The organism is Thermotoga sp. RQ2 (assembly GCF_000019625.1).
Lineage (GTDB): Bacteria > Thermotogota > Thermotogae > Thermotogales > Thermotogaceae > Thermotoga > Thermotoga maritima.
Genome location: NC_010483.1, coordinates 1,092,403 through 1,318,739, shown reverse-complemented (window position 1 = coordinate 1,318,739; position 226,337 = coordinate 1,092,403). Strand labels below are relative to the sequence as shown.

Here is a 226,337-nt window from a genome sequence, read left to right as displayed (position 1 = left end):
GGGAAGATCCGCATCAGGAAGAAAGGTTCCGACGGTGGACACAACGGTATGAAATCCATTATACAGGCGCTTGGAACACAGGAGATAAAACGTATAAGGGTAGGAATAGGCGATAAACCAGAAGGAATGGATCTTGTAGATTTCGTGCTGGGAGAATTCTCAGACGAGGAGTGGATTATACTTAACAAAGTGTTTGAAGTAATGAAAGAAGCCCTTGAGGTGATTCTCGTCGAAGGAATAGAAAAAGCAATGTCTATCTACAATTCCTTAGAGGTGAGAGTATGAAATGCTTGAAATGTGGCCATGAAACTTCAAAGTCATATAAAGTAGACTTCGACGGTGTGGAAAAAGAGATCGCATACTGTCAAAAGTGCTTGATGGATGTTTTGAAAGAGAGTGTTCCACTCAAAAACACTCCATCTCCCTCAGAGGACTCGATGAGAAAAAAAAGGCATCTTTCCTTCGATGGAGAAATGGTGATTTTTGTGGAGACACCTTTGAGAATTCTGGAGGAAATGTTCGGAAAAATCTGGTCAGATCAGGAGAGAGAAAACTTTGAAAATGAAAGAAAAATCACTTTCCTCGAAAGAAAATTAAATGAGGCGATAAAGAACGAAGACTACAGGAAAGCCAATCGTTTGAAACAACTCATACTTCAAATCAAAAACAAAACAGTAAAATGAAAGCCCCCGAAGGGGCTTTTCGTCATCTCAGGTAATCGAACAGAGATTTCACTCCTCTTACTCCAGCTGGTTTCCTTAGCGTGACACTCCTTCCTGGTTCAAGGAACAGAAAATCGTCCTCAGGTACTTCATCGGCAAGAATCTTGACACCAAAAGCTGGCCTCTTTGCTGTCAATTCTATGAGCTCTCCCATGTCCTCAAGCGAAATCTCCGGATCTGGAAGTTCCAGATCGCGCCACTTTCTGAAAACCCTGTAGTTTCTGTAGCTAACCCCATCCACTTCTGCCTCGACGAAGAAGAAAAGATCATCGGGTAGCTCTACTCTATCAACAGAACTCACGCCGTCTGCTGGGAGTACAGTTCTGTAAGTCTTTTCGAATACTTTTTCTCCCGTCTTCTCATAGGCCGCAAGCCTGAGAGAAGCTTCTTTTGTTTCCCTCAGATCGCTCACCACCAGCAGTTCTATTTTTCTGTCTCTCCTCTTCAAAACGGGTAGAACTTCAGCGAAGAATCTCCTCGCATAGTAGTAGAGGGCTTTGGGCCTCTTGAAGTAATCGACTGCGGACCAGCTGAAGACCGGCCAGCTGTCGTTGAGCTGCCAGAAGAGAGTACCGGCCGTTTTGTACTTCCTGTTTCGCCAGTGTTCAACACCGAACTTGATCGCCTCCGCCTGGTTGAGCTGGGACAGATACACAAAACTGTCGAAATCTTTACACTTCCCAAAATTCCCGAATATGAACCTGATCAATCTTTCCTGTCCTTCCACCTGTTTGTTGTGTTTCAGCATGACGGGATGGAATATCTCCCTTTCCTCGGGTTTTGAAAAGAACTCTATCGTCTCTAGATGGGGAGCACCCTGAAATCCAAACTCGCTGATGAACCTTCCGGTGTCTTTTTCGTAGTTTTCATAGTTCATCCAGCCACTCCACACATACCAGACGTGCCTGTCTCCTTCCTTTTCGCTGTTCGCCTTTTCACCGCCGTATGGACTGGACGGCCAATAGGGAGTGGATGGGTCTTCTTCGGCACAGATCTCTGGAAAATCGAAGAGATAGAGCCTGTTTCCGAGATTGATACCGTCCACTTTTCTGGCCATATTTCCCCATTCATCGAATCCCCAGTTGTTTTCGTTGTTTCCACACCAGAGAACAATGGAAGGATGGTATCTGAGTTTTCTCACAATTTTTCTTGCCTCTTCGTTCGCGAGTTTTCTGAACCACGGAAGATGATCCGGATATTCAAGGCACGCGTACATGAAATCCTGCCACACCATGATACCGAGTTCATCACAGAGTCTGTAGAAGCTCTCTCTCTCGTAGATTCCTCCTCCCCAGACCCTGAGCATGTTCATATTGGCACTCCTTGCCATTTTGACGAGCTTTTCGTAATCTTCGTCTTTCAACCACGTGAGGATGTTTTCTGAGGGAATCCAGTTAGCACCCTTCGCGAAGACTTTCTCACCGTTGATCTCGAATATGAAAGTTTTTCCTTCTTCATCGGGCTCCTGAACGATTCTGACTCTTCTCAAACCGATTTTCTTTTCTTCTCTGTAGATTTCTCCATTCGAATCTTTCAATACGAAGGCGAAATCGTACAGGTACGGTTCCCCCACGTTCCACGGATACCATAGTTTCACATCTTCCAGGTGAAACACTCCATCGAAGAGTCTTTCTCCGTTCTTTTCAAGAACAGGAAACTCCCCTATCTTTTCACCGTTCACATAAACTTCCACACTGAGATTTCCTTCCCCGTATACAAAACCGTTCACCCTCACAAGGGCATCTTTTCCCTCAAGCTCCAGCAGATAAGCCGTTGAATCCTGAAGACGTGCCTTGTACACCTCGAGATAGACGGGTTTCCAAATACCGCTTGTGACCATTCTGGCACCCCAGTCCCATCCGTACGAATACTGGGCCTTTCTTATGTATCCTCTGATGGGATCTTCAGGACCGCCGAGGACCCCGTAGTTCTGCTCGAGAATTTTCGGAACTCTGATGGGAGATTTTATGTACACCTTCAGGTGATTCTTTTCTTTCAACACGTTCGTGACATCGAAGCGATACTCGATGAACATGTCTTCGGTGCTCCCGAGGTAAACACCGTTCAGATAAACATCCGACAGCGTGTCGACACCTTCAAAAACTAGATCGACACGTTCTCCTTCTTTCACATCTTCTTTGAACTCGAACTCCCTCTCGTAGATCCACTCTCTGTCTTCTATTTCCTTGAAGAGATCTTCGTTCATCCCAACGTACGGGTGTGGAAGGAGACCTTCTCTGATAAGATCTGCCTGGACAACCCCCGGCACTGTCCCTTCAAACGAAAATCTCCCTTCGTTATCACTGACGTTCCAGAAACCATTTAGATCGATTCTTTTCACGTTATCACCTCCTCATGAATGTATATCACACCCTTTATGAAAAAACGAAATGGTAAAATTCAAAAGAGAGGTTAATTTTTCCGGAGGTGATCGAGGAGTGTACAGACCCGACTTGATCAGGAATATATGCATAATAGCGCATATCGATCATGGAAAGACAACCCTGGTGGACAGGATTCTTGAAATCACAAACACGGTAGACAGAAGAAAAATGAGAGAGCAGTACCTGGACATGATGGATATAGAGAGAGAAAGAGGAATCACCATAAAGGCCCAACCGGTGAAGGTCATGTACACAGCAGAAGATGGAAACACCTACGAGATAAACATCATAGACACACCGGGACACGTGGATTTTTCCTACGAAGTGGGAAGGAGCATGGCAGCCTGTGAAGGTGCTATCCTGCTTGTTGATGCAACTCAGGGAGTGGAAGCCCAGACGGTTGCCCACACCTACCTTGCCATAGAACATGATCTGGAGATAATTCCGGTGATCAACAAGATCGATCTTCCGAATGCAAACATTGAAGAAACTGCCCTTGAAATAAAGGACCTTCTCGGTGCAAGTGAAGACGAGATCTTGCTCGTCAGTGCTAAGGAAGGAACGGGTGTGAAAGACCTCCTCGAAGCCATCGTCAAAAGGGTTCCTCCTCCGAAGGGAGACATCAACGGTAAACTCAAGGCACTTATATTCGACGCAAAATATGACAACTACAAAGGTGTGATCGTACACGTTCGTCTCTTCGACGGTCAGGTGAAACCAGGTGATAAAATAATGACTTTCTCCAACAAAAAAGTCTACGAAGTCCAGGAAGTAGGAGTGTTTCTGCCGGAGATGGAACCGGTGGATTCACTCAGTGCGGGCGAAGTGGGATACATCGTTGCAGGGATAAAAGAGGTGTCGGACGCGCGGGTGGGAGACACGATCACATCGGCGAACGATCCGGTAGATGAAGCTCTTCCGGGATACAGAGAGATAAAACCGATGGTCTTCGCCGGGATGTTTCCAGGGCTTCCCGAATACTACGAAGAACTCAGAAAAGCCCTCGAAAAGCTGAAACTCAATGATTCTGCGCTGTACTTTGAGCCCACGATGTCCCCAGCTATGGGTTTTGGCTTTCGATGTGGTTTTCTGGGACCTCTCCACATGGAAGTGGTGAGGGAAAGAATAGAGAGAGAGTTCGATCTCGCAGTTATTCTCACCGCACCGAACGTCAGATACAGGGTGAAGCTCAGAAACGGTGAGGAAATAGAGATCACGGATCCTTCCAAATTTCCCGATGAAGGCGAGATACTGGAAGCGTACGAACCGTACGTTGATCTTTCGATCATAACACCGAGCGAATACATCGGAGCGATAATAAATCTCGTTCAGAATGAAAAGAGAGGAGAACTCAGAATAACCGAGAACGCAGGAAAAAATCGCGTCATTCTCAGATTCGACGCTCCACTTGCCGAAATAATCTATGACTTCTTTGACAGAATGAAAGCGGTGAGCAGAGGTTATGCCTCCATGGATTACGAGTTCAAAGAGTACAGAAAAAGCGATCTGGTGAAGGTTACCATACTCGTAAACAAAGAACCCGTCGACGCATTGTCGTTCATCGTACACAGGTCGAAAGCGTACCAGATGGCACGAAAGATAGTAGAAAAGCTGAAAGATCTGATCCCGCGTCACCAGTTCCAGATTCCTATCCAAGCTAAGGCTGACGGTAGGATAATAGCAAGAGCGGACATAAAAGCCCTCAGAAAGGATGTTTTGGCAAAATGTTATGGTGGAGATGTGACGAGGAAAATGAAACTTCTCGAAAAACAAAAGGAGGGTAAAAAGAAACTCAGGGAAATCGGGCGCGTGACCATTCCACAGGAGGCGTTCCTGGCTCTTCTCAAAATAGGAGGGGAGGATGAAAAGTGAGGCGTTCTTTGTTTCTTGTTGTTGTACTCCTGATGCTTTCTTCATGCACGTTGATAAAAATAGTGGTACCACCGGAGGCCTATTCTCTGGATACAGCCATCTTCGTTTTGGAGACCAGAGATTACAGATTGTCGGATGTGAAGGAGATAGACAGTTATGGAGACGTGGAAATGAAGGGCAAAGTTGCGGTTTTTGAAACGGAGTATGGCCCTGTTTTCCTCTACGTCTACAAAGGCAAAGAAGCGAAGAAGATCTGGAAGAAATTGAACGGCAGAGCCGGGTTTGTGTCCATAAGAAGTGTTCTGGACCTGCCCAACATGGGAAAATTCTCCACAGTATCGAATGGAAAGAAGATCGTCGCCTGGTGGAGAAAAAACTGGCTTTTCATCGTCGAAGGGAAAAACGGTGTAGAAGAATTTGTGAAGCACGTTTATAGAGTCTATGAGGAGATGAAACAGTGATCGTTCTGGGGCACAGGGGGTACTCTGCGAAATACCTTGAAAACACCCTCGAAGCGTTTATGAAAGCGGTGGAGGCAGGGGCAGATGGTGTGGAGCTGGACGTGAGACTGTCAAAAGATGGAGAAGTTGTTGTCTCACACGACGAAGATTTGAAAAGACTGTTTGGACTGGACGTGAAGATAAGAGATGCCACTGTGTCTGAGCTGAAAGAATTAACAGATGGAAAGATAACCACTTTGAAAGAAGTGTTCGAAAGCATTTCTGATGATAAAATAATTAACATCGAGATAAAAGAAAGGGAAGCGGCAGACGTCGTTCTGGAAATTTCGAAAAAAAGAAAGAATCTGATATTCTCTTCTTTCGATCTGGACCTGCTCGATGAGAAATTCAAGGGGACAAAATACGGCTATCTGATAGATGAAGAGAACTACGGAAGTATAGAAAACTTTGTCGAGAGAGTAGAAAAAGAACGTCCTTATTCGCTCCACGTACCGTACCAGGCGTTCGAATTAGAATACGCAGTAGAGGTTTTGAGAAGTTTCAGAAAAAAAGGAATCGTGATCTTTGTCTGGACGCTGAACGATCCGGAAATTTATCGAAAGATACGCAGAGAAATAGACGGGGTTATCACGGACGAAGTGGAACTCTTCGTGAAGTTGAGGTGAAAAGCCGTGGAGTACAAAAAGTTTGTGGAAACAAGAAGAGAGCTGAACGAGAAGGTGTTATCCCGTGGAACTCTGAACACGAAGAGATTCTTCAATCTCGACTCCGCCGTTTACAGGCCCGGGAAACTCGATGTAAAGACCAAAGAACTGATGGGGCTCGTAGCATCCACGGTTCTCAGGTGCGATGATTGTATAAGGTACCACCTTGTGAGGTGTGTTCAGGAAGGAGCGAGCGACGAAGAGATCTTCGAAGCCCTTGACATCGCCCTCGTGGTTGGTGGCTCTATCGTGATACCGCACTTGAGAAGAGCTGTGGGATTCCTTGAAGAGCTGAGGGAGATGGAGAAAAATGGCGAGACTATTTCTCTTTGATGGAACTGCTCTGGCCTACAGAGCGTACTATGCGCTCGATAGATCGCTTTCTACTTCCACCGGCATTCCCACAAACGCCACATACGGTGTGGCGAGGATGCTGGTGAGATTCATCAAAGACCATATCATTGTCGGAAAAGACTACGTTGCTGTGGCTTTCGACAAAAAAGCTGCCACCTTCAGACACAAGCTCCTCGAGACTTACAAGGCTCAAAGACCTAAGACGCCGGATCTCCTGATTCAGCAGCTTCCGTACATAAAGAAGCTGGTCGAAGCACTTGGAATGAAGGTGCTGGAGGTAGAAGGATACGAAGCGGACGATATAATTGCCACTCTGGCTGTGAAGGGGCTTCCGCTCTTTGATGAAATATTCATAGTGACCGGAGATAAAGACATGCTTCAGCTTGTGAACGAAAAGATCAAGGTGTGGCGAATCGTAAAAGGGATATCCGATCTGGAACTTTACGATGCGCAGAAGGTGAAGGAAAAATACGGTGTTGAACCCCAGCAGATCCCGGATCTTCTGGCTCTAACCGGAGATGAAATAGACAACATCCCCGGTGTAACTGGGATAGGTGAAAAGACTGCTGTTCAGCTTCTAGAGAAGTACAAAGACCTCGAAGACATACTGAATCATGTTCGCGAACTTCCTCAAAAGGTGAGAAAAGCCCTGCTTCGAGACAGAGAAAACGCCATTCTCAGCAAAAAGCTGGCGATTCTGGAAACAAACGTTCCCATTGAAATAAACTGGGAAGAACTCCGCTACCAGGGTTACGACAGAGAAAAACTCTTACCACTTTTGAAAGAACTGGAATTCGCATCCATCATGAAGGAACTTCAACTGTACGAGGAATCCGAACCCGTTGGATACAGAATAGTGAAAGACCTGGTGGAATTTGAAAAACTCATAGAGAAACTGAGAGAATCCCCTTCGTTCGCCATAGATCTTGAGACGTCTTCCCTCGATCCTTTCGACTGCGACATTGTCGGTATCTCTGTGTCTTTCAAACCAAAGGAAGCGTACTACATACCACTCCATCATAGAAACGCCCAGAACCTGGATGAAAAAGAAGTTCTGAAAAAGCTAAAAGAAATCCTGGAGGACCCCGGAGCAAAGATCGTTGGTCAGAATTTGAAATTCGATTACAAGGTGTTGATGGTAAAGGGTGTTGAACCTGTCCCTCCTCACTTCGACACGATGATAGCGGCTTACCTTCTTGAGCCGAACGAAAAGAAGTTCAATCTGGACGATCTCGCATTGAAATTTCTTGGATACAAAATGACCTCTTACCAGGAACTCATGTCCTTCTCTTCTCCGCTGTTTGGTTTCAGTTTTGCCGATGTTCCTGTAGAAAAAGCAGCGAACTATTCCTGTGAAGATGCAGACATCACCTACAGACTCTACAAGATCCTGAGCTTAAAACTCCACGAGGCAGATCTGGAGAACGTGTTCTACAAGATAGAAATGCCTCTTGTGAGCGTGCTTGCACGGATGGAACTGAACGGTGTGTACGTGGACACAGAGTTCCTGAAGAAACTCTCAGAAGAGTACGGAAAAAAACTCGAAGAACTGGCAGAGGAAATATACAGGATAGCTGGAGAGCCGTTCAACATAAACTCACCGAAGCAGGTTTCAAGGATCCTTTTTGAAAAACTCGGCATAAAACCACGTGGTAAAACGACGAAAACGGGAGACTACTCAACACGCATAGAAGTCCTCGAGGAACTTGCCGGTGAACACGAAATCATTCCTCTGATTCTCGAATACAGAAAGATACAGAAATTGAAATCAACCTACATAGACGCCCTCCCCAAGATGGTCAACCCAAAGACCGGAAGAATTCATGCTTCTTTCAATCAAACGGGGACTGCCACTGGAAGACTCAGCAGCAGCGATCCCAACCTTCAGAACCTCCCGACGAAAAGCGAAGAGGGAAAAGAAATCAGGAAAGCGATAGTTCCTCAGGATCCAAACTGGTGGATCGTCAGCGCCGACTACTCCCAGATAGAACTGAGGATCCTCGCCCATCTCAGCGGTGATGAGAATCTTTTGAAAGCATTCGAAGAGGGCATCGACGTCCACACTCTAACAGCTTCCAGAATATTCAACGTGAAACCCGAAGAAGTAACCGAAGAAATGCGCCGCGCCGGTAAAATGGTGAATTTTTCCATCATATACGGAGTAACACCTTACGGTCTGTCTGTGAGGCTTGGAGTACCTGTGAAAGAAGCAGAAAAGATGATCGTCAACTACTTCGTCCTCTACCCAAAGGTGCGCGATTACATTCAGAGGGTCGTATCGGAAGCGAAAGAAAAAGGCTATGTTAGAACGCTGTTTGGAAGAAAAAGAGACATACCACAGCTCATGGCCAGGGACAGAAACACACAAGCTGAAGGAGAACGAATTGCCATAAACACTCCCATACAGGGTACAGCAGCGGATATAATAAAGCTGGCTATGATAGAAATAGACAGGGAGCTGAAAGAAAGAAAAATGAGATCGAAGATGATCATACAGGTCCACGACGAACTGGTTTTTGAAGTGCCCGATGAGGAAAAGGACGCGCTCGTCGAGCTGGTGAAAGACAGAATGACGAATGTGGTAAAGCTTTCAGTGCCGCTCGAAGTGGATGTAACCATCGGCAAAACATGGTCGTGAGGAGGTGTTATCTGTGGATGCAAGAATCGTGAACGCCCTCATTGGATCGGTTTATGAAACCATCAGAGATGTTCTTGGAGTAGAACCGAAAACAGGAAAACCCAGCGCCGTATCACACATAGAGATTCCCCACTCGCTGGTGACTGTCATTGGAATAACAGGTGGTATAGAAGGCAGTTTGATATACTCTTTCTCGTCGGAGACGGCACTGAAAGTTGTTTCCGCTATGATGGGTGGAATGGAATACAATCAACTCGATGAACTCGCTCTGAGCGCGATAGGAGAACTTGGAAACATGACAGCCGGGAAGCTGGCGATGAAACTCGAACACTTGGGAAAACATGTGGATATCACCCCGCCAACTGTGGTGAGTGGAAGAGATCTCAAAATAAAGAGTTTCGGCGCTGTTTTGAAACTTCCGATCTCTGTCTTTTCGGAAGAGGATTTCGATCTTCATCTTTCAGTGAAGAGCGGAGGGTGATGCCTATTTCCAGAAATCTTTTCAGGGACTTTGGAAAATACAACATAGTCGTTATGTTCATAACAACTCTGGCTTCGAACATCGTCGTCGGTGCTTTGATCGGGTATTATCTGGACAAATGGACCTTCAAAAATGGGATTTTACTGTTTATTTTCATAATTTTAGGAATTGTTTCAGGTTTCTATAACGGTTTCAAAATCCTTTTGAAAGAAACTGAGAGGTATGATAAAAGTGAAAAGGTTAACAAAAAAGATGTCAGTGGCGATAATGATAATGGGAATGGTTGAAGCACTCGTTTTTGGCTTGATAAGCGGCTTCGAAAAGAGCTGGAGCCCACTCCTTGGAAGTGCAGGAGCTGTACTGAATCTCTTTTCTTTGAAAAACGACATAGAAAAGATGGCTTCCAGGGGAACCACAAAGGGATGGGTCTTTGGATACTTGGGAAGATACACCTTCAGCGCGGCGCTTCTTCTTCTGGGTGGTCTTGTATCTTTTGAAACTCTTCTGGGCGTTTTCTTCGGTTTGATGAATTTGAAGATAGTCTCTTTCATAGCCTGGAGGTGGACGGATTGAAGATCGCATTCTCAAAAAAAGAAAAAATATTTCTCGCTGTCTTCATTTCCCTCTACGTTCTCGTTGCCATCTTGAGTATTCAGCAACTGAAACGAACACCCATGGAAGAGATCTTCGGAGGTCTCGGTAAAAGGTGGATTGTGGATGTAAACGGCTTCAGGATCAATCCCATGACCATCATCGTTGGAACGGCTATAGCGATCTTTCTAATAGTGCTCGCGTACAGACTGAGAAAGTTCGAAATGATTCCAAACAGAAAGCAGGCTTTCATGGAGTCGATCCTCGAGATGTTTTACGAGATCGTTGACGAATCGATCCCAGATAAGCGATTCGTGAAACCCACTTTTGTAGTCGCAACCACACTTTTCCTCTTCATCACCATCTCGAACATAATAGGTGGAGCGGTGCCGGGCGTGAGTGTGGTCGCCGATGAAACTGGAGCTGTTCAGAAAGTAGTACTCTTCAACGACACCTGGCCGGCACCAACAGGAGACCTAAACACCAATCTCACCTACGCCGTCATGGTCCTCATCATCAGCCATGCTTTCGCCATAAAGTCCAAGGGATTCAAAGAGTGGCTGAAGTCCTGGTTCTATCCAAATCCGGTTATGTTCCCTATAAACCTCATCGGCGAACTGGCAAAACCCATCTCCCATTCTCTGAGGTTGTTTGGTAATATAGGAGGTGGAGCAATACTCGTTTACATCCTCTCTTACATGACGAAGTACTTCTTCGCTCCCATCATTTTCTGGGGATTCTTCGGTATCTTCGTTGGTCTGGTACAGGCGTTCGTGTTCAGTATGCTCGCAGTTGCATACATCAGTTCACAACTTTCGTAAGGAGGGGTCAAAGATGGAAAATCTTGGAGATCTCGCTCAGGGACTGGCGCTTCTTGGAAAATATCTCGGTGCAGGACTATGTATGGGAATAGGAGCCATCGGTCCTGGAATAGGAGAAGGTAACATAGGAGCCCACGCGATGGACGCCATGGCGAGACAACCTGAAATGGTCGGTACCATCACCACGAGGATGCTTCTTGCCGACGCCGTTGCCGAAACAACGGGTATATACTCTCTTCTCATAGCCTTCATGATCCTCCTCGTGGTGTGAGGAGGGGAGAACTTTGGGCTTTCTGGAGATAAACTGGACCTCAGCGGCAATGCTGATGCTCTTCGTTCTCATGGTGTATTTTCTAAACAAATTCCTCTACACACCGTTCATTGAGATGGCGGAGAAGAGAAGAAAAAAGGTGGAAGAGGACCTGAAAAGCGCTGAGCAACTGAAGGAAGAAGCCGAAAAGATGAGATCTGAAGCCGAGAGATTTCTCTCCGAAGCAAGGCAGAGAGCAGACGAAATCGTAGAAAGTGCCAGAAAAGAAGCCGAAGCGATTGTTGAAGAAGCTCGTGAAAAGGCAAAGAAAGAAGCGCAGAACATCGTAGAGTCCGCAAAAACACAGATAGAAGTTGAATACAAAAAGGCTCTGGAACAGGTTCAGGAAAGAGCAGCGGAACTCTCCGTGATACTCGCTACCAAGCTTCTCCAAAAGGTGTTTCAGGATGAAAGAGCAAGAAGAGAGTATCTCGTCAAAATCCTCAAAGAGGAGATAGAAAAGTCATGAGGTTCTCTGCGGTGGCGGGAAGGTACGCCAGAGCACTTTTAAACGTTGCAATAGAAAAAGAAAAAGAAGAGGAATACCTGAGATTCCTGGATCTTGTGTGCCAGATTTACGAATCAAGCAGGGAACTGTTTGACAATCCCATCTTGAAACCAGAAAAGAAGATTTCTCTCATAAAAGAGATAATGAAAAGTTTCGGCCAGGAAATGGATGAGTTTCAGGAACGATTTTTAACGCTCGTGTTTGAGAGAAAAAGACAGAAACTTCTGAGAAACATCAGGGATCTGTTCGAGTACGAGAAGATCCTGTCGGAGCAGAAAGTTCCGGCAAATCTATCGATAGCCCACAGCCCAGAAGATGAAGAACTTTCTCTCCTCAGAAAGTTCGTCAGAAAGTACGCTCTCAAGGATCCTGTTTTCGATATTTCCATCGACGAATCTCTCATAGCGGGTGCTCTCGTTGAATTCGAAGGATTCAGACTGGACACGACGGTTCAGGGCAGACTGAAAAGAATCGCCCGAGAAGCCCTCAAAAGGGGTGAGATGAGTTGAGGATAAATCCTGGAGAAATCACGAAGGTTCTCGAAGAGAAGATAAAAAGTTTCGAGGAGAAGATCGATCTCGAAGACACTGGTAAGGTCATCCAGGTTGGAGACGGTATAGCCCGTGCGTACGGGTTGAATAAAGTGATGGTGAGTGAGCTCGTGGAATTCGTCGAAACTGGAGTCAAAGGAGTCGCCTTCAATCTGGAAGAGGACAACGTTGGTATCATCATACTCGGTGAATACAAAGATATAAAAGAGGGTCACACCGTCAGAAGATTGAAAAGGATCATAGAAGTACCGGTTGGAGAAGAGCTCCTCGGTAGGGTGGTCAATCCGCTCGGAGAACCGCTCGATGGAAAGGGCCCAATAAACGCAAAGAACTTCAGACCGATAGAAATAAAAGCCCCCGGTGTCATCTACAGGAAACCCGTCGATACACCTCTCCAGACAGGAATAAAGGCGATCGACTCCATGATTCCCATCGGGAGAGGCCAAAGAGAGCTGATCATAGGAGATAGGCAGACGGGAAAAACGGCCATCGCTATAGACACCATCATCAACCAGAAAGGACAGGGTGTGTACTGCATTTACGTGGCGATAGGTCAGAAAAAGTCCGCTATTGCAAGGATCATCGATAAACTCAGACAGTACGGAGCCATGGAGTACACAACGGTGGTTGTGGCCTCCGCTTCCGACCCGGCATCTCTCCAGTACATAGCACCGTACGCGGGCTGTGCCATGGGAGAGTACTTCGCATATTCCGGAAGGGATGCCCTCGTGGTCTATGACGATCTTTCGAAGCACGCCGTCGCCTACAGACAGCTCTCACTTCTCATGAGAAGGCCCCCGGGAAGAGAGGCTTATCCTGGGGACATCTTCTATCTACACTCCAGACTCCTTGAGAGGGCCGTCAGACTGAACGACAAACTCGGTGGAGGATCCCTCACGGCTCTACCCATCGTTGAAACTCAGGCGAACGATATATCCGCCTACATTCCAACGAACGTGATATCCATCACTGACGGTCAGATATACCTCGAGCCCGGATTGTTCTACGCCGGTCAGAGACCTGCTATCAACGTTGGTCTGTCCGTTTCCAGGGTTGGAGGATCTGCGCAGATAAAAGCAATGAAGCAGGTCGCCGGTATGTTGAGAATTGATCTTGCACAGTACAGAGAACTCGAAACGTTCGCTCAGTTTGCCACAGAACTGGATCCAGCTACCAGAGCCCAGATCATAAGAGGACAGAGGCTCATGGAACTTCTGAAACAGGAACAGTACAGTCCTATGCCCGTTGAAGAGCAGGTCGTCGTTCTCTTCGCAGGTGTCAGGGGATACCTCGATGATCTCCCGGTGGAAGAAGTCAGAAGATTCGAGAAGGAATTTCTCAGATTTATGCACGAAAAGCACCAGGATATCCTCGACGACATAAAGACGAAGAAAGAACTGACTTCGGAAACGGAGGAAAAACTCAAGAAAGCCATTGAAGAATTCAAAACCACTTTCAGGGTGTGATGTGCAATGAGTAGAGGTCGAATGCTACAGATAAAGAGAAAGATAAACGCAACACAATCACTGATGAAGATCACGCGCGCTATGGAGATGGTAGCGCGCGCAAAGGTGAGAAAAATAGAGTCGGAGTATCAAAAATTCAAGCCCTTCTACGACGAAGTGAAAAGATTGTGGGCGCTGGTTCCAGCGGAATCTCTCGATCCGATCTTTTTTGAAGAAGGGAACAGAGACCTGATCGTGGTGATAACAAGCGATATGGGACTGTGTGGTTCCTTCAACAGTGAAATCTTGAGAGAGGCAGAAAGAGTGATCTCCGAATCCAGGGATCCACACCTCATACTCGTAGGTCTCAAAGCCATAAACCATTTCAAGGACGGAAAAGTGTTGAAAATGTACGACAGATTCTACGAAATACCCGACTTTAGAAACGGCTCTACGATCGTGGAAGATATTCTCAATTTTCTCGATGGGAAACCCGCGAGAGTCAGAGTGATTTTCAGCCGATTCAAAAACGTTCTTATACAGAGGCCAGAAGTGCACGAACTTCTTCCCATCAAAAAGGAAGAAAAAAAGAGAGAAGACTTCGAATACGAACCACGCCTAGAGCAAATTGCTCCGCTGATCTTTCATTACTATCTCTCGGCCACACTCATGGAACTCATGTTCCAGACGAAGATAGGAGAATACTACGCAAGACAGAACGCCATGAAGAACGCCACAGACAACGCCCAGGAAGTGATCAGGGAGCTGACACTGGCGTACAACAAAGCGCGTCAGGCTTCGATCACCCAGGAACTCATAGAGATCGTTACGGGAGCAGAAGCTCTGAAGGAAATAGAAAAATGAGGTGATATGGCATGGCAAAGGGTTCGAAAGGATTCATTGTGAGTATTATGGGACCTGTTGTGGACGTGAAATTTCCCGAAGAGGAACTCCCGGATATATACAACGCCCTCGAAGTTGTAAATCCCCAAACGGGGCAGAAGGTAGTGCTCGAGGTGGAGCAGCTCATCGGCGATGGAGTTGTTAGAACGGTGGCTATGGATTCAACAGACGGTTTAACCAAAGGTCTGGAAGTGGTAGATACAGGAGCTCCCATAACAGCACCTGTGGGGAAAGAAGTCCTTGGAAGGATCCTGAACGTGATAGGTGAACCTGTCGACGAAGCAGGAGAAATAAAAGCCAAAGAAAGATGGCCCATTCACAGACCAGCCCCTGAGCTTGTGGAACAATCCACAGAGATAGAAATCCTCGAGACCGGTATAAAGGTGATCGATCTTCTCGCTCCGTTCCCAAAGGGCGGAAAGATCGGTTTCTTCGGAGGAGCGGGCGTTGGAAAGACCGTGCTCGTTATGGAACTCATCAGAAACATCGCAATAGAACACAAGGGATTTTCAGTGTTCGCAGGTGTCGGGGAGAGAACAAGAGAAGGTAACGAACTCTGGCTCGAAATGCAGGAAAGCGGAGTTCTTGGAAACACCGTTCTCGTTTTTGGCCAGATGAACGAGCCCCCGGGAGCAAGGTTCAGAGTGGCTCTTACCGCCCTCACCATCGCTGAGTACTTCAGAGACGTAGAAGGAAGAGACGTTCTTCTCTTCATAGACAACATATTCAGGTTTGTCCAAGCTGGAAGTGAAGTCTCGGCACTTCTCGGAAGAATGCCGTCTGCTGTGGGATATCAGCCCACCCTCGCAACCGATATGGGAGAACTTCAGGAGAGAATCACTTCGACGAGGAGAGGTTCCATCACATCCGTTCAGGCCATATACGTTCCTGCGGACGACATAACCGACCCGGCACCGGCAACCACCTTCGCCCATCTTGATGCCACTGTGGTTCTGTCACGAAGAATAGCAGAACTTGGACTTTACCCGGCGGTTGATCCTCTCGACTCCTCCTCGAAAATTCTGGATCCAGCGATCGTTGGAAGAGAGCATTACGAAGTGGCAAGAGGTGTTCAGGAAGTTCTTCAGAGATACAAGGACCTTCAGGATATTATCGCCATACTCGGTGTGGAGGAACTCTCTCCGGAAGACAAACTTGTGGTTCACCGTGCCAGAAGAATTCAAAGGTTCCTCAGCCAGCCGTTCCACGTAGCAGAAAGGTTCACAGGTCGTCCTGGAAGATACGTACCCATTGAAGAAACAATTAGAGGATTCAAGGAGATTCTCGACGGAAAACTCGACGATGTACCTGAACAGGCGTTTCTCATGGCCGGAAACATCGACGAAGTTAAAGAAAGAGCAAAAGAAATGAGGAGTTGAAAATGTGAAGGTAAAAATCGTTACACCCTATGGGATCGTGTACGACAGAGAAAGCGACTTCATTTCTTTCAGAACGGTGGAAGGATCCATGGGAATCCTCCCCAGGAGGGCTCCCATAGTAACCCAGCTCTCCGTGTGCGATGTAAAAATAAAATCGGGTGATGATGAATACCATCTGAAAGTTGCGGGTGGTTTTTTGCTCTGCGATGGAAAAGATGTGATCATAATCACGGAAGAAGCCGGAAGAGAAGAAGACATCTCCCCTGATAGATTCATGGAAGCAAGGGAAAGAGTGGAAAGGGTGAGACGATTCTTCCAGTCTTCGTTATAGACAGCGCTGTCACAGTTGGCAATTGGGAACTTCCGTTTCCTGTAAGAACGATCGGTATAAAGGTCTACATCGACGATAAAGAGTACACAGACGACGTAGACATCGATAAAGAAACTTTTTACAGTCTTTTTGGAAAGGCAAAAAACTTCAGAACAGCCGTCCCCTCTCCGCTTGAAATGGAGAGGGTGCTTCGTGATATAATTTCTGAAGGTTGTACCCGTATATACTGCGTTCACCTTTCTTCAAAGCTGAGTGCTTTCTATAACGTGATGAAGAGCGTAACCGAACGTCTAAAAGAAAAGTTCCCATCGGTGACATTCAGGGTTATTGACACCAGACAAGTTTCAATAGGTGCAGGATATGTTCTTCTAAAGTTGATGGAATCGGTGAAAGACGGCAGAGAGGATCTTGAAAGAGTTGTTCAGGAAGCAAACGAAAGAATAAAGATCCGCTTCTCAGTGCTGGAATTCGATTATCTCATGAAGAGTGGAAGGGTAAAAGCGATAACAGGAATGCTCGGGAATCTCATAAAGATACATCCCATTCTGAGCATTGAAGATGGAGAACTCAGAGTGGTAGCGAAAAAACGTGGTTTAAAGAATGTTGTAGAGAAAATTGTTCAGGACCTGAAAATAGACGGAAGAAAAATGCTGGGACTTGTTTATGCCGGGGAAGAAATGAAGGAGATCGTTCTTGAAATAGAAGAAAAACTGAAAGACGAACACATCGAAAGGGTGGACATCGTGAGATTGCCTCCCACCCTTGCTGTTCATTCTGGTCCCAAGATGTTCGGAGCAGGTGTATTCATACTGTAAGGGAGGTGCTTTTATGGAGTACAGGATAACGGGAAAGGGTGTAGAAATTTCCGAAGCCATCAAAAATTATCTGGAAAAAAGGCTCGATAAAATTGACAGGGTGATTTACGATGATGACCTCGTTTCCTTCAACGTTAGAATAGAAAAAGATGGTAAGAATCAATATGTGGTTAAGTTCAATATGAATCTGAAAGGGAACATCATCAATGTAGAAGAAAGACACCCGGATATTTACACCGCGATAGATTTTGCCTCGGATGCTCTAGAAAAACAGGTGAAAAGATTGAAAGAGAGGCTGAAGAACCACCCTCATAGAAGTTCTGCACTCGTTGAAACTCCTCTTGAAGAGCCAGGTGAATTTTCCCCATCTGACAAGGTCTCTTCTGTAAAAAGAGTTTCTCTTCTCAACCTCGATCTCGATGAAGCAGTTATGCAGATGGATGAGTTGAACCATCGATTCCTCGTTTTCAGAAACGTCAATACTGGCGAAATAAATCTCCTCTACAGGGACGAAAACGGAGACATTCATCTCATCGAGATGGCAGAGTAAACCGGAGGTGTCAAGGATATAAGAGAATTTCTCCTTAATGTTCAATCGGACAGCTTGTCTTACGCTGTAATGGACGATGGTGAACTCGAAGAGGTCTTTTTCGATGAAATAGAAACGATCGCAGGGAAAATTTACCTTGGAAGGATCGAAAAAATTGTACCAGGACTCGAAGCAGCCTTCGTGAAAATTGGAAAGGGCAGGAACGCCTTTTTGAAACTCAGCGAGATTAATGAAGCCTACAGGAAAACTGTTCTGAAAGGACAAGAAGTAAAAGAAGGCCAGAAGATACTCGTACAGGTGAAAAAGGATGCTTCGGGAAAAAAAGGACCTCAGGTAACACCCCAGATAGGGATAGCCGACAGATTCGTTGTCATATTTCCTTTCAAAAAAGTGATAGGTGTTTCAAGAAAGATAGAAGATGCTTCAGAAAGACGCAGATTGAGAACCATAGCCTTTTCTCTGAGAAAAAAATACGGTGTCGGTGTAATAATGAGGACAGCAGCGGAAGGTGTGGACGAAGAGGAGATCATAAAGAATTTCGAAAGGGCATTAGAAAAATGGAACCAGGTACTTCAAAAGTTCAGAAGATCGAGAAAACCGAAGTTGCTATACGAAGAAGATCCTGTAGAACAGATCATCAAAGAAAAGGTGAATTCGAAGATAGACAAATTGATTTACAACGACAGATCACTCCTTGAGACCTTACAGAAATATCTTCAAAATCTTCCGAAAAAACCGGAGATCGAGTACGTAGAAGGTGACCTGTTTGAAAAGTTTTCCGTTTACGAACGTTTGAAAAAACTTCTCTCCCGCACTGTTCCATTGAAAAGCGGAGGAAACATCGTCATAGATCGAACAGAAGCGCTCACCGTTATAGATGTAAACTCGGAAAGCTACACAGACGCTGAAAACCAGGAGGAACTCGCTTTGAAAACGAACATGGAGGCCATCGAAGAAATCGTTCGTCAGTTGATACTCAGAAACATTGGAGGAATCGTGGTAATAGATTTCATAAAGCAGAAAGATCCGAAGAGTTATGAAAAGCTTCTTTCACGATTCAAAGAGGTTGCAAAAAGAGACGGAACAAGAATCGAAATCTTTGGATTCACAAATCTTGGGCTTCTGGAAATAACAAGAAAAAGAACGACAAGACCTCTGGATACACTTCTTTTCACCCGGTGCCCCGTGTGTTCGGGAACGGGAAAAGTACTTTCTCAAAAGATTCTGCTTAAGAGAATCAGAGAAGATTTGAAAAAATTGAAAGATTTTGAGGAAGTAACATTGAAAGTTCATCCGAACATGTCTGGATACTTCAAAAGGGAAGATATAAAAAAGCTCCAGAAGGAATTCAAAGTAAAACTGAACCTGGATTACGGCTGGCACGATCCAAATTCTTACGAGATCAAGGCGAAGACCAAGAAAGGAGGAAAGTGACATGGAAATATCCATGGACCTAATCAAAAAGCTCAGAGAAATGACAGGTGCAGGTATTCTGGATTGTAAAAAAGCCCTCGAAGAAGCCAACGGTGATATGGAAAAAGCGGTGGAGATTCTCAGAAAAAAGGGTGCTGCAACAGCTGAAAAGAAAGCTGGAAGAACTACCAAAGAAGGAATCATCGTTGCATACGTTCACTTCAACGGAAGAATAGGTGTTCTGCTCGAGATGAACTGTGAAACGGACTTCGTGGCCAGAACCGATGAGTTCAAAGAACTCGCTTACAACCTCGCAAAACAGGTTGCTGCAATGAAACCTCTGTACGTCAGAAGAGAGGACGTTCCGGCAGAAGTCATAGAAAAAGAGAAAGAAATCTACAGAGCTCAGATCAAGGATAAACCTGAAAACATCGTGGAAAAGATCGTGGAAGGAAAGCTCGAGAAATTCTTCGAACAGGCGTGTCTCTACGAACAGACTTACATATTCGACGATACAAAAAAGGTGAAAGATCTCATAAACGAACTGATAGCGAAAACAGGTGAAAACATAAGAGTTTCAAGGTTCACAAGATACGAGATAGGAGAGGGTTACGAAGATTGATCAACGACACACATAAGCGAGGGTGAGCGAAAAGCTCACCCTTTTTTTGGAGGTATGGATCATGAGAGTACTGGTGAAGCTGAGTGGGGAAGCATTCTCGGGAGAAGGAGGCAGAGGGTTCGATCCAGAAAGAGTGAACTACATAGTCAACGAGATTAAAAGCGCCATTGAAGAAGGTTTCAAAATAGGTATCGTTGTGGGAGCAGGGAATCTCTTCAGGGGTGTCGAGCTGAAGAATCTCACCATGACAAGGGCCGATCAGATCGGTCTTCTCGGAACCGTGATGAATTCCGTATATTTGAAAGACATCTTCGAAAGATCCGGATTGAAAGCTCGAATTTATTCACAGATAGTGAATCTTCCGGATGTGGAAAGGGTGAACTACGATTCTATAGAATCTGCCCTAAGAGAAAACAGCATTCTGATCTTCGCTGGAGGCACGAGCAATCCATTTTTCACTACAGACACAGCAGCCGTTCTGAGAGCCCAGGAAATGAGAGCAAAATTGGTGGTGAAAGCCACAAAAGTGGATGGTGTGTACGATAAAGACCCAAAGAAATTTCCCGATGCGAAGAAGATCCCTCATCTCACGTTCTCAGAAGCGATGAAAATGGGGCTCAAGGTCATGGATGCCGAAGCCTTCGCTCTGTGTAAGAAGCTTGGAATTACAGTGAAGGTGATCAATTTCTTCGAACCAGGAACTCTTCTGAAAGCGCTGAAGGGAGAAGACGTGGGAAGCACCGTTGTTCCAGATTAATCCACGTATTTCCCCTTTGTTTCTCTTCCAAATATCAGAACGATCACACCGGCAAACATTGCCATCGCGGAGATCCATGCGAGGGTTTCCGCGATGCTTTTTCCTTTCTCCATCATGAAGCCTGTGTAGTAAGGAGCTATTATACCCGCTATCCTTGCCCATACTCCCGCTGCTCCGTTTCCAGTCCCCCTGAGCGACGTGGGATACAGCTCCGGTGTGTAAGCGTAGACCAGTCCCCACACTCCAAGACAGAAGAAAGAAAGGACCAAAGCAGCTGCAAGAAGCGAAGCATCTCCTCTCACGTTGGCCCACAGCAGAGCGGCAAGTCCTGTTCCTATGAAGTAAACACCAAGAGAAGCCTTTCTTCCCCATTTTTCTATGAAGTAGGCTGCCGAAAGGTACCCGGGAAGCTGTGCCACCATCATGTAGAATGTGAACCAGGAAGATTTGACAACACTCACACCCAGCGAGGAGAAGATCCTGGGAGCCCAGGTGAACAGAGCGTAATACACGAAGCTCACAACGAACCACGCTATCCAGATCACAACTGTGTCTTTCAAATGTTCCCTCTTCAAAAGAGCCAGGATGGGAACTTTCTCTTTTTTTGGAAGCTCCACCTCTTCCTCCACTCTTTTACCCAGAGACCTCTCCAGCGCTTCTTTTCCACCCTTCAAAAACGCGTACTTTGGGGTTTCGGGCATCCTAAGAAACACCGGAACAAAAAGGTACCCGATGGAGAAGATCCAGAAGACCCATCTCCAGTTCGGGAGAACATTCACTGCGAAGAGTCCTATCAGTATACTCCCAACCGCCCAGCTCGACTCCAGAAGCACAAGATACCTTCCCCTGAGTCTGATACTCGTGAATTCTGCAAGATACGCGTTGAACGAAGGCATCAAGCCTCCATACCCAAAACCCGAAAGGCCTCTCAGAACTAAAAGAGTTTCGAACGATGAGGAAAAGCCGGACAGAAAAGTGAAGGTGATCGTTACGATGAAAAAGAACAGATTGGAAACTTTCCTTCCAAGAAGGTCAGCCACGAACCCCACAGAAAGCGCTCCAAAAAGCATTCCAAGGAAGGTAGCACTTGCTATGGTAGCTCCCTGAGTAGAGGTGAGATTCCATTCCTTTATCACGTAAGGAAGCACAAAAGAAAGAAGCATAACACCGGCAGCATCGAACATCCAGGCGATAGAAGTGAGGATGAGAAACCTTCTCTGAGTTTTTCTGTCCACGTATTTTTCAACTATTTCGTCTATTCTCATCTTTTATCCCTCCTCTATCAGGAAACCTTTTTTCTTCAGCTCTCTCATGATTCTTTCCATTGTTTCTTCATCCGGTGCCTCTATGGTGTGAAGATGAACTCCTCCAGAGAGAGTTAAGAGAGGTTCTGTCTTTGCCATCTCCATCAAGTTTACAAATTTCAAGACCTCTTCCTCGGAGGAAACATCGATGATACCTCTTATTTCACCGTAAACCGGATGTTCCACAATCACATCGACTATTCTTCCACCGTTTCTCACCACACAGAGTAATTCTTCTTTTATCTCTTCTGGCGCGTGCTTCACAGCTACAAGCCTCGAGACTCCAGACTTTCCACCCGCAAGCACGTATCCCCTTGGCGTGGCCACGATGTTGTAACCAAGACTTCTCAAGTAGGCGATATCCTGAACGATCACCTGCCTGCTCACACTGAGTTCTTCTGCCAGCTGAGCTCCACTGACAGGTTCTTTTGATCTCTCGAGAATCCTTACGATGGACTTCAATCTTTCCTGTCTAACGGTTTTCATGTGCATCACCCGAGCATATTTTACACCTGCTGTAAAGAAATGCCAAGATTTCTGAGAAAGTTCGCTGTCTCGGCGGGAACTACTTTCTTGAGATCTTCCCAGCTTCTGAAGGGACGATTCAGAATGATCTTTCTGGCGAGGGCGTTTCCGATTCCGGGTATCGCTGTGAGTTCTTCCAGTGACATGGAGTTTATGAAGGAAGGGTAAGGCAGGGCAGTCACCGATCGTTCGCCGTGGGAAACCACAACCACGTCCAGCACACCACTGTGATTTCCTGGAATGCCGACGAGTATCGGATAACTCCCTAGCTGTCTTCCAAAAGAGATTTTTCCTTCTCTGTACTCAACTATCACCTTTTTTAGAACAGTGCCGGCAGGGAAGACTCTCTTCAGCATTTCACGATCTATCTCTTCCCTTATCCTTCTTTTCCACTGATCATGAAGATAACTTTTGATTCTGTGCTTTTTATTCTTTAAATACTCGTATACCGGAGTTCCCGGATAAGCGAGAAGTTTTCTGATGTTTATCCTTCTCAGAAGATAACCTTCATCGAGAATGCGCTTCAGATATGAATAATTCTTTTTGAGGGTTTCTTCCGTTTCCCCCGGAAGACCAAAGATCAGATTCACACCGGGAAGGAGTTTTGGTATTCCATCCACCCGCACTCCACCTATCTCGTTCACAACAGCGATGGCTTTCAAAAACTCTTCCGGCGAACCCTGAACGTTGTTCTTCTTCAGAACATTTTCGTCGAAGGACTCCACTCCAAAGGAGAACACATCACCTGGTGTGTTGTATCTGACAATGGTTTCAACTATCTTTCTACATTCCTTTTCGTATGTAACAAGGTAGGATGGGTTGGCGTTATCCGTGTGGAGAACTTCCAGATGAGGAGCTACTTCTCTGGTACCCGAGTACAGCTCTTCCAAGATCTCTGGGGAAGGCTTCCCTCCGTTTCTGTCAGATCCAAACGCCAAGATATTTGCAGCCCTTCCGAAGCGAAATGCTCTGCATCCAGCTCTGTAGAGGGACTCTATCTCTTTCAGTATGGCCTGTACATCTCGAGATTTCAACCTTCCGTGGAGAAGCGGCTCTGTACAAAAAGAACAGAACGTTCTTCTTTCACAACCTCTCGAGACTTCTATTTCGCATATGACATGCGGAAAGTTCGGATGTTTCTCAAGGACAACGGCCCCATAAGGTGCCACCGCATCGATCAGCTCATAATCGCTTTTTGCCTCTGGATCGGGTACACCTCGAAAATAGGAGACTACAAAAGCCTCCATATCTCCACTCACCAGATAATCCGCCTGTATGTCAAATCGTCTTGCCACAGATCCCCCTCTGAGTGAATATCCCCCAACTATTGGGCCTCCCACTATTTTGGTGGGCCTTCTTGCGATGCTGAGAATCCTCTGAAGCTCTGAAAGGGTGAGAGGTGTTCCGCCCTTGTATCGACCTGGCACGGTGATTCCACCAAAAACAAAAAGAAAGTCGTATTCGTTCGCAATTTCCCAGAGTGATTCCTTTCTCATTTTGTCTATGGTGACATAATCGACTTCTACATCATGAACCACAAGTGCACCTGCGAGGTACCTGACGTACGGACTCACATAAGGTGGGACACCAAAGGCGGCGGGCTCGTCTATGTAACCGTCCACTATGAGCGCTCTCATTGTCCAAGAATCACCTTTATCTCCTCAAGAGTTTTTTCATCGGCAACGATGGCTATCTTGAGTCCGTTGATGTTGACTTGTAAACCACCCTTTGGAAGGTCGTTTCCTATGAATATCTCTACTTTTTGACCGTTTTTGTAGATACCCTCTATCTCGAGCCCCGATGTTCCTTCTCTGATTATGAGGAAACGAAAGTTACTCAGGATGTCAACCAGTTCTTTTGGAAATTCCACTCCAGAGTCCACAAGAGTGTAGTCTTTCAAAATTTCACTCTTATCAGCAGAAAGCGGTTTCACTTCTTCGTAGATCAGCTTGCTCTTCGTGTCCATGTAGTTTCTTTCGATCTCTTTTGGGAATCCATCGGATGAGAGAAGCACGCGGTATTCTCCCGTGTCATGAATGTATATCTCGTACCCTTCGTTTGTTTCTTCAATTTTCAGATCTCTTCCCTGCAGAATCTCTTTGAAGGCAAGATCCTCAAGATCGAGAATGAGCATGGGAGATCTCTTCAAGGTGGTACCGGATCCCATGTAACAGCTCTGACCCAGTCTCACCCAGTTCACACTGACGGGTTCGTGTACCAGAACCATCTTGTCCGCTCCCCACTTGTACACCTCTTCGTATCTGAAACGGCTTTTCAAACCAATTTCAACCATTATCCTCTTCGCGTAATAGTTCGCGTACATCCACTTTTCCACGATTTCAGGTAGTGCAAAAATCGTAGCTGCGAGGAAAAACAAAACTACCAGAACGTACTTTTTCACACTATCACCATCCATCGCTCACTACTTCCACTGTTTTTATGTAATCTATTAACTCTTTAACAACAGGATTTTGTTTTTGAACAACTTTTCGAGACGGAGAGACAGGGAAAATGTCGAGGACTACAGAAAGAAGCAGCAGGGAAACTGCGATCCCAGCGAAAACTGTTGAAAGAACGAGTTTCTTCCGCCTTTTTTTCATGATCTTCCTCATCAGACGTTCACTTGGAACGTACTCGCATCGTATTCTGAAGAGAGTGATAGCTTCTCTGTAGATTCGGTAATCTCTGAGGAGTTCCTCAGGAAGCCCCTCTATGGGTTCTTCACCGTCAAGAATCCTGTTCAATCTGTCATCTTTCAACAGTTCCACCCTCTTTCAGCAAGTTTCCCAGCCTCTTTCTTGCGTAGTGAAGACGGCTTTTCACAGTTCCAACAGGTTTTTGCAAAACGGACGCTATTTCTTCATAGCTCAACCCGTCTATATCTCTCAGTTTTATGAGCAACCTGTCCTCCGGTGAAAGCTTTTCCAGAGCCTTTTGAACCCTCTCAGCAGTGATCGATCGAAGCACTTCATCGAACACATCCTCTTTCGCTTCCGGCTGGATGTAGATTTCCTCTTCGTTGTCTTTCTCCTGGAAATCCGTCAAAAACTCGTTTCTCTTCTTGTACTTCTGAAGATAGTCCTTACAGACATTCACGGCTATCCTGTAGATCCACGTGGAGAGTTTTGAATCGCCTCTGAATTTCTTTATCCCTTTGAAAATCCTCAAAAAAACATCCTGAACAACATCATCCACATCGTCGGTGTTCAAAAAGCTCTTTGCTATACTTCCTATTTTTGGAGCGAATTCTCTGTATAGAATCTCGTATGCCCAGTCTTCTTTCCTTTTGAGGGCTTCAACGAGTTTTTTTTCGTTCAAAACCGCTTCCTCCTCGTATTAAGACTTTCCCCTCAAATTGAGGGTTCATACACCTTCTCCACGAATGGAGAAGTCATAGCCTTCAAAAGACAGGAGTAAGTCATTCTGAACCTGAACACGTCACCGACTTTCACATCTCCAAAATCCGTAACATCGAGGACGATATGATCGCTCGAAGCGTGCAGTACCTCAACTCCTTTGTCCACGGGAATGAGACCTCTGCTGTCTATATCTTGCTCTCCAAGAGCGCAGATCGCTCTCTTCCTTATGCCCCTGTCCACGAACTCAATCTTCCTTCCAAAGACATCGAGTCCCCTCTTTCCAAGAGGAACGGATTGTTTCTCCTTCACCTCTATCACTTCAGCCTCGATCAGAAAGGTGTCCTGAGAAAGCCAGTCTATGACTCGATTGTTCGTTATGTCCCTTCCCAGAACAATGGCCTCTCCTATCCTGAGCTGGTTTATTCCCTCAGGAATTTCGTCATTCTCCAGTGCGTAGAGCGCCGGAGTGTTTCCACCGGAGACTATCTCTATGTTGAACCCGTAATTTTTTTCCAGCTTTTCCTTTATATCGAGCAGGATTTCGAACTTTTCTCTCGTTGGTATGATACCACCGTAGCATCCAAAATTGGTGCCTATTCCCACAACGTTGGCTCCTTTGCATTGAGCTATTTCTTCAACGGCCTTCTCAAACCAAACACCTTCTCTGAGATCTCCCACATCTATCATATATATGATCTTCACGTTTCTCTTTATCTCTCTGGAGAGCTCATCCACTTTCTTTGCCACATCAGGATCGGAGACCATGATGTAATCGAAGTGCCTCACATCTTCAACAAGTTCACTCATCATGGGAAGTCTCAGGAGCATGAACGGTCCTTCTATTCCTGCTTTTTTCATTCTGAGAACGTTCTTTATCCTGGACTCACCCAGTATTCTGATACCCGCTTTTCTGAGCGTTTCCGCAAAACGGGGATCACCAAGGGTTACCTTGGTAACACCGACTATTTCTATACCTCTTCTGGAGGCCATTTCGACTACTTTTTTTGCGTTTTCTTCTATCTCTTTTAGATTTATCAGAAGCCTGGGATACACCATCAACACCTCGCTTTATAGTAGAATAGTTACGTGGAGGTGATCACAAGTTATGATGAAAAAGATCGAAGAAGCAAGGACGTTTATAAGTGAAAGAACGAACCTTTCACCGGACATTTTGATCATCCTGGGATCCGGTTTTGGGTCTTTCATAGAAAAAGTGGAAGACCCTGTTACTATAGATTATAAAGATATTCCTCACTTCCCACAACCTACTGTGGAAGGCCACAGCGGGAAACTTGTTTTTGGAAGAATAAGCGACAGGCCTGTTATGATCATGGCAGGAAGGTTTCACCTTTATGAGGGTCACGATCCAGCAACGGTGGCTTTTCCCGTGTATGTGGCAAAATACGTGGGAGTGAGAGGTGTCGTCGTAACAAACGCTGCCGGTGCGATAAACCCGGAGTTCAAACCTGGAGAAATCATTCTGGTGAGAGACATAATAAACTTCATGTTCAGAAATCCTCTCAGAGGGTCAAACGACGAAAGGATAGGTCCGAGGTTTCCTGATATGTCCTCGGTTGCTGATCCTGAATGGGCGAGGAAAATCCAGGAAAGACTCAGACTGAAGGAGGGGGTTTACATCGGTGTTCTTGGACCAAGTTACGAGACGCCAGCTGAAATACGCGCCTTTGAAAAGCTCGGAGCCGATCTTGTTGGAATGTCAACCGTTCCGGAAGTGATCGCTGCAAAACATTGCGGGCTCAAGGTGGTTGTATTCTCCTGTGTGACGAACATGGCAGCCGGTATCACCCACGGAAGACTGTCACACGAAGAAGTGGTGAGAACAACGAAAATGGCACAGGGTAAAATAGAAAAAGCTCTCACCACTACAGTGGAGGTGTTCTAAGTGGACGAGATCGTCAAAGTGCTTTCCCGACACGATAAAATACTCGTTGTAGGACACATAATGCCCGATGGTGATTGTGTGAGTTCCGTTCTGAGCCTCACACTCGGACTGGAAAAATTAGGAAAAGAAGTGAAGGCTGCTGTAGATTACAAAATTCCTTACGTATTCGAGAAATTCCCTCACATAGATAAAATAGAAGAGAATCTGAATTTTGATCCAGAGCTTCTTGTGGTGGTCGATGCTTCCTCTTCCGACAGAATCGGAAAGTTTCAGAATCTCCTGGATAAGGTTCCTTCTGTTGTGATCGATCACCACTCAACGAACACGAATTTCGGGAACTGGAACTGGGTGGATCCGTCCTTCGCAGCCACCGCTCAGATGATATTCAGAATCAACATGGCGCTTGGTGTAGAGTACGATTCGAACCTTGCCACTTTGAACTACCTTGGGATCGCAACCGACACAGGGTTCTTCAGGCACTCCAACGCAGATGTCAGAGTGTTCGAAGACGCTTACAAACTGGTGAAGATGGGAGCAGATGCACATTTCGTTGCCAAAGAGATCCTGGAGAACAAGAGATTCGAACAGTTCAAACTGTTTGCTGAAGTCCTTGAAAGACTCCAGCTGCTTGAAAATGGAAAGATCGCATATTCCTACATCGATTACGACGCCTATCTCAGACACAACTGCACCGATGAAGACAGTGCGGGATTCGTCGGTGAGCTTCGTTCCATAAGAGGTGTAGAAGTGGCCGTGCTCTTCATGGAGTTTCCACGCGGTAAAATACATGTCAGCATGAGATCAAAAGACTGGTTCAACGTCAACGAAGTTGCCTTTGAGCTTGGAGGAGGAGGTCATCCAAGAGCAGCAGGTGTATCTTTTGAGGGGGAGAAAATAGGAGAAGTGATTCCCAGGGTTATAAATCATCTCTTGAAGAAGTTCAGAGAAGGTGTGGAAAATGAGAGTGAAAAAATTTCTGAGAGAGACGTACTGGGGGGATGAATTTCTCATAGAAGATGACGGTGAAGATCAAGTTTTGAAAATCGTAAAAGCCTCCGTGGATAGATCTTTCTTCTTCAACGAATACGCGAAATTGAAACGGCTCAGGCTGCCAAACGTTCTTCTGCCTGAAAGGTTGAAAATCTCTGATGGGAAGTTCCTGCTGTTCTATCCCTACTACCACAACCTCGCACCTCTCGAAAATCTGAGCGATCAGGTCGCAAAGCAGCTTCTCAAGCTGTTTCTCTTTCTCTCGAAAGTGGGCGTCACTATTCCCGCGCTCGGGATGGACGACATACTGGTGAACGACGGAGTTTTTTTGATCCCTGCACTCATCTCGAACATTCCGGACGATGTGAAGGGCGTTGTTTTTTCTCCAGAGAGATCTTCCCGGGCAACCGAAGAAGTGTGCAGGCGTTTTTTGAAAATCCACGGAATAGAACCTCATCTGGAGACCAGAGAGCCCTCGTTCGACTCCAGAGAGATCAGAATTCCCTACATTCACAGGAAAGAAGAAGAACTGATAAAAAGAGACATAGAAACTTCCCAAAAATTTCCTCTCTTCATTCTGATCACAGGTGAACAGAGGGTGGGAAAAACGAAACTCGCGTCTGTTCTGGTCGATGAATTGAGAGAAAGAGGATATATGATTCACCAGATCTCATCTCTTGAAGATCTCCGTGTATGGTACGATGCTTCAGACGAACTCGATCTTCTCACCAAACTCGACGACGGTCAAAAAAAGGTGATCTTGATCGACGACTTGTTTGAAGGTTCAGACTTGTTATCGTTTCTCGAGGAGTTTTCCGGACTCTCCACTATCACCAAAATAATCGTTCTAACAACTTCTACAAAGGCTTTTCAATTCTTCCACAAGGTGTACAGGCTCTCTCCTTTCACAGTTGAGGAAACTCGTATCTTTCTTGAGAGAGCGATTGGAAAAATCAGCGACGATCAAGTTAAGTTGATTCACAGTCTCAGCAAGGGATTACCGGGATACATGGTAGAATTGTTGAAATTCTTCAACAAATCCAATCTCAGAGAAAACATCGTTGGAATCTTCAAACCTCTTCTTCGAGAGCTGGATTCCGCAGAAATCAGAGAACTGAGCGTTCTGGGGCAGAAGTTCACCGGAAGCGAATTGAGGGTTCTTGAAAAGATAACCGGAAAAGACTACCATGACACTTTGATGTCCGCATATGATTCTGGTGTGATAACGACAGAAGAAGGACTCTACAGATTCGCACTTAGAGAATTCTGGAAATACTACTACAACAAGCTTTCAGAGAACAAAAAGAAAAATCTCCACGAAAAACTGTTCGAAAATCTCCCGGACGACCTCGCAATAAAACACGCCCTGTCTCTGGAGGACCCAAGATTAAAGTTTTTCTACGTGCTGAGATACGTGAGAAAGCACTTCTGGGATTATGAAAAGACCAGATCGCTCATTGAATACCTGAGAAGACTGGAGGAATTTTTTGAAAAACCCTATTATTCCATAGAAAGCTTGAAGATGAAGCTTATTTTCAGAATAGATCCTCTGGGTGTAGAAAAGGAGAATTTTCATTTTCGCAGATTCAAAACCCTCAGAGAAATAGATGTTGAATCGATCTTGCAAAAAGACTCACTGTCTTATTATGATCTATACAATCTCGTCGTTCTTTCCCGTTTTCACATAAGAGCGGGAAAGAAAGCCCCTCAGGAAATTCTCAACACCATCAAAAGAGAGCTCAAAGAGAAAAACTTCTCCACAAGAGAAAGGCTTTATCTGAAGGCTCATCTTCTCTACGATCTCTTTTCTTCAACTGAAGATCGGGAAGCACTGAAAGAGATGATGAACATTGCCACCTCGGAAGGTTTCCTCGACCTTCAAGTGATGGGTTACAGAGCTTTGGGAGTTCTTTCAAGAACGAGAGCGATGAGCAACTACTACTTCCATCACTCTTTAGAGCTTTCAAGAAAAATAGACCCATCACTTTCCATCGTGGACGAAAGCAATTTGACATGGAGCTTGCTCTACGAGGGAAAAATAACGAACTTCCTCGTCCAGCTTGAAAGACTGAGAAAACAGGCAAGGCTCTTTGAAGACATGCCCATCCTTTCTTACACCTACTTTCTCGAAGGGCTCTACTACATCCACAAGAAAGATTTCCAAAAAGCAGAAGAAGTCTTCAGAACAGAACTCGAACTGGAAGAAAAACACGGAATAGAAAGAAGAGCACTCAGAGGACTGGTCATGAACTACCTGTTTTCTGGAGACGTTGAATCCGCTAAAAGTCTTCTGGAAAAGGATGAACCCGAGTTCGATAGATTCGGATTCAATTTTCTCAAGAGGCTGGTCCTTGCAAAAGACGATTCAGAGCTCTTGAAAATCTGGAAAGAAAGGCTTGAAACTCCTCAGAAATTCTTCAACGAAGAAATCGCTTATGTTTTTACAGAAAGGTTAGCAAAACTGGATCCAGAAGGCTTTGAAGATTTTCTGCTCGAACTTGAAAGGGAAAATGTCGAAAATTCTTCAAATCTCACACTCGCTCTGGTTTATGAAACCTTTTACAAATTCTACAGTGCCCTTGGAGAAAACTTCAAAGCCAAGCGTTATCTCAGAAAGGCGATTTTTGTTTACAACCTGATAGGTTTGAGAGAAGTTTCGGTCAAGCTGGAGGTGGAAGAAAAAACTCAAATTGAAGAGAAAAAAGCACCGTTTTATCTATTGCTGGGTTTCATAGAAACAGAAAAGGAATTTTCCGATATGATGGAGTTTGTTGCAGCAAGGCTTTCAGAAGTAATTCCATACGAAGTTTTTTCAATTCGAATAATTGAGAGAACAACGAAAAAGGTGATGGAAGAATATTCAACATCTCCAATCACTCCACCTATGGAGAAGGACTTCCTCGAAATTTCACCCTTCAGAACGGTCATGTCCTTCCATCTCGATATGAAGCACGACATGATCGTTGGTGTTGAGACCAACCTTGAATGTGACGAAAAAACAGCCTGGGAACTGGTGGAAACGCTCGAACAATTTGGAAACATTCTCACCACCATTCTCAGAGAACGTCTCTACAGAGACAGAAGTATGAAAGATCCTCTCACGGGAGTTCTGTCCAGGTGGTACTTCATGGAACGTCTTGAGGAAGAGGCGTACAAATCTTCGAGGTATAAATCTCCCCTTTCCATCATTATGTGCGATGCCGATGACTTCAAAAAGATAAACGATCAATTTGGACACGTTGCGGGTGACAAAACTCTCGGCTGGCTGGGAAGAAAGATGAAGTCCGTTTTGAGAAAGAGCGATCTTGTGGGAAGATACGGAGGGGAAGAGTTCATTATAGCTCTCCCGGGAACTTCCCTGGAAGAGGCAAAGATTGTAGCAGAGAAGCTGAGAAAGGCCGTTATGGAAGATCCAGAGAACACTTATCACATCACTCTGAGTTTTGGAGTGGCAGAATACAAAAACGGCGAGGACCCCTTTGAAACAATAAAAAGGGCCGATGAGGCCCTCTACCTGGCAAAAACTCTTGGAAAGAACTCTGTGGTCACAGAGAAAGTACTTTCTCGACGATCTTCTTGAATTCCTCTTCTATTGTGGTTCCTCTCTTATAAACCACCGCAGGCCTTCCTTCGTCTGAAAGGGAAACCACCTCTGGATCCATGGGTATCCTGGCAAGAAGAGGGATACCAAATTCTTCTGCCAGTTTTTCTGTCTCTCCCTTTCCAAAAACGTATATTTTCTCACCACAGTTTGGACAGACCAGATAGGACATGTTTTCCACCAGTCCGAGTATCTTTCCACTCAATCTTTTGACAAAGTTTATCGCTCTTCTCACATCGTCTCCAGCCACTTTTTGAGGAGTGGAAACGACTATCACAGCGTCAGGTTTTATTATTTGAAAGGTGGAAAGCGCTTCGTCCCCTGTTCCCGGTGGAAGGTCACAGATCAGGTAGTCGAGGTCGCCCCATTCTACATCTCTTGTGAGCTGTTCAATCGCCTTGTGTTTGAGAGGACCTCTCCATATGACGGGAGCACCTTCCTGGAGAATCATTGCTAATGAAAAGACTTTCAAAGAATCTCCATACTTTGCTGGAACGATCTTTTCACCTTCGGAAGGTGGCAGAGAAACACCGAGCATCCTTTGAACGTTTGGTCCGTGGAGGTCGAGATCGAGAAGACCAACCTGGTAACCCTCAGCCGCCAGTGCAACAGCAAGGTTCACCGCTACAGTAGTTTTTCCAACGCCACCTTTACCACTCATCACAGCTATCTTCTTCGTTTTTTCCATTCTCAACACCTCAGGATGCGAGAGCTTCTTTCGCTATCTTCACGTATTCTTTGAAAGCTTCAGGATCGTTCACCGCGAGTTCAGAAAGCATCTTTCTGTTTATGGAAACACCAGCAAGTTTCAAACCGTGAATGAGCTCGCTGTATTTGAGTCCTTCGTTCCTTGCAGCAATGTTGATTCTCGTGATCCAGAGCTTTCTCATATCTCTCTTCTTCTGCTTTCTTCCAACATAGGAGTACCATTTCGATCTTACATACATCTGCTTGGCGAGCTTGTACCTTCTGCTGAGAGCTCCTCTGTATCCCTTAGCGGCTTTCAAATATTTCTTTCTCTTCTTTTTCGCGTGCACAGCTCTTTTTACGCGCATGACTTATCCCTCCTCACTTTTTTCCAAGAAGTCTGAGAACTCTGTTTTTATCTGCACTGGAAACCACGTCTTTCTTTCTGAGCGCTCTGAGGGCATTTCTTCTTTTCTTTCCCGTTTTATGACTTCTGTAAGCGTGATTTCTCATTATCTTACCGTTCTTTGTTATCCTGAATCTTTTCGCGGCACTTCTGTTTGTCTTCACCTTCGGCATATCCAGGACCTCCTTCACGAATTTTTGGGTTTCAGCACCATCCACATGTCTCTTCCTTCCATCTTGGGAGGACTTTCCACCGTAGCCAGATCTTCCGTGTCTTTGATAACCCTTTCCAGGATCTCTTTGCCCTTTTCAGCGAACATCATCTCTCTTCCTATGAACATTACAACTACCCTGACTTTATGACCATCTTCCAGGAATCTCCTTATATGTTTCACCTTGGTTTGATAGTCGTGCTCGTCAATCTTCAAGCGAAACTTCATCTGTTTCATCTGAACAGGCTTCTTCTTGTTTTCTTTCTGTTTCTTTGTGAGCTGGTACTTGTACTTTCCGTAGTCCATAATTCTGGCAACAGGCGGATTCTCGTTGGGAGCAACGAGAACAAGATCGAGTCCCTTCTCCCTCGCAAGTTCCAGAGCTTTTCTGGTTGGCATGACACCTATCATCTTTCCATTTTCGTCTACTACTCTGACTTTTGGAGCCTTTATCTGCTCGTTTCTCGGAAGATCCGTGTTTACACCGATACCTATCGCCTCCTTCAGTCATAAAAAATAGCGGGCAAAAAGCCCGCTTCCCCTTGAAGCTGAATCTTTCAGGGATATTTACCCTGGTAGCCTCTTGCCCCAGGGTGGGAAGCCGGGCTGGCCTCCACTTGCTTTTTCCTAAAAAAATCTGGTGGGCCGTGCAGGACTCGAACCTGCAACCCCCTGATTAAGAATCAGGTGCTCTACCTGTTGAGCTAACGGCCCACCTCATATTCCTTCCGGGAGTGGTGCCCCCGGGAGGAATCGAACCTCCATCTGCGGATTAGGAATCCGCCGTTCTATCCGTTGAACTACGGGGGCCCCCGCTGGTGGAGCCGATGGGACTTGAACCCACGACCTCTACCGTGCCATGGTAGCGCTCTCCCAGCTGAGCTACGGCCCCACCTCGTCTTTATATTATATCACAATCCCTTTCCTTTGAAAAGACCAGTTCAGACACGCCGAAGAAGATTATAGCATGAGTACGAAATATGGTCAATCCCCAGAAGGACTTTTTATTTTTTCGGATTTTTCTTTCTTAGATCAACACGCCTTCATTTTCCAAAACTTTGAACTACGAAACTTCTGTTTCTTGACTTTGTTGAAGTTGTTCTCATATAATAAAGTAACAAACTCTTTTTTGGGGGTATAAACCATGAGGTTGAGAAAGTCTTTTTTCGTTTCCATTTTAGCAGCTTTCATGGTATTAGTCATTCTATCAGGATGTGCGCAGCCTTCTTTGGTACCATCCTCCGAAAAGATAACAGCGGAGATTCATCTTACATTGAACTTTCCTTTTACAAAAGCCTTCCAAGATGAACTTCCCATAAGCAAATTCCAAGTGAGAGTCCTGAACAGTTCAGGAACGGTGATTTATTCAGGGGAATTCACCTCCTCAGAAATTTCTATAACAGTTCAAACCTATCCCGGTGTGCATACGATAGAGGTAGAAGCTTATACGGACAATTCAGAACTCTATGATAAAGAAACAAAAATAATGGAAGGTTCCTCTCAGGTGAATCTTAGAGATGGAGCAAATGATGTTTTTATAGCTCTCGAGTTCCTTTCCGGTCAATTTAGTCTCAACATGAGCTTGAATCCTGATGCTCCTTACATAATAGAAAGTTCTGAGATCCAAATGGTGCATTCCGCAAATAATTCTGAGTTGAACCTTGATCACACTGTAAATTCAACAGAGGATACTTATACAATCTCTGATCTCGAACCGGGAGTATGGCACATCGTTTATTCAGCTACTTTAACCAACATTAACGATAATACTGTGACAAACCTACAAGAAGAGTTCGACGTCACAATTTATCCCGCAAGGATGAGTGAGATAAATTTTAGTGTAGGGGATGATCTTGTTTTAACAAATCCCCAAATAACGATAACAGCATCGCTTCCATACCTACCACCTGTGAGCAATCTGACAGCGAGTTTGGAAAACGAGGAAATAGTCCTCAGCTGGGATTACAATATAGAGAATGCGGTGTTCATGGTGCATAAAAAGTACGTTTCTGAAAATTTCTGGAGATATGTAGGTGAGACAACAGAAAAATTCTTTTCCATTCCCCTTGTGCAAGGTGATGAAGAGATAGCGATGGTCGGTGTAAACGCTGTAGCAAACGGTATGGAAAGCGGCATAACTTACGTTGGCCCTGCTTACATCGTAGACTTTGAATATGGAATTCCAGTTGATTGGATCCTGGGAGGAGATGCCTTACCGTTTGTTCAGGATTCCGTTTTCTATGAAGGAAACCATTCTCTTCAGTTCGGTGACATAGACAACTACGAAAAAAGCTGGGTGGAGTTCACAGTGAACTACAATGTACCAGTTATCCTATCCTTCTGGGTGAAAGTGAGCAGTGAGGAAGATTTCGACTATTTCAGGTTCTATGTTGACAACGTGCTCTGGGACGAACTTTCTGGAGAGGTGGACTGGACACCGCTGGCGTACCTTCTCCCACCCGGGGAGCACACGATAAGATTCGCGTACAAGAAAGATTCCAGCGTTTCCGAAGGATACGACACAGCCTGGGTGGATTACATCATTATACAACCTGAAGAACAAATTTCAACAACTTCAGCACAGATAATCGCAGATAATGAGACTCACGTGGTCGGGAGAATCGGTTACATAGACGTTCAGGTGGTTGATGAATCGGGTGTACCCATTCCTGGGGTGAACGTCCAGTTATTATACCAAGAATCTGATGGAAACTGGTATCCACTTTCTGACGCTATCACAGAAGAGAACTCCTTCACCACGGATAGCAATGGAATTGCAAAGATAAGGATTTGGCCGGTTCAAAGCGGTACTGTGACATTCAAAGCTCGTCTTGTTGGAAATCCTTCAATTGAAACTCAATTCGATGTAACGTTTCAGGGTTTAAACTGGTTCTTCCTCGTCTGGATGTGTGCTGACAACAATCTGGAATCATTTGCCTTGAACGATTTGAGTGAAATGTTGAATTCAAATGAAAACGTTTCTGTTGTGGTAATTTTCGATGGTTTCTTCCATAGTGATTGGATATACGTTCTAAACGAAGAAGGAGAATGGGAAGGGGGACCGGCAGATGCTGAAATCGATTCTGGAAATATATCAGAATTGATCAATTATATGGAATATGCAAGCAATTTGGAAGCTTCACACCGCGCCATTATTCTCTGGGATCATGGAAACGCATGGCTTTACGACGCAAAAGCCAGGTATTCACCAAGAGCCATATGCTTCGATGAGACTTCAGGTAATCACATCACCACCCCAGAACTCCGCCAAGCTTTGGAAGAATACAACAGCTACGGACTTCCGCGCATCGATATCCTGGGAATGGACGCGTGTCTAATGGGATCCATAGAAGTTCTCTACGAATTGAGAGGTTTGGTTGACTACATTGTTGCCTCCAGTTTCACAGAACCTGGCGACGGGTGGGATTACAGCTTCCTGGCGAACATAACTTCTTCTGACGATGCTCTCGATGTTGGAATGAAGATAGTTGATGCCTACAGAAATTTCTATGATGAGACATTTTGGGAGAATTATGGTCTGAGTCTAGCAGTTTACGACGCCAATCAAGTCACTGGTGTAACCGATTCTTTGAACAGCTTAGCGAGCAGGCTCGTTTCCATCATGGATGATTCTCTAAGAATCACAATAAACAGTTTCTATCCAAGTTTGATGCAGTACTATCCCGACTACAATCTGCTTGTGGATCTCAACAATTGTGCGATTTCTATGCAAGACATAAACAACTCTGATGTTCAAACCTATGCTAATGAAGTATCACAATCCCTCGAACAGCTGGTTATTTACGAATATGCCGAAAAATCAGGTACCTCAATAGAAAATCCTGTAAGTATATTCATGCCAGACGATCCAGATTCCCTAATTTATTGGGGAAGCGACTACAATTCTCTTCTTTTCTCCCAGGAACTCCTGTGGTCCAATTTCCTTGAATCTTGGCATCAGACAGGTGACGTTTTGTCCTACAAATCAGGGGCAACTGCTTTCTTAGGCAATTCTCTAAAGAAAAAGGAATTGAAATCTCCTTTCCTATCACTCAGAAGGTTGCTACGAGATCTTCCAGAATAGTGAACAAAATCTAAATCCAGAATAATACAAAAAGCCCGGCCTTTTTGACCGGGCTGAATATCTTTTGAACAGAACTGGTGGCCAGGGGCGGAATCGAACCGCCGACACCTGGATTTTCAGTCCAGTGCTCTACCAACTGAGCTACCTGGCCACCTGACATCTCTGGTGGGAGCGGCAGGACTTGAACCTACGACCTCCTGCTTGTAAGGCAGGCGCTCTTCCCCTGAGCTACGCTCCCACCGCATTGAATATATTACCTTAAAATTTTGAGTTAGTCAACCTCTGGCTCTTCCGTCAGAACGCGCTTTTGCTTTTTCAGGTTCTTCAGAGCGTACATCTGAAGATCCGCGTTTTGAACAATACCTTCCACGTTTTCACCGGGTTTCCAGGTCTCTATTCCATAAGAAAATTCTACCGGGAGTCCCACTGGGTTGAAAATTAATTTTTTCTCAAGTCTTTTCACAATGTTTTCAACAGTTTTTTTGTCGGTATCCGGGAAAGCAATAAGAATTTCGTCTCCGCCGAATCTAACCGCACAATCGGTTTTCCTGATGTTTTTGATGATCTCACTTGCAACGTACTTCAAAAGTTTGTCGCCCATTCTATGAGAATACTTATCGTTGATGGTTTTGAAATCATCCAGATCGATGATGAGAAAGGAGATGCCTTTTCCATTCTTTCTTTTTTGCCTTTCCATTTCCATTGGGAGCCACTCCTCAAAGAAGTAGTACCTCGTGTAAAGTCCTGTGAGATAGTCTTTTATGGCTATTTCTTTTAATCTCTTGAAGATTTTTGTTACGCCAAAAAAGGTAACCACTATCCCAACAAGTATGATATTATATCCAAATGTTCCGTTGATCTCTGTAAGTAAAAGCCCCCCTGTTATGATAGAAACTCCAAGTTCCAGAAAATAACTTCCCAGATTCCTCGCGTACTTTCTCACGATAACGACGAAGAAGAAAAGAAGCACAGCAGCTGTTAAATGGGTGATCATCTCTATCAACGAGGCTCACCCCCCACTTCGTATTTTCCAATGAAGACCTTCAAATCCTTTGGAAACACCAGAAGATGTGGAGGGATCACAAGGTAAAAACCCTTCCGCTTCGCTTCCACAGAGAAGCTGTGCTGCTCTTTTTCACCCTCGAGCTTCACTTCCACGGTGGCTGTGGCTTGATCGCTGGGTGAAAAGATCCATCCAGAAAAAACGATTCCCTTTTGGAATTCGTCTTCGAAAAGAGTAAAATATTTCACAAGGAACGACCTGGTTCCCGTGCTCTCGTAGAGTTCCTCGGGAAAATCCACCGAGAGCGGCACAAGATACAGGAAATCCCCAAAAGAAATTGAAAGCAGAACAGAAACAATCAAAAAAGCCAGTGATTTTCTCACGTCGCTCACCCCCGGAGGTGGTAGAGGTGAACATCTTTGAAGCGATTGAAAACAGGCACTCAGTGCGGGATTTTTTGGAAAGGAAAATGCCGGAGAGAGTAAAAGATGATATTGAAAATCTTTTAGTAAAGTTTATCACAAAGAAACTGGACTGGAAAATAAATCTTTCCTCATTTCCAAGTTACATTTACGCAAAAGTTGAAAAACATTTTGACGAACTCGTCGAATACGGTTTTCAGGGAGAACAAATAGTCCTTTTTCTCACAGCGCAGGGTTTTGGAACGTGCTGGATGGCCCGATCACCCCATCCGGACGTTCCTTACATCATCGTCTTCGGATACCCCAGGACCAGGAACTTCACCAGAAAGAGAAGACCCATCACCTCCTTTCTCGAAAACGACCTGGAAGAACTTCCACCCGAGGTCGTAAAAATCGTTGAGATGACGATCCTGGCACCGTCTGCTCTGAACAGACAGCCGTGGAAAATCAAATACACCGGCGGTGAACTCTGCATCTCTTCGGAAAGGCCTGTAGACCTGGGAATAGCCCTGTCACACGCGTACCTCACAGCCCGGGAGATATTCAAAAGAGAACCTGTGATACAAAAAAGAGAGGAGGATACGTATTGTTTGATCCTGAATCCTTGAAGAAATTAGCGATAGAAATAGTCAAAAAATCCATAGGAGCGGTTTTTCCCGACAGAGCAGTGAAAGAAACGCTGCCGAAGTTGAACCTCGATCGAGTGATTCTCGTTGCCGTTGGGAAAGCAGCGTGGCGAATGGCAAAAGCTGCTTATGAAGTTCTTGGGGAGAAGATAAGAAAAGGTGTGGTTGTAACAAAGTACGGCCACAGCGAAGGACTGATAGATGATTTTGAAATCTACGAGGCAGGCCATCCGGTTCCCGATGAAAACACCATAAAAGCCACCGAGAGAGTCCTCGAACTTGTTGATCAGCTGAATGAGAACGACACAGTCCTCTTTCTTCTTTCCGGAGGAGGTTCTTCCCTCTTCGAGTTGCCCGCGGAAGGAGTGTCTCTCGAAGAAATTCAAAAGCTAACCAGCGCTCTCTTGAAAAGTGGTGCAAGCATAGAAGAGATAAACACCGTGAGGAAACACCTGTCGCAGGTGAAAGGTGGTCGATTCGCGGAGAGGGTGTTTCCCGCTAAAGTCGTAGCGCTCGTCCTCTCCGATGTACTCGGTGACAGATTGGACGTGATAGCATCCGGTCCCGCATGGCCAGACAACTCCACCTCTGAAGACGCTCTGAAAGTTCTGGAAAGGTATGGAATAGAAATCAGCGAATCGGTGAAAAGAGCGATCCTTCGAGAAACACCGAAGCATCTATCGAACGTGGAGATAGATTTGATAGGAAACGTTCAAAAGGTGTGTGACGAAGCTAAAAAACTGGCAAAAGAAAAAGGGTTCAACGCGGAGATAATAACCACTTCTCTGGACTGCGAGGCCAGAGAAGCGGGAAGGTTCATAGCGAGCATCATGAAGGAGGTCAAGTTCAAAGACAGACCTCTGAAAAAACCAGCCGCGTTGATCTTCGGTGGAGAAACGGTCGTTCATGTGAAAGGAAACGGCATCGGAGGAAGAAACCAAGAACTTGCTCTCTCGGCAGCGATAGCCCTCGAAGGGATAGAAGGAGTGATTCTGTGTTCAGCAGGAACAGATGGAACGGACGGCCCCACAGACGCAGCTGGAGGAATCGTGGATGGAAGCACGGCAAAAACGCTGAAAGCAATGGGAGAAGACCCCTACCAGTATCTGGAGAACAACGATTCGTACAACGCTCTGAAAAAATCTGGAGCGCTCTTGATAACAGGACCTACGGGAACGAACGTCAACGACTTGATAATAGGCCTCATCGTCTAGTTTTCGCCAGAACATAAACGAAAACTTTGCTGACTCCATTCCTGAAAAGGGTTTCCACGCAGTCTCTTACACTGGTTCCCGTCGTCAAAACATCGTCTATCAGTATCACGTTCTGAGGAGGATCCTTCTTACAGATGAATCTTCCGGTTCTTTTCCTCTCTTCTTTGCTCTTTTCCACCTGTCTTCCTTCCGACACGTTTTCCAGAACAGCGTCAAACGGTATGCCCAACTCTTTGCTCATCCTCTTCGCTAAAAGCCTCATGTGATCGAAGCCTCTGTTTTCGAGAGAATCAAGCGAAGAAGGAACCCATGTGATGAGGTTGGCTTCTCTGGGAAAATAACTGTAAAGTTTCAGAAAAAGCTTCACCAATGTTCCGGAAAGAGAAACTTCACCATGATATTTGTAAAGCCTTATGATGCGTTCAATTTCATCCGTGTAGTCAGAGTACACAAAAAGCTCGTATTTTCTGTGAACTTCACGATAAAAAGAAGGTCCATTTTTGAGGACCTTCTCTTCGCAGTTCTCACACAAAGATCTGAGTGGTGACACTTCCTTGCCACAGAGAAGGCAGTTATTCTCAAAAAGATAGTTCAGCACCTTCTCCAGATTCTTCTCGAATCTATCCAGGATACCTTCTTTACCCCCTTTTGTTTCAGCTCGGCTTTCTCTTCATCAGAGATGGGAAAGTTGAACGCCACCTCCGTGCCCGAAAGGTCAATTTTCTCAAGGGCATTTATGACATCGCTTCTGTTCAGTTCCACAACGTGAAGGACGAGTTTTCCTTCTTTCGTCACAGCGCAGCTGTCGAAAACCGGGTGCATAGAGAGCACCTCTGTGAAGTCGTTTGTTGGAACGGGTTCTCTCAGGTATCCAGACGCTCCCAAAAGAACGAGGCCCTCTTCTTGATGGAGCAAGTCCTTTATCCTCAAACCCTCCACATCACCTTCGAAATCCTCTGCCAGGATGAAGTCAAACTTCTTCTCTCCTCTGAACACACCTTTGAGTGCGAAAACACCACCCTCGATTTCTGGAAGATCACCCGTCGATGAAGCGTAAACGATCTTCCCGTTTTTAACCAGAACGCACGCTTTCTGGGGCAGGAACCTTATCAGATGCGAAGCGAGACCGATATCCTCAACCAGTTCTGGAGGAATGCTCACTGGCAGGAGACTGACAGGCGCTTTGATACCCTCTTGTAACCTTTCCAGGACGATTGCTTTCCAATCCTTTATGAAAAATAGATCAGACAGGCTCTCAAGAACTTCGGAATGAACTTTCAAAAAATGTGCAAGCCCTTTGAGAAGAAGGTACCTCCTAGTTTGAAGGGAAACGTCCCCCGCTCTTTCTATCTCAGAGAAGGTGAGTTTCAAATCTTCCAAAGTGGTCACCACAAGCTTTTCACGATAATTCTTGATCGCCTTTAGGAAAAGGAGAGTTCTGTTCTCATCGATGGTCGAAAGTATCTTTTCCTCTCGTTTCTCGGAAGGCAAATCTCTCCAGTTCAGATAAAGAAGATCGAAGTCGTCTCTTTCAAACGGTCTTATCCTGGGGATTCTATCTTTGAGAATCTCGAAGCAATCGTTATCAGCGAAGATTTCGTATGTTTCATCGAGTCTATCGAGAATTTCGATCAGTTCGTCTTCGAATCTGGAGACACTCAGAAGGATTCTCACAACTATACCTCCCTATTTGGTGTGTTTATGCGCAATTTTCGTGGCGGCGAACGAATCAGGTTTTATCTGATAGGGGTACCCAACCCCCTTCACGTAACCTATCACACTGGACACGAGATCTTTTGTGAGACCTTCGTAACCTATGTCGAGGTGCACAACAGGTTTTCCCAGCTTCAATATCTCCTCTACGAATCTTGCCATCTCGAGACTCATCTCCGCTTCTTTGAAGATCCTCGAATACAGATCTTTTCCATTTCCGTCCCTGTACACCGTGTAAAAGTAAGTGGCACCGCTCCCAAAACGATACACAACAAGTGCCGTGGCGTATATCACTTTCCCGTCCTTCACATCACTGTCCGTCCCGACGAACACGCTGTATTTGTATCCTTCTGTGAACTTTTTTATGAGCTCTCGAACCGTTCTGTAATCCACTTTTCCCCAGGTTGGACTCTTCAAATAACGGAACCTACCACCTCCTGTAGACTACCAACGGCACCACCAGTTCCTGATAAGAAAGACTCCCGTGCCTTCCAGACAAGCTCTCTTCCTTTCCTGTGTATCTGTAATTGAAAGAAAAAGTCTCCCTTGTTATCAGAACAGCGTCTCCCACTCTGCTGAAAAATTCTGGATGCTTTCTTCCAGTTCCAAAAAGCTGGACGACGTCTTTCGTGTCAAGAAAAACGGCAAAATCTCCGTATTTCTCCTTAAGATATTCTATCAAAGCTCTCTTTTTTTTCGTATAAAGAAACATCATTCTCTGTTCTCCAGCGGGGGGTCTGTCGAGAAACCTCATAACTTCAGAAGAAAAATTCCACCATATTTCGTTGTCTTGAGGTGTCGAAATCTGTCCGTGGTCACTCACGAGGAAAAAGAGCGTATCCTGCTTCAACCTGCGGAGAAGTTCGGACTTCAAGATCCTGTAAATCCATCTTAGCTCTCTGATGTACTCTCTTCCAACACCGTTTTTGTGCGCTATCGAATCCAACGTTGGCCAGTAGATGAAAACCAGCGTTCTGTCGTGTTTTTCAAGCACTTCAAGAGTTCTTTCGATCATATCCCCAAAACTCGAAAAACCGATCTGCTCCGATCCCTGGGACATTATTCTGGAAAAACCCGTTCCCAGAAGATACCTTGGAATAAGAAAGAAGCTCTTCACTTTGCTCTGAAGTCTCTGAAAGATAGTGGTGAACTTGAAATCGTGAAACCTGAGCACGCTGTCTCTGGGAAGGCCCGGAGGAGACATCTCTATCATGTTCACAAGGCTTCCCACTTCTCTGAGATAAAGAATGTAACCTAAAAAACCGTGTTCTAGCGGTGTGAGAGCAGAGTAGAGACTGGGAAGAGCAGCAGCGGTGGTGGTTGGGAAAACAGCCGAACAGGGAAAAACCTGAACATCGTCATCATGAATCGTGTCCGAAAAGATCTCAAAACTGAGGCCGTCTATTACCATAACGATCACTTTTCTCACGTTTTCAAGAACTCGCTTGGGGAACCTGAAAGGCCTATGTAGTGGTTTTTCGTCGAACAACTCGAGAATCGAATTTGAAAAATTGACGATAGAGTTTTTGTAATCCGGCCAGAAAAGACCTTCATCCAGTTTTTTGAGCTCCATTCCGTTCCTCTTTCCTCCCTTTCGTGTGGTAAGATTTGAAACGGAAGCAACGGACAACGGGGCTGATACCGTGTTGAGGGTCCTCATCAGAAAGGATATTGTCAACACCTTCAAAGATATGATATCAGAGATATCCCACGATGTGATCTGGGACCTGTACGAAGGAGAAGACTACAGAGACAAGATCCTTGCCGAAAAGTGGGATGTAGTTTTCGGTGAAAAAATTCTGGAAATGGAAGACACCCTTTTTGTCCAGTCTTTGAGGGAGCTGGAACTTGCCTTGAAGTACGCGGCTGCCAGAAAGGATCTTGAAACCATCAAGGCAAGATTCAACCTTTTACTCTACACCCCAGAACTTCAGGGAGCCAAGATAAAGGAAATTCTGTTCCAAGTTTTGAAATTTTACAATTCTTTTTCAATTTTTGCGCTGGTTTCAGAGAAAGGGGTTCACAGACACGCGTATGTGGATTTTGTAACGGGTGGAAATTACCTTTCCCTCATCTACCACGAAGATCTTCCGCTGAACATAAATTCGCACACTGTTTTCATCGACGATGTGCCTCCAGATTTCTCGCCTGCTGGCCTTGGTGGTAGAAAGATAATACTGGGAATGGACAGCACACCGAAAAACAACATCCCCTTCGTCGAAATACCGCCTTTGAGAGAAAGAAAGATGGATATACCCTACATGCTTGACGGGGTCATAAAGTCTCTTCAGTTCCAGGGAAAAACAGTGAAAATCGATGACGATCTGACAAAGCTCCTGATAGAGTACCACTGGCCGGGAAACACGCAGGAATTTCTCGAGAAAGTCTACGAAATAATTACTCTGGAGAATCCCGTTGATCAGGCGATGAAAATCGCCAGTGGAATCGATGAGATAAAAGGCTTGAACCTGAAAGAATTCGTTGACTCTCTGGTTGAATTCGTGGAAAAGAAGGTCATAAAGAAAGCCCTCGAGGAAAACGAGGGCAATCGAAAAAAAGTATGTGAAGTCCTGAATATGAACTACAAGACCCTGTCTTACAAAATGAAGAAATACGGTTTAACTTGATCGACGAGCGAAATAGACCAGCTCGGCCTCTATGAACATATCTATGTCTCCATCCATAACGGCGTCAACGTTCGCAGTTTCCACTCCGGTTCTGTGATCTTTAACCATCGTGTACGGGTGGAAAATATAAGATCTTATCTGGTTTCCCCAGGAAATGTCCTTGAGTTCTCCCTGAATCTCTTGTATTTCCCTTCGCTTCTTTTCCATCTCGAGTTGGTAGAGTTTCGCTTTGAGTATCTTCAGCGCGGTTTGTTTGTTCTGGTGCTGCGATCTTTCGTTTTGACAGGAGACCACGATCCCGGTCGGTAGATGCGTGATTCTCACGGCAGATTCGGTTTTGTTGACGTATTGTCCGCCGTGTCCAGAAGCTCTGAAAGTTTCTATCTTCAAATCTTCCGGTCTGATCTCTATATCCACGTCGTCATCTATCTCCGGAATCACATTCACAGAAGCGAAAGAAGTGTGTCTTCTTCTGGCCGCGTCGAAGGGTGAGATCCTGACCAGTCTGTGAACACCGGATTCGTGTTTCAAGTAACCGTAAGCGTATTCACCTTTTATGAGAATCGTGGCATCCTTGATACCGGCCTCTTCTCCCGGTTGGAACTCCACAATCTCAACATCGAAACCTTTTCTCTCTGCCCACCTCATGTACATTCTGAGAAGCATCTGCGCCCAGTCTTGAGACTCGGTACCACCCGCACCTGGATGGACCGACAGATAAGCGTTGTTCGGATCGTATTTTCCGTTCAGAATGATCTCAAGTTCCAGTTTTTTGACGGCACCTTCCAGCTCCTGAACTATTTCTTCCACGTGCTGAGCCATCTCCTGATCCTCGTCGGAAAGTTCTATGGCAACTTCCAGATCTTCGAACAGAGATCTCACTCTCTTCAAATCTTCAGAGATGTTCTTCAACCTCTTCAGTTTCTGGGTGTACTCACGCGCCTTTTTTTGATCATCCCATACCGATGGATCTGTGAGTTTTTTCTCTACCTCTTCGAGTTCCTTGTTGATTTCATCCTCGTTGACCACCGAAAGAACATCCTTGTATTTCTTTTCAAGTTCTTCTATCTTGGTTTTGGTTTCGAAACTGATCATACCCATCACCTCTTCACTCTTATTCTACCAAAGCTGTGCAGTCCATCTTTTTTCTTTTTCTTTTCTGTGGCTCTTCTCATCGCTCTGTTCACAAGATTGAATTCTTCATGCACGAGTCTTATTTTACCAAGTTCTTCTTTGGCCTCTTTTTCATCCTTTTCCGAGACTTTAACAACTCTGAGGACGTAGTTGGCTATCGTATCGTTTATTCTCCTCATCATTTCATCGAACATGTAGTACGTTTCCTTTTTGAATTCAACGATAGGATCTTTCTGACCGTAAGACCTCAGCTGAACGGCTTCCTTAACGTGCTCTACCTCTTCCAGGTATCTTCTCCAGTGATCGTCTATTATTCTGAGCATCAGGAATCTGATCACTTTCCTGTAATCCTCGCCTATTTCCTGCTTCTTTCTCTGATATTCCTCCCAAAGTCTGTTGAACAGGTAATCGTGAAGTTCTTCAGAAGAACTGAATTGCTTTTCGTCCAGGTCGAACAAACCAGCCGGGAAGAAAGAAAGAGAATTCTTGAGGCTTTCGATATCCCAATTTTTCCCGGAACAGAACTCCTCAACCCTTGTGCTGACAACATCTTCGAAGATATCCTTCAGATATTCGTCGTAGTCTTTTTCGAGAAGGATCTGATCGCGAAGCGAGTACACTGCTCTTCTTTGTTTGTCGAGGACATCATCCATTTCCATCAAGGTTTTTCTTATCGAGAAGTTGATACCCTCAACCTTCTTCTGAATGTTTTCGATGAGCTTTGAAAGCATCGGATGCTGTATAGGCTGTCCTTCCTCTATTTTGAGTATGTTCATCACTTTTCCAATCTGTTCACTACCGAAGATTCTCAGAAGATCGTCTTCGAGAGAGAGGAAGAAGATGGACTCTCCCGGATCTCCTTGCCTACCGGTACGTCCTCTCAGCTGATTATCGATTCTTCTGCTCTCGTGTCTTTCCGTTCCTATGATGCACAGTCCTCCAAGTTCCGCCACTCCTGGTCCGAGTTTTATATCTGTTCCTCTCCCAGCCATGTTGGTGGCGATCGTCACCATGCCTTTTTGCCCGGCTTTGGCGACGATCTCAGCTTCTTTTTCATGGTATTTCGCGTTCAAAACTTGATGGGGGATACCTTTCTTTTTCAGTATGGAACTGAGAAGTTCGCTCTTTTCGATGGAGGTTGTTCCGACAAGAACTGGCTGACCTTTTTTATAGCGCTTTTCGATTTCTTCCACGATCTTTTCGTACTTTTCTTTCTGAGTCCTGAAGACCAGATCATCGTGGTCCTTTCTTATCATGGGCTTGTGAGTGGGAATAACCACCACTTCCATACCGTAAACCTGTACGAATTCGCTTTCCTCTGTTTTGGCTGTTCCCGTCATACCGGCGAGCTTTTCGTACATTCTGAAGTAATTCTGAAAGGTAATCGTCGCGTAGGTGATGGATTCTTCCTTTATGGGTACTCCTTCTTTGGCTTCGATAGCCTGGTGGAGCCCTCCACTGTAGCGTCTGCCAGGCAGCAGTCTTCCCGTGAACTCGTCAACGATAATAACTTCACCGTTCATGACGACGTAATCGACATCCTTCTTGAACAGGTGCAGCGCTTTCAAGGCATTTATGAGATGGTAGAGAAGAGACACGTTTCCCGGATCGTAAAGGTTTTCGACACCGATGATCTTCTCCGCTTTCGCCACACCCTCTTCGGTGAGAATGATGGTCCTCGCTTTTTCATCTACCGTGAAGTCCTTATCTTTAACAAACTTCTTAGCGATCTGAGCGAATCTCCTGTACACAGAAGGACTCTCTTTGGAGGGACCGGAGATGATCAGTGGGGTCCTTGCTTCGTCTATGAGTACGCTGTCGGCTTCGTCCACAATGGCGTAGAAGTGGCCTCTCTGCACCTTATCGTTGTAATCGAGAACGAGGTTATCCCTCAGGTAATCGAAGCCGAATTCGTTGTTCGTGCCGTAGGTAACGTCACACAGATAGGCTTCCTTCCTGGTTATCTCTTTGAGTTCCACCTGGAAAGCCTCAACGGCTTCTTTGTTCATAGATTCCTCTTTCAAAACTTCTCCGTTGAACCCATCAGGCCAGACACTCCAGTTTTCCTCTATTGCTTTTCTGGCGAGATCAGGGTTTTTCCACACCACCTCGTACGACTTTCCCAGAGAATTTATCACACCCACTCTCAAACCGAGAAAGAGATACACGGGTCCCATCCAGAGCGCATCTCTTCTGGCCAGATAGTCGTTGACCGTGACCAGATGAACACCCTTTCCGATGAGAGCGTTCAGATAAATCGGCATGGTGGCGGCGAGGGTTTTTCCTTCACCGGTCTTCATCTCGGCCACTTTTCCTTCATGGAGCGCTATACCACCCATCACCTGGACATCGAAAGGCCTCATTCCGAGCGTTCTTCGTGCTGCTTCTCTAACCAGGGCGAACGCTTCAAAAAGGTGTTCATCGGCGTCCTCAAAGGAATTCACTTTTTCCTTCAGCACCATGGAAAGTCTTATCAGCTCGCTGTTTTTCTTCGAGCGTAGATCGGACTCTATTTGGTTTATTTTTGAGACCATCTTCGCGTATTTTTTCAAAATGCGCTTGTTCTTATCGAAGAGTATCATTTCACATTACCTCCAATCTGTATTTTATGAGACCATCCTCCTCATAGCCTATCAGGAGAAGGCTCGATCTTGGAGAAAATCCGAGGAGCTTGTCGAAAAGCGTGTAAAGGTCAACGAACACCTCGAGAAAAACGCTTTTAGGAACTTCTTTTTCCAGAAAGACGAAACTCGGATGATTTTCGAGTCTTTTTCTGTTCAAAGTCTGCAGAAATCCCACTTTCTTCATGGATGAAACAACGATTTTCCCGTTGTAATTGAAAAAGTGAAGAAGCAAACCTCCCACATCGAGCTGCAGTTCTTCTCCCACAAATTTCGCACCACGGCTGACGAGATCGGACGTCACCTCATCCAGCGTTTTATTCTCCATCAGGAAAGCGAACCGTGGTGTTCCGTACAGAGAAACCAGAAACATAGAGCTCCCCTCAGAAGAAATCGTGTTGAAAAACTTCTCCACATCGCTTCCTCTGAACATATTCATGAAAAACCACCTAAGGATCTCAGGATCGCTTGTGAATGCAAAAAGATCTCCCAGATACGGCAGTTTACCGATATCTTCTCTGGCTGATACCCTGAATGGACTGGCCTTCTGCGTGATCTCAACGGTGAGGTGAGATTCTTTCACTTGTCCCACGATTTCGACTTCACCTTCTCTCCCAAACACGCTCATTTTCTTGATACGGGCAAAGAACGGTTTATCAGTCGTGTCTTCACTCTCTCCTATCTTTTCGAACACGGTCTCTGTCGAGGAGATCAAGACGTAGTTTCCTGAAATTTTCGAGAAAAGAGGTGTGGTGTTTCCCAGAACATAGAGATCGTCTCTTTTGATGAAAGTGCGGTCCTTCACCTTTGCAAAATCCTCAATGAACCTCTCTGGAGCCGGTGTCTTGAAGGCTATGAATCCATTTATCTTCTCTGATAAGGAGAGAATCTCGTTGATATCCAAGGTGAAGAGGTTCGAAATATCTCCCTTTCCGCAGATCACTATCTCGCTTGAGATACCCTGAAAGAACTCTTCGGGATCGTTCAATCGACTTTCCACCCATTCCACAACCGTTTCCTCGTAACCGACACCCTCCAAGAACAAAAATTCAAAAAGTGGCAGTTTCTTCAAAGCGGAGTAGAGCTCTCCGGTATTCTTTAGATGAATAAAGTAATCGTAGTTCTGCAGAACAGGTACTGAAAAAGACAGAGAAGCCATTAAAAGCAAAAAAAACACTGTTTTCTTCATCTTTCCCTCTCCCCAAAAAACCTCCAGGCTTCTTCCACGATTTTTCTCAGGTCTATTTCAGCGTTCTCTCCTTCCTTTTTGACCCAGAAAAAGTACTCTATGTTCCCTTCCGTTCCTTTGATTTTTGAAAAACAGCATCCTTTCACAACAAAACCGTTCTCGATCAGGCTCTTTCGTATTTCCTCCAGCACTTCAAGGTGAACACCTGGATCCTTTACGATACCCTTTTTTACGAATTTTCTTGGAGCTTCAAACTGAGGCTTCACGAGCAAAACAGCATCACCGATGTTCTTCAGTATCCTGGAAATGGCAGGGATGATCTTTTTCAAAGAGATGAAAGACACATCGCAGGTTACAACATCCACTTTCTCTCCCAGATCATCAGGATTTAAATAACGAGCGTTCACCTTTTCCATCACAACAACCCGAGGATCGTTTCTCAATTTCCAATGAAGCTGGCCGTACCCCACATCCACAGCGTACACTTTCTTCGCTCCACGCTGGAGAAGAAAATCCGTGAATCCCCCCGTGGACGCTCCTATGTCGCACGCGACTTTCCCTGAAACGTCTATTTTGAAGCTCTCGAAGGCAGACTCGAGTTTGTACCCTCCTCTGCTCACATACTTTGGCTCCTCCAGGAGTTCGACATTGGCATCTTCTGGAACGAGTTTACTGGCCTTTGTAACCCTTTCTCCGTTCACGAGAACCTTCCCCGCCAGTATCAACACCTTCGCTTTTTCCCTGCTCTCCACGAGTCCTCTTTCCAGAACAAGCTGGTCTAATCTCTTCTTATCAGCCATACTTCATTTCCCACCTTTATCACAGTTCCCCACTCAAAAAGACGTACTTTCTCAACTTCTTCGAACTCCTTTTTTTCCGTACCAAATATCACAACTCGCTTTCCCGAAACAAAGAGAGGCATCCCAAAGTTTCTGATGAAGAACCCTTCCATATCCTCCCCATCTATCCTTCCGTCTTTGTAAACGAGCAATTCCCCTTTCCATACCGCGAAATCATCTGCTACCATTCTTTCGATCGTTTCTCCGTCCTGCGCGTTCAAAACGAGTACTTCGTCTCCAGCACCCAGGAAAACCCGATCCTTAGAAGAATCCAGTCCCCAGGCTCCTTCGAATTTCTTCTCCCAGAGAAGCCGTCTTGTTTTGAGATTGTAACTTCTCAAGAAACCGCACACATCGAGTACGTAGAAAACATCACCCTGAAAGGAAAACTCTACCGGTGTATTTGAAACTTTCCACGACCATTTTCCTCTTATATCCACAAGGGACCCCGATGCCGTTAAAACAAAATTGTCCCACCTGAACAGAATTGTATCATCGATCTCTTTACTTCCCATCCTGTGACTGGTAATCACTATTCCATCAACCACATCAACAGGCTCTTCGACCTTTAGAGTTTTTTCTCCCATCATAAGAAATCCTTCGCGATAGATGTATTCTTTTTCTCCGTCCAAAAAGACCATATCGATGTTTCTGTAGAGCCCCGGGACGTCTTCTATGAAAATATCCCTTCCTGCGTATATCATCTTCCCACCGATCTGGTAAAACCCTTCGTCAACCACCTTTCTGTAACTTCCTATTTCCAGAGTATGTTTCTCTTTCCACTGAGGAATTATCACCACGGGAGCTTTTCTTCCCGGAAAAGTCGAAGTCGGTTGAAGGCTCCTTTCAAACTTTCCATCTCTGTAAACGATAAGGAAAAACTCATCGGGAAGCTGAGAGTCTGGAAAGATTTCCCTAATAGCTTTTCTGAAGTGTTCCGGGAAGGTGTCTTTTGTTGAGAGATTTTCAAAGTTATCCACGGACTTTTCTTCGAATATCAACTGAAAGGCAACGTAATTTTCCTTAGTTCGAATCTTGACAATGAGGGGTGTTCCCGAACCAGTCAGTACTCCTTCTTCGGAAAGAAAATCTCTCACAGCGCCTTCGTACTCAGAGGGGCCATCGTAAACAAGGGTCACCACAGGAAGGCGTTTCCATTCCTCGATGATCTCCATCTCATACGACGTTGGCGTCGCATCACCGAGGAAGTAAAGCACTCCGTTTTCCTCAATCCTGTAATTGAAAGCAAGAATCAAAACAGCACTTTGTAAAAGTACAAGCCATGTGCAGGTGCGGTACCAGCCGCCGCGCTCCTGTCGCGTGCTTCGAGCACCTCCTTCATCTTCTCAGGTTCCCACTGCTTCAAACCAACTTTCACAAGAGCGGCAACGATGTTTCGAACCATTCTTCTCAGAAAGGATCTCCCCTCCACTCTTATGAGAACAAGATCGTTTTTTAACCTCAAAATTCTGATTCTGTATATGGTCCGCACAGGATCTCTTTCATCACTCCCCGTCTTGAAAGAGGTGAAGTCATGGGTACCCTCCAGATACTTCGCTGCTTTTCGCATCGCATCGAGATCGAGCTCGTAGGGAAACCACCAGACGTATTTCCTGAGGAAAACGTTCTTCTGCTTCGAGGTCAGGATGAAGTAGTGATAGATTCTTTTTTTCACATCGAAACGGGGATGAAAATTTTTGGAGACCTCGAAAACCTCTTTCACATAAACATCATCTGGAAGATTCGCGTTCATGGCGTTTTTTATGTCCTCAGTGGTCATTCGATCGTTCGGACAGTTGAAAGCGATGAGCTGACCGTTCGCATGAACACCAGCGTCCGTTCTTCCCGCTGCCTGGGTGTAGATTCTCTGTTTGAATATCCTCTCAAGAGCGTCTTCTATAACTCCCTGAACCGTTCTGACATCGGGTTGCCCCTGGTATCCAAAGAAATTACTTCCATCGTACTCGATCACTGCCGCCACGCGCTTCATCTTTTCACCTCGATTCGTGCTATATTTTTACTGTACCAGATCATATTTTAACAGCCGGAGTTGAAATACATGTGGAGGAAAATCGTCTTCTTTTGCATCCTTCTCGCGTCTTACCTATTCTCAGCGCAACTCATGGTCGTCCAGGGAAACCTCGCCTCCCTCGTGGAAGTGGAAGGAGATTACTTGAAGAAGAACCTGGAGATCGTCTTTCCATTCTCTCCTCTCGATGGAGTCGTGGTTTCGGATACGGCATATTTTGCGACCGGAAACGCTCTCCTGGAGTACAATCTGAAGAGCAAAGAAATCATCCGATCGCTGAAAATACCGGCAAAGAAATTGAAGTGGAACGATGAACGTTTGGTGGTAATCTGCGAAAAAGAGGTTCTACTTCTGGATCCCGTTTCTTTCAAATACAGCAAGATCAGTTTTCAACAATCCGTTTCTGACGTCGATTTCTACGAAGGCTACCTGCTGGTGAGTCATGGAAAATACGTTTCTCTCACGAAGAACAGTGAAGAGATCTGGAAGATAGAGGCCGAGACAGAGATAAACAAGATTTCTGTAAACAAAGAGAAAAAAGCGTTCGCCGCTTTAACTTCCGATGGAACGATTTTTCTGGTGGATTTGGAAAACGTTCTGGCACCGAAGGTCGTTTTCTTCTCGAAATTTGAAGAAGCAGAAGACTTAGAATGGATCGAAAACTTTCTGATCGTCTTTTTCAGAAACAAAGTGATCACCTTGAACGCGGCAAAATTGACGTCTCCCAGAGCGTTCAAGGAGTACATCGCAAGTGGAAACACCACATCGGTTGTAAAACTCCAGGATTCAATCCTCTTCACAAAAGGTAACGACCTCTACAGAGTGGGAGTCTTCTCTCTGAAGAAGATCGGAACAGCTCAAAGGGTTTTTCCGGTTCTTGCTCAGGGTGAGATGTACACACCGGGAGATCTGATCTGGCAGCTGAATCTGGAAGCCGAGGTGAGATCTTCACCCGTCATTTTTGAAAATCTGCTGGTTGTGGCGGATGTAGAAGGAATCGTTCACGCTATCTCGATGAGCGGTGGAAAACTCTGGAGTTACAGAACAGGTTTCGTCATAACGGCACCACCCCGCGTTTTCATGGAAAGGATCTACGTAACGAGCTGGGACAACTTCCTCTACGCCATATCTCAAAACGGTCAGCTGGTGTGGAAAATCGATCTTGAGGCTGATGTTTCAAAGCCTTTTGAAGTGAATTCCTACGGTATTTACCTTGCCACCGACAGCGGCGAAGTGTACTTCATCGATCACGATTCTTCCATCGTGTGGCGATTCAAAGACGAAGAGTGGATTTCAACCGGTGTAACGGTCGATGAAAACGGAGTCGTCTATTTTGGAACTTCGAGAAGTCTGTACTCTCTCTATTCAAATGGTTCCTTGAGATGGAAAACCCGCACAGGATATCTTCTAACGATGAAACCGATAATCATCGACAGATATGTGATCACTGGAAGTAACTCAGGCTGGTTGTTGTGCGTTAACAGAACAAACGGTAACGTGGTCTGGAAAAAGAAACTTCCTCTCTCGTTGAATTCACAACTTTCAGCTTTCGGAGATACCGTTTTCGTGAACGCGGAAGATGGAATCTACTCGATCGATCTTTCTGGGAATGTGAAAAGAATCATCTCAGCTTCCACTCCTTCTCCGGTGGCTGTTTCAAGGGAAGGATACGTATACTTCGTGTCTGAGGACGTTCTTTACTCCTTCACATTCGATGGAAAGAGAAGATGGGAAAGAAAGGTCGGGGAGAGTACCGTAGAACCCGTTGTTGGTGAAGAACGTGTGGTGGTTGTCACCAGAAGCGGAAATCTCTACTGCTTTTTCGATTCTGTTCATCCTTAGTATTTCTGAATAGGACCGAACCTCTCAAAGGGCCAGATCCTCAAGATCGGCCATCCTATGATGTGGTCCTTCGGGACAAAACCGAAATATCTGCAGTCAAGACTTTCCTTTGTGTTGTCCCCCATCAGAAAGTAAAATCCTTCCGGCACCCTTATTCTGATCGTACCATTTTCTGTTTTTTCGATGTACTTCTTGAGATCGAGTTTGGAATAATATTCCTCGTAAAACTCGTGGTAGATCATCCCCGGGATGTAATAGGACTTCGTTTTCTCGTCGTAGTAAACCATGGATGGATCGAAATAGTTCAACAAACCGGGGAGGAAAGCTTCTCCGTAGCTGAGACCTTCCTCCCCGATGAGGGAGAAAACAAGAACTGCCGCTGTTCTGCCATAATTCTTTGCGATATCGTATATGAAATCTCTGTACGCTTGTTTGTCTTTTCTCAGCTTGCTCGCTGTGTACAGCCATTCGTAAAAATCTTCGTATTTGAAAATCCCTTCCGGCTCGTAGTACCTGTCTTTCAAAACTTCCGGAACCTCACCGTTCACGTAGAGTTTTCCGTCCTTTATTTCGAGGACATCTCCACCCTTTCCAACGAGGCGCTTCACGTACTTTACATGACCCCTGAACTTACTGGGAGAAAAGAGATCCATGAATTTATCGAAAAGTCGGAGCATGTGGCTTGCTCTCTCATCCACGAACGGTGACCAGAAAACCACGATTTCTCCTATCTGCGGTTCACGTACAGTGTACGTGATCTTTTCGACGAAGAGCCGATCCCCAATCTGTATCGTTGGGATCATCGATCCAGTCGGAACCAGCATGGTCTCGAATATGTAGAGTCTCACGATCGTCGCTGCAACCAGTGCATAAAGGAGTGCCTTGATCCATTCCACGGATTCTTTTTTCAAGTTCATCAATCTCTGCGCTCCTTGATCCTGATCTTACCTCTCACGTTCCTGAGGTAGTAGAGCTTGGCTCTCCTCACCTTACCCTTTCTCACAACTTCGATCTTCTCAACAACTGGGGAGTGGACGGGGAAGATCCTTTCGACTCCAACACCGTGGCTGCCTATTCTTCTCACTGTGAACGTTTTGTTTATTCCAGAACCTCTCTTTGCGATGACGATTCCTTCAAACACCTGTGTTCTTTCTCTGTCACCTTCTATAACTTTCACGTGCACCCTCACGGTGTCTCCTGGTCTGAAATCGGGAATCTCCTTTTTTTCATATTTCTTTTCGATGATTTTCACAAGATGATCCATCTTCAATCCCTCCTCGCGTAATTTTCTCCTATCAACCGATCGATGATGATGGCAGCAGCCGCTCTCACGGAAAGATGGTTGAAATCAGACTGCGCCCTTATGGGCTCCAGTACGTAATCGGATATCTCGAGAATTTCATCGGGAAGACCCCAGCCTGTACCGAGAAGTATGAGAACAGGTTTTTCGGTTTCTATGATTATTCTTCTTCCCTCTTCGAAAGAAATGTCATTTTCGCGTTTTTTCGCAGAGGTGAAGAAGATCAAAGGTCTTTCTCCTTCGACACTTTCTATGTCTTCCAGCACATCCTCCAGATAGGATTTGAGCTTCACGAGCTTGAGAGATTCCGCTCTGGAAGGATTGTACCGGCTTCCAAAACCTTCTCTCCAGAATTTTAACATCTTGCTTACCATATCCTGCTGCGCTCTGAGGTTAGTCACAATGTAGTATCCCTTGAGGTTGTACGTTCTCGCAGTCCTTGCTATATCGTGGACATCGAGGTTTGTCACGGCCGTTGATATGATGCTGCCGTCTTTTCCTTTTATAGGGTAATGAATCAGGGCCACGTACACCTTCTCTAACATTTTTCCATCAACTCCCTGAACAACTCTATTATAGCCAATTTGTCCATTTCGTCCAGTTCCTTCGCTAAGAAAAGATCTGGCCTCTTTGCCAGTGTTTTCTTTATGCTCTCCTTTCTTCTCCAGAGCTCCACCTTTTCGTGGTCTCCAGAGAGGAGAACATCTGGAACTTTCATACCCTTGTACTCATACGGCCTTGTGTAAACGGGATGATCGAGTAGTCCCTGATGAAACGATTCTCTTTCTACGGATTCTCTCTCGACAACACCCGGTACAAGCCTCACAACAGCGTCAGTTATGACCATGGCGGGGAGCTCTCCACCCGTGAGTATGTAGTCTCCTATGGATATTTCATCGTCAACGATGCTCATCACTCTTTCATCTATTCCCTCGTACCTTCCACAGAATATAACGATGTCGTCCTTCTTTGAAAGTTCTTCTGCTATCTTGTAGTTGAAAATTCTCCCCTGCGGACTTGTGAGAATAACGTAAGGTTTTCCATATTTTTCTACGTAACTTTCGTAGAATCTGAAGAAAGGTTCAGGTTTCATCACCATGCCGTATCCGCCGCCGTATTGATAATCGTCAACCGTTCTGTGCCTGTCGGTGGTGTAATCCCTCAAATTCTCCACGTTTATCTCCACGATACCTCTTTCTACCGCCCGAGCTATGACGCCGTACTTCTTTATAACTTCGACCATTTCAGGGAATATAGTCACTATTGTGATTCTCATCAAATCCACTCCATTTCCTTTGCTATGATCTTTTTCGCACCTTTGTCGATTTCAACTATACAGTCCTTCGTCATGGGGATCAGGGTTTCCTTCTTCTTTTTTCTCACCACGAGTACGTCGTTCGAACCGGTTTCTATTATGTCAACTACTTTTCCAACGTTTTCGCCCGACTCGTAGAAAACATCGCAGTCCAGTATTTCGTAAAAGTAGTATTCGTCTTCGCTGAGTTTTGGAAGCTCCTCGTATTTTATGAAGACTTCACAACCTTTGATCCTTTCTGCGGCTTCTATCGTGTCTATCGATTTGAACCTGATGAGAAAGAGCTTGTTCATCCTCCTCACAGACTCAACGGTGAGGTTGTAAAACGCCTTCTTCTCGCTGTTGTAAAGAACCACACTGGAGAGGTTCTTCACGATTTCCTCAGAGTTCGTGTAAGGGAAGAACTTGACCTCTCCCTTGAGGCCGTGTGTGTTGACGATCTTTCCAATCGCCACTCTTTCATTCAACAGGTCTTGAATGGTTCTTATCATACTCTCACCGGACCACCTTGATGGTGATCTCCTTAGAATCTCCCATGAGTGCACTCAGAAGTATCTTCAAAGATTTTATCGTTCTTCCATCTTTTCCTATGACCTGTCCAACATCTTCTTCGTTCACAACGATTTCGTATACTTTCTTTCCTTCTTCGTCGAACTCCATGACCACAACCTCTTCGGGATGCTTCACTATTCCCCGAAGAATCTTCTCGAGGAGCTCCTTCATTCAGCCGTGGCCTCCTCTTTCTTTCCGTATTTTATCTCGTGGACCCTCTTCATAACCCCGAATTTTCTGAAGATATCCCTCACAGTGTCGCTCGGCTGGGCTCCTTTCAGAATCCATTCCACGGCTCTTTCCACATCGATCTTTATTTCCCCTTCTTTCAGAGGGTTGTAGTATCCAAGAGACTCGATGTAAGCACCATCTCTCCTCTTCCTGCTGTCAACAACGACTATTCTGTAGAAAGGCTGGTGTCTCTTTCCCATCCTTGTGAGTCTGATCCTTACCACCGAACACACCTCCTCAGAATCCAAATGGTATTTTGAATCTACCTTTTTTCATCCTCTTCATTAGAGCTTTCATCTGTTCATAGCTTTTGAGAAGTTTGTTCACATCCTGGACGGTAGTTCCACTTCCACGTGCGATTCTCCTTTTTCTACTGGCGTTTATTATACCGGGATTTCTTCTCTCTTCTATGGTCATCGAATTTATGATGGCCTCGATCTTTTTCAGCTCCTTTTCACTCATCTCCACATCGACCTTCGGTGCACCTGGAAGCATCTCAAGAATGGAAGAAAGAGGTCCGAGTTTTTTCATCTCCTGAAGCTGTTCTTTGAAATCTTCCAGGGTGAACTCTGCCTTCAGGAACTTTTCTGCGCTTTTCTTCATCTTTTCCTGATCGAGTTCCTTTTCCACTTTTTCGATCAGTGAAAGAACGTCCCCCATTCCCAGGATTCGGTTTGCGATTCTGTCTGGATGGAACGGCTCCAGACCATCGAGTTTTTCACTCGTTCCAATGAATTTAACGGGTTTCCCAGTCACGTACTTTATGGAGAGAATGACTCCGCCTCTTGCATCTCCGTCCATCTTCGTTACAACGAATCCTGTTAAATCGAGCCTTTCATCAAACACCTTGGCGGTATTGACTGCGTCCTGCCCCATCATCGCGTCAACGACGAGCAGGATCTCATCTGGGTTCAGGATTTTCTTTATCTCTTCCAGCTCTTTCATCATCTCTTCGTCTATGTGAAGTCGACCAGCGGTATCCACTATCAGAACATCTTTTCCTGTACTCTCAGCAACGTCTACAGCTTCTTTCACTATCTCAACGGGTGTTTTGTTGTAATCGTGAACAACGTTTACACCAATCTGATTTCCAAGCTTCACAAGCTGATCAACGGCTGCAGGACGGTACAGATCCGCTGCGACAAGCAAAGGATTCCTTCCCTCTTTTTTGAGGAGCTTTGCGAGTTTTGCACACGTTGTGGTCTTTCCGCTTCCCTGAAGTCCCACCATCATTATGGGAGCTGGTCTGTGGACGAGTCTCAATGGTTCGTTCTTTTCTCCCATGATTCTTACAAGCTCGTCTCTCACTATCTTTATGAACTGCTGGTCCGGTGTGAGACTCCTGAGGACTTCCTCTCCGAGAGCTTTCTGGAGGACGTGGTCCACGAATTCTTTCACAACTTTGTAGTTGACATCAGCTTCGAGCAGGGAAAGTTTCACTTCCCTGATCGCGTCTTTTACATTCTTTTCTGTGATCTTTCCGCGTCCAGACAGATTCTTGAAAACCCTAGACAGCTTCTCCTGAAGATTCTCGAACATCGAAACACCTCCGAAGGACCTTCTCTCATATTAGACGCTTCTCATTAATACCAGGTTTCCAATCATCTAAGGAGTAGCGCACTTAATGTTACAATTTATTTTCAATGAATAGGTGGTTTAACTTAATCCACCTACTAAACTACACATGTTTTTAATAATACTTGATCGTGAAGTCCTCGTATCCTTCAGGCGTAGTTTCTTCCACACTCACGTTCGTCACAACCGCCGCAGGTGGGCCTTTCGCTACCTCATTCAAAAAACGCCGAAGGGCATTTTCATCACCTTCGGCGTGTATGAAAACAGACCCATCATCCATGTTCATCACGTAACCCTTCACACCAAGAGATTTCGCAACTCTTCTTGTGAAATATCGAAAGCCCACTCCTTGAACGATCCCCTCAACTCTTATTTTCAGAGCCTTCATGTTTCCACACCCTTATGAATTCTTCGTCAAAATGCACGTCGAGTTGTGGGAAAGGTATGTAGATTCCCTCTTTTTCCAGATAATCCTTTATTCTGAAAGCCAATCTCTTCACACCTTCGAAGAAGTTATCACGGTTGACCCAGAATCTGATAATGAAGTCTATGGAAGAACTGTTGAACGCGGAGAAAACAATAGCTGGTGCTGGATCTTTTTCAACGGTCTCTTCGTCTTCCAGCGCCTTCTGGAAGATCTCCACCACTTTCCTTAAATCAGCTGAGTAAGGAACTCCCACCACTATTTCCTGTCTTCTAACGTTCGAAGGCCAGAAATGTATTATCTTGTCGTTCCAGACGGCTTTGTTCGGTATCATCACTCTTCGACCATCCCAGGTCCTGATCACGGTATGATTCAAATTCACCACTTCAACGGTTCCGGAGACTCCACCGGCCTCCAGAGCCTCTCCTTCCTTGACAGCCCGAGACACGAGAAGAAACAGGCCGGAGAAGAAATTGGCCAGCGGTTCCTGAAGAGCAAGACCTATGACAAGACCTCCGATACCCACTCCAGCGAGAAGTGGTGCAAGACTTAAATCCCAGATGTCGAGAATTATCATCACCGCGATCACAGAGATGATCAATCCCAGGAAGAATCTGATGGTGTTTCTCATTTGAAGTTCTTTTCCGAGCTTTTCCACACTCTTTTCGATGAGCTTGAACAACCATTTGAAAACCAGATAAGAAACAACAACCGTTACCGCCGTGAGGATCAGTTTGGCGAGCAAGTTCTCACCACCTCACAGCGAATTTGATGCCTGTTCCCTGAGTGTAGTAGTACTCCGAGAATGGGTCACTGCTCACGGGTGAACTGATGATGAACGTGCCAAAGCCCACAGAGACGTTGTTCACAGTTGCGTAGAAACCAAGAGAGATTTTTACGGTGTTTTCTTTCGTTTTGGTGTTGCTCAGCACCGAAACTCCCAGACCCGCTTTTTGTTCCGATCCGATCGTGAAGTCTATCCTGTTTTCCAGCACTTCTTGGTCGAACACCAGAGAGTAGGAGAATCTGTTTTTCCTGGAAGAATCGTAGAAAAGCTTCAAAAGATAAGTTCCTCCCATGTAAGTTCCTTTCTGACTCCAGAGAGTGAAATCCCGAACGCTGACACCAAAACCAACATCTTTGAACAAGTAACCAGAGACACCCCCGTGGAGATCGATCTCTTTTCTTTCTTCCTGATCCATGGTGAAAGAAACACCGGCTCCGACATTCAAGCTCTCTTCTGGCGAAAAGGCCGCATCGTATTCGATCGTGGTTCTGTAGCTGGATTCCGTTAGAGTACTTCTTTTCAAATACAACACTCCTGCGATGTTCGGTGCGGGAGTCTGGAAGAGCCCGACCAAGAACGTTCCCAGAGATTCACCCTCACCAGAAAACACCTGATACGAACCCATGACTCCCTGTTTGTTCATGGAAAGAAGTCGTGCGGGATTTTCGAAGAAAGCCCACTCACCAGAAGAGGAAAAAATCTCGAGCTGGGAAGCTACCGCCAGTGTTGAAATCACAAGAATCAAAAGAAAGACCTTCTTCATACATTCACACCCCCTGAAGAATAGACTTCTACCACTTTGCTTTTCAGTTCCTTGAAGGTTCCACTCTCTATAGAACGCCTTACTTCCTTCATTAGAGAGATCATGAAGTTGATGTTGTGAATCGTGAGGAGTATCTGCCCAAGGACTTCTCCTCGATCGAAGAGGTGATGGATGTAAGACCGCGTGAAATTCTTGCAGGTATAACACCCGCACCTTTCGTCCACCGGTTCGAGGGACCGCTTGTTGTAAGAGGCCTTGAGGTTGAGTTTCCCATTCCAGGTGAGCGCAGTTCCGTGCCTTGCTATCCTGGTTGGGAAGACGCTGTCGAACATATCCACTCCTCGATCAACGAGCTCGAGTATGAGTTCTGGAGACCCTCCTCCCATGAAGTAACGGGGTTTATCTTCCGGAAGAAACTCCACCGTGACTTCGGTCATTTCAAGAGTGAGGGATCTTTCTTCACCTATGCTCAATCCTCCTATGGCGTATCCATCGAATCCAATCGATGTAAGCTGAAGAGCGCTTTCTCTCCGCAGATCCGGGTAGATCCCTCCCTGAACGATTCCAAAGAGTGCTTGATTCTCCGTTTTGAAAGCCTTTTTAGATCTCAGAGCCCATCGATAGGTTCTCTCTGTTGCCTCTTTCACCTCTTCGTAATCGGCATCGGGTACAGGACAGTGATCGAAGACCATGCAGATATCCGATCCCAGAGCGATCTGAACCTCCATGGATATCTCTGGATTCAGGAAAACTTTCGAACCGTCAATAGGAGATCTGAAGACCACACCTTCATCGTCTATCCTGATCTTTGGAAGGCTGAAAACTTGAAAACCTCCGCTGTCGGTGAGTATCGGTCTTTTCCATCCCATGAAGTTGTGAAGTCCCCTGTGAAGCTTTATGATCTCCACACCGGGTTTCAACATGAGATGAAACGTGTTCGAAAGAATTATCTCCGCTCCTGCTTCTTCCAGATCTCTGGGAGTGAGAAGCTTCACGTTTGCGTTGGTTCCAACCGGCATGAAAACAGGAGTTTCAACAGCTCCGTGGTGAAGCTTCATGACACCCAGTCTTGCTTTTCCGAAAGTTTTTTTCACTTCGAACTCCACACGATTCCCTCCAGCATCTTCTTCACCCTTTGATAACAGCCTTCAATCTGTGCTTCCTGTTCTTCGAGCTCTTCCAGCATGTTTTTCCTGAAAGTCTCGTCTGAAATCTCTTTCAAATTGATCAGAACGTTCACCTTCTCAACCTGAAAGACCGCGTGGCAGAGATCTGCGGCGTTCAACGTGTCCGATGCCAGATTCTTGTTTCCAAATTCGGCGAGCTTCTCGAGCTCGTGTGCGAGGTCTTTCATCACCCTTATCACGTCCATCGGTACAGAAGCAGCTTCCTTCAGAGCATTCTGAAGCTCTCCTTCAGAGGATTTGTAAGCTTTCATGACCTTTTCAAAGGCTTCCATGTCTTTCTTTGCAAGATCGAAGAGTTTCAGTCTCGCTTCTTCCATTGCCTCAACTATCCTCTCCATCTCCGGTTCCACATCTTCGTAACCCTTTTTCTTCCTGGTGAAATTCGCAACCATTTCAGCGAGGGCACATGCCATGGCTCCCACGACTGATCCAACCGCTCCCCCACCAGGAGTTGGCTTTCTCTCTGCAACCATATCGCAGAATTCTTTGAGCGAAAGGCGTTCAACCTCCATATCTCTCTTCTCCCCCCTGAACGATCTTAACTCCCGAACTCGTTCCTATTCTATCAGCACCGTACATGATCATTTTAACAGCGTCCTCGAAGGTTCTGATCCCTCCGGAAGCTTTTACACCCATCTCATCTCCCACGATCCATTTCATGAGATGAACGTCTTCTGCGGTCGCCCCTCCTGTTCCAAATCCCGTGGAAGTCTTCACGAAATGAGCTCCAGCAAGTTTGGAAATGACACACGCCGCTATCTTCTCTTCCGTATCCAGATAGCACGTTTCGATGATCACCTTCACAACTTTTCCTTTCACCGATTCGACAACACTTCTTATATCCTCGTAAACGTACTCCCACTCTTTTGCCTTGAGCATGCCAACGTTGATGACCATATCGATCTCATCGGCTCCACTCTCAACAGCGAAAATCGCCTCATGGGCTTTCGTCCGAGTTTCGTTCGCTCCCAGTGGAAAACCAACAACGGTGACGACTTTCACATCGGTTCCTTCGAGTTCTTCACGAGCCAGTTTCACATAACACGGATTCACACAGACTCCATGGAAACGATTTTCCCTTGCTTCAAGACAGAGTTTTTTTATATCGTCTGGTGTGGCAAACGGTTTCAGATTCGTGTGCTCTATAGCACTTCTCACATCTTCGATACCCGCGCTTTCTCTGACGGGCTTGAATTCGTAGAACTCTCTGTACTTCGCTACTGCCTCCTCAATCCTGTACTCTATCATGAGAAATCACCTCACAAACCGAGTTCAGAAGCGATCGTTTTCATCGCCTCGAGAGAAATTTCTAAGAATTTCTCAAGCGAGAGCCCAAAGTTTTCACAGGTTCTCATCTGTTCCCTGCTCGCTCCCTTCGCAAAGGCCTTTTCCTTGAATCTCCTCAGCAGAAAATCCACATCGATAACATCCAGTTTCTTCTCTGGTCTGATCAGTGCGGCCGCCACTATAAAACCAGTGGTTGGATCCACCGCATACAAAGCCTTCTCCATCAAAGTTTCTGGAGTTTTCTTTTCGCAGTGGGCCAGAATAGCGTTGAGAACGTCTTCGGGTACGTCCTCATCTTTCAGGATTTCCAGGGTCTTCAAGCCATGTTCCTCGGGTTTATCTTTGGTGTAGTCGTAATCCAGATCGTGAAGAAGTCCGGCAAGACCCCATTTTTCTTCGTCCTCGTTGAATTCCCTCGCGAGAGCTCTCATAACAGCTTCCGCTGCAAGACAGTGCTTCACAAGATTTTTCGTTTTAACGTGGGTTTTCAACAGCTCCATTGCCCTTTCCCTGCTGATCAAAGTTCTCCCTCCTCCCTGAAGCTGAAATATCCTCGTCTCGATACAATGACGTGATCCACAAGACTCACCCCAAGGATTTCTCCTGCTTGTTTCAATCTTTCCGTGATCAAACGATCTTCTTTGCTGGGAGTGGGATCACCAGAAGGATGGTTGTGAACGACGATCACTCCAGATGCATTAGCCCTGATAGCCGTCCGAAACACGTCCCGCGGATGTATCAAACTCCTGTCAGAAGTTCCAACAGTGAGTGTGTTTTCTCCTATAACGTTGAGCTTCGTATCGAGACAGATCACCTTCACAATTTCCCTCTCAAGATACACCATTTCCTGGCAGTATTTGTAAACTTTCACGGAAGAGTCCAGCTTCTCCGGTATCCTTTCCAGTTCTCTGTGAAGTCTTTTTCCAAGCTCCAGAGCAGCTTTCAAGGTGATGGCCTTGACCATACCGACCCCTTCGACCGAAGCTATCTCCTCGAGACTTGCGTTCGAGAGTTTTATCAACGAGCCGTCAAACCTTTCAAGAAGATCCTTTGAAAGTTCGAGAACGTGTTTTCCCTTCTTTCCAGTTCTCAACACTATGGCGACGAGTTCTTCAACCGAAAGCGACTCTGGCCCCGCCTTTATCATCCTCTCTCTTGGAAGCAACCTTCCACCATCCCTTTTCATAGAGGTACTGCCAGACCATTCCAAGAGGAAATCCCACCACAGTAAAGAAATCTCCTTCTATTTTTTCAACGAAGACGGCCGCGAAATCCTGTATCCCATAAGCCCCCGCTTTGTCGAGAGGTCTGTATTTCTCAACGTAGTAATCGATCACACTCTCTGGAAGTTCTCTGAACCTGACCTTCGTTGAAGAAACGATCACGTCTTTTGTTTCACTGGAGACGAACGCCACCCCCGTGTAAACCACGTGCCATTTTCCAGAAAGCTTCTTCAGCATACCTTTCGCTTCTTCCAGAGACTCCGGCTTTCCCAGTATGTTACCATCCAAAACCACCACCGTATCGGATCCAATGACGAGTATTTCCTCTTCCTTCCTCTTTTTGAACACCCACTCCGCTTTTCTCAACGAGAGTTCTCTAACGGTCTCTTCGGGACTTTCAAGAAACTCCTCTTCAACATCAGGCTTTTCAACTTCGAACTCTATCCCCAGCAACTCCATCAGTTGCCTTCTTCTGGGCGAAGAAGAAGCGAGAATAATTCTCAAACACTATCCCTCCCATCCTGCTTGCCAGGAAGGCGTTGACTGTTCCCGAAACAAGACCGAGTATCACCATCAAAGGAAAGAGTAAGAAGGTCTTCGTGCTTCCAACCAGAAAAGATATGACGATGAGCTGAACAAGGTTGTTCACAAAAGATCCCATTGCACTCAAGCTCAAGTAACCAAAATCGAACCGGGCCAGAAACGATTCCACCAGGGAAGCGGAAACGGCACCGAAGAATCCAGTTAGAAAAGATGGAGAAAGAAACCTGCCGGAAAAGAGAGCACCCAAAATGCTCTTTGCAGATGCGACGATCAGAGCATCTCCAAAACCAATTTCCGAAGCTATCATGAGGACTACCGAGTTGGAGAATCCCCATCTTCCAAACGGCACCGGAAAAGGGAGCAAGTTCTCCAGGACATAAAAAGTAGAAGAAAGAGCCGTCAAAACAGAAAGAAATGTGATCCTCCTCACCAGGTCACGGTATCGTAATCTGTCTTTTCTTCGAAGAATATTATCACCTCGTTTGGCACACAGATGATGGTCCCTCCTGGACCAACCCATCCCGTTTTCACACACAGTTTCAAAGGACAGGTTGACTCAACGACTCTGACCCTGTTCCCATGGAATTCCACCTTCATGAGGAATCTTCCGTTCTCTGTTATGTCGTACGTTCCTGGTTTCGACAGAATCTTTCTGAAATCTTTCCCTTGAACCACAACTTTACTTCCTTTCTTCTCCGAAACGAGTATTGAAAAGATGAGGACAACGAAGATCAAAATGATCAGCACCACGTCTTTTTTTCTGAAGAAACTCCTCACCTTTTTCACTCTCTTTCGAACAGCTTGAAGGTCTCAGACTTTTCGATCGTTCCTCCTTCAAGAACTATCAGCGGATGAGCTCCCATATTTGGAAAATCGAGCACCACCTTCCTCCAGTCTTTTCCGGCCATCACAAAGCCCGCTGTGGAGAGTGCGTCGGCTGTGGTGGCATCTTCGGCTACGATCGTTACGCTCCACACACCACGAGCAGGATACCCCGTTGAAGGATCGAGAATATGATGATACCTGACACCGTCCACAACGAAATATCTTTCGTAATCACCGGAAGTCGCAACCGCTCCGGATTTCAGATAGATGTAATCTATCACGTTGTCTTCCCTGGGATCTTTTACTCCTATCACCCACGGATACTTTCCAAATTTTGGCCCGATGATACGAATATCCCCACCTGCTTCGACAAACCCCGTTGCGTTCTCGTCAAAAGAGAGTGCTATCTGCCTAGTTCTGTCAAGGGCGTACCCTTTCGCTATACCACCAAGATCGATCTTCACACCGTTTTTAACCATCACTCTCATGTTCTTATCGTCGAAGAGAACGTTTTTATATCCGATATGCTTCAGAGCTTCTTCGATCTCTTCTCGAGAAGGTACCCTGAGATTTTCGTAGTTTCCGGTAAACCCCCAGAGTTCGAGAAGCCTTCCTATCGTTGGATCGAACGCTCCATTTGTGAGTTCTGCGAACGCGCAAGCCGCTTTGATCAAACTGTAAGTCTCTTCGTCCACCTCGACCCATTCGTCGGGATGATCGTTTATCTTTTTCACAACGCTTCTCTCATCCGTGAAAGAAAACTTGTAGGTAATCCTCTTCATGTCTTCCAGAATGGCTTCTGCGATCGTTCTGGGATTTATCTTCTGAGAGGAAACGACTATCCTCACACTCGTTCCGAGAGCGAAATCTCTGAGCTCATAATACTGATCTTTCGTTCGGATGAGGAGTAAAGCCAAGAGAATCGCGAGAGATCCAAGAAGAAGTGAAGAAAAGATGATGACGTTTCTTCTGGTTACCCGATGATCGTTGCTATCTGACGGCCACATTTTGTGCACTTCCCTTCTTCATCCAGTCCCACTTTTTCCACTTCATATCCCTGTCTTCTGATCACAAGATTTCCGCAATCCGGGCAGAAAGTGCTCTCGTATCTTTCGTCCCACACGTTACCGAGGTAGACGAAATTTAAATACTCTCTGGCCATCTCGTATATCTCGATGAGCTCTTCTATCGGCGTTGGAGGTATGGTGTACTTGTAATTTGGAAAGTAGCGGCTTATATGAAGAGGGATGTCTTTGTCCAGATCAGCGATCCACTCGAATTCTCTCCTCAGGTCTTCTTTGTCGTCGTTCTTTCCCGGAATTATCAGCGTGGTGAGCTCAACGTGAATTCCTGCGTTGTAAACCTTCTCTATGTTTCTGAGGACCACGTCCAAATCTCCCCCGATCTCCCTGTAGAAATCTCTGTTGAATCCCTTGAGATCTATGTTCATCGCATGCACGGACTGAAAGAGGAGTTCCAGAGGTTCTTCGTTTATAAAACCGTTGGTCACAAGAACGCAGTACATACCTTCTCTCACGGCCACACGAGACGTGTCGAGAACGAACTCGTACCAGACAAGAGGCTCGTTGTATGTGAAAGCGATTCCTTTTGAGTTTCTGTTCATCTGGGCTATCTTGACAAGCTGTTCTGGAGTGACTCTTTTGGTTTCTGGCTTTGTTTGCGAAATCTCCCAGTTCTGACAGAAACCGCACTTGAAATTACAGCCGAAAGTTCCCACAGAGAATATCTGCTCACCAGGATTGAAGTGGAAAAGCGGTTTCTTTTCTATGGGATCCATAGCGATTGCTGTTACTTCACCGTAGTTCAGACTCACCAGAGAGCCGTTTTTGTTCTTTCTCACACCGCACAACCCAATTTGTCCGTTATCGAGCACACATTCATGCGGACACAGAAGGCACTTAACTTTTCCATTCTCAAGAATTTCAAAGTGCAAAGCCATCCTTTCCATGTCCCATCCTCCTCATTTGTAGCGTTCAACTGTGAACCTGTAAATCTCCACATCGTCGTCCCACTCAGGGATTCCGGCTTTCAGCTTCGCTATTCTGAGCTGTTCTTCGACCGTATCCACACCTTCTATGTCAGGAAGAAGGAGCCCTCTCCTCCAGCCCTTAACTACTATCACACCGTATTTTTTCGGGTCGAGCTCGGAGATATCCCTCACCGGTTCAGGAGGACTGAGAATGTCCACGTGCACAACGATATCGTCGAGTTCATCGGGCGAGACCGGAGGAAACCTTGGGTCCTGAGTGGCAGCCGCGATGGCGTTATCTCTTATCTCAAGAGCGAGATTCGGCTTTGTGGGAAGATAGGTTCCTATACAGCCCCTCAGAGAACCGTCCGTTTTGTGAAGAGTCACAAAAGCCCCTGCTCTTCTTTTGAAGAGCTCTTCAGGAACACTTTCATCGGGTTCGATCACTTTTCCATATCTCACGTAATTCTCTATGACCCTTATTGCCCATTTCACGTAAGGATGTTCACCTATCATGTTCCCACCACCTTTGACCTTCTCCCGATCCCCTGAAGTGGATACGCTTTTTGGCCTGTTTTCTGTAACAATTATAGCACCTGTTGTATCATAGAATTTGAGAGATCGAGAAAGGAGAGGATAGAACGTGAAAGCAGGTGGTCAAGCGGTAATAGAAGGAGTGCTTATGATCGCAAGAAAGGTTTCCCTTGCCGTCAGAAAGCCAAATGGAAATATCGAAGTCAGGGAACTCGGGAAAGTAAAGTTTCCAGGTTGGGCGAAGATACCTTTCTTGAGAGGTTTTTATTCGCTTTTTGTTTCTCTCTACTTTGGAATAAAAGCCCTCAATCTTTCCTCCGAAATCTCTTCCGGTGAAAAACTGAAGGAAAGCGAGAAATTCTTTTCTCTCATCACAGCCGTTGGACTTGCCGTTGGTCTTTTTGTGATAGTACCTATTTTTCTGACCAATTTCCTGGTGACGAAAAAAGGAGAGTTTCTCTATTCTCTTGTTGAAGGATTCATAAGGGTTGGACTCTTTCTCCTCTACGTCTGGATCATCTCACTGTTCAAAGATGTAAAACGCGTGTTTCAGTACCACGGTGCGGAACATATGACAATTCACGCTTACGAACATGGAGAGGAACTCACACCGGAAAATGTGAGAAAATATTCGACGATACATCCAAGATGCGGGACCAACTTTTTGATGATCTTTTTAATAGTGGCCATCCTTCTTCTCAGTCTGGTCGGTGTCGTTGTGGAGATGAACACCTGGACGAGGATCGTTTCAAGGCTCGTTCTTCTTCCCTTCGCAGCGGGGATTTCTTACGAACTCCTGAAAGTCATAGCCTTCTTCAATGGAAAGGGACTGGTGAAGCTTCTCTATCTTCCAGGGTACCTTCTTCAATACCTGACCACGGCAAAACCAGATGACTCACAGCTTGAGGTTGCCATCACCGCGCTGAAGTACGCAGTAGGTGAAGAGAAGGACACAACAGAGGACAACGTAAAGGAGGATGAGGTAGAACTTCTGGGATAGTCCAAGAAGATTGAACATCAGTGAAAAGGAAACGAGGATCAAAAGTGTTTTCCATTTTCCTATCTTTCTGGAAAACACGTGGTGAGTATGTTTCTCATCCGGAGAGAACGGGTTTTTCTTTACAACCAATCTTCTCACAAAACTGAACACGATCTCGTAGAACGGAAATCCAAGGAAAAGCGTGGCGTATCCGAGATCTCCCTCGAAGAAAACCACCGATGCCGTGGAGAGGTAAGCTCCAAGAAGAAACGAACCACTGTTCCCCAGAAAAACCTTTGCGTCTGGGAGGTTCCATGGAAGAAAACCGATTATCGAAAACGCAAGAGACCTTTCTCCAATCATGAGCGAAGAAAATAGAGATATTCCGCTCAAAAGGCCGTCCAATCCATCGACTACGTTGAACGCGTTAACCATACCGACAAACCAGATCACGAAAAAGACAGGATGTATCCTCGCTCCAAAGATACTGACCTCTATGGTCACAGCGGTAGAGAACCAGACAGCAACCAGAGTGGTCACAGCGAGTTTGATTTTGTAAGAGAGGTCGAAAAGATCATCCAGAAGTCCAAGAAGAAACAGGGGAATCGAAAAGAGAAAAAAGGGATTGTCTCTTTCGAAGATGAGAAGCGTCAGGAATATGGAAACACCACCGACCGGCGGAACCGCTCTCCCGTGGGATTTTCTGGAGTCGGGATGATCGAGAAATCCCGTCTTCTTCGCAAAAACAGACAGCACCGAAGTCAGGAAGAAACTAATTATCGCTTCCCACATTTATTTGTGCCTCCGGGACTAATTTTTTCATTTCGGTGAGAAGTCCTTTTACGTCGCTGTTTTCGAAGGCTTCTTTCATTCTGTTGATTGCCTGTTCTACGCTCTCTTTCCCTGGAAGAACGGATGTCTTCACTCTGAAGATTTTCGAGTGTGGAGTCAACTCTTTCATCTCGTAAGGGTAGAGCAACTCTTCGTACATCTTCTCCCCCGGCCTGATTCCGGTGAAAACTATCTTTATGTCCTGGTAAGGGGTGTACCCAGAGAGCATGATCATGGTTTCCACAAGCTTCAGGATGGGTATCTGCTCTCCCATGTCGAGAATGAAGAGGTCCTTTCCGGAAGAGAAGAGAAGGGACTGGAGAATGAGGGAGACGGCCTCAGGTATGGACATGAAGTAGCGCTTCATTCGTGGATCCGTCACCGTTACAGGCCCACCTTTTTCTATCTGACGGCGAAATTTTTCCACTACGCTTCCCCTGCTTCCAAGAACGTTTCCAAACCTCACGATCGAGAAATTCGTGCTGTTTTTTTCTCTCGAAAGGATGTAGAGTTCCGCTATCCTCTTGGTGAGGCCCATCACAGAAGTGGGATTCACCGCTTTGTCTGTCGAGATGAAAACAAAATACTTAACACCGAGCCTTTCGGAGAGTTCCACGAGATTCATCGTTCCCAGAACGTTCACTCTGAAAGCCTCAAGCGGATTTTCCTCCATCAAAGGAACGTGCTTGTGTGCTGCCACGTGGAAGATCACGTCCGGCCTCAGCTGGGTCAACCAGTGTTCCATTATCTTTCTGTCGGCAACATCCGCTATGATCCTTTTTTTCTTCACCTCCGGAAAGTGTTCGGTGAGAAACTCGTTTATGAGATATATACTGTTTTCTCCGTGGCCCAGAAGAAAGATCTCCGCTGGATTCATCCTGGCTATTTGCTTGCAAAGCTCAGAACCGATACTGCCTCCTGCTCCGGTCACAAGAATTTTCTTCCCTTTCAAGAATTTTCCTATTTCATGAAAATCCACCTTCACTTCTTCGCGACCCAGAAGATCTTCTATGGATATTTCCTTCAGATGGGAGATCCTGACACGTCCTTCTATCAGCTCTCTCACACTGGGGAGGGTCTTTACTCTGACCTTTTTCAAATCGATGCTTTTGAGAATTCGTTCCATCTCAGCTCTGGAAGCTGAAGGTATAGCTATCACGATTTCGTCCACGTTCATTTTCTCCACGAATTCCATTGTTTTCTCTATTGGTCCAAAAACCGGAACTCCCCTCACCTTTCGACCGATCTTTCTGGGAGAATCGTCCACGAAGGCCACTATTTTTCCTAAATGGGGGTGTTTCTCAAATTCTTCGAGAATAGAGACTCCCGCATCTCCTGCCCCTATGACCAGTATTCTCTTCTCCCCTGAGGTTTTTCTTAGCCTGTTCACAGTCAGCCACTGCCATGTGATCCTGCTCAGCACAAGAAGGGCCATCGAACCAAGAAAGGTGGCAAACCCCACGGATCTGGGAAGAACTATTCCCCTGTAAACATAAAAAAACGCAAGGTTGGAAAGATAAGAGATAACGCTTCCTCTTATGAGAATGAGAAAGTCTCTGGCATTAGCGTATTCCCACACGATGGAATAGTTTCCGTTCAGAATGTAGACAACAGCCGAGACAGCGGTGTATACGATCACGGATTCGTCATAACGGCTCATTTCCTGAAAGTCAAAACCAAACCTCGAAAAGAGCGCCACTACACCCGCAAAGTACGTCAGAGCCACGTCGATTACAAAAAGGAGTGCCTTTCTTACCATCTTGTGATCACCCTTCTCCCATCCTCCGGTATAACTCCGTACTTGAAGAGTACCTCACGCACATCCTCGGTTACGTACACCCTCACGATCTGAATCATGTTGCTCACCATCAACCTGTATGCAGGGTATTTCTTCACGTACTCGTCCACTGTGAGAATCTCATCATGTTTGGGGTCGTAAAGGAAGACGTTGTTCTGGAGAAATTCATCGGGATGAAAGATGGTGAGTTTGTACGGTGTGTCGATCCTGAAGAATTTCTCTTTGTTATCGCGAATCTCTTCGAGAATGCTTTTGTCTGAATCCTCTACGTTAACACTGGACAACACACGGTCTATGTTTTCGACGATCTTATCGATCAGGTTTCTGGCTGCAGACAGGCTGAGTTCAGATGGATCAAACCCTTCAGCGGAGAAAGGACGCTCAACCACCATCTTCCACAGATCGCGATTTTTGAACCGCTCCACGAGTTTCTTCGTTTCACTGTCCCCCTTCAGTTCGAGTTCTCTGAGAATGGAATAATCCGTCAATTCGAGGAATTCGTCGAGATCTTTCAAGCGCTCTTCCAAATCGAGAATCTCACAGGCCTTTGAGAGTATCTCCTGAATCATGAGATCGGCAGCACGGGACGTTTTGTGGAAATACACATTTTTGTACATCATGAATCGGCTGAACAGTATCGAATATATGTTGTCAACCACCTTCACGTGGTAACAGAGTATCTCTTTTCCATCTACCTCTTTGACAAGGGAATTCCTCAGCACCCTGTCCACGTTCATCGGAGCAAAATGCCCCACTCCGCTGTAGTAAGAGTCCCTCAGCAGAAAGTCGAGTCTGTCGGCTCCCAGCGGTCCCTGGATGATGTTGAAATCCACACTCCCCGTTTCCTCTCCTCTGTATACCTCAACTACCCTTTTTGCTATCTCCTGAAAGGCGTCTTCCAGGGAAACCTCTCCCACCGATTCTCTTATATCTTCGATTACTGCTTGTTTCAATCTTTCGTTGTATGAGTTGAAAACCCTCATCATCTCTTCAGGAAGCTTTTCCGTTATGAGTTTGTTTCTGAACTCATCGTGACCATCCTCGTAACCGTATCTTTTGAAAACCACATCGTCGAACTGGTGACTGAACGGACCGTGTCCAACGTCGTGCAGCAAAGCGGCAAGACGCACTATCCTTATTCGATCGCTTTCTTTGAAAAGATTCCTCGCGTACAATCCGGCAACGTGCATGGTTCCCAATGAGTGTGCAAAGCGTGTGTGAGTCGCGCCGGGATACACGACGGTCGCCCCTGCCAACTGCGAAAGAAAGCGAAGCCTCTGAACCACTTTCGTATCGGTGGCTAGTATTTCCAGTGGATAGAGATATATTTCCGAATGCACAGGATCCCTTGAAACCTTTTTAAACACGCTATCACCACCCTTCTGTTAAATTGTATCACTCGAAAATATGGTAAAATTACTAAAAAAGAAAAGGAGAAGCGGAGGATGAAAAAGTGGGAACTTTCACAGCCTGATGAAAAGGCTGTGTCAGAGATTTCTCAGTATTTTGGTCTCAATGAAATTGCATCGAGAATACTCGTAAACAGAGGCTTCACTACCAGGGAAGCGGTAGAGGCTTTTCTGTTCGTCAATGAATCCCACCAGCACGATCCCTTCCTCTTCAACGATATGGAGAAAGCGGTTGAAACCCTGCTTGAAGCCCGATCCAAGAACGAACTCGTTCTGATCCACGGAGACTACGATGTGGATGGTATAACTTCAACCGTTATGTTGAAGGAATTCCTCGAGGAGAACGGCTGGCGTGTTGATGTTTATATTCCCCACCGTATCGAAGAGGGATACGGTATCCAGCCAGAAAACATCTCGACCTTTAAAGAAAACAACGTCTCCTGTCTTGTAACGGTTGACTGCGGAATAACCGCGCTGGATTCGGTCGCTCTCGCGAAAAAATTCGGAATGAAAGTGATCGTCACGGACCACCACGAGGTGAACGGCGATCTTCCCCCCGCCGATGCCATTGTGAACCCAAAAGTACCTGGAGAGAACTACCCATTCAGAGATCTTGCAGGTGTCGGTGTAACTTACAAACTCGTCCAGGCTCTTTCTGAAGCGACCAATTATCCCCATCCCGAGAGATTTTTGGAGCTGGTAGCTCTTGGAACGGTCGCCGATATGGTCACCCTCCTCGACGAAAACAGATACTTCGTGAAAAAGGGAATAGAGTTACTTGCGAACACAAAACGTGTAGGTTTAAAGAGGCTTCTGGAAAGACTCGGACTGAGAAATCTCACATCGCACGATATAAGTTACAAAATAGCTCCTCGTCTCAACGCCGCGGGCCGTATGGGGAGTGCCAACGACGCCTTCAATTTACTGATAATGAACGATCCAGCGAAAGCGGACGGTGTTGTGGATAGATTGATGGAGCTGAACAGTATCAGAAGGAAAACAGAATGGGCGATATACAAAGAAGCAATTGAAATAATCGAGACAAACGACCTGTGGAAAGATCCCGTCATAGTCGTTGCAAAAGAAAACTGGCACGTGGGAGTCATCGGCATAGTCGCTGCCAAACTGGCAAATCGTTATGAAAAACCCGTTGCAGTCGTCTCTCTGGACGAAAAGATAGCGAAAGGTTCCATAAGGAGCTACAACGGTTATGACATAATGAACATTTTCAACGAAGATATTCTCAAAATATTCGAGGAGATAGGAGGTCATTCCTCGGCGGTTGGCTTCTCCTTGAAAAGAGACCAACTGGAACCGTTCAGGGATTACATCAGAAACATTTCTCTGGAAGAACGAGAAGAGAAGGTAATCGTTGATGCTGAGGTCAGAATGGAAGATATCGATGATCGCTTCATTGAAGACATAAAAAAACTCATGCCCTTCGGCCAGGGAAATCCGGAACCTGTTCTTCTCTTCAAAGACGTCCTGGTAGAAAAGATCCATTTCTTTGGAGAAGACGGCAGCAACGTGTTCCTTCACCTGAAAAACGGTGAAAAGAACCTGGAAGTTGTGGGATACAATTTCAAGAACCTTTCGAGTTCTCTTTCTACATTACCAGTAACTCCCACCAGAGGAGACGTTGTGGTGAATCTGCGCCCCATGGGAAATGGAGTTTCTTACTATCTCATCTCGTTGGATGTGAAACCTGTTTTCTCTGTAAAAAACAGAGAAGTGAGTCATATACTGAGTAGATCTAAGGAAGAAAGAACACTGATAAAGGTACCTTACCCATCAAAAACAAAGCTTCTGCTTTCCATAAAGGAAGAGCTTCGGGGAAAACTGGCGATCGTTTCTTTAACGAACGCTACGACTCAAAACATTCTGGGGTGCCTTTCGAGGTACTACACCTCCAGAAACTTGGGATTTGTAAATTCCACCTTTTCTAAGGAAGAAGAAAGCGATATTGTTCTCTTCACCCTTGCTGGTTTTCTGAAAAAACACCGTCTGGATGAGTTTGATGTCTTTGTGGTGAACGAGTTCCAAGATTTTCTGGCGCATCGCGACAGCGAACTGGTCAAAAGCTTCCTAGACATAGTCGACAAACACCCGGGAAAATTCATCTTCGTTGCCTCGATGGAACACCCAGGGTTGGAAGAGTTTCTGAAAAAGGAAAAATACGATGTCGTTGAGCTGAGAACCGGCGAACCTGAGGAATTTCTGTTCTCCGATCAGAGAAATTCTTTCGACTTAGGTTCTCTTGTGGACGCTCACAGTTTCGCGGTGGTTGTTTCTGAGAAAAAACTCATACCAGATCTTTATCGGAAGATTGGCAAAGATGCAATCGTTTACTACACAAGCATGGACATGGAAAAGAAAATAAAGGCAATCGGCTTGATGGAAAGTGGTTCTGCTCGAAAAGCGATCATCACAAGCAACACCGATGGGCTTCCGACCCACATAAAAGGCGATATCTTCTTTTACGACTTCCCGCTCAGCATTTACGAAATAGTGGATCTTTTGAGAAGAAAATCGGTGGTTAACCTCTGCTACTCTTCCTCCGACATTGAAAAGCGTCGATACGAGCTCAACAAGCTGTTTCCAGATCGTGAAAAACTAAAAGAAATAGCGATCACAGCGATGAATCTGAAAGACAAAGAAAAACTGGAGAAGATTTTGGAGAGCGAGTACGATCTGAGCAGCGCCACTCTGAGAAAGATTTACCTGGACCTTCTGGAAGAATCCGGGTTCAACTTCGATAGATGGAGTTTTTCGGAAGATGAAAGGATACCTTGGAGATTGCTTGAGAGAGAGCTCGAAATAGCCCAGTTCGAAAGGACGGTTTCCGTTCTTTCAAAGGATCTGAAGTGGATATTCAACTTTTTCAAGGATACGGTGGTAAAGTGATAGTCGCTGTGGATTACGGAGAAAGGAAGTGTGGAGTCGCATTTGGAGAAATTCTTCCTCAAAAAAGTCTTGTGATACCCACAAAAAACCTGAAGGAATTCATCAGAAAGCTGAAACCTGATAAAATAATCTTTGGATTGCCTCTTTCAATGAGTGGAAAATACACCCAGCAGACGTTCAAAACAGTCGCGGTTGCCTTCAAATTTTCAAAAGAGTACGAAACATATCTCTGTGACGAAAGACTCACCACGAAAATAGGAGAAAGAATCTCGAAGAGAGATGACGCCGTGAGCGCCGCTCTGATTTTTCAGTCTTTCTTCGAGAATTCCTCGGTATGTGAAAAAGTCACAGATCCAAGAAAAAAAGTCGATTTGGCTTTGGAAAAAGTCGATGGAGAAGTTCTCCTGTACGAGTTCCCAGATCCTTCTTTGAACATCGAAGCAAGAGAAGTTGATGTGGTCACGAAAAATCCGGTTCTTGCTTATTTCTACAGTAAAAATGGATACTTCGTTGGAAGAGAACTTTGGGAAAAGAAGTACGACCTGATCATTTCTGGAAAAAACTGCGAAGAGTTGAAGAAATACCTGAAAGAAAACGGTAGGCTGGTGTGCCTGTAGCTCAACGGATAGAGCGCTGGACTCCGGATCCAGAGGTTGCGGGTTCGAGTCCCGCCAGGCACACCAGATTTTTTTTAATTCTTAGGAAAAGCACATTTTGAAGAAGAAATATCATGACGAGGAGGTTTTAAAATGCCAAGAGGTGACATCGGAATAGATCTTGGAACAGCATCCATAATCGTTTACAAGAGAGGAGAAGGAATTGTTCTGCACGAACCTTCTGTCGTTGCGATCTCAGAAAAAACCGGGGAAATCGTCGCCATAGGAGAAGAAGCGAAGAAGATGCTCGGTAAAACTCCAGAAGGCCTCAAAGCGATAAGACCCATGAAAGACGGTGTGATAGCGGACTACAGAATGATCGAAGCGATAATAAGAAACTTTCTGAAGAAAATCATAGGAAGGTTCAGCTTCGTGAAACCTTCTCTCATCATAGGTGTTCCCACGAAAATAACAGAGGTAGAAAAGAGAGCGGTGTTCGAAGCCGGTTTGAACGCTGGTGCCAGAAGGGTTCACATCGTTTCCGAGCCGATCGCAGCTGCGATAGGTGCCGGAATAGATGTGATGGCTTCAGAGGGAAACATGGTGGTGGATATCGGAGGAGGAACCACGGATATAGCGGTCATCAGTCTCGGCGGCACGGTGGTGGGAGAGTCCGTGAGAATGGCTGGAGACGCGATGGACGAAGCCATCGTGAAGTTCATAAGGAAAAAATACGGTCTCATTATCGGAGAATCCACCGCTGAAGAGATCAAGAAAAGAATAGGAAAAACACATCCCGCTTTCGAAAACTACGAAATAGAAATAAAGGGAAGAGATGTGGTGACGGGTCTTCCGAGAACAGACCGCGTGAGCTCGGAAGACGTGAGAGAAGCGATCGAACCCATCATTTTTGCGCTTCTTACAAAGCTCAAGAATGTCTTGGAAAGAACACCACCAGAACTCTCTGCCGACATCATAAACAACGGCATTCGTCTGACCGGTGGAGGTGCACTGCTCAGAGGACTGGACAGAACCATATACGATGAGATACACGTGAAGACGATCGTGGCAGACGATCCCATAACCTGCGTCGCAAGAGGAACGGGGATTCTCCTCGAAGATGAGAAGCTCCTGAAAACCGTGTGTGAAACCTATTCGAGGTGATGTTATGACGAGGGGCATATACAACGCCGCGATGGGAATGCTTGTCGACATGGCTAAACTCGATAGAATCGCCAACGATCTGGCAAACGTTGACACTGCAGGCTACAAACAGGACCGGGAAGCCTTCAGGGCCTACCTGAGACGAGAGGTGTTCAGGCAGGAGCCAAACCCGGTGGAGAGCAGAACGAAAAAAGTGCCGATCGGTCCTCTGGAGTACGCTACCGTTCTCGACGAGGTCAGAACAGATCTCTCCCAGGGTCCTGTTGAGGAAACAGACGTTCCTTACCACCTCGCGATAAATGGAGAAGGATTCTTCAGAATAGAATTCAACGGAGGAGAGTACTACACAAGAAACGGGGAATTCACTGTGAACAGCGAGGGATACATCGTTACGAATTACGGAGGCTATCTCCTCGATGAAAACGGTGAAAGAGTCAGATTCTTCGATGATTTCACCGTGGACGAAGAGGGCTACGTGAGAGACGCATATGGAAACATTGTCACCAGGATCGGTGTGTACAATCTGGAAAACCCAGAAAAATTTGGAAACACACTCTTCACAGGCGAGAATCCATCACCTTCGGAGAACTTTAGGATTATGCAGGGATACGTAGAAAAATCAAATGTGGATGCCCTGAAAGCCATGGTGGATATGATCTCAGCGATGAGACACTACGAGTTATCGCAGAGAGCAGTGACAGTGAACGACGAACTAAACGGAAAGCTGATCAATTCACTCGCCAGTCTGAAATGAACCGGAGGTGTTGAGCAATGATGATATCGCTTTACTCTGCGGCAACGGGGATGTCAGCACAGCAGTTCAAACTTGATACCATAGCGAACAACCTCGCCAATGTGGACACAACAGGCTACAAAAAAGTGAGGGCAGAGTTCCAGGATCTTCTCTATCAGTACGTGAAGAACGCTGGAACTCCAACCGCCGCGACGTCATCCCTTCCAACAGGACTCTACGTGGGTCACGGGGTGAGAACGGCAGCGACGACGCGCATCTTCACCTTGGGTAACTTCGAGCAAACGGGAAACGCGCTTGATCTTGCGATAGCCGGAGACGGATTTTTCCAGATCCAGCTTCAGGACGGTAGAATCGCTTACACAAGAGACGGAAGCTTCAAGATTGACAGCGAAGGAAGAATAGTCACTTCCAACGGACTTCTTCTGGTACCGGAAATCACCATACCTGAGAACGCCGTCTCGATAAACGTTTCTCCCGATGGAATCGTCTCCGCCGAACTCCAGGATGGTACGATACAGGAACTTGGAACGATCACCCTTGTGAGATTCGTGAACCCATCTGGTTTGAAATCCATAGGAGACAACCTCTATATCGCAACTCCAGCCTCTGGAGACCCCATCGAGGGTGTTCCAGGACAGGACGGCTTCGGTGCTATAAAGCAAGGCTTTCTGGAGAAGTCCAACGTTGATGTGGTGCGGGAAATGGTGGACATGATCACAGCACAGAGGGCCTACGAATTCAATTCTCGAGTTATACAGACAGCCGATGAGATGCTCAGAACAGCCACGAACGTGAAGAGATGATGAGTTATGAAGGTCCTTTTGGTTCTGATGGTGCTCATCTCCTCCTTCCTCTTCTCTGAAACTCTGACGTTGAAGGAAACGCTCCTGGCTTCGCCAGGAGTTCTTTTCTTAGATGACATCACAATCGAAAAGGTAGAATCTGAAAAGAGCCTGATGATTCTCCTGCCCGGGCTCGAATATCTCGTGACCAGAGATCTCCTCAGAACAAAATTTCCAGAGTACGATTTCACAGGTCCAGAAAGCGTGAGAATAACTGTGGAAGGATCCAGCAGTCTCAAAAACACTGTTTTCGAAGAGATAGGAAAGAAAGCGGGGACAGAAGACTTCGAAGCCTTCGTGGTGAAGACCTTTGGAACTCTGCCGGAGAAATTTGAACCTCAAACGATCAGAGTAACGAAAATCTCGAAAAATCTCTTCAGCGTCTTTCTGAGGTTTCCGGAAACATACGTGACCCTCAACATGTTGCTACGCAAAGAAAGGAATGTGGTGGTTCTGAAGAGAAATATAAATGTGGGCGATGTGATAAAGGAAGAAGACGTGAGACTGGAAAAGAAAAACGTGTTCGAGATCTATGGAGAGCCGTTCTTCGACGTTTCAGAGGTGGTCGGAAAGATATCCAGAAGATACCTGAAAGAGGGAACCGTTCTGACTGCGGACATGGTGAAAGATCCCCCCGACGTGGTGAAAGGCCAGGTGGTTCCAGCTTACGTGGACATGGGCAGCATAAAGGTAACAACGTTCGTTGAGGTTTTGGAAAACGGCTATCTCGGTGAAACGGTGAGGGCGATGAACGTAGAGAGCAGAAAATACGTCTTTGGAAGAGTTGAGAGAGGACCTGTATTGAGAATTCTGGAGGTGGTAGAGTGAAAAAGATATCAATCGTGCTGTTGATCGTTTTCGTAACAAGCATTTTCCCCTTCTCAATTTGGAACTCTGCGGGCGAATCCGAGTACAAAAATCTCCTTTCCATACAGAAAGCCTCGAAGGTTGGAGACATCCTCACCATCGTGATCCGGGAAAGCAACAACGTGTCTTCGGAGAGGGAAAGTCTCGAGATCCAGAAAACCCTTTTGAACATCTTGGGAAACGTTGTGAACGCAGCCGCAGGTGTCAACCTCAACAACTTCATTCCTATAAACAACAACTCTCCTGAGAGACAGCGCGGTGGAAAGGTGCAGTCTTCCGTCGTGGCGAAGATCTCGGCAGTGGTCGTCGACATCGATCCCTACGGTAACCTCGTGGTGGAGGGAAGAAAAACGATAAAGGTGGACAAGGACTATCAGGAAATCATCGTGAAAGGAAAAGTGAGGCCAGACGACATAGAGATAGGAAACGAGGTGGATTCCTCCAAGCTTGCAGATTCCGAGATATGGGTGAACGGGAAACTCGTTTTCAGCGAGGAACCCGGAAAAGAGAGTTTCTTCGACAAGATACTCGCGTTCTTAGCAGGACTCTTCACATGAGGTGATGAACATGAAGAAGAGATTGGCCGTTTTGCTGGTCATAGTTCTGACGATAACCTTTTCGTTCTCTGTGACCACAAGGATAAAAGACATAGCGTTCTTTAGAGGTGCCCGTGACAACCAGCTCTTTGGAATAGGACTCGTTGTTGGTCTCAACGGAACGGGAGATTCCGGTAACGTGAACTCTCCTCTTCTTCTCGAAATGATGAAAAAGTTCGGTGTTCAGGTTTCGGAAAACGACCTGAAGTCCAAGAACACAGCACTTGTGATGGTCCTCGCAGACATTCCTCCTTTTGCCAAAGAAGGTATGAGAATAGACTGTGTAGTCGCTTCCATAGCCGATGCGAAATCACTTGCAGGTGGATATCTCCTCCAGACACCTCTCTACGGTGCCGATGGAAAGGTGTACGCCGTAGCGCAGGGTTCCGTGATCATCGGAGGAGAAGACGTAAAGCTCTCTTCCAATCTCCAAAAGAGGTACAGAGTGGTTGGCTATCTTCCAGAGGGTGCCATCGTGGAAAGGGACATTCCATCTGACATGCTCGATGGAGACAGTGTGACGATCCTTCTGAGACAGCCGGACATCACCACCGCAGCCAGGGTGGCGAGGGCGATAAACGAGAAGTTCGAGATGGATCTCGCAAAGGCCATCGATCCATCCGCCATCAAATTGACCGTTCCCAACGCGTTCCAGGATGACCTCATCACGTTTCTTTCGCTCGTTGAAGAGATAGAAGTTCAGCCAGACGTTCCGGCAAGAATTGTGGTGAACGAAAGAACAGGAACCGTTCTGTTCGGAGGGGATGTGAAACTATCTGACTTTGTGATCTCCTACGGAAACTTCACGATAAGTGTGACCGGGGGAAAAATAGGAGATAAAGATGCCACAATCTCCAATCTCGTCAGCGCTCTCAAAGCAGCGGGTGCCACTCCTCAGGACATCATAGCCATTCTGCAGGTGATCTACGAATCGGGATACATTACAGGAGAACTCATAATCATGTGAGGTGAAAAGCGTGTTCGTCTACGGAGTTTCTTCTAATATAAAGAATCTGCGGGACGCGAGCATTGAATTCGTGAGTGATCTCTTCTACAGAATCTTCAAGGAGATGTACGAGTCGATTCCGAAGTACGATCTCGTACCTGAAACAACTGCCGAGAAGTGGTTCAAAGAAATGCTCCTTCAGGAGTATTCGAAACACGCCGCAGAGCAGAGCCCTCTGGCCGACATGGTTATGAAGAGTCTCGGTGGAAAGAAAATTTCCAGCCTTCCTCAGAGAGAGTAGGCTTCTCTATGAGAAAGCAGACGTACAAGGAACGGTATGCCCCGTCTGAATATCAGCCTCGGTGACGTGTAAACGGCGTAGTAGGCCTTTATAAAGAGTCTCCTCAGCTCCTTTGGTGAAAAATTCGGATGCTTGAAAACCAGGTGCGTCCCGTCGAATTTTCTCCAGTCTTTTTCAAAGATCAGGTGTTTTAGTTTTTCGAAAAGGACGGTGCCGGGATACGGTGTGAGAATGGAAAACTGAACGATGGAGGCCTTCAATTTTTTGGCTAATTTCACTGTTTTCTCTATGGTTTTCCTCGTGTCTTTCAGCGCTCCAATCACAAAGCTCGCAAACACGTCTATCTTGTACTTCTTCAAAAGATTCATCACGTCGAAAGCTATATCTGATTTCAAATTCTTTCCGTATTCCTCGAGCACCTCATCGTTCGCACTCTCGAAACCTATGAAAAGCATTCTACAACCGGCCTTCGACATCGCTTCCACCATATCTTCTCGTCCCAGAAGTTCATCAGCCCTCGAAAACGCCCACCACTTGAAACGAAGGTCTTTCCTCATCATTTCCTCACACAGATTCACGACTCTTTTTGGATTTATCGTGAAGTTGTCATCGAAGAAGATGACAGATCCGTATCCCAACTTTTTCAAGATTTTCAGCTCATCTATCACGTTTTCGATGCTTCTCCACCTGATTCTCCTTCCCATGAACTGAGAAGCACTGCAGAACTCGCAGTTGAAAGGACAGCCCCTTGAGGTGATCAGACTCGTCGCTCTCTCACCCGCGAATTTCGTTCTGTAAAGATGGACTTTCTCTCTATCGGGGAACGGCAGATCGTCCAGATTCTCCAAAAATCGAGAAGGCAAAGCTATTACTTCTCCATCCTTCATGTAGGCAACACCGGGTATGAGAGGATATTTTTCATTGCTTGCTATGCTCTCTACAAGATCTGAAAAGGCTCTTTCTCCTTCTCCGAGCACGACGTAATCGCAGAGTCCCTTCTGAAGGATCTCATGGTAGTAGGCTGTCGCGTGGGGGCCTCCCATCACCACCGTTACGTTCTGCGCTTTAGCCTTCTTTGCGATCCTTTCCACAACGGGAAACCGCACAGTATCGGCAGATATCCCCACCACATCGTAATCTCTGAAATTGAACCTTTCCAGATCGAATTTCTCCACGTTCATGTCTATCAGAGCCACGCTGTGTCCTTTTCTCTTGAGGGAGGAACTAATGTACATGAGACCGAGGGGAGGATAGACGGCACCTAGTCTGTAGTAGTACCCACCGCTGTAGGGATTTATGAGGAGCACTCTCATGAGAATCACCTCTGTGGGTATTCTAACACAGAAAGAAGGGGCCGAAGCCCCTTTTTTTTACCTCATCGGAATTGGAGTCCATTTTCCGAAACTACCTTGCGGGTTTATATGTCCTGTGACGGAACCGTACATGGTGATAAACCAGAGAAGAAGTGTCAGGGCAAGGAGCACTACACCGAGGAACCTTATGACCTTGTTTTCTCTGAGTTTCCACACCACAGGACTCAGAACACCCACAAGACCCGCTGCGATGAATCCAAGACCAGAAGTGAATGGATGCTTTGTCATACCATAACCCATGATGGAACCTCCAACTATGATCGCGTATATTCCCGCAAACAGCGCAAAGATCGTCGTTGGCATGAGATCCCATCCCTTCGCGACAGCTATTGCCGCGGCGAGAAAGACGAAACCGTAAAGAAGGAAAGGTTCTCCGAACGCTATGTTGTGGCTGCCGGGAAGCGGCCAGGTCAGAACCATGTGGAGTCCTGTTGCGATCGCCAGAAGTCCAACCGCCGCAAAAGCTGGAGCAAAAGACTTCGCCTTCTCAGAATCGTTTAGACCCTTGAGAACGAAAGCGATGAGAACGCCCAACCCTGCAACAACATCTGCCATGAACACAGTCAGGTAATCAACAAACATATGTACACCTCCTCATGAAGAGATTTTGATTTTAAAAATCCCATCCACAAAATCTCTCAACCATGAATTCTCTATTATCACATTCTTCACAAGAACCTTCAGAGTCTCTTCACATTCTTTCAGAATCCCTTTTTCTCTCATAAATGACATCAATCCACTCCAATCACGGTTTTCAAACATCTGTCTGGCTTCTGGAAACTTCTCCATCGCCGTCACCAATGGAAAAGAAGCGACGCCGTTTTTGAGATCGAGAAATCCGTCTTTTCCAATCTTTTCCATTCCAGCAAAATCCATGATGTCATCAAACATCTGATAAATGGTTCCAATGGTGACCCCCAGATTGTAAAGATCTTCTCCGAGTTCCCCCTCGAGTAATGCGGGAAGCTGCAACGCCAGGCCGAAAAGCGCACCGCTCTTTCCCTCAACTATGCGAAGATATTCTTCTTTTGTAATCGGTTTGTATCGACTCAGCTGTTCGATCAGCTCCGCTTCCGACATTTTCCCGATCACATTCAAAAAAGCTCTTCTCAGTTTGTTATTTCCTATCTCTTCAACCGTATGGAACGCACTGACAAGTACAAGATCCCCCGCTGCCACCGCTGCTTTATCACCGTACATGAAATTTATCGTCTCTTTTCCCCTTCTAAAACGAGCACCATCGATCACATCGTCGTGGAGGAGTGAGGCAAGGTGAACGAGTTCGAGAGCTGCAAGAGAAGATATCGCATCTTCACCGATCTCTACTCCTCTATTTTTGAAAGAAAGTATCGAAAGTCTCACTCTCAACATCTTTCCGTAGAGCGGAAGATCCTTCATTATCTGTTCTGGAAAGAATTGGGAAAGAATCTGTTCGATGCGTTCTTTGACTTTTTCCAGTTCATAGGAGTTTTGGTTCAGCTTGTTTTTCGTCATCTGCTTTGAACACCTCCGGATAGTTGTCGACAAAGCCATTCTGCTGCAACTCAATTTCAAGGGACTTCTTCAGCTCCATCAGATCCTTCCTCAGCCTGTCTATCTTGGATAAGACCTCTTCTATGAACTTTACGCTGTTTGTCACGACGTTTATGTTCTGATGGCCACAGTGCGGACACGTTGTAACTATGATGGAGTGCAATTTTTGCCGGGGTTCTATCTGGTAACTGTTTCCACAGGTGGTACACAGAACCGTTCCTTCAGTCTCCACACAGGGAAGCTTCTTTCTGTCGATCTTCACATACATAAAATCACCTCACCCGAATTTGTAGAGCACACCGTAATTTCCCCTTGGATAATTCCATTCTATGTTTCCAAAGGGACAAACAATCCTACAGGTGCCACACTCGAGACACCCCTCGAATTTCACCTCCATTCCACTCTCCGTCCACTCGTACACATCCGCAGGACAACAGCTCACACATGGTCGATCGGAACATTTTTCCGCACAGATGCTTTCATCTTTTATTTTGAGATGCGGATTTTCCTCATCCGTTCTGTATCTGTTCAAATAGAGTTTATCTTCGATCCTCACAGTACATCACCTCACAGCTCTCCAGAATCTGAGCAGATCAAGGGAGATTCCAATCAAACTTCTCCTGGAAAGTACCATGTCCGCGATCTGTTTTTGAACGTCCCACTTTGGAGTTCCGTCAACCTGTAGAAATCTCTTCAAAGCATCGTTTGCAAGATCCGGATAGATTTCTACGAACTGGTGGTTCTTTTCCATAGTGGGCATGAGATCTTTGTACTTTTCCAGGTCTTTCAATATGAAGGATTCTTTCAATCTGAGATAGTAATTCTTCAGAGTTTTTTCAGAAAAATCTCCCTTTTCGAAAGCTTCGAGAAGTGTTTCAGCGGCGAGTCTTCCCGATGTGATCGCGTGATTCGAGCCTTCTCTATGTATAGAGTTCACAAGCATTGCCGCATCTCCACAGACCAGAACCCTGTCTCCATAGACCTTTGGCATCGCGTAGTATCCACCTTCAGGTATCAAATGCGCCAGATACTCCATCGTGTTGTTTCTGTATTCTCCCAGCATATCGGAAATGACGGGGTGATTCTTCAAGTTCTCAAGAAGTTGATACGGCTTGATCTTCTTTTTTCTGAGATCTTCAAGGAGAACCCCACAACCCAGAGATACGGAAGATCTGTTGGCGTAAAGAAATCCCATTCCGAACATACCTTCAGACCAGCTTCCAAGAAGTTCTATCGTTGCTCCATCGTTTCCCTCCACACCGAAGACCCTGTTCACCACCTCTTCAGGAACACTGATCACCTCTTTCACAGCAACGGCCACCATGTGTGGTTTCAGATCTTCCTTCCTGAGCCCAGCTTTCATCGTGAGGATGGGATTCACACCCTCCGCGATCACAACCGCCTTGCTGTGTATTTCTCCCTTTGGTCTCGAGGTCACCACGCCTGCTATTTCTCCTTTTTCGTTCCTCAGGAAGTCTTCCACCTTGGTTTTTGGTATGATCAGGGCACCTGCTTTTTCCACCTCCTGGGCAAACCATCTGTCAAAGTTTGCCCTCAAAACAGTGAATGCATTCGGATTTTCTTTCCATTCCACGTTTCTGTGACCGATCTTGATGACACCTTCATTTCCGAGGAGCCAAAGGTTCTGCTCTATAACGTTTCTTTCAAGAGCTTTCGAATTTGCCGCTTTTTCCAGAAAATCTGGCATGATCTCTTTCAGAGGATGTACGTAGAGAACCCCTCCCATCACGTTTTTGGAACCCGGATATTCTCCTTTCTCCACGACCGCAACTTTGAGACCATTCTTGGCAAGAACGTATGCGCAGGACAGACCAGAAGAGCCAGCACCAACGACGACAACGTCGAATTCTATCTTCATTTTTTCACCCCACTTTTGTTCAGAAGCTCTCTGAGTTTTGCAGTGAGAGCGGGAACTACTTTGTGCAGGTCACCAACGATCCCTATATCGGCTATATCGAATATTGGTGCTTTCTCATCTATGTTTATGGCCACTATTATTTCTGACTCTCTTATTCCAACCACGTGCTGGATCGCACCGGAAATGCCACACGCGAAGTATAGAACGGGTCTCACTGTTTTTCCGGTCTGGCCAACCTGATGCTCTGGAGAAATCCATCCAGCTTTCACAGCCGCCCTTGAAGCTCCCACTTCTCCTCCAAGGAGATCCGCGAGTTCCTTCAATTTCTTGAAACCTTCCGGTCCCCCAACTCCTTTTCCACCCGCTACCACAACTGGAGCGTACTCGAGGTTCACCTGGGTCTGAAGCGGTATGGTTTCCAGAATCTCGATCAGTTTGTCAAAAGTTCCTAAATCGTACTCCTCTTCTATGATCTCTCCCGTTCTCTCTGGATCCGGCGGAAGCTCTTTCATAACACCTGGTCTCACCGTTGCCATCTGCGGTCTGTGATCCGGACACATGATGGTTGCCATGAGGTTTCCACCAAATGTGGGCCTCGTCATGGCAAGAAGCTTTTTGTCCGGTATTATATCCAGTCCTGTGCAATCGGCAGTCAGACCTGTTTCAAGTTCTGTTGCCACCATTCCGGCGAGCTCTCTTCCTTCGAGAGTTGCACCTATTAAGAATATCTCCGGTCTGTACTTTCTCACCATATCCACGAGGGCTTTCTTGTAGAGATAGTTCACATACGTGTTGAACTCCCTGTTCTTAACATAAAGAACTTTGTCCGCTCCGCGTTGAATCGCTTCTTTTGCCACACTCTCCAGACCTTCTCCCAGCAAAACACCCCATACTTCTGAATTTTCCAGTTTCGAGGCGAGATCTCTTGCCTTTCCAATGAGTTCCCAGGAAACAGGATGAGCTTTTCCACCGTGATGTTCTATGAGAACGAAAATTATCTTTTTCTCACTCATCTTTCTCACCTTCCAACACAGGTTTCAATGCTTCCACGAGTCGAACGGCTTCAAATTTTTTCAAAGCTTCTATGAGTTTCTCCGCTGCCACTTCCGGATCTTCATTTTTTGAAATGATGTCTCCACCTTTTCTCGCCGGGGGTATGTTTGTGCTCACAACCCTTGTAGGTGATCCGAAGAATCCACATTTTTTTGGATCGAGGCCCAGATCTTTGTGAGTCCAGACGATGGGCTCGTACTTGATCGCTCTGATGAGATTGGGCAGATTTGCGTACCTTGGTTTGTTCAGCTCGTCCGTGATTGTGAGGACCGCTGGCAGTTTGAGCCGTATCTTTTCAAATCCCCGGTCCAGTCTTCTGACTATCACCATCTCTTTTTTCTCTGGATCTATTTCCTCTATTCGAACGACGTAGGCACCGAGTGCGTATCCGAATCTTGTAGCAAGACCAGGTCCCACCTGACCGGTGTCTCCATCCACCGCCTGCTTTCCTGTCAAAATGAGATCTATCTTTCCTATTCTTTCTTCAATCTTCTTTATTCCCCAGTAAAGTGTGTATGTCGTGGCGAGCGTATCCGCTCCTGCGAACGCCCTGTCGCTCAAATGGACTGCTTCATCGAGACCGAAGGCAATGGCATCCTTCAAAGCCTCTTTTGCCTGCGGTGGTCCCATGGTGATCACATAAACCGTGGCTCCGAATTTTTCTTTCAATTGTGCGGCAAGTTCGAGTGCCCTTTCATCATCGGGATTTATGATAGACGGGACACCTTCTCTCACAAGGTTGTTCGTTTTTCTGTCGATTCTGACGTTCGTTGTATCGGGAACCTGTTTGATACAGACAACCACATTCATGCTCTTCGCCTCCTCAGATATCTCCTCCAAAGGTCAAATCCCACGAACATGAGAACAGCTGCAGCAACCGGAAACTCGATTATCAGCTTCAGTGCTTTCATTCAAAAACCCCCTTTCAGAGGCAAAACAACGAATATGAGAAGGCTCCACAGCGCATGCGCAAAAGCTGGTGTGCTGACCTTTCCAGTGATCACATAAAGAAGAGAAAGAATTATCCCAAGGACAAACGCCCCCACTATCAAAGCCATATTTCCAGTGAACACGTGGACTACGCTGTAAAGAAGCGAAGAGATCAGTATTGAAGGAACAACGTCCATCCGTTGGAGAAGGAATTCTGTTACAAAACCGCGCCATATGATCTCTTCAAAAAAGGCTATGAACACGAGAAGAATGATCACTTTCAATGCATTTTGCCCTTCCGCGAGTCCGTAAACACTGACAACATCCCTGTGAAACGGAGGAATCAAAAGCGAAATCAAATATCCAACGACGAAAAGAAGATAAGCTGCTACAGCGGAGTAGATCGCAAGGGGCGCCTCGTACTTATTTGGCTTTATGTTCCTCTTTCCGCCAAGAAAGATCGAAATCACAGAAAAAATCAGAGTGGTCATGAACATTCTCCACCAGAAATCGAGCATATTCACCTGAAAGACGAAATACCATCCTAAAAAAAGTCCGATCAAAACTGAAAGGAAACTTATCTCAGAGATTCTTTTAACCATCGGCATCACCTCAAAAGTCCCAAAATCATAGAAACAAAGAGTATCATTTCCGCCAGCGCACTCATTTTATCAACGTCAGCGATCTCTCGTGCATTTTTCCTTCCCGCTGATTTTTGAAACAACTGCTTTATCACCCGTATGTACAGTGGAAGAGAAACTAAGCTAACAAGAGAGATTACTCTAAAAACACCCGTCGATACGAGGATCACGATAAAGACGTAGATCAAACCAGTGAGGACCGCGTAGAGAAAAGACGCTGCTCTGTCTCCGATCAAAATAGGAAGGGTTTTGATACCACTTCTTCTGTCAAACTCGGAGTCTCTGATTTCATTGGCGAGGAGAATGAGATCTGTAGCGATCCCCACGGGAATAGAGACCAGAAGTGCTTCCAGTGAGAACCTTCCCGTCTGAACATAATAGGCTCCCAGCACCATCAGGGGTCCCATGAGAATAAACACGAGAAACATACCAAGGGATTTGTATTTCAGATAGAACGGATGTCCAGTGTAAGCGTACCCGAGAACCAGACCAGTAAGTCCCAGCCACAGCAGAGCAGGTCCAGAGATCTTTATGAGAACAAGCCCCAGAACCACACTCACCGCGTAACAGAAAACACTCAAAAGGAGCTCTTCGCGTGGTGTTATTTTCCCGGAAACAAGAAGTCCACTCGAACCAAGAGAATCTTTAGTATCCACACCTTTTTTGTAATCGAAATAATCGTTCGTGGTGTTGACACCTGCATGTAAGAAAATGGAAGCGATCAGTGATAGAATGTATCTGGTCAGGGAAAATTCCTCAGCCAGCATGGCTCCTACAGTAACAGGAAAAGCACTTGCAACGAAGGAAAACGGTCTCACAGCCACGAAATACTTCATTATCTATACCTCCCGGAGGTGCGCTTGATGTTTGGAAAGTGTCAAAAACACGTGAGATACGCTCTTAGACTTCTCGTGAGATTGTCGCTGGAGAACAGACCTATGTCTTCTTCGGAACTCGCTGAGAAAGAACTCATCACCAGAAATTTCACTCTGAAAGTTCTCCACTACCTCAAAAGATCGGGCCTTGTGAATTCGATCAAAGGAAAAAACGGTGGTTTTGTTCTTGCAAAGTCGCCAGACGAAATATCGTTTCTGGATGTTATCAGCGTCTTTGAAAAAGACCTTGTTATTGTGGACTGCAACAGCCGGTGCAAGAATTACAGGGCCTGCAGGGTAAAATACTTCTGGAACTGGCTTTCCGATTATTTGAAAGATCTGTTTTCTAACATCACCATCAAAGATATCGCCTCAGGTACTTTCACGTTTCATCTCGAGAAGCTTTCTTAGATGTTCTTTTTCCTGATCGATGATCTTTTTCACTGTTTTCTGTGCATCAGAATTCACAAAACCATCTTTGAGTTCATAGTAGAGAATTATGCTGTCTTTTTCAACAGATATGGCTATATCCAGAACCTCTTTCAAGGTTAGATCCTTTCTCCTTAAAATTTCACTCGTGTCAGGAAAAACTTCATAGAAAGCGTATCCCGCGAGATAAGAATCCACCTCATCCCAGTTTTCCTGATCTGATATCTTTCTAAAGATTTCCGCGTGAGCCCTTTCCTGATCAGCAAGCTCAAGGAAAGTCTTTTTTATCTCTCCATCAAAATATTCCGAGAGTTCTCTGTAAAATCTTTCGCCTTCCTCCTCCAACCTGATGGCCACCGTCAGAATGTCACTTACTTTCATAGAATCACCTCATTGTTCTGATTTTCACACATTGCATAGAATATTATACTACTTGTGTATAAATTTGCCAAAAGAAAAAGGCGGGAAAGCCCCGCCTTTCTCGTTGGTGATTCTGTGCTTTATTTTACAACTTCGACGGAGAAGTCCCTGAAAGTCCAGCCGAATTTCGCCGTTGTTGTGTTCGGATCTCCAAACTCCGTTCCGATCTCCCAGACGCAGAAATACAGCTCTTCGAAATTGTCTATTCTCGTTGAGTGCTTTTTGACAACTTCCGCGGCTTTCTGAACGAAGTCCTTCACGTTGAACTTTACCTTTCCTTCTTTAATCGGTGTTGTCAGCCTGAAGGCAAGGTAATCCCATCCCCACGGTGCAAAGTAAACATCCCACTTCGTTTCCTGCTTCACTCCGTTTATCTCGACTGTTGTGGTGAACTCATCCACTTTCTGACCGCCGGGCATCAGAACGTTGTTGTAGAACCAAACCATGATCTCCGCGTCACCCGAAGAAACAGAAGTCTGGTCGGGACTTTTCGTGATCCATGTCTCCATAGCAAGGTTGATAGGCAGGTTGTTTTCGTACCAGATCGAGTAATCAAGAGTCACGTAGAAATCCGGAAGATCTTTCACCCTCACAGGAAGAAATTCAACGCCGCTGTTGTGCCCCGCCCAGGGCTTGTAACCGTAGTAGATCTCCGGATATCCATGCACCCAGCTGTCTGGATTCTGAAGAACGATGTTGTACAAATCCGCATAGAACTCAACCTTTTCTCCATCGAATTTGAGCCACGTTTCTCCTTCATAGGATTTTACGTTCCAGAAGTTGAGCTCCATGGTGACTGGAAATCCGTTGAAAGAAATGTCTGTTGCACCAACGCTCGTGAGAACCACTTCAGAGGAAAAGAGCAGAGTGGAAAACACCACCATCAGGAGAACTGCCCACCTCATTCTCTCACCTCCAGATCAATAGAGAAATTTTCAAACTTCCACCCGAACTGCGCACTTTTTGTCTCCGGACTTCCAAACTCTGTTCCGATTTCCCAGACAGTGAAGTAAAGATCTTCAAAATCTTTCACTCGAGCAGAACTCGAAAGAGCTTTTCCGGCGGCATCGAGAAAATGCCTTACATCGAACTTCACCCTTCCCTTCTTCACGGGATCCTTCAAGCGGAAAGCGAGGTAGTCCCATCCCCACTCCGCGTGCCACAGTTCCCAGGTGCCTTCGACACTCTCTCCGTTCAGCACGAACGGGATCGTGAACTCTTCTATCTTTTCGCCTCCGGGTGTGAGATTGTTGAAATAGAACCAGACCATGATTTCAACATCGCCGATCGATGCTTCCGTCTGGTACTTTTCTCTTGTGAGCCATGTTTCCATGGCAAAGTTCAAAGGCAGAAACGGTTCGTGGTGAATATCGAAAGAAACTTCGACGGAAAATGATTTCATAGAAGAAACTGGTACCGGAAGTTTCGAACCTTCTGCTGTGTGATTTTCCCATGGTTTGTAACCGTAATAAAACTCGGGATAACCGAGAACATACCTTTCCGGTTCTTTCGGAGAAAGATTCTGAATGTCCGCATCGAAAGTTATCTTTTCACCGTCGAATTTCATAGCTACAGAACCGGAGTATTCCTTTATGTTCCACAGATTCAGCTCCATGGAAAGGGGAATGCCATTCCATACAAAATCCGATGTTCCCGGTTTTGTCATCAGTACCACCATTATCACCTCCAGAAAACATCTTATTATGAAAATGTTTACATTCAAAATCTGAAAATTCGCAAATAGAACTAAATACACCCAAAAATAAAAAAACAGGGGTATTAATCCCTGCTTTTCTCTTTTTATCGAATTTTTGTTCTTGTACCTCTGAAGACGCATTGAAACTGGCTCAATATCGTGGACCACGACTACAGGGAGGAGCGTTTCCATACCTCTAAGGAATTATTGAAACTGTCGGCGTATTCGAAAAGGTCGTAGTCTCCTCTGAGTTTCCATACCTCTAAGGAAGTATTGAAACGACGAAGGATTCGAGCTTTTCGTACAAGAGCAATTCGTTTCCATACCTCTAAGGAAGTATTGAAACGGATGGATCCTGAAATCAAAGAGTTATGGAGGGAGAGTTTCCATACCTCTAAGGAAGTATTGAAACTGGATTGGCGACGTATAAACGAAAGCAAGAAAAAAGTGTTTCCATACCTCTAAGGAAGTATTGAAACGCGTATATTTCAGCTTTCCCAAGTTTCCCATCGAACTGTTTCCATACCTCTAAGGAAGTATTGAAACGGATACTGAAGGTCGGGAGGTGGAATGATGAAAAGGTTTCCATACCTCTAAGGAAGTATTGAAACGGGGAATAACCGTCACGCTTGCTTCGGGCTTCCTGACTGTTTCCATACCTCTAAGGAAGTATTGAAACGGTCTTTGATGCTGTCGAGGATGCGAACGAATTCCTGTTTCCATACCTCTAAGGAAGTATTGAAACCAATCTCTGCGTGGGTGTACATAGATGCAGATCAGGGCCGTTTCCATACCTCTAAGGAAGTATTGAAACGCGATTCCTCCGTTATAAGCTCAACATGATCGGCGTGTTTCCATACCTCTAAGGAAGTATTGAAACGAGCTCTGCGACGTCATACGCTTCGCCGAAGAGCTGTTTCCATACCTCTAAGGAAGTATTGAAACGCGTGAACGCATACGAGCTTCTTGTCGAGATAGCAGAGTTTCCATACCTCTAAGGAAGTATTGAAACAAACCAACGGTGTTTGCCTGATATGCAAGATATCCATGTTTCCATACCTCTAAGGAAGTATTGAAACATCCTCTTCGCAGTTGCGGGCTTTATCTTTGTACTCAGTTTCCATACCTCTAAGGAAGTATTGAAACCCGTTGAGTTCAAAAGAAATTATACCACAAACACACTCTGAAAGCAAGATGTTTTTTGACCTTCCATATCCTCCCTTTCCATAAACCATTCTAACACACAAGAGAGCACCTTCAAGTACTGTTTGGAAAAATGGAATAATTGCATAGTCCAACAATGAAAGAACACAAGCAAAAAACAGAAGATAAATTATATCAACCTACGTCAGGGCATTTTGGGGTGTTTCTGGTAAAAATCGATTGGTTCCATGTTTCACAAATAGATGAAAGAAGGCATTCCTCAATGTGTTAGAAGTTAACTACTAATTTCTCGAATTCAAAGCACTTACACGTCGTTGATTACCACAAATTCTCTTCATATTGTCTCTTCATATCATCCATTATTCCCTTTTTAACGCATAGCTTCCGGTACCACAAACCCGCATGAAATTCTTCGTTACCGGTAATTGCATACTCTGAATCAACCTTCCAATGCCCGGTACACACAATACCTACTTTGTGAATGATTGGAACTAACCTGGTTTGTATGCATAAAACAATGTTGTTATGTTCTAATATTTTTCGTACTAATATCACAACGACTCTCAACGGAAGAAACTTGTCTTTTGTTTACAGCAGGTGTAAACTTATTTCTGGGGGTGTTGAGAATGACAGTTTTGATCATCGGAATGGGAAATATTGGGAAAAAACTCGTAGAACTGGGAAATTTCGAGAAAATCTACGCTTACGACAGGATTTCAAAAGACATTCCGGGAGTCGTTCGCCTCGGTGAATTCCAGGTTCCTTCAGACGTCAGCACGGTTGTCGAATGCGCTTCTCCAGAAGCCGTTAAAGAATACTCACTTCAGATCCTGAAAAGCCCTGTGAACTACATCATAATCAGCACCAGCGCTTTCGCAGACGAAGTCTTCAGGGAAAGGTTCTTCAGCGAATTGAAAAATTCACCAGCCAGGGTCTTTTTCCCATCCGGTGCCATCGGCGGTCTCGATGTTCTCTCTTCCATCAAAGATTTCGTCGAAACCGTCCGCATAGAAACGATAAAACCTCCAAAGAGTCTCGGCCTGGATTTGAAAGGCAAAACAGTCGTGTTCGAAGGAAGTGTTGAGGAAGCGTCAAAACTATTTCCAAGAAACATCAACGTAGCGTCGACCATCGGCCTTATAGTGGGCTTTGAAAAGGTAAAGGTAACAATAGTGGCAGATCCCGCCATGGATCACAACATCCACATAGTAAGAATCTCTTCCGCCATCGGAAACTACGAGTTCAAAATAGAGAACATTCCATCACCAGAAAATCCAAAGACAAGTATGCTAACAGTCTATTCGATCCTCAGAGCCTTGAGAAATCTCGAATCAAAAATCGTATTCGGATGAGGAGGAAAAAACATGGTGGATGAAATTCTCAAACTGAAAAAAGAAAAAGGCTACATCATTCTTGCGCACAACTATCAGATTCCAGAGCTTCAGGACATAGCCGATTTCGTCGGTGATTCCCTTCAGCTCGCAAGGAAGGCAATGGAGCTCTCAGAAAAGAAAATTCTTTTTCTTGGGGTAGATTTCATGGCGGAACTGGTCAAGATACTGAATCCAGACAAAAAAGTGATCGTCCCGGACAGAAGCGCGACCTGTCCCATGGCGAACCATTTGACACCGGAAATCATCAGAGAGTACAGAGAAAAATTCCCGGATGTACCGGTGGTTCTCTACGTGAACAGCACGTCCGAATGTAAAGCGCTCGCCGACGTTATCTGTACGTCTGCCAACGCCGTGGAAGTCGTGAAAAAACTGGATTCCAGTGTGGTCATCTTTGGTCCGGATAGAAATCTTGGAGAGTACGTCGCGGAAAAAACGGGAAAGAAGGTCATCACGATACCCGAGAATGGCCACTGCCCAGTTCATCAGTTCAACGCTGAATCCATCGACGCTGTGAGGAAGAAATATCCGGATGCCAAAGTAATCGTTCATCCAGAGTCTCCAAAACCAGTGAGAGACAAAGCCGATTACGTGGGAAGCACGGGACAAATGGAAAAGATCCCAGAGAAAGACCCTTCCAGGATCTTTGTGATTGGAACAGAGATAGGGATGATCCACAAACTGAAGAAAAAGTTCCCTGACAGAGAATTCGTGCCACTCGAGATGGCAGTGTGTGTGAACATGAAGAAAAACACACTGGAGAACACTCTCCACGCTCTACAGACCGAATCTTTCGAGGTAATTCTCCCAAAAGAAGTGATCGAGAAGGCAAAGAAACCGATCCTTCGAATGTTCGAACTCATGGGGTGATATGATGGAGAAAATTCTCGACCTTTTGATGAGTTTTGTCAAAGAAGATGAAGGAAAACTTGACCTCGCTTCCTTTCCGCTTCGAAACACAACTACCAGCGCTCATCTTCTTTTGAAAGCGGAAAACGTGGTTGCCTCTGGTATAGAGGTTTCTCGAATGTTCCTGGAAAAAATGGGATTGCTTTCAAAATTTCGTGTGGAAGATGGAGAGTACCTGGAAAAAGCAGGTGTGATAGGAGAGATAGAAGGCAACACCTACAAGCTTTTGGTCGCGGAAAGAACTCTCCTCAACGTTCTCTCCGTTATGTTTTCTGTGGCTACAACAACAAGAAGGTTCGCCGAAAAACTCAAACACGCAAAGATAGCAGCGACGAGGAAGACCCTGCCCGGTCTGGGAGTTCTTCAAAAGATCGCTGTGGTGCACGGAGGAGGAGATCCCCACAGGCTCGATCTGAGCGGATGTGTGATGATAAAAGACAACCATCTGAAGATGTACGGCAGTGTCGAACGGGCTGTTCAGGAGGTCAGAAAGATAATACCCTTCACCACAAAAATAGAAGTCGAAGTGGAAAATCTGGAGGATGCACTGAGAGCGGTTGAAGCTGGAGCGGATATTGTCATGCTGGACAATCTCTCTCCCGAAGAAGTGAAGGACATATCCAGGAGAATAAAAGATATCAATCCTAACGTGATCGTGGAAGTGTCCGGTGGAATCACGGAAGAGAACGTTTCTCTCTATGACTTTGAAACAGTCGATGTGATCTCCTCGAGTAGGCTGACACTACAGGAAGTGTTCGTGGATCTCTCACTCGAGATTCAGCGGTAGAGGTTGAGGATCAGGCCGTTTATCTCTTCTATCCTGGCGGCCAAATTTATGGTCGGCCGCTCGTTTTTCATGATTTTCTCCGTGAGATCCATCAGTTTTTCGTTCACTTCTTCGACTACCAAATGAAGCCTTGCACGACCGCTGTTCATATCGAAACTTCCAGCCAGTTTGTAGATTTTCTTTTCTATGAGTTTCAAGAACTCCTTTATAGCGTTTTTGTATCTCTTCAAGTTGGAAGGAGTGGGAGAGCGCACGAGCTCGTTTCCTGAGTCGATCACTTCTTCCACAGCTTCTTCGAGGAGTTTTTCGAAGTGGTCCTCTTTCACATCTTCCAGAATATCGAAAAACTCCTTTTTCTTCGACTCACCAACTCTGGAAGTCTTTCCGGATTTTTTACCCTTCACTTCCTGGTTCTTCAGAGACTCCCCACCGAGAGGATCTATCCTCACCTTTTCATCTCCTCGGAGATGGCTTTGAGTTTCTCCGAGTCCAGATACAGTCTCTCGTACTTCTTGCCTTGAGCTTCTATCACAATGGGCTTTTCCGTCACCGTCGGCGCTTCGAAAACGTCTACGGCGTAGTTCGAGATCTTCTCAAAGAACTTGTAGAGAGAGAACCTGTTCAGATTGTTGAAACCGAACTTTTTCAACCAGCTTCCAACAAAGAGAAAGTCGAAAAACTTCAGTTTTCTTTTAGAGAACTCTTTAACGAAGTCCGGAAAACTCTCACACTGCTTTCCGAGAAGATTTTGGCAGAGTTTTAGAAATTCCTCTTCAGACATAACGGAGTAGAAGGCTCTTTCGGCTTTTACTTCCAGAAGGTTCTCCATCTTTTCAAGATCGCTCAGAGGTCTTTCAGAAATGATCGTTTCTCTTCTTTCGGGATCAAAGGACTCCTTTGGAAAAGAAACGACGAAGACCATTCTCTTCGAATCGTCTATTCTCACGAAGTAGCTATTGTCTCCCACTCTGAAGAGATAGTGAACCTCTGCTGCTCTGTAATCCGGGGAGGTGAGGAACGATCTGTAGTAAAGGAACAAAACGGCAGAGAGAGCAACAGCGATCAGCACAATTACCAGTACGATTTTACTCGACCTCTTCATCGACGAGACCTCCTCTTCTCATAAGAATGCTGTTCCACAGTTCAACGGTCTCCGGGATCAACAGGTAGTTCTTCCCGACCGCGTAAAAGATCTTGTTTTTCAAAACCTGAAAGAATCCTTCTTCCAGGTTCCTGAAAGCGATCCTTCGAAGCTCATTCACCCCCGGAAAATCACGCGTGAACTCCAGAGAATCGGCTATGAACAGAATCTTTCCTACGGTTTTGAAGCTCACATGCCCTGAGGTGTGATAAGCTACCGCGTTGAGAACTTCTTCGTCTTCCACATTGAAACGCCTTTTCAAGAACTCCGCTGCCACTTTTCCGTGCAGAAGAACGGGGTGTGTTCTCTCCAGTTCCGAAATCTTCAGACCATAAGCTTGGGCCATTTTCAAAAGCTTCCTTGGTGGAACGTCTCTGAAGAGATCGTGAGAGATAGCTACAAGTTCCAGTTTATTTAAATCCGCACCGTACATTTCTCCCAGTTTCCTTGAAAATTCCACCACCGATCGCACGTGATTGATCCTTTTTCTCGAAAGAAGCCTCTCCATAATGCTTTCAAGCTCGTTCGTTATCACGACCATTCACCACACCTCTCTTTCAATCTCTTCCACTTCCATTCCCGGATAAAGATCCAGATAATCGATGATCGAATCGAAAACTCTCTCAATAACGGCTCTGTCAGTGTTCACCATGGCGATTCCTATTTCAAAGAAGCTCTTCGAATCGTGCGCTCCTACTTCAGAAATGGAGATGTTGTACTTTTTTCTCAAATCGTTCATCAGTCTCTTCAGGATTCCTCTTTTTTCTTTCAAAGATCTCACGCCGAAGAGCCTCACTCTCAGACTCACAACACCTACACTCATTCTACCACCCACTCTCAGTAGAGCACGAAAGAGAGTATCAGAGGTTCTTTTCCTATCTCAACAATCGCACGGGAATTTTTCACAGGAACTCGAACGATCTCATCGTTGAACACGTTCTTCGAATGGATACACGCGCTTTCCCAGATACCGGAGAAGTCGAGAGTTACTTTTGTGTTTTCAAGAAGGGGATTCAGCACACAGAGAATGTATCTGTTTTCGTACCTCCAGAGATAAGATATCACCTTCTCTGGTTGATCGTTTTTCACAAAAAGCATCTCTCCTTCAGTAAAAACACCGGTTCCGTATCTGTAGTGTGCGAGTTTTCTGTGAAGAATCGAAACCCTGTTCTCTTCCATGGGAAACGGTAGCGTGTACTCGTTGAATATGTCCACGTCCTCCTTGAGACCGTACTCCTGTCCGTTATGAACGAGCGGAACTCCCTTGAAGGTGAAAAGAAAAGCTATCCAGTGGATCAATGAATCTTCTTCGATGAATTTCGCAATTCTCGGTTGGTCGTGGTTTTCCAGAAATCTCATCTTTATGTAACCTCTGGGATAAATGTGATCCTGCATCCTCAGGAAATCCACATACTCCCTCAAACTACCTCTTCCTTCTATGAAATCCCTGAACCTGTAGTAGCCATCGTAGTCGTAGGTGATATCGAACGCCTGGTACATGTATGGATCATGTGTCTCAGAAAGCCAGATGAGTCTCTTCAAAGGATCGAGTTCTTTCCTTGCCTGCAGCCAGAAGTCCAGTGGGATAAGTCCTGCTACGTCGCATCTGAATCCATCGACGTCGAATTCTTCGACCCAGTACTTCATCATGTTGATCATGTACTTTCTCAGCTCTCCGTTCGAATAGTCGAAATCGACTATGTCCGTCCAGTCTGGAACTTTCCTTGTGGGATTTCCATTTTCATCCCTGAGGAACCACTCGGGGTGTTTCCTGACTAAGACGTTGTCAGCTGCCGCGTGGTTCAAGACCATGTCCATCAAAACGTACATGTTCAATTCGTGAGCTCTCTTCACGAATCTTTTGAAGTCATCTTTTGTTCCTATGAAGGGATCTATCTCGTAGTAATCGCGTATGGCGTATGGAGATCCCAGAGTGCCCTTTCTTCCTTCTATTCCAGTAGGATGAATGGGCATCAACCACACCGTGTTGATGCCCATTCCTTTCAGTCTTTCAAGATCTTTTATGAGAGAATCGAATTTCTTTCCTTTTTCTCCTGGATAAGCGCGTGCAAAGGCTTCGTATATTATCAGTCTTTTGAAGTTCATCTCACTTCTCCTGTTCCTGCATCTCTCTTCTTCTCTCTTCGATGATCTTCTCCTGTATGTTCGGAGGCACTATTTCGTACCTCTGGAACCTCATTGTGAAGTATCCTCTACCGCTTGTGATGGAAGAAAGTTTGCTGGAAAAGTCGAGCATCTCAGCGAGTGGGACTTCCGCTTTCACCTTTACCATGCCTTTTCCAGACGGCTCCATTCCGAGGGGTCTTCCCCTTCTACTGGAGATCTCTCCCATCACGTCTCCTGCGTTCTCTTCCGGAACGAAGACCTCAACCTCCATTATGGGTTCCAGGATGACGGGTTTTGCCGCTTCCATTCCTTTTTTGAAGGCCTGAATGGCGGCTATCTGGAACGAGATGTCCGAAGAGTCCACTTCATGGTAAGAACCATCAAAGAGTATGACTCTGACATCTGTCACAGGGTATCCTGCCAGAACTCCTTTCTTCATGGCTTCTCTGATACCCTTATCGACAGATGGTATGAAGTTTCTCGGGATCACTCCGCCAACGATCTTGTCAACGAATTCGTATCCTTGTCCCCTTGGAAGAGGCTCCAGCTGTATCTTCACGTGACCGTACTGACCGTGTCCACCAGTCTGTTTCTTGTGCTTGTGTTCGGCAACAGCGGTTGTCGTGATCGTCTCTCTGTAGGCGATCTTCGGCTTTCCAACTTCCACATCGACACCGAAGATCTTCTTCAATCTCTCTATCATGACGTCAAGGTGCATCGCACCAAGACCGGAAACGACGGTTTCTCCTGTTTCAGAATCGTATTCCCACACGAACGTTGGATCGGAATCTGAAAGTCTCGAAAGTCCATTGCTGATCTTGTCGATATCGGACTTCGATTTTGGATGAACAGACCTGGAGAACATGGGTTCCGGGAAAGCAGGAGGCACTATCTTCACCCTTCTATCTCTGTGTGCGAGTGTTTCTCCAACAGCACCTTCTTTGAGCTTCAGAAGAACAACGATCTCACCGGGACCAGCGGATTCAACTTCCTTCTGCTGTTTGAGAATTGGAACATAAATGTGCCCTAATTTCTCCGAGACATCCTTCTGAACATTCACAATGGTGTCACCAGATCTGAGAACTCCTGCGATAACTTTAGCAAAGGTGATTCTTCCAACGAACTGGTCAACCACGGATTTGAAAATGTAAGCACAGAACGGCTCTTCTTCAGAGAACTTCACTTCTATCTCCGTTCCATCCTCCAGGAGCGCCTTGTACGAAGGAGCTTCCTCGGGAGAAACGCCTATGTCTCCCAGATAATCGAGAAGAAGATCCAATCCTATTCCTTTCAACGCGGATCCCGAAAGTACAGGCACGATTTCTCCCTTTTTGTAACTCTCCCTGAGTACCCTCATGAGCTCATCGTATCCGATCTCTTCACCGTCGAGATACCTCATCATCAACTCTTCATCCTGTTCCACGATATCTTCGAGAATCTCTGATCTCATATCGTTGAAATTCTCCGGCATGTCTTCTTCCTGAACTTTATCTCCATCGTACCTGTAGACTTTTTTCTTCAAAAGATCCACGACACCTTCGAAGTTTTCAGCCGCACCGATTGGAACAACCACCGGGACGATCTTTCTGGAGAACCTCTCTTTCAGTTCTGCCACCACATTCTCAAAATTGGCCCTCTCTTTATCCATCTGGTTGACGAAAACCATGATGGGTTTTTTCATCTCATCCGCCATGTTCCATGTTCTTTCGGTCTGTATTTCCACACCGGCAACGGCGTTCACCACGGAGATGATGTTTTCAGAAACGAAAATCCCGTTTATAACCTCCGATATGAAATCCGAGAATCCAGGGGTATCTATCAGATACACCTTTTTGCCTTTCCATTCAAGGGACGCCACGTGTGAGGAGAAACTGGCTCCTTTTTCCTCTTCTACAGGATCGTAATCCACGTACTTTGTATCTGCTTTGTCAATCAGACCTGATTTGTAAAGAATCTGCGCGAGAAGGAGAGATTTACCCGATCCGTTGTGTCCTATCAAAGTAGCCGAACGCACATTCTGAAGTCCTCCCATCACTCACCCACCTCCGTCTTCTTTTTCTCCCAGACTACGATTCCCACAGGTATCGCGGCTGTGCTGTTCTCCGTCCTGCCAAAGAGACTGCCAGCCACTGCCATTACGGAGGAGCTTCCCCCATCTACACACATGGCGTCTTCGAACCCCCTGGAAACGAGAAAATCCACGAGTTCATCATAAGTCAATCCCCTCGTTATATGATTATAACCTTCGAAGACAAGAAACCAAAGCTTTCCATCTTTTGTGGCAATAACCGTCCTTGGAGCCTTCGCGTACGCTATTCCACCACCGTACCTTGCCTTCTCTTCCAAGGCATCTGGAATCGGGGCACCGTTCTGAATGAGAAGAGGACCTCCTTCAACTGCTTGCTTTATACGCAGCGGAATGTTTGGCTGAAGAGATATATACACTTCGTCTCCTTCTTTGAGATCAGAAAGGTATTCTTCGTACTTCTTGCTAATAGAAACAACATACTCAGAATTTTCCGCGTGGCTTTTGTATCCAATTTGCGATACTTTGTTGTCTTTCACCACGAAGTAGATTTTGTCGTCTTTCTTTGGTATTTCTTTGGAGAATTCCTTTGTATAAACGAGGACTTCACCTTCTCCGAGGGTGTTTATTCCCTTCACGAGAAAGAGGACATCCTTCACCATGAGTGTGACATCCACTATAACCCTTCCTATGAACACCTCGTTGTCCTCGGTGATGGCAAAAACCGGTCTTCCGCTGAACATGGCAGAATACGGTTTCCCATCTATAACAACAAGACCGATGGGGAACTTTGTGATCGGGTCGAAGTAGTTGCCGTTTATCCCGGCGATACCTCCCACTCTTTTCACCATTTCGTCGAGCCGCTCGATGGTCCCAAAACCGTTTTCCACCACAACCGGTTTTATCGTTACCTTCTCTGGATCCATTATGAGATAATTGACAACTGTCTTCTCACCCTCGTCGAATTCTTCGATTTTCCTTTCGAAGACTACTCCATCTGCGACCTCCTGTCTTCCAAAGAAACCTTCGACGAGGAGAAACCGGAAAAGCAGTTTTCCATCCCCAATGGAGTACTCCACGTCTGGATAAAAGTTTCCCACATCTACAACAAACGAGAGACCATTTTTCTCAAGTTCAACCTTTATGTCTTCAGAAACATTTGGAAGACTCACCACGACAGGAGACAGATTTATTCTAACTTTTCCCATGCTTTTCTCTACACTCACCATATCCGGTACGATCGTTCCCGTGTATGTTATCGTAACTCCATTTTTTTCCTTCGCCGCTGAAAGCACGATCGGAAGGGAATCGTAGATCAGAACCTTCTCACCTTTCGTGTACACCTGATAGCCTTCCATCACCTTTTTTAAGGCATCGATAGGCACGAAAAGAAGGCCATCTGCGAAGATCGGAGGGGAGAGCTTTTCCACAAAATCAAAAATCGTCTCATGCTCTTTTATGAAGAGCACGTGGTTGTCGTAGACGATGTAGTGGTAGCCGTTCGAATGTATGTAACCAACTCCGGCAGGTGCGAGATCTTCGGCGCACACATAATAAATCCCTTCACTGAAGACGGTTCTCAACGGAAAAGCCTTTCCACCGCTGATCAGGTAGGAACCAAAAACGACACTTGCGAAGATCAAAAGAACCAGAATTATTTGCTTCATTTGATCACCTCTTCAACAACTCTGGGTGGTTCTGAAGGAGAGTCAGAGATCACATACGCTTCTCTCAGAAGCTTCAAAGCACTCTCAACATCACTCCTGTCTGACACAAAGAGTCTCGCTATCGTCTCTCCCTTTTTCACAGAGTCGCCGAGCTTTTTCTCAACGATGATTCCAACACTATGATCGATTCGATCTTCTTTCTTCTTCCTTCCCGCTCCGAGCAACATCGACGCAGCCCCCACTTTCTCCGCGTCTATCTTTGAAACATAGCCCTCTCTCTCTGCAGAGAAATCCACCACCTGTCCCGCAACCGGGAGCACTCTCCAAGGGTCGTCCACCACTCTTTCGTCTCCTCCCTGAGCTTTGACGAGAAGCCGAAACTTATCCAGAGCCTCTCCTGTTTCTAGTTTTTTCCGCAAGATTTTCTTTCCCTCTTCAAAATTCGCCACTCCAGCGAGTTCCAGCATGAGAGCTCCCAGAGTAAGCGACAGTTCCTTCAAATCCTCAGGGCCATTTCCTTTCAGGGTTTCTATCGCCTCTATCACTTCCAAGGAATTTCCAACAGCCCTTCCGAGGGGTTGATCCATATTCGAGAGAACAGCGGCCGCTTTTTTCCCATGTTGCTGGGCTATTCTGAGCATGAGAAAGGCGAGTTTTTTCGCATCTTCGAATCCCTTCATGAAAGCACCTGTTCCGAACTTCACGTCCAGAACGAAGGCATCGCTCCCGCCAGCGAGTTTTTTGCTCATGATACTGGAAGCGATCAGAGAAATCTCGTCAACGGTTGCCGTTGCGTCGCGGAGTGCGTATATCTTCTTATCGGCGGGAACAAGATTCCCCGTCTGCCCTACAATCGCTATTCCATATTTTTTGACGTTTTTGATGAATTCTTCAAGGGAAAGTTCTGTTCGAAATCCAGGGATCGACTCCAATTTGTCGATGGTTCCTCCTGTGTGACCCAGGGCCCTTCCAGACATCTTGGCAACAGGTACCCCAGCAGAAGCCACAAGAGGTGCAACGACCAGGGTTGTTTTGTCACCAACTCCCCCCGTCGAGTGCTTGTCCACCTTCGGTCCCGGTATTTCCGATAGGTCGAGCACCTCTCCCGATCTCATCATCGTTTCTGTGAAGTAGTAAGTTTCTTCTTCGTCGAGGTGGCGAAAGTAAACAGCCATCAAAAAAGCTGCCATCTGGTAGTCCGGAATCTCACCTTTCACGTATCCACCAACCATGAACTCTATTTCTTCTCTCGAAAGCTTCTCCCCATTTCTCTTCTTGAGTATCACATCGTAAGCTCTCACTTTTTCACCCTCTTTTCGGCAGGAAAACTCTCATCACCGTTCCCTGGTTGATCTCACTCTCAACCTCTATCTTTCCTCCATGCTTGTCAACGATCGTTTTCACTATCGTGAGACCCAAACCTGTTCCGCCCATCTTTCTGGAACGCGCTTTATCCACTCTGTAGAACTTTTCGAAGATTCTGCTCTGGGATTCCTTAGGTATTCCAGGTCCCGTGTCTTTTACCTCAACAACCACCCAGTCCGGTGTATCGTAGGCCCTCACCCAGACCTTCTTTTCTCCTTTTTCCTTCAAAGATGTGTATTTAACAGCGTTGTCCACAAGATTCAGGAGCATCTGAATCAGCCTTTCTTTGTTTCCCTTAACCACAACATCCTCGCATTCAACGATAAGATCCACTTCGTTTTCCTCAGCTATTGGCTGTATGATTTTGTAAACGTATTCTACCACTTCACACAGATCCACATCTTTCATTTCAAAATTGACTTCACTTTCTTCCATTTTCTCAAGGTCGAGAAGATCGTTGATGAGGCGTGTCATTCGAGCGGATTCTTCCTCTATGATCTTCAAAAACCTTTTGACCAGTTCTTTGTTCTCCAGATCATCTTCAAGGAGCGTTTCCGCATAACCGTGGATGGAAGTGAGGGGAGTTCTGAGTTCGTGTGAAACTGTGGCTATGAATTCTCTTCTCATCTCGTCGAGCTTTCTTTCCTTGGTCACATCGTGGAAGAGAATGACAAAGATTTTGTCGCCGCTCTTCAGCTCGACGGGTATCACCTTCACATGGAAGTATTTCTTTTCGTTACCAACATAGGTAACGAGAGTTCCTTCCTGCGGTTCTTCACTTTTGATGGTCTCTTCCACCATCTCGTTTATGTAGTAATCTTCAAATATTTCGTAATAAGGCCTTCCTTCGGGATTGATCCTGCCCTGCACAAGTTCACGGGCAATTTCGTTCAAAAACGTGATCTTCCCCTCTCGATCCAGAATGAATATGGGTTCACTGAGGCTGTTCAAAATCGTGAGGAAGTTGTCTCTGCTCACCTCAACACGCGAAATTGTTTCTTTCAGATTGTCTACGTACTTTTTCAGTCTCTCGAAAAGATAAAGCGGGGGAACGTCCTTTTCCCCCAGCATATCTGACAGCTTTTCGATGAAGATTCTGTACTCAGATAGGCGCTTCCTGAACACCAAAAAGAGCAGGACGAATAGAACAGCTACTACGACAAACAGGAAAATACTCATTGATCAGTCTTCCTTTCCGGGATCCCTGAATTTGTATCCCTTTCCTCTCACAGTGATTATGTATTTCGGATTCGAAGGATCTTCTTCTATCTTCGTTCTCAGCCTTCTTATGTGAACATCTACAGTTCTCGTATCTCCGTAATAATCGTATCCCCAGAGTTTATCAAGGAGAACATCCCTGCTGAAAACTTTTCCTTCGTTTTCCGCGAGGAATCGGAGCAGTTCAAATTCGAGAGGAGTGAGGTTCACTTTTTTCCCTCTCACTTTCACTTCGTACTTTTCCACATCGATTTCAAGATCCTTGGCTATGATCTTCTTAGGCCTTTCTTCCTTGCTCTGAGTAGCGGTGGAAAGCCTTCTGAATATAGCCTTCACCCTCGCAAGAAGCTCTCTCACGCTGAACGGCTTGGTGATGTAGTCGTCCGCACCGAGCTCCAGCCCAAGCACCTTGTCGAATTCTTCTCCCTTCGCGCTCAGGAAGATCACGGGGGTGTTCTTGTATTTCTCTATAGCCCTGATCTTCCTGACCAGCTCGAAACCGTCAATTCCAGGAAGCATGATATCCACTATGAACATATCCACATCCTCGTCGTTGGCAATTTTGAGTGCTTCTTCTCCATCGTAAGCCTTGAGCACCTCGTATCCTTCTTTGGAAAGGTTGTATCCTACCAGCTCGAGAATTGCCGGGTCGTCGTCAACCACCAGAATCTTCTTTTTCGCCATCTTCGATCCCCCGAGGGGGTACACCTCCTTTCAGATCTGGTTTCTATACTATTTTAACATTTACGAACTAGTTTTTTGATAGGATCTTTTCCTGAAAGTGAACCATGCAGAAAGAAACAGAAAGAGCAGAAAAAGAGACACGTAGAAGAAGATCATCATCTTGTTCGCAAAGAGAGATTCCGGTTTAAACTCCACACCAAAGAGTCCGGAAAGGTAGAACAAAACCAGCACTGAAAAAATCGCAGCACCCACCACAACTGAGAGGATTCTCGCAAATTCTTTTTCCTTGCGGTAAGCAGTCAATCCAGCTAAAAGTCCAATGAAAACGGAAAGTCCAAACGTTATCCAGTTCATGTACTGAACACTTTGAAGGTTAAAAGAACTCACCAGAAAGTTTATAACGTAGTAAGCGACGAAGGTCACGGTGACGAGAGCAGCGAGGAACACCAGGTATCTGTACAGAACGTAAAGCACAACTGCGGTTAAAACACCTGTTGCCACCAGTACAACAACCTTCACATTCTCATTCGTGAGATAGGATTTGAGAAATTCGATATTCGAAAGAAGAGGAAACACGAAGTTGATACCGATTACAAAACCGATCACCGCAAAAGCTATGTGTTCAACATACCTGGCAGCGAACATGAGAAAAAGAGCGGCGGGTAGGGAAAAATACCAGTTTTTAATAATCAACCTGAAGAAATCCCCTATCAACCCCTCCACGCACAATCCCTCCCTTTAAAATCAGAAATGCCCCGCAAGGGGGCCAGCTTTCAAAAACAGCAAGAAATTCACTCCTGAGTTGTTTCGAGAGTTCTCAGGTATTCGTTCACCTTCTCGAAAAGTCTCGCTTTTCTTCTCGCACCCTGATTCTTGTGGATGACTCCCTTGGAAACGGCTTTGTCTATGGCAGCCTGCGCTTTCCTGGTGAGTTCAAGAACGACTTCTTTCGGTTCTTTGTTCTCGATAGCTTTGAGAACCTCTTTTATTCTGTTCTTGAAGAAAGTCTTGTAAGCCTTGTTTCTGAGTCTTCTCTTTTCAGAAACTCTGACCCTTTTCTTTGCAGATTTGATATTCGGCACTACTTGATCCCTCCCTTACATATTGAAAGCTCTTTTCAACTCATCTACCATGTCGAGTTTCTCCCATGTGAATTCCTCTTCGTTCCTTCCAAAGTGACCGTAGGCGGCTGTTTTCCTGTAAATAGGTCTCAAAAGATTCAGTTTCTTTATGATCGCACCCGGTCTGAAATCGAACAGTTCAGTGATCACCTTGAGAAGTTTGTCTTCATCCACCTTCGCGGTTCCATACGTGTCGATCATTATGGAAACGGGTTTCGCGACACCTATAGCGTAAGAAAGCTGTATGAGGAACTTGTCCGCAAGACCTGCAGCCACAACGTTCTTCGCTACATATCTTGCCATATAGTGAGCCGATCTGTCAACCTTTGTGGGATCTTTTCCGCTGAACGCCCCTCCGCCGTGGGGTACCCAACCACCGTAAGTGTCAACGATGATCTTTCTCCCTGTGAGCCCCGTGTCGGCCATGGGACCTCCAAGAACGAATCTTCCTGTTGGATTCACCAGTATCTTCATTTTGTCGTCCCTGTACTGTTCTGGAATCACAGGATTTATGACGTGTTCTATTATCGCCTCTCTCAGATCTGCCTGGGAGATATCCGGATCGTGCTGAGTTGAAATAAGCACTGTGTCGACACGGACTGGTTTGTCGTCCTCGTATTCTATGGTCACCTGTGTCTTTCCATCTGGCCTGAGGAAAGGAAGAGTCCCGTTCTTTCTGACCTCAGCGAGTCTCATGGCGAGTTTGTGGGCGAGAGTTATGGGAAGGGGCATGTACTCAGGGGTTTCGTTGGTGGCGTAGCCGAACATGATTCCCTGGTCGCCAGCTCCGAGCGCCTCGAACTCGTCAGCCACTTCCTCTCCTGTTTTGACCTCGAGCGCCTTGTCTACACCGAGAGCTATGTCAGGAGACTGACTGTGGATGCTGGTGAGCACTCCGCAGGTTTCCCCATCGAATCCGTACTTCGCCCTCGTGTATCCTATCTCCAGAATGGTCTTTCTCGCTATATCGGGGATCTCAACATAAGCTCTGGTGGTAACCTCTCCCGCGATGATGACAAGCCCTGTTGTTACGAGTGTTTCAACGGCAACCCTGCTCCTTGGATCCTGCTCGAGCATGGCGTCGAGTATGGCGTCGGAAATCTGGTCGGCGATTTTGTCCGGATGCCCTTCTGTTACGCTCTCGCTGGTGAAAAGTCTTCTCATCTCCCATCCTCCTTTCGCTGATCTTATAACAGCCTTGATAGTTTATCACAATCTTTCTTAAAAAAAGGTTACATCATTGTTTTTGCGATTCTTCAAATTCTTCTCGGGTTATAAAAGTTCCACCCTCCAGAGAAACAGACACCGGTTTATAAGAAGACGTGAAGGTCGCAACAAGATGTATCTTGTTGGGACATTTTGAACCCACATAGAGCTTGTCTATCTTGTAAGGAACGCCCGGGTTATCGTAATCCACGATGAAATCGTACCCCGTTCTCAGATGACTTCTGAAGACTTCCCCACATCTGTCACATTTTATGTAAATTACAAGAGCCCCTTTTTCCCTGTAAAACGGATTTTTGTTCAGGTCTTTCTTTTTTTTCCCAAAAAACAGAAAGAGCATGATTTCACCTCCGCTGCAGGTAGAAAGAAAATTCCTTCTTCATGCCCCAGATATCTTCAATAACGACTGTGTATTTGGCAAAATCTGGGGCTTTTCCCAATTCGGGAAATTTGTTCACCTTTATCATCGAAGAAAACGTTTCGGGGAACAATTTGTACCAGAGCTCAAACCTGTACGCGGCCGAAACGGACTTCCTATCGTACACTCCCCAGACGTTTGTGAACTCGGACCAGGGAATCTGATCGAAAGAGATCTGATAGATCTCTTCACCTTCCAAAAGGAGTGAGATCTTCTTGAGTCCTAACGTGTTGTTGAACCCTTTCGAATAGGCTTTGATCGCAAGATCCGGGAAATTTCCACTGAACGGGTACGTCCTCCCCTCGACGAAATCGTACACACTGTCTCCTATCTTTATTTTTTCCAGAACAATATCCTCATCCACGGGTTTTGGAAGGTTCAAGAAAGTCGAAGGGTCGTAGGAAACTTCCTCGTTCCTGTCTCTTATCTCGAAGTGTGCGTGGGGAATGGGTGCCTCTCCTGTGGTTCCTGAGTATCCGACGACTTCACCTTTTTCGAACCAGATCTCTTTCTCAGGGAAGTTCACGACGATCCTCACATTCCCGAACTCTTGTTTCAAAGAACTCGCTACCGTTTCCAGTTTTTTCGAGAATCTGCTCAGATGGGCGTAGAGCGTTCTGTATCCATTCTCGTGTTCCAGAACCACTGTGTAGCCGTATATATCGTCCTCGTCTATTTCGATTCTGACGAGCCAGCCTCTCTCGGAGGCGTATATGGGAACTCCTTCTTTCAATCCCGTAGAAAAGTCGATTCCCATGTGAAAATGAGGTCCTCTGTTTCCACTCCCTCTGTACTCACCGAAAGTTGCCGAAACCCTTGGAGAATCAACGGGTGCGGAGAACGAAAACACAACCGCGGAGAACACCATCAAGGAAATCAAAAGCAACCACCTTTTCACGTCTCTTCCCTCCTCATCTCTTAACGGTTCTTGCTATGTCCATGAGTTTCTTTCTGAGCAAAAGGCGCTTTGCTGGACTGATTCGATCGATGATCAAAACTCCGTTCAGATGATCGAACTCGTGCTGAAAAACCCTTGCAGCGTAACCTTCCAGTTCTTCTTCCACGTATTCTCCCCTTGTGTTCTGGTATTTGACCTTTATTCTTTTGCTCCTTTCTATCTCGACGAAGATCTCGGGAAAGCTGAGGCACCCCTCTTCTGCTACTTCAGTTTCTGGATCGATTTCAAGAATCTCCGGATTTATCACGGCAACCGGGCCATTTCCAACGTCCATGACGAAGAACCTCTGAGATATTCCAACCTGCGGTGCCGCGAGTCCCACACCGTCGTAGTGATACATCGTCTCTATCATTCTCTCTATGGTCTTTTTCAGGTTATCGTCGAACTTCGTGACGGGTTTTGCCCTCTTTCTCAAAACGGGATCTCCAAAGACTCTTATTCTGTACATCAGTCGTACACCTCCCTTAACTTCTTCAGACACGTTTCGTTCGTGAGGAAGGGATGTATCGGAGTGATGGAGACGTACCCTTCTCTAACCGCCTTGTAGTCAACATCGTCTCTATCGTCGTCTTCGATGACCTCTCCCATCATCCAGTAGTACTTCTCCCCAAAGGGTGAGACTCTCTCTTCGAAGTAATCGTTCCACCTTCTTCTGCTCTGCCTTGTGAATCTCCATCCCTTTATCTCACCAGCAGGCACGTTTATGTTCAGCATGGTGAAAGGATCGAGGAGTGAGAAGTCGAATTCTTTCAGAAAGTCGATCAGAAAACGTGCCGCTCCCTCGAAATCGGGACTCTCGTAGTTAGCACTCGATATTGCGATCGAAGGAATGTTCATCATGGCACCTTCCATCGCACCCGAGACCGTCCCAGAATAGAGAATATCCATGCCCATATTGGGTCCCCTGTTCACACCACTCACGATGAGATCGACCCTTTTATCCATGATCACGTTGTAGGCGAGTTTCACACAGTCCGCGGGCGTTCCTGTGGTGGAGTACGCAACCACCCTCTCTGAGATGAAAACCTTCTTCATCCAGAGCGGAACGTGTATGGTGATGCTGTGACCGGTTGCGCTCCTTTCTTTATCTGGAGCCACCACGAAAACCTCGTGTTCCTCAGAAAGAAGCTCTGCGAGGACGATGATACCCTTAGACTGTATCCCGTCGTCGTTGGTTACCAGAATTCTCATACCGATCCTCCCACAGGTTTATCTTCCCACATTTCTTCCAGAGTTTCCACTTGAAAGGAATCTCCACATCGTCGAACTCTCTCTCCACGAATTCCTCCCAGCTTCCACAGAAATCGATTGTACCATTCGAGATGTGGAGTATGAAGTCCATATCATCCAGATACTCCAGCTCGTGTGTTACCAGTATTATTCCCTTTCCTTCATTCTTGAGGCTCTCGAGCACCTGAAATATCTCCCTCTGAGAGGGAGGGTCCAGCATGGAAACCGGCTCATCTAAAGCGAGAAAGTGTGTGTCTCGAGCGAGCATCGAGGCGATTGCAAGTCTCTGTTTCTGTCCTCCTGAAAGGCTCAGCGGGTCTTCCTTTTCGAGACCGGAGAGTCCCACCAGTTCCAGGACCTTCTTTATTCTCTTTCTCATTTCGCCCTCGTCGAGCCCCAGTATCTCCAGCGAAAAGGCCACGTCCTCCTCCACGGTGGCACCTATGATCTGTGAAGACGGATTCTGGAAGACGTAGCCCACGTTCTTTCTCAAAAGAAACGGATCCGCTGGTGAACCGTCCAGGAAAATCTCTCCCTCGGCTTCCAGGAGTCCTGCGAGGATCTTCAAAAGGGTGGTCTTCCCGGAGCCGTTTTTTCCCACCACAACGTAGATCTTCCCCGTTTCGAACTCGGCGTTCACGTCCTTCAAAACGTAGTCTCCGTTGTATCTGAAGGAAACGCTATTCAGCGTTATCTTCATCTTCTTTCAATCCCTTCACGGATCTGTAAACCCTTATTCCACCGGTTTTGCAGAGCTCCTCCACGTTCCCGAAAACCTCTTTCATGAAATCTCTGATCCTTCTGCCACCTTTGTTGTGGTAAGCGACGATCTGAAGGCTTCCGCCTTCTTCAAGGAACTCGGGGGCACTCTTCACTATTTCCATCCAGACTTTCTTTCCTGCAACGATCGGAGGATTGCTCACGATCATGTCGAACTTCATACCTTCCCACGGCTCGTAGAGATTTCCCCACCTTATATCGACTTCGACGTTGTGATTCTTCGCGTTTATCTTGGCGAATTCCACTGCGCGCTTGTTTATGTCGCTCATGTAAACTTCAAGATCCGGATATTCTTTTTTCAGGACGATTCCTATCACACCGTAGCCGCATCCAAGATCGAGCACCTTCTTTCCGTGAACTTTCAGGTTTTCAAGGAGCACCTGCGTGGCTTTGTCTATCTTTCCGTAAGAATACACACCGGAAGGTGTTTTGAAAATGTATTCATGGCCGTTTTTCAAAACGAGTCTCGCTTCTCTGACCTTCAGCTTCGATGTGGGTTCCACCGTGTAGTAGTGTTCGAATTTTTCACTCATTGTTTTCACCTCCTTTCAATTCTCTCTCAAGACTCTCTAGAGTTTCGAAAAGAAAAGCTGCAAAACTGGGGTTCTCCGGGTCCCAGAGTCCCTTCTGCTTCAGTTCGATGGTATTTATCTCATAACCGTCTCCATTCTTCTTTCTGATGATGTACCAGTTCACATCGGGATCAGAAAGAATGAGACTCGCGAGTGCTCCGGCTACATCCCCAACCGGCTGGCAATCCACACTTTTCAGATTGAACCGCGCTTCCACTCTCGTTCCCTTTCCTCTTTCTGTGTGTAATTTAACGAATCCTCCCGTCTGTTCCGCGGCCTGTTTCAAAAATGGAAGACCGAGCCCCACTTTTCTCAGCCTGGGATCCCTTGTGGTGAAGAAGGGATCGAACACCCTCTCTGGATTCTCTATCCCCGGTCCGTCGTCTTCCACGACGAAACTGAACCATTCATCGGTCTCTTCTATCTCTATCTTTATATTCTTTGCTCCCGCTTTCACGGCGTTTTGCGCGACATCCATGAGGTGATCGGCGATCGTTCTGAGCAATCGATTCACCTCTCAGTTCCGAGAAGTGCGAACACCTTCGCATCTTCCACCATGTGCGATATTCTTCGGTACTCGTTGGGCTGATGAGCAGTCCCGTCTATTGTGCTCCAGACGACAGCGGGCCAGCCTTTCTTTCTGAAGAACGCGGCGCAGGTGCCTCCACCTATACCTCCCACTTTCGCTTCCAGCCCTCTTAGACTTCTCAAAACATCGGAAAGTTTCACCACGAGTTCCGAATCGGGTGGAGTTGGCTTGGGTGCGGGCTGTTTCACAACGACCTCCAGCTCTGCACCTCTTCCGTCTAGAATCGACTCGATGGTGGACAGCACTTCGTTGAGATCGTAGCGGGGCAGAACCCTGCAGTCAAAGTAAAAAACGAACCTGCCGGGAACGGTGTTCACGTTGTCCACAGTTTTTTCAGCTCGAGTGGGTTCGAACGTGCTGAGCGGTTCATCGAAGAGTTCGTCTATATCGGAGTATTTCCTGTGAAGCGCTTCATCTATCTCCGCTATGAGATACGCACCTTTTCTGAGAGCGTTCTCCGTTGTCCTCGGTCTTGAAGCGTGTCCCTGTTTTCCGTTCACCGTCACTTTGAACCACAGGATACTCTTCTCTGCGATCTCGATGAAGTCTCCCTTTTCGTTTCCGGCATCCGGGACCAGGAACATGTCTTCTGGGCTGAACAACCCTTTTTCTATCAGATATTGGATTCCATATCCGCTTCCTGCCTCCTCGTCGGCGACGAGCGCAAGACCGAAGTTGTACTCAGGAGTGATACCAAGGTCGATGAGGACCTTCCCAGCGTATATGGAGGCTATCATGGAACCTCCGTTGTCTTCGGCTCCCCTACCGTAAACCTTCCCGTCTTTCACAACGGGCACGAAAGGATCCGTCTCCCACAAAGAGAGATCTCCCGGTGGTACGGTATCGATGTGAGTCACGATCCAAAGCGTTTTTTCTCTGTTTCTTCCTGGAATCTTTGCTACAACGTTCGATCGCCATATGCCCCTATCGTCTTTCACATCGTAGCGTTCGACCTCGAAACCGAAATCCCTGAGGAGACCTTCGAGCCAGTCGGCCTTTTCTTTCTCTCCTGGGCCTCCAAAGGCGGGATTCACCGAATTGATGGAGATGAATTTTTTCAGGGACTCCACCATTTCTTCTCCGAGTTCTTCTATTCTTTTTGTGATCTCCATTGAAAACACCTCCCAGATTCAAGTATATCCTAAAAAAATATTTGAAATGATACCCCAAGATTGTATATAATTGATTGATAGAAAAAATTTAGGGAGGTGTTTACATGATGGAATTTTTCCCAGAAATCCCAAAGATTCAGTTTGAAGGTAAGGAAAGCACGAATCCGCTGGCGTTCAAGTTCTACGATCCGAACGAGGTGATCGATGGAAAGCCTCTCAAGGATCACCTGAAGTTTTCCGTCGCCTTCTGGCACACCTTCGTGAACGAGGGAAGAGATCCGTTTGGAGATCCAACCGCTGAACGCCCATGGAACAGGTTCTCCGATCCCATGGACAAAGCTTTTGCGAGGGTGGACGCTCTCTTCGAGTTCTGCGAAAAGCTCAACATCGAGTACTTCTGTTTCCACGACAGAGACATCGCTCCCGAAGGAAAAACGCTCAGAGAGACAAACAAGATACTGGACAAAGTGGTGGAAAGAATAAAGGAAAGAATGAAGGACAGCAACGTGAAACTCCTCTGGGGAACGGCGAATCTGTTCTCCCATCCGAGGTACATGCACGGCGCCGCGACGACCTGCAGTGCGGATGTCTTTGCCTACGCGGCAGCCCAGGTGAAGAAAGCCCTCGAGATCACAAAAGAACTAGGAGGAGAAGGCTACGTCTTCTGGGGTGGAAGAGAAGGCTATGAGACACTCCTAAACACAGATCTCGGGCTGGAACTCGAAAATCTCGCGAGATTTCTCAGAATGGCAGTAGAGTACGCAAAGAAGATCGGCTTCACCGGACAGTTCCTCATAGAACCCAAGCCGAAAGAACCCACCAAGCACCAGTACGATTTCGATGTGGCAACGGCCTACGCTTTCCTGAAGAACCACGGCCTTGATGAGTACTTCAAGTTCAACATCGAAGCAAACCACGCGACGCTTGCCGGCCACACCTTCCAGCACGAACTGAGGATGGCAAGGATCCTCGGAAAACTCGGAAGCATCGACGCCAACCAGGGAGATCTCCTGCTCGGCTGGGACACCGACCAGTTCCCAACGAACATCTACGACACAACACTTGCCATGTACGAAGTGATAAAAGCAGGAGGATTCACAAAAGGTGGCCTCAACTTCGACGCGAAGGTGAGGAGGGCTTCCTACAAGGTAGAAGATCTCTTCATCGGTCACATCGCAGGAATGGACACCTTCGCCCTCGGCTTCAAGATAGCATACAAACTCGCGAAAGACGGAGTATTTGACAAGTTCATCGAGGAAAAATACAGAAGCTTCAAAGAAGGTATCGGAAAAGAGATCGTAGAAGGAAAAACCGATTTCGAAAAACTCGAAGAGTATATAATAGACAAAGAAGATATCGAACTTCCATCTGGAAAGCAGGAGTACCTCGAAAGCCTGCTCAACAGCTACATAGTGAAGACAATAGCAGAACTGAGGTGATGTGGGGTTTGAGACCCCTTTTCTTGAGACTTCAAAAGTTTCTTCTGCCGCTTCTGATCACGATCGGAATAGTTGTTGTAGTCGTTGCATCTGGACAGAGCGACAGGGTGAAGTTCCCAAAAGGAAAAATTGTGATCACAGATGGTGAAAAGTCACTCAAACTGGATGTGGAAATAGCGAACACCCCTACCCTTCGCTCCATTGGTCTGATGTACAGAAAGAGCATCCCGGACGATTTCGGGATGCTCTTTGTTTTTGAAGAGGACACCCGCTCGGGTTTCTGGATGAAGAACACGTACGTTCCCCTTGAAATCGCTTTCATAGACAGAAACGGTGTCATATTCTCCATTCAGGAGATGGAGCCGTGCAAAGAGGAACCCTGCAAGATCTACTACGCACCAGGCCCTTTCAGGTACGCTCTCGAGGTGAAGAAAGGCTTCTTTGAAAGGCACAGATTCGGCGTGGGAAGCAGGGTTTCAATAGAGAAATGATCACAATATAGACTCTAAAGGCTGTGTCTTTGGGTACAGTCTAACTTCGGTTCCTTCATCCTTTTGTACGATGTCCAGCGAGAAGAAGTAGTACTTTCCATCCACCGATATCATCGGCCACTGAACCACCGTGGTCGTTTCATCCTCCGTCGTGCACTTCAACAAAATCTGGCTTGTTGTTAAGGAGAAATGGGATGAACTTTGTGTTGTATTCTGTTATTCCCTCGATTTCGATCGATGTGATGGTTGCAGGCATAAAGAAACTTGCCCGAAACACATAGTAGAGATACTGCCAGCCTTCTGTCCACATGAGTCGTTTGAAATCGCTTGGAATGTAGATCACAGAAAAAGTGTTTTTTGGAGAATCACTGGTAAAACAAAAACAGGGATGCCTTTGGCATCCCTTTACACTTCTGCTATTTCATCTGGCAGCCCCACGGGGAATCGAACCCCGACCTCCGGACTGAGAATCCGGCGGACTGGCCGTTATCCTATGGGGCCATCCAAGGGTAATTTTAAACCATATCAGAAAGAAAATCAAGTGGGGGAGTTAAACTTTTCCAGATACCACCACATCTGACAGCTCTACAAAAGATCAAATCCCGATCTCCAGACTGAAAATCCATAAGGGTTGAAATCTTCACATCCTGTGATAAAATATAAAAACGGCGGGGCGTGGCGCAGGTGGCTAGCGCGCTTGCATGGGGCGCAAGAGGTCGCTGGTTCAAGTCCAGTCGCCCCGACCACGCAGAGGTCCCCACGTTCGGGGACCTCTTTTCATTTGTCGTATCTTTTCAGAAAGGCGTATATCTCAGCGATTACAAGGTACATCTCTTCAGGAATCTCTGAGAAAAGATCAAGTCTCAAAAGATCGTCTATGATATCCGGCCTTTCTTCTATTGGTATGCCATACCTTTTGGCCACCTCGATTATCCTTTCTGCAACTTCACCCACACCCTTTGCCACAACCTCAGGTGCACTCGTTCTGGAGGGATCGTATTTCAAAGCCACTGCTTTTTTTATCTCATCCGTATGCATTGAATCCCTCCCAGTTCATGGGATCCTTTCTCAAAAAGAAGACGTGCGCGATCAATCCCAATCTTTCGAATTCCTTCTGAAGCTCTTCGCTGTGAGCAGACAATTCCTCCGAATTCTTTTCAGCGTAGAATTTCACCGAAAGGGATCTGCCTTCCAAAATCACGTCGGCAACGACCCTGCCGAACCGCACAGAGTTAACAACAAGGATCACTCTATTGTTGTCTTTCTCCCACCACATTTCCTGAATGCCGAAAGAAGGCATTGAAGCGAACCTGACGTTTTCTTCCAGAAGGCTGTTCAAAAGAAAGACGGCATCTAAGAGGTCATCGTCCACCAGTTTTTCAGGTCTTGGGAGGAGTTCTTTGTCTAAAAGTTCAAACTCCATCATTTCTCTGTCTTTCCAGATGAGGACCCAGCCGTTTTCTCTTTTCTCAACCGCTACTTTGTCGTTCACAAAATCTTCAAAGAAGGTCAGATCCGGCTCCTCTTTGAGTTTGAATTCGACAAACGGAAAGTTTCTCCTTCTGAAAACAACAATCTGGTACTTTCCAGAGAAAGGCAGTGCCATGTAGTTCTTACCTACGAATCCCTTAGAGAGCGGTTCATTCACCTGATAGACATCGTACTCTTCGGTGGAAAAGATGGGTCTTTTCAAAGTGAATGTTCTTCTGAGAGCCTCTTCGTCTATATTCCGATTGATTGGAAAGTTCTTTTGAACGTACTCAAAGAAGCTCTTGACGGAAAACCTGATTCGAAAGCTGGAAGGTCCTGACTCGAAAACCTCAGGAAGAGATTTCATTATGATCTTCTTTTCTTCATCGTTCATCTTGAGGAATCGAGATGGAACGAGGTACTTCATGAACAACTTCACGAAGTGAACGTACTTCTTATCAAACCCGCGGGAAATGTCGTGCAAGAACTCCAGAAGACCCGGCACTTTGAGAACCTTGAGGGAGAGTTCTTCATCGAAGTGCGCCAGGAGCCTCGCTTTGAGCTCCTTTCCGGTCATAACCTTGTTGTTCCAGACTCTCACACTCTCTCCCGGCTTCGGTGCCTTACCGTTTATCTCGAGGATGAGGATGCTGTTTTTCCTCGAGAGAACGAGTACGTTGCTGTATCTTCCCAGGACTTTCCAGACGTCCATTCTTCATCCTCCCCCTATGATTATCGACAGTCGTTTAAAATCATAAACGTGGAGGTGGAAGGATGTTCCTTCAAAAAATCATCGGAGCATTTCTGGTAACACCCGGTCTTTTCATACTCCTGTTGATCGTGGGGAGTTTCTTTTTCAAAAAAGCAAGATGGTTCCTCTTGGCTTTGGCAGTGACCGCGTATCTTTTCAGCAGTTACGTGGGGGAGTTTCTCTTTCTCTGGTCTCTCGAGAAAAACCTCGATGTTCCTGCAACGCTTCCAAACGATGCTGTGATCGTTGTTCTCGGTGGTGGTGTGGAAAGAAACACGAAGGCGGGTGACAACCTCAGCGATGCCACTCTGAGAAGGCTTCTGACAGGTGTACAGATCTACCAGAAGACAAAAATGCCTATACTCGTAACCGGTGGTAGCCTAACCGGGCTGAGGCCGGAAGCGATGATAATGAAAGACTACCTTGTTTCGCTGGGTGTTCCCGAGGAGAAGATCACCGTTGAAGACAGATCGAGAAACACGTACGAAAACGCCTTTTTCACGAGGGAAAAAATAGGAGATGTGCCCATCATTCTGGTAACCGATTCGATCCACATGAGAAGGGCTGTTTTCACTTTCAAAAGTTTTTTCCAGAGTGTGACACCGTACCCCGCTGGATTCTACTTTGGAGATCCGGAGTTCGTAGATTTCCTTCCGAATGCCACCTCTTTCTATCTGAATTCACGGGCCATCTACGAGTGGATCGGTCTTGTCTGGTACAATTTCAGGTGGAGGTGATACGATGAATCTTTCCACTGCGAAAACGTTAGCGGGGGTAGGGATGATATTCAAACTGTTCGGTGCGGTGCCGGTGGTAGGGTGGATCTTTTCTCTTGTGGGGCTCATACTGTTTCTCATCGGCATATACAACATTTCACAGCAAGTGGGGGAAAGAAGAATCTTCAACTACCTCTTGATACCCGCTGTTTTGCTGTTGATCGTTTCTGTGATCTTCTCTGTTTCACTCGTTGCTTCACTCTTCGCGGGCGGTCTGTTCGCTGGTGGTGTGACCTTAGCCGGCTTCGTAACCATCGTTGTTCTTGGAATAATAGCCCTCGTTTACAAGGTGAAAGCCTACAGGATGCTCGCCGAGAGTTTGAAAATCTCAGTCTTCAACACCGCCGCGTCTTTCTACAAATGGGGAGCGATCCTTCTTGTTGTTTTCGGGGTGGGTTTCATACTCATGTTCGTGGGTGATATTCTCGCGATAGTTGGCTTTTTCTCAAAACCATCCGAAGAAGCGGCTTGAAAAAACTCGGGGGGATGATTTTTGTATCTGAAACGTTACAAATGGATTTTCTTAGTCGTCGCAATGCTCATTTTCTTTGGAGTGGCTTTTGTTCAAATCCACTACCAGAAGAAACTGGAAGACTATCAACTCGAGGTTTTCAAAACTATCGTTCAGCGGTCTGTAGATCTCGTATCGAGTGGATACTTTCAGTGGACAGAACTGAAAGAAGCGATAGAAAAAAACGATGAAGAATTCAACGAAGAAGCCTTTGAGGAAATAAAGTCTTTAGATCCACACATCAAAGAAATAAAGATCCTTAATCAACCCCCGAGTTTCGAAGAAGAATACTACAGAGTGGAATCGGATGGGGAAAGACTCTGGGCACTGTTCAAAATATACGACAGCATGGGGGAAGAAATGATAGCTGACAGGACAGCGTATGTAGAATGGGATGTGGCCAGTATTTTGAACTCAATCGGTGCTTCTGTGGAGTTTCGAAAGGGAGGAAAGAAGACGTTCTGGGGTTTAGAGTACAAGAGTAAGCCCGGCAATAAATGGTTTGCAGCTTCTTTCTGGAGTTCACTTGGAGGACTCGCAATTATACTCATCATTCGCTCCATTTTTGTGAGGTCTATTTTGAAGTTTCACTATGAAACAGAAGGGCTCGAAAGACTGATCAAAATTATCGACAAGAAAGATCACTACACAGCCCTTCACCCGGAATACACTTCGAGAATCGCTGTTCTCTTAGGAAAGAAATTGGGACTTAACAAGAAAGAACTGAAAGAGCTTGGAATAGCAGGCCGACTCCATGACAGAACCCCAACCACGCAAGCTATCCCCCTTCAGGGGGATAGTAAGTGGTTGTTGTAGTTCAACTGTGTTACAATTAGCACGAGGAGTGGGAAAATGCCCGGACACGTGTGATACGAACCTACAAACTCGCCGTACCAAGACACCTGAGTCAAACATGCGAAGAACTCAACCGCACAGCAGCAAGAATCTACAACAAAACGATGTCTCTCGTGCAAAAGATACACCAAAAGAAAGGCTTCTGGCTGTCCTGGCCTGCCGCAGACAAATACATCCTCCGCTGGGCAGAAAACATCAAAATCCACGTCCATTCAAAGCAGGCATTTGTTCAGCTCTACTTTCAAGCCCTCAAAGGGTACTTCAAAGCAGCCAAAAAGAATCAAGATGCAAAACCTCCCCACAAGAAAAAACGCTATCTGCCGTTCATATGGAAAGAAAGCGCTGTAAAACTTCTGCCAGACGGTACCCTAAGACTGTCTTTGGGCAAAGAACGAGAATCATTTGTTGTACAAACACCTCTCAAACCTCCCCTTCGCATCAAACAGGCAAGACTTGTCTTTGAAGATGGATACTATCTCCACCTTGCGATAGAGGTGGAGATTGAAGAGAAGAATGCTGGCTCTGGTGTTATGGCGGTCGACCTTGGAGTGCTCCGTCCCATCACGTGCTTTGATGGAAAAGAAGTCATCAGCTACCACGGAGGAGTCCTCAGCAGCACTCTTCGCTATCGAAACAAACGCCTTGCAAGTTTTCAGTCTGCCATAGCAGAGTGCAAGAAGGGATCAAGAAGGTACAACAAGCTTGTTAGTGCAAAGAAAAGAGCCCTGAGACGGCTCAGAAACCAGATCAACGACATCATGCACAAGATCACAAGTAACTTCATCGGACTGTGCCTCAGAAAACAAATCAGAACCATCGTGATAGGAGACGTCACAGGGATCAGAGAAAGAGCAGACTACAGCGACAACGCGAACCAAAAGATCCACCAGTGGCAGTTCAGAAAACTCATCGAGATGATAAGGTACAAAGCAGAGCAGTTCGGAATCGAAGTGAAACTCATCTCAGAAGCGAATACAAGCAAGACGTGTCCTGTCTGTGGTGCAAAGAACAATCCGAACGGAAGAAGATACCACTGCAAAGCCTGCGGTTTTGAGTATCACAGGGACGGAGTTGGAGCAATCAACATCTGGAAAAGGTATCCTGGCACAGGCCAGGTAGTAGCGGGCTTGGCCCCCGTCAGAGGTGTGAGGTTTCATCCACACCTCTGTGGCCATGGAGCATCTTTGGCTCCATGGAAGGTGGCCTGAGAGCCACCAAAAGTCCCATCCCCTTCAGGGGATTGGGAGGAGGTCAAATAGGAAAGATCGCTGTACCAGAACACATCTTGAACAAACCCGGAAAGCTCACAGATGAAGAATTCGAGGAAATCAAAAAACACTCCATCGTTGGTGCAGACATATTGAGGGAATATCCGGAGCTGTCCTTCGCTGTCCCTGTGGTTCTATACCATCACGAAAGGATGGATGGTTCTGGATATCCTTTCGGTTTGAAAGATGGAGAGATACCGCTCCTTGCCAGGATTTTAGCGGTAGCGGATGTGTTCGACGCCCTTACCAGCGACAGGCCCTACAGAAAAGCTATGAAGCCAGAAGACGCTGTAGCTCTCATGAAGAAAATGCCTCTCGATCAAGAGGTCGTGGGAATCCTTGAAAAATATCTTTCGGCGTTCGTCAGGCTGAAACCTCAAGTTTCAAACCCGCGTAGCAATCCATGATTTTTCCGAGGAATTCTCTTTTGAAGATATCAACTGCTCTTTCACCCGTGCAGTGACAGGGGACCACGGTTTCAACTCCAAGCTCGTTGAAAACCTTCACGATTTTCTCTATCTCATCATCGGAAGATTTCAGAAGATGGAAGCCTCCCATTACCATTTTGATGCGCTCGTTGAAGGTCTCCGCGATGTCGAGGAGAATGTTGTCGATCCCGCGGTGAGAACACCCAGTTATGACAACCAGACCTTCCTTTGTTCTCACAACCAGAGTCTGTTCGTCCTCGAAGAGATCTTTTCGCCTCTCACCGTTTCTCTCAACGAAGAAGTCTCCTGTGGGGACCTTTCCTCTCAGATTCGCTGGTCCCAGAAGGAACATGTTTTTCCCGATCTCGGTGATCTTTTCGATCACGAGCTTCCCTGTGTTCTTCTTGAATATTTCATTCCAGTCGGCTCCTGCGTATCTTTCTCCGGAATACTTCGGATCCAGGGCTTCTTTTCTGAGCCACACTCTTTTTCCTGAAAGATACAAAAGACCCCCCGCGTGATCGTAGTGACCATGACTGATGAGCACGTCCTTTGGAAGATCAATTCCCAGCTTTCGCGCGTTTTTGAGAAACACATCGGATTTCCCCGTATCGAAAAGAACGGAATCCACAAGAACAGAAAAACCGTGTTCGCTTTCAAATCCATTTTGAGATGAATCATCACACAGAACGTGTATTCGCATCTTTTTCCCTCCGCTCAAAAACTGAAGGGGGTTGATACCCCCTTCATATTACCACCAGCCTCTCCATCCTCTTCCATGTCTCCGGGCAAGGCCCATTCCAAATGGCCATCCTCTTCTCCATCCATAACCAAAACCTCTCCACCATCTCCAGGGTCTTGCCCAGCTACCACCGAACCTGCACCATCCGAGACCTCTGCCCGTCATCGGCCCAAGTCCCATCGGGCCCGTTCCGTCGAGCCTCGGCATACCACTCACTTCCTGTTTTCAAGCTCTTTCAGTCTCTCTTCAACGTATCTGAGCTCTTCTTCCAGGTATCTTTTGTAATCCAGAAGCATTTCTTTTTTCTCTTCAGGAGAAGGTGGCACTGGAGGGTAATCGTAGTAAGCCCACCATGGCCCTCCTCCAAAACCGAATCCTCCTCGCCAGCCCCAGCCTTTTCTCCATCCGTATCCTCTGCCCCACCACATATTCTCACCTCCTATATATGTATTTTACATATATATGAGGAAAAGTCAAGCTGTTTTCGACTTCCAGCATCACTTATTCACTGTATGTTTGTTCCCAGATTTCTTTGATCTTTTCGTGTTTTTCTCTGAAAATCTCGATCAGCTTGGGATGAAAATTTGACGGTGAGGTTCTTCCATCTCCCTCGAGAATCACCCTGACGGCCTCTTCATGGGACAAAGCTTTTTTGTAAGGTCTTTCTGAGCGCAGGGCATCGTAAACATCAACTATCTTGACGATCTGCGCTTCTATGGGGATCTCGTCGTCTTTCAGGCCGAATGGATAGCCCGTTCCGTCGTAACTTTCATGGTGGTAGAGAGCTATGTTTCTTGCAACTTCCAGTTCTTTTCTGCCTGAGAGTAGCTCTCCACCCCAAATTGTGTGCTTCTTCATGATTTCCCATTCTTCTGCCGTGAGCTTTCCCTTTTTGTTCAAAATCTCCTTGGGGACCTTTATCTTTCCAATGTCGTGGAGCGGAGCGTACAGATATATTTTGTGAACAAGATCCTCATCGAGACCCATCTCTTCGGCGAAAAACTTCGACAGTTCCTGAACTCTTCTGACGTGGTTTCCAGTTGGCTCGTCGAAACCTTCAACGATATCCACCAGTTTGTAGGTGAAAAATTCGTACGCTTCTTCGACAGCTCGGCTTTTTTCCTCTATCTCCTGTGCCATCTTTTGAAGTTCAGAGTAAGACGCTTCGAGCTCCTCGTAAGATGCTTCGAGCTCTTCTCTCTGGGATTCAATGATGGTGATCATATCGGAGACTTCATCGATGAGCTGGTTGATCTCCAGGATGTTTGAGGATACATCTCCAAGATCAAAGATTCTGGAACGCAGGTACTCTTTTGAAGCTTTCGAGAACACTTCGAGTGGAATTCTGAGTTCCCTGTCGATCAACTTAGACACTCTTCGAACGATCGGGAAAGAAATTATGAAGGCTAACCCTATAACATAACCCAAGTGAAGAAGAGAATTCCTCAGAAAAACAAGAAGCGGTACCTGGATCACAAAGACCGTGGATCCCGTTTTTCTGAAAAATGCAACACCAGACATGCTTATTTTCGCACCGTGATCTGTCGATTCGAAGTCTTCGGGATCGAGTTTCACATGAATTTCACCGTTTTGAAGAAGAACCGTTCCATCTTCTGAGAGAACGTACATGCCCGGCTGCAGAAGATCTTTCATCACCTTTGATGGAACGATATCGATTCCAAGAACACCGAGAAGGTTTCCACGTTCGTCAAAGATTGCCCTTGAAATGGCGAAAGTGACGACACCGAGAATCCTGTGAGTGAAGGGCGGGGTAATCACAGCAGAGTTGGGGTTCTCGACAGCAACTTTATACCAGGGTCTCTCCCTTGGGTCGAAATCGGGAGGAAACGTGTAAAGGGGATATATGTAGTAAGTGCCATCCGGAGTAGCAAAAATGGGGTAAGATGAATAATCTCCGAAATGCTCACGAATCTGTTTTAAAACCTCAAGGATCGTTTTGGGGTTTTCAAAATCCTTACTACGATCTGCAAAGAAATTGAGGACATCGTAATAGTGATCGATTGTCCTTTCCCACTCGTTCGAAACAAGGGTGATCTTTTCGAGCCAGTCTTTTTGGTCAATGTAGTAGGTTACTATAAAAACAAAAACAGCTATCACGAACGATAGAAGAAAAATGAAAATCAGATTTTTCTTGTAAACAAAGCTTCTTATGATATCGCTCAATTTTCTCGGTGCCACATCATCACCCCTCGATGTTCTTATTTTACTACACAAGACAGAAAGTACATCCCATTTTGGGGATTGGAATTCAATACATCTTGACATATCCATCTACGAAGTGTTATGATTGATCAGTACCATCTTTTGTTAAGGAGGCATGTGTTATGAGAGGAAAGGTTAAGTGGTTCGATGCCAAGAAGGGCTACGGATTCATTACAAAGGACGAAGGAGGAGACGTGTTCGTACACTGGTCAGCCATCGAAATGGAAGGTTTCAAAACTCTGAAGGAAGGCCAGGTCGTCGAGTTCGAGATTCAGGAAGGCAAGAAAGGTCCACAGGCAGCGCACGTGAAAGTGGTTCAGTAAAGAGACGAATCAGCCCCCGCCTGGGGGCTTAAATTTTCTTTCTCCACTTGATTTTTGGTCTCACATATGGTACCATTTGGCATGTGAGACGTAATAATATTCATGGAGAGGTGAGGACACGGTGAAAAAGGGAATACATCCAGAGATGAAGCTCGTAACTGTTAAGTGTGCGTGTGGTGCTGAGCATACTTTTTACACGACGGTTGACAATATAAGAATCGACGTGTGTTCCAAATGCCATCCGTTCTACACCTCCGGTGGAAAAGGTGGCGTTCTCATAGTGGACACGGAGGGTAGAGTGGAGAAGTTCAGAAGAAAGTACGGAGACAACTATTGAGAGGCAATATCACTTTTGTGAGGAGGGTTTTTTGTGAAAGTTGGTGAACTTGTAAAGGGAAAGGTTTCTAAGATCGTGAGGTACGGAGCCTTCGTGGATATCGAAGGGGGGGAAAGAGGATTTATTCACATTTCCAAGATCTCCAAAAACTATGTGAAAAGAATCGAAGATTATCTTCATGAGGGACAGGAGATATCCGCGAAGGTAATAGGAAGAGCCAGAAACGGCGGTTGGGAACTTTCCCTGAAAGATCTTGAAGAAGAAACACCAAAGACAAGTGAGAAATCGGAAGAGAAGAAAAATGCGGATTTCGAGAAGAAGCTATCCAGATTCTTGAAAGAAAGCAGTCAGAAGCTTTCCGAATACAAGAAAAGACTCGAGAAAAAAGGCAGAAGAAGCGCATGGTAAAAAAGCGGGGGTGATCCCCGCTTTTATTTTTTAATAGATCCTTTCTGGAAATTCTTTATCTTCCTTTACCACTACAACTTCCGTTCCAACACCAGCGAAAGCGTCGATTTCTTCCACATCTCTGTTGAACATCCTGATACAACCGTGCGAGATCCTTTTTCCTATTTCCCACGGTTTTGAGGTGCCGTGTATCGCATACGTGGGATTCGATAACTGCAGATACCTTGTTCCGAGTCCGTTGAGAGGGGTTCTAGGAGATATGTACTCCCCAAACCAGTAAAGGGCAGGATCTATCTCTTTTCTGAGAATCCAGTAACGTCCCGGAGGCGTGGTGTCGCTCCTTCCAAGGGCCACGGGATAAACTTTGAGCAGGACACCATCGTAGTAAAGAGCGAGCTTAGATGAAAACAGATTCACAACTATTGTGACTGGATTCTCCCGGAAATAGACCCTTCCGATCTTCAAAACCTGACCAGCCACTATCCTGTCGGGATCTTCCAGGCGGTTTATCAAAACGATGTCTCCAACTCTCACACCGTATTGATTGGCTATGCTCCAGAGTGTTTCTCCTCTCTTCACAACGTGCTCGGCAAACACAGTGTAGTCGAAAGCGCCATCTTCTCCCCTCATAGGTACCGCAACGCGTTTTATAACGTAGATTTCTTTCTTCAAGCTGAAGGTGTAACCGTATGGACCGTTGAAAGTAATTTCCAGTTCGTGCGCACCATCTTCGAGAAAGGACTTGAAGACGCAGATCCACTTCCCTTCCAGGTTGAAGAATCTGAATCTCTTTCCCTCCAGGTTTAACGAGACAGGTACCACACCTTCTGGAGACTGAATGAACACGTACACCAGAACTTCTCCGTTTTTTATGTCCGAGATCACTCTTGTTTCGGGTTTCTCCAGAGGTACCCTCAAAACCTGAGGTGCCACACGGTACATCCTCTTCCCGAAAGAATTCACACCTTCAACAATTGGAAAGAAGGGGCCTTCGAAATCCACCTCGAAGGTGTAATCGCTGTTTTTCACTTTTTCAGGAAACACAAATCCCGCCGGGGAGTAGAGAAGAAAGGTCGTTATTTCTCCTTCGTAGAGTTTTTTTACGGAGAGAGTCACGTGATCTTCAGAAACGCTCTTCAGTTCAAGAAGGTGATCCGCCAGCAAGGTTTGAAACAACATCAAGAATAATGCAAGCCACACGAATCTTGTCATCTTCATCAATCCTTTTGATGAAACCGTCTCTTCCGTATATGTAGACCTCCACTCTGTCGGAAGAGAACGCTTTCCGGGCATCGTTCAGCACGAGCAAATCCAGATTCTTCTCTCTCAGCTTTTTCACAGCGTTCTCTTCGAAATTTTCCACCTCAGCCGCGAATCCCACAAGAATCTGATGCGACTTTCTCTGTCCGAGTTCTTTGAGAATATCTTTTGTTCTTTCGAGATGGAGAACGAGATCGTTCTCTGTTTTCTTCAGCTTTCCTTCAAAGACCTTCTTCGGCCTGTAATCTCCCACGGCGGCGTTCATTATCACGATGTCTGTATCTTCGAATCTCTTCATCACCTCTTCGTACATCTCTTCAGCACTTTCTACTTTCACAAATTCATCCACATAGTAAGGTGGTTTCAAAGACGTTGGGCCGGATACAAGAGAAACACGAGCTCCCATCCTCTTTGCGACAGTTGCCAGCGCGTATCCCATCTTTCCTGAACTCGCGTTAGTGATGAACCTCACAGCGTCTATACGCTCTCTTGTTGGTCCCGCGGTGATAAGAACCTTTTTTCCGGCGAGCTTCTTTGGAAAAGTCAAAAGGTGTACCGCTTCGACTATCTTCTCGTTCTCCGGATATCTTCCCTTTCCGACCTCACCGCACGCGAGATGGCCTTCTTCGGGTTCCACAACGAACCAGCCGTTGTTTTTTAGCTTTTCAAGATTCTCTTGAAACAGTTTGTTGCTGTACATACGGTAATTCATCGTGGGAACGAGAATCTTCGCGTCTTTATCAAAAGCGAGAGCGACGAGTGTGAGAAGATTGTCCGCTATTCCGTTTGCGATCTTTGAAATGGTGTTCGCGGTTGCGGGGGCAACAACGAGCACGTCTGTCGTTCTGGAAAGTTCGGTGTGCGGGATCCAGCCGTTCCTGACATCCATCCAGTCGTGGTACACGGAACAGTTTCCAACAGCTGAAAACACCACCGGAGAAATCATTCTGGTGGCGTCCGGTGTCATCACCACGTGAAGTTCGTGACCTTCTTTTCTCAACTTACTTGCCAGGTCCACGGCTTTGTATATCGCTATGCCGCTGCTGACACCGAGTACTATCCTCATCCTCACTTCACCTTCGGAATGAGCGCTTTCAGTATCTCCTCGTTTTTGATCCTGATGTAGTTCAGGCTGAGCTCCATGAAGGCGATGCTAACATAATTTTCGTCGTCTGTAATCACAAACGGCCTGGCGTATTCTCTGATCGCTTCAGCACGCTTTGCCACAACAACAGGTATGGCGTACTTGTAGGGTATCTTCTTAAGCAGTTCATCGTACTTGAGGTCGAACTTCACAATTTTTTCCATCCTTTCACCTCCATCTTGAACCGTTCTATCTTGTCTTGATTTCTGGTGACTTTCGCTCTCTCGGACCTCACAATCGACACGACCATCTCTACAGCATCTTCGAGATTTTCGTTTACAACGATGTAATCGAACTCATCCATGAACATGAGCTCCCACTTGGCGTTTTCGAGTCTTACAAGCACGTCTGCTTCTTTCTCCGTTCCCCTTTTGAGGATACGTTCCCTCAGATCCGCATAGGATGGAGGAGCCACGTAAATGAACACCGTGTTTGAGTATTTCTTCTTTACCGAGAGAGCACCCTGAACGTCTATGTCGAGTACAACATCCTTTCCTTCGTTGATGTGAGATTCCACAAAGGAGCGAAGGGTCCCGTAGAGATGGCCGTGGACGCGGGCCCACTCGAGGAATTCTCCTCTTTCGACGCGCTTCAAAAACTCTTCTTCCGTGATGAAGAAATAATCCTTGCCATCCTCCTCGTGAGGGCGCTTCGGTCTCGTCGTGCAGGAAACGGAGAAAACTACGTTGTCCAGTCTTCTGAGAACTTCTTTGATTATACTGGTTTTCCCCGCACCGGAAGGACCACAGATGACGAAAAGCTGTCCTTTCATTGATCACACTCCTATTTTTTCGTTTCTCTCAACACTCTTTCTATCTCGTAGAAGTTCTCCATGAATCTCTGAGCGATCGTTTCCGGCTGAATGGCACTCAGAATGATATGGTTACTGTCCGTGATGATGATCGATCTTGTTTTTCTTCCATATGTAGCATCGATGAGCTTTCCTTCAAGCTTCGCCTCGTCTTTCATCCTCTTCAAAGGAGAGGACTCAGGGTTCACGATAGCGATCACACGGTCACCCGCCACCACATTTCCAAAACCGATGTTGATCAGACCGTACATTCTTTCTCCCCCTCACTCAACATTCTGAATCTGCTCCCTGAATTGAGAAACCAGTACCTTCCCCTCGAGAGCAAGGCTGGTTATCTCACCGGAAATGGACTTGGAAAGGATTGTGTTCAACTCCCTCAACATCTCCTGACCGAGAAAATCCAGATTCATTCCGACCGATTCGTCGCTTTCTATCAGCTCAAGAGATCTTTTTATGTGACTTCTAAGCCGAGTGATCTCTTCTCTTATGTCGACTTTGGTGGCCATGAAAGCCACGTGATTCTCCAGAATGTCTTCTTTCACGGAGACATCCTGTGGAAGGATCTTCTCCACTTCTTCCTTTATCTTTTCGCGGTAAAGTGCGGGAAGCTGATCAGAGATTTTTTCTATTTCTTCAACTCGAGACGAAAGATCTTCCAGGATCCTCTTCAGATCCGCACCTATTTTTTGACCCTCTTTTTTTCTTTCCTCAACGAGCTTTTCCAAGGCCTCTCTGAGAATGGGAACCAGATGGTTCCAGATATTTTCTATTTCCTCGTCCGAAAGCTCTATTCGAAAGACTTCCCTGAAGTTCAGAAGGTCCGAGAGCTTCACAGGTTCAGGAAGAGAAAGTTCCCCGACTATCTCATCGAGCATCGAATAATACGCCCTGACAACGTTTTTGTCTATTTCGAGCACCTTGGGAGGCTCCAGGAACTTCACCTGAACTCGAGTTTGAACTTTTCCTCTGCTCACGTACTCCTGAACGAGGTTGTTCAGCTCTAACTCTTTCATGGAAAGGTATCCGGGCAACTGGTTTATGATGTTCAGGCCTTTCGAATTCAAAGACTTCATCTCGACTCTGAACTGATAGGGACCAGACACCTTTTCGACTCTGCTGAAGCCGGTCATGCTTTTTATCACCAGATATTCCCCCTTCTGGTTGAAATTATACCATTATCGGCGATTATTTCCAGTTAAATCCAGAAAACTGAGAATTTCTTCGATTTTCTTGAGGAAGTAATCCACTTCTTCCTCCGTGTTGTATTTGCAGAGGCTGATTCTGATGGCTCCCTGGGCAATTCTCCTGTCTACCCCCATCGCATCCAGGACATGGCTCAATCTTTCGTCCTTGCTGGTGCAGGCCGATGAGGTTGAAACGTAAATACCATAGCCGGAGAGAAGATTCTGAAGAGTGGACCCTCTGATGTTCGGAAAAGAAACGGAGAGGGTGTTTGGAAGGGATACCTCCAGGGGAGTTATGATGTGGGCTCCCAGGTTCATTAGACCCGATACGAGTTTGCTTCTGAGCTTTTCCATGTGTTTTGCTGCTTCGCTCAGCTCTTCAACGGCGATTTCCATGGCACGGGCCGTCCCGACGATTCCCGGAACATTCTGCGTTCCAGATCTGAGCCCTCTTTCCTGCCCTCCGCCGTGTATGAGGGGTCTGATAGGAACTCCCTTCCTGACGTAGGTTATTCCAACGCCTTTCGGCCCGTGAAACTTGTGCGCGCTGAAACTCGCGTAGTCAACTTCCAGTTTCTCGAGGGAAAATGGAATTTTCCCGATCGTTTGAACAGCATCCACATGAACAAGGGTTTCTTTGTTCTTTTTCTTCACTATCCTGACCACATCTTCAATGGGCTGGACAGTTCCCACCTCGTTGTTCGCTGCCATGATGCTGACAAGGAACGTGTCCTCATCTACGAGCTTTTCCAGTTCTTCCAGTTTCACAATCCCTCTGGAATCAACGGGAACGTACTTCACCTTGAAACCTTTCATCGATAGATATTTCACCGTTTCGAGAACGGCTTTGTGTTCTATGGGAGAGGTGATGATGGTTCTTTTTCTTTTTTCGAACGTCTCAGCGACTGTTTTGAGAATCCAATTTATCGATTCCGTCGCACAGGAGGTGAAGAATATTTCTGAAGGTGAGACGCCGAGTATCCTTGCCACCTTTTCTCTCGCTTTTTCCATGTGTAAATTCGCTTCTATACCCATGCCGTGAGCAGAATTGGGATTTCCATACTTTTCGCGGTAAAAAACGATCATCTCCTCGAGAACCCGATCGTCCACCCTCGTCGTTGCGTTGTTGTCAAAATAAACCTTCATTTCGACCACCTCGCTTTTAACTCTTCAACTCCCCTTTTCACGACCTCTTCCGCGTATTTTCTGAGTTCCTCCTCGCTTGAAAATTCTCTCGGATCGACCGGCTCGTGTATCTTGAGAAAGACTTTCCCTGGGGTGAACGTCCATCTTCCCTTTGGAATCAGATGATAAGTTCCCCAGATGGAAACGGGAAGAACTGGAACACCGGTCTTCACAGCGATCATGAGGCTGTCTTTTTTGAAAGGAAGAACCTTTCCGTCTGGTGATCTCGTTCCCTCCGGGAAGACGATGAAGGTAACTCCGTTTTTGAGCTTTTCAATAGCTTCCCTGAGTGCTCTCACGGCTCTCCTTGGATTTTTCCTGTCAAGAAACACACCGTTCAGATATCTTATGTACCAGTTCACCCCCGGAATTTTTCTCAGTTCTTCCTTTGCTATGAACGCACCTGTGGCAACGAAGCCGAGGATCAACGGGATATCCATGAGACTCTGATGATTCGCAACTACTATGAAATTCCTGTCCTTTGGAATGTTTTCGTTGCCTTCAACTACCACATCAGAAAAAAGCCACGTAAAGGCTCTTTTCCCGAATTTTTCTATCTCCTTCAAAACGTACTTTCTGGCTTTTTCACGGTCTCTCATTAAAAATGATCTGAAAAGTACGAATCCCCCGTAAAAAACAATGTATACGGTGGCTATGAAGTAGAAGTACAGCGTCAACAGAAGATCTCTGATTTTTCTCACTCTATCACCTCGACTTTTCTGAAGGTGAACGCTTCTTCTTCGAGAACGGGAAGATCTGGAACCTGCTGTTCCAGCTTCTCGAGGATCGAGGGATGAGATCTCGTTGCAGGATTTTTCGGAGCGAAGAAGACGCAGCTGTCCTGGTAAGGCTTTATAGAGATCTCGTAGGTTCCGATCTCTTTTGCCTTTTCGACGATCTCTGTCTTGTCGAAACCAGAAAGAGGCCTTATCACGGGTCTTGTGGTCACGCTCTCTATAGACCAGAGGTTTTCCAGGGTCTGGCTCGCCACCTGTCCTATGTTCTCCCCCGTGTAAAAAGCAACCGCACCGGTTTCCTCCGCTATTTTTTCCGCTATTCTGAACATGGACCTTCTGTACATGATCAGCGAGTATTTGTCCGGTACGTTCTTTTTGACCTCAAGCTGCAGCTTTGTGAGATTCACAATGTGCAATCTCAAAGGATGACCCCCACTGAACTCCCTGAGAACTCTCAATATGTCTCTCACTTTTTCCACGGCTCCCTCCGATGTGAAAGGAGGAGACACGAACGTGACGGACTCTATGAGAACTCCTCTTTTCAGTGCGTACCAGCCTGCCACAGGACTGTCTATTCCTCCAGAGAGAAGAAGAACCGCTTTTCCTCCCGTTCCCACGGGAAGTCCACCGTAGCACTCCACCCTGTCTGTGAAAATCAGAACCCCTTCAGGTCTCACTTCCACCCCGAGAACAAAATCCGGATTGTGTACATCAACGGAAAGTTCCTTGAAGTTTTTGAGTATCAAGGCACCGAGCTCACTGTTTATTTCGTATATACTTTTTTTGTATTCCTTATAAGCTTTTTTGGCCTGCACCTTGAAAGTTCTGTAATTTCCTTTTTCCAGCTTTTCTTTCACCGCGATCAGTGAATATTTCTTCACTTCCTCGAAATCGTGACTCACCAGAAATCCTTTGCTGAAATTCTGAATTCCAAAGATTTTCTTCAGCTTGTCATCGAGTGTTACGTTTTCATCTATTGGAATGAGAAATCTTCCCCACTGTCTCTTCACCTTCATTCCGGTTACTCTCTCGATGTTTCTTTTGAGGGCTTCTTCAAAATCTTTTCTGTTCTTTCCTTTGAGACCTATCTCGGAATATCTCACTATGTAAACTCTCAACTCTTTCACCTCCGGATAAGATTTTAGCAGAAGAAACACAGAATTTGCCGTTTCCTGGTTTATAATGTAAAATGAATATGAACCGCAAGTTTCAGGAGGGATGGCTGATGGCAGAACATATAATAACACTTGTCTTATCTGGAGAAAGGCTGGATGTTACCACTTCAACGCCTTTTGTTGTGGCTCTCAGGGATCTCCTCTACGAAGGAGACTGGGAACTCTTAAAAGAAGATATGAAGAAAAAGGAAAACATAATGAAAGAAGTACAAACCTGCGAAAAACTGGAGAAGGTGGTTCGTCTCGATGAGGCCGTTTATGAACCTCTCATATTTCCCGAATTTCAAGAATGGCTCAGAGAAGAGAACATAACCCCAAAAGATTTCAAAAATGTCTCTCTCAAGGGTCTGTACGATCTTGCGCTGGAGTACGCTGATCGAAACCTTTACGACATAGCGCACGATATCATAAAGTTCATGCTCGACATAGACGAAAACTACGCTCCAGCTTACGAGTTGAAAGGCTCTCTTCTCGTTGAGCAGGGCAAGATAGAAGAGGGAATAAAATTCCTCGACAAGGCCGTGGAGATAGATCCATGGCTGGTTCAAGCGTACGCCTCTCTCGGGGAAGCCTACTACAACCTGGGGGATTATGAAAAGGCAATTCATTACTGGGAAAGAGAACTGGAATACAACCCAAGCGACAAGATCACATACTTCATGATCACAGAAGCCTATCATGAAATGAACCGCAAAGACCTCGCCGTGAAAGCGCTGGAGCGCCTTTTAGAGATCGATCCAGACAACATACCTGCCCTGTACCAGCTTTCGCAGCTTTACAGGGAGCTCGGCAGCGAAGAAAAGGCAAGGGAAATGGAAGAGAAGATCATGAACTGTAAACCCAAGTATCCCACGGAATTGGAACCATGGGCTCGTGTGATGCTGAAACACGGAAGATACAAAGAAGTCGTCGAAGAGCTTGAAAAGATCGTTGAATCCTCTCCTCTGAACACCCTGGCACGGCTGCTCCTCGTAGTTCCCTACGTGAAACTCGGTCAAATCGATAAAGCGAGAGAAATCCTCGATGATATTGGACAGAGCAATTTCTGGTATTATTATGGAAAAAAGGAGATACTGGACGAACTTCTCACGGAGGAGGAAAAACGGGCTTGTGGTATCTCCTGACGTTCGCAATAGGCACCATAGTTGGAAGTTTTCTGAACGTTGTCATATACAGATCTACGAAGGAGGATCTCAAGCTGTGGGATCCTCCTCATTCATTCTGTCCTAACTGTAAAAGGAAAATAGAGTGGTACGACAACATTCCCGTTATCAGCTATATTCTTCTGAGGGGAAAATGCCGGCACTGTGGATGGAGAATCCCGATCAGATACCCCATCGTGGAGATCTCAACAGGGGCTTTGTTTCTGGTGAATCGTGTCCTCATAAAAGATACCCTGCTGTTTGTATCTTCGTGCGTGATTGCCTCTGCCCTCATCGCGATATCACTCATAGACCTTGAAACGTTCCTGATTCCGGATTACCTGAATTTTACCGTTTTGATCTTTTCCTTCGTGGTGGCTCTGAGAACCTCCTTTCTGGAGCATCTGATTTCCTTTCTCATCGTGACGATCATGTTTTTGATTCTGAAAGCGATGTACAGAGACGGTCTGGGAGCAGGAGACGTGATCCTTGCGATGGGAATAGGCTTCCTCCTCCCACCAGTTCCTTCCATTTTTGCCATCTTGATCGCTTCAATTTCTGGAATACTCTATGCACTGATCAAAGGAAAAGGTAAAATGGATATAAAAACACGTATACCATTCGGCCCCTTCCTTGCCCTTGGAGGGTACACTCTCTTTCTCATATCGTACGGAATGGGGTGGTTGTAGTTGGCAAAGGTGTTTCTGAATACGATGAATCAAAGGATCTCAGGTGGTCATCTGTGGATCTTTTACAACGAGATTCTGAAAGTCGAAGGAGAGTACGAAAACGGAAGCGTTGTGGATGTTTTCAGACCCGACGGTTCTTTTTTCGGAAAAGGATACATAAACGACAACTCGAAGATCAGGGTGAGAATTCTCACCTGGAAAAACGAAGTCATCGATCGAAATTTCATAAAGAACAGGATAGAGAGCGCTCTGAAGAGGAAGAAAAAACTCGTGAAAGAAACGACGGCCTTCAGAGTCGTGCACAGCGAGGGGGACTTTCTGCCAGGTCTCATAGTTGACCTTTTTGGGGATTATCTTGTCTTTCAAATAACGACTCTGGGAATGGAAAAGATGAAAGATTGGATCCTGGATAGTCTCATCGAGATATTCAAGCCGAAGGGAATATACGAGAAATCAGAGGGCACCTTCAGAGAGAAAGAAGGGCTTGATAATCGAGAAGAATGGGTCTACGGTAAGGGTCCTGAACTGATAGAGTTCGAGATGAACGGCTTCAAATTCCTTGCTGACACCAGAGGACAGAAAACGGGTTTCTTCCTGGACCAGAGGGAAAACGCCAGAATGGTGATGGATCTGGCCGAGGGAAAAGTCTGTTTGGACGTGTTTTCTTACACTGGAAACTTCGCAGTGCACCTCCTCAAGGGAGGAGCGAAACACGTTACCCTCGTCGACTATTCGGAGAGGGCTCTTGAGGTTGCCAGAGAGATCTTGAAACTGAACGGATTTGACAGCAGCAGGTACGATCTGCTTCCGGGAAACGCTTTCGATATCTTGAAAAGCTTCGACAGAGAAGGGCGAAAGTACGATCTCGTGGTTCTTGATCCTCCATCTTTTGCGAAGAGTTCAAGCAATCTGGAAAGTGCGAGGAGAGGATACAAGGAGATAAACCTGAGAGCGATGAGGATATTGAAAAAACCAGGTGTTCTCGTGACCTCTTCCTGCACTCAGATAGTTTCTGAAGAGCTGTTCAGAGAAATCCTTTTTGATGCGTCCTTCGACACGAAAACGAGTTTGACCGTTTTGAGAAGGGGAGGGCAACCTCCTGATCACCCAGTTCTCATGAACGTTCCAGAAACGCAGTACCTGAAGTTTTATATCCTTCAGGTTGACAAGAGGTGATGGATGTGTTCTCCGATCGTGTCCTGCTGACCGAGGAAAGCCCAATCAGAAAACTGGTTCCCTTCGCTGAAATGGCAAAGAAGCGAGGAGTAAGGATACACCACCTGAACATAGGACAGCCCGATCTGAAAACTCCCGAGGTGTTTTTTGAGCGCATCTACGAAAACAAGCCGGAAGTGGTGTACTACTCTCACTCTGCGGGTATCTGGGAATTGAGAGAGGCTTTCGCATCTTACTACAAAAGAAGACAGAGGGTAGATGTGAAACCGGAAAACGTTCTGGTGACGAACGGTGGAAGCGAAGCCATTCTTTTTTCATTCGCTGTGATAGCAAATCCTGGTGACGAGATCCTCGTTCTGGAACCGTTCTACGCGAATTACAACGCTTTCGCGAAGATCGCCGGTGTGAAATTGATTCCCGTAACGAGGAGAATGGAAGAAGGATTCGCCATCCCTCAGAACCTCGAAAGTTTCATAAACGAAAGAACGAGGGGAATAGTACTTTCAAATCCCTGCAATCCGACCGGGGTGGTTTATGGAAAAGACGAGATGAGATATCTCGTGGAAATAGCGGAAAGACACGGACTCTTTCTGATCGTCGACGAGGTGTACAGCGAAATCGTGTTTCGGGGAGAATTCGCAAGTGCCCTCAGCATTGAAAGTGACAAAGTCGTAGTGATAGACAGTGTATCGAAGAAGTTCAGCGCCTGTGGGGCGAGGGTAGGATGTCTGATCACGAGAAACGAAGAATTGATATCACACGCCATGAAACTGGCTCAGGGGAGGCTCGCTCCACCTCTGTTAGAACAAATCGGATCCGTTGGTTTGCTGAATCTCGACGATTCCTTTTTTGATTTCGTGAGGGAAACGTACAGAGAGAGAGTCGAAACAGTATTGAAGAAACTCGAAGAACACGGTTTGAAACGTTTCACAAAACCCTCAGGTGCCTTCTACATAACCGCGGAACTCCCCGTGGAGGACGCGGAAGAATTCGCAAGGTGGATGCTGACAGATTTCAACATGGATGGTGAAACAACCATGGTCGCTCCCCTGAGGGGATTCTATTTGACTCCAGGGCTTGGAAAAAAAGAGATAAGAATCGCGTGCGTGCTTGAGAAGGATCTCCTTTCCAGGGCCATTGACGTGTTGATGGAAGGTTTGAAGATGTTTTGCTCGAGCCGCATCTCCTGTTGAAAAAAATGTTCATCAAGTATCGCAGGAGGTTATTGAAAGTGACGGAAAAAATGGAAAAACTCATCAATCTCCTCGAGATTTCTCTGGTTGTTCTCCTTTCCAGCTTCTCTTTTTTAGAAATTCTCAAAGGCAACTTACTGTCCCTTGCCTACCCCTGCCTCGTTTTCGCCGTGTTTCTTTCCCTGTTTAGGCGAAGATGGTACAGAAATTTGAAGAATGAGATGAACGAGAAGAGTGAAGAGATGTCTGCAATGAATCAAGAACTCACAGCGTTAAACCAGCAACTCACAGCCGTGAATCAGGAGCTGGAAGCCTCTTACGAAAGCCTTCAGATCCTCTCCACCCAGCTGGCCAGAATCATGGAAACCATGGGAGAAATGGATCTTGAGGTCGATCCTGTTCCTACTCTTGAAAGGATTTTTTACGATGTGAAGAAACTGGTAGAACCGCTGTCGGGACTCGAGTTGAAAAACTCACAGAGATCCATTGCTGTTGGTGAATTCACAGAAAATCTGCTCTACAAAGAAGCCGGAAAGACATCCGCCAAGATCTTTGTAAGCAGAGAACTCGAAAGGGATGAAGAAATGTTCCTGAACTCCGTTCTGAATTTTTCCCTCTTTCTTCTGAACGCCCACGATTCGTATCTTGAGGTTATGAAGAACAGAGACACGCTCTCAAGGATGATCAGCTCTCTGGAAGAGGTTTTAGGTGTTTCAAGAAGAACAGAACTCATAGAGAAGATACTACACTATTTGAAAGACATGTTCCCCGGCATCGTGCTGTCGTCCGTTTCTCTTCTCGAAGATGGAAAAATAAAAACCTTCTTTCTGAAAAACGGCCAGATCGAGGTGGTCAATCTCAAAAGAGGTATCGTGGTAAAGGCTTTTGAAACAAAGAAAGATCTTTTCGTGAACGATGTGAGGGACTTCCCAGAATTTTACGATGTCACGAATGGAAGAACAAGATCCGCGGCCGCCATCTTCTTCGAGTACGAAAACACTCCCCTCGTCCTCGAAATTGAAAAGGATTCGGAAATCACTGAATACGAACTCTCATCCCTCAAAATGATGGCGAGAATCCTGGCGATCTTCTTCTCACGTTTGAGCCTCTACAGGAAACTCCGAAAAACCTTTTTCCAAACAATAGAAGCGTTCTCGTACGCGGTGGAGTTAAAAGATCCCTACACCAGCGGACACAGCCTGAGAGTCGCTGATTATTCACAGGAAATAGCCAGAAGAATGGGTCTTCCAGATCAGGTGGTGGAGAGAATCAGGATAGCCGCTGTTCTCCACGATATAGGAAAGATAGGTGTCAAAGGTGCCATTCTCAACAAAACCTCTAAGCTCACAAAAGAAGAATACGAAGAAGTGAAGAAGCATCCAGAACTCGGTGAAAAACTGATCAGCAAAATCGAAGACTTCTCCGATATAGCGAAGATAGTGAGACACCATCACGAATGGTACAGCGGTCAGGGATACCCGGATGGACTTCGCGGGGAAGAAATACCGTTGGAATCGAGGATCATCGCCATAGCTGACGCATTCGATGCGATGACCAGCGACAGACCGTACAGAAAAGCCATGGATAGAAAAACAGCCCTCGAAATTCTTCGCAGAAACGAGGGATCCCAGTGGGATCCTGAAATTCTGAAGATCGCCTTAGACTACTTCAGCGGACTCTGATGAACTTCATCCCCAACTTTTCACACACTCCATCGTTCAATTCGTCGTCCCCGTACATAACACAGTCTTCCGGAGAAACTCTCATCTTTTCACATATCTCGAGGTAGTACCTCGGATCTGGCTTGCAAAAATGGAAGCTCTCCATGTCCGTTATCAAGTGAAAATCGTCTTCTGACAACCCAATCCAGTTCAGTCGCTTCAAAATAGCGATTCTTGGAAAGACAGGGTTCGTTGCCAGAACAACCTTCCCTTCTTTTTCCTTCTCTTTCAGAAGATCCACTATCTTCCTCACAGGTTTAACCGTATCTTTGAGCGAATCGAAAAGTTCGCTTTCATAAAACTCCATGAAGAGTTCTTTCCATTTCTCTGCACACTGTGACGTTCTCTTTCCAAGGCATTTCATGTATCTCTCCAGATTGGTTGATCCATCCGGATTCCTGGTTATTTCCTCCACACAGCCAAGAACCAGCTCTGGAGAGATCGAAACACCTCTATCTCTGAAAAAAGAAACGAGTTTTCTAAAATATTTCTCTGCGAACCCGTTGTCTTCGGCCAGTGTGCCGTCGTAATCGAAAAGGAAAATTCTCACACTCATCCCTCCTTTTTAACTATCCTAACACTGGTTCGATGATAGAATCTTTAACGGGAGGTGACCGGTTCTGGAAAGAGAAACCATCGGAATAAAACTTCTGAGAGGAGATCCCAGAAAAGCCATAGTGAAACTCTCAATTCCCATGATGCTTGCCATGTTAGTTCAGACGATTTACAACCTGGCCGATGGTATCTGGGTCGCGGGACTGGGGCCTTATGCGCTGGCAGCGATAGGATTGTTCTTCCCTATCTTCATGGTGATCATCTCCCTCGCCGCAGGTATAGGGGTTGGGGCGAGTTCGGTGGTGTCCCAAAAGATTGGAGAAAGAGACAAGGAAGGAGCAGATACCGCGGCTTCTGTTTCCATCCTGTTTTCAATCGTCATTGGTTTTTTGAGCATTGCTGTTATTCTTCCCTTTATTTCTGACATCCTCATCTTCGCGGGAGCTCAGGGGGAAACTCTCAGACTGGCCCTCGAGTATTCGGTGATCCTCGTGTATTTCATTCCCCTTATCATGTTCAACAACGTAGCAAACGGTGTTTTCAGAGGTGAGGGAGACGCGAAAAGAGCGATGGTGGCCATAACGATAGGTTCCCTTCTGAACATAGGTCTGGATCCCGTGTTCATCTACGTCTTCGGTATGGGGGTCAGAGGAGCAGCGTACGCCACCGTGGTATCAATCGCTGTTTCTTCCCTTCTGATCGCGTACTGGATGTTTTTCAAGAAGGACACGTACGTATCCTTCCGTTTGAAATGGGATGGAGAAATTCTGAAGAGAATATTGAAGATCGGTATCCCGGCTTCCCTGGCGCAGGCCTCGATGTCGGTGGCGATCTACGTGCTCAACGTCTTCGCGGTGAGAGCAGGAGGAGACTATGGAGTTGCGGTTTTCACAAGTGCGTGGCGTGTCATAAACTTTGGGACTGTCCCGCTCATCGGGATGGCCATGGCTGTGACATCCGTTACAGGCGCCGCTTTTGGTGAGAGAAACGGAGAAAAACTCGAAACGGCACATCTCTACGCCGTGAAACTCGGATTTTTCGTAGGGCTGGCAGTGATGTTCACAATCTTGATTTTTGCCCCATACATCGCAAGGCTGTTCACTTATTCTCAGGAAGGTGAAAAATTATACAGCGATCTGGTGAAAGCCCTCAGAATCCTGAGTCTTTTTCTTCCAGGTGTTCCATTTGGAATGTTCACCTCCTCCATGTTTCAGGGAGTGGGTCAGGGACTCAAAAGTCTGATTGTCACCATCATGAGAACTGTGATTATGCAGGTTGTCTTTTCGTGGCTGTTCGTCTTCGTTCTGAGAATAGGACTTGTGGGAGTCTGGTGGGGCATAGTCCTTGGAAACGCCACATCGGCTTTCATCACTTTCAACTGGGGAAGGTTCACAGTGAAACACCTCAAAAGAAATTTTCAGAAAAACATCGTATAGGAGGGGTTTGAATGCTCAAGTTGGAGGCCAATTATTCTACGATCGAGAAGATCGTTCTGAAAAGCACCGAAGGATTTTCTCAATTCTCACTTTCGAAGGAGGATGAAAACCTTAAAGTGAAACTGAAGCACGGTTCCTTCCCTTTTTCCCTGTCGGTGAAAGTCAAAGTAGTATCGACGCAGAAAACACCCGATGATCCCATCATCCTGAAAGTAGGTGTGCCCTCTTTCCTAATGGAAATGCTGAAAAGCAGAATAGAGCGAGAAGGACTGGAAGTTCACGGGAACGAGATTCACATCTACCCCAAAAAGATAGCAAGATTTCTCGAGGATCTGATCGTATCGAGATTGGAATTCGAAGACGACAGAGTGATACTTCACCTCGAGGAGGTCTGATCCTTGGCGACCTTCTGCAGAGGCTGACAGTTTCTGAGGATGAAGTATCTGGAAGCCTCTATTTGCTGTATGGCCTTTACATAGCCATCTAAAAACTCCACGTACCTTTGAGGAGTACCATTTTTTCTGTCGACAGCCAAACTCTTATCCAGTCTACCGTCCCATGAGACAATGAACACTCGGTTGTCGTCTATGAAAGATCCGTCCGGAACGTGATATCTCAAAGCAGCAAAACCATGTTTCGCGTTCAGAAGATCCTGCCCCATGAAGAAACCTTCTCTGTAATTTATTCCCATCACGTTCAGGATCGTGGGAAGAAAGTCTATCTGTCCTCCAGGGATGTTGACCACCCTACGAATGTTCTCTCCAGGGATGTGGATAGCAAAGGGAATATTGAGGGCGATTTCGAAAGAAAATTCTCTATCCAGGATCTCGGGTATCTTCGTTTTGACTTCCCTGTTGAATGGATACAGGCCCGCGTGGTCACCGTAGAGAACGATCACAGAGTTTTCGTAGAGGCCAGCTCGTTTCAATTCATCAAGAAAAACACCGAACGCTTCATCGGCGTAATGTATAGCCTGCAGATAGTGTCCAACGATGGTATCTGATATGTCTTCAGGAAGTTCGAGTTTTCTGTGCTCTTCAGGAATAACAAAGGGAGTGTGACTGGATATAGTTATCAAAAAAGCGTAGAAGGGTTGTGGATAGTTTCGCAGTTTCTGAACAGCCTGCTTGAAGAAAGAAACATCTGCCAGTCCCATCCCGAAAACCTCATCTTGCTGGAAATCCTCAAGACTCACGAATTCGTCAAAACCGATGTGTTTGTAAACCTCTTCTCTGTTCCAGAACCAGCCAACGTTTCCATGAAACGCTATTGTGTGATAGCCGTTTTGTTTCATAATTCTGGGCAAAGTAGGAAGGTTTATCACGGGGTATTCTTCGTAGACCACGCTGTCTCCCAGTGTGTGAAGAGAGGTGTTCACAACAAACTCGGCATCCGCTGTGTTCCCGCTTCCCACCTGTTGGTAGCAGCTTGAGAAATAGACGGTTCCGGAGTCTCTCAAAAATGAATTTATGTTCGGCGTGACTTCTTGCCCGTTTACTTTAAGACCGATCACAAAATTTTGCAGTGATTCCATCTGAACGACTATCACGTTTTTCCCTTTTCCTATTCCGAAGAAGCTTTTTTGAGAAGGTTTTGTCGTTTCATTTCTAACAGAAGAAACCGCCAAATCGTTGTTTTCTTCTTTCTTGTTCATAAAGAGATTGATGATGTCTTGAACGTGATAATCAAAAACACCGTATCTGTTGAAGACAAACTTCGATTGTAGATTCTGAGAGGTGTGGATGGCACCGAGAAAGGTGAAAGACAGAACCAGGACAAAAAGCGAGGACAGAGAAAGCGTTCGCTTCGTATTTTCTTTGAAGAAAAACCACACGAAAGGAAGATCCGCCACAAAGAGAAGAGAGTACAAATCGATGAAGTACTTGATTTCACCGCCGAGATCTCCCACCTGAGGAAGCAGAACTACTTCCTTAATGGATGGAAGGTTTCCAAAGTTCTGAAAGTAAAGAAAATCAACGAACAACAGAAGGGAGAGCACCGTGTAAAGAAGCCTGTGCCCTCCCTTGAAAACCAGAAGCAGCAACATCAACCATCCCGCGGTACTGAAAACAACGGAAACACTGAAAGAACTCAAAGTAGGTACGTAGAAAAGAACGATCTTTGCTGCCAGAAAAACTATCAGAAGATAGTCGCTCATTTCATTCTCCTGTCGATGTAGAAGGTGTAGATTCTTCTGATGCTTTCATGGCTTCGAGAATTGATTCCACCTGATTGTAGGCAGACTCGTAATCCATGAAATTTGGATCGATTTTTTTCATCTCATCAAGGTAATACTTCGCAGACGTGGGATCGTTCAGTGCAAGGCTCATATCGTAGAGCATGTAATAAGAGTCGAGACGTATGCTGGTAGAAGCGTCCGTTGCATTGGCCACTGTGTAGAGACCGAGAAGAACCCCAAATATCTGGTTCGGATCGTAGGTTCCAGTTGACAGATAAGGTTTGATCTGGTTGTAAAGATTGGAGTAATAGCTGTACTTGATGTTTATGTCGTTGGGGTGCAAGCGGTACGCGTATTCCAGTACATACGTGGAAGACGGGTAGTTCTCGTAAAGATAATCCACAACTGTTTTCTTTTTGTTTTCCACATCTGCTTTCTGTTTCTCAAGTTCCTCTTTTTTTGCATCGGCTTCTTCAATGGAGAGTTTCCCGTACTTCTTTATAAGATCCTCATCTGGTTCCTGAGAATTTTCAAGCACTGTTCTGTACTGAGTCAATTCGGCTATCTGTTTGGTGAGTTCCTGGATCTTGCTGTCGGAGAGAAGGACGAAGAGAGATTTCAGCTCATCAGATGTTTCTGTTACCAGGTTTTCTCCCTGGAAGAGAAGGTTCGCCAGTTTTCCGTAGAGGTCTTCTTCGTTCTTGAAGTACTTCCACCAGTATTCAAGAACCTGATCGTTGAACGCGTACGATAGATTTTCTTCCTTCATGAACTCTTCCAACCACTTCTGGAATTTTTCCTGTTCCAGCTTCGTTTTCACATCACTGTACGCGTCGCTGTTCTCGAAGGCGTTGAAATCTGTGAGAACCGAGGAAGTCTTCACCCTGAACACGTACCACTGATCGAGGAAAAAGAACGGTCCAACAATCGAACCTGGAGTGGCACTGAACAGAGCCGTGTCTATTTCATCCGGGAAAATCCCCCTTGTAGCGTTGGAAAAAGGTTGAACAGTAACATTCATACTGGAAGCTGCTTCATCGAAACCCACCTCACTTGCTTTTGCAATGAACCCCTGAGCCGTGGAACTGCTGTCGAACGACACAGCTTCTATGTCAACTCTGTCGTACTGCTTCTGAAGGTCTTCCTTGTTTTCCTCGAAATATTTCTTTATTTCATCCTCGGTGACAACTCCCACTTTTTCCTGAACCTTCTTGATGGTGAGCTGAACTCGAATTTGAGGCTCCAGGTAGTTCTTCTCGTAGTTCGAAAGACTTCCGTACGTTCTCTCTATCCGGTTGAGCTGATTTTGATCGTTCTTTATTGTTTGGATAACGTTGTTCACTTCCTGGTTGATTTCTTTCTTGGAAGGCTTTATGTCGTTCTTTTCCGCATAGTAAAGAACCACTTTCTGCTGGAGAAAGACGTCCGCTATCAGAGCTTTGAGTCTGGGTTCCTCAAAAAGTGGATCTAGAGATATGATCTGATAAGAACTCAACAGGTTGGAGTAGTAGTCGTTCACTTCCCACGGCATGAGCCAGTAGGTAGGATCGTTCAGAGCCGTTCCGTCTTTTGTGATGTAAGCGAGACTCTGTTCGAGGGAGTATTTAACGTTGTTCTGGGTGTTTCTGAGGTTGATAGACACCGACCACCAGATCATACCCGCCACGAACGCAATAGCAATCGTCCAAATAATGACCCCTTGCCACTTTTTCATCCATTTTCTCATTCTTCAAACCCTCCTTCGAATTCCGCCTCTTCTTCCTCGAACTTTTTGGGTTTCACAATGGGGAAGGGAATCACATCCCTTATTGTGGGAGAATCCGTGATGAACATGAAGAGCCTGTCAAGACCAATTCCCAGTCCTCCCGTGGGAGGCATTCCATACTCGAGGGCCCTCACAAAATCGAGATCCATCATGTGTGCTTCTTCGTCCCCCTCTTCTCTCATTTTCGCCTGTTCGAGAAATCTCTGGTATTGATCAACGGGATCGTTCAGCTCACTGAACGCGTTCGCGATCTCCCTTCCAAATATGATGAGTTCGAACCTTTCCGTGAGTCTAGGATCCTCTCGGTGTCTTTTGGCAAGAGGGGAAATCACCACAGGATGATCGATTATGAAGGTGGGATTCACCAGTTCTTCTTCCACCAGATCTCTGAGTTTATCTATGAGGTGTGCTCTGTTCTTTATTTCCAGTTCCACTCCATATTCTTCGAGCTTCTTCAACAACACTTCATCGGGATCTTCGAGGATGTCCACCCCGAGTTTTTCTTTGAGAAAGTCTCTCATTCTCACTCTTTTCCAGGGTGGTGTGAAGTCTATCTCCTTGCCCTGGTAGGAGATTTTCAAGGTGCCGCATGTTCTTTTCACAACTTCCACTATCAGTTCTTCAGTGAGATCCATCATATCGTTGTAATCCGCGTAAGCCTGGTAGATTTCTATGCTGGTGAACTCGGGACTGTGTTTGTAAGATATTCCTTCGTTTCTGAAGTTCTTTCCTATCTCGTATATCTTCTCAAAACCGCCGATGATCAACCTCTTCAGGTAAAGCTCCGGTGCGATTCTCAGATACATATCTATATCAAAAACGTTTAGGTGGGTCACAAAAGGTCTCGCTTCCGCACCACCTGTGACGTAATGGAGGATAGGCGTTTCCACCTCGATGAATCCCCTGCTGTTGAGAAATTCCCGTATCACTTGAACAGCCTTGAAGCGCTTTCTGAACCTCTCAATAGCCTCGTCGCTTACGATGAGTTCGAGGTACCTCTGCCTGTATATGATTTCCTTATCTTTTATGCCGTGCCACTTCTCGGGCAAGGGACGTAGAGCCTTACTCAGAAGCGTGTATTCTTGAACGTAAATGGTCAACTCTCCGGTTTTGCTTTTGAACGGAAAGCCTCTTACTCCTATAAAGTCACCTATTTTGACGTGTCTTTTGAAGAGATCCATTTTTTCCTTTCCAACAGAATCTGCCCTTACGTAAGCCTGGATTCGACCTGTGTCATCTTTCATGTGAAAGAAGGCCGTCTTTCCATGGTGGCGTATCGACATGACTCTCCCTGCGAAAGAGAGTTTTTCAGATTCAAGAACTTCTCCAGCTTGGAGATAGTCGTACTTTTCTCTTATTTCCCTGGCTGTGAGTTCTTTTTCGAATTTGTAGGGATATGGCTCTATACCCATAGAACGAAGTTCCTGTATCTCATTGAGACGTTGTTCTTTGAACTCTTTCAGCACACAACCACCTCCGTTACTTGTTCATAACCGCTATCACCTGATAACGCTGAACACCACTGGGAGCTTTTACCTTTACCACATCTCCCACCTTTCTACCGAGAAGACTTTTGCCCAGTGGAGAATCGGAGCTCAACTTTTGAGCGAAAAAGTCTGCTTCCTGAGGTGTGACGATTCGAAATTTGTGTTCTTCACCGGTATCCAGGTTCCTTATAACAACCCATTTTCCCAGTGTAATTTCATCGTTTTCCTCAGAATCTTCTATGATCTCCGCGTTGCTCAGAATCTGTTCGATCTCCATGATCCTGCTTCCAACACGCCCCTGTTCGTTCTTCGCAGCTTCGTACTCCGAGTTTTCCGATAGGTCTCCGAGTTCCCTCGCTTCTTTTATTCTTTCAGAGATCTCGTACATGAATTTCCTTTTCAGATCTTCCAATTCCTTCTTCAGCTTCTCATAGCCTTCACGGGTGAGACGAACTTTCTTCATTGTTCTTCGCCCTCCTTCTCTCTTTTTAGTTCTTTCACAATTTCCAAAAATTGATCCACTTCCCTGAAATCACGATAGACTGAAGCGAATCGTACGTAAGCAACCTGGTCCAATTTCTTCAATTCCTCCATAACCAGTTCTCCTATTCGTTTCGTTTCAACTTCGAAGGATCCTTCTTCTCTGAGTTTCAAGCAGATTCTGTTCACAGCTTCCTCGATCTGCTCGTAGGTGACAGGTCTCTTCTACAAGCTTTTATCATACCATTTTTTATCTTTTCCCTGTCAAACTTCTCCCGCCTGCCATCCTTTTTTACAACAAGAACAGGTGCTTCTTCGTATCTCTCGTAAGTGGTGAATCTTTTACCACAAAAAGAGCACTCTCTGCGTCTCCTGATAGCGGTTCCATCGAGAGTGGGCCTCGAATCAAGCACTCTTGTGTCCATCGAACCACAAAACGGGCACTTCATTTTACATCACCAAACCTTTCAGCTATTTTGATAATTCTTTTCAGTTTCGAGTATATTTGAGATTTTGTGAGATTCAACTTTTTCCCCAGCTCTCTGAGTGAGAGCTCTTTGTTTTTCAATCGAACCAGGGCGACTCTTCTCAAATCTTCGGGTAAGTTTTCGAGTCCCATGTTCTCTTTTATAACCTCTATCGCACGTATCTGACGAGCTGTACTGTTGGCCGTTCTGATGGCGTTCGCTTCTATAAAGTTTACTGTTCTGTTCACATCACCGATCACTTTTCTTTCAGTGACGATTCGATCTATCTCTTCAAGCTTTCTCTGAACCCCTACGGCTTCGAGGAACACAAGAATATCCTTTATAGACTTTATATAAAGTTTTCTTGTATTCCTGAGTTCTACAATGCCTGCGTTTATGTTGAAGAAATCTTTCAAACTTTTCTTTGTGAGAGCGAGCGTTTCTTCCTCAAACAGATTGATTTCCAGATGATAATGATACCTTGGATTCGTCATGGATCCTCCGCTGAGAAACAACCCTCTCAAAAATGAAACAAATAGGGCTACGTCGAAGAACGGTTCTATCACCATGAAACTTTCCGAATACTCCGCGGTGATTTTTATGTACCTCTTCTTTATGTTGTGTGATTTCTCTACAATTATCTCCGAAACGGGTTTTGAGAGATACTTCATTAAATTCAAAAGCCGCCTCGAGGCGGCAAAAGAATGCAAAGAAAAAACGATATGCCTGCTCTTGACGTCCAGATCACCTCGCGCTTTTATGAAACCCAATAGTTCCGCTATAGCCTCATCACGACTTCCAAAAGGGACGTTCACGAGTTCCTCTTTTATCTCCTCAGAGAAAGTTCGCCTCAAGAGGCTCACCACCTCGAAATTCTCTCTATCACATCCGCCAGCTTCACAGAGTCGTGTCTTATCTTTCTTTGACCATCTGAGGGGTCAACTATCTCTACAAGAAAGGGCTCTGCCAGAATGGTGTTCTGTATGTTTTCAGCGTCGATCTCCACGAAATCGCTTCCCTCTTTTCTATACCTTTCGAGCACCTCTTCAGAGGGCTTGCGGGTGTTCACCAGCACGAAATCCACGTTTTGCTCCAGGTACCTTTCGAGTTCTTTGACGTGGTCCGAAACCCTGTATCCTGTTGTTTCACCTGGCTGGGTCATGAGGTTACACACGTATATTTTCTTCGCTCTTGATCTTTTTATCGCATCCTTCACACCGTTTACGAGAACGTTTGTGATGATACTCGTGTAGAGACTCCCTGGACCAAAGATGATGATATCGGCCCTTTCAATCGCCTCGAGGACTTCAGGAAGTGCATCGATCGGTCTATCCAGCCTGACTTCGACTATTTTTCCACCTCTTCTGACGATGTTCGTTTCACCGATCACCTCTTCTCCGTCTTCGAACCTTGCCACAAGTCTTGCGTGATCTTCGCTTACGGGTAGGACTCTCCCTTTTATAGCGAGCACCCTCTCCAAGATCCTTATGGCCTCCGAAAAACTTCCTTCGATCTTGGTAAGAGCCGCTATTATCAGGTTTCCCAGGCTGTGTCCCTTTAAAGACCCCTCGCTGAAGCGGTAGCACATAAGCTTCGCAAGAAGATCCTCATCTTTTGCCAGAGCCACGATGTTGTTTCTCACATCGCCTGGAGGTGGCACGTTCAGTTCTTTTCTTAACTTTCCGGAGCTTCCCCCTTCGTCCGTAACTGAGACAACAGCGGTTATTTCAAAAGAATCGATGTTTTTCAAGCCTTTCAAAAGAGTGGAAAGTCCCGTCCCTCCACCTACAGCAACCACCTTCACCGTTCACACCTTCTCTATGTCCCTGTGCTTCTCAATGACTGTAAAACCTTCTTTTTCCAACATTTCTTTCAGTCTGTGTGCGATATACACGGATCTATGCTTGCCACCGGTACATCCTATTCCCACAGTGACTATCCTTCTTCCAGTTCTCTGGTACTCTTCTATCGCCACCTTTAGTACTTCATAAATCTTTTCGATGAACTCTTCCACCACCGGATAATTTTTAAAGTACGCTTCTACCTTGCTATCCAAACCCGTCTTTGAAGAAAGTTCCGGTACGTAGTGTGGGTTCGGGAGAAAACGAGCATCAAAAACGAAATCCGCGTCCATTGGGATTCCGTGTTTGAATCCGAAACTCATTATTCTGACAGAGGTTCCACCGGACTGGTTCACGAGAAAGTGCGTCAGAGTTTCGCGCAGTTGATGTGTGTTCATGCTGGTTGTATCTATCACAACGTCCGCAATTTCCTTTATACGAGACAGGATTTTCCTCTCCTTCTCTATGGCATCTTCCAGCCCTATTCCGTCCTTCTGAAGAGGATGCCTTCTTCTCGTTAGAGCGTATCTCCTCAAAAGTTCTTCCGTGGATGCTTCCAAAAAAATCACCAGAGTGTTTGTCTTTTCTTTTATTCTTTCAACCGCTGATATGGGATCTCCGAGGTGTTCGCTTCGCACATCAATGGCCATCGCCATCTTTTCGAGGTCGGAACTCATGAAAAGCTTCAAAAGTTCCTCCAGTATGTTACCGGGAACGTTATCAACACAAAAATACCCCAGATCCTCCAGAAAACCCATAGCGGTGGTTTTACCTGCTCCCGAAAGCCCGGACACAACGACTATTCTTTTCAAGGTTCCTGATCACCTTCCCTGAGTGCTTGAGAGAGTTTTTTCTTCAGATTTTTAATCCTCTCACTCATTTTCACATTTTCGAGCACAGTGTTGGCCAACATGACGAACAGGATGTTATCTATCCCCACTTCGTCGATGAATTCTTCATACCGCTTGAAGTCTTTTTCTATTTTCTCTATGGTTTGATTGACTATCTCCAGATCCTCATCAGTAACGAGATTGTACACTTTCTTTCCAAGTCTAACGCTTATTTTCTTCCTCATCCTGTATCATCCCCTGATCGGTTGTGAGGGAGAGAAAACGCTGAATTTTCTCCACAAGCGTGTTCAGGGACCTTTTGTGTTGCTCGATGGTCTTTTCCAGCTGCTCCTTCTCCTTTTCTAAGTGAAGTATCCTTTCATTCAACTGTTTCACCTTCGACCACAGTTCTCTGTTTTCTTCTTTCAGCTTTCTGTAATCTTCTATCATTGTATCGAGAATCCTTTCGAGATCCTCCAGTTCTTTCATTTGTTTTCCCCCCTTCGTGATTATATTAACACATCACGAATCGTTTTTATAACCAGGTTTTCAGGTACTTCAAGACCTCGGAGCAGGATCTTTGCACCCCTTTCTGTATAGTCCATCTCAACAAGCTCCAAATCCATCATCTCCACAATTCTGAACACGTTGTTCAATTCCTGATAATCTACCTCCACTTCGAATTCTTTCATGAGCCTCAGCTTTCTCAACTCCGCCCCCTTGACCGCCATCTCAGCAGCTGAAGAGTAAGCTTCTATGAGCCCACGAACACCCAGTTTCACTCCACCGAAATATCTTGTGACAACGATCGCTGTGTTCATAAGATCGTATTTTTTTAGAACCCCGAGGATTGGTCTGCCCGCCGTTCCGCTCGGCTCACCGTCGTCCGAACTGTGTTCAAGGATACCGTTCGGAGAGAAAATTCTGTAAGCCCAGCAGTTGTGAGTGGCATCCCTTTTCGAAACTTCTTTCAACTTCTCACGAAAGTCTTTTTCATTCGTTATCGGAAATATGGTGGCATAGAACTCTGATCTTTTAACGTTGATTCTTTCCGTGTGGGTTTTCACCACTGTCTTCCATTCCACCAAATTTCAACCTCCGTTTCCAACTCCACACCGTATTTCTCTTTCACCTTTTTTCTCACAAACTCAATGAGTTTCATCACGTCATCGAAAGTAGCACTTCCTGTATTCACAATGAATCCCGCGTGTTTTTCCGATATCTGAGCTCCTCCAATTCTGTAACCCTTCAACCCTAAGGATTCTATGGCCTTTCCCACGTAGAAATCCTCTCTTGGTCTCTTGAAAACGCTTCCCGCACTTGGAAGGTCAAGGGGTTGTTTCTCCAAACGCCTCCTCATGTAATCCTCCATCTTCGCTTTTATAGTTTCCTTCTTTTCTTTTTTGAAACTCATCATCGCACGTGTTATGATTAATTTCTCCCTTTTGAACGTACTGTCTCTGTAGCCGAAAAAAATCTCGTTCTTCGAAAGCCAAATTTTTCTTCCATCTTTTAAAACCTCGACTGCTTCGATGAACTCTCCGATCTCTCCACCGTACGCCCCCGCGTTCATAAAGATAGCTCCCCCCACGCTCCCCGGTATCCCGTACGCGAACTCCAGCCCTCCGAGTTCCGCTTCCATCAAAAATAGACAGAGCCTCTTCAGGGGAGTTCCACTTTCTACCAGTACCTTCTCTCCCTTTATTTCAATTTGATTCAACCTTTCTGTTTTCAACACTGCGATATCCAGATCTTCATCTTGAACCAGAAGGTTCGTACCGAGTCCCATTATTTGAAACGGAAAATCCTTCAGAACGGTGATGGCTCGTTCTAAGGAAAAAACATCGTTTGGAAGGACAAGATATTTCACCCTTCCACCGATTTTTATGCTGGTGTGGCAGGAAAGTTTTTCGAACATCCTCACGTCACAGCCTGCTTTGTAAAGAGATTCAAAGATTTTGTCCAAAGATATCCCTCCTTAGACTCTATAGTATAATTTCAAACTGGGAGGTGTTGACTTGAAGAATCTACTCGATCTTTCTTACGAAGAACTGGTAGCCGAAGTCACGAGCCTGGGTCTCGAGCGCTACAGGGCAGATCAGATTCTGGACTGGGTGTTCAACAAAAAAGTGAACAACTTCGATGAGATGACAAACCTTTCAAAACAGCACCGTGCTCTTTTGAAAGAGCACTTCTCCATTCCTTTCTTGAAACTCCTCGACAAGAAGGTTTCCAGAATAGATGGTACCACCAAATTCCTCTGGGAACTCGAGGACGGGAACACAATAGAATCTGTGATGCTTTTCCATCCGGACAGAATAACGGCCTGCATCTCAACCCAGGTCGGATGTCCTGTGAAATGCATCTTTTGTGCCACAGGAATGAGCGGATTTGTCAGAAATCTGACCACAGGAGAAATAGTAGCACAGATCCTTTCCATGGAAAGAGAAGAGAAGAAAAAAATAGGAAACGTTGTGTACATGGGAATGGGAGAACCTCTTCTGAACTATGAAAACACAATAAAAAGTATAAGAATACTGAACCACAAAAAGATGGGAAACATAGGTATCAGGAGGATCACGATTTCGACAGTTGGAATCCCGGACAGAATAATCCAGCTGGCTGAAGAGGGGCTCGATGTGAAGCTCGCTCTTTCACTCCACGCACCGACGAACTTCAAGAGAGATCAGCTCGTTCCCTTGAACAAAAAGTACTCCATCGAAGAGATCCTGAATGCGGTGAAGATCTATCAGAGAAAGACGGGAAACCGTGTAACTATAGAATACGTGCTCATAAGGGGCATAAACGATGAAATAAGCGACGCAAAGAAACTGGCCGAAATCTTGAAGAACATGAAAATCTTCGTGAATCTGATCCCCGTGAATCCAACGGCGGAAGACCTAAAAAAACCATCGCGAGAACGACTTTTGGCCTTCAAGAGGATACTGTTGGAAAACGGAATCGAAGCAGAAATCAGACGGGAAAAAGGTAGCGACATCGAAGCGGCCTGTGGTCAGCTGAGGCTGAAGAGAATAAAATCAACATCATGAAGGTGTTTCTCGGAATATTAACGGGCATTGCGGTTGGTGGTCTTCTCTTTCTGTTCGCAGTGAAGCTTTATCAGAATCTGTACAGCACGGTACCGGATGTTGTCGGGCTTTCTGGAACAGAAGCGTGTGAAAGACTGAAGGCATCTGGTTTGTTTTGCGACACGTCTTCTTCCGAAACGGTGTTGGAGACCTATCCACGAGCCGGTTCAAGGGTGAAAAAGGGGAGAACGGTAAACCTCTATTACGAAAATCCCCAGAAAAAAATTGTGCCTCGTCTTTCACAGCTGAATCTCTCAGTTGCAGAAGAGATCCTGAAAAGGCTCGGATGGAATTACGAAACCGTTTATTTTCCTTTCGGCACAGAAAAAGACAGGGTTCTCGCAACCTATCCGGAAGAGGGGCAGATCTACAAAGGAAAATTAATTCTTCTGATCGATACAGGTGAAAAAGAAAACTATTTTTTGGTGGAAAATTTCGTGGGTAAGAAGATCGATGAATTGAAAGACAATTCTCACATTTTACTTCTTGGAATGGGTGATACGGTGGTGGCACAGTACCCTCCTGAAGGTTCCATAGCAACGGAAGTTATCCTCATCCTTGGGGAGGAATGAATTTGAGAAGAAAAGGAATAGTGGTGAGTTTTCACTCGAACATGGTCACAGTCGAAGACGAGGAAACCGGTGAAAGAATCCTCTGCAAACTGAGAGGAAAATTCCGTCTGCAGAACCTCAAGATATACGTTGGAGACAGGGTGGAGTACACACCGGATGAAACAGGATCCGGAGTCATAGAGAACGTGCTGCACAGAAAAAATCTGCTCACCAAACCTCACGTTGCAAATGTGGACCAGGTGATCCTTGTGGTGACAGTGAAAATGCCGGAAACTTCGACCTACATAATCGATAAATTTCTTGTTCTCGCCGAAAAAAACGAACTGGAAACGGTGATGGTCTTCAACAAGATGGACCTCTACGACGAGGCCGACCTGAAGAAAGTGAGAGAACTGGAAGAGATCTATTCTGAACTCTATCCAATCGTTAAAACCAGTGCGAAAACTGGAATGGGGATTGAGGAGCTCAAGGAATATCTGAAGGGAAAGATCAGCACAATGGCCGGACTCTCCGGAGTTGGAAAAAGTAGCTTGCTCAACGCCATAAATCCGGGCTTGAAGCTTCGCGTGAGCGAAGTTTCAGAGAAACTCCAGAGAGGAAGACATACCACAACAACTGCCCAGCTCTTGAAATTCGATTTCGGTGGTTATGTGGTCGATACTCCGGGCTTCGCAAATCTGGAGATCAGCGACATAGAACCCGAGGAACTGAAAAACTACTTCAAGGAATTTGGAGACAAACAGTGTTTCTTCTCAGATTGCAACCACGTGGATGAACCGGATTGTGGAGTGAAAGAAGCCGTGGAGAACGGAGAAATCGCAGAGAGTCGATACGAGAATTACGTGAAGATGTTTTACGAGCTTCTGGGAAGGAGGAAAAAGTAATGGCGAAAATAGCAGCTTCAATTCTCGCATGTGACCTTGCAAGACTGGCCGATGAAGTGAAAAGAGTGGAGGAGCACGTGGATATGATCCATTTCGATGTCATGGATGGTCACTTTGTTCCAAACATTTCCTTTGGACTTCCCGTTCTGAAAGCCCTCAGGAAAGAAACAAAACTTCCCATAAGTGTACATCTGATGATCACCAATCCCGAAGATTACATCGACCGCTTCATAGAAGAAGGCGCAGATATGGTTGCCATCCATTACGAATCGACCTTTCATCTCCACAGGTTGGTCCATCGTGTTAAAGACCTTGGAGCACAGGCCTTTGTTGCCATAAATCCGCATACCCCCATCAATCTTCTTTCAGAGATCATAACCGACGTCGATGGTGTACTGGTGATGAGCGTCAATCCCGGTTTCTCTGGTCAGAGGTTCATAGCAAGGAGTCTTGAGAAAATAAGAAACCTGAGAAAGATGGTGAAAGAACTGGGACTGGAAACGGAAATCATGGTCGACGGCGGTGTAAACGAAGAGAACGCATCGATACTGGTTAAAAACGGTGCGACGATCCTTGTGATGGGATACGGTATCTTCAGAAACGACAATTACGTTGAACTGATAAAGAGCATCAAACAGGAAAGAGAGGAATCTGCTGACTGAATCTGTTCGATTTTCCGTTTTTCTTCGTGTGGTTTTTGAAATTCCTCTCCAGAATTTCATAAGCTCTGTTTATGACCCTGTCGGGGATACCCGCTATCTTTGCGACCTCTATTCCGTAACTTCTGTCTGCCACACCGTCCACCACCTTGTGGGTGAATATCACGTTTTTGCCTTCTTCTTTTACCAGAATGGTTTTGTTCTGGACCTGCGGAAAGTGTTTTTCGAGTTCGGTGAGTTCTGTGAAGTGAGTGGCAAACAGCACCTTACATCCTCTCTTTATGAGTTCCTCTGAGATTGCCCAGGCTATGCTGACGCCGTCCTGGGTGCTCGTACCTCTTCCCACCTCGTCCAAGAGAACCAGGCTCTTTTCCGTTGATTTCAGCAGGATGAGTGCCATCTCGTTCATCTCGACAAGGAACGTACTTCTACCACCAGCGAGATCGTCTCTGGCACCCATTCGCGTGAAAATCCTGTCGAACACGGGAAGAATCGCCTTCTGCGCCGGCACAAACGATCCTATCTGCGCCATGAGGGATATGAGACCCACCTGTCTGATGAAAGTGGACTTCCCGCTCATGTTGGGACCCGTTATTACCACAAATCTCTTCTCGTTGTCCATGTAAATATCGTTTTCAACAAAATTCTGTGTGAACCTTTCAACGACCGGGTGTCTTCCACCTTTGATCTCCAGTCTGTCTTCTGAAAAGACGGGTTTTGTGTAGTTGTACAGGATAGCATCGTAGGCCAATGTCGAAAGCACATCCATCTTTGCCAGATCCTCTGAGAGCTTGAGGAGAACTTCTTTGTGCTTTTTCACCTCCTCACACACGCTTTTGAAGAGTTCCTTTTCCATTTCTTCTATCCTCTCTTTAGCGGCCATTATCTTTGTCTCGAATTCCTTCAATTCAGGTGTGATGAATCTTTCAGAATTGACGAGTGTTTGTTTTCTTTCGTAATCATCGGGAATCTTGTCCAGATTCGCTTTCGTCACCTCTATGTAGTAACCAAAGACCTGGTTGTATCCAACCCGCAGTTTTTGGATACCCGTTCTTTCTCTCTCCTTCTCTTCGAACTCTTTGAGCCTCTCTTCGGCATGTTCCAGAAGATCCCTGTATTCATCGAGTTCAGGTGAGAATCCTCTCTTTATAACCTTTCCCTCGCCGGGGCTTCCCAGCGGATCATCTTCGATGGCTCTTCGAAGCAGATCAACCAGTTCTTCCGGGAAAGCGAGTTTATTGAACACACCGAAGTTTGAAAGAATTTCGTTCAGTTTCGGAATGATCTCCAGTGTCTCTCTGAGTGCCACTAAGTCCCTGGGAACGGATCTGTTGTATTCCACCCGCGAAACGATCCGCTCCACATCCCTCACGTTCGAAAGAAAGTTCCTCATCTCCTCCAGGCTCACCCTGTCGTTCACCAGTCTTTCCACAGCCTCGAGCCTTTCTTCGATCTGCTTTCTGTCGACCAGAGGGTGGAGAATCCACTTTTTCAAAAGACGAGCCCCCATAGGAGTTTCCGTGTTGTTCAGCACATCGAAAAGATTCTTTCCCCTGTCACCGGGAATCAAAGAAAGATTTTCCACCGTTGCGGAATCGAGTATCATGTAGTCTCTCTGGGAGATGAGAAGAGGGGGTTTCAGATTCAGATCTTCCGTGATCATCGTGTACTTGACATACTTTATAAGTGCTGCAAGGGTCTTCAGCGCAAGGGGTGAAAGCTCGAAATGATGAATGTCTTTCAGATTGTAGGCTTTTTCCACTTCTTCCAGATCGGAGAAATACCACTCGCTTATGGATTCTGTGTAAACACCTGGAAAGCGTTCCCTCAAAGAAGATTTCAGGTGCTCTGAACAAACGATCTGGGAAATGGAGTAATTCTTCAGCAGGTCCAACGTTTCCTGTTCGTCTGAACTTTCATGAACCAGGACCTCACCTGTCGAGACATCACAGAAAACCGTACAGTACCTTCCCTTCTCTTCTGAAACAACGGCCATGTAGTTGTTCGTTTCGCTGAGAAACTCATCCTCTACGATAGAGCCAGGAGTGACAACGCGCGTGACTTCCCTTCTGATCAATTTCTTCGACTTCGAAGGTTCTTCCATTTGATCGCAGATTGCCACCTTGTAGCCCGCTTCGACGAGCTTTTTCAGGTAGGTGTTCAGCGCGTGGTACGGAATGCCCGCCATGGGAGCGTCCTGCCTTCTTGTGAGAACTATGTTCAGAACCTTTGAAACGATCTTTGCGTCTTCGAAAAACGCCTCGTAAAAATCTCCCAGACGAAACAGCAGAATGGAATCTTTGTACTGTTCTTTTATTCTCAGGTACTGTTCCATGAGGGGAGTTACCTTCACCGTTTCACCACCTTCACCATCCTCAAGTGCGGAATGTTCGCTTCGTAGAAGATCTCTCCTTCCGCCCTGTAACCGAGTCTCTCGTAGAACTCTCTCACCTGGATTTGAGCGTTTAAAACGATTTTTCGAACTCCTTTAGAGAAAAGCTCTCTTTCCACACTCTCCATGAGAAATCTTCCGTATCCCTTTCCTCTTTCTTCCTTCAGAATCGCCACACGTTCTATCTTGAACGTTCCATCATCGATCTTTCTTATCCTTGCGGTTCCTATGAATTTTCCTTCCTTTTCGAGAAGCACGTGAACACTCTCAGGATCTTTCCCATCGAGTTCTTCTTCCTCAGGAACTCCCTGCTCTTCTATGAAAACCTTTCTTCTGATGTTCAAAGCTTCTCTCAGGAGTTCTTCGTCGTTCTCAAAAAAGATCACCTTCATCTCGAATCACCTCTCAGGATATTTTAACCCCGGGTGATAGAATCTTCAGGAGGAGGTGAAAATTATGAGAAGCTTGTTGTTTCTTTTATTCGCATCGACAACGATCTTTGCAGCACCCGTTCTCATTCTTTTTCAGGACAGTGCGATCCTCATGGAAAGTTTATCCGTGAGCGGTACAGAAACCATCTCCGTTCCTCAGGGATGGGACGTGATGGATGTAATCGGAGCAAAAAGCTGGTACGTGGTTTCGGAAAAAGAACCTTCCTGGGAAGAAATTATAAAAGGAAAAACCGTCAAAGCGGTGGACGAACCTCCCTCACAGTTCGAAGTGATAAGTACTTCTCCTCTCGTTTTGAAAAAAGACACGAAGTACTACGTATACAACTCCGCGTTGAAAAAGTGGCTTGTTCTGGAATACGAAGAACCCCAGATCGGTCGGAAACTCGTGATGAACGGACAGGGAAAGGTAACTTTGCTTCTGCGTTCCTCAGGAAGCTGGAACGTCAGGTACTATCTCTTCGAAGATACTCTCACAGGAAACGCCTTTCTATCGGTCTCTGGTGTGGAAAGCGCGGATGTTTTTTTAATTTCCAGGCCCGCTGGGGAAACTTCCATTTGGAAAGGGATGTACCTCAGCGTTTCGGCCTCAAGAGAAATGCCCGAAGAACACGAGTCTGAGGAAGTCAAGGTTTATCACCTCGGCAAGTTGAAAGATCTGGACAAATCCCCTGTTGTGAATCTCATAGAAACGAATTTGCCCATCACTAACGAGTACTACTCGTACTCTTTTGCAGTGAATGACTCGAGTTTCGATTATCAGAAAACCACCTTCACGAGAAGTTTCAAGACTCCTGTGGATCTTCCGGGAGGCACGGTGAGCATATTCTCTAACATTTCCGGTGTGGATATAATGATCGGGGAAACAAGCATCCCCGACACTCCGAAAAACTCCCTTCTGGAGCTTCCCGTAACGGACTCCTGGGACGTTCGCGTGAGAGGAGAGATTCTGGACGAAAGAAACTACAAAGACACATACGAATACGAAAGGACTTGGAGAGTGACCGTTCAGAACCTGAATGAAACAGAATCGAAGGTGAGAATCAACGTCTACGGAAATATGCTGAGACTGCTCAGATTTTCCATCAAACCGTTGAAAGAAACTTCAGACCAGATCGTTTTCGAATTGATCGTTCCGGCCAATTCAGAAAAAGAATTCGAATTCACAGTGAGAAGCGGGTGGTGAAGATTGGTAAAGGCACTCTTCAGTTTACTCTTCGTTGCGTTCATCTGGGGATCGACATTTCCTATACAGAAGATCGTACTGGTGGGAGTCTCTCCCACCTTTTATATCGCCGTTAGATTCTTCATCGCAGCACTGGTTTCTTATTTTCTATTTGGAAAGGGGAACGTCAAGTACGGATCGATCCTTGGAACACTCCTGGGAATTGCCTATACCACACAAACGTGGGGACTCACGATCACCACCTCCACGAAGAGCGGTTTCATCACATCGATGTACATCGTTTTCGTTCCGGTCTTTGCGTATCTTCTGGAGAGAGAAATTCCAACGATATTCCAGATCGTTTCCTTTTTTGTCGCAAGCCTGGGACTTTACATGATCTCAGGTGGAATCAAAGGCTTCAACTTCGGGGACTTTCTCACCTTGATCTGTGCGGTGAGCTTTGCCTTGCACGTTGTCCTGATAACGATGTTCTCAAAGCGAGTCAAAGAAGTGGATCTCCTCTTTCCACAGTTTCTGGTAGTGGGGATTTTGAACCTGATACTGAATGTTTTCTGGAAGAACTGGAACTTCACACTCCCGGCTCTTGGGAGCGCAGTCTTCACCGCTCTTGCGGCCACCATTCTGGCCATCTACCTTCAGGCAAAATACCAAAAAGCGCTTGGAAACAACGTGTCTGCGATTGTTTTCCTGGGAGAACCTGTTTTCGCAGCAGTTGTTTCTTATTTCATGCTGGGCGAGACGATGGCAGGGAAACAGCTTTTAGGGGCAATCCTCCTTTTGATCTCCATGGTGTTTTCCAGTCTGGAACGTGTTAAAATAGTTCGTGAAGCGAACCAAAAGGGGAGGGATGAGTGTGAAGATTCTCTTTAAAAACGCCACGGTCTTTCCCATAACTTCCAGACCCTTCAAAGGAGATGTGCTTGTCTCGAACGGAAAAGTGGAAAAGTTGGGAGAAAACATAGAAGATCCCGACGCGGAAATCGTTGATCTGACGGGAAAATTCCTGTTTCCTGGTTTCATCGACGCGCACTCCCACATCGGGCTCTTTGAGGAAGGAGTAGGGTACTATTACAGTGATGGAAACGAAGCTACGGATCCCGTCACACCGCATGTGAAAGCACTCGATGGTTTCAATCCGCAGGATCCGGCCATAGAGCGGGCTCTTGCCGGTGGAGTCACATCCGTGATGATCGTTCCTGGAAGCGCCAACCCGGTGGGTGGACAGGGAAGTGTGATAAAGTTCAGGTCCATAATTGTGGAAGAGTGCGTTGTGAAGGATCCCGCAGGTTTGAAGATGGCGTTCGGAGAAAATCCAAAGAGGGTCTACGGTGAGAGGAAACAAACTCCTTCAACGAGAATGGGAACAGCGGGAGTGATCAGAGACTACTTCACTAAAGTGAAGAATTACATGAAGAAAAAGGAACTCGCCCAGAAAGAAGGAAAAGAATTCACCGAAACCGACCTGAAAATGGAAGTCGGCGAGATGGTCCTCAGAAAGAAGATTCCTGCCAGGATGCACGCCCACCGAGCGGACGACATCCTCACCGCCATCAGAATAGCAGAGGAGTTCGGTTTCAACCTCGTCATAGAACACGGAACGGAAGCGTACAAGATTTCTAAGGTGCTAGCGGAGAAAAAGATACCCGTCGTTGTGGGACCACTCCTCACCTTCAGAACAAAGCTGGAACTGAAAGATCTGACGATGGAAACTATCGCAAAACTCCTGAAAGATGGGGTTCTTATAGCCTTGATGTGTGATCACCCGGTGATTCCTCTCGAGTTTGCAACCGTTCAGGCGGCAACTGCCATGAGGTACGGTGCAAAGGAAGAAGATCTGCTGAAGATCCTGACGGTGAATCCTGCTAAGATCCTCGGCCTCGAAGATAGAATCGGTTCCATTGAACCTGGAAAGGACGCGGATCTTGTGGTCTGGAGCGGACATCCGTTCGATATGAAATCCGTGGTGGAAAGGGTTTACATAGACGGAGTGGAAGTCTTCAGAAGATGAGGGGCCTCAGATCACGAGGCCCCCATCTATTCCTATCACCTGTCCGGTGACGTAACTCGACTCGTCCGATGCGAGAAAGAGTATAACCTGCGCCACCTCTTCTGGCTTCCCAAACCTTCCCAGCGGTATTCTGGAAAGGGCTGCTTCACGTGCTTTTTCTGGAAGTTTTTCGGTCATGGGGGTTTCTATGAATCCGGGTGCCACAGCGTTCACCCTGATGTTTCTTCCAGCGAGTTCCTTCGCCCACGTCTTGGTCATCCCTATGACTCCCGCCTTCGACGCCGCGTAATTCGTCTGACCGGGATTCCCGTATATTCCAACGACAGAGGAGACGTTCACGATCGAACCGTTCCTCTGTTTGATCATGTAGGGCACCACCATCTGAGTCACGTTGAAAACACCCTTCAGATTCACGTTTATTACCGCATCCCAGTCTTCTTCTTTCATCCTCACAAGAAGCGCATCCCTTGTTATTCCCGCATTGTTCACCAGAACATCGATTCGACCGTACTTTTGAACGACTTTTTCCACGACTTCTTTTATCTGATCCCTGTCGGTCACGTTCAAAACGTAGGGATCAACCTTCCCCGGAAGTCCTTCTGCCTCTTTCACAAGAGAGTCGAGATTTTCTTTCGAGATATCGCCAGCGATCACCGTAGCTCCTTCCTGTGCGAAAAGAAGCGTGGTGGCTTTCCCTATCCCGCTTGCAGCCCCTGTGATCAAACACACCTTCCCTTCAAGCCTCATGAACGCACCTCCTTGCGTTTTTTTAAATTGTATCACGTGTTCTATTTAAGAAGCCATTAAAGTTACCCCGAAGGGGGTATAATCCTCTCATAAGGAGGTGGAACGACGCGCTCCTTTTTGATAGGAATAGTAATTACCATGATCGGACTGTCCGTTTTGAAAGTTCTGGATACTTACCTGTTCGTTGTACCGGAGAAAGATCTGGTGTATCAAAACATCAGCAGTGTTGAAAAAGAAAATTTAAAAGACGATTTCACTTTCATTGTCTTTGGTGACAACAAAAATTCCATCTCCACCTTTTCCAAGCTCATAGACGCAGTGAACAGAGAACAAAACGCAGCATTCGCTGTAAACACGGGAGATATGGTCTTCGATGGATCTCTGTTCAAATGGGAGTTGTACCTGGAACAGCTCAGAAGATTCAAAATACCAGTTCTTCCCGTCCCGGGTAATCACGACCTCGCTGACGATCCCGGAAACTATTTGAAGATTTTCGGACCTCTCTACTACTCCTTCCATACGGGAAACTCATATTTCATAGTCCTCAACAACGCGAACGAGAAATATGTGGACGCGTATCAATTAGAATGGTTGAAAAAAGAACTGGAGAAATCCCAGTCTTACAGATACCGGTTCGTTTTTATGCACGTACCGGTGTACGACCCACGTAAGGAAAAACAACCTGGCCACTCCATGAAGGATTTGGAAAATGCCCAAACGCTCTTGAATATTCTGAAGGAATACAACGTCACAATGGTTTTTGCCGGTCACATTCACGGTTACTTCAGGGGAGAATGGAACGGTGTGTCGTACATCATCACGGGTGGAGCAGGAGCAGAGCTTTTTGGTACCGACCCAGAGCACTACTTTTACCATTTTATAAGGGTTCATGTGTCCCCAACTGGAGTAAAATACGATGTAATAAAGCTTCCGACTCCTGGTTTCAACATGATCGATCGAACGGTGCATACTCTGTGGATCTACACCTATTCCTTCGTGATCCAGAACTACTGGATCGTTCTGCTTGGAACGGGATTGTTCGCGTTGAGCGCCATTGTTCTGTCGGGTAAAGAGCGAGAGGTGGGAAAATTTCTGATGAGGAGAAGACTCGTCAGGTTTGCGGTGAAACTCTGGAGGTTCTTTGGAAATTACGGAAGGGGGAGAAGCTGATGGAGATCGATCTTGCAACGATAGTGAAGAACCTTGTGGATAGAGAGAAACATTTCAAAGAAGAGGTCAAGAAAATAGAAGAAGAGATGGAAAATGAATATAAAAAAGAGATCGAAAAGCTCAGAGAATTCAAGGAACAGCGGAAAAAATTGATAGACGAACACTACAGGGAACTGATCGAAAACGTGAAACTGGAGATGAGTAGAATCGAATCCAAAGCCAAAAGGGAGCAATCGGAGCTGAGGAAACGAATGGAGGATCTGGAATCACATCTTGATGAACTCGTTAGTGAAATAGTAGATATGCTCCTGTCAGAGGAGTGATGAAATGAAGCTCATGGGGCTTTCCGCAAAAGTGAAGGCTATGAAGTCGAAGATGCTCACCAAAGAGGACTTCAAGAACCTCATGAAAACGAACAGCGTGATAGAGATAGCAGATTATTTGAAACAGCACACACATTATCAGAGGTTCTTGAAAGATGTAGACGTATCGAAGATCCACAGAAGGGATCTGGAAATCCTGTTAAGGGGAGCCATTGTCCATGATCTGTACAGAATCTACTTCTACCTTCCGTACGATATAAGGAAAATCTTTTTCATGTTCGAAAAAAGATTTGAGATCGAAAACGTAAAATTCATCATTCGAATAGTCCATTCCGGATACTTCGAGAACCTCAGTGAGTCAAAACTCTATCCTCTCTATCATAAAAGTGTCGATGAATCCTCGCTTCTCTCAGCAAAAAACATGGAAGAACTCTGGAAAGTACTCGAAAAAACGGAGTATCGCGTGCCACTGGAGAACGCTTACAGGAACTACCAGACCTCTGGAAAGGTTTACTATCTGTTGAACGCTTTGGATCTGTGGTACTTCCTAACGATGAAGAGGAAGCTAAGTGGATCTTCTTTCTGTACAGAGGGAATCAGAGATCTGTTTTACTTACAGATAGACATGACGAACATAGAATGGATATACAGAGCGCGCCTTTTGTTCAAGCTTCAACCTTCCGAAGTTCTGAATTTACTCATTCCACTCAGGGGTTTACTCGAAAGACAGCTTTTCGTGGAGCTTTCCAACGTGTCCTCTACAGAAGAATTTCTCAAAAAACTTTCTCAAACTCCGTATGGAAAGTTCTTCAAGGATGTAAAGGAAGACGATCTGCCGTTCGTTCTGGAAAGAATATGTGATCGAATACTTCTCGATAAAGCGAGGAGGCTATCAAACAATTTGCAAAACGGGTGCGATGTTGCAGGTGGTTACGTCTATATTCGTGAGTACGAATACAAAGATCTCGTGACCATCATAGAAACAAAGAGATACAGCCTGAGTTTTGAAGAAGCCAAAGGATACCTTGTGACTTTTGAGGAGTGATCTGTATGCAAGAGAAACTCAGTGCGTTCAGCATCATAGCACCTGTTGATGAATCCGAAAGATTGCTGAAAAGAATCCTCGATACGGAGAGTGTGGAAATGATTCCGCTGGAGTCTATCCTCGAAGAGGAGACCCTGAATCTTCTTAGAACCCCAGACCATACCTTTTACGATGATATTTACAGCAAGTTCATGAACCTCTACGAGATGATTGGTGAAACACCATCACCGGAACCCCAGAATGTGGACATTTCGAAAATGAATATCTCACTGAAAGATGTGAATGCGTTCATAGAAAAAGTACTTCCCGTTGTTGAAACTCTACACAGAAAAATGAACGATTTGAAGCAGGAAAGAGAAAAGAAAACGAAAGATCTCGAGATAGTTGAAAGACTTCGGATGATAGATGTGAATCTGAAAGATTTAAGAGAATCTGAATTCTTCCGATACCACTTTGGAAACATAGGTAACGATTACGTGGAAAGATTGAAAGAGAGCGTCAAAGATGAAGATGTGTTGATACTGGAAGTAGCAGTCGAGGAGGAAAAAACATGGCTTTTCGTTATCCATCGAAAGGAATTGGACTTGGAGAGCACGTTAACGACAGCCGGTTTCGTGGAGTACTCTCTCTCCGAGAGCTACTCCGGTACTCCTTCTGAAATCTCCTTACAGCTCGAAGATGAACTGAAGGTGCTGGATTCAGAAATAGAGATACTGAATTCAACCATAAGAAGGGAGTTCTACAAGAACAGACGGCTTGTGAAAAATTATTTTGAGTACATCTACATCTTGAAAAATATCCACGATCTCCTCCAAAAAACGAAATCAACGGAGAATTTCCTCGTGATCTCGGGCTGGACAACCCATCAGAACCTGGAAGAAATGAAACGATTCCTGGAATCCAATCCCCGGATGGTTCTCCTGTCGTGCCAACCGAATACGAAACCCCCAACACTCTTGAAAAACAGAGGATTTTTCAAACATTTCGAGTCCATAACACGAATGTTCGGCATACCTTCCAGTGACGAAATAGATCCCACCCCTTTTGTTGCCATAATGTTTCTGGCGTTCTTTGGAATGATGTTCGGTGATGTTGGGCACGGTCTGGTTCTGGCGCTGTTCGGCTTTGGATTGTACTGGAGATTAAAAAACGATCTTCTCTATGTAATTGGATCGGCAGGAGTATCTTCTTCTATATTCGGGATGCTTTACGGGAGCGTATTCGGCTACGAGATCATTCCTTCTATCTGGAAAAGGCCCATGGAAAACATAAACTACTTCCTCGCTTTTTCCATATATATTGGAATAGCCACCATCACGTTCGCAATGATTTTGAACATTGTCAACAATCTAAAAAATCGAGAAAAACGAGAACTACTTTTCAACCACAACGGGATACTCGGACTGCTTTTCTACTGGATCGCCGTCGTATCGGTTTTGATCTTTTTCATGAATGGGTCTTTCCCAAGGTTTGGACTCATATCCATGGGTGTCCTCGTGGGTGTTATGTATGTGTACAGTTTCATATTCACAGAAGCCCCTTTATCAGAAAGAATTGTACAGGCTTTCTTCGAAGTTTTCGAGATTCTAATAAGCTACTTCAGCAACACCCTCTCCTTTGTGAGGCTTGGAGCTTTTGCCTTGAACCACGCCGGACTTTTCCTTGCATTTTACACCATGGCAAAAATGGCAAAGAATCCTGTTGTGACGTTCGTGATACTCTTTCTTGGAAACATCATAATAATCGGTCTGGAGGGACTCGTCGTATTCATTCAGACTTTGAGGCTTGAATTTTACGAATTTTTCACAAGATTCTTCAAAGACAGTGGAAGGGAATTCAATCCAGAAAGATACAAACTCTGATTGGAGGTGTAAGCATGGTTTTTCTGGTAGCAGCGATGATTCTTGTGGTGGCAACGTTGATTGGTGGTTTTTTCCTTTCTAGGAAAACTACCAAGAAAAAAACAGCTTTTGGTATTCTTCTCGGCAACGTGGTTGCGTTTTCATTGATAGTTTTCCTCGCCGTTGTTAGCCTTTCTTCGAGCGCGTTCGCACAGAACGTCCCCACCACACAGGCTCCATCATCGCAATCTTCAAATGGCCTTGGATTGATGGCAGTTGCCCTATCCACAGGACTGGCAGCGGTTGGAGCAGGCATAGCAGTGGGAATGACAGGAGCGGCTTCAGTTGGAGCCATAAGTGAAAAACCAGAACTGCTTGGAAGAACTCTCATTTACGTTGGTCTTGCCGAAGGAATAGTTATATACGGTCTTATCGTGAGTATCATGATACTCGGGAGGTTATGAGATGAGGTTTTTCCTCATCAGTGACAACATAGACACCGCCATTGGTCTTCGGTTGGCAGGTGTTGCGGGTACAGTTGTCCACGGAAGGGAAGAAACACTGGAGGCCTTCAAAAAAGCAATAGAAGACAAAACCATTGGAATCCTCCTCGTCACAGAACTCGCCGCGAAAGAAATACCAGAAGAGATCAAATCACACAAAATTTCCGGGAAACTTCCCCTGGTATTCGTCATACCTGACAGACACGGCTGGCGAGGCGACAGGAATTTCATTACAAGATACGTGGAAGACGTGGTGGGGGTGAAGCTCAATGAATGAGATAGAGACAAAACTTGAAAATCTCTACTCCGTTTTTGAACAACGCTTGAGAGAAATTCGCGAAGAGTTGAAAGAGAAGTACGATCGACTCATTGAAGAAGAGAAGAAGCACATCGAAAAGGAACTCAAAGAGTACGAAGAGACATTGATGAGAAAAGCGGAGCTGGAGAGAAAACAGATGATAGATAGAAAAACTTCCCAGATCACGTCGGAATTGCGAAAAGAGAAACTCCTCTACAAGAAGAAATTGATATCCAGAGTATTCTCATCGTTGAGAGAACGGCTTCTCAATTTGCCCATCGAAGAGAAAAAGATACTTTACAGAAAACTCTACAACGACGCTTTGAGATTGATAGAGAGCGAAGATTTTGTGATAGTCTGCAATCCTGAAGACGCCGAAATCGTTTCTGAAATAGCAGGGGACAAGAGAGTGGAAACGAGCTCAGAAGTAACTGGAGGAATCCTTTTAAAGAAGGACAGAACAATCGTTCGAAGCACCGTGGATACTTTCCTCGAAGAACGAAAAAGCGAAATATTCACCTTCATAACGAAGAAGGCAGGTGAAATATGATGCGTGTTCTGGAAATAAACGGTCCTGTTGTACGCGTTGAAAACACGGAAGGGCTGTTCATGCATGAAGTGATTTACGTTGGAAAGATGAGATTGACCGGAGAAGTGATTGCGCTGGACGAAAAAACAGCGATCGTTCAGGTCTATGAAGAAACCTCCATGCTGGAACCCGGCGAACTCGTTGAGAGAACAGGAAAGATGCTCTCGGTTGCTCTGGGACCGGGGCTCCTTGGAAACATATACGATGGAATACAGCGACCGCTGAAGGTACTTCTTGAAAGCTCGGGGCCTTTCATAGGAAGGGGAATTCAAGCCTTTGGGTTGGACACTGAAAAATTCTGGTCTGTCAATGTGCTGAAAAAAGAAGGAGATAGAGTAAGAGGAGGAGAAGTGATAGCCGAGGTCCAGGAAACGGGTAGTGTGAAGCATAAAATAATGATTCCTCCTCACATAAAAGAAGGGACCTTATTGAATGTGAAACAAAGTGGTGATTACAAAGTAACCGACACTATAGCTGTGGTGAAAACAGAAAACGGAGAAGAGGAAATAAAGCTTTACCAGGAATGGCCCGTTCGTGTCCCGAGGCCAGTGAAGAGGTTTCTGGAGCTTTCGATTCCTTTGATTACGGGACAGAGAGTCATCGACATCTTCTTTCCGATCAGCAAAGGAGGGACCGCTGCCATACCTGGAGGTTTTGGAACAGGCAAAACCATCACACAACATCAGCTGGCGAAATGGGCAGACGCAGACGTGGTCGTGTACATAGGTTGTGGAGAGCGAGGTAACGAGATGACAGAGGTTTTGGAAGAATTCCCTCACCTTCAGGATCCACGTACCGGAAAACCTCTGATGGATAGAACCGTCTTGATAGCCAACACTTCGAACATGCCTGTTTCCGCGAGAGAAGCCTCCATATACACGGGTATCACCATTGCAGAGTACTTCAGAGACATGGGTTACCACGTGGCTCTCATGGCAGATTCCACTTCCAGATGGGCTGAGGCACTGCGTGAACTCTCCGGGAGACTGGAAGAGATGCCTGTGGAGGAAGGATATCCCGCTTATCTTGCTTCCAGAATCGCTCAATTCTATGAAAGGGCCGGTCTTTGTGAGAACCTCAACGGAACCACCGGATCTGTGACCATCATAGGTGCTGTTTCACCTCCAGGTGGAGACTTCTCAGAACCGGTCACACAGCACACGAAGAGATTCGTCAGATGCTTCTGGGCTCTGGATAGAAACCTGGCGTACTCGAGACATTATCCTTCCATAAACTGGATCACGAGTTACAGTGAGTACGCTGAAGTGTTGGAAGACTGGTTCAAGGAAAATGTGAACGAGAAGTGGCCAGAATACCGTCAGGAAGCAATTGACATTCTTGTAGAAGACGATAGGCTTCAGCAGATTATAAAGATAATGGGGGAAGACGTCCTTCCAGACGATCAGAAATTAACGGTGTTGGTGGCCAGAATCATAAAGGTCGGTGTTCTACAGCAAAATGCTTTTAGTGAGGTGGACGCTTTCTGCCCTCCTGAGAAGCAGTTCAGAATTTTGAAGCTCATTGTCGATACATACCGCAGTGCACGAAAGTTCATCGAAAAATCGATTCCTGTTGGGAAAATTCTTCCACCGGAAATCGTTTCAAAGCTCTCTACGCTGAAAGAAAGCAGGAATTTCGAAGAAGAAATCGTAAAAACCGAAAAAATCATCAAAGATCATTTTGAACAGCTTGAAAAACTCTATGCAACAGGAACGAGGTGATACGATGGCTGTGAAAGAACAAACCGGCCTCTCTGAGATAAAAGGCCCAATTATGGTCATGGAAAACGTGAGCGGTGTCCGATACGATGAGGTTGTCGAAATAGTTCTGGAAAATGGAGAAAGAAGAATGGGAAGAGTCATCATAGCGAAAGAAAAAGCGGTCGTGATTCAGGTGTTCGAAGGAACTGACGGGATAGACGTTGGAAAAACGAAGGTTAGATTCCTCGGCAGACCTCTGGAAGTCAAACTCTCTCGTGATCTGCTTGGAAGGACACTCGACGGCCTCGGAAACCCAAGAGACGACCTCGGTGAGATCATTCCTGAAAAAACTATGGATATAAATGGTTCCGCGATAAATCCTGCTGCGAGGGAATATCCCAGAAATTTCATTCAGACGGGTATATCCAGTATAGATGTCCTGATGACTTTGATAAGAGGGCAGAAACTTCCCATATTCGCCGGAAACGGTCTTCCTTACAACAGGCTCGCGGTCCAGATAGCGCGTCAGGCGAAGGTGACAACAGGCGAGGAATTCGCGGTGGTCTTTGGTGCAATAGGACTGAGAAAGGACGATGCTAGTTTTGTGGTGAAGAGTCTTGAGGAAAGCGGAGCTATAAAAAACATGGTCGTGGTTCTGAATCTGGCGAACGATTCCGTGGCAGAGAGAATAGCTACTCCACGGGTAGCTCTCACGATAGCCGAGTATCTTGCCTTCGATCTCGGTATGCATGTTCTGGTCATTCTCAACGATATGACCAACTACTGCGAAGCTCTGAGAGAACTTTCAAACTACAGAGGAGAAGTACCCGGGAGAAAAGGTTACCCCGGGTATCTGTACTCAGATCTGGCTTCCATCTACGAGAGGGCTGGTATCATAAGAGGGAAGAACGGTTCGATCACTCAGATACCGATACTCACTATGCCGAACGACGACATAACGCATCCAATACCTGACCTCACCGGATACATAACAGAGGGACAGATCGTCATGTCCAGAAACCTTTTCAGCAGGGGAATATATCCTCCACTCGACGTTCTATCGTCCCTCTCGAGGCTCATGAAGGACGGAATAGGGAAAGGTTACACAAGAGAAGATCATCCGGATGTCGCTTCACAGCTCTTCTCTGCCTATTCCAGGGTGATGGAGGTAAAATCCATCGCTTCTATCGTGGGTGAAGAGGACCTGCCGGATATCGACAGACTGTATCTCAAATTCGGTGAGGAGTTTGAACACTCTTTCGTGAATCAGGGTTTTGACGAAGAAAGGACGATAGAACAATCCCTGGATCTGGCGTGGAAAACCTTATCGATCCTTCCGAAAAATGAACTCACGAGGATCAAAGAGGAACACATAGAGAAGTACTACAGAGAAGGTGAAAAAACGTGAGTGTGGCTCCAACCCGCGGCAACCTGATCGCTCTGAAAGAACGTCTTTCCTTAGCACTTCAGGGATACGATCTTCTGGAAAGAAAACGAACGGTCATCATGAGGGAACTTGTGAGCCTCATAGAAGAAGCAAGGAAACTTCAGGAGGAATTGCTCAAGGTCTTCGAAAAAGCTTACCGTTCCCTTCAGAGAGCTAATCTGGACCTGGGAATAGAGAGTGTGGAAGAATACGCCAGCGGGATTTCTGAGTTCAGCGCTCTGAAGATCGTTTTCAGAAGTGTCATGGGAGTTGAGGTACCTGAGATGGAAATAGAAGGTTTCGATACGGAAATACCTTACGAGATTTACAGCACAAACGCAGCTCTCGATCAGGCCTATCTCGCCTTCAGGAAAGCGCTCGAGCTGGTAGCAAAAGTTGCGGTGATTGAGAACAAGGTCTATAGACTGGCTTACGAGGCAAAAAAAGTGAAGAAAAGGGTCAATGCTCTGGAGAACGTGGTGATCCCCCAGCTCAAAGAAACGATAAAATACATTCAGGATACCCTCGAAGAACAAGAAAGAGAAGAGTTCTTCAAGATCAAGCGATTGAAAGAAAGGGTGCAGGTTGGAAGAAGATGACTGCGGGTAGAATAAGAATAGACGAGGTTATAAAAGATGGTGAGAAAATCATCGCCGTTTCGAGAACAAGCCCTTTCTATACAGACGGAAAGGGTGGACAGCTTGGTGATAGAGGAAAGATCGGTCCTGCAAATGTTCTGAAGGTGAAGGAAAAGAATGGATACATCCTTCATTATCTGGATGCTCATCTCGAACCGGGTGAGTACGAGTACGAAATAGACCTTGCCAGGAGAAAAGACATCGCCTGTCAGCACACCGCTCAGCACATCCTCTCAGCCGCTTTTCTGAAAGTGGCCGATCTTGAAACGGTGAGTTTCCTCATGGGAGAGAGGGTCTCCACCATAGATCTGAACGCTCCGTTCGTTCTCGAAGATGTTCTGGAAGAAGCTGAGGATCTGGCCAACGAAGTGGTGAGAAGCTGTGAGAGAGTTGAAATTCTCGAGATAGAAAAAGAAGAAGCAGAGAAAATGAACCTCAGAAAACTGCCCAATGTGGAAGGAAAAGTCAGAGTGGTGAAGATAGGAGATTTCGATGTCACCGCCTGCGGAGGGTTTCATGTAGAAAACACTGGAGAAATCGGTCTGATAAAGATCGTGGACACGGAGAAGGTGAAGAAGGTGCTAACAAGGATCTATTTCGTTGCAGGCGATCGAGCCCTGAAAGATTACAGAGAAAAAGATAAACTCTTGAAGTCACTCTCCAGAGTGCTGACCACATCCACAAAGGAACTCCTGAAGAGAGCAGAGAACCTTCTCGAAGAAGTCAAAGAGAAGAGTGCAAAGCTCGACAAACTGTCGGAAAAGTACGCCGAGATTCTCTCAAAAGTAGCAGAACCAGAAAAGATCGGAAAGTACTATCTGTATCACTTCTCTGGAACTCCAGAGGAAATGAAGTACTTACCCAAGTTCCTCGCAGATCGCAAAGACACAATCGTTCTTTTAGAGCATCCTGACCGGGTAGAGATCGTTTCGAACTGGATAGATTGCAGAAAGATCTTCGAGAAATTGAAAGAACAGTTGAACATAGAAGGCGGATCGAGCCAGAAGAGGGCTGTGATAACAGCAAACTCCACTTCGAGAATCGTTGAAAAATTGAGGGAGATATTGAAATGGTTCTGAACTTTGTGGGCACCGGAACCCTCACGAGGTTTTTTCTTGAGTGTTTGAAAGATCGGTGTGAAATAGGATACATCCTGTCCCGCAGTATAGATAAGGCTCGAAACCTTGCTGAAGTTTACGGGGGAAAAGCTGCCACGATAGAAAAGCACCCTGAGTTGAACGGTGTGGTCTTCGTTATCGTCCCGGACAGATACATAGAAACGGTGGCGAACCACTTGAATCTCGGAGACGCTGTTTTGGTACATTGTTCTGGATTTCTCTCGTCGGAGATTTTCAAAAAGAGTGGAAGAGCATCGATCCACCCGAACTTTTCTTTTTCCAGCCTCGAAAAAGCCCTTGAAATGAAAGACCAGATCGTCTTTGGATTGGAAGGAGACGAAAGAGGTCTCGCGGTTGTGAAAAAAATCGCAGAAGAGATCTCCGGAAGGTACTTCGTGATCCCTTCGGAAAAAAAGAAAGCTTACCATCTCGCCGCTGTCATCGCTTCGAATTTCCCGGTGGCACTTGCCTATCTTTCAAAGAGGATATACACTCTTCTTGGTCTGGATGAACCGGAACTCCTCATTCACACCCTGATGAAAGGTGTGGCGGACAACATAAAGAAGATGAGAGTGGAATGTTCTCTGACAGGCCCTGTGAAAAGAGGAGACTGGCAGGTGGTAGAGGAAGAGCGCAGGGAGTACGAAAGGATCTTCGGAAACACCGTGCTCTACGATGAGATTGTGAAGCTGCTCAGGGAGGTGGCAGAAAGTGAACGTCGAGAAGCTCAAGAAGATGAAAGGTAAGGAAAAGATCGTGATGGTCACCGCGTACGATGCTCCCAGCGCCAGAATCGCGAGAGATGCCGGCATAGATGTCATTCTCGTTGGAGACTCCCTTGGAAACAACGTTCTCGGGTACGAAAACACGATTCCCGTAACTATGGAAGAAATGCTGATACACGTGGCAGCCGTGAAAAGGGGAGCCCCAGACGCTTTCATAGTAGCAGACATGCCTTTCCTTTCCTACCAGACTTCCGTGGAAAAAGCTGTGGAGAACGCTGGGAAGTTCTTGAAGGTCGGTGCGAATGCCGTGAAAATAGAGGGTGGAGAGGAATTCGGTGAGCTCGTTCAAAAACTGGTCGAAAGCGGTATTCCGGTGATGGGCCACATAGGCCTCACACCTCAGTTCGTGAACCGTTTCGGTGGTTACAGAGTCCAAGGAAAGACGGAAAAAAACAGAGAATACCTCTTGAGGAGCGCCAGGGAGCTTGAAAAGAGGGGGGCTTTTGCTATCGTTCTGGAGCTCGTTGTTGAGGAAGTCGCTAAGGAGATCACCGAAAGCGTCTCCATTCCAACCATTGGCATCGGTTCAGGCCGTTTCTGTGATGGTCAGGTTCTCGTCTGGCACGACCTTCTCGGTCTGAATCCGGACTTCGCACCTCGCTTTTCCAAGAAATACGCAAACCTGTACGAAGTCATATTGAAAGCTTTGCAAGAGTTCAGAAGAGAGGTAAAAGAGGGTCTGTTCCCCACCGAAGAACATTCATTCACAGATAAATCCAAAGGAGGTGTGTCTTCATGAAGAAGCTTCTGGTGTTCGTTCTGATGCTTGGAGCATTCGTCGGAATTTCACAGCAGTTCAAAGACGTTCCCGTCAACCACTGGGCCTACGAAGCGGTAATGGAGATGTCAAAACTCGGTGTTCTCACTGGAATGCCGGATGGAACGTTCCAGGGTAACTCCTACCTCACCAGGTATCAGGCAGCGGTGGCGTTCTACAGACTCTACAACATACTCAAACAACCTTCTGCGGACGTTTCCGGACTGATAAACAAGGTCTCTACTCTCGAGGATCTCGTCAGCACAGCTTTGATGAAGGTTCAGAACCTATCTGACAATTTTGGGGGAGTAACGTCCGATCTTGAAACTCTCAAGAACGATGTGGCGAACTTGAAAGCCACTCTCGTTGACCTCAAAAACCTCAGAGTCGAAGTCATGAGTCAGGTTCAGAGTCAGTCAGATGAACTCCAGAGCCTGGATGCTAAAGTGAACGAAGCGCTTTCGAAAATCGCCGCTCTCGAATCCAAACTTTCGGGGGACTTCGTGAACAAAGACTACGTCGACAGCAAGATCGCCCAGACCGTCTCGAAACTGAGCGATCTCGAAGGAAGGCTCTCCGCCGTTGAGACGAAAACGGCGAACCTTGAGGCACTAGTGAGAAATTCCGAGGCTTCTCTCAAAGATTACGTGGAAAAAACTCTCAAATCCTACACAGATACTCTCGATCAGAAACTCTCCGAACTCTCTGCCAGTGTCGAGAAAAACAACACCGCTCTGTCTGGAGAGATAGGAAACCTCAAGGTGCTCGTCTCCAAACTCCAGAGCGACCTTGAAACTCAGCAGAAGACGGCAAGAGCTCTCGATGCTCGTGTGAGCGTTCTTGAAGGTCAGATCACGACCGTGAACAGCCGTGTTGAGAGTCTGGAAAAGAGAGTTTCTCAGGTGGAGTCGGCAGTTGACAAGGTGAACTCACTCGAAAGAAGCATGGGAGCAGTCACAGCAAGAGTCACCAAAGTCGAAGAAGAAGTTAAGAATCTCAATCAGAGTAACGCAGAACTCTCCCAGAAAGTTGACGAGGTCGTCTCTTCGAAACCATGGATGGAAGATGTAAACAGCGTGAGCGCCACCCTCAGCAAGAAGATCTCCGATGTTCAGACCATGGCCCTTGCGGGTGTCGCCATCGGAATCGTCGGTGTGATAATCGGTTTTGTGATGGGAAGTGGCAAATGATCTCCTTTTTCAGAGAAGAAAAGGGGGCGCAAGCCCCCTTTTTTGTTCGAGTGGTATAATTTTTTCAAGAAAAAGAAAAACAGAAGAGGTGGAAAGGTGAGTGAATTTCTCACACCTGAAAGGACCGTTTACGACTCTGGTGTACAGTTTCTAAGGCCCAAAAGCCTCGATGAATTCATTGGTCAGGAAAACGTGAAAAAGAAACTCTCCCTCGCTCTCGAAGCAGCGAAGATGAGGGGAGAAGTACTCGATCATGTCCTCCTCGCAGGACCACCGGGACTCGGAAAGACTACCCTTGCACACATAATCGCCAGCGAACTCCAGACGAACATCCACGTTACGAGCGGACCGGTTCTTGTGAAACAGGGAGATATGGCCGCCATCCTCACAAGTCTGGAACGGGGAGACGTTCTCTTCATAGACGAAATACACCGATTGAACAAAGCAGTGGAGGAGCTTCTTTACTCTGCCATCGAAGACTTCCAGATAGACATCATGATCGGAAAGGGTCCGAGTGCGAAGTCCATCAGGATAGACATCCAGCCTTTTACGCTCGTTGGAGCCACGACGAGAAGTGGTCTTTTGAGTTCTCCTCTCAGAAGCAGGTTTGGTATCATCCTCGAACTGGACTTCTACACTGTGAAAGAACTGAAGGAAATCATAAAAAGAGCGGCCAGCTTGATGGACGTTGAAATAGAAGATTCAGCAGCAGAGATGATCGCGAAAAGATCGAGAGGCACACCGAGGATCGCTATAAGACTCACGAAGAGAGTGAGGGACATGCTCACGGTGGTAAAGGCAGACAGAATCAATACCGATATCGTTTTGAAGACCATGGAAGTGTTGAACATAGACGCCGAGGGGCTGGATGAGTTCGACAGGAAGATTCTGAAGACGATCATAGAGATTTACAGGGGAGGACCCGTCGGATTGAACGCCCTCGCCGCTTCACTCGGTGTGGAAGCGGACACTCTGAGCGAAGTTTATGAACCTTACCTCCTCCAGGCGGGATTTCTCGCCAGAACTCCAAGAGGAAGGGTCGCCACTGAAAAGGCTTACAAACACCTGAAGTACGAAGTCCCGGAAAACCGTCTCTTCTGAGGTGATCTCCCATGGGATTGAAAGAAAACCTCGAAAGGGTTCTCAACAGAATGAAAAACGCTGCTCTTCGAGCAAACAGGGATCCCTTCGAAGTGAGGCTCGTAGTCGCTTCAAAATACGCCAGCGTCCAGCAGATGGAAGAACTCGTGTTCCTTGGTATCAGAGAGTTCGGAGAAAACAGAGCGCAGGATCTCGTCAAAAAGAGCGAATATTTCAAGGGCAAACCCATCATCTGGCACTTCATTGGAAGAATACAGACGAACAAGGTGAAATACATCGTACCGAGATGTGAACTGATCCACTCCGTCTGGAGGGAAGAGGAGCTGAAAGAAATAGAAAAAAGGGCAGAAAAACTTGGGAAAATCCAGAAGATTCTCCTTGAGGTGAACGTCTTCAAAGAAGAAACGAAGGCCGGGCTTCTGGTCGAAGAAGTGGAAGAGTTCTTGAAACTCTGTCAGGAATTCCCACACGTCGAAGTTCTCGGCTTTATGACCATGGCTCCCTACGCTGAAAACCCCGAAGAAGTTCGGTGGGGTTTCAGAACTCTCAGAGAGCTAAGGGACGAGCTCGCCAGCAGGTTCAACGGGAACGTGAAACTCAAGGAGCTTTCCATGGGCATGAGCAACGATTTCGAAGTAGCGATAGAAGAAGGAGCAACCATGGTGAGGATTGGAAGCGCCATATTCGAAGGAGGGAAGTGAATGTTCGTGATAGCCAATCTGCTCAGATCGATCGCGGTGGTTCTGAGAACGTTCATATACGTGGAGATTGTGTCCATCGTTGTCTCTGCGATCTTCAGCTGGACCACACCTTACTATTATCACCCTGTAAGAAGGTTCTTTGATGCTTTATCTTCGATCGTTTTGAATCCTATTCGACGCGTTGTGCCTCCAATAGGTTCTGTTGACATATCTCCTATGATTGCCATCTTCATTCTCATGTTCCTGGACGGTTTCCTCGTACAGACCCTCTTCGATCTGGCGGTGAGACTTTCATGAAAATCGCCATTCTTTACAGAGAAGAGCGAGAAAAAGAGGGAAAATTCCTGAAAGAAAAGATTTCAAAAGAACACGAAGTAATCGAGTTCGGTAAAGCGAACGCTCCAGGAAGGGTTACGGCAGATTTGATAGTGGTGGTTGGAGGAGACGGAACCGTGCTCAAGGCAGCGAAAAAAGCGGCCGATGGAACACCAATGGTGGGCTTCAAGGCAGGCAGACTGGGGTTCCTCACATCCTACACCCTCGATGAGATAGATCGATTTCTCGAGGATCTCAGAAACTGGAACTTCCGGGAAGAAACAAGATGGTTCATACAGATCGAAAGTGAACTCGGAAACCATCTCGCCCTGAACGATGTCACCCTCGAACGTGACCTGAGTGGAAAGATGGTCGAAATAGAGGTCGAGGTGGAGCACCACTCTTCCATGTGGTTCTTCGCAGACGGAGTGGTGATTTCCACACCGACAGGTTCCACGGCTTATTCTCTTTCCATAGGAGGTCCCATAATATTCCCGGAATGCGAGGTGCTGGAGATCTCTCCCATTGCACCACAATTCTTTCTCACCCGAAGCGTTGTGATACCCTCGAATTTCAAAGTGGTGGTTGAATCCCAGAGAGATATAAACATGCTGGTGGATGGAGTCCTGACGGGAAAAACAAAACGAATCGAAGTAAAGAAATCCAGAAGATACGTTAGAATTCTGAGACCTCCTGAGTACGATTACGTGACGGTGATAAGAGACAAACTCGGTTACGGGAGGCGTATCGAGTGAATAGACTCTTAAACGAAAAGGTGGAAGAATTCAAGAAAGGCGTTCTCAAAGCGGGATGGTTCATAGAAAAGATGTTCAGAAACTCCATATCCTCACTTGTCGAAAGAAACGAGTCCCTCGCCAGGGAAGTGATCGCAGATGAAGAGGTTGTCGATCAGATGGAAGTGGAGATTCAGGAAAAAGCAATGGAGGTGCTCGGCCTCTTTTCTCCCATAGGAAAGCCCCTTCTCACAGTAACAGCGGGTATAAGGGTGGCAGAGCTCATTGAAAATATAGCCGACAAATGCCATGACATCGCAAAGAACGTCCTTGAACTCATGGAAGAACCTCCCTTGAAACCTCTCGAAGACATTCCAGCCATGGCGAATCAAACTTCAGAAATGTTGAAGTTCGCTCTCAGGATGTTCGCCGATGTGAACGTAGAAAAGTCTTTCGAAGTTTGCAGGATGGATTCGAAGGTTGATGACCTGTACGAGAAGGTGCGTGAAGAACTCTTGCTCTACATGATGGAGTCACCCAAATATGTGAAAAGGGCTCTTCTCCTCTTAGAAATAGCCGGCAACATAGAGATCATAGCCGATTACGCCACCAACATCGTGGAAGTCTCCGTTTACATGGTTCAGGGAGAGGCCTACAAGTGCTACCACGATGAACTCCTTCTCTTCAAAAAATCCGGAGGGGTGCTCTTTGAAAGTTCTGATTAAGTATCTTCTGAAACTCTCCGTTGTCCCTTTCTTGATCGGTCTTGGTGGTTTCATCGTTTTCGTCAGTCTTGAGATTCTCTACCAGCTCTCCGATCTGATAGTGAGGCACAGGGTGGGAATCGAAAAACTCTTTCTCATGCTGTACTACTACCTTCCTTACTTCGTCGCAATGGGTGTTCCCGTTGGAGTACTCCTCGCCATCTTCTGGACGTTCTCACGACTCTCCGAAGAAAGAGAGCTCATGGCCATACAGGTTCACGGAATCTCCCAAAAAAATTTGATCGTTCCCTTTCTGATTCTTGGAGCCCTTCTCTCCATAGCCGTCTTCTTCCTCAGCGATCAAATCGTTCCCGAGTACCAATCAAAAGCAGAAGAAGCAATGTCGAAGTACGTTCTGAAAAAACCCGAGGTTTTTGTCGTTGAAAACGTCATCTCAAAGATAGGAGACGACCAGTATTTCTATGTGGAAAAATACGACGAAAGAACAAGCACGATGTGGAACGTGGTTATTTTCAGATACGGGCATGAAGAGACGATAGTCACCGCAAAAAGGGTGCAGAAAAAAGGTAACGACTGGTACCTCTTCGATGGAAATTACTACACCGTCGATAAAGATGGCTTCTTAAAACTCGACGTGCACTTTTCTGAGATGAAACTGGATATTACAGAAGACATAGAAAAACTCCTTCGTGTGGGAAAGACGCCGAGAGAGATGACTGGAAGAGAACTCAAGGAAAAGATAGAATTCTTCAAAAAAGTGGGAGTGAAACCTTCTCCCTGGGTCGTAGAGCTTCACAGCAGATACGCGAACTCTTTGACGCCGATAGTGATAGTGCTCGTTGGAGTGCCTCTCTCTCTTCTCTTTCAGCTGAGAAGCAAATCCTGGGGTGTGATCTTCACTTTCGTACTCGTTGTCCTTTATCAGGGAAGCGGTGCGTGGCTCAGCGCCATGGGAAAGGAAAATCTCCTCGATCCCGTGCTCGCACCGTGGATTCCAAACATCGTGTTCACGATCGTTGGAACGCTCCTGTTTATCCTTCTCGACACCTTTCTCGCCTACAGAATCACAGAATTTCTCTCGAGACTGTTTTTCGTTGCCTTCATCTTCACCGTCTCTTCTCTTTTTTCATCACAGGTTGTCATAGTGTCCGATCGAATGGAAAGGTTTCCGGAGGAAATGGTCTTTCATGGAAGCGTTGAAATATCGTACAAAGATATGACCGTCCAGGCGAGCGAAGCCACGGTTCAGCTCACCGAAGAAGGGAAAGCGAAAAAACTCGAAGCTTCAGGTGGAGTGATATACAGAAAGGCAGACACGATCTTGATTGGTGAGCATTTGATCTTCTATCTGGAAAATGAAAAAAGCGTTCTTACTCACATTCGGGGAAGCACTGTCCTCGAAATAGAAAAAGAAAAGAAAAAAATTTACCTGTCCGGTGAAGATCTCACCTCTGAAGGCTCGAGAACGATCGTGGACATGGGTTCCATCTCCACCTGCTCGGAAACTCCGCCCCATTACAAGCTCAAGGCCAGGTACATAGAAATAAAAGAGAACGACTACCTCCTGGCAAAGGATGTGGTTTTCTATCTTCTGGAAATACCGCTGTTTTATCAACCCATCTTTTTCACTTCACTATCCGACAAACCGCAACCGTTCTCCGTTGAAGTGGGTGTGGGAGATAACCCGTACCTGAAAACCTCTTACAACGTGTCTTACCCCTCTGGACTACTGTATTTCTCAACCAAAAGTGTATTGAGCGGAGACCTGTCTAAGGAACTCAACTGGAACCACAAGATGGGAAGCTGGTCCATCAATTTAGACTACAAAGAATCGACATCCCACAGCGTTTTGGTGAAGATCTTCGACAGTAAAAACACCTTCCTTTTCTCACAGAAAAACGAAGAGAGAATCTATCAGTTCGAAAGAAAGGAGAAGATCCTGAACGGAAGTCTGAACGTGGTTCTCAAAAAAGAATCGGACGGCGAAGACAGTTACATACTCCCACAAGTAACTGTGAAAAAAGTGAGCGTCAAGACGGGTGTAGGAACTTTTTCTGTGGACAGTTTCAATCACGAAACCCGCATAGAAGATCAAGAAAAGAGGAACTCCGGGTCGGTGAGCCTTTCTTTTCGTTCTGTTCCCTTCTTGCTTTTTCAGTCCGTGAGCGTCAGTACCACTGGAAAGTACTTGTTTGAAAACCAAAACCTCGACGAACGAACGAGCTACCTCAAAACAGATTCCATATGGGATTTTCAGAACCTTTCCCTCGGGAAGTTTCTCGTACTGGATGATAAAATATACGCTGGCGTGTACAGATCGAACGAAGACGGCTACCGTGTTGGAAATCTGTTCACAACCACACTCAGAGTGCCTCTGGGGCCTTTTTCCTTCGAGAGTTACTACAAACTCTTCACGGTTTCCGGAGAAAACCTCAGAAAGTTTTCCCAGAATGAATCAAAAAACGAGGTGGATCTGAAAGTATCGTTCTCTTATGAAAATTTCAAATCTTCCTTAGAAACAACCTACGATTTCCTCGAAAAGGAGTTCTCGGATCCGTATCTCAAAACCTCTTACTCATTCAAAACAGGAGATATCACTCACACTGTGGACTCCACTACCCGGTTCGTTCTGGACGAGATCAGCAGAAGTTACACCACCTGGAACTTCCAGCAGAGAATGGGAGCTTTCCTGAACAGATTCTACTTCACCTACTACTACAGAGAACCACACGTTAAATACGTCGAGGATCAGATGAGGATATACGGAAAGAATTTCCTTTTCATGGAAAACCCGCGAATAACCGCGTACACAAAGCTGAACGTTGATCCCTTTGAACTGGATGAATTCTGGATACGCGGGACGTTTAAAAAAGGAGAGTCCACCCACTCTTTGAAAATGAGTTATTCCAGTGACAACCTGGAATTTTCTTATCAGACAAAGAACGGTGATCCGGCACTGGAAATATCTTTTTCATTAAAGGACTGGAACGTGGAGAAGTTTTCTCTGTCTGTTGAAAAGGCTTTGCACTGTCTTGGAACGAAGATTTCAACTTCATTCGGCAGGAATTTCACTCTTGAGAGTTTCTCCATTCTTTTCTTCATAAGAGATTTTCCGAACAGCGGTATCGGTTTCGACACGGAAGAAGGGATAGGGCTCAACGTTTTTTGAGAGGTGAGAACATGCGTGTTCCCCCGCACAACTTAGAGGCCGAAGTTGCTGTGCTCGGAAGCATATTGATAGATCCGTCGGTAATAAACGACGTTCTTGAAATTTTGAGCCACGAAGATTTCTATCTGAAAAAACACCAACACATCTTCAGAGCGATGGAAGAGCTTTACGACGAAGGAAAACCGGTGGACGTGGTTTCCGTCTGTGACAAGCTTCAAAGCATGGGAAAACTCGAGGAAGTAGGTGGAGATCTGGAAGTGGCCCAGCTCGCTGAGGCTGTGCCCAGTTCTGCACACGCACTTCACTACGCGGAGATCGTCAAGGAAAAATCCATTCTGAGGAAACTCATTGAGATCTCCAGAAAAATCTCAGAAAGTGCCTACATGGAAGAAGATGTGGAGATCCTGCTCGACAACGCAGAAAAGATGATCTTCGAGATCTCAGAGATGAAAACGACAAAATCCTACGATCATCTGAGAGGCATCATGCACCGGGTGTTTGAAAACCTGGAGAACTTCAGGGAAAGAGCCAACCTTATAGAACCCGGTGTGCTCATAACGGGACTACCAACGGGATTCAAAAGTCTGGACAAACAGACCACAGGGTTCCACAGCTCCGATCTGGTGATAATAGCAGCGAGACCCTCCATGGGAAAAACCTCCTTCGCACTCTCAATAGCGAGGAACATGGCTGTCAATTTCGAAATCCCCGTCGGAATATTCAGTCTCGAGATGTCCAAGGAACAGCTCGCTCAAAGACTACTCAGCATGGAGTCCGGTGTGGATCTTTACAGCATCAGAACAGGATACCTGGATCAGGAGAAGTGGGAAAGACTCACAATAGCGGCTTCTAAACTCTACAAAGCACCCATAGTTGTGGACGATGAGTCACTCCTCGATCCGCGATCGTTGAGGGCAAAAGCGAGAAGGATGAAAAAAGAATACGATGTAAAAGCCATTTTTGTCGATTACCTTCAGCTCATGCACCTGAAAGGAAGAAAAGAAAGCAGACAGCAGGAGATATCCGAGATCTCGAGATCTCTGAAGCTCCTTGCGAGGGAACTCGACATAGTGGTGATAGCGCTTTCACAGCTTTCGAGGGCCGTAGAACAGAGAGAAGACAAAAGACCGAGGCTGAGTGACCTCAGGGAATCCGGTGCGATAGAACAGGACGCAGACACAGTCATCTTCATCTACAGGGAGGAATATTACAGGAGCAAAAAATCCAAAGAGGAAAGCAAGCTTCACGAACCTCACGAAGCTGAAATCATAATAGGTAAACAGAGAAACGGTCCCGTTGGAACGATCACTCTGATCTTCGACCCCAGAACGGTTACGTTCCATGAAGTCGATGTGGTGCATTCATGATAGAATTTTCTTGAAAAAGACCAGGGAGGTGTTCGACGTGGACATAAAGGCCTACAAAGAAAGAGTGGAAAAAGCGGTTGAATATCTGAAAGGTCAGATCGATGAAACACCCGAAATAGCGATAATACTGGGTTCTGGTCTTTCCGTCATAGCGGATGAGGTGGAAAAGGAGGGAACCTCCAAGAAGATACCCTACAGCGAGATACCAGGATTTCCCATTTCCACAGCTCCGGGTCACAAGGGTGAGCTGATCTTCGGAAAACTCTTTGGAAAGAACGTCATGCTGATGAACGGAAGGTTTCACTACTATGAAGGATATTCAATGAAGGAAGTCACATTCCCCATCAGAGTGATGCAGCTTCTCGGTGTTGAAATTCTGATTGTTACCAACGCCGCTGGTGGGTTGAATCCGGATTTCGAAGTGGGAAGACCCATGATCATAACCGATCACATCAACTTCATGGGTGACAATCCTCTCATAGGTCCTAACGTGGATGAGTGGGGTCCCAGGTTTCCGGACATGTCGGAACCCTACGACAAGGAACTCATAGAACTCGCCTACAACAGTGCAAGAGAACTGGGAATTCCCGTCTATCAGGGTGTCTATGTGGCCGTTACAGGTCCGTGCTTCGAAACGCCCGCTGAGCTCAGAATGCTCAGAAAATTCGGGGCCGATGCAGTTGGAATGTCAACCGTTCCGGAAGTCATAGTGGCAAGACACGGTCAGATAAGGGTCCTTGGAATTTCTGCCATCACCGACAGGGCCGTCCCTGAAGATCTCAAGCCACTCACCGCAGAGGAAGTCCTGGAAGTCGCTGAGAAGACGGGAAGAAAGATCGCTCAGATCATCTTCGAGGTCGTCAGAAAGCTCTGAGGTGAAAAGATGGTTCTCAAGGGGATCCTCTACAGCACGATCGCGGGAATGGCAACCTCGCTCGGTGCGTTGCCGTTCCTTTTTTTAAAACCGCACCACACAAGTGATAAGGTGATCGACTCTTTCTTGGGGTTCGCTGCCGGTGTCATGCTGGCTGCGAGTGCCTTCAGCTTGGTCGCTCCCTCCCTCGAAATGGGAGGAATCGTCAGATTCCTGATAGGCTTCGTCCTGGGTGGTCTTTTCGTCAACCTCGCAGACAAACTCATTCCCCACGAACATCTGCTCAAAGGTCACGAAGGGCCTGACACCAAAAGACTGAAAGGTGTGTGGCTCTTCATCATCGCCATCACAATACACAATTTTCCCGAAGGAATGGCGGTGGGGGTTTCCGCCTTCACACCTCAGGCCCTCGCAATCGCCATCGCAATCGGGGTTCAGAACATTCCCGAAGGAGCCGCCGTGATGGCCTCTCTGATACCCATGAAGTACAAAAAAGGCAAAGCCTTTTTGATAACTTTCCTCACAGGACTCGTCGAAGCGATAGGTGGTCTCCTCGGCGCGGGAATCGTGTCGATCTCCCAACGACTTCTTCCTTACATGATGGCCTTCGCTGCTGGTGCAATGATATACGTTGTCAGCGACGAAGTGATTCCGGAAACCCATTCGAAGGGGAACGAACTGCTTTCCACGTGGTGGATTATGGTGGGATTCCTGGTGATGGCTTCCCTCGACGTGGCACTGGGGTGATGCAGGTGCGTATCGAAAGAGTGGAAAGAATTGAAAGTGAACTGGAAGAACACGTGGGAGATCAGACTTTTGTGGAAGAATCAAGATTTTTGGAGGAAGACGAACAGGGAGAAGGGAAAATTCTCGATCAGATCATCTTCGTCGATGGCAAAAGAAGAAGCTTTGTGCGGATAACAACAGACGAAGGGATCACCGGTATATTCGCGGAACTCTGTGTTGGAGCGGTCATCTGGGATAGAGAAGGTGGTACAAAAACGCTCTTCTCTCCAGACAAACCACCAGTCAAAGAGAGAGTCCTTGGATTTTCCCAGAGCTTCCAAGAAGAAGGATACGAGGAAGTCGGAGGTATTCTCTTCAAAGTTGTAAAAGAAGGCAAAGACGCCATGCAATCGATAGATCTGTACATGAGGTCCTTGGAGATAGAAGAAGTGAGAAAGCACATGGACAAAAACACTCTCATCGTGAAGGATGGACCAGCTGCCCGGGAACTTCCGTTCGAGGAAAACGTGGGACCCATCGGTCTTGTGAAGAACATCGGTGTCACCGAGTTGAGCAAAGAGGACTTCAAGAAACTGCGCTTTCTCAAAAAGGGAGAGCGAAGCAAGATGTTCGTTTCATCGAGGGAAACACCTCTGAAAAAAGTAGGAGCGTACGTGAAACTGATCGATGGAGAAGGTATAAGGGGTCTTGTCAGGTTAGAAACCTACGTGAAGGACGATGATCAGATCCCGTACGTCAGAAAAGTGTTCGACGATCTGGCAAAGACGTTACCACATCTCACGGCAGACCTTCCCATCCCAAGACTTCCGGAAAATATTCTTCCGATACAGTTTCTGGAAGAGAACCTATCGTACTATCTCACCGACAAGAACTACATGAACACGAGACTGTTCGCCTACATCGGGAGATGAAAGAGTGGAAAAACTCTTCAGATTCGAAGCAGAACCGGAGAAACTGCCACCGGCCGTTCTCGCGTACCTGGGAGATGCCGTTCTGGAGCTCATCTTCAGATCGAGATTCACAGGAGATTACAGAATGTCCGTCATACACGAGAGGGTCAAGGAACACACTTCGAAACACGGTCAGGCATGGATGCTGGAGAATATATGGAATCTCCTCGGCGAAAAGGAGCGAGAAATAGTTAAAAGAGCGATGAATTCGAAGGCAGCAAAAAGACACGGGAACGACCCTACATACAGAAAGAGCACCGGTTTCGAAGCTTTGATCGGGTATCTATTCTTGAAAAGAGAATTCGACAGAATTGAAGAACTACTCCGGGTGGTGATGGATCTTGAGAGTCTACGGAAGAAAAATCCTGGAGGAAGCGCTCAGGAATAACGTTCCGATAAAGAAAGTATTCTTCCAAAAAATGCAGAACCCAGGCAGTTACTTTCTCTCCCTCGTGGAAGAAGTCGAAAAGAGAGGTATCAAGTACTCTTTTGAATCAGAAGAAAAGTTGAAGAACCTCTCAGGAACAAAGAAGCATCAAGGGGTTGTTTTCGATATAGAAGAGTACCGGTACAGTTCTGTAGAGGAAATTCTTGAAGCAAAGACTCCACCCTTGATAGTTCTTCTCGATCAGATTCAGGATCCACACAACCTCGGTGCAATCGTGAGGACATCCGTGGGAGCAGGAGCGAACGGAATTATCATCCCAAAGGACAAGTCAGTGAAGGTAACAGAAACCGTCGTGAAGGTTTCGGTTGGAACGGTTTTCAGAGCCAGAATCGCCGTTGTGACCAATCTGGCAAGAACGATAGAAGAGTTGAAGGAAAAAGGTGTCTGGACTTACGCTTCAGACATAGACGGTACACCCATCTACGAGGAAGATTTCACCTTCCCCACCGCCTTCGTCTTTGGTAACGAGGGAGAAGGCATCAGAAGACTCGTGAGAGAGAAGTGCGACAGAGTGGTCACCATTCCGATGGAGAACGACATAGATTCTCTGAACGTTTCGGTGAGTGTGGGAGTGGTTCTCTTCGAAGCTGTGAGACAGAGGAGGATGAAAGGTGCTGGATAAAATAGAACTCTTCATTTTAGATATGGACGGGACTTTCTATCTGGACGATTCGCTTCTTCCCGGATCTTTGGAATTCCTGGAGACTTTGAAAGAGAAAAACAAAAGATTCGTCTTTTTCACCAACAACTCCTCGCTCGGCGCACAGGACTACGTGAGGAAGCTGAGAAACATGGGAGTGAACGTGCCGAACGATGCCGTTGTAACCTCTGGAGAAATCACTGTGGAGTACATGCTGAAACGGTTCGGAAAGTGCCGTATCTTTCTTCTGGGAACCCCTCAGCTGAAGAAGGTCTTCGAGGCTTACGGACACGTCATAGATGAGGAAAATCCGGATTTTGTGGTCCTGGGTTTCGACAAAACACTGACGTATGAAAGGCTGAAAAAAGCCTGTATTTTACTCAGAAAGGGAAAATTCTACATAGCCACCCATCCGGACATCAACTGTCCCTCGAAAGAAGGACCCGTTCCAGACGCTGGAAGCATCATGGCAGCGATAGAAGCCTCGACGGGAAGAAAGCCAGACTTGATCGCTGGGAAACCCAATCCACTGGTTGTGGATGTGATATCCGAGAAGTTCGGTGTTCCAAAAGAAAGAATGGCAATGGTAGGAGACAGGCTGTACACGGATGTGAAACTGGGAAAGAACGCCGGGATAGTCTCCATTCTCGTTCTCACCGGTGAGACTACCCCGGAAGACCTTGAAAGGGCTGAAACAAAACCGGATTTCGTCTTCAAAAACCTTGGAGAATTAGCCAAGGCTGTCCAGTAGCTTCATTTCCTCTTCGGAAAGTTTGATCTCCGCTGCTTTTAGATTCTCCCTGAGATGTTCTACACTGCCGGCCTTTGGAATGGCAACAACATTTGGTTTTGCGAGAAGCCACGCGAGCATAATCTGATAGATGGTTGCTCCATGATTCTTCGCTATTTCTTCGAGTGTTCTCTTCGTTTTTTCTGAAAGAAGAGTTCTTCTCAGTGGAGAGTAGGCCACCAGGGTCACTCCGTTCTTTTGGCAGAACTCGAGAAGTCCATCTCTTTCTGGATCTCTGTCTTCTATGTTGTACTTGACCTGATCGCAGACTATGGGTTCTTGAGACTTGCTGATGGCCTCCTCGAGGAGTCTTCTGTCGAAATTCGAAACTCCTATGTACCTGATGAGCCCCTGCCTGACGCCCTCTGCCATTGCGGAAAGGGTCTCTTCGAGGGGAATCTCTGGATTCGGCCAGTGAATCAGGTAAAGATCCACGTAGTCCGTGTCGAGTCGTTTGAGGGTGTTCTCGAGGGAGCGCAAAAGATCGTCCCTTCTCAGATGCGTCGGCCACACCTTGGACACTATGAAAAGATCCTCACGCCTGAAATCCTTTATCGCCTTGCCGATGAGTTCCTCTGTGTGCCCTCCACCGTAGTACTCTGCCGTGTCTATGTGTGTGTATCCCATTTTGATCGCCGTCTTCAAAAGCTCAACCATCTCTTCGTCTCTGGAGTAATCGGGTGTTTCAAAACCGCCGATACCCCAAGTGCCCAGACCCAGAGCTGGAATCTCTTCTGCTGTTCTTCCAAGTTCTTTGTATATCATTCCAACCACCTCCTGAATTAGTCTAGTATTATTATTATTATAACCTGAGGTGTTAAAATTCAATCAAATCGTGTGGGAGGTGACAGGATGATCGATCTCAGGTCCGACACCGTTACAAAACCAACAGAAGAGATGAGAAAAGCCATGGCACAGGCTGAGGTGGGAGACGATGTGTACGGAGAAGATCCAACCATCAACGAACTCGAAAGGCTCGCCGCAGAGACCTTTGGAAAGGAAGCGGCTCTCTTTGTACCCTCCGGCACCATGGGAAATCAAGTGAGCATAATGGCTCACACCCAGAGGGGCGATGAAGTGATACTGGAGGCAGACAGCCACATCTTTTGGTACGAAGTCGGAGCCATGGCGGTTCTCTCCGGAGTCATGCCCCATCCTGTACCTGGAAAAAATGGAGCCATGGATCCCGATGATGTGAAAAAAGCCATAAGACCCAGAAACATACACTTCCCCAGAACTTCGCTCATCGCCATCGAAAACACACACAACCGTTCTGGTGGAAGAGTGGTCCCGCTTGAAAACATAAAAGAGATCTACACGATAGCCAAAGAACACGGCATAAACGTTCACATAGATGGTGCGAGGATCTTCAACGCCTCAATCGCTTCAGGTGTTCCCGTGAAGGAGTACGCCAAATACGCCGATTCCGTGATGTTCTGTCTTTCAAAAGGTCTCTGCGCACCCGTCGGTTCGATAGTTGTAGGAGACAGAGACTTCATAGAAAGAGCGAGAAAGGCAAGAAAGATGCTCGGTGGAGGGATGAGACAGGCAGGTGTTCTCGCTGCCGTTGGGATAATCGCCTTGACAAAGATGGTAGATCGATTGAAAGAAGATCATGAAAACGCCAGATTTCTCGCCCTGAAGCTGAAAGAAATAGGGTACTCCGTGAATCCCGAAGATGTGGAAACCAACATGGTGATTCTGAGGACCGACAATCTGAAGGTGAACGCGCACGAGTTCATAGAAGAGCTCAGAAACAGCGGGGTACTCGCGAACGCCGTATCCAACACGGAGATCAGACTGGTAACCCACAAAGACGTTTCGGGAAACGACATAGAAGAGGCTTTGAACATCTTCGAAAAACTCTTCAGAACATTCTCCTGAAACAGGAAAAAATTTCACGTTTTTTTCACGGTCGGAGCATTAAGATGAAGCTGGAGACTCTGAAGAGGAGGTGGAAGTATGAAAAGGTTTTTTGTGGTGATGCTCGTACTGACAGTGGCACTGGGTGTGTTCGCGGCGGGCTACAAAGGTTTCTCGGAAAGACCAGCTTTTGAAAGACAGCCCATGGGCTACGCTCAGCAGTTCCCGGGTTGCGGAGGAGGTCCCGGATACGGTCCCAACGCTCCCATGTATGAAAGGCCTCAGATGAGAGCCGAAAGAGGTTTCGGCTACGGTCTCAAACTCCAGATCAGAGACGAAGAACAGCTGAAACTCGCTCTCAAGACAAGGATCGCAGAAGCACTGAACAACTTGGATCTAAACGACGATCAGTTGAAAGAGCTCTACAATGTCGCGAAAGAAACAAAAGAACAGCTCGATTCCCTGAAAGAAAAGTTCGTTCAGCTCCATGAGGAGTACTACAACGCTCTCGTAAAAAGAGACACAAAGACAGCAGAAGACCTGAAAGACCAGATAGACGACCTCAGAGATGAAGTGCAGGATATCTACAAAGATTTCGCTGACAAAGTGGACGACATCATCACCGTGGATCAGTACAGAAAATTCAGAGGCAGCGAAAGAATGTTCCTCGTTCTCCTCAGCGACGAAGGCTTTGAAGTGCTGGAAGAAATGGTTCAGGAGTAACTCTCTTTCCCCACACCCCGGCGGGCCCGCAATGGGCCCGTTTTTTTCAAAGATTCATCTTCCACCACGCACTTAACCCTGTCGCTTCGAAATGACAATAATTCAAAATAAATGGATATATCCCAAAATGATTTCTAATATTGCGGAATAATTACTCTTCACTTCGTTTGGAACTCAATATCACAGTCTGATAAAATATCCACAACATGATCTTTTTATTAGTAAGTGTTATTTATTAACATCCATTTAAAGGAGGGGATGTTGTATGAGAAAGTTCGTTGTGGGGTTCCTGATGGTTTTAGTCGCTGCATTTTATTTTAGTGAAGTCGTGGTACAGCTTCCATGGTTTGGTGTAACAAACTTCGACCCCTACTACTGGCAAGCCCAGCATATTCTGGCTCAAGGAACCATTTTTGAAGGTTTGTTTGGTTATGTTCCAGATTCCAAATCGCTTGGCGGTGTAAAGGTTGTACCAGCTGTCTGTGAAAGTTATACAGTATCTGAAGATGGTTTAACCTATACCTTCTACTTGAGAAAAGATAAAAGATGGTCAAATGGTGATCCTGTTACTGCCTATGATTTCGAATTTGCTTGGAAAAGGGCTGCCAGTCCCGAAACACCAACTCTTCCACTCTGGGCTTCTCCTGTTCAGTACATAAAAAATGTCTACGATTGTAAATCCGGTGCCAAACCTCTTGATGAACTTGGAGTAAAAGCTCTGGATGACTACACACTTCAAGTTACTCTCTCAAGACCAATGCCATCTTTCATTAATATGCTTGTTCTCGGTGGAGCAATGCCTCTGCATAGGAAAACTGTTCAGGAACACCCTGAAGACTGGTGGAAGCCCGAGTATTTTGTTGGAAATGGACCGTATGTTATTGAATCCTTTACACCTAATTACGAGATAGTCCTGGTCAGAAATAAATACTATGTGGGAGATTTTCCTGGCAATGTTGATAGAATTGTGCTCAAAGCAGGCGGGCTTGGATTGCAGCAGTATTTAGCTGGAGAGATAGATGCTGTTTTTATCACCGCAGTTGGAGATTATGTGTTTGCATTGAAAAACAAACAACTTTCCAAGGAACTTCATGAAGAATCTGGTGTTCAATGGGTGGGATACGAAATCACAAGAAGCCTAAGTCCTGTTTTTGACGATATACGAATAAGAAAAGCACTTGCAATGGCTATTGACAAGAAAGTCTTAACTGACATTGTTCTTGGTGGTATGGCCATTCCAACACACGCATATTGTTCTCCTGATAGTGAAATAGCGGAAGCTGTGAAGGGAATACCCTATGATCCAGAACAGGCAAAGAAGTTACTAGCGGAAGCAGGTTATCCAAACGGAAAAGGTTTTCCAAAAGTGAAGTTCTACATAACAGGAGCATCTGATCCTGTAGCGGAAGCACTGGTTGACCAGTGGAAAAAAGTTCTTGGAATCACTTTTGAAATTGAAAATATAGAGTCCGGTCAATTTTCAACACTGCAATGGAGTGATTTTGTGCCTTGGGCAGAACCAGGTGTATGTACAATTGGTGGGCCCGTCAACTGGCAAGACAGTGGTTCTCTTATGCAAACTGCCGATCATACATTCTGGTTCTACGATTACCCCGCTGAGGTACGTCAAAAACTCTATGAATTAAGAGAGAAAAGAGAAAGTGTCCTCAGAGAAGAAGGTGGAAAAACAGAAGAAGAGTGGAAGGAGATACTAAACCGCGCCCAGGAACTCTGGGAGAAGTGGCAAGAAGTTGTTAACTCCGAACCAGATGAATTCTTGAAAAAATACTTCCTTCTTCCTGCCCCCGGAGAATTGACCTTCATAGAACAAATCAACAAGTTGTATGAAGAATGGAAAAAAGCCACAACCGACGAGCAAAAAATTCAGCTCTGGAGATTGGCAATGAGAGCTATATACAATCAGGAATATTCTCTGGTTGAATACACCGGAATGAACCCAACTAATAGGGAAGCCAGAAGACTATGGGCAAGAATTCTCTATTCACCCTACGATGAAGCCGTCGAATATGCAAAGAAACTCCAGCAATTGTGTGTAGATCTTGCCTACGAAGTTCCTCTGTACGTTCAGAAAGTTGTGTATCTTGCCAAACCATACCTCAAGGGAATAGTTCCTTACAAATTCTCGTGGGGTCCCACTTTCTTCCTCTTCAAATACTTAACTGTTGAGAAGTGAATTCTGAGCCCTGGGATTTCCCAGGGCTCCTGCTAAACATGTCGAATGGGGTGGTTGATATGAGATTTTTAAAATTTCTCTTAAAAAGACTTTTGACCATTGCTATTTCTATGGTAGTTGTTATTGTAATAACATATGTTCTAATGTGGCTTGCCCCTGGAAATTTCTTTGAACTTCAACGCGTACGAGATGCGATAGCGAGAGTCACAACACCCGACGATCCTGCTTATCAAGCTACCCTGAAAGGTTTTGAAGAGAGATATGGTTTGAATAATCCTCTGTGGAAACAGATCCTTATGTATTTAAAAGGAGCTGTGGTTTTCAAATTCGGTCCTTCTTTTTCTGATCCTGCAAGAAACATAGAAGATTTGATAAAGGAGAAATTTCCTATTACTTTCACCCTTGCCCTTTCAAGCATCCTTTTCGCACTCGTGGTGGGAGTTCCTCTAGGAATCTTAGCAGCTCTCAAAAAAAACACATGGATTGACTATACTGCAATGACCGTTTCTGTTATAGGAGTTGCCATCCCATCGTATGTAGTAGCAGTCTTTCTCATACTGATTTTTAGCATCTATTTGGGATGGCTTCCCACTTCCGGATGGGAAGGAATAAGAACTAAAATCCTTCCAACCATAGCTTTGGCACTCGGTCCACTCGCTTCTGTTGCCAGATTTACAAGAGTCAGTCTTCTAGACACATTGAACCAAGACTTCATAAGAACCGCTTATGCAAAAGGTGGCGATGACAGAACAGTAATTATGAAACATGCTCTAAGGCCATCTATGATTCCTCTAGTAACGATAATAGGCCCTCAAATGGCTTATCTCATGGTTGGCACCGTTTGGGTCGAGAACATCTTCAGAATACCAGGTTTGGGACAACTCTTTGCTAATGCAGCAGTCACTAGAGACTATCCACTTTTAGTAACTTCCACATTTATACTTGCCCTTACCGTTATGATCATGAACCTTATAGTTGATGTTCTTTATGCAATTCTCGATCCCAGAATAAAACTGGATTAAGGAGGTAACAAATCGGCATGTTAAGAAAAAATAAAACGGAATCCATTGGTTACTGGAAAGCCTTCTGGTTAAGATTCAAAAAAAACAAAATGGCAGTAATAGGGGGAGTTTTTGTTTTAATCCTTATAGCACTTGCAATACTGGCTCCCTATATAGCTCCATATCCTTACGACGAGCCTCACTATATCAGGGCTTTCGAGGGGCCAAGCAAGGATTTCATATTCGGAACTGACGCATTGGGAAGAGATCTTTTCAGTAGAATTCTGTATAGTTTGAGAAACGCATGTATTATAGGTTTCGGTTCTCAATTTGTTGTCCTGATCATAGGAGGCATTCTGGGTGCTGTCGCTGGTTTCAAGGGAGGCTGGATAGACAAATTTATTATGAGTATTGTAGATATTATGTTTGCTTTTCCAACTTTTCTCTTCAACGTGATACTGGTTACAGCCTTAGGCAGGGGACTTTTCACCATCTTCTTAGCTATAGGATTGACCGGATGGGCGGGAATGGCCCGACTTGTAAGAGGGCAAGTGTTGTATCTGAAGAATAGCGAATTTGTTGAAGCTGCAAAAGCCGCTGGTGCCAGCACCTTCTATATCATCAGAAAACATATTCTTCCCAATATGATAGGACCCATTCTTGTGAATCTTGCATTCGGAGTACCTGGAGCAATGATGACTGAAAGTGGTTTAGCAGTGATAGGAATGGGGGTAAGGCCTCCGATGCCGAGCTGGGGAAATCTTATAGGTGAAGGGATCGGGATGATGATGGCGTTCCCTCATCTGCTAATATTTCCTGCTGTCACTTTTGCTTTTACCTTGATAAGTTTCACGTTTCTTGCAGATGGCTTAAGAGATGCCTTTAATCCAAGGAGTGAGATATCATGATGGAACTGCTAAACGTGAATAATCTCAAGGTAGAGTTTCATAGAGTTGAAGGTATTGTCAAAGCAGTGGATGGAATCAGCTACAAATTGAACAAAGGCGAGAGTCTTGGAATAGTTGGTGAAAGTGGTTCTGGGAAGTCTGTATCAGTCCTTTCTCTTTTGAGATTGATAAATCGAAACGGGCGAATCGTTGATGGTGAAGCTATATTCCTAGGAAAAGACCTTTTGAAATTGAATAAAGAAGAATTGAGAGACATAAGAGGGAAAGATATAAGCATCATTTTTCAAAATCCAATGACCTCTCTTAATCCAATAATAAGAGTGGGAATTCAAGTAATTGAACCCATCATCTGGCATCGACTTATGAAGAATGAAGAAGCCAGAGAAAGAGCTATAGAACTCCTGGAACGTGTTGGAATCCCTGAATCACCAAAAAGATTTCTGAACTATCCGTTCCAATTTTCTGGCGGAATGAGACAAAGAGTAATGATCGCAATGGCACTTGCATGCCATCCTAAACTCTTAATAGCTGATGAGCCAACAACTGCTTTAGATGTGACTATTCAGGCACAAATAATGGAACTACTTCAGGAATTGAAAGAAGAATACGGTATGAGTGTTATATTCATAACACACGATCTTTCTGTGGCAACGAATTTTTGCGATCGAATAATTACAATGTATGCCGGAAAAATTGTTGAAGAAGCACCAGTAGAAGAAATTTTAAAAACACCCCTACACCCTTATACCAAGGGTTTGTTGAACTCTACCCTTGAAATAGGCTCCCGCGGAAAAAAACTGGTACCAATACCGGGAAACCCACCAAACCCCACGAAACATCCTTCTGGTTGTAAATTTCACCCGAGATGTAGTTTTGCAATGGAAATTTGTCAAAGAGAAGAACCGCCCCTCGTAAATATTTCTGAAAATCATCGTGTTGCATGCCATTTGATCAAGGGGGAATCAAAATGAAGCCTCTTTTACAAACCGTAGATTTAAAAAAATATTTTCCTCAGGGGAAAAGAATACTTAAAGCAGTTGATGGAATATCAATAGAAATAAAAGAAGGAGAGACACTTGGGTTGGTCGGTGAAAGCGGTTGTGGAAAATCGACTCTGGGGAGAACGATTCTCAAACTCCTCAGACCTGATGGCGGTAAGATTTTCTTCGAAGGAAAAGATATAACAAACTTGAATGACAAGGAGATGAAACCTTATAGGAAAAAGATGCAAATAATCTTCCAGGATCCTTTAGGATCTTTGAATCCACAGATGACTGTTGGAAGAATTATAGAAGATCCTCTCATAATTCACAAAATTGGAACGAAAAAAGAGAGGAGAAAACGAGTAGAAGAACTTTTAGATATGGTGGGAATAGGTAGAGAATTCATTAACAGTTTTCCACACGAATTTTCCGGAGGGCAGCAACAAAGAATAGGAATAGCTCGAGCTTTAGCTCTGAATCCGAAATTTATAGTCTGTGACGAGCCAGTATCTGCTTTGGACGTTTCGATTCAGGCACAAATAATAGATCTTCTTGAAGAAATACAGCAGAAAATGGGTATCTCATACCTTTTCATTGCACACAACCTTGCAGTAGTCGAACATATAAGCCATAAAGTAGCTGTTATGTATCTCGGGAAAATTGTTGAGTATGGAGATGTAGATAAAATCTTCTTAAATCCAATTCATCCGTACACTCGAGCACTTTTGAAGAGCGTTCCTAAGATTCCATGGGACGGTCAAAAACAAAGATTTTATTCATTGAAAGGTGAACTTCCTTCTCCAATTGATCTTCCTAAAGGATGCAGATTCCAAACTAGATGTACAGAAAAAAAGGCAATCTGCTTTGAAAAAGAACCTGAACTCACAGAAGTGGAAAAAAATCATTTTGTGTCTTGTCATTTAGTCAGAACCTATAGGGGGTGATTTTCTTGAAAAATTTTTTATTGTTTTTGCTTATGATCTTGATAATGGGAGGTATTGTTATGGGTGTTGATCCTTTTGAAAGGAACAAAATATTGGGAAGAGGCATTAATATAGGAAATGCGCTTGAAGCACCAAATGAGGGAGACTGGGGAGTGGTGATAAAAGATGAGTTCTTCGACATTATAAAAGAAGCCGGTTTCTCTCATGTTCGAATTCCAATAAGATGGAGTACGCACGCTTACGCGTTTCCTCCTTATAAAATCATGGATCGCTTCTTCAAAAGAGTGGATGAAGTGATAAACGGAGCCCTGAAAAGAGGACTGGCTGTTGTTATAAATATTCATCACTACGAGGAGTTAATGAATGATCCAGAAGAACACAAGGAAAGATTTCTTGCTCTTTGGAAACAAATTGCTGATCGTTATAAAGACTATCCCGAAACTCTATTTTTTGAAATCCTGAATGAACCTCACGGAAATCTTACTCCGGAAAAATGGAATGAACTGCTTGAGGAAGCTCTAAAAGTTATAAGATCAATTGACAAAAATCACACTATAATTATAGGCACAGCTGAATGGGGGGGTATATCTGCCCTTGAAAAACTGTCTGTCCCAGAATGGGAAAAAAATTCTATAGTTACAATTCACTACTACAATCCTTTCGAATTTACCCATCAAGGAGCTGAGTGGGTGGAAGGATCTGAGAAATGGTTGGGAAGAAAGTGGGGATCTCCAGATGATCAGAAACATTTGATAGAAGAATTCAATTTTATAGAAGAATGGTCAAAAAAGAACAAAAGACCAATTTACATAGGCGAGTTTGGTGCCTACAGAAAAGCTGACCTTGAATCAAGAATAAAATGGACTTCCTTTGTCGTTCGCGAAATGGAGAAAAGGAGATGGAGCTGGGCATACTGGGAATTTTGTTCCGGTTTTGGTGTTTATGATACTCTGAGAAAAACCTGGAATAAAGATCTTTTAGAAGCTTTAATAGGAGGAGATAGCATTGAATAACACCATTCCAAGATGGCGTGGCTTCAACCTTCTGGAAGCCTTTTCCATTAAAAGTACCGGAAATTTTAAAGAGGAAGATTTTTTGTGGATGGCTCAGTGGGACTTTAATTTTGTTAGAATCCCTATGTGTCATCTTCTCTGGTCAGACTGGGGCAACTCATTTATTATCAGAGAAGATTTTTTTGAGAAAATCGATCGTGTAATTTTCTGGGGAGAGAAATATGGAATACATATATGTATTTCTCTCCACAGGGCACCTGGCTATTCTGTTAACAAGGAAGTAGAAGAGAAAACCAATCTGTGGAAAGATGAAACAGCTCAAGAAGCGTTCATTCATCACTGGTCTTTTATCGCACGTCGTTACAAAGGAATTTCTTCCACACACCTGAGTTTTAACTTAATAAATGAGCCTCCATTTCCTGATCCACAAATCATGAGTGTTGAAGATCACAACTCTCTTATCAAGAGAACTATTACAGAAATTCGAAAAATAGATCCCGAAAGATTAATTATGATAGATGGATTAGGCTATGGGAATATTCCAGTGGATGATTTAACAATTGAGAATACAGTGCAATCATGCAGAGGGTACATTCCCTTCAGTGTTACTCATTACAAAGCGGAATGGGTGGATAGTAAGGACTTTCCTGCTCCTGAGTGGCCAAATGGATGGCATTTTGGGGAATACTGGAACAGAGAAAAGTTATTGGAACATTACTTAACGTGGATAAAACTCAGACAAAAAGGAATAGAAGTATTCTGTGGAGAAATGGGAGCTTACAACAAAACACCTCACGATGTGGTTTTAAAATGGCTTGAAGATCTTTTAGAAATTTTTAAAACTTTGAACATAGGGTTTGCCTTATGGAATTTTAGAGGGCCTTTTGGTATTTTAGATTCAGAAAGGAAAGACGTTGAATACGAAGAATGGTATGGACATAAACTGGATAGGAAAATGTTGGAACTATTGAGAAAATATTAGCAAGTTATGCCTTAAGACGAGGAAACGTAATCAAGCAATCTGAAGAGTGATACCTTAGTTTTCTATTGTACTCAATTTGAATTCTCAATTCTTCTATTCGTTTCTTCGATGGCTCTCTTCATCGCGTTTTTTATCCTGTCGGCGTACATGATGACCTTCCCGTTGACGTTCCTTGCGGTCCTTCCTATGATCTGGATGAGCGTTGTTTCAGATCGCAGGAAGCCCTCCACGTCCGCGTCCATGATCGCTACCAGTGACACCTCGGGAAGTTCGAGACCCTCCCTCAGAAGGTTCACACCCCTGTAATTAACCTGCTTTTCTTCCTCTCTCAAAATGTTGACAAATTTTGATCTTGATGTTTCTGTATGGTAATATTCTTATAGAACACTACATAAAAATTTATGTAATCTTTTGTCAACATAAGAGGTGATCGGATGTACAGAATTCTCGTGATAAATCCAGGTTCATCCTCCACAAAAGTAGCAGTTTTCGAGGATGAAAAAAAGATCGCTGAAAAGAATATCTTCCACAGCGTTGAAGAGCTGAAGAAATTCAAAAGGTCTACGGATCAGGAACCTTTAAGAAGAAAAGCGGTGGAAGACTTCATAGACGAGGTCGGCTACAGGATAGAAGATTTCAGCGCGATCGCTGCTAGAGGTGGTGTACTCGAGCCGGTTCCGGGGGGAACTTATGTTGTAGATGAATACATGGTGGATTACCTCATCAATCGTTCTCCTGTTGACCATGTGTCCAATCTGGCAGCTGTGATCAGCTACAAACTGGGAAAACCCTACGGAATACCCTGTTTTGTGGTAGATCCGGTTTCAGTGGACGAAATGTGTGATGAAGCGCGTTTCTCTGGAATCCCTGAAATCGAGAGAAAAAGCTATTCTCACGCTCTAAACATTAAAGCGGTATTGAGAAAAGTTTCCAGAGAGATGGGCAGAACACCAGAAGAGGTGAAGATCGTAGTGGCACATCTTGGAAGCGGAATCTCTGTTTGTGCCTGTAAAAACGGAAAGATAATAGACGTGAACAACGCCAACGACGAAGGACCCTTCAGTATAGAGCGAACGGGAGAGCTTCCCGTTGGAGACGTTGTGAAGACGGCCTACTCGAGTAAACACTCAGCCGCCAAACTGAAAGAAGAATTCACCAAAAAAGGAGGACTTTTAGCGTACCTTGGAACAAAGGACCTCAGGAAAGCTCTCGATAGTATGGAAACCTCGAGGAAAGCGAAACTGGTCGTTGAAGCCATGGCCTATCAGATCGCTAAAGAAATCGGTGGAATGTGCGCTGTCCTTGGAGACAAACCCGACGCCATAGTGATAACAGGTGGCATGGCCCACGAAAACAGATTCGTCCGGATGATCACAGATTACATCGAAAAGTTCGGAAAAGTAGAGGTAATTCCAGGAGAGCTGGAAATGGAAGCCCTCGCACTCGGTGTTTTGAGGGTTCTCAGAGGAGAGGAAAAAGCGAAGGATTATCGGAGTGTGATCGAATGAAAAATCTCCTGGAGATGGTTGAACTGGTTCGGGGAAAAAGAATGAAGATCGCTGTTGTAGCCGCAGAGGATGAAGAGGTTTTGAAAGCCGTTGTAAGAGCTAAGAAGGAAGAAATCGTAGATCCGGTGCTCTTTGGAAAGAGAAAAGAAATAGAGACACTCGTGGAACGAATGAACCTCGAACTGGAAGCAGAAATCGTTCATGCTGAAGATCACTTTGAAGCAGTCAGGAAAGCTGTCGAAAGCGCATCAAGGAATGAAACGCAGATACTGATGAAAGGAAAAATCAAAACGGGTGATCTGTTCTCCGTGTTTCTCAAGAAAGAGTACGGTCTCAGAACCGGTAGAACTCTTTCCGCTGTCAGCGTCCATGAAGTCCCTGGATACCACAAAATTCTGATCATCTCGGATGGTGGTCTCGTCATCTCACCGGATCTTCAGCAAAGAATGGACATCGTGGAAAATTCGATCCTGGTCGCCCGATCCCTCGGCATAGAGAAACCAAAGATCGCACTCTTAGGAACGGGCGATTTGAGAAATCCTTTAACCCTCGAGATCGCTGCACTATCGAAGATCCTCCAGCAAAGGAACGACTGCATCGTCGACGGGCCCTTAACACTTGAGATGGCCATCAGTGAAGAGTTGGCTTCGAAAGCAGGGAACAGTCCAATAGCGGGAGACGCCGATGTACTGATAGTCCCCAGCATAGAAGCAGGAAACATCCTCAGCAAATCGCTCATATACATGGCTCGTGGAAAAGCAGCGATTGTTGTTGTCGGTGGTAGAGTACCTGTTGTCCTCACTTCCAGAGCAGACGACGAGGAAACGAGATTTCTTTCCATCGCTTTGAGCGTGCTGGTCGCACAGAAAAAGGGGTGATCGTGTGTTCAGAATCCTCACCATAAATCCCGGTTCTACATCCACAAAGCTGTCCATATTCGAAGACGAAAGAATGGTGAAGATGCAAAATTTCAGTCATTCACCGGATGAACTCGGCAGATTCCAGAGAATCCTGGATCAGCTCGAATTCAGAGAAAAGATAGTGAGACAGTTCGTCGAAGAAACTGGATACAGTCTGAGTTCTTTTTCCGCTTTTGTCAGCCGGGGAGGGCTCCTCGATCCCATACCCGGAGGAGTGTACCTGGTGGACGACCTGATGATAGAAACCCTGAAATCAGCAAAAAACGGAGAGCACGCTTCAAATCTGGGAGTGATCATAGCCCACAGATTCTCGGCTGAAACGGGTGTGCCTGCTTACGTGGTAGATCCCGTCGTTGTCGATGAAATGGAAGATGTTGCACGTGTCAGCGGACATCCAAACTATCAGAGAAAATCCATATTTCACGCTTTGAACCAGAAGGCCGTCGCAAAAGAAGTTGCCAGGATGGTGAATAAAAGATACGAAGAGATGAACCTCGTTGTGGCTCACATGGGTGGAGGCATCTCAATCGCCGCACACAGAAAGGGAAGGGTGATCGACGTGAACAACGCTCTGGACGGGGACGGACCGTTCACACCTGAGAGAAGCGGAACGCTGCCTCTGACACAGCTTGTTGACCTTTGTTTCAGCGGGAAATTCACTTACGAAGAGATGAAGAAGCGTATCGTGGGAAACGGTGGACTCGTGGCGTATCTTGGAACCAGCGATGCCAGAGAGGTGGTCAGAAGAATCAAACAGGGTGATGAGTGGGCGAAGAGGGTTTACAGAGCGATGGCCTATCAGATAGCCAAGTGGATCGGTAAGATGGCAGCCGTTTTGAAAGGTGAGGTTGATTTCATAGTTCTCACAGGTGGTCTGGCTCATGAAAAAGAGTTTCTGGTCCCATGGATCACCGAAAGGGTGAGTTTCATAGCACCGGTGCTTGTCTTTCCAGGAAGCAACGAGGAGAAAGCACTTGCTCTTTCGGCACTGCGGGTGCTGAGAGGTGAAGAAAAGCCAAAAAATTATTCTGAAGAATCTCGAAGGTGGAGAGAAAGGTATGATTCGTATCTTGATGGGATCTTACGGTAGCGGGAAAACGGAAATATCGATCAATCTGGCCTTAAAACTGAAGAGTTCGGGGAAGGACGTATCACTGGTCGATCTGGATGTGGTAACACCTTATTTCAGATTGAGAGACCTGAAGAAAGAGTTAGAAGAAATCGGAATCCACGTTGTGACAGTGGAGGACAACCTCAGATACAGCGACTTGCCGATCATACCAAAGAACACAGACTGGCTGTCCAGTGAAGAAGCCGTCATCGACACAGGAGGAGAAAGTGGGGCAAAAGCGGTAGGAGCCCTAAGACACCTCATGAATGGAAAAGACACTCACACGTATTTTATCGTAAATGTCTTCAGACCGTTCTGTGAACGTCCGGAAGATATCATCGAAAACTTGGAGAAGATATCCACTCTTTCCAGGATGAAGATCGATTTCCTGATAAACAATTCCAATCTTGGAGACATGACCACATCAGAAGCTGTTCTCGAAGGGGAGCGAATAGTTTCAGAAGTTTCCAGGAAAACAGGGATAAAGGTTCTTTTCACCGTGGTCCCAGAAGAGCTGATCGATCTTCCTGAGACTGAATATCCTCTTTTCATCATCAGAAGATTCATGAAAAGAAAACTGGGAATCGGGGGGATGAGAACATGAGAGGCTACATAACGATAGATTCAGAAAGGTGCAAGGGTTGCGGTCTGTGCATCTCCGTGTGTCCTGCAAAGGTGATCGAGTTCTCCCACAGATACAACTCGAAAGGTTATCACCCCGCTGTGTACAAGGGAGATGGTTGCATAGCCTGCGGGTTCTGCTATCTCACGTGCCCGGATGTTTGTATAACCGTGTTCAGAGAGGTTCAGAAGAAAGTCAACGTGAAGGTTTGAGGAGTGATGTTTATGAAAAAACTCATGATGAAAGGAAACGAAGCGATAGCAGAATCTGCGATAAGAGCGGGTTGCAGATTGTACTTTGCCTATCCAATCACTCCCCAGAGCGAAATAGCGGAATACATGGCGAGAAGACTTCCTGAAGTAGGAGGGGTTTTCCTTCAGACCGAAAGTGAAATAGCAACGGTCAACATGGTTTATGGAGCAGCTTGCACCGGAAAACGTGTTATGACATCTACATCTTCTCCTGGTTTCAGCCTGATGCAGGAGGGGATCTCATACATTGCAGGCGCAGAGCTTCCCTGCGTTTTTGTCAACGTGGTACGTGGAGGTCCTGGACTTGGAAACATCCAGCCTTCTCAGGGTGATTATTTTCAAGCGGTGAAAGGAGGAGGCCACGGGGATTACAGACTGATCGTTCTTGCACCATCAACACTTCAGGAAGCTGTAGATCTGACCCAGCTGGCTTTTGATCTCGCTGACAGATACAGAAATCCCGTTCTCATACTGGCGGATGGAATGATCGGCCAGATGATGGAACCCGTTGAGCTACCGGAGATGAGAGATTTGTCCACCCTTCCGGATCATTCGGATTGGGCGCTTCGAGGTGCCAGAAACAGAGAGCCACACAGAATAGCCGCTTTCAACATAGATCCTGTCGGTCTTGAGAAAATGAACAAGCGCTTACAGGAAAAGTACAGGCTGATAGAAGCGTCAGAGCAGCGATGGGAAGAGTACAGGGTGGACGGTGCAGAGTATCTGATGGTTGGCTACGGTACGATAGGAAGAATCCTCAAGAGCGTTGTGGACTCTCTGAGAGAAGAAGGAATACCGGCTGGCCTGTTCAGACCTGTGACACTCTGGCCTTTCCCGAAAAGAAGGCTCAAAGAACTGGCCAAAAAAGTGCAACTCATCTTCGTTGTGGAAATGAGTTCCGGACAGATGGTCGAAGACGTTCAGATTTCGGTAGAAGGGAAAGTGCCGGTACACTTCTACGGACGCATGGGAGGAGTTGTTCCAACACCCGAAGAAATACTGTTTGCTTTCAAGGAGGTGAGGAAATGGAAGTGATATTCAAAAGACCGAAAGCCTTGAGTGATAGAGAATTCACTTACTGTCCAGGATGCCACCATGGAATAATACACAGGCTGATAGCAGAAGTGATAGATGAGCTGGGCATTCAGGAAAAAACCATAATGGTTGCCCCCGTTGGATGCTCTGTTTTCGCTTACGAATTTTTCGATGTGGATGGGACAGTGGCTCCGCACGGTAGAGCACTCGCAGTAGCAACCGGTATAAAAAGAGCACTCCCGGACAGGATAGTCTTCACCTATCAGGGGGATGGAGATCTCGCGGCCATTGGAATTGCAGAGACAATCCACGCGGCGAACCGTGGAGAAAAGTTGACAACGATATTTGTCAACAACGCGGTGTACGGTATGACGGGTGGACAGATGGCACCCACCACCCTTTTGGGGCAGAAAACCACCACGACCCCATATGGCAGAACCGCAGCAAATGACGGATATCCTCTTCACGTTTCCGAAGCTTTGAGTACTATCGATGGAGTTGCTTACCTTGAACGTACAACGGTGAGTACCACAAAGGATATTCTGAACACAAAAAAAGCCATAAAGAAAGCTTTTCTCGCACAGATAAAGGGACTGGGATTCGGAATGGTGGAAGTGCTCAGCACCTGTCCCACAAACTGGGGGATGAGTCCAGTTGAAGCTCAGAACTGGCTTCTGGAGAACATGGTAAAGGAATTTCCACCGAAAGTTTTTGTTGACAAGGTGGGCGATTGATATGGCGTATCACGCGATAATAATAGCCGGTTTTGGCGGTCAGGGAATCATGCTCACAGGCCAAATAATTGCCGCAGCTGCCGTTATAGAAGGGAAAAACTCCACCTGGCTTCCTTCGTACGGTCCCGAAATGAGAGGAGGCACCGCCAACTGCACTGTGATCGTGGATGAAAAACCAATCACTTCCCCCGTTGTCGATCATCCCACGGAAGTAATAGCGATGAACTTTCCCTCCATGATGAAATTCGGAGCAAAACTCAGATCTGGTGGTTTGCTCTTGGTCAATTCTTCTGTTGTTGAACAGATCATAGAAAGGAACGATATAGAAACGATTGAAATACCAGCGAACGAAATAGCGGAAGAAGCAGGAAGCGTGAAAGCCGCAAACATGGTGATGCTCGGAGCCTTTCTGGAACTAACAAGAACAGTGAGCTTTGAAGCTGTAGAAGAAGTACTCAGAGAGAAACTTTCAAAAACCAAGGAAGATCTTCTCAAAATCGATCTGATCGCTATAAAAAAGGGCAGGGAATTCATCGGTAGTTTGCACCACAAATCCTCTTGACAACCCGTGACTTTTCTGAGAAAATAGTATTCGGTTCAGGGGACGTGGTGCAGCCTGGTTAGCATGCCGGTCTGTCACACCGGTGGTCGCGGGTTCAAATCCCGTCGTCCCCGCCAGAAAGAAAAAAGGGGCTCAAAGCCCCTTTTTCTTTTTTATCTCTTCCCTGATTCTGAACAGCTCATCCCTCAAGGCCGCTGCGTCTTCATATCTGAGCTCACTCGCAGCCCGATACATTTCCTCTTCGAGAACGGCCATGTACTCCTCCGGAGAGAGCGTTTTCTTCATCTCAAAGATGTTTTTCACAGTGTCTCCGTACCTCTCAGGCTCTTCTTTCACCATGAACTGTTCGAACACTTCTATCTCCAGAGGCTTTATCACAGAACGTGGAGTGATCCCGTGTTTTTTATTGTACTCGAGCTGAATTCTCCTTCTTCTGTTCGTTTCTTCGATAGCTCTCTTCATCGCGTTTGTTATCCTGTCGGCGTACATGATGACCTTCCCGTTGATGTTCCTTGCGGTTCTCCCTATGATCTGGATGAGCGTTGTTTCAGATCGAAGGAAGCCTTCCACGTCCGCGTCCATGATCGCTACCAGTGACACCTCGGGAAGATCGAGACCCTCCCTCAGAAGGTTCACACCAACGACCACGTCCACGTCTCCCCGCCTCAGTTTCTTCAAAACCTCAACCCTCTCTATGGCGTCCAGTTCGGAGTGAAGATAGAGCGATCTTATTCCAAGTTCCGTCAGATGTTCACTCAAAAGCTCTGCCGTTTTTTTGGTGAGCACCGTAACAAGGGCTCTTTCCCCTCTTTCTTTCACTTTCACGATCTCGTTCACAAGATCATCCACTTGCCCCGCGGTGGGACGTACCTCCACCTCTGGATCCACGAGTCCTGTGGGTCTAATGATCTGCTCGACGACCTGTTCAGAGATCGAGAGTTCGAAGTCTCCCGGCGTAGCGGAAACAAAGATGATCTGGCCTGTTTTTTTCAAAAATTCTTCGAAAGTCAGCGGTCTGTTGTCGTAAGCGGAAGGTAGACGAAAACCGTATTCAACCAGATTTTTCTTTCTGGATCTGTCTCCGTTGTACATGGCCCTGAGTTGAGGAACCGTGATGTGTGACTCGTCTATGAAAACGATGAAATCTTTATCGAAATAATCGAGAAGAGTGTACGGAGGCTCTCCCGGCTTTCTTCCATCGAAGTGCCTGGAGTAGTTCTCTATTCCAGGACAGTATCCCATGGTCTCCAGCAGCTCTATGTCGTTCAGAGTTCTCTGCTTCAAGCGTTCGTACTCGAGGATCTTTCCCTGTTTTTTGAGCTCTGAGAGTCTTTCGTTAAGCTCCTCCCTTATTGATTCGACGGCTCTTTTGAGTTTCTCCTCCGTTGTGATAAATTCAACGGCGGGATAGATGATGATCTTGTCAAGGTGCTCCAGTGTGGTGCGATTGAATCTGTCTATCAACGTTATCGAGTCCACTTCGTCTCCGAAGAATTCGATCCTGATCCCTTCATCCTGATACGTCGGGTAGATCTCCACCGTGTCTCCCTTCAGCCTGAAACATCCAGAAAGAGACACATCCTCCGTTCTCTGATAGCCTATCCTTGCCAGTCTTTCCGCGAGTTCCAGAACGTCTATTCTATCTCCAACAGCGAGATTTATGTTCATCCTATCGAAATCGTTCGGGTCTCCCGTGGCGTAAATACACGAAACACTCGCAACTACCACCACATCGCGACGAGTTCTCACAGATTTCAACGTGGACATTCTCATTCGCACGATCACATCGTTGATGTCAGCGTTCTTCTCTATGTAAAGATCTTTTGTTGGAATGTAGGCCTCCGGTTGATAGTAATCGTAGTAACTTATGAAGAACTCCACTCGATTTTCCGGGAAGAACGCTTTGAACTCCTGATAAAGCTGGGCGGCGAGCGTCTTGTTCGGTGAGATCACAAGGGCGGGTCTGTTCACGCGCGCTATCACGTTGGCCATGGTGAAAGTCTTTCCGCTCCCCGTAACACCGAGGAGCGTTTGAAATCTCATTCCTCTGTTCAAACCTTCCACAAGTTTCTCTATAGCCTGCGGCTGGTCACCTGTTGGCTCAAATTCACTCACCAGCTTGAACACAATTTTTTCCTCCTAGAAAACTTTTTAACATATCTATAATGGTAGAATCTCAATAGATGTGAATACTTCTTGCCACTATTATGACCCATTTGCGGGAGGTGAGGTTTAACGATGGAAAGGTTTCCCTATGAAAAGCTTCCAGAAAGCGAACTCAAAGAGTTGAAAGAACTCGGAAGGCTCTGCCGTGGCGACATACTGAAAATGACCTACATAGCTGACTCAGGCCATCCTGGAGGCTCCATGTCTTCGATCGATCTTTATCTTACCGTCTTCAAGTACGCAAAACTCAGACCCGTCGATGATCCCGCAAGAGACAGAATCGTGATCAGCCACGGTCACACTTCTCCGGGGGTTTACGCAGCTATGGCTCGTTTAGGATTTGTCGAGCTCGATGAAGTCCTCACGGGATTCAGGCACCACGCTTCCGTTTTTGAAGGACACGTGACCCGAGGTGTTGGGATCATCGACTGGACAACCGGAAACCTCGGTCAGGGTCTTTCAGCCGGACTCGGTTTTGCCCTCGCATCCAGGTTCACAGGAAAAGATTACCACGTCTTTGTTCTCATGAGTGACGCAGAACAGGCAAAAGGACAGGTGGCGGAGGCAAGAAGAGTGGCGAAAAAGTACGGTGTCACGAATCTCACGGTGATCATCGACTACAACGACGCCCAGATCAGCGGCCGTGCCAGAGACGTCATGCCCGTGAACATAAAGGAAAACTACTTAGCGGACGGCTGGAGGGTCATCGAGATCGACGGACACGACTACGAACAGATCTATCTCGCACTGAAAGAAGCGGTAGAAGACGAACTGAATCCCGTTGCCATACTCGCTAAAACGGTCATGGGAAAAGGCGTATCCTTCATGGAAAACGAGGTTAAATACCATGGAAAGCCCCTGAACAGAGAAGAACTCGAAAAGGCCCTCGCTGAACTCGGCATCGAAAACGATGTGGATGTGTACATCGAAAAAAGAAAACAACTTCCAATGGAAAAGCACAAGAAAGTTTACAAGACTTACCCGATCAAGATCGACACGGGAGAGCCCATCACCTACACCTCACCGACCGACAACAGAGGTGCGTTCGGAAAAGCCCTTCTGGATCTGGTGAAGAAGAACGCGAACAATCCAGAAGCCACTCCCATCGTCGCTGTGGACTGCGACCTGAAGGGATCGGTCAAACTCGATCTGCTCGACAAAGAGTTCCCTGAGAGACTCTTGGAAGTGGGTGTTCAAGAACACAACGCCGCCGCTATGGCTGGGGCACTCTCCGCAGAGGGTGTTATCACGTTCTTCGCTGATTTTGGTGTTTTTGGAATTTCTGAAACCTACAACCAGCACAGGTTGAACGCCATCAATGGAACGAACCTCAAAGTCGTTGTCACACACTGTGGACTCAACGTGGGAGAGGACGGAAAGACTCACCACGGAATCGACTACGTTTCCGGGCCGATGAACTGGTACGGTTTCAAAGTGATCGTCCCCGGTGATCCCAACCAAACAGACAGAGCTGTGAGGTACGCCGCGAAGGAGTACGGAAACTTTGTGATCGCCATGGGAAGGTCGAAGCTTCCCATCATCCTCGATGAAAACGGGAAACCTTTCTTCGGAGAGGGTTACACCTTCGAATACGGAAAGATCGATGTCGTTAGAAACGGAGACGACGCGGTGATAATAACTTACGGTTCCACACTCTGTGAAGCCGTAAGCGCTGCAGACGAACTCAAGAAAGAAGGAGTAAACGTAGCAGTTCTGAACGTCTCCTGTCCGGTGGATCTCGATATAGAGACCTTGAAGATGGTCGATGGAAAACCCGTTCTCGTTGTGGAAGATCACAACGTTTTCACCGGGCTTGGAAGTTACCTCGGAACCACCCTTCTTGAAAACGGCATCATCCCGAAGAAGTACGTGAGAGTAGGTGTTCCAGAGTTCGCTGTGTCCGGCAGTTACGAAATGCTCTACAAATTATATGGTCTGGATAAGGAAGGAATAATTTCCAGACTCAGAGAAATGCTCTGAAAAAATCGATTATGATAAAATTCTACGAGGGGAGAAAATCCCCTCGTAGATTTTGTTGTAAGGAGGTGTTCACATGATAGAAGTGGGTGACCTGAAAAAGGGTATGTTCATCATCTACGATGGAGAAATATACAGAGTCCTCGAGGCGAGCAAACACTTCATGGGAAGAGGGAGCGGACTCATCAGGACAAAACTCAAGAACGTGAAAACAGGACTCGTAAGGGAAGTGAACTTTCCAAGCGGTGATAAGGTACCGGAAGCAGAACTCTCTTTCAGAAAAGCCCAGTATCTTTACAGAGACGGAGATCACTATTATTTCATGACACTTGATGACTACGAGCAGTACGCTCTCAGTGAAGAGGAAATAGGCGATGCAAAATACTACCTGGTCGAAAACATGGAAGTGGACCTTGTATTTCACGAAGGAACACCCATAGGAATCGAGCTTCCAACCACCGTTGAACTGACAGTGGTAGAGACAGAACCTTCCTTCAAAGGTGATACTGTTTCCGGGGGAGGAAAACCAGCAGTCCTCGAAACTGGACTGAAGATCACTGTACCTTACTTTATCGAAGTTGGTGATAAAATAAAAGTTGATACGAGAACAGGGGAGTACGTTGGAAGAGCATAAAAAGGGGGGATCCTCATGGCGGAAGAATACAAGAACATCGAAATATCCGACGGAGTGATAAAAGAAATCGCAATCAGAAGCATCGAAGAGTTTTTGGGGGATGTGAGTTCAAAGGTTATCAAGAAGATCAGGAAGAGCCTCGATGTTACCAGAAACCCCGATGACAGCCTTGTGATCGAGTTCAAAATCGATGTACCCTACGGTGAGTCGATTCCGGAATACGTTTCCAAACTCACCGAAAAAGTCAAACACGACGTCGAAATGATGACATCCATGAAAGTGGAATCCATCAACGTCACGGTGGAGAACGTCTTTGAGAAAGAAGAGGAGCTGGAAGAAGAACCAGAAGAAATCAAGGAGGATGAAGAAAAGAAAGAATAAATCTGGAAAGGAGATCCAGACATGAAAACACCGAGGCGAAGAATGAGGCTTGCTGTCTTCAAAGCCCTGTTTCAGCATGAATTCAGAAGAGACGAAGATCTTGAACAAATTCTCGAGGAAATTCTGGATGAAACCTACGATAAAAAGGCAAAGGAAGATGCCAGGCGCTACATAAGAGGTATAAAAGAAAACCTTCCCATGATAGACAATCTCATTTCCCGATACCTAGAAAAGTGGTCTTTAAACCGACTATCAGCTGTGGACAGAAACGTTCTGAGACTCGCCACTTATGAACTGCTCTTCGAAAAGGACATCCCCATAGAAGTGACCATCGATGAAGCCATAGAAATAGCCAAGAGATACGGCACGGAGAACAGTGGAAAATTCGTCAACGGAATACTGGACAGAATCGCCAAAGAACACGCTCCAAAAGAAAAATTCGAACTTTGAAGGTGATAATTTTGAAACCGATCAAAGAGATCGCCGATCAGTTGGGATTGAAAGACGACGTTCTCTATCCTTACGGCCACTACATAGCGAAGATAGACCACAGATTCTTGAAAAGCCTTGAAAATCGTGAAGATGGGAAACTGATCCTCGTAACGGCAGTTACTCCTACCCCTGCAGGTGAAGGAAAAACTACCACCAGCATAGGACTTTCCATGTCTCTGAACAGAATCGGTAAGAAATCGATAGTTACTCTGAGAGAGCCTTCCCTCGGCCCCACCCTTGGATTGAAAGGCGGTGCAACAGGAGGTGGCAGGTCGAGGGTTCTTCCTTCTGATGAGATAAACCTTCATTTCACCGGAGACATGCACGCCGTGGCCTCCGCCCACAATCTGCTGGCGGCCGTTCTGGATTCGCACATAAAACACGGCAACGAGCTCAAGATAGACATAACAAGAGTATTTTGGAAGCGAACCATGGACATGAACGACCGTGCTTTGAGAAGCATAGTGATCGGTCTTGGAGGCTCAGCGAACGGATTTCCAAGAGAAGACAGTTTCATCATCACGGCCGCTTCCGAAGTGATGGCCGTTCTTGCTCTGTCCGAGAACATGAAGGACCTGAAAGAAAGACTTGGAAAAATAATCGTAGCGCTCAACACTGACAGGAAAATCGTCAGGGTCTCTGATCTTAGAATTCAGGGGGCCATGGCCGTTCTTTTGAAAGATGCCATAAATCCCAACCTTGTTCAGACAACCGAAGGAACTCCAGCGCTCATACACTGCGGACCTTTCGCCAACATCGCGCACGGCACCAATTCCATCATAGCGACGAAGATGGCCATGAAGCTCTCCGAATACACGGTCACGGAAGCGGGTTTTGGAGCAGACCTCGGTGCCGAAAAATTCATCGACTTTGTTTCCCGTGTCGGTGGTTTTTATCCGAACGCGGCCGTTCTTGTGGCCACAGTACGAGCACTGAAATACCACGGTGGTGCGGACCTCAAAAACATACACGAGGAAAACCTGGAAGCCCTCAAAGAAGGATTCAAAAATCTCAGGGTACACTTGGAAAACCTGAGGAAATTCAATCTACCCGTCGTGGTAGCGCTGAACAGGTTCATCACGGACACAGAAAAGGAAATAGCCTACGTGGTGAAAGAGTGCGAAAAACTCGGTGTGAGGGTAGCAGTCAGTGAGGTTTTTGAAAAGGGCAGCGAAGGTGGTGTCGAACTCGCAAAAGCCGTGACAGAAGCTGTGAAGGACGTAAAACCGGTTTATCTCTACGAAATGAACGATCCTGTGGAAAAGAAGATAGAGATTCTCGCAAAGGAGATCTACAGAGCGGGAAGAGTGGAGTTTTCCGATACTGCAAAAAATGCCCTCAAATTCATTAAAAAACACGGTTTTGATGAGCTTCCCGTGATCGTTGCCAAAACTCCAAAGTCCATTTCCCACGATCCGTCTCTCAGAGGTGCACCCGAAGGATACACGTTCGTTGTCAGCGACCTCTTCGTTTCCGCCGGGGCAGGCTTTGTCGTTGCGCTTTCAGGAGACATAAATCTGATGCCCGGTCTTCCAGAAAGGCCGAACGCCCTGAACATGGACGTAGACGACAGCGGTAACATAGTAGGTGTTTCGTGAAGGAGGTCACACCGTGTGGATCGACTGTAGGACAATAGCTCGAAGTATAGAGGAAAGAACGAAAGAGAGAGTAGAAAAGCTCGGTTTCACTCCCAAACTGGTCAGCGTTGCGTGTACAGATGATCCATCGGCCCTTTCTTATCTGAAATCTCAGAGAAAAAAAGCTGAGAAACTCGGAATAGCCTTTGAAATACTGAACGTTTCTCCAGAGGAGATAGTTTCCACGCTGAAAAAACTCGGATCGGATGAAAGTGTGAATGGGGTTTTCGTTGCAAGGCCTTTTCCTCCAAGTTTTGACGAGAAAGAAATCCTTTCCTCAGTTCCCGTTGAAAAAGATGTTGAAGGTGTGAATCCTGCAAACCTCGGACTTCTTCTTTACGACGAAGAGATCTTTCCTCCATGCACGGCCGAAGCCGCTGTGAGAATACTCGAAAGAGAGACAAACCTTTCTGGGAAAAGAGTCACCGTTGTTGGAAGGAGTGTCACCGTTGGAAAGCCTCTCGCTTTGATGCTCTTGAAGAAGGGAAGGGACGCAACCGTCACGGTTTGTCACTCCAGAACGGTGAACCTCGAAGAGATAACAAAAAACAGTGACATCGTGGTGGTAGCCGTCGGTAGAGCACACTTTCTGAAGAAGAACATGGTAAAAGAAGGAGCTATCGTGATAGACGTGGGGATAAATTACGTGGACGGAAAACTCCAGGGAGATGTCGATCCATCGGTTGAAGAAATCGCCAGAGTGACTCCCGTTCCAGGGGGTGTGGGACAGGTAACAACCGCACTCCTGTTCGAACACGTTGTGAGAGCGGCGGAGAGACAAAGGAAATGAAAGATTACACTTATTCTGTCACAGAGATAAACGAGTACATAAAAGACCTGATAGAAGGAGATCCTTATCTCACCAACGTGAGCGTTTACGGTGAGATTTCCGGTGTGCGCCCCAGGAAGGGGCATATTTTTTTCTCTTTAGTCGAGGAAAACGCCAGGCTGGAGTGTGTGATATTCGGCGGAGACAACATGGGAATTCGCCTTCAGGAAGGTAGAATGGCCCTTGTTGAGGGAAGTGTCAGTGTTTACATTCCTCATGGAACCTACAGATTCATCTGCTCGAACGTGAGATACCTGGATCAAGCTGGTATGTATCAGATAAAGTTCGAAACCACCCTGAAGAAACTCCTTGAGGAAGGCCTCCTCTCCAGACCAAAGAAAACCGTTCCCAGATTTCCCAGGAAAATCGGCATCATCACCTCTCGAGACTCCGCCGCCCTGCAGGATGTGATAAGAACTGCCAGAGAAAGAAAGGCCCCAATCGAAATTTACGTCTTCCACACCTCCGTTCAGGGTGATTCTGCAAGAGAGGAGCTCATAAAAGCCCTGCGAAAAGCAAACGAATACGATCTCGATCTCGTTATGATCGTGAGAGGCGGTGGTTCCAAGGAGGACCTCTGGGGCTTCAACGAAGAGGATGTGATTCGTGAGATCCTCAAGCTTCGACATCCCGTTGTAACGGGGATAGGACACGAAATAGACCGTGTGATAGCGGACTTCGTGGCAGATGTATCGATGCACACCCCAACGGGTGCCGCCGAGTATGTGATACCGGATGCGAGTGAAATACACGAAGACCTTGATTCATTCCTCGAAAAGTTGATAGCTTCCCTGTCGAACAGATTCGATATGGAAGAGAGAAGATTGGAGACTCTTTATTTTCGCCTCAGAATGATCGGACGAAGAAAACTCGAGCTAAACGAATTTAAAATAGAAAGGGTCAAAGAATTGGCCGCAAAGTTGAGAAAGAAACTCATGGATTGTTTTGAACAAGATCAAGAGAAACTCGAAAGTCTCGGCAGAATGCTCGAAAGTTTGAACCCGTTGAGACCTCTCGAAAGAGGGTTCGTCCTGGTGAAAAAAGAAGGAGAGATCGTCAAAGAATCTTCCGATCTGAAACGAGGAGATGTAGTGTCGCTTGTTTTCAAGGATGGAACGAAGAAAGCGCAGGTGATAGGGTGAATTTCGAGGAAATGATGAAAGAACTGGAGGAAATCGTAAACAGACTGGAAAACGAGGATCTTCCACTCGAAGAATCCATCAAACTCTTTGAACGCGGAGTGGAGCTCTACAGAAAGTGCAAAGAGATTCTTCAGCAAAACAGGCTGAAGATCATAGACGTGATGAAAGAGCTGGAAGGTGAGATAGATGCTTCTGGACGAGATCAAGAGAATGAGCTACGATGAGCTGAAAAGACTGGCAGAAGACATCCGAAAGAAGATCACAGAAGTTGTCTTGAAGAACGGGGGACACCTCGCATCGAATCTCGGAACAATAGAATTGACCCTCGCCCTCTACAGGGTCTTCGACCCGAGGGAAGATGCTATTATCTGGGACACTGGCCACCAGGCTTACACACACAAAATTCTCACCGGTCGCGATGAACTGTTTCACACGATAAGAACCTTCGGCGGTCTCAGTGGTTTTGTGACGAGAAGAGAATCTCCACTCGACTGGTTTGGAACGGGCCACGCCGGAACCTCCATAGCCGCGGGCCTTGGTTTCGAAAAAGCATTCGAGCTGCTCGGAGAGAAAAGGCACGTTGTGGTCGTCATCGGTGATGGTGCACTCACCTCCGGCATGGCACTCGAGGCACTGAACCAGCTGAAGAATATCAACTCGAAGATGAAGATCATACTGAACGACAACGGCATGTCCATCTCGCCAAACGTAGGTGGGCTCGCCTATCACCTCTCAAAATTGAGAACCAGTCCAATCTACCTGAAAGGAAAAAAAGTCCTGAAGAAAGTTCTCGAAAAAACAGAGATCGGGTTCGAAGTCGAAGAAGAAATGAAGTATCTGAGAGACAGTCTCAAAGGAATGATACAGGGAACCAACTTCTTTGAATCCCTCGGTTTGAAATATTTTGGTCCTTTCGACGGTCACAACATAGAGTTACTGGAGAAAGTTTTCAAGCGGATCAGAGACTACGATTATTCATCGGTCGTCCACGTGGTAACCAAAAAAGGAAAAGGGTTCACCGCCGCGGAAAAAGATCCCACGAAGTACCACAGCGCTTCACCATCTGGAAAACCGAAAATGCTCTCCTACAGCGATCTGCTGGGACACACCCTCTCAGGAATAGCGAGAGAAGACAAGAAAATCGTCGCCATAACGGCTGCGATGGCCGACGGAACAGGACTTTCCATATTCCAGAGAGAACATCCCGATCGCTTCTTCGATCTTGGAATAACAGAGCAGACCTGCGTAACCTTTGGAGCCGCTCTCGGTCTTCACGGAATGAAGCCTGTGGTCGCCATATACTCCACCTTCCTGCAGAGAGCGTACGATCAGATCATTCACGATGTGGCTTTGCAGAACGCTCCCGTTCTCTTTGCGATCGACAGATCCGGTGTGGTGGGAGAAGACGGTCCCACACACCACGGCTTGTTCGACATGAATTACCTGCTTTCAGTCCCGAACATGAAGATCATTTCTCCGTCTTCTCCTGAGGAGTTCGTGAGTTCACTGTACACCGTTCTAAAGCACCTCGATGGTCCCGTTGCCATTCGCTATCCCAAAGAGTCCTTCTACGGTGAAGTCGAATTCTTCTTGGAGAACATGAAAGAGATCGACCTTGGCTGGAAGATATTGAAGAGAGGAAGGGAAGCCGCGATAATAGCGACCGGCACCATTTTGAACGAAGTTTTGAAGATACCTCTCGATGTGACTGTGGTGAACGCTCTCACGGTGAAACCGCTGGACACGACCGTTTTAAAAGAAATCGCCAGGGAACACGATCTCATTATCACCGTTGAAGAAGCCATGAAAATCGGTGGTTTTGGATCCTTCGTTGCTCAGAGACTTCAAGAAATGGGATGGCAGGGAAAGATCGTTAATTTAGGTGTCGAAGATATCTTCGTTCCCCATGGGAGTAGAAAGGAACTTCTCAGCATGCTGGGGCTGGATTCGGAGGGACTCACAAAAACTGTGCTAACATATATTAAGGCCAGAAGTAGGGAGGGGAAAGTATGAGGATCATGCTGGAAAATGGGGAACTCGAAATCACACTCAACGCACTGAAAAAAATCGTGTACTTTGCAACTCTGGAGAGTTATGGAACGGTAGGGCTGGGAGATTCTCGTTCCTTCTTTGAGAGGATCTTTGGAGGAGACAGGGGCATTAAAATCGAGGAACTGGAAGATTCTTCCCTCAACGTTGATGTGTACATCGAAGTGGAATACGGAGTGAACATCAGGGAAGTCGCCAAGAACATAGCGGACAACGTGGCTCACAAGCTGAAGACTCTTGCGGGTTGTGAGAAGCTGAACATAACAGTCCATGTGGTAGGTATCAGGTGAAACGGAGGTAGAGACCTTGAAAAAGATCACAGGCAGATTTCTCAAAATCATCATAAAGAAGGCAACTGAAAATCTATTAAAACACAGAGATGAAATAAACGCCCTGAACGTGTTCCCTGTTCCAGACGGAGACACGGGGTCCAACATGTGTTCCACCATGCTGGAAGCGTGCAAGTACATAGACAACGTTAAAAGCGATGATCTCGTTGAGGTATGGAAAGCCGTAAAAGAAGGTGCACTGATGGGAGCCCGGGGAAACTCCGGGGTGATACTGTCTCAGATTCTGAGGGGAATGGCAGACGCTTCTCCGAGAGAGTACATCACACCAGCGGATTTCGTAAAAATGATCTCAAACGCCAGAAAAGTCGCTTACAGCGCCGTCATGAGACCTGTTGAAGGAACGATGCTGACGGTTGTGAAAGTTCTGGATGAACAGCTACAAAACAAGAATTTTGAAACTTTCGAGGAACTCTTCGACTGGATTGTCGAAACAGCGAGAGACACTGTGAACAGAACTCCACACATGCTTCAAAAACTCAGAGAAGCCGGTGTAGTGGATGCCGGTGCAAAGGGCCTCTATTACATATTCGAAGGCATGAGGGACGCCGTAAAGGGAAACATACAGGTTAATCTGGAAGAGGTGGAACAGGCTTCCGTTGAAGAGCTCCAGAGAATGGCCTTTGAAGAGATAACGAACCGCTACTGCACGGAAGTGGCAGTCAAAAGGAACCAGGTGGTTGAAAAAAGCGAACTCGAAGCTTTCCTCAGCGAGATCGGTGACTCTGTTGTCCTCGTCGAGCAGGATGACCTGATAAAACTGCACGTTCACACGAATCATCCGGGTCAAGTACTGGAAAAAGTCATCGAATTCGGAGAAATAGTAAAGGTGAAAATAGACAACATGAAGCTTCAACACGAACACGTGATTTCTACACAGCCCACAAAGAAAATCGGGGTTGTCGCTGTTTCCCCTGGAAAGGGTATCTCAGATATACTGAAGAGCCTCGGAGTGGACGTGATAGTGCCCGGCGGTCAGACTATGAATCCCAGCTTTGCCGATCTGAAAGCAGCCGTGGAACAGACACATGCCAAGAATGTCTTTTTGTTCCCAAACAACGCAAACGTCCTTCTCACAGCAAAGCAAGTAGCGGAAGCGTTCGACGATAGAAGAGTGATCGTTGTTCCAACTTCCTTTGTTCAAGAGTGTGTGGCTGCCATGGTGGAGTACGATCCCGACGCGGAACCTGAAGACCTTCTAAAGAGGTTTGAAGAAGCTATCTCCCAGTGTGTTCCCATCTCCGTTACAAGGGCAGTGAGAGATTCCAGATACGGAAACAGACGAATAAGGAAAGGCGAGTATCTGCTGTTTGTCAGAAAGGAACTCGTGTCCCACGGGTTCAGCCTCGTGAAGGTCTTGAAAGAAGCCCTGGAAAAGGAAAACGCACACGAAAAAGAGATTCTGACGGTTTTTCTGGGAGACAATTACAGAAAACCAGAACTCGAAAATATTCAAAAACTCATAGGAGAAGAATTTCCAAATCTCGATCTTGAAATCTACGAAGGAAAACAGCCCCACTATCCTTATTTGATGCTTCTACAATGAGAGGTGGAAATATAAAGGCAATCGTCTATCTTCCGCTGGCTCCAGAAAAAGCGAAACAGAATAATCTTCCAGTGAAACTCCCTGTCCTCGCTGAAGATCTCCCGAAGGTACTGGAAGAAGATAGGATACCCCTCGATGTCATATTGAGGGGTCTGGAAGCCCAATACGAGATCACAAAGGATGAATACTACAGATCCTATTATGTGTTCTTCCTCTACGAGAAATTCAAACAGCTCCTGCGCGAAGGAAAGCTCGACGAAGCCGAGAAAATTCTGGAAAAAGCCAAGGAAGTTCAGTACGACTACCGCTATCATTTCTACCGTGGACTTCTCCTGAAACACAGAGGAGAGCTTGGAGAAGCAGAAATCGAAATGAGGCTCGCCATTTCGATGAACGACCGTTTCGCACCAGCATATTTTGAACTCGCAGGCATACTCAAAGAGAAAAATGAGATCGAAGACAGTCTTCTCTTCTACGAAAAAGCCTACGAAGTCAACAAAGAGTTTCTCTTACCACTCCTCAAGAAAGGAGATCTCCTTCTGGAAGAAGGAAGACTCGAAGAAGCGATCGAAGAATACAGGAGAATCCTTGAGAAAGACTCCAATTTTGTTGAAGTTTACGAAAGACTGGGAGTTATCTACAATCAGCTCCAACGATTCAAAGAAGCAGAGAAGTTCTTCAAAAAGGCTCTGGAAATAGAACGAAAAGATCATGTGGAGTACAATCTCTCTTACACTCTCATAAAACTCGGAAAGCTCTTCGAAGCTCTCGAAATCTTAAAGAGACTTTATGAAAAAAACCCTGATGATCCCATGGTAGCCAACGAATACGGGCTCCTCCTCAAAACACTCGGGCTGTACGAAGAAGCCCTCGAGGTCTTTGAGGATGCTTACCGCAGGCATAAAGAAGAGGAGATTCTGAAGTACAACTATGGAACGATCCTGCTTCACTTTGAGAAGGAGAAAGCCATATCCATCCTCTCGGAAATCTCAGGTGAGCTGAAAGATAGAGCCGAATTCATGATCTCACTCGCAGAAAAGGATGTGGTGATCCCCTCTTACGAGGAATTCGAATGGCTGAAAGATTACTTTTTCGAGGGCACCATCGATGTTGTTGCCCTTTCGGAAGAAATCGATTCAGAAGACGAGGATGTGAAAAGGCGAATAGAGAAACTCAGAGAAGGGGAATTTCCGTTTTACGATACAACACTGGACTTTTCAGAAATGCTCGAAGTGATCCTCGGTATCATGTTCGAATCCCCCGATATCTTCAAAATGGAAGAAAACGCCGTGAAATTCGTCTCCGCGTTCTACGGTAGCTCTGTGATGATCGCCTCCACAATCGTTTTGACGAGAACTTTCCAGTATTTTCTCGCTGAAGAAGAACCTACCATGGAGGAACTTTTGAGAGAACTGGTCGCGGAGACCCAGGATGTGAACTGGAAATTTTCTCTGAGGCTCGCCAGATTTAGGCACGCAGACAGGTTTGATTTCAACAGGCTCTCGGATCTTGTAATCGCGTTTCTGCAATCCATAGAGCAGGGAACACCCGTATCGGATGACGAAAGGTTAAAATATCTACTGGAGAAACTGACTTCTCAGAAGGAGGGATAGAGATGTTCGATAAACAGGAATTCGTATCGAAACTCGTCACGGAAGAGAAAGCAAAGATTGTTCTCCTCGTAATGGATGGTCTTGGGGACATTCCCGTGAATGGAAAAACACCTCTTCAGGCTGCGAACACTCCGAATCTGGACAACCTAGCAAAGGAAAGCGATCTTGGACAGACGATACCCGTTCTTCCTGGAATCACCCCGGGAAGCGGACCAGGACATCTTTCGCTCTTTGGATACGATCCCATAAAGTACCAGATTGGAAGAGGAATCCTCGAAGCTCTCGGTATAGGTGTTGAAGTGGGAGAAAAAGACGTCGTTGCAAGGGCAAATTTCGCCACCTGGGATGGAAAAGTGGTCCTCGACAGAAGAGCCGGAAGGCCTGCCACAGAAGAATCCGCCAAGGTGGTTCAGCTGCTCTCGGAAAAGATAAAGAAGATCGAAGACGTTGAGATCACTTTCTATCCTGGAAAAGAACACAGGTTTGTCGTGAAATTCACGGGGGAAGGACTCGGAGATAAAGTGACGGACGCAGATCCTCAAAAAGAAGGACATCCCATGGCTTGGGCTGAAGGTCTGGACGAACCTTCGAAAAAAACGGCAAGGATCGTCAACGAACTGATCAAAAAGATAGCGGAAGTCCTGAAAGACAACTCGAAGATAAACTTCGCCCTCATCAGAGGCTTCTCCAAATACCCGGATCTTCCGAAATTCCCTCAAGTTTACAAGATGAAAGCGGGAGCCATAGCAACTTATCCGATGTACAGGGGACTTGCAAAACTCGTGGGAATGGAAATAATAGAAACGGGCCAGACAGTGGCCGACGAGATAAAAACGCTGAAGGAAAAATGGAACGACTACGACTTCTTCTACGTCCACGTGAAGAAAACCGATTCTTACGGTGAGGATGGAAAATTCGAAGAAAAGGTGAAGGTGATAGAAGAAGTCGATGCAATCATTCCAGAGATTGTCTCTCTGAATCCCGACGTTCTTGTGATCACGGGTGATCATTCCACTCCCGTTCCGCTGAAAGCACACAGCTGGCATCCCGTACCTCTTCTCATCTGGTCCAAATACACAAGAAGAGGTCTCTCTCAGGCTTTCAACGAGTTCGAATGCGCGAGGGGCACACTTGGAACGATCCACGCAAGCGATGTCATGACACTGGCGCTCGCGTACGCCGGAAGGCTGGAAAAATTCGGAGCATGATACTCGTTTTCTTCTCCCTGTGTCTCGGGGCGCTGATCGGCGCCCTTTTTCGTTTTCCGTGGTACATGCTTTTTCTACTGGCAGCTATTTTCTGGAAAAGAAACAAAGATATTTCTGTGGTGATATTTTTCACTCTTCTGAGCGCTTCCCTCTACCAGATTGGAACCCTTCCCGCTGGAAACTACGAACTGGTGGGGTACGCTGAAAAGGGAAGACTGAAACAGGCAAAAGTGTTTCAAGAAGAGTGGAAGAGGATACACCCTGTGAGAATAGAAACCCAAGAAGAGGGATACGTCTACGCAATCGGATACCTCGATGGAAAGGCCTTTCACCCTTCGTACATAAAAAAGGTCGAAAAGCCCTCCTTCAAGACCCTGAAAGAGTCTTTCTCCAGAATGACGAACGGAACAGTTCTTTCCGTGCTCTTTGGGGAGAAAAACGAAGATATTTACAGAAGTGGTTTGGGACACTTCTTTGCGGTTTCAGGACTGCACGTGGGAATAGCTTTCTCACTCTACACAACGCTGTTGTCTTTTCTGACATGGAGAAGAACGTACCAGGAACTTGCCGCGCTTTTGCTACTCGTTCCCTATGTGATCACAGTGGGAACGCCTTCTGTGATCAGGGTTTACCTGACCGTTTTTCTCTGGGTAGTGTTCAGAACTGCCGGTTTCAGGACGACTCCCCTTCATACAACGGCAACGGTGGGATCCTTTATGATGATCGTGGATCCCACCGTTGTTTTCGCTCCCTCTTTCCTGTTGTCCTTCTTCGTCACCCTTTGCATACTGGAGTCGAAAAACATTTTCGAACTGACAATGAGGGCTTATCTGTCGGCTCTACCGTTTCTCTGTCTTTTCTTTGGAGGAACCAATATCTCGGCTCTGCTTTTTTCCATTCCTGTGTCTTTTCTTATGATACCAGTAACGTGGCTCGCTCACCTTTCGTTTCTTCTATTCCTCCTGGGTCTCAAAACATCCGCTTTGATCGCAGCAGAGATAACAAACATCGTCTCGCTTCCTCTGAACTGGTTCATAAAACTGGCGAATCTGTTCCCTGAAGTTCCTCTCCCACAGCATCTTTACTTCATTTTGATCCTTTTTCCTCTTCTTTTTCTTTCGTCTGACATTCGGGACATATTCCGTAAAATTTCAGGTCGTGCCATTTTATAACGTAACCTGTTTTTTCAGAGATGTCTGATATTATCTTATTCACCTGTTCCGAGTTTATCTCCACGATCCTCCCGCATTTCTGGCAAATCACGTGCTGATGCGATTCCCTGTTAGATCGATCGGCCAGCTCGTACCTGTAAAGCCCTTCTCCAAAGTTCAGCTTTCTCAGAAATCCAAGCTCCACAAGAAGTTCCACCGACCTATAAACCGTGGCTTTGCTTATTCGAACGTTCCTGTTCAGAAGTTCCCGGTAAACCTCTTCTACTCCCAGATGCCTTCCTCGAGACTCCAGGAAGATCTTGAGAATCATTTCCCTCTGTGCCGTGATTCTGTATTTTCTCTTCTTCAATTCGTTTCGAAGTTCTTCGTACATCTGAGCACCTCCTTCTGCTTCACAGGTTCATGATCGGTTTTATGTCTATTTTCCATCCTGTGAGCTTTGCAGCGAGTCTCGCGTTCTGCCCTCCTTTTCCTATGGCGAGGGAAAGCTGTGTCGGAGGAACTAGAACGCGTGCGGCCTTGTTCTCTTTGTCGAGTATCTCCACTTCTATGACGGTAGCCGGCGCGAGGGCGTTCGCTATGAGCTGTTTAGGATCGTCCGACCA

The 226,337-nt window shown here is 46.0% G+C and carries 245 protein-coding genes, 9 tRNA genes, 2 pseudogenes and 1 CRISPR repeat array (2 of these 257 only partly in view); of the genes and pseudogenes, 130 read left to right on the top strand and 126 right to left on the bottom strand.

Annotation, left to right across the window (positions count from 1 at the left end; all coding sequences use genetic code 11):
• Window positions 1-285, top strand: the 3' portion of a protein-coding gene (gene pth, locus TRQ2_RS06660) for an aminoacyl-tRNA hydrolase (protein ID WP_012311044.1). 276 nt of this gene lie to the left of the window's left edge; the window shows 285 of its 561 coding nt (coding positions 277-561); its start codon lies off the left edge, out of view; it ends in the stop codon at window positions 283-285.
• Complete coding sequence (locus TRQ2_RS06655) at window positions 282-683, top strand: UvrB/UvrC motif-containing protein (RefSeq protein WP_012311043.1); 402 nt, start codon at window positions 282-284, stop codon at window positions 681-683. Before pth ends, TRQ2_RS06655 begins: the two co-directional genes overlap by 4 nt.
• Window positions 684-705: 22 nt before the next feature.
• Here the strand turns inward: TRQ2_RS06655 and TRQ2_RS06650 are convergent, their stop codons facing one another.
• Entirely contained in the window at window positions 706-3,063 is a 2,358-nt protein-coding gene (locus TRQ2_RS06650) for a glycoside hydrolase family 2 protein (protein WP_012311042.1), read from the bottom strand.
• A 97-nt stretch (window positions 3,064-3,160) separates the two neighbouring features.
• Between TRQ2_RS06650 and lepA the strand changes: the two genes are divergently transcribed.
• The 21 genes from lepA (at window position 3,161) to pyrH (ending at window position 20,612) form a co-directional block, all read left to right on the top strand.
• A complete protein-coding gene (lepA, locus tag TRQ2_RS06645) occupies window positions 3,161-4,978 on the top strand; it encodes a translation elongation factor 4 (RefSeq protein ID WP_012311041.1) in 1,818 nt (605 codons plus the stop codon).
• Complete coding sequence (locus TRQ2_RS06640) at window positions 4,975-5,439, top strand: DUF3242 domain-containing protein (protein ID WP_012311040.1); 465 nt, start codon at window positions 4,975-4,977, stop codon at window positions 5,437-5,439. Before lepA ends, TRQ2_RS06640 begins: the two co-directional genes overlap by 4 nt.
• A complete protein-coding gene (locus TRQ2_RS06635; RefSeq protein ID WP_008194900.1) occupies window positions 5,436-6,104 on the top strand; it encodes a glycerophosphodiester phosphodiesterase family protein in 669 nt (222 codons plus the stop codon). The genes TRQ2_RS06640 and TRQ2_RS06635 overlap by 4 nt, the downstream gene beginning before the upstream one ends.
• A 6-nt stretch (window positions 6,105-6,110) precedes the next feature.
• Window positions 6,111-6,476 (top strand): carboxymuconolactone decarboxylase family protein, encoded by a 366-nt coding sequence (locus TRQ2_RS06630; RefSeq protein ID WP_008194899.1) that lies wholly within the window; start codon window positions 6,111-6,113, stop codon window positions 6,474-6,476.
• The gene (gene polA / locus TRQ2_RS06625; RefSeq protein WP_012311039.1) at window positions 6,454-9,135 is read left to right on the top strand and encodes a DNA polymerase I; all 2,682 of its coding nucleotides are present in this window, start codon (window positions 6,454-6,456) and stop codon (window positions 9,133-9,135) included. The genes TRQ2_RS06630 and polA overlap by 23 nt, the downstream gene beginning before the upstream one ends.
• A gap of 13 nt (window positions 9,136-9,148) precedes the next feature.
• On the top strand, window positions 9,149-9,616 hold the full coding sequence (locus tag TRQ2_RS06620; RefSeq protein WP_012311038.1) for a chemotaxis protein CheX: 468 nt from the start codon (window positions 9,149-9,151) through the stop codon (window positions 9,614-9,616).
• Complete coding sequence (locus TRQ2_RS06615; protein WP_012311037.1) at window positions 9,616-9,903, top strand: AtpZ/AtpI family protein; 288 nt, start codon at window positions 9,616-9,618, stop codon at window positions 9,901-9,903. The genes TRQ2_RS06620 and TRQ2_RS06615 overlap by 1 nt, the downstream gene beginning before the upstream one ends.
• Complete coding sequence (locus tag TRQ2_RS06610) at window positions 9,839-10,189, top strand: ATP synthase subunit I (RefSeq protein ID WP_041434344.1); 351 nt, start codon at window positions 9,839-9,841, stop codon at window positions 10,187-10,189. Before TRQ2_RS06615 ends, TRQ2_RS06610 begins: the two co-directional genes overlap by 65 nt.
• Complete coding sequence (gene atpB, locus TRQ2_RS06605; RefSeq protein ID WP_012311035.1) at window positions 10,186-11,028, top strand: F0F1 ATP synthase subunit A; 843 nt, start codon at window positions 10,186-10,188, stop codon at window positions 11,026-11,028. The genes TRQ2_RS06610 and atpB overlap by 4 nt, the downstream gene beginning before the upstream one ends.
• A gap of 13 nt (window positions 11,029-11,041) precedes the next feature.
• The gene (locus tag TRQ2_RS06600; RefSeq protein WP_004082074.1) at window positions 11,042-11,299 is read left to right on the top strand and encodes a F0F1 ATP synthase subunit C; all 258 of its coding nucleotides are present in this window, start codon (window positions 11,042-11,044) and stop codon (window positions 11,297-11,299) included.
• A 13-nt stretch (window positions 11,300-11,312) separates the two neighbouring features.
• Entirely contained in the window at window positions 11,313-11,807 is a 495-nt protein-coding gene (atpF, locus tag TRQ2_RS06595; protein WP_004082072.1) for a F0F1 ATP synthase subunit B, read from the top strand.
• Window positions 11,804-12,355, top strand: a complete 552-nt coding sequence (locus tag TRQ2_RS06590) for a F0F1 ATP synthase subunit delta (protein WP_004082066.1) — start codon at window positions 11,804-11,806, stop codon at window positions 12,353-12,355. The genes atpF and TRQ2_RS06590 overlap by 4 nt, the downstream gene beginning before the upstream one ends.
• Window positions 12,352-13,863, top strand: coding sequence for a F0F1 ATP synthase subunit alpha (atpA, locus tag TRQ2_RS06585; protein WP_004082064.1), 1,512 nt, complete (start codon window positions 12,352-12,354; stop codon window positions 13,861-13,863). The genes TRQ2_RS06590 and atpA overlap by 4 nt, the downstream gene beginning before the upstream one ends.
• A 21-nt stretch (window positions 13,864-13,884) precedes the next feature.
• Window positions 13,885-14,706, top strand: coding sequence for an ATP synthase F1 subunit gamma (atpG, locus tag TRQ2_RS06580; RefSeq protein WP_004082062.1), 822 nt, complete (start codon window positions 13,885-13,887; stop codon window positions 14,704-14,706).
• Window positions 14,707-14,717: 11 nt separating this feature from the next.
• On the top strand, window positions 14,718-16,124 hold the full coding sequence (atpD, locus tag TRQ2_RS06575) for a F0F1 ATP synthase subunit beta (RefSeq protein WP_004082059.1): 1,407 nt from the start codon (window positions 14,718-14,720) through the stop codon (window positions 16,122-16,124).
• Window positions 16,125-16,128: 4 nt separating this feature from the next.
• A complete protein-coding gene (locus TRQ2_RS06570; protein ID WP_004082057.1) occupies window positions 16,129-16,455 on the top strand; it encodes a F0F1 ATP synthase subunit epsilon in 327 nt (108 codons plus the stop codon).
• On the top strand, window positions 16,395-17,270 hold the full coding sequence (locus TRQ2_RS06565; protein ID WP_327084764.1) for a DegV family protein: 876 nt from the start codon (window positions 16,395-16,397) through the stop codon (window positions 17,268-17,270). Before TRQ2_RS06570 ends, TRQ2_RS06565 begins: the two co-directional genes overlap by 61 nt.
• A gap of 13 nt (window positions 17,271-17,283) precedes the next feature.
• A complete protein-coding gene (gene hpf / locus TRQ2_RS06560; protein ID WP_004082054.1) occupies window positions 17,284-17,820 on the top strand; it encodes a ribosome hibernation-promoting factor, HPF/YfiA family in 537 nt (178 codons plus the stop codon).
• Window positions 17,821-17,874: 54 nt separating this feature from the next.
• Complete coding sequence (locus TRQ2_RS06555) at window positions 17,875-19,254, top strand: ribonuclease E/G (protein ID WP_012311033.1); 1,380 nt, start codon at window positions 17,875-17,877, stop codon at window positions 19,252-19,254.
• Window position 19,255: 1 nt separating this feature from the next.
• The gene (tsf, locus tag TRQ2_RS06550; RefSeq protein ID WP_004082052.1) at window positions 19,256-19,855 is read left to right on the top strand and encodes a translation elongation factor Ts; all 600 of its coding nucleotides are present in this window, start codon (window positions 19,256-19,258) and stop codon (window positions 19,853-19,855) included.
• Between the two features lie 61 nt (window positions 19,856-19,916).
• On the top strand, window positions 19,917-20,612 hold the full coding sequence (gene pyrH / locus TRQ2_RS06545; RefSeq protein ID WP_012311032.1) for a UMP kinase: 696 nt from the start codon (window positions 19,917-19,919) through the stop codon (window positions 20,610-20,612).
• Here pyrH and TRQ2_RS06540 read toward each other — a convergent pair.
• From TRQ2_RS06540 to TRQ2_RS06510, 7 genes are read right to left on the bottom strand one after another with little or no spacing between them, the layout of a single operon-like run.
• Window positions 20,609-21,877, bottom strand: a complete 1,269-nt coding sequence (locus TRQ2_RS06540; protein WP_004082050.1) for an MFS transporter — start codon at window positions 21,875-21,877, stop codon at window positions 20,609-20,611. The genes pyrH and TRQ2_RS06540 overlap by 4 nt on opposite strands.
• A 3-nt stretch (window positions 21,878-21,880) precedes the next feature.
• Window positions 21,881-22,408, bottom strand: coding sequence for a transcription repressor NadR (locus tag TRQ2_RS06535; protein ID WP_004082049.1), 528 nt, complete (start codon window positions 22,406-22,408; stop codon window positions 21,881-21,883).
• 14 nt (window positions 22,409-22,422) lie between these two features.
• Window positions 22,423-24,078 (bottom strand): radical SAM protein, encoded by a 1,656-nt coding sequence (locus tag TRQ2_RS06530; RefSeq protein WP_012311031.1) that lies wholly within the window; start codon window positions 24,076-24,078, stop codon window positions 22,423-22,425.
• Window positions 24,075-24,842 (bottom strand): hypothetical protein, encoded by a 768-nt coding sequence (locus tag TRQ2_RS06525; RefSeq protein WP_238514440.1) that lies wholly within the window; start codon window positions 24,840-24,842, stop codon window positions 24,075-24,077. Before TRQ2_RS06525 ends, TRQ2_RS06530 begins: the two co-directional genes overlap by 4 nt.
• A gap of 4 nt (window positions 24,843-24,846) precedes the next feature.
• Entirely contained in the window at window positions 24,847-25,209 is a 363-nt protein-coding gene (locus TRQ2_RS06520) for a hypothetical protein (RefSeq protein ID WP_148186790.1), read from the bottom strand.
• Entirely contained in the window at window positions 25,190-25,759 is a 570-nt protein-coding gene (locus TRQ2_RS06515; RefSeq protein WP_011943712.1) for an RNA polymerase sigma factor, read from the bottom strand. The genes TRQ2_RS06520 and TRQ2_RS06515 overlap by 20 nt, the downstream gene beginning before the upstream one ends.
• Window positions 25,760-25,791: 32 nt before the next feature.
• Window positions 25,792-26,856, bottom strand: a complete 1,065-nt coding sequence (locus TRQ2_RS06510; RefSeq protein WP_041434342.1) for a lysine racemase — start codon at window positions 26,854-26,856, stop codon at window positions 25,792-25,794.
• Window positions 26,857-26,905: 49 nt separating this feature from the next.
• Here TRQ2_RS06510 and TRQ2_RS06505 point away from each other — a divergent pair, with 49 nt between their 5' ends.
• From TRQ2_RS06505 to TRQ2_RS06495, 3 genes are read left to right on the top strand one after another with little or no spacing between them, the layout of a single operon-like run.
• A complete protein-coding gene (locus TRQ2_RS06505) occupies window positions 26,906-27,703 on the top strand; it encodes a purine nucleoside phosphorylase I, inosine and guanosine-specific (RefSeq protein WP_038052687.1) in 798 nt (265 codons plus the stop codon).
• Entirely contained in the window at window positions 27,704-28,705 is a 1,002-nt protein-coding gene (locus TRQ2_RS06500; protein ID WP_012311027.1) for a bifunctional oligoribonuclease/PAP phosphatase NrnA, read from the top strand.
• A complete protein-coding gene (locus TRQ2_RS06495) occupies window positions 28,662-32,273 on the top strand; it encodes a diguanylate cyclase (RefSeq protein WP_012311026.1) in 3,612 nt (1,203 codons plus the stop codon). Before TRQ2_RS06500 ends, TRQ2_RS06495 begins: the two co-directional genes overlap by 44 nt.
• Here the strand turns inward: TRQ2_RS06495 and TRQ2_RS06490 are convergent.
• The 7 genes from TRQ2_RS06490 to TRQ2_RS06460 form a co-directional block, all read right to left on the bottom strand.
• Window positions 32,239-32,982, bottom strand: coding sequence for an Mrp/NBP35 family ATP-binding protein (locus TRQ2_RS06490; RefSeq protein ID WP_012311025.1), 744 nt, complete (start codon window positions 32,980-32,982; stop codon window positions 32,239-32,241). The two genes, TRQ2_RS06495 and TRQ2_RS06490, sit on opposite strands and share 35 nt — an antisense overlap.
• Before the next feature lie 10 nt (window positions 32,983-32,992).
• Window positions 32,993-33,349: a 50S ribosomal protein L20 gene (rplT, locus tag TRQ2_RS06485; protein ID WP_004082031.1), complete on the bottom strand. Its 357-nt coding sequence runs from the start codon at window positions 33,347-33,349 to the stop codon at window positions 32,993-32,995.
• Between the two features lie 13 nt (window positions 33,350-33,362).
• Window positions 33,363-33,560, bottom strand: coding sequence for a 50S ribosomal protein L35 (gene rpmI, locus TRQ2_RS06480; protein WP_004082029.1), 198 nt, complete (start codon window positions 33,558-33,560; stop codon window positions 33,363-33,365).
• Window positions 33,561-33,574: 14 nt separating this feature from the next.
• Window positions 33,575-34,051 (bottom strand): translation initiation factor IF-3, encoded by a 477-nt coding sequence (infC, locus tag TRQ2_RS06475; protein ID WP_227738450.1) that lies wholly within the window; start codon window positions 34,049-34,051, stop codon window positions 33,575-33,577.
• 185 nt (window positions 34,052-34,236) lie between these two features.
• Window positions 34,237-34,312, bottom strand: a tRNA-Lys gene (locus tag TRQ2_RS06470).
• A gap of 21 nt (window positions 34,313-34,333) precedes the next feature.
• Window positions 34,334-34,408 (bottom strand) — tRNA-Arg (locus TRQ2_RS06465).
• A 6-nt stretch (window positions 34,409-34,414) separates the two neighbouring features.
• Window positions 34,415-34,490 (bottom strand) — tRNA-Ala (locus TRQ2_RS06460).
• Window positions 34,491-34,742: 252 nt separating this feature from the next.
• Here TRQ2_RS06460 and TRQ2_RS06455 point away from each other — a divergent pair.
• The gene (locus TRQ2_RS06455) at window positions 34,743-37,682 is read left to right on the top strand and encodes a clostripain-related cysteine peptidase (RefSeq protein ID WP_004082025.1); all 2,940 of its coding nucleotides are present in this window, start codon (window positions 34,743-34,745) and stop codon (window positions 37,680-37,682) included.
• Window positions 37,683-37,757: 75 nt separating this feature from the next.
• On the opposite strand, the gene TRQ2_RS06450 is transcribed toward TRQ2_RS06455, so the two are convergent.
• The 4 genes from TRQ2_RS06450 to TRQ2_RS06435 form a co-directional block, all read right to left on the bottom strand.
• Window positions 37,758-37,833, bottom strand: a tRNA-Phe gene (locus TRQ2_RS06450).
• 12 nt (window positions 37,834-37,845) lie between these two features.
• Window positions 37,846-37,920 (bottom strand) — tRNA-Val (locus tag TRQ2_RS06445).
• Window positions 37,921-37,953: 33 nt separating this feature from the next.
• Window positions 37,954-38,676 (bottom strand): GGDEF domain-containing protein, encoded by a 723-nt coding sequence (locus tag TRQ2_RS06440; RefSeq protein ID WP_012311024.1) that lies wholly within the window; start codon window positions 38,674-38,676, stop codon window positions 37,954-37,956.
• Between the two features lie 5 nt (window positions 38,677-38,681).
• Complete coding sequence (locus tag TRQ2_RS06435; RefSeq protein WP_012311023.1) at window positions 38,682-39,068, bottom strand: hypothetical protein; 387 nt, start codon at window positions 39,066-39,068, stop codon at window positions 38,682-38,684.
• Between the two features lie 26 nt (window positions 39,069-39,094).
• On the opposite strand from TRQ2_RS06435, the gene TRQ2_RS06430 reads away from it, so the two are divergent.
• On the top strand, window positions 39,095-39,715 hold the full coding sequence (locus TRQ2_RS06430; RefSeq protein WP_012311022.1) for a nitroreductase family protein: 621 nt from the start codon (window positions 39,095-39,097) through the stop codon (window positions 39,713-39,715).
• Window positions 39,694-40,947, top strand: a complete 1,254-nt coding sequence (locus TRQ2_RS06425) for a glycerate kinase (protein ID WP_012311021.1) — start codon at window positions 39,694-39,696, stop codon at window positions 40,945-40,947. Before TRQ2_RS06430 ends, TRQ2_RS06425 begins: the two co-directional genes overlap by 22 nt.
• Here the strand turns inward: TRQ2_RS06425 and TRQ2_RS06420 are convergent.
• From TRQ2_RS06420 to TRQ2_RS06405, 4 genes are read right to left on the bottom strand one after another with little or no spacing between them, the layout of a single operon-like run.
• Entirely contained in the window at window positions 40,937-41,545 is a 609-nt protein-coding gene (locus TRQ2_RS06420; protein ID WP_011943726.1) for a ComF family protein, read from the bottom strand. The two genes, TRQ2_RS06425 and TRQ2_RS06420, sit on opposite strands and share 11 nt — an antisense overlap.
• Entirely contained in the window at window positions 41,539-42,621 is a 1,083-nt protein-coding gene (locus TRQ2_RS06415) for a hypothetical protein (RefSeq protein WP_004082012.1), read from the bottom strand. The genes TRQ2_RS06420 and TRQ2_RS06415 overlap by 7 nt, the downstream gene beginning before the upstream one ends.
• A 12-nt stretch (window positions 42,622-42,633) precedes the next feature.
• Window positions 42,634-43,077, bottom strand: coding sequence for a ribonuclease H-like YkuK family protein (locus TRQ2_RS06410; RefSeq protein WP_004082010.1), 444 nt, complete (start codon window positions 43,075-43,077; stop codon window positions 42,634-42,636).
• Window positions 43,078-43,087: 10 nt separating this feature from the next.
• On the bottom strand, window positions 43,088-44,233 hold the full coding sequence (locus TRQ2_RS06405; protein ID WP_004082008.1) for an alkaline phosphatase family protein: 1,146 nt from the start codon (window positions 44,231-44,233) through the stop codon (window positions 43,088-43,090).
• Window positions 44,234-44,351: 118 nt separating this feature from the next.
• Between TRQ2_RS06405 and TRQ2_RS06400 the strand changes: the two genes are divergently transcribed.
• Window positions 44,352-45,287 (top strand): helix-turn-helix domain-containing protein, encoded by a 936-nt coding sequence (locus tag TRQ2_RS06400; RefSeq protein WP_010865365.1) that lies wholly within the window; start codon window positions 44,352-44,354, stop codon window positions 45,285-45,287.
• Here the strand turns inward: TRQ2_RS06400 and prfB are convergent.
• From prfB to truA, 6 genes are read right to left on the bottom strand one after another with little or no spacing between them, the layout of a single operon-like run.
• Window positions 45,279-46,382, bottom strand: coding sequence for a peptide chain release factor 2 (gene prfB, locus TRQ2_RS06395; protein WP_004082004.1), 1,104 nt, complete (start codon window positions 46,380-46,382; stop codon window positions 45,279-45,281). The two genes, TRQ2_RS06400 and prfB, sit on opposite strands and share 9 nt — an antisense overlap.
• A 5-nt stretch (window positions 46,383-46,387) precedes the next feature.
• Complete coding sequence (secA, locus tag TRQ2_RS06390; RefSeq protein WP_012311020.1) at window positions 46,388-49,003, bottom strand: preprotein translocase subunit SecA; 2,616 nt, start codon at window positions 49,001-49,003, stop codon at window positions 46,388-46,390.
• A gap of 1 nt (window position 49,004) precedes the next feature.
• A complete protein-coding gene (locus TRQ2_RS06385; protein ID WP_004082000.1) occupies window positions 49,005-50,231 on the bottom strand; it encodes a hypothetical protein in 1,227 nt (408 codons plus the stop codon).
• Complete coding sequence (locus TRQ2_RS06380; protein ID WP_004081998.1) at window positions 50,228-51,031, bottom strand: TlyA family rRNA (cytidine-2'-O)-methyltransferase; 804 nt, start codon at window positions 51,029-51,031, stop codon at window positions 50,228-50,230. The genes TRQ2_RS06385 and TRQ2_RS06380 overlap by 4 nt, the downstream gene beginning before the upstream one ends.
• Entirely contained in the window at window positions 51,010-52,287 is a 1,278-nt protein-coding gene (locus TRQ2_RS06375; protein ID WP_238514439.1) for a PQQ-binding-like beta-propeller repeat protein, read from the bottom strand. Before TRQ2_RS06375 ends, TRQ2_RS06380 begins: the two co-directional genes overlap by 22 nt.
• A 35-nt stretch (window positions 52,288-52,322) precedes the next feature.
• On the bottom strand, window positions 52,323-53,060 hold the full coding sequence (truA, locus tag TRQ2_RS06370; RefSeq protein ID WP_008194815.1) for a tRNA pseudouridine(38-40) synthase TruA: 738 nt from the start codon (window positions 53,058-53,060) through the stop codon (window positions 52,323-52,325).
• Between the two features lie 69 nt (window positions 53,061-53,129).
• On the opposite strand from truA, the gene TRQ2_RS06365 reads away from it, so the two are divergent.
• Window positions 53,130-54,941 (top strand): PQQ-binding-like beta-propeller repeat protein, encoded by a 1,812-nt coding sequence (locus tag TRQ2_RS06365; RefSeq protein WP_012311018.1) that lies wholly within the window; start codon window positions 53,130-53,132, stop codon window positions 54,939-54,941.
• Here TRQ2_RS06365 and lepB read toward each other — a convergent pair.
• The 22 genes from lepB to amrA all read right to left on the bottom strand — a co-directional run bounded on the left by lepB (window position 54,938) and on the right by amrA (window position 69,459).
• A complete protein-coding gene (lepB, locus tag TRQ2_RS06360; RefSeq protein ID WP_008194811.1) occupies window positions 54,938-55,858 on the bottom strand; it encodes a signal peptidase I in 921 nt (306 codons plus the stop codon). The genes TRQ2_RS06365 and lepB overlap by 4 nt on opposite strands.
• Complete coding sequence (gene rplS / locus TRQ2_RS06355; protein ID WP_004081989.1) at window positions 55,858-56,205, bottom strand: 50S ribosomal protein L19; 348 nt, start codon at window positions 56,203-56,205, stop codon at window positions 55,858-55,860. Before rplS ends, lepB begins: the two co-directional genes overlap by 1 nt.
• Before the next feature lie 2 nt (window positions 56,206-56,207).
• Window positions 56,208-56,786: an RNA methyltransferase gene (locus TRQ2_RS06350; protein ID WP_004081987.1), complete on the bottom strand. Its 579-nt coding sequence runs from the start codon at window positions 56,784-56,786 to the stop codon at window positions 56,208-56,210.
• Window positions 56,780-57,517 carry a tRNA (guanosine(37)-N1)-methyltransferase TrmD gene (gene trmD / locus TRQ2_RS06345; RefSeq protein ID WP_004081985.1) on the bottom strand — a complete coding sequence of 246 codons (738 nt, stop codon included), beginning with the start codon at window positions 57,515-57,517 and terminating at the stop codon, window positions 56,780-56,782. Before trmD ends, TRQ2_RS06350 begins: the two co-directional genes overlap by 7 nt.
• Window positions 57,517-58,047, bottom strand: a complete 531-nt coding sequence (gene rimM / locus TRQ2_RS06340) for a ribosome maturation factor RimM (protein WP_004081983.1) — start codon at window positions 58,045-58,047, stop codon at window positions 57,517-57,519. Before rimM ends, trmD begins: the two co-directional genes overlap by 1 nt.
• A 4-nt stretch (window positions 58,048-58,051) precedes the next feature.
• Window positions 58,052-58,279 (bottom strand): KH domain-containing protein, encoded by a 228-nt coding sequence (locus tag TRQ2_RS06335; RefSeq protein ID WP_004081981.1) that lies wholly within the window; start codon window positions 58,277-58,279, stop codon window positions 58,052-58,054.
• The gene (gene rpsP, locus TRQ2_RS06330) at window positions 58,276-58,563 is read right to left on the bottom strand and encodes a 30S ribosomal protein S16 (RefSeq protein ID WP_004081979.1); all 288 of its coding nucleotides are present in this window, start codon (window positions 58,561-58,563) and stop codon (window positions 58,276-58,278) included. Before rpsP ends, TRQ2_RS06335 begins: the two co-directional genes overlap by 4 nt.
• Window positions 58,564-58,576: 13 nt before the next feature.
• A complete protein-coding gene (ffh, locus tag TRQ2_RS06325; protein ID WP_004081977.1) occupies window positions 58,577-59,878 on the bottom strand; it encodes a signal recognition particle protein in 1,302 nt (433 codons plus the stop codon).
• A gap of 151 nt (window positions 59,879-60,029) precedes the next feature.
• Window positions 60,030-60,302: an acylphosphatase gene (locus TRQ2_RS06320; RefSeq protein ID WP_004081975.1), complete on the bottom strand. Its 273-nt coding sequence runs from the start codon at window positions 60,300-60,302 to the stop codon at window positions 60,030-60,032.
• Complete coding sequence (locus TRQ2_RS06315) at window positions 60,277-61,083, bottom strand: mechanosensitive ion channel family protein (RefSeq protein ID WP_004081973.1); 807 nt, start codon at window positions 61,081-61,083, stop codon at window positions 60,277-60,279. Before TRQ2_RS06315 ends, TRQ2_RS06320 begins: the two co-directional genes overlap by 26 nt.
• 4 nt (window positions 61,084-61,087) lie before the next feature.
• Window positions 61,088-61,888 (bottom strand): hypothetical protein, encoded by an 801-nt coding sequence (locus TRQ2_RS06310; protein ID WP_004081971.1) that lies wholly within the window; start codon window positions 61,886-61,888, stop codon window positions 61,088-61,090.
• Entirely contained in the window at window positions 61,885-62,994 is a 1,110-nt protein-coding gene (tgt, locus tag TRQ2_RS06305; protein WP_012311017.1) for a tRNA guanosine(34) transglycosylase Tgt, read from the bottom strand. Before tgt ends, TRQ2_RS06310 begins: the two co-directional genes overlap by 4 nt.
• Entirely contained in the window at window positions 62,979-63,587 is a 609-nt protein-coding gene (locus tag TRQ2_RS06300) for a cyclodeaminase/cyclohydrolase family protein (protein WP_004081967.1), read from the bottom strand. The genes tgt and TRQ2_RS06300 overlap by 16 nt, the downstream gene beginning before the upstream one ends.
• Window positions 63,577-64,323, bottom strand: a complete 747-nt coding sequence (deoC, locus tag TRQ2_RS06295; protein ID WP_012311016.1) for a deoxyribose-phosphate aldolase — start codon at window positions 64,321-64,323, stop codon at window positions 63,577-63,579. Before deoC ends, TRQ2_RS06300 begins: the two co-directional genes overlap by 11 nt.
• An 11-nt stretch (window positions 64,324-64,334) precedes the next feature.
• Entirely contained in the window at window positions 64,335-64,883 is a 549-nt protein-coding gene (locus TRQ2_RS06290; RefSeq protein ID WP_004081962.1) for an HD domain-containing protein, read from the bottom strand.
• Window positions 64,880-65,548 carry a DNA repair protein RadC gene (gene radC, locus TRQ2_RS06285; RefSeq protein ID WP_010865362.1) on the bottom strand — a complete coding sequence of 223 codons (669 nt, stop codon included), beginning with the start codon at window positions 65,546-65,548 and terminating at the stop codon, window positions 64,880-64,882. Before radC ends, TRQ2_RS06290 begins: the two co-directional genes overlap by 4 nt.
• On the bottom strand, window positions 65,475-66,089 hold the full coding sequence (locus TRQ2_RS06280; RefSeq protein ID WP_010865361.1) for a Maf family nucleotide pyrophosphatase: 615 nt from the start codon (window positions 66,087-66,089) through the stop codon (window positions 65,475-65,477). Before TRQ2_RS06280 ends, radC begins: the two co-directional genes overlap by 74 nt.
• A complete protein-coding gene (locus TRQ2_RS06275) occupies window positions 66,013-66,558 on the bottom strand; it encodes a Gx transporter family protein (protein ID WP_004081957.1) in 546 nt (181 codons plus the stop codon). Before TRQ2_RS06275 ends, TRQ2_RS06280 begins: the two co-directional genes overlap by 77 nt.
• Entirely contained in the window at window positions 66,555-66,905 is a 351-nt protein-coding gene (locus TRQ2_RS06270) for a NusG domain II-containing protein (RefSeq protein WP_011943742.1), read from the bottom strand. Before TRQ2_RS06270 ends, TRQ2_RS06275 begins: the two co-directional genes overlap by 4 nt.
• Window positions 66,906-66,910: 5 nt before the next feature.
• A complete protein-coding gene (locus tag TRQ2_RS06265; RefSeq protein WP_012311015.1) occupies window positions 66,911-67,960 on the bottom strand; it encodes an FAD:protein FMN transferase in 1,050 nt (349 codons plus the stop codon).
• Complete coding sequence (gene amrS, locus TRQ2_RS06260; RefSeq protein ID WP_012311014.1) at window positions 67,927-68,922, bottom strand: AmmeMemoRadiSam system radical SAM enzyme; 996 nt, start codon at window positions 68,920-68,922, stop codon at window positions 67,927-67,929. Before amrS ends, TRQ2_RS06265 begins: the two co-directional genes overlap by 34 nt.
• Window positions 68,923-68,934: 12 nt before the next feature.
• Window positions 68,935-69,459 carry an AmmeMemoRadiSam system protein A gene (amrA, locus tag TRQ2_RS06255; RefSeq protein WP_004081947.1) on the bottom strand — a complete coding sequence of 175 codons (525 nt, stop codon included), beginning with the start codon at window positions 69,457-69,459 and terminating at the stop codon, window positions 68,935-68,937.
• A 127-nt stretch (window positions 69,460-69,586) separates the two neighbouring features.
• On the opposite strand from amrA, the gene TRQ2_RS06250 reads away from it, so the two are divergent.
• A complete protein-coding gene (locus TRQ2_RS06250) occupies window positions 69,587-70,477 on the top strand; it encodes a DUF1385 domain-containing protein (protein WP_011943744.1) in 891 nt (296 codons plus the stop codon).
• On the opposite strand, the gene TRQ2_RS06245 is transcribed toward TRQ2_RS06250, so the two are convergent.
• The 3 genes from TRQ2_RS06245 to TRQ2_RS06235 are packed head-to-tail and all read right to left on the bottom strand — an operon-like array spanning window position 70,373 to window position 74,452.
• Window positions 70,373-71,248, bottom strand: coding sequence for a glycosyltransferase family 4 protein (locus TRQ2_RS06245; protein ID WP_011943745.1), 876 nt, complete (start codon window positions 71,246-71,248; stop codon window positions 70,373-70,375). The genes TRQ2_RS06250 and TRQ2_RS06245 overlap by 105 nt on opposite strands.
• Window positions 71,229-73,046 carry a nucleoside-diphosphate sugar epimerase/dehydratase gene (locus tag TRQ2_RS06240; RefSeq protein ID WP_011943746.1) on the bottom strand — a complete coding sequence of 606 codons (1,818 nt, stop codon included), beginning with the start codon at window positions 73,044-73,046 and terminating at the stop codon, window positions 71,229-71,231. The genes TRQ2_RS06245 and TRQ2_RS06240 overlap by 20 nt, the downstream gene beginning before the upstream one ends.
• A complete protein-coding gene (locus TRQ2_RS06235; protein ID WP_012311013.1) occupies window positions 73,040-74,452 on the bottom strand; it encodes an HD domain-containing protein in 1,413 nt (470 codons plus the stop codon). Before TRQ2_RS06235 ends, TRQ2_RS06240 begins: the two co-directional genes overlap by 7 nt.
• A 78-nt stretch (window positions 74,453-74,530) precedes the next feature.
• On the opposite strand from TRQ2_RS06235, the gene recJ reads away from it, so the two are divergent.
• The 10 genes from recJ to TRQ2_RS06185 all read left to right on the top strand — a co-directional run bounded on the left by recJ (window position 74,531) and on the right by TRQ2_RS06185 (window position 83,464).
• Window positions 74,531-77,398 carry a single-stranded-DNA-specific exonuclease RecJ gene (gene recJ / locus TRQ2_RS06230; protein ID WP_012311012.1) on the top strand — a complete coding sequence of 956 codons (2,868 nt, stop codon included), beginning with the start codon at window positions 74,531-74,533 and terminating at the stop codon, window positions 77,396-77,398.
• Complete coding sequence (locus TRQ2_RS09650; protein WP_010865357.1) at window positions 77,359-78,015, top strand: RuvX/YqgF family protein; 657 nt, start codon at window positions 77,359-77,361, stop codon at window positions 78,013-78,015. The genes recJ and TRQ2_RS09650 overlap by 40 nt, the downstream gene beginning before the upstream one ends.
• Window positions 78,006-78,081: transfer RNA gene (locus TRQ2_RS06220), tRNA-Arg, on the top strand. Before TRQ2_RS09650 ends, TRQ2_RS06220 begins: the two co-directional genes overlap by 10 nt.
• A gap of 66 nt (window positions 78,082-78,147) precedes the next feature.
• The gene (locus TRQ2_RS06215) at window positions 78,148-79,158 is read left to right on the top strand and encodes a rod shape-determining protein (RefSeq protein WP_004081933.1); all 1,011 of its coding nucleotides are present in this window, start codon (window positions 78,148-78,150) and stop codon (window positions 79,156-79,158) included.
• Between the two features lie 4 nt (window positions 79,159-79,162).
• A complete protein-coding gene (gene flgF / locus TRQ2_RS06210; protein ID WP_004081931.1) occupies window positions 79,163-79,912 on the top strand; it encodes a flagellar basal-body rod protein FlgF in 750 nt (249 codons plus the stop codon).
• Between the two features lie 17 nt (window positions 79,913-79,929).
• Window positions 79,930-80,715 carry a flagellar basal-body rod protein FlgG gene (gene flgG, locus TRQ2_RS06205; RefSeq protein WP_012311011.1) on the top strand — a complete coding sequence of 262 codons (786 nt, stop codon included), beginning with the start codon at window positions 79,930-79,932 and terminating at the stop codon, window positions 80,713-80,715.
• 6 nt (window positions 80,716-80,721) lie between these two features.
• Window positions 80,722-81,582, top strand: a complete 861-nt coding sequence (gene flgA / locus TRQ2_RS06200; protein WP_012311010.1) for a flagellar basal body P-ring formation chaperone FlgA — start codon at window positions 80,722-80,724, stop codon at window positions 81,580-81,582.
• Window positions 81,579-82,178, top strand: coding sequence for a flagellar basal body L-ring protein FlgH (locus tag TRQ2_RS06195; protein WP_011943752.1), 600 nt, complete (start codon window positions 81,579-81,581; stop codon window positions 82,176-82,178). The genes flgA and TRQ2_RS06195 overlap by 4 nt, the downstream gene beginning before the upstream one ends.
• 10 nt (window positions 82,179-82,188) lie before the next feature.
• Entirely contained in the window at window positions 82,189-83,184 is a 996-nt protein-coding gene (locus TRQ2_RS06190; RefSeq protein ID WP_011943753.1) for a flagellar basal body P-ring protein FlgI, read from the top strand.
• A gap of 10 nt (window positions 83,185-83,194) precedes the next feature.
• A complete protein-coding gene (locus tag TRQ2_RS06185; RefSeq protein WP_011943754.1) occupies window positions 83,195-83,464 on the top strand; it encodes a rod-binding protein in 270 nt (89 codons plus the stop codon).
• Here the strand turns inward: TRQ2_RS06185 and TRQ2_RS06180 are convergent.
• From TRQ2_RS06180 to menA, 10 genes are all read right to left on the bottom strand, one after another.
• On the bottom strand, window positions 83,452-84,777 hold the full coding sequence (locus TRQ2_RS06180; RefSeq protein WP_012311009.1) for a radical SAM protein: 1,326 nt from the start codon (window positions 84,775-84,777) through the stop codon (window positions 83,452-83,454). The genes TRQ2_RS06185 and TRQ2_RS06180 overlap by 13 nt on opposite strands.
• Window positions 84,778-84,834: 57 nt before the next feature.
• Complete coding sequence (locus tag TRQ2_RS06175; protein ID WP_004081917.1) at window positions 84,835-85,419, bottom strand: DUF981 family protein; 585 nt, start codon at window positions 85,417-85,419, stop codon at window positions 84,835-84,837.
• 12 nt (window positions 85,420-85,431) lie between these two features.
• Window positions 85,432-86,331 carry a polyprenyl synthetase family protein gene (locus TRQ2_RS06170; protein ID WP_004081914.1) on the bottom strand — a complete coding sequence of 300 codons (900 nt, stop codon included), beginning with the start codon at window positions 86,329-86,331 and terminating at the stop codon, window positions 85,432-85,434.
• Window positions 86,297-86,638: a 50S ribosomal protein L31 gene (locus TRQ2_RS06165; RefSeq protein WP_004081912.1), complete on the bottom strand. Its 342-nt coding sequence runs from the start codon at window positions 86,636-86,638 to the stop codon at window positions 86,297-86,299. The genes TRQ2_RS06170 and TRQ2_RS06165 overlap by 35 nt, the downstream gene beginning before the upstream one ends.
• A gap of 9 nt (window positions 86,639-86,647) precedes the next feature.
• On the bottom strand, window positions 86,648-86,926 hold the full coding sequence (locus TRQ2_RS06160) for a ferredoxin family protein (RefSeq protein ID WP_004081910.1): 279 nt from the start codon (window positions 86,924-86,926) through the stop codon (window positions 86,648-86,650).
• Window positions 86,927-86,932: 6 nt separating this feature from the next.
• A complete protein-coding gene (locus TRQ2_RS06155; RefSeq protein ID WP_012311008.1) occupies window positions 86,933-88,249 on the bottom strand; it encodes an NAD(P)/FAD-dependent oxidoreductase in 1,317 nt (438 codons plus the stop codon).
• A complete protein-coding gene (locus TRQ2_RS06150) occupies window positions 88,246-89,262 on the bottom strand; it encodes an electron transfer flavoprotein subunit alpha/FixB family protein (protein ID WP_012311007.1) in 1,017 nt (338 codons plus the stop codon). The genes TRQ2_RS06155 and TRQ2_RS06150 overlap by 4 nt, the downstream gene beginning before the upstream one ends.
• The gene (locus TRQ2_RS06145; RefSeq protein WP_012311006.1) at window positions 89,255-90,112 is read right to left on the bottom strand and encodes an electron transfer flavoprotein subunit beta/FixA family protein; all 858 of its coding nucleotides are present in this window, start codon (window positions 90,110-90,112) and stop codon (window positions 89,255-89,257) included. The genes TRQ2_RS06150 and TRQ2_RS06145 overlap by 8 nt, the downstream gene beginning before the upstream one ends.
• Window positions 90,113-90,213: 101 nt before the next feature.
• Complete coding sequence (locus TRQ2_RS06140) at window positions 90,214-90,834, bottom strand: CPBP family intramembrane glutamic endopeptidase (RefSeq protein ID WP_012311005.1); 621 nt, start codon at window positions 90,832-90,834, stop codon at window positions 90,214-90,216.
• A 5-nt stretch (window positions 90,835-90,839) separates the two neighbouring features.
• The gene (menA, locus tag TRQ2_RS06135; protein WP_011943760.1) at window positions 90,840-91,709 is read right to left on the bottom strand and encodes a 1,4-dihydroxy-2-naphthoate octaprenyltransferase; all 870 of its coding nucleotides are present in this window, start codon (window positions 91,707-91,709) and stop codon (window positions 90,840-90,842) included.
• Between the two features lie 27 nt (window positions 91,710-91,736).
• Between menA and TRQ2_RS06130 the strand changes: the two genes are divergently transcribed.
• Entirely contained in the window at window positions 91,737-92,159 is a 423-nt protein-coding gene (locus tag TRQ2_RS06130; RefSeq protein ID WP_011943761.1) for an RrF2 family transcriptional regulator, read from the top strand.
• On the opposite strand, the gene TRQ2_RS06125 is transcribed toward TRQ2_RS06130, so the two are convergent.
• The 3 genes from TRQ2_RS06125 to TRQ2_RS06115 all read right to left on the bottom strand — a co-directional run bounded on the left by TRQ2_RS06125 (window position 92,121) and on the right by TRQ2_RS06115 (window position 94,275).
• Entirely contained in the window at window positions 92,121-92,558 is a 438-nt protein-coding gene (locus tag TRQ2_RS06125; RefSeq protein WP_012311004.1) for a ferritin family protein, read from the bottom strand. The genes TRQ2_RS06130 and TRQ2_RS06125 overlap by 39 nt on opposite strands.
• Before the next feature lie 119 nt (window positions 92,559-92,677).
• Window positions 92,678-93,502, bottom strand: a complete 825-nt coding sequence (locus TRQ2_RS06120) for an endoglucanase (RefSeq protein WP_012311003.1) — start codon at window positions 93,500-93,502, stop codon at window positions 92,678-92,680.
• A complete protein-coding gene (locus TRQ2_RS06115; RefSeq protein WP_012311002.1) occupies window positions 93,499-94,275 on the bottom strand; it encodes an endoglucanase in 777 nt (258 codons plus the stop codon). Before TRQ2_RS06115 ends, TRQ2_RS06120 begins: the two co-directional genes overlap by 4 nt.
• A gap of 135 nt (window positions 94,276-94,410) precedes the next feature.
• Window positions 94,411-95,439: direct repeats of the CRISPR family, unit length 30 nt; unit sequence GTTTCCATACCTCTAAGGAAGTATTGAAAC.
• A 644-nt stretch (window positions 95,440-96,083) separates the two neighbouring features.
• Between TRQ2_RS06115 and nadX the strand changes: the two genes are divergently transcribed.
• The 3 genes from nadX to nadC are packed head-to-tail and all read left to right on the top strand — an operon-like array spanning window position 96,084 to window position 98,544.
• On the top strand, window positions 96,084-96,809 hold the full coding sequence (nadX, locus tag TRQ2_RS06105; protein WP_012311001.1) for an aspartate dehydrogenase: 726 nt from the start codon (window positions 96,084-96,086) through the stop codon (window positions 96,807-96,809).
• A 12-nt stretch (window positions 96,810-96,821) separates the two neighbouring features.
• The gene (gene nadA / locus TRQ2_RS06100; protein WP_012311000.1) at window positions 96,822-97,718 is read left to right on the top strand and encodes a quinolinate synthase NadA; all 897 of its coding nucleotides are present in this window, start codon (window positions 96,822-96,824) and stop codon (window positions 97,716-97,718) included.
• Between the two features lie 4 nt (window positions 97,719-97,722).
• The gene (nadC, locus tag TRQ2_RS06095) at window positions 97,723-98,544 is read left to right on the top strand and encodes a carboxylating nicotinate-nucleotide diphosphorylase (RefSeq protein ID WP_012310999.1); all 822 of its coding nucleotides are present in this window, start codon (window positions 97,723-97,725) and stop codon (window positions 98,542-98,544) included.
• On the opposite strand, the gene TRQ2_RS06090 is transcribed toward nadC, so the two are convergent.
• The 21 genes from TRQ2_RS06090 to TRQ2_RS05990 form a co-directional block, all read right to left on the bottom strand.
• Entirely contained in the window at window positions 98,535-98,993 is a 459-nt protein-coding gene (locus TRQ2_RS06090) for a YaaR family protein (RefSeq protein ID WP_012310998.1), read from the bottom strand. The genes nadC and TRQ2_RS06090 overlap by 10 nt on opposite strands.
• A complete protein-coding gene (locus tag TRQ2_RS06085) occupies window positions 98,990-99,646 on the bottom strand; it encodes a hypothetical protein (protein ID WP_012310997.1) in 657 nt (218 codons plus the stop codon). The genes TRQ2_RS06090 and TRQ2_RS06085 overlap by 4 nt, the downstream gene beginning before the upstream one ends.
• Window positions 99,630-100,226: a bis(5'-nucleosyl)-tetraphosphatase (symmetrical) YqeK gene (yqeK, locus tag TRQ2_RS06080; RefSeq protein ID WP_012310996.1), complete on the bottom strand. Its 597-nt coding sequence runs from the start codon at window positions 100,224-100,226 to the stop codon at window positions 99,630-99,632. The genes TRQ2_RS06085 and yqeK overlap by 17 nt, the downstream gene beginning before the upstream one ends.
• Window positions 100,227-100,508 carry a DUF503 domain-containing protein gene (locus TRQ2_RS06075; RefSeq protein ID WP_004082152.1) on the bottom strand — a complete coding sequence of 94 codons (282 nt, stop codon included), beginning with the start codon at window positions 100,506-100,508 and terminating at the stop codon, window positions 100,227-100,229.
• 14 nt (window positions 100,509-100,522) lie between these two features.
• The gene (locus TRQ2_RS06070) at window positions 100,523-101,791 is read right to left on the bottom strand and encodes an alpha-amylase family glycosyl hydrolase (protein ID WP_012310995.1); all 1,269 of its coding nucleotides are present in this window, start codon (window positions 101,789-101,791) and stop codon (window positions 100,523-100,525) included.
• A gap of 1 nt (window position 101,792) precedes the next feature.
• Window positions 101,793-103,844 carry an elongation factor G gene (gene fusA, locus TRQ2_RS06065; protein WP_012310994.1) on the bottom strand — a complete coding sequence of 684 codons (2,052 nt, stop codon included), beginning with the start codon at window positions 103,842-103,844 and terminating at the stop codon, window positions 101,793-101,795.
• The gene (locus TRQ2_RS06060; RefSeq protein ID WP_012310993.1) at window positions 103,844-105,505 is read right to left on the bottom strand and encodes a phosphodiester glycosidase family protein; all 1,662 of its coding nucleotides are present in this window, start codon (window positions 105,503-105,505) and stop codon (window positions 103,844-103,846) included. Before TRQ2_RS06060 ends, fusA begins: the two co-directional genes overlap by 1 nt.
• Window positions 105,502-106,806 (bottom strand): pyrimidine-nucleoside phosphorylase, encoded by a 1,305-nt coding sequence (locus TRQ2_RS06055; protein WP_012310992.1) that lies wholly within the window; start codon window positions 106,804-106,806, stop codon window positions 105,502-105,504. Before TRQ2_RS06055 ends, TRQ2_RS06060 begins: the two co-directional genes overlap by 4 nt.
• A 4-nt stretch (window positions 106,807-106,810) precedes the next feature.
• A complete protein-coding gene (locus TRQ2_RS06050; protein WP_012310991.1) occupies window positions 106,811-108,049 on the bottom strand; it encodes a cell wall metabolism sensor histidine kinase WalK in 1,239 nt (412 codons plus the stop codon).
• A gap of 3 nt (window positions 108,050-108,052) precedes the next feature.
• On the bottom strand, window positions 108,053-108,772 hold the full coding sequence (locus TRQ2_RS06045) for a response regulator transcription factor (protein ID WP_011943665.1): 720 nt from the start codon (window positions 108,770-108,772) through the stop codon (window positions 108,053-108,055).
• 60 nt (window positions 108,773-108,832) lie between these two features.
• Window positions 108,833-109,495, bottom strand: a complete 663-nt coding sequence (locus TRQ2_RS06040; RefSeq protein WP_004082166.1) for a hypothetical protein — start codon at window positions 109,493-109,495, stop codon at window positions 108,833-108,835.
• A 68-nt stretch (window positions 109,496-109,563) separates the two neighbouring features.
• A complete protein-coding gene (gene rpsT, locus TRQ2_RS06035) occupies window positions 109,564-109,854 on the bottom strand; it encodes a 30S ribosomal protein S20 (protein WP_004082168.1) in 291 nt (96 codons plus the stop codon).
• A gap of 15 nt (window positions 109,855-109,869) precedes the next feature.
• Window positions 109,870-111,057 (bottom strand): methionine adenosyltransferase, encoded by a 1,188-nt coding sequence (gene metK, locus TRQ2_RS06030; protein ID WP_004082170.1) that lies wholly within the window; start codon window positions 111,055-111,057, stop codon window positions 109,870-109,872.
• 73 nt (window positions 111,058-111,130) lie between these two features.
• A complete protein-coding gene (locus tag TRQ2_RS06025) occupies window positions 111,131-111,457 on the bottom strand; it encodes a hypothetical protein (protein ID WP_011943663.1) in 327 nt (108 codons plus the stop codon).
• A 4-nt stretch (window positions 111,458-111,461) separates the two neighbouring features.
• Complete coding sequence (locus TRQ2_RS06020) at window positions 111,462-112,433, bottom strand: M23 family metallopeptidase (RefSeq protein ID WP_004082174.1); 972 nt, start codon at window positions 112,431-112,433, stop codon at window positions 111,462-111,464.
• Window positions 112,434-112,446: 13 nt separating this feature from the next.
• Window positions 112,447-112,941: a peptide deformylase gene (def, locus tag TRQ2_RS06015; RefSeq protein ID WP_012310990.1), complete on the bottom strand. Its 495-nt coding sequence runs from the start codon at window positions 112,939-112,941 to the stop codon at window positions 112,447-112,449.
• Window positions 112,941-113,684, bottom strand: coding sequence for a 5'/3'-nucleotidase SurE (gene surE, locus TRQ2_RS06010; RefSeq protein ID WP_012310989.1), 744 nt, complete (start codon window positions 113,682-113,684; stop codon window positions 112,941-112,943). The genes def and surE overlap by 1 nt, the downstream gene beginning before the upstream one ends.
• A complete protein-coding gene (gene ecfA1 / locus TRQ2_RS06005; RefSeq protein WP_012310988.1) occupies window positions 113,644-114,423 on the bottom strand; it encodes an energy-coupling factor ABC transporter ATP-binding protein EcfA1 in 780 nt (259 codons plus the stop codon). Before ecfA1 ends, surE begins: the two co-directional genes overlap by 41 nt.
• Complete coding sequence (locus TRQ2_RS06000) at window positions 114,404-115,036, bottom strand: class I SAM-dependent methyltransferase (protein WP_012310987.1); 633 nt, start codon at window positions 115,034-115,036, stop codon at window positions 114,404-114,406. The genes ecfA1 and TRQ2_RS06000 overlap by 20 nt, the downstream gene beginning before the upstream one ends.
• Window positions 115,029-115,580: a HAMP domain-containing sensor histidine kinase gene (locus TRQ2_RS05995; RefSeq protein WP_012310986.1), complete on the bottom strand. Its 552-nt coding sequence runs from the start codon at window positions 115,578-115,580 to the stop codon at window positions 115,029-115,031. Before TRQ2_RS05995 ends, TRQ2_RS06000 begins: the two co-directional genes overlap by 8 nt.
• A 5-nt stretch (window positions 115,581-115,585) precedes the next feature.
• Window positions 115,586-116,776 (bottom strand): M20 family metallo-hydrolase, encoded by a 1,191-nt coding sequence (locus TRQ2_RS05990; RefSeq protein ID WP_012310985.1) that lies wholly within the window; start codon window positions 116,774-116,776, stop codon window positions 115,586-115,588.
• A 104-nt stretch (window positions 116,777-116,880) separates the two neighbouring features.
• Here TRQ2_RS05990 and xylA point away from each other — a divergent pair, with 104 nt between their 5' ends.
• The gene (xylA, locus tag TRQ2_RS05985; RefSeq protein ID WP_012310984.1) at window positions 116,881-118,215 is read left to right on the top strand and encodes a xylose isomerase; all 1,335 of its coding nucleotides are present in this window, start codon (window positions 116,881-116,883) and stop codon (window positions 118,213-118,215) included.
• Entirely contained in the window at window positions 118,215-118,706 is a 492-nt protein-coding gene (locus tag TRQ2_RS05980) for a DUF192 domain-containing protein (protein WP_012310983.1), read from the top strand. The genes xylA and TRQ2_RS05980 overlap by 1 nt, the downstream gene beginning before the upstream one ends.
• On the opposite strand, the gene TRQ2_RS10010 is transcribed toward TRQ2_RS05980, so the two are convergent.
• Window positions 118,707-118,835: a hypothetical protein gene (locus TRQ2_RS10010; RefSeq protein WP_255346197.1), complete on the bottom strand. Its 129-nt coding sequence runs from the start codon at window positions 118,833-118,835 to the stop codon at window positions 118,707-118,709. It abuts the gene before it with no gap.
• Window positions 118,836-119,132: 297 nt separating this feature from the next.
• Window positions 119,133-119,207, bottom strand: a tRNA-Glu gene (locus TRQ2_RS05970).
• Between the two features lie 168 nt (window positions 119,208-119,375).
• Between TRQ2_RS05970 and TRQ2_RS05965 the strand changes: the two genes are divergently transcribed.
• A tRNA-Pro gene (locus TRQ2_RS05965) sits at window positions 119,376-119,452 on the top strand.
• Between the two features lie 31 nt (window positions 119,453-119,483).
• Here the strand turns inward: TRQ2_RS05965 and TRQ2_RS05960 are convergent.
• Complete coding sequence (locus tag TRQ2_RS05960; protein WP_011943653.1) at window positions 119,484-119,744, bottom strand: FlhB-like flagellar biosynthesis protein; 261 nt, start codon at window positions 119,742-119,744, stop codon at window positions 119,484-119,486.
• Window positions 119,731-120,888: a flagellar hook-length control protein FliK gene (locus TRQ2_RS05955; protein ID WP_012310982.1), complete on the bottom strand. Its 1,158-nt coding sequence runs from the start codon at window positions 120,886-120,888 to the stop codon at window positions 119,731-119,733. The genes TRQ2_RS05960 and TRQ2_RS05955 overlap by 14 nt, the downstream gene beginning before the upstream one ends.
• Before the next feature lie 62 nt (window positions 120,889-120,950).
• On the opposite strand from TRQ2_RS05955, the gene TRQ2_RS05950 reads away from it, so the two are divergent.
• From TRQ2_RS05950 to TRQ2_RS05930, 5 genes are read left to right on the top strand one after another with little or no spacing between them, the layout of a single operon-like run.
• On the top strand, window positions 120,951-121,664 hold the full coding sequence (locus tag TRQ2_RS05950) for a YdcF family protein (RefSeq protein ID WP_012310981.1): 714 nt from the start codon (window positions 120,951-120,953) through the stop codon (window positions 121,662-121,664).
• Window positions 121,665-121,668: 4 nt separating this feature from the next.
• Window positions 121,669-122,175: a DUF996 domain-containing protein gene (locus tag TRQ2_RS05945; RefSeq protein WP_012310980.1), complete on the top strand. Its 507-nt coding sequence runs from the start codon at window positions 121,669-121,671 to the stop codon at window positions 122,173-122,175.
• Between the two features lie 21 nt (window positions 122,176-122,196).
• On the top strand, window positions 122,197-123,030 hold the full coding sequence (locus tag TRQ2_RS05940; RefSeq protein ID WP_038033068.1) for a hypothetical protein: 834 nt from the start codon (window positions 122,197-122,199) through the stop codon (window positions 123,028-123,030).
• 50 nt (window positions 123,031-123,080) lie between these two features.
• On the top strand, window positions 123,081-124,277 hold the full coding sequence (locus tag TRQ2_RS05935) for an RNA-guided endonuclease TnpB family protein (protein WP_012310979.1): 1,197 nt from the start codon (window positions 123,081-123,083) through the stop codon (window positions 124,275-124,277).
• Entirely contained in the window at window positions 124,262-124,744 is a 483-nt protein-coding gene (locus TRQ2_RS05930) for an HD-GYP domain-containing protein (protein WP_041434334.1), read from the top strand. Before TRQ2_RS05935 ends, TRQ2_RS05930 begins: the two co-directional genes overlap by 16 nt.
• Here TRQ2_RS05930 and TRQ2_RS05925 read toward each other — a convergent pair.
• From TRQ2_RS05925 to TRQ2_RS05915, 4 genes are all read right to left on the bottom strand, one after another.
• Entirely contained in the window at window positions 124,701-125,468 is a 768-nt protein-coding gene (locus tag TRQ2_RS05925; protein ID WP_011943535.1) for an MBL fold metallo-hydrolase, read from the bottom strand. The two genes, TRQ2_RS05930 and TRQ2_RS05925, sit on opposite strands and share 44 nt — an antisense overlap.
• A gap of 48 nt (window positions 125,469-125,516) precedes the next feature.
• On the bottom strand, window positions 125,517-125,714 hold the full coding sequence (locus tag TRQ2_RS09645) for a DUF5320 domain-containing protein (protein ID WP_011943536.1): 198 nt from the start codon (window positions 125,712-125,714) through the stop codon (window positions 125,517-125,519).
• 5 nt (window positions 125,715-125,719) lie between these two features.
• Window positions 125,720-125,935: a DUF5320 domain-containing protein gene (locus TRQ2_RS05920; protein ID WP_011943537.1), complete on the bottom strand. Its 216-nt coding sequence runs from the start codon at window positions 125,933-125,935 to the stop codon at window positions 125,720-125,722.
• Between the two features lie 73 nt (window positions 125,936-126,008).
• Window positions 126,009-127,706, bottom strand: coding sequence for an HD domain-containing phosphohydrolase (locus TRQ2_RS05915; protein WP_012310978.1), 1,698 nt, complete (start codon window positions 127,704-127,706; stop codon window positions 126,009-126,011).
• 146 nt (window positions 127,707-127,852) lie between these two features.
• Here TRQ2_RS05915 and TRQ2_RS05910 point away from each other — a divergent pair, with 146 nt between their 5' ends.
• From TRQ2_RS05910 to TRQ2_RS05900, 3 genes are all read left to right on the top strand, one after another.
• The gene (locus TRQ2_RS05910) at window positions 127,853-128,053 is read left to right on the top strand and encodes a cold shock domain-containing protein (protein ID WP_011943539.1); all 201 of its coding nucleotides are present in this window, start codon (window positions 127,853-127,855) and stop codon (window positions 128,051-128,053) included.
• 121 nt (window positions 128,054-128,174) lie between these two features.
• A complete protein-coding gene (gene rpmE / locus TRQ2_RS05905; RefSeq protein ID WP_008194646.1) occupies window positions 128,175-128,390 on the top strand; it encodes a 50S ribosomal protein L31 in 216 nt (71 codons plus the stop codon).
• A gap of 33 nt (window positions 128,391-128,423) precedes the next feature.
• Window positions 128,424-128,798 (top strand): S1 RNA-binding domain-containing protein, encoded by a 375-nt coding sequence (locus TRQ2_RS05900; RefSeq protein WP_012310977.1) that lies wholly within the window; start codon window positions 128,424-128,426, stop codon window positions 128,796-128,798.
• A gap of 30 nt (window positions 128,799-128,828) precedes the next feature.
• Here the strand turns inward: TRQ2_RS05900 and TRQ2_RS05895 are convergent, their stop codons facing one another.
• Genes TRQ2_RS05895 through thiI form a run of 9 tightly spaced genes read right to left on the bottom strand, consistent with a single transcriptional unit; the run spans window position 128,829 to window position 136,237 of the window.
• The gene (locus tag TRQ2_RS05895; protein WP_012310976.1) at window positions 128,829-129,977 is read right to left on the bottom strand and encodes a L,D-transpeptidase family protein; all 1,149 of its coding nucleotides are present in this window, start codon (window positions 129,975-129,977) and stop codon (window positions 128,829-128,831) included.
• Window positions 129,940-131,124, bottom strand: a complete 1,185-nt coding sequence (gene coaBC / locus TRQ2_RS05890) for a bifunctional phosphopantothenoylcysteine decarboxylase/phosphopantothenate--cysteine ligase CoaBC (protein ID WP_012310975.1) — start codon at window positions 131,122-131,124, stop codon at window positions 129,940-129,942. Before coaBC ends, TRQ2_RS05895 begins: the two co-directional genes overlap by 38 nt.
• A 2-nt stretch (window positions 131,125-131,126) precedes the next feature.
• Window positions 131,127-131,366 (bottom strand): DNA-directed RNA polymerase subunit omega, encoded by a 240-nt coding sequence (locus TRQ2_RS05885; RefSeq protein ID WP_004082204.1) that lies wholly within the window; start codon window positions 131,364-131,366, stop codon window positions 131,127-131,129.
• The gene (gene gmk, locus TRQ2_RS05880) at window positions 131,351-131,974 is read right to left on the bottom strand and encodes a guanylate kinase (protein WP_012310974.1); all 624 of its coding nucleotides are present in this window, start codon (window positions 131,972-131,974) and stop codon (window positions 131,351-131,353) included. The genes TRQ2_RS05885 and gmk overlap by 16 nt, the downstream gene beginning before the upstream one ends.
• A gap of 11 nt (window positions 131,975-131,985) precedes the next feature.
• Window positions 131,986-132,264 (bottom strand): DUF370 domain-containing protein, encoded by a 279-nt coding sequence (locus TRQ2_RS05875; protein ID WP_004082206.1) that lies wholly within the window; start codon window positions 132,262-132,264, stop codon window positions 131,986-131,988.
• A 12-nt stretch (window positions 132,265-132,276) separates the two neighbouring features.
• Window positions 132,277-133,155: a YicC/YloC family endoribonuclease gene (locus TRQ2_RS05870; protein ID WP_012310973.1), complete on the bottom strand. Its 879-nt coding sequence runs from the start codon at window positions 133,153-133,155 to the stop codon at window positions 132,277-132,279.
• A 33-nt stretch (window positions 133,156-133,188) separates the two neighbouring features.
• Window positions 133,189-134,343, bottom strand: coding sequence for a cysteine desulfurase family protein (locus TRQ2_RS05865; RefSeq protein WP_012310972.1), 1,155 nt, complete (start codon window positions 134,341-134,343; stop codon window positions 133,189-133,191).
• Window positions 134,340-135,083: a 1-acyl-sn-glycerol-3-phosphate acyltransferase gene (locus tag TRQ2_RS05860; RefSeq protein ID WP_012310971.1), complete on the bottom strand. Its 744-nt coding sequence runs from the start codon at window positions 135,081-135,083 to the stop codon at window positions 134,340-134,342. Before TRQ2_RS05860 ends, TRQ2_RS05865 begins: the two co-directional genes overlap by 4 nt.
• Window positions 135,080-136,237 carry a tRNA uracil 4-sulfurtransferase ThiI gene (gene thiI, locus TRQ2_RS05855; RefSeq protein ID WP_012310970.1) on the bottom strand — a complete coding sequence of 386 codons (1,158 nt, stop codon included), beginning with the start codon at window positions 136,235-136,237 and terminating at the stop codon, window positions 135,080-135,082. Before thiI ends, TRQ2_RS05860 begins: the two co-directional genes overlap by 4 nt.
• A 107-nt stretch (window positions 136,238-136,344) precedes the next feature.
• Between thiI and TRQ2_RS05850 the strand changes: the two genes are divergently transcribed.
• The 5 genes from TRQ2_RS05850 to TRQ2_RS05830 are packed head-to-tail and all read left to right on the top strand — an operon-like array spanning window position 136,345 to window position 142,176.
• Entirely contained in the window at window positions 136,345-137,418 is a 1,074-nt protein-coding gene (locus TRQ2_RS05850) for a tetratricopeptide repeat protein (protein WP_012310969.1), read from the top strand.
• Window positions 137,403-138,125 (top strand): A24 family peptidase, encoded by a 723-nt coding sequence (locus tag TRQ2_RS05845; RefSeq protein WP_012310968.1) that lies wholly within the window; start codon window positions 137,403-137,405, stop codon window positions 138,123-138,125. Before TRQ2_RS05850 ends, TRQ2_RS05845 begins: the two co-directional genes overlap by 16 nt.
• Entirely contained in the window at window positions 138,126-139,301 is a 1,176-nt protein-coding gene (locus tag TRQ2_RS05840) for a class I SAM-dependent rRNA methyltransferase (RefSeq protein WP_012310967.1), read from the top strand.
• The gene (locus TRQ2_RS05835; protein ID WP_012896332.1) at window positions 139,301-140,494 is read left to right on the top strand and encodes a pyridoxal phosphate-dependent aminotransferase; all 1,194 of its coding nucleotides are present in this window, start codon (window positions 139,301-139,303) and stop codon (window positions 140,492-140,494) included. Before TRQ2_RS05840 ends, TRQ2_RS05835 begins: the two co-directional genes overlap by 1 nt.
• Window positions 140,495-140,532: 38 nt before the next feature.
• The gene (locus TRQ2_RS05830; RefSeq protein ID WP_011943550.1) at window positions 140,533-142,176 is read left to right on the top strand and encodes an HD-GYP domain-containing protein; all 1,644 of its coding nucleotides are present in this window, start codon (window positions 140,533-140,535) and stop codon (window positions 142,174-142,176) included.
• Here the strand turns inward: TRQ2_RS05830 and TRQ2_RS05825 are convergent.
• Window positions 142,163-142,765: an HAD family hydrolase gene (locus tag TRQ2_RS05825; protein ID WP_012310966.1), complete on the bottom strand. Its 603-nt coding sequence runs from the start codon at window positions 142,763-142,765 to the stop codon at window positions 142,163-142,165. The two genes, TRQ2_RS05830 and TRQ2_RS05825, sit on opposite strands and share 14 nt — an antisense overlap.
• Before the next feature lie 127 nt (window positions 142,766-142,892).
• Between TRQ2_RS05825 and TRQ2_RS05820 the strand changes: the two genes are divergently transcribed.
• Complete coding sequence (locus TRQ2_RS05820; RefSeq protein WP_012310965.1) at window positions 142,893-144,206, top strand: MATE family efflux transporter; 1,314 nt, start codon at window positions 142,893-142,895, stop codon at window positions 144,204-144,206.
• Between the two features lie 11 nt (window positions 144,207-144,217).
• Window positions 144,218-144,601, top strand: a complete 384-nt coding sequence (locus tag TRQ2_RS05815; protein ID WP_011943553.1) for a hypothetical protein — start codon at window positions 144,218-144,220, stop codon at window positions 144,599-144,601.
• Here TRQ2_RS05815 and TRQ2_RS05810 read toward each other — a convergent pair.
• From TRQ2_RS05810 to murB, 12 genes and pseudogenes are all read right to left on the bottom strand, one after another.
• Window positions 144,583-146,364 carry an LTA synthase family protein gene (locus tag TRQ2_RS05810; RefSeq protein WP_012310964.1) on the bottom strand — a complete coding sequence of 594 codons (1,782 nt, stop codon included), beginning with the start codon at window positions 146,362-146,364 and terminating at the stop codon, window positions 144,583-144,585. The two genes, TRQ2_RS05815 and TRQ2_RS05810, sit on opposite strands and share 19 nt — an antisense overlap.
• A 1-nt stretch (window position 146,365) precedes the next feature.
• The gene (locus tag TRQ2_RS05805; protein ID WP_012310963.1) at window positions 146,366-148,111 is read right to left on the bottom strand and encodes a peptidyl-prolyl cis-trans isomerase; all 1,746 of its coding nucleotides are present in this window, start codon (window positions 148,109-148,111) and stop codon (window positions 146,366-146,368) included.
• A complete protein-coding gene (gene lysS, locus TRQ2_RS05800) occupies window positions 148,108-149,616 on the bottom strand; it encodes a lysine--tRNA ligase (RefSeq protein ID WP_012310962.1) in 1,509 nt (502 codons plus the stop codon). The genes TRQ2_RS05805 and lysS overlap by 4 nt, the downstream gene beginning before the upstream one ends.
• 13 nt (window positions 149,617-149,629) lie before the next feature.
• A complete protein-coding gene (gene greA / locus TRQ2_RS05795) occupies window positions 149,630-150,100 on the bottom strand; it encodes a transcription elongation factor GreA (RefSeq protein WP_012310961.1) in 471 nt (156 codons plus the stop codon).
• Window positions 150,097-150,566 (bottom strand): annotated as a pseudogene (gene nrdR / locus TRQ2_RS10005) (transcriptional regulator NrdR). The gene greA and the pseudogene nrdR overlap by 4 nt, the downstream one beginning before the upstream one ends.
• Complete coding sequence (gene whiA, locus TRQ2_RS05785) at window positions 150,563-151,447, bottom strand: DNA-binding protein WhiA (RefSeq protein ID WP_235231204.1); 885 nt, start codon at window positions 151,445-151,447, stop codon at window positions 150,563-150,565. The pseudogene nrdR and the gene whiA overlap by 4 nt, the downstream one beginning before the upstream one ends.
• Window positions 151,444-152,388, bottom strand: a complete 945-nt coding sequence (locus tag TRQ2_RS05780; RefSeq protein ID WP_012310960.1) for a YvcK family protein — start codon at window positions 152,386-152,388, stop codon at window positions 151,444-151,446. The genes whiA and TRQ2_RS05780 overlap by 4 nt, the downstream gene beginning before the upstream one ends.
• A 3-nt stretch (window positions 152,389-152,391) precedes the next feature.
• Entirely contained in the window at window positions 152,392-153,237 is an 846-nt protein-coding gene (gene rapZ / locus TRQ2_RS05775; protein ID WP_012310959.1) for an RNase adapter RapZ, read from the bottom strand.
• The gene (locus TRQ2_RS05770; RefSeq protein WP_012310958.1) at window positions 153,234-153,500 is read right to left on the bottom strand and encodes a hypothetical protein; all 267 of its coding nucleotides are present in this window, start codon (window positions 153,498-153,500) and stop codon (window positions 153,234-153,236) included. Before TRQ2_RS05770 ends, rapZ begins: the two co-directional genes overlap by 4 nt.
• On the bottom strand, window positions 153,478-153,744 hold the full coding sequence (locus TRQ2_RS05765) for a DivIVA domain-containing protein (RefSeq protein ID WP_012310957.1): 267 nt from the start codon (window positions 153,742-153,744) through the stop codon (window positions 153,478-153,480). The genes TRQ2_RS05770 and TRQ2_RS05765 overlap by 23 nt, the downstream gene beginning before the upstream one ends.
• A 20-nt stretch (window positions 153,745-153,764) precedes the next feature.
• Window positions 153,765-154,340: a YigZ family protein gene (locus TRQ2_RS05760; protein WP_038033115.1), complete on the bottom strand. Its 576-nt coding sequence runs from the start codon at window positions 154,338-154,340 to the stop codon at window positions 153,765-153,767.
• On the bottom strand, window positions 154,319-155,221 hold the full coding sequence (gene murB, locus TRQ2_RS05755) for a UDP-N-acetylmuramate dehydrogenase (protein ID WP_012310955.1): 903 nt from the start codon (window positions 155,219-155,221) through the stop codon (window positions 154,319-154,321). Before murB ends, TRQ2_RS05760 begins: the two co-directional genes overlap by 22 nt.
• Before the next feature lie 52 nt (window positions 155,222-155,273).
• Between murB and rlmN the strand changes: the two genes are divergently transcribed.
• Genes rlmN through rpe form a run of 4 tightly spaced genes read left to right on the top strand, consistent with a single transcriptional unit; the run spans window position 155,274 to window position 158,462 of the window.
• Complete coding sequence (rlmN, locus tag TRQ2_RS05750; protein ID WP_012310954.1) at window positions 155,274-156,305, top strand: 23S rRNA (adenine(2503)-C(2))-methyltransferase RlmN; 1,032 nt, start codon at window positions 155,274-155,276, stop codon at window positions 156,303-156,305.
• Window positions 156,302-156,916, top strand: coding sequence for a PASTA domain-containing protein (locus TRQ2_RS05745; RefSeq protein WP_012310953.1), 615 nt, complete (start codon window positions 156,302-156,304; stop codon window positions 156,914-156,916). Before rlmN ends, TRQ2_RS05745 begins: the two co-directional genes overlap by 4 nt.
• Window positions 156,913-157,800, top strand: coding sequence for a ribosome small subunit-dependent GTPase A (rsgA, locus tag TRQ2_RS05740; protein WP_128080949.1), 888 nt, complete (start codon window positions 156,913-156,915; stop codon window positions 157,798-157,800). Before TRQ2_RS05745 ends, rsgA begins: the two co-directional genes overlap by 4 nt.
• Window positions 157,800-158,462: a ribulose-phosphate 3-epimerase gene (gene rpe, locus TRQ2_RS05735; protein WP_011943568.1), complete on the top strand. Its 663-nt coding sequence runs from the start codon at window positions 157,800-157,802 to the stop codon at window positions 158,460-158,462. The genes rsgA and rpe overlap by 1 nt, the downstream gene beginning before the upstream one ends.
• Here rpe and mutS read toward each other — a convergent pair.
• Complete coding sequence (gene mutS / locus TRQ2_RS05730; RefSeq protein ID WP_012310951.1) at window positions 158,431-160,812, bottom strand: DNA mismatch repair protein MutS; 2,382 nt, start codon at window positions 160,810-160,812, stop codon at window positions 158,431-158,433. The genes rpe and mutS overlap by 32 nt on opposite strands.
• Window positions 160,809-161,243 (bottom strand): GNAT family N-acetyltransferase, encoded by a 435-nt coding sequence (locus TRQ2_RS05725; RefSeq protein WP_012310950.1) that lies wholly within the window; start codon window positions 161,241-161,243, stop codon window positions 160,809-160,811. Before TRQ2_RS05725 ends, mutS begins: the two co-directional genes overlap by 4 nt.
• A gap of 64 nt (window positions 161,244-161,307) precedes the next feature.
• Between TRQ2_RS05725 and TRQ2_RS05720 the strand changes: the two genes are divergently transcribed.
• From TRQ2_RS05720 to TRQ2_RS05710, 3 genes are read left to right on the top strand one after another with little or no spacing between them, the layout of a single operon-like run.
• Window positions 161,308-162,486, top strand: coding sequence for a hypothetical protein (locus TRQ2_RS05720; protein WP_012310949.1), 1,179 nt, complete (start codon window positions 161,308-161,310; stop codon window positions 162,484-162,486).
• Between the two features lie 3 nt (window positions 162,487-162,489).
• On the top strand, window positions 162,490-163,356 hold the full coding sequence (locus TRQ2_RS05715) for a DMT family transporter (RefSeq protein WP_012310948.1): 867 nt from the start codon (window positions 162,490-162,492) through the stop codon (window positions 163,354-163,356).
• Window positions 163,334-164,494, top strand: coding sequence for an amidohydrolase (locus TRQ2_RS05710; protein WP_011943573.1), 1,161 nt, complete (start codon window positions 163,334-163,336; stop codon window positions 164,492-164,494). Before TRQ2_RS05715 ends, TRQ2_RS05710 begins: the two co-directional genes overlap by 23 nt.
• A gap of 6 nt (window positions 164,495-164,500) precedes the next feature.
• On the opposite strand, the gene fabG is transcribed toward TRQ2_RS05710, so the two are convergent.
• Window positions 164,501-165,241, bottom strand: a complete 741-nt coding sequence (fabG, locus tag TRQ2_RS05705) for a 3-oxoacyl-[acyl-carrier-protein] reductase (protein WP_012310946.1) — start codon at window positions 165,239-165,241, stop codon at window positions 164,501-164,503.
• Window positions 165,242-165,397: 156 nt separating this feature from the next.
• Here fabG and TRQ2_RS05700 point away from each other — a divergent pair, with 156 nt between their 5' ends.
• The 27 genes from TRQ2_RS05700 to TRQ2_RS05570 all read left to right on the top strand — a co-directional run bounded on the left by TRQ2_RS05700 (window position 165,398) and on the right by TRQ2_RS05570 (window position 191,146).
• On the top strand, window positions 165,398-166,411 hold the full coding sequence (locus TRQ2_RS05700; protein WP_238514437.1) for a metallophosphoesterase: 1,014 nt from the start codon (window positions 165,398-165,400) through the stop codon (window positions 166,409-166,411).
• Window positions 166,411-166,734 (top strand): hypothetical protein, encoded by a 324-nt coding sequence (locus tag TRQ2_RS05695; RefSeq protein WP_012310944.1) that lies wholly within the window; start codon window positions 166,411-166,413, stop codon window positions 166,732-166,734. The genes TRQ2_RS05700 and TRQ2_RS05695 overlap by 1 nt, the downstream gene beginning before the upstream one ends.
• A gap of 4 nt (window positions 166,735-166,738) precedes the next feature.
• Window positions 166,739-167,779 carry a V-type ATPase subunit gene (locus TRQ2_RS05690; RefSeq protein ID WP_012310943.1) on the top strand — a complete coding sequence of 347 codons (1,041 nt, stop codon included), beginning with the start codon at window positions 166,739-166,741 and terminating at the stop codon, window positions 167,777-167,779.
• A gap of 5 nt (window positions 167,780-167,784) precedes the next feature.
• Window positions 167,785-169,641: a V-type ATP synthase subunit I gene (locus tag TRQ2_RS05685; RefSeq protein WP_012310942.1), complete on the top strand. Its 1,857-nt coding sequence runs from the start codon at window positions 167,785-167,787 to the stop codon at window positions 169,639-169,641.
• A 14-nt stretch (window positions 169,642-169,655) separates the two neighbouring features.
• A complete protein-coding gene (locus TRQ2_RS05680; RefSeq protein ID WP_012310941.1) occupies window positions 169,656-170,084 on the top strand; it encodes an ATP synthase subunit C in 429 nt (142 codons plus the stop codon).
• Window position 170,085: 1 nt separating this feature from the next.
• Entirely contained in the window at window positions 170,086-170,400 is a 315-nt protein-coding gene (locus TRQ2_RS05675) for a V-type ATP synthase subunit F (protein ID WP_012310940.1), read from the top strand.
• Window positions 170,393-170,971, top strand: coding sequence for a V-type ATP synthase subunit E family protein (locus tag TRQ2_RS05670; RefSeq protein WP_012310939.1), 579 nt, complete (start codon window positions 170,393-170,395; stop codon window positions 170,969-170,971). Before TRQ2_RS05675 ends, TRQ2_RS05670 begins: the two co-directional genes overlap by 8 nt.
• Window positions 170,971-172,731: a V-type ATP synthase subunit A gene (locus TRQ2_RS05665; protein ID WP_012310938.1), complete on the top strand. Its 1,761-nt coding sequence runs from the start codon at window positions 170,971-170,973 to the stop codon at window positions 172,729-172,731. Before TRQ2_RS05670 ends, TRQ2_RS05665 begins: the two co-directional genes overlap by 1 nt.
• A 4-nt stretch (window positions 172,732-172,735) precedes the next feature.
• Window positions 172,736-174,118 carry a V-type ATP synthase subunit B gene (locus tag TRQ2_RS05660; protein WP_012310937.1) on the top strand — a complete coding sequence of 461 codons (1,383 nt, stop codon included), beginning with the start codon at window positions 172,736-172,738 and terminating at the stop codon, window positions 174,116-174,118.
• Entirely contained in the window at window positions 174,115-174,735 is a 621-nt protein-coding gene (locus tag TRQ2_RS05655; RefSeq protein WP_012310936.1) for a V-type ATP synthase subunit D, read from the top strand. Before TRQ2_RS05660 ends, TRQ2_RS05655 begins: the two co-directional genes overlap by 4 nt.
• The gene (locus tag TRQ2_RS05650; protein ID WP_012310935.1) at window positions 174,732-175,853 is read left to right on the top strand and encodes an alanyl-tRNA editing protein; all 1,122 of its coding nucleotides are present in this window, start codon (window positions 174,732-174,734) and stop codon (window positions 175,851-175,853) included. The genes TRQ2_RS05655 and TRQ2_RS05650 overlap by 4 nt, the downstream gene beginning before the upstream one ends.
• Window positions 175,844-176,638 (top strand): Rossmann-like and DUF2520 domain-containing protein, encoded by a 795-nt coding sequence (locus TRQ2_RS05645; RefSeq protein ID WP_012310934.1) that lies wholly within the window; start codon window positions 175,844-175,846, stop codon window positions 176,636-176,638. The genes TRQ2_RS05650 and TRQ2_RS05645 overlap by 10 nt, the downstream gene beginning before the upstream one ends.
• Window positions 176,604-177,416, top strand: a complete 813-nt coding sequence (gene panB / locus TRQ2_RS05640; protein ID WP_012310933.1) for a 3-methyl-2-oxobutanoate hydroxymethyltransferase — start codon at window positions 176,604-176,606, stop codon at window positions 177,414-177,416. Before TRQ2_RS05645 ends, panB begins: the two co-directional genes overlap by 35 nt.
• Window positions 177,413-178,624: an S-layer homology domain-containing protein gene (locus tag TRQ2_RS05635; protein WP_004082244.1), complete on the top strand. Its 1,212-nt coding sequence runs from the start codon at window positions 177,413-177,415 to the stop codon at window positions 178,622-178,624. Before panB ends, TRQ2_RS05635 begins: the two co-directional genes overlap by 4 nt.
• 96 nt (window positions 178,625-178,720) lie before the next feature.
• Window positions 178,721-179,725: a Holliday junction branch migration DNA helicase RuvB gene (ruvB, locus tag TRQ2_RS05630; RefSeq protein ID WP_011943578.1), complete on the top strand. Its 1,005-nt coding sequence runs from the start codon at window positions 178,721-178,723 to the stop codon at window positions 179,723-179,725.
• 11 nt (window positions 179,726-179,736) lie between these two features.
• The gene (locus TRQ2_RS05625; RefSeq protein ID WP_011943579.1) at window positions 179,737-180,426 is read left to right on the top strand and encodes a YggS family pyridoxal phosphate-dependent enzyme; all 690 of its coding nucleotides are present in this window, start codon (window positions 179,737-179,739) and stop codon (window positions 180,424-180,426) included.
• Window positions 180,427-180,723, top strand: a complete 297-nt coding sequence (locus TRQ2_RS05620) for a YggT family protein (RefSeq protein ID WP_004082248.1) — start codon at window positions 180,427-180,429, stop codon at window positions 180,721-180,723.
• Window positions 180,720-181,496, top strand: a complete 777-nt coding sequence (locus tag TRQ2_RS05615) for an NAD(+) kinase (protein ID WP_012310932.1) — start codon at window positions 180,720-180,722, stop codon at window positions 181,494-181,496. Before TRQ2_RS05620 ends, TRQ2_RS05615 begins: the two co-directional genes overlap by 4 nt.
• A complete protein-coding gene (gene phoU / locus TRQ2_RS05610; RefSeq protein ID WP_004082252.1) occupies window positions 181,493-182,200 on the top strand; it encodes a phosphate signaling complex protein PhoU in 708 nt (235 codons plus the stop codon). The genes TRQ2_RS05615 and phoU overlap by 4 nt, the downstream gene beginning before the upstream one ends.
• A complete protein-coding gene (locus tag TRQ2_RS05605) occupies window positions 182,184-185,369 on the top strand; it encodes an LptF/LptG family permease (RefSeq protein ID WP_012310931.1) in 3,186 nt (1,061 codons plus the stop codon). The genes phoU and TRQ2_RS05605 overlap by 17 nt, the downstream gene beginning before the upstream one ends.
• An 11-nt stretch (window positions 185,370-185,380) precedes the next feature.
• On the top strand, window positions 185,381-186,736 hold the full coding sequence (gene dnaB / locus TRQ2_RS05600) for a replicative DNA helicase (RefSeq protein WP_004082256.1): 1,356 nt from the start codon (window positions 185,381-185,383) through the stop codon (window positions 186,734-186,736).
• Window positions 186,737-186,773: 37 nt separating this feature from the next.
• Window positions 186,774-187,610, top strand: coding sequence for a purine-nucleoside phosphorylase (locus tag TRQ2_RS05595; protein WP_004082258.1), 837 nt, complete (start codon window positions 186,774-186,776; stop codon window positions 187,608-187,610).
• Between the two features lie 9 nt (window positions 187,611-187,619).
• Entirely contained in the window at window positions 187,620-188,357 is a 738-nt protein-coding gene (locus tag TRQ2_RS05590) for a ZIP family metal transporter (RefSeq protein WP_004082259.1), read from the top strand.
• On the top strand, window positions 188,357-189,268 hold the full coding sequence (locus TRQ2_RS05585; RefSeq protein ID WP_012896324.1) for a DNA double-strand break repair nuclease NurA: 912 nt from the start codon (window positions 188,357-188,359) through the stop codon (window positions 189,266-189,268). Before TRQ2_RS05590 ends, TRQ2_RS05585 begins: the two co-directional genes overlap by 1 nt.
• A gap of 4 nt (window positions 189,269-189,272) precedes the next feature.
• Window positions 189,273-189,695 (top strand): Mini-ribonuclease 3, encoded by a 423-nt coding sequence (locus TRQ2_RS05580; RefSeq protein WP_011943583.1) that lies wholly within the window; start codon window positions 189,273-189,275, stop codon window positions 189,693-189,695.
• The gene (gene rlmB, locus TRQ2_RS05575; RefSeq protein WP_011943584.1) at window positions 189,649-190,377 is read left to right on the top strand and encodes a 23S rRNA (guanosine(2251)-2'-O)-methyltransferase RlmB; all 729 of its coding nucleotides are present in this window, start codon (window positions 189,649-189,651) and stop codon (window positions 190,375-190,377) included. Before TRQ2_RS05580 ends, rlmB begins: the two co-directional genes overlap by 47 nt.
• Window positions 190,367-191,146 (top strand): HAD-IIA family hydrolase, encoded by a 780-nt coding sequence (locus TRQ2_RS05570; protein ID WP_012310930.1) that lies wholly within the window; start codon window positions 190,367-190,369, stop codon window positions 191,144-191,146. Before rlmB ends, TRQ2_RS05570 begins: the two co-directional genes overlap by 11 nt.
• Here TRQ2_RS05570 and TRQ2_RS05565 read toward each other — a convergent pair.
• Window positions 191,126-191,950: an aldo/keto reductase gene (locus tag TRQ2_RS05565; protein ID WP_011943586.1), complete on the bottom strand. Its 825-nt coding sequence runs from the start codon at window positions 191,948-191,950 to the stop codon at window positions 191,126-191,128. The two genes, TRQ2_RS05570 and TRQ2_RS05565, sit on opposite strands and share 21 nt — an antisense overlap.
• Window positions 191,951-192,037: 87 nt before the next feature.
• On the opposite strand from TRQ2_RS05565, the gene ltaE reads away from it, so the two are divergent.
• The 9 genes from ltaE to TRQ2_RS05520 all read left to right on the top strand — a co-directional run bounded on the left by ltaE (window position 192,038) and on the right by TRQ2_RS05520 (window position 201,796).
• Window positions 192,038-193,069: a low-specificity L-threonine aldolase gene (ltaE, locus tag TRQ2_RS05560; RefSeq protein WP_011943587.1), complete on the top strand. Its 1,032-nt coding sequence runs from the start codon at window positions 192,038-192,040 to the stop codon at window positions 193,067-193,069.
• 78 nt (window positions 193,070-193,147) lie between these two features.
• A complete protein-coding gene (locus TRQ2_RS05555) occupies window positions 193,148-193,771 on the top strand; it encodes a hypothetical protein (RefSeq protein WP_011943588.1) in 624 nt (207 codons plus the stop codon).
• Window positions 193,772-194,036: 265 nt separating this feature from the next.
• A complete protein-coding gene (locus tag TRQ2_RS05550; RefSeq protein ID WP_012310929.1) occupies window positions 194,037-195,965 on the top strand; it encodes a peptide ABC transporter substrate-binding protein in 1,929 nt (642 codons plus the stop codon).
• A gap of 59 nt (window positions 195,966-196,024) precedes the next feature.
• Window positions 196,025-196,987 (top strand): ABC transporter permease, encoded by a 963-nt coding sequence (locus TRQ2_RS05545; RefSeq protein WP_012310928.1) that lies wholly within the window; start codon window positions 196,025-196,027, stop codon window positions 196,985-196,987.
• A 17-nt stretch (window positions 196,988-197,004) separates the two neighbouring features.
• Entirely contained in the window at window positions 197,005-197,874 is an 870-nt protein-coding gene (locus tag TRQ2_RS05540) for an ABC transporter permease (protein WP_004082280.1), read from the top strand.
• A complete protein-coding gene (locus TRQ2_RS05535; protein ID WP_012310927.1) occupies window positions 197,871-198,845 on the top strand; it encodes an ABC transporter ATP-binding protein in 975 nt (324 codons plus the stop codon). The genes TRQ2_RS05540 and TRQ2_RS05535 overlap by 4 nt, the downstream gene beginning before the upstream one ends.
• A complete protein-coding gene (locus TRQ2_RS05530) occupies window positions 198,842-199,801 on the top strand; it encodes an ABC transporter ATP-binding protein (RefSeq protein ID WP_012310926.1) in 960 nt (319 codons plus the stop codon). Before TRQ2_RS05535 ends, TRQ2_RS05530 begins: the two co-directional genes overlap by 4 nt.
• A gap of 59 nt (window positions 199,802-199,860) precedes the next feature.
• Window positions 199,861-200,814: a glycoside hydrolase family 5 protein gene (locus TRQ2_RS05525; protein WP_029683816.1), complete on the top strand. Its 954-nt coding sequence runs from the start codon at window positions 199,861-199,863 to the stop codon at window positions 200,812-200,814.
• On the top strand, window positions 200,807-201,796 hold the full coding sequence (locus tag TRQ2_RS05520; RefSeq protein ID WP_012310924.1) for a glycoside hydrolase family 5 protein: 990 nt from the start codon (window positions 200,807-200,809) through the stop codon (window positions 201,794-201,796). Before TRQ2_RS05525 ends, TRQ2_RS05520 begins: the two co-directional genes overlap by 8 nt.
• 58 nt (window positions 201,797-201,854) lie before the next feature.
• Here the strand turns inward: TRQ2_RS05520 and TRQ2_RS05515 are convergent.
• Window positions 201,855-202,101 (bottom strand): annotated as a pseudogene (locus tag TRQ2_RS05515) (helicase-related protein); the annotation flags it as partial.
• Window positions 202,102-202,230: 129 nt separating this feature from the next.
• On the opposite strand from TRQ2_RS05515, the gene buk (TRQ2_RS05510) reads away from it, so the two are divergent.
• The 9 genes from buk (TRQ2_RS05510) to TRQ2_RS05470 all read left to right on the top strand — a co-directional run bounded on the left by buk (TRQ2_RS05510) (window position 202,231) and on the right by TRQ2_RS05470 (window position 208,655).
• The gene (buk, locus tag TRQ2_RS05510; protein WP_012310923.1) at window positions 202,231-203,304 is read left to right on the top strand and encodes a butyrate kinase; all 1,074 of its coding nucleotides are present in this window, start codon (window positions 202,231-202,233) and stop codon (window positions 203,302-203,304) included.
• A complete protein-coding gene (locus TRQ2_RS05505) occupies window positions 203,301-204,182 on the top strand; it encodes a phosphate acyltransferase (RefSeq protein ID WP_012310922.1) in 882 nt (293 codons plus the stop codon). The genes buk (TRQ2_RS05510) and TRQ2_RS05505 overlap by 4 nt, the downstream gene beginning before the upstream one ends.
• Before the next feature lie 4 nt (window positions 204,183-204,186).
• Window positions 204,187-205,314: a butyrate kinase gene (gene buk / locus TRQ2_RS05500; RefSeq protein WP_012310921.1), complete on the top strand. Its 1,128-nt coding sequence runs from the start codon at window positions 204,187-204,189 to the stop codon at window positions 205,312-205,314.
• Window positions 205,283-205,939: a hypothetical protein gene (locus tag TRQ2_RS05495; protein ID WP_012310920.1), complete on the top strand. Its 657-nt coding sequence runs from the start codon at window positions 205,283-205,285 to the stop codon at window positions 205,937-205,939. Before buk (TRQ2_RS05500) ends, TRQ2_RS05495 begins: the two co-directional genes overlap by 32 nt.
• Window positions 205,936-206,169: a ferredoxin family protein gene (locus tag TRQ2_RS05490; protein ID WP_012310919.1), complete on the top strand. Its 234-nt coding sequence runs from the start codon at window positions 205,936-205,938 to the stop codon at window positions 206,167-206,169. Before TRQ2_RS05495 ends, TRQ2_RS05490 begins: the two co-directional genes overlap by 4 nt.
• Before the next feature lie 12 nt (window positions 206,170-206,181).
• Window positions 206,182-207,243: a 3-methyl-2-oxobutanoate dehydrogenase subunit VorB gene (locus TRQ2_RS05485; protein WP_012310918.1), complete on the top strand. Its 1,062-nt coding sequence runs from the start codon at window positions 206,182-206,184 to the stop codon at window positions 207,241-207,243.
• Window positions 207,234-207,977: a thiamine pyrophosphate-dependent enzyme gene (locus TRQ2_RS05480; protein WP_011943594.1), complete on the top strand. Its 744-nt coding sequence runs from the start codon at window positions 207,234-207,236 to the stop codon at window positions 207,975-207,977. The genes TRQ2_RS05485 and TRQ2_RS05480 overlap by 10 nt, the downstream gene beginning before the upstream one ends.
• Before the next feature lies 1 nt (window position 207,978).
• Entirely contained in the window at window positions 207,979-208,539 is a 561-nt protein-coding gene (locus TRQ2_RS05475) for a 2-oxoacid:acceptor oxidoreductase family protein (protein ID WP_012310917.1), read from the top strand.
• Window positions 208,540-208,577: 38 nt separating this feature from the next.
• Window positions 208,578-208,655 (top strand) — tRNA-Asp (locus TRQ2_RS05470).
• Window positions 208,656-208,671: 16 nt separating this feature from the next.
• On the opposite strand, the gene uvrB is transcribed toward TRQ2_RS05470, so the two are convergent.
• On the bottom strand, window positions 208,672-210,666 hold the full coding sequence (gene uvrB / locus TRQ2_RS05465) for an excinuclease ABC subunit UvrB (protein ID WP_011943596.1): 1,995 nt from the start codon (window positions 210,664-210,666) through the stop codon (window positions 208,672-208,674).
• 111 nt (window positions 210,667-210,777) lie between these two features.
• On the opposite strand from uvrB, the gene TRQ2_RS05460 reads away from it, so the two are divergent.
• From TRQ2_RS05460 to TRQ2_RS05395, 14 genes are all read left to right on the top strand, one after another.
• Window positions 210,778-212,685 carry a transketolase gene (locus tag TRQ2_RS05460; RefSeq protein WP_011943597.1) on the top strand — a complete coding sequence of 636 codons (1,908 nt, stop codon included), beginning with the start codon at window positions 210,778-210,780 and terminating at the stop codon, window positions 212,683-212,685.
• A gap of 73 nt (window positions 212,686-212,758) precedes the next feature.
• Window positions 212,759-213,316 (top strand): elongation factor P, encoded by a 558-nt coding sequence (efp, locus tag TRQ2_RS05455; protein WP_011943598.1) that lies wholly within the window; start codon window positions 212,759-212,761, stop codon window positions 213,314-213,316.
• Between the two features lie 15 nt (window positions 213,317-213,331).
• Window positions 213,332-213,697, top strand: coding sequence for an Asp23/Gls24 family envelope stress response protein (locus tag TRQ2_RS05450; RefSeq protein WP_011943599.1), 366 nt, complete (start codon window positions 213,332-213,334; stop codon window positions 213,695-213,697).
• A 21-nt stretch (window positions 213,698-213,718) separates the two neighbouring features.
• Window positions 213,719-214,147 (top strand): transcription antitermination factor NusB, encoded by a 429-nt coding sequence (nusB, locus tag TRQ2_RS05445; RefSeq protein WP_012310916.1) that lies wholly within the window; start codon window positions 213,719-213,721, stop codon window positions 214,145-214,147.
• Window positions 214,148-214,158: 11 nt separating this feature from the next.
• Window positions 214,159-215,787 (top strand): formate--tetrahydrofolate ligase, encoded by a 1,629-nt coding sequence (locus TRQ2_RS05440; protein ID WP_012310915.1) that lies wholly within the window; start codon window positions 214,159-214,161, stop codon window positions 215,785-215,787.
• Between the two features lie 13 nt (window positions 215,788-215,800).
• Entirely contained in the window at window positions 215,801-216,616 is an 816-nt protein-coding gene (locus tag TRQ2_RS05435; protein WP_012310914.1) for a bifunctional 5,10-methylenetetrahydrofolate dehydrogenase/5,10-methenyltetrahydrofolate cyclohydrolase, read from the top strand.
• Complete coding sequence (xseA, locus tag TRQ2_RS05430; RefSeq protein WP_012310913.1) at window positions 216,613-217,797, top strand: exodeoxyribonuclease VII large subunit; 1,185 nt, start codon at window positions 216,613-216,615, stop codon at window positions 217,795-217,797. Before TRQ2_RS05435 ends, xseA begins: the two co-directional genes overlap by 4 nt.
• Window positions 217,794-218,021: an exodeoxyribonuclease VII small subunit gene (locus TRQ2_RS05425; RefSeq protein ID WP_008194462.1), complete on the top strand. Its 228-nt coding sequence runs from the start codon at window positions 217,794-217,796 to the stop codon at window positions 218,019-218,021. The genes xseA and TRQ2_RS05425 overlap by 4 nt, the downstream gene beginning before the upstream one ends.
• Entirely contained in the window at window positions 217,984-219,810 is a 1,827-nt protein-coding gene (gene dxs, locus TRQ2_RS05420) for a 1-deoxy-D-xylulose-5-phosphate synthase (RefSeq protein WP_012310912.1), read from the top strand. The genes TRQ2_RS05425 and dxs overlap by 38 nt, the downstream gene beginning before the upstream one ends.
• Window positions 219,807-220,136 (top strand): Asp23/Gls24 family envelope stress response protein, encoded by a 330-nt coding sequence (locus tag TRQ2_RS05415; RefSeq protein WP_004082317.1) that lies wholly within the window; start codon window positions 219,807-219,809, stop codon window positions 220,134-220,136. The genes dxs and TRQ2_RS05415 overlap by 4 nt, the downstream gene beginning before the upstream one ends.
• A gap of 16 nt (window positions 220,137-220,152) precedes the next feature.
• Entirely contained in the window at window positions 220,153-221,739 is a 1,587-nt protein-coding gene (locus tag TRQ2_RS05410; RefSeq protein WP_012310911.1) for a DAK2 domain-containing protein, read from the top strand.
• On the top strand, window positions 221,736-223,352 hold the full coding sequence (locus TRQ2_RS05405) for a tetratricopeptide repeat protein (RefSeq protein WP_012310910.1): 1,617 nt from the start codon (window positions 221,736-221,738) through the stop codon (window positions 223,350-223,352). The genes TRQ2_RS05410 and TRQ2_RS05405 overlap by 4 nt, the downstream gene beginning before the upstream one ends.
• A 2-nt stretch (window positions 223,353-223,354) precedes the next feature.
• Window positions 223,355-224,560: a 2,3-bisphosphoglycerate-independent phosphoglycerate mutase gene (locus TRQ2_RS05400; protein ID WP_012310909.1), complete on the top strand. Its 1,206-nt coding sequence runs from the start codon at window positions 223,355-223,357 to the stop codon at window positions 224,558-224,560.
• Window positions 224,557-225,732: a ComEC/Rec2 family competence protein gene (locus TRQ2_RS05395; protein ID WP_012310908.1), complete on the top strand. Its 1,176-nt coding sequence runs from the start codon at window positions 224,557-224,559 to the stop codon at window positions 225,730-225,732. Before TRQ2_RS05400 ends, TRQ2_RS05395 begins: the two co-directional genes overlap by 4 nt.
• On the opposite strand, the gene TRQ2_RS05390 is transcribed toward TRQ2_RS05395, so the two are convergent.
• Both TRQ2_RS05390 and nusA read right to left on the bottom strand, forming a co-directional pair.
• Complete coding sequence (locus tag TRQ2_RS05390) at window positions 225,647-226,105, bottom strand: Fur family transcriptional regulator (protein WP_012310907.1); 459 nt, start codon at window positions 226,103-226,105, stop codon at window positions 225,647-225,649. The genes TRQ2_RS05395 and TRQ2_RS05390 overlap by 86 nt on opposite strands.
• 19 nt (window positions 226,106-226,124) lie before the next feature.
• Window positions 226,125-226,337 carry the final stretch of a transcription termination factor NusA gene (gene nusA / locus TRQ2_RS05385; RefSeq protein ID WP_012310906.1) on the bottom strand. It continues 822 nt past the right edge of the window, so only the last 213 of its 1,035 coding nucleotides appear in the window; the start codon falls outside the window, past its right edge — the gene reads right to left on this strand; the stop codon is at window positions 226,125-226,127.

Bases quoted from the DNA above. Each gene is read 5' to 3' on its own strand.
- yqeK (WP_012310996.1), bottom strand. From the start codon at position 100,226: ATGGTCGTGATAACGAACGAGCTTGAAAGCATTATGGAGAGGCTTCTT.
- TRQ2_RS05920 (WP_011943537.1), bottom strand. From the start codon at position 125,935: ATGTGGTGGGGCAGAGGATACGGATGGAGAAAAGGCTGGGGCTGGCGA.
- flgG (WP_012311011.1), top strand. From the start codon at position 79,930: ATGATGATATCGCTTTACTCTGCGGCAACGGGGATGTCAGCACAGCAG.
- gmk (WP_012310974.1), bottom strand. From the start codon at position 131,974: ATGAAAGGACAGCTTTTCGTCATCTGTGGTCCTTCCGGTGCGGGGAAA.
- TRQ2_RS05390 (WP_012310907.1), bottom strand. From the start codon at position 226,105: ATGTACGAAGAACTTCGAAACGAATTGAAGAAGAGAAAATACAGAATC.
- TRQ2_RS05545 (WP_012310928.1), top strand. From the start codon at position 196,025: ATGAGATTTTTAAAATTTCTCTTAAAAAGACTTTTGACCATTGCTATT.
- TRQ2_RS05950 (WP_012310981.1), top strand. From the start codon at position 120,951: ATGTTCCTTCAAAAAATCATCGGAGCATTTCTGGTAACACCCGGTCTT.
- TRQ2_RS05910 (WP_011943539.1), top strand. From the start codon at position 127,853: ATGAGAGGAAAGGTTAAGTGGTTCGATGCCAAGAAGGGCTACGGATTC.
- TRQ2_RS05680 (WP_012310941.1), top strand. From the start codon at position 169,656: ATGGTTTTTCTGGTAGCAGCGATGATTCTTGTGGTGGCAACGTTGATT.
- TRQ2_RS05980 (WP_012310983.1), top strand. From the start codon at position 118,215: ATGTGGGGTTTGAGACCCCTTTTCTTGAGACTTCAAAAGTTTCTTCTG.
- TRQ2_RS05645 (WP_012310934.1), top strand. From the start codon at position 175,844: ATGGTTCTGAACTTTGTGGGCACCGGAACCCTCACGAGGTTTTTTCTT.
- TRQ2_RS05635 (WP_004082244.1), top strand. From the start codon at position 177,413: ATGAAGAAGCTTCTGGTGTTCGTTCTGATGCTTGGAGCATTCGTCGGA.
- TRQ2_RS05450 (WP_011943599.1), top strand. From the start codon at position 213,332: ATGGCGGAAGAATACAAGAACATCGAAATATCCGACGGAGTGATAAAA.
- TRQ2_RS05495 (WP_012310920.1), top strand. From the start codon at position 205,283: ATGATTCGTATCTTGATGGGATCTTACGGTAGCGGGAAAACGGAAATA.
- rplS (WP_004081989.1), bottom strand. From the start codon at position 56,205: ATGGATCATCTTGTGAAAATCATCGAAAAGAAATATGAAAAAAAGGAG.
- TRQ2_RS06350 (WP_004081987.1), bottom strand. From the start codon at position 56,786: ATGTTAGAGAAGGTGTACGTGGCCCTGATTCATTACCCTATAAAAGGA.
- TRQ2_RS05895 (WP_012310976.1), bottom strand. From the start codon at position 129,977: ATGTTGTTTCAAACCTTGCTGGCGGATCACCTTCTTGAACTGAAGAGC.
- TRQ2_RS05535 (WP_012310927.1), top strand. From the start codon at position 197,871: ATGATGGAACTGCTAAACGTGAATAATCTCAAGGTAGAGTTTCATAGA.
- TRQ2_RS05625 (WP_011943579.1), top strand. From the start codon at position 179,737: ATGGGATTGAAAGAAAACCTCGAAAGGGTTCTCAACAGAATGAAAAAC.
- TRQ2_RS05960 (WP_011943653.1), bottom strand. From the start codon at position 119,744: ATGCATACGGATGAGATAAAAAAAGCAGTGGCTTTGAAATACGATCCC.
- TRQ2_RS05585 (WP_012896324.1), top strand. From the start codon at position 188,357: ATGCAGGTGCGTATCGAAAGAGTGGAAAGAATTGAAAGTGAACTGGAA.
- nadX (WP_012311001.1), top strand. From the start codon at position 96,084: ATGACAGTTTTGATCATCGGAATGGGAAATATTGGGAAAAAACTCGTA.
- TRQ2_RS05675 (WP_012310940.1), top strand. From the start codon at position 170,086: ATGAGGTTTTTCCTCATCAGTGACAACATAGACACCGCCATTGGTCTT.
- TRQ2_RS05480 (WP_011943594.1), top strand. From the start codon at position 207,234: ATGGAAGTGATATTCAAAAGACCGAAAGCCTTGAGTGATAGAGAATTC.
- TRQ2_RS05665 (WP_012310938.1), top strand. From the start codon at position 170,971: ATGCGTGTTCTGGAAATAAACGGTCCTGTTGTACGCGTTGAAAACACG.
- TRQ2_RS06145 (WP_012311006.1), bottom strand. From the start codon at position 90,112: ATGAATGTGGTTGTCTGTATCAAACAGGTTCCCGATACAACGAACGTC.
- TRQ2_RS06590 (WP_004082066.1), top strand. From the start codon at position 11,804: ATGAGGTTCTCTGCGGTGGCGGGAAGGTACGCCAGAGCACTTTTAAAC.
- TRQ2_RS05745 (WP_012310953.1), top strand. From the start codon at position 156,302: ATGAAGGTGTTTCTCGGAATATTAACGGGCATTGCGGTTGGTGGTCTT.
- TRQ2_RS06380 (WP_004081998.1), bottom strand. From the start codon at position 51,031: ATGGCTGATAAGAAGAGATTAGACCAGCTTGTTCTGGAAAGAGGACTC.
- TRQ2_RS06075 (WP_004082152.1), bottom strand. From the start codon at position 100,508: ATGAGTGTAGGTGTTGTGAGTCTGAGAGTGAGGCTCTTCGGCGTGAGA.
- rsgA (WP_128080949.1), top strand. From the start codon at position 156,913: ATGAATTTGAGAAGAAAAGGAATAGTGGTGAGTTTTCACTCGAACATG.
- TRQ2_RS06115 (WP_012311002.1), bottom strand. From the start codon at position 94,275: ATGGTGGTACTGATGACAAAACCGGGAACATCGGATTTTGTATGGAAT.
- TRQ2_RS05555 (WP_011943588.1), top strand. From the start codon at position 193,148: ATGAAAAGGTTTTTTGTGGTGATGCTCGTACTGACAGTGGCACTGGGT.
- fusA (WP_012310994.1), bottom strand. From the start codon at position 103,844: ATGGGAGGACTTCAGAATGTGCGTTCGGCTACTTTGATAGGACACAAC.
- TRQ2_RS06320 (WP_004081975.1), bottom strand. From the start codon at position 60,302: ATGAAGGCTCTGAAAATAAGAGTTGAGGGGATCGTTCAAGGAGTGGGC.
- TRQ2_RS06180 (WP_012311009.1), bottom strand. From the start codon at position 84,777: ATGAGAGTGCTCCTCATAAATCCCTACAGCGGTGGGTACTACTACAGA.
- nadC (WP_012310999.1), top strand. From the start codon at position 97,723: ATGGAGAAAATTCTCGACCTTTTGATGAGTTTTGTCAAAGAAGATGAA.
- TRQ2_RS09645 (WP_011943536.1), bottom strand. From the start codon at position 125,714: ATGCCGAGGCTCGACGGAACGGGCCCGATGGGACTTGGGCCGATGACG.
- rpe (WP_011943568.1), top strand. From the start codon at position 157,800: ATGGCGAAAATAGCAGCTTCAATTCTCGCATGTGACCTTGCAAGACTG.
- TRQ2_RS06440 (WP_012311024.1), bottom strand. From the start codon at position 38,676: ATGATCACCCATTTAACAGCTGCTGTGCTTCTTTTCTTCTTCGTCGTT.
- TRQ2_RS06335 (WP_004081981.1), bottom strand. From the start codon at position 58,279: ATGAAGGAGCTCCTCGAGAAGATTCTTCGGGGAATAGTGAAGCATCCC.
- TRQ2_RS05865 (WP_012310972.1), bottom strand. From the start codon at position 134,343: ATGAAGGTTTATTTTGACAACAACGCAACGACGAGGGTGGACGATCGG.
- TRQ2_RS05990 (WP_012310985.1), bottom strand. From the start codon at position 116,776: ATGGAGATCACAAAAAGAATAGAAGAACTCGGAGAAGAAATGGTGGAG.
- coaBC (WP_012310975.1), bottom strand. From the start codon at position 131,124: ATGAGGATAGTACTCGGTGTCAGCAGCGGCATAGCGATATACAAAGCC.
- TRQ2_RS05530 (WP_012310926.1), top strand. From the start codon at position 198,842: ATGAAGCCTCTTTTACAAACCGTAGATTTAAAAAAATATTTTCCTCAG.
- TRQ2_RS06045 (WP_011943665.1), bottom strand. From the start codon at position 108,772: ATGGCGAAAAAGAAGATTCTGGTGGTTGACGACGACCCGGCAATTCTC.
- TRQ2_RS05720 (WP_012310949.1), top strand. From the start codon at position 161,308: ATGAGAAGCTTGTTGTTTCTTTTATTCGCATCGACAACGATCTTTGCA.
- def (WP_012310990.1), bottom strand. From the start codon at position 112,941: ATGTACAGAATAAGAGTCTTTGGAGATCCCGTTTTGAGAAAGAGGGCA.
- TRQ2_RS06505 (WP_038052687.1), top strand. From the start codon at position 26,906: ATGATGAAAAAGATCGAAGAAGCAAGGACGTTTATAAGTGAAAGAACG.
- buk (WP_012310923.1), top strand. From the start codon at position 202,231: ATGTACAGAATTCTCGTGATAAATCCAGGTTCATCCTCCACAAAAGTA.
- nadA (WP_012311000.1), top strand. From the start codon at position 96,822: ATGGTGGATGAAATTCTCAAACTGAAAAAAGAAAAAGGCTACATCATT.
- TRQ2_RS05475 (WP_012310917.1), top strand. From the start codon at position 207,979: ATGGCGTATCACGCGATAATAATAGCCGGTTTTGGCGGTCAGGGAATC.
- TRQ2_RS05695 (WP_012310944.1), top strand. From the start codon at position 166,411: ATGGAGATCGATCTTGCAACGATAGTGAAGAACCTTGTGGATAGAGAG.
- TRQ2_RS05725 (WP_012310950.1), bottom strand. From the start codon at position 161,243: ATGAAGGTGATCTTTTTTGAGAACGACGAAGAACTCCTGAGAGAAGCT.
- TRQ2_RS05850 (WP_012310969.1), top strand. From the start codon at position 136,345: ATGGCAGAACATATAATAACACTTGTCTTATCTGGAGAAAGGCTGGAT.
- tsf (WP_004082052.1), top strand. From the start codon at position 19,256: ATGGAAATATCCATGGACCTAATCAAAAAGCTCAGAGAAATGACAGGT.
- polA (WP_012311039.1), top strand. From the start codon at position 6,454: ATGGCGAGACTATTTCTCTTTGATGGAACTGCTCTGGCCTACAGAGCG.
- radC (WP_010865362.1), bottom strand. From the start codon at position 65,548: ATGAAAAGGGATGGTGGAAGGTTGCTTCCAAGAGAGAGGATGATAAAG.
- TRQ2_RS06455 (WP_004082025.1), top strand. From the start codon at position 34,743: ATGAGGTTGAGAAAGTCTTTTTTCGTTTCCATTTTAGCAGCTTTCATG.
- TRQ2_RS06150 (WP_012311007.1), bottom strand. From the start codon at position 89,262: ATGAGTGAGAAAAAGATAATTTTCGTTCTCATAGAACATCACGGTGGA.
- TRQ2_RS05550 (WP_012310929.1), top strand. From the start codon at position 194,037: ATGAGAAAGTTCGTTGTGGGGTTCCTGATGGTTTTAGTCGCTGCATTT.
- dxs (WP_012310912.1), top strand. From the start codon at position 217,984: ATGCTTCTGGACGAGATCAAGAGAATGAGCTACGATGAGCTGAAAAGA.
- TRQ2_RS06070 (WP_012310995.1), bottom strand. From the start codon at position 101,791: ATGAACTTCAAAAGACTGATAATATACGAAGCCTTTGCACGCGCTTAT.
- TRQ2_RS05615 (WP_012310932.1), top strand. From the start codon at position 180,720: ATGAAAATCGCCATTCTTTACAGAGAAGAGCGAGAAAAAGAGGGAAAA.
- TRQ2_RS05460 (WP_011943597.1), top strand. From the start codon at position 210,778: ATGGAAAGGTTTCCCTATGAAAAGCTTCCAGAAAGCGAACTCAAAGAG.
- TRQ2_RS06385 (WP_004082000.1), bottom strand. From the start codon at position 50,231: ATGAAGAAAACAGTGTTTTTTTTGCTTTTAATGGCTTCTCTGTCTTTT.
- flgA (WP_012311010.1), top strand. From the start codon at position 80,722: ATGAAGGTCCTTTTGGTTCTGATGGTGCTCATCTCCTCCTTCCTCTTC.
- TRQ2_RS06060 (WP_012310993.1), bottom strand. From the start codon at position 105,505: ATGAAGCAAATAATTCTGGTTCTTTTGATCTTCGCAAGTGTCGTTTTT.
- TRQ2_RS05660 (WP_012310937.1), top strand. From the start codon at position 172,736: ATGGCTGTGAAAGAACAAACCGGCCTCTCTGAGATAAAAGGCCCAATT.
- pyrH (WP_012311032.1), top strand. From the start codon at position 19,917: ATGAGAGTACTGGTGAAGCTGAGTGGGGAAGCATTCTCGGGAGAAGGA.
- nusB (WP_012310916.1), top strand. From the start codon at position 213,719: ATGAAAACACCGAGGCGAAGAATGAGGCTTGCTGTCTTCAAAGCCCTG.
- rpmI (WP_004082029.1), bottom strand. From the start codon at position 33,560: ATGCCGAAGGTGAAGACAAACAGAAGTGCCGCGAAAAGATTCAGGATA.
- ffh (WP_004081977.1), bottom strand. From the start codon at position 59,878: ATGTTCGAGAATCTTCAGGAGAAGCTGTCTAGGGTTTTCAAGAATCTG.
- greA (WP_012310961.1), bottom strand. From the start codon at position 150,100: ATGAAGAAAGTTCGTCTCACCCGTGAAGGCTATGAGAAGCTGAAGAAG.
- TRQ2_RS06190 (WP_011943753.1), top strand. From the start codon at position 82,189: ATGAAGAAGAGATTGGCCGTTTTGCTGGTCATAGTTCTGACGATAACC.
- ecfA1 (WP_012310988.1), bottom strand. From the start codon at position 114,423: ATGAAGATAACGCTGAATAGCGTTTCCTTCAGATACAACGGAGACTAC.
- TRQ2_RS05620 (WP_004082248.1), top strand. From the start codon at position 180,427: ATGTTCGTGATAGCCAATCTGCTCAGATCGATCGCGGTGGTTCTGAGA.
- TRQ2_RS05490 (WP_012310919.1), top strand. From the start codon at position 205,936: ATGAGAGGCTACATAACGATAGATTCAGAAAGGTGCAAGGGTTGCGGT.
- lepB (WP_008194811.1), bottom strand. From the start codon at position 55,858: ATGAACTTGAAAAAAGAATCCGTGGAATGGATCAAGGCACTCCTTTAT.
- flgF (WP_004081931.1), top strand. From the start codon at position 79,163: ATGACGAGGGGCATATACAACGCCGCGATGGGAATGCTTGTCGACATG.
- TRQ2_RS06125 (WP_012311004.1), bottom strand. From the start codon at position 92,558: ATGAAAGTAAGTGACATTCTGACGGTGGCCATCAGGTTGGAGGAGGAA.
- TRQ2_RS06025 (WP_011943663.1), bottom strand. From the start codon at position 111,457: ATGCTCTTTCTGTTTTTTGGGAAAAAAAAGAAAGACCTGAACAAAAAT.
- rimM (WP_004081983.1), bottom strand. From the start codon at position 58,047: ATGATAAGAACCATTCAAGACCTGTTGAATGAAAGAGTGGCGATTGGA.
- TRQ2_RS06310 (WP_004081971.1), bottom strand. From the start codon at position 61,888: ATGAAGAAGGTCTTTCTTTTGATTCTTGTGATTTCAACACTGGCGGTA.
- surE (WP_012310989.1), bottom strand. From the start codon at position 113,684: ATGAGAATTCTGGTAACCAACGACGACGGGATACAGTCTAAGGGTATC.
- TRQ2_RS05955 (WP_012310982.1), bottom strand. From the start codon at position 120,888: ATGGACGTCTGGAAAGTCCTGGGAAGATACAGCAACGTACTCGTTCTC.
- TRQ2_RS05485 (WP_012310918.1), top strand. From the start codon at position 206,182: ATGAAAAAACTCATGATGAAAGGAAACGAAGCGATAGCAGAATCTGCG.
- secA (WP_012311020.1), bottom strand. From the start codon at position 49,003: ATGATACTCTTCGATAAGAACAAGCGCATTTTGAAAAAATACGCGAAG.
- rplT (WP_004082031.1), bottom strand. From the start codon at position 33,349: ATGCGCGTAAAAAGAGCTGTGCACGCGAAAAAGAAGAGAAAGAAATAT.
- amrA (WP_004081947.1), bottom strand. From the start codon at position 69,459: ATGATAGGTGAACATCCTTACGTGAAATGGGCAATAAGGGTCATAGAG.
- menA (WP_011943760.1), bottom strand. From the start codon at position 91,709: ATGAAGTATTTCGTGGCTGTGAGACCGTTTTCCTTCGTTGCAAGTGCT.
- TRQ2_RS06405 (WP_004082008.1), bottom strand. From the start codon at position 44,233: ATGGAGCTCAAAAAACTGGATGAAGGTCTTTTCTGGCCGGATTACAAA.
- TRQ2_RS05925 (WP_011943535.1), bottom strand. From the start codon at position 125,468: ATGCGAATACACGTTCTGTGTGATGATTCATCTCAAAATGGATTTGAA.
- prfB (WP_004082004.1), bottom strand. From the start codon at position 46,382: ATGATCAGTTTCGAAACCAAAACCAAGATAGAAGAACTTGAAAAGAAA.
- TRQ2_RS05395 (WP_012310908.1), top strand. From the start codon at position 224,557: ATGATACTCGTTTTCTTCTCCCTGTGTCTCGGGGCGCTGATCGGCGCC.
- TRQ2_RS06615 (WP_012311037.1), top strand. From the start codon at position 9,616: ATGCCTATTTCCAGAAATCTTTTCAGGGACTTTGGAAAATACAACATA.
- TRQ2_RS06050 (WP_012310991.1), bottom strand. From the start codon at position 108,049: ATGAGTATTTTCCTGTTTGTCGTAGTAGCTGTTCTATTCGTCCTGCTC.
- TRQ2_RS05815 (WP_011943553.1), top strand. From the start codon at position 144,218: ATGCTCAAGTTGGAGGCCAATTATTCTACGATCGAGAAGATCGTTCTG.
- TRQ2_RS05945 (WP_012310980.1), top strand. From the start codon at position 121,669: ATGAATCTTTCCACTGCGAAAACGTTAGCGGGGGTAGGGATGATATTC.
- TRQ2_RS05525 (WP_029683816.1), top strand. From the start codon at position 199,861: ATGGGTGTTGATCCTTTTGAAAGGAACAAAATATTGGGAAGAGGCATT.
- deoC (WP_012311016.1), bottom strand. From the start codon at position 64,323: ATGATAGAGTACAGGATTGAGGAGGCAGTAGCGAAGTACAGAGAGTTC.
- TRQ2_RS06540 (WP_004082050.1), bottom strand. From the start codon at position 21,877: ATGAGAATAGACGAAATAGTTGAAAAATACGTGGACAGAAAAACTCAG.
- TRQ2_RS05765 (WP_012310957.1), bottom strand. From the start codon at position 153,744: ATGAAAGAACTGGAGGATCTCGAAAGGATTCTCGATACAATGATAGAA.
- TRQ2_RS06400 (WP_010865365.1), top strand. From the start codon at position 44,352: ATGATATCAGAGATATCCCACGATGTGATCTGGGACCTGTACGAAGGA.
- TRQ2_RS05710 (WP_011943573.1), top strand. From the start codon at position 163,334: ATGAGTGTGAAGATTCTCTTTAAAAACGCCACGGTCTTTCCCATAACT.
- TRQ2_RS06610 (WP_041434344.1), top strand. From the start codon at position 9,839: ATGATAAAAGTGAAAAGGTTAACAAAAAAGATGTCAGTGGCGATAATG.
- amrS (WP_012311014.1), bottom strand. From the start codon at position 68,922: ATGGAAAGGATGGCTTTGCACTTTGAAATTCTTGAGAATGGAAAAGTT.
- TRQ2_RS06245 (WP_011943745.1), bottom strand. From the start codon at position 71,248: ATGTGGGAAGCGATAATTAGTTTCTTCCTGACTTCGGTGCTGTCTGTT.
- truA (WP_008194815.1), bottom strand. From the start codon at position 53,060: ATGAAGCGCGTGGCGGCAGTGATCGAGTACGATGGAAGTAATTTCTTT.
- dnaB (WP_004082256.1), top strand. From the start codon at position 185,381: ATGCGTGTTCCCCCGCACAACTTAGAGGCCGAAGTTGCTGTGCTCGGA.
- TRQ2_RS06240 (WP_011943746.1), bottom strand. From the start codon at position 73,046: ATGGTAAGAAAGGCACTCCTTTTTGTAATCGACGTGGCTCTGACGTAC.
- xylA (WP_012310984.1), top strand. From the start codon at position 116,881: ATGATGGAATTTTTCCCAGAAATCCCAAAGATTCAGTTTGAAGGTAAG.
- TRQ2_RS05885 (WP_004082204.1), bottom strand. From the start codon at position 131,366: ATGGAAAAAATTGTGAAGTTCGACCTCAAGTACGATGAACTGCTTAAG.
- TRQ2_RS06490 (WP_012311025.1), bottom strand. From the start codon at position 32,982: ATGGAAAAAACGAAGAAGATAGCTGTGATGAGTGGTAAAGGTGGCGTT.
- trmD (WP_004081985.1), bottom strand. From the start codon at position 57,517: ATGAGAATCACAATAGTGACTATATTCCCTGAAATGGTCGAAGTTATA.
- TRQ2_RS06130 (WP_011943761.1), top strand. From the start codon at position 91,737: ATGTTTGGAAAGTGTCAAAAACACGTGAGATACGCTCTTAGACTTCTC.
- atpD (WP_004082059.1), top strand. From the start codon at position 14,718: ATGGCAAAGGGTTCGAAAGGATTCATTGTGAGTATTATGGGACCTGTT.
- TRQ2_RS05805 (WP_012310963.1), bottom strand. From the start codon at position 148,111: ATGAGAAAATGGATGAAAAAGTGGCAAGGGGTCATTATTTGGACGATT.
- atpG (WP_004082062.1), top strand. From the start codon at position 13,885: ATGCTACAGATAAAGAGAAAGATAAACGCAACACAATCACTGATGAAG.
- TRQ2_RS05810 (WP_012310964.1), bottom strand. From the start codon at position 146,364: ATGAGCGACTATCTTCTGATAGTTTTTCTGGCAGCAAAGATCGTTCTT.
- TRQ2_RS06000 (WP_012310987.1), bottom strand. From the start codon at position 115,036: ATGAGTGAAAAATTCGAACACTACTACACGGTGGAACCCACATCGAAG.
- efp (WP_011943598.1), top strand. From the start codon at position 212,759: ATGATAGAAGTGGGTGACCTGAAAAAGGGTATGTTCATCATCTACGAT.
- TRQ2_RS06175 (WP_004081917.1), bottom strand. From the start codon at position 85,419: ATGTTTGTTGATTACCTGACTGTGTTCATGGCAGATGTTGTTGCAGGG.
- TRQ2_RS06165 (WP_004081912.1), bottom strand. From the start codon at position 86,638: ATGTATGTGAAGATCGACAGAAAGAAGCTTCCCTGTGTGGAGACTGAA.
- metK (WP_004082170.1), bottom strand. From the start codon at position 111,057: ATGAGAAGACTTTTCACCAGCGAGAGCGTAACAGAAGGGCATCCGGAC.
- TRQ2_RS06365 (WP_012311018.1), top strand. From the start codon at position 53,130: ATGTGGAGGAAAATCGTCTTCTTTTGCATCCTTCTCGCGTCTTACCTA.
- TRQ2_RS05540 (WP_004082280.1), top strand. From the start codon at position 197,005: ATGTTAAGAAAAAATAAAACGGAATCCATTGGTTACTGGAAAGCCTTC.
- TRQ2_RS05565 (WP_011943586.1), bottom strand. From the start codon at position 191,950: ATGATATACAAAGAACTTGGAAGAACAGCAGAAGAGATTCCAGCTCTG.
- TRQ2_RS05770 (WP_012310958.1), bottom strand. From the start codon at position 153,500: ATGAGGAAGAAAATAAGCGTTAGACTTGGAAAGAAAGTGTACAATCTC.
- TRQ2_RS05650 (WP_012310935.1), top strand. From the start codon at position 174,732: ATGACTGCGGGTAGAATAAGAATAGACGAGGTTATAAAAGATGGTGAG.
- TRQ2_RS05590 (WP_004082259.1), top strand. From the start codon at position 187,620: ATGGTTCTCAAGGGGATCCTCTACAGCACGATCGCGGGAATGGCAACC.
- TRQ2_RS06600 (WP_004082074.1), top strand. From the start codon at position 11,042: ATGGAAAATCTTGGAGATCTCGCTCAGGGACTGGCGCTTCTTGGAAAA.
- TRQ2_RS05400 (WP_012310909.1), top strand. From the start codon at position 223,355: ATGTTCGATAAACAGGAATTCGTATCGAAACTCGTCACGGAAGAGAAA.
- TRQ2_RS05930 (WP_041434334.1), top strand. From the start codon at position 124,262: ATGGAAGGTGGCCTGAGAGCCACCAAAAGTCCCATCCCCTTCAGGGGA.
- TRQ2_RS06265 (WP_012311015.1), bottom strand. From the start codon at position 67,960: ATGTGGCCGTCAGATAGCAACGATCATCGGGTAACCAGAAGAAACGTC.
- TRQ2_RS05875 (WP_004082206.1), bottom strand. From the start codon at position 132,264: ATGTACGGTCTGATCAACATCGGTTTTGGAAATGTGGTGGCGGGTGAC.
- TRQ2_RS06170 (WP_004081914.1), bottom strand. From the start codon at position 86,331: ATGACGAAAAACAAGCTGAACCAAAACTCCTATGAACTGGAAAAAGTC.
- hpf (WP_004082054.1), top strand. From the start codon at position 17,284: ATGGAGTACAGGATAACGGGAAAGGGTGTAGAAATTTCCGAAGCCATC.
- TRQ2_RS06085 (WP_012310997.1), bottom strand. From the start codon at position 99,646: ATGAAGAGGTCGAGTAAAATCGTACTGGTAATTGTGCTGATCGCTGTT.
- TRQ2_RS05835 (WP_012896332.1), top strand. From the start codon at position 139,301: ATGGATGTGTTCTCCGATCGTGTCCTGCTGACCGAGGAAAGCCCAATC.
- TRQ2_RS06155 (WP_012311008.1), bottom strand. From the start codon at position 88,249: ATGAAGATAGAATTCGACGTTGTCGTCGTTGGTGCTGGCTCTTCTGGT.
- TRQ2_RS06215 (WP_004081933.1), top strand. From the start codon at position 78,148: ATGCCAAGAGGTGACATCGGAATAGATCTTGGAACAGCATCCATAATC.
- TRQ2_RS06655 (WP_012311043.1), top strand. From the start codon at position 282: ATGAAATGCTTGAAATGTGGCCATGAAACTTCAAAGTCATATAAAGTA.
- TRQ2_RS05415 (WP_004082317.1), top strand. From the start codon at position 219,807: ATGAGGATCATGCTGGAAAATGGGGAACTCGAAATCACACTCAACGCA.
- TRQ2_RS06535 (WP_004082049.1), bottom strand. From the start codon at position 22,408: ATGCACATGAAAACCGTTAGACAGGAAAGATTGAAGTCCATCGTAAGG.
- TRQ2_RS05690 (WP_012310943.1), top strand. From the start codon at position 166,739: ATGAAGCTCATGGGGCTTTCCGCAAAAGTGAAGGCTATGAAGTCGAAG.
- ltaE (WP_011943587.1), top strand. From the start codon at position 192,038: ATGATCGATCTCAGGTCCGACACCGTTACAAAACCAACAGAAGAGATG.
- TRQ2_RS05505 (WP_012310922.1), top strand. From the start codon at position 203,301: ATGAAAAATCTCCTGGAGATGGTTGAACTGGTTCGGGGAAAAAGAATG.
- TRQ2_RS05405 (WP_012310910.1), top strand. From the start codon at position 221,736: ATGAGAGGTGGAAATATAAAGGCAATCGTCTATCTTCCGCTGGCTCCA.
- TRQ2_RS06140 (WP_012311005.1), bottom strand. From the start codon at position 90,834: ATGGTTAAAAGAATCTCTGAGATAAGTTTCCTTTCAGTTTTGATCGGA.
- TRQ2_RS06120 (WP_012311003.1), bottom strand. From the start codon at position 93,502: ATGAGGTGGGCAGTTCTCCTGATGGTGGTGTTTTCCACTCTGCTCTTT.
- fabG (WP_012310946.1), bottom strand. From the start codon at position 165,241: ATGAGGCTTGAAGGGAAGGTGTGTTTGATCACAGGGGCTGCAAGCGGG.
- TRQ2_RS05670 (WP_012310939.1), top strand. From the start codon at position 170,393: ATGAATGAGATAGAGACAAAACTTGAAAATCTCTACTCCGTTTTTGAA.
- TRQ2_RS06510 (WP_041434342.1), bottom strand. From the start codon at position 26,856: ATGGTGTATCCCAGGCTTCTGATAAATCTAAAAGAGATAGAAGAAAAC.
- recJ (WP_012311012.1), top strand. From the start codon at position 74,531: ATGAAAAAGTGGGAACTTTCACAGCCTGATGAAAAGGCTGTGTCAGAG.
- TRQ2_RS06300 (WP_004081967.1), bottom strand. From the start codon at position 63,587: ATGGAGGTTGAACGCCTTTCGCTCAAAGAATTCTGCGATATGGTTGCA.
- TRQ2_RS06530 (WP_012311031.1), bottom strand. From the start codon at position 24,078: ATGAGAGCGCTCATAGTGGACGGTTACATAGACGAGCCCGCCGCCTTT.
- TRQ2_RS05685 (WP_012310942.1), top strand. From the start codon at position 167,785: ATGCAAGAGAAACTCAGTGCGTTCAGCATCATAGCACCTGTTGATGAA.
- TRQ2_RS06495 (WP_012311026.1), top strand. From the start codon at position 28,662: ATGAGAGTGAAAAAATTTCTGAGAGAGACGTACTGGGGGGATGAATTT.
- xseA (WP_012310913.1), top strand. From the start codon at position 216,613: ATGAAAGATTACACTTATTCTGTCACAGAGATAAACGAGTACATAAAA.